The sequence below is a fragment of the Gordonia jinghuaiqii genome, assembly GCF_014041935.1.
Taxonomy (GTDB): domain Bacteria; phylum Actinomycetota; class Actinomycetes; order Mycobacteriales; family Mycobacteriaceae; genus Gordonia; species Gordonia jinghuaiqii.
Genome location: NZ_CP059491.1, coordinates 2,765,632 through 2,994,513, shown reverse-complemented (window position 1 = coordinate 2,994,513; position 228,882 = coordinate 2,765,632). Strand labels below are relative to the sequence as shown.

At 66.7% G+C, this 228,882-nt stretch carries 221 protein-coding genes, 3 pseudogenes and 1 riboswitch (2 of these 225 cut by a window edge); of the genes and pseudogenes, 99 read left to right on the top strand and 125 right to left on the bottom strand.

Features of this window, described 5'->3' with window-relative positions:
* The 5 genes from H1R19_RS13390 to H1R19_RS13370 all read right to left on the bottom strand — a co-directional run.
* Positions 1-490, bottom strand: partial view of a polysaccharide pyruvyl transferase family protein gene (locus H1R19_RS13390; protein WP_219851659.1) — the start only. Its footprint begins 806 nt before the window's first position; only the first 490 of its 1,296 coding nucleotides appear in the window; the start codon lies at positions 488-490; its stop codon lies beyond the left edge, outside the window.
* 132 nt (positions 491-622) lie between these two features.
* Positions 623-2,251 carry an FAD-dependent monooxygenase gene (locus H1R19_RS13385; protein ID WP_219849290.1) on the bottom strand — a complete coding sequence of 543 codons (1,629 nt, stop codon included), beginning with the start codon at positions 2,249-2,251 and terminating at the stop codon, positions 623-625.
* A gap of 122 nt (positions 2,252-2,373) precedes the next feature.
* Positions 2,374-2,784, bottom strand: a complete 411-nt coding sequence (locus H1R19_RS13380) for a PIN domain-containing protein (protein ID WP_219851658.1) — start codon at positions 2,782-2,784, stop codon at positions 2,374-2,376.
* A 79-nt stretch (positions 2,785-2,863) separates the two neighbouring features.
* Positions 2,864-4,321 carry an FAD-binding oxidoreductase gene (locus H1R19_RS13375; protein ID WP_188330434.1) on the bottom strand — a complete coding sequence of 486 codons (1,458 nt, stop codon included), beginning with the start codon at positions 4,319-4,321 and terminating at the stop codon, positions 2,864-2,866.
* 158 nt (positions 4,322-4,479) lie between these two features.
* Complete coding sequence (locus H1R19_RS13370) at positions 4,480-7,662, bottom strand: ATP-binding protein (protein WP_219849289.1); 3,183 nt, start codon at positions 7,660-7,662, stop codon at positions 4,480-4,482.
* Positions 7,663-7,783: 121 nt separating this feature from the next.
* On the opposite strand from H1R19_RS13370, the gene H1R19_RS13365 reads away from it, so the two are divergent.
* Positions 7,784-8,149, top strand: a complete 366-nt coding sequence (locus tag H1R19_RS13365; protein ID WP_188330432.1) for a VOC family protein — start codon at positions 7,784-7,786, stop codon at positions 8,147-8,149.
* A complete protein-coding gene (locus H1R19_RS13360) occupies positions 8,149-8,712 on the top strand; it encodes a mismatch-specific DNA-glycosylase (RefSeq protein ID WP_219849288.1) in 564 nt (187 codons plus the stop codon). Before H1R19_RS13365 ends, H1R19_RS13360 begins: the two co-directional genes overlap by 1 nt.
* Before the next feature lie 6 nt (positions 8,713-8,718).
* Here the strand turns inward: H1R19_RS13360 and H1R19_RS13355 are convergent, their stop codons facing one another.
* From H1R19_RS13355 to H1R19_RS13340, 4 genes and pseudogenes are all read right to left on the bottom strand, one after another.
* Positions 8,719-9,015: a DUF503 domain-containing protein gene (locus tag H1R19_RS13355; protein WP_188330430.1), complete on the bottom strand. Its 297-nt coding sequence runs from the start codon at positions 9,013-9,015 to the stop codon at positions 8,719-8,721.
* The gene (gene ppk2 / locus H1R19_RS13350; protein ID WP_188330429.1) at positions 9,015-9,845 is read right to left on the bottom strand and encodes a polyphosphate kinase 2; all 831 of its coding nucleotides are present in this window, start codon (positions 9,843-9,845) and stop codon (positions 9,015-9,017) included. Before ppk2 ends, H1R19_RS13355 begins: the two co-directional genes overlap by 1 nt.
* Before the next feature lie 9 nt (positions 9,846-9,854).
* Positions 9,855-10,567 (bottom strand): annotated as a pseudogene (locus tag H1R19_RS13345) (malate dehydrogenase); the annotation flags it as partial.
* Between the two features lie 3 nt (positions 10,568-10,570).
* Positions 10,571-11,107 carry an META domain-containing protein gene (locus H1R19_RS13340; protein ID WP_244970699.1) on the bottom strand — a complete coding sequence of 179 codons (537 nt, stop codon included), beginning with the start codon at positions 11,105-11,107 and terminating at the stop codon, positions 10,571-10,573.
* A gap of 64 nt (positions 11,108-11,171) precedes the next feature.
* Here H1R19_RS13340 and H1R19_RS23430 point away from each other — a divergent pair, with 64 nt between their 5' ends.
* Both H1R19_RS23430 and H1R19_RS23425 read left to right on the top strand, forming a co-directional pair.
* Positions 11,172-11,600, top strand: a complete 429-nt coding sequence (locus H1R19_RS23430; RefSeq protein ID WP_219849286.1) for a hypothetical protein — start codon at positions 11,172-11,174, stop codon at positions 11,598-11,600.
* Positions 11,601-11,697: 97 nt separating this feature from the next.
* Positions 11,698-12,234 (top strand): hypothetical protein, encoded by a 537-nt coding sequence (locus H1R19_RS23425; protein ID WP_219849285.1) that lies wholly within the window; start codon positions 11,698-11,700, stop codon positions 12,232-12,234.
* Here H1R19_RS23425 and H1R19_RS23420 read toward each other — a convergent pair.
* Positions 12,185-12,520, bottom strand: coding sequence for a hypothetical protein (locus H1R19_RS23420; RefSeq protein ID WP_219849284.1), 336 nt, complete (start codon positions 12,518-12,520; stop codon positions 12,185-12,187). The two genes, H1R19_RS23425 and H1R19_RS23420, sit on opposite strands and share 50 nt — an antisense overlap.
* 177 nt (positions 12,521-12,697) lie before the next feature.
* On the opposite strand from H1R19_RS23420, the gene secA2 reads away from it, so the two are divergent.
* The 8 genes from secA2 (at position 12,698) to gcvP (ending at position 22,573) form a co-directional block, all read left to right on the top strand.
* On the top strand, positions 12,698-15,121 hold the full coding sequence (gene secA2 / locus H1R19_RS13320) for an accessory Sec system translocase SecA2 (RefSeq protein WP_219849283.1): 2,424 nt from the start codon (positions 12,698-12,700) through the stop codon (positions 15,119-15,121).
* Positions 15,118-15,747 (top strand): CDP-alcohol phosphatidyltransferase family protein, encoded by a 630-nt coding sequence (locus tag H1R19_RS13315; protein ID WP_188330426.1) that lies wholly within the window; start codon positions 15,118-15,120, stop codon positions 15,745-15,747. The genes secA2 and H1R19_RS13315 overlap by 4 nt, the downstream gene beginning before the upstream one ends.
* A gap of 24 nt (positions 15,748-15,771) precedes the next feature.
* Positions 15,772-16,176, top strand: coding sequence for a glycine cleavage system protein GcvH (gcvH, locus tag H1R19_RS13310; protein WP_188330425.1), 405 nt, complete (start codon positions 15,772-15,774; stop codon positions 16,174-16,176).
* 334 nt (positions 16,177-16,510) lie between these two features.
* Positions 16,511-16,963, top strand: a complete 453-nt coding sequence (gene garA, locus H1R19_RS13305; protein ID WP_188330509.1) for a glycogen accumulation regulator GarA — start codon at positions 16,511-16,513, stop codon at positions 16,961-16,963.
* 41 nt (positions 16,964-17,004) lie between these two features.
* On the top strand, positions 17,005-17,691 hold the full coding sequence (gene ftsR, locus H1R19_RS13300; protein ID WP_188330424.1) for a transcriptional regulator FtsR: 687 nt from the start codon (positions 17,005-17,007) through the stop codon (positions 17,689-17,691).
* A 175-nt stretch (positions 17,692-17,866) separates the two neighbouring features.
* Entirely contained in the window at positions 17,867-18,379 is a 513-nt protein-coding gene (locus H1R19_RS13295; protein ID WP_188330423.1) for a bifunctional nuclease family protein, read from the top strand.
* Positions 18,380-18,683: 304 nt separating this feature from the next.
* Positions 18,684-19,343 carry a MerR family transcriptional regulator gene (locus H1R19_RS13290; protein ID WP_188330422.1) on the top strand — a complete coding sequence of 220 codons (660 nt, stop codon included), beginning with the start codon at positions 18,684-18,686 and terminating at the stop codon, positions 19,341-19,343.
* Between the two features lie 87 nt (positions 19,344-19,430).
* Positions 19,431-19,532, top strand: a riboswitch (glycine riboswitch).
* A 107-nt stretch (positions 19,533-19,639) separates the two neighbouring features.
* Complete coding sequence (gcvP, locus tag H1R19_RS13285) at positions 19,640-22,573, top strand: aminomethyl-transferring glycine dehydrogenase (protein WP_372631299.1); 2,934 nt, start codon at positions 19,640-19,642, stop codon at positions 22,571-22,573.
* Positions 22,574-22,599: 26 nt separating this feature from the next.
* Here gcvP and H1R19_RS13280 read toward each other — a convergent pair whose 3' ends face one another.
* The 9 genes from H1R19_RS13280 to H1R19_RS13240 form a co-directional block, all read right to left on the bottom strand.
* On the bottom strand, positions 22,600-23,835 hold the full coding sequence (locus tag H1R19_RS13280; RefSeq protein WP_219849281.1) for a substrate-binding domain-containing protein: 1,236 nt from the start codon (positions 23,833-23,835) through the stop codon (positions 22,600-22,602).
* A gap of 141 nt (positions 23,836-23,976) precedes the next feature.
* A complete protein-coding gene (locus H1R19_RS13275; protein ID WP_219849280.1) occupies positions 23,977-26,169 on the bottom strand; it encodes a malate synthase G in 2,193 nt (730 codons plus the stop codon).
* Between the two features lie 74 nt (positions 26,170-26,243).
* The gene (locus H1R19_RS13270; RefSeq protein WP_219849279.1) at positions 26,244-27,128 is read right to left on the bottom strand and encodes a 3-methyladenine DNA glycosylase; all 885 of its coding nucleotides are present in this window, start codon (positions 27,126-27,128) and stop codon (positions 26,244-26,246) included.
* Between the two features lie 5 nt (positions 27,129-27,133).
* Positions 27,134-28,207, bottom strand: coding sequence for a hemolysin family protein (locus H1R19_RS13265; RefSeq protein WP_188330417.1), 1,074 nt, complete (start codon positions 28,205-28,207; stop codon positions 27,134-27,136).
* Positions 28,200-29,666 carry a hemolysin family protein gene (locus tag H1R19_RS13260; protein WP_219849278.1) on the bottom strand — a complete coding sequence of 489 codons (1,467 nt, stop codon included), beginning with the start codon at positions 29,664-29,666 and terminating at the stop codon, positions 28,200-28,202. The genes H1R19_RS13265 and H1R19_RS13260 overlap by 8 nt, the downstream gene beginning before the upstream one ends.
* Before the next feature lies 1 nt (position 29,667).
* Complete coding sequence (gene guaB1 / locus H1R19_RS13255) at positions 29,668-31,101, bottom strand: GMP reductase (RefSeq protein ID WP_188330415.1); 1,434 nt, start codon at positions 31,099-31,101, stop codon at positions 29,668-29,670.
* Between the two features lie 16 nt (positions 31,102-31,117).
* Positions 31,118-32,572: an NADP-dependent phosphogluconate dehydrogenase gene (gene gndA, locus H1R19_RS13250; protein WP_219849277.1), complete on the bottom strand. Its 1,455-nt coding sequence runs from the start codon at positions 32,570-32,572 to the stop codon at positions 31,118-31,120.
* A 93-nt stretch (positions 32,573-32,665) separates the two neighbouring features.
* A complete protein-coding gene (locus H1R19_RS13245; RefSeq protein WP_188330413.1) occupies positions 32,666-33,619 on the bottom strand; it encodes a M56 family metallopeptidase in 954 nt (317 codons plus the stop codon).
* Positions 33,620-33,664: 45 nt separating this feature from the next.
* A complete protein-coding gene (locus tag H1R19_RS13240; RefSeq protein ID WP_188330412.1) occupies positions 33,665-34,063 on the bottom strand; it encodes a BlaI/MecI/CopY family transcriptional regulator in 399 nt (132 codons plus the stop codon).
* A 400-nt stretch (positions 34,064-34,463) separates the two neighbouring features.
* On the opposite strand from H1R19_RS13240, the gene H1R19_RS13235 reads away from it, so the two are divergent.
* The 7 genes from H1R19_RS13235 to H1R19_RS13205 all read left to right on the top strand — a co-directional run bounded on the left by H1R19_RS13235 (position 34,464) and on the right by H1R19_RS13205 (position 39,806).
* The gene (locus tag H1R19_RS13235) at positions 34,464-34,886 is read left to right on the top strand and encodes a PaaI family thioesterase (protein WP_219849276.1); all 423 of its coding nucleotides are present in this window, start codon (positions 34,464-34,466) and stop codon (positions 34,884-34,886) included.
* A gap of 257 nt (positions 34,887-35,143) precedes the next feature.
* The gene (locus tag H1R19_RS13230) at positions 35,144-35,446 is read left to right on the top strand and encodes an urease subunit gamma (RefSeq protein WP_188330410.1); all 303 of its coding nucleotides are present in this window, start codon (positions 35,144-35,146) and stop codon (positions 35,444-35,446) included.
* Positions 35,447-35,542: 96 nt separating this feature from the next.
* Positions 35,543-35,920, top strand: coding sequence for an urease subunit beta (locus H1R19_RS13225; RefSeq protein ID WP_188330508.1), 378 nt, complete (start codon positions 35,543-35,545; stop codon positions 35,918-35,920).
* Between the two features lie 3 nt (positions 35,921-35,923).
* Positions 35,924-37,642, top strand: a complete 1,719-nt coding sequence (locus tag H1R19_RS13220) for an urease subunit alpha (RefSeq protein WP_219849275.1) — start codon at positions 35,924-35,926, stop codon at positions 37,640-37,642.
* The gene (locus H1R19_RS13215; RefSeq protein ID WP_219849274.1) at positions 37,642-38,307 is read left to right on the top strand and encodes an urease accessory protein UreF; all 666 of its coding nucleotides are present in this window, start codon (positions 37,642-37,644) and stop codon (positions 38,305-38,307) included. The genes H1R19_RS13220 and H1R19_RS13215 overlap by 1 nt, the downstream gene beginning before the upstream one ends.
* Before the next feature lie 87 nt (positions 38,308-38,394).
* A complete protein-coding gene (ureG, locus tag H1R19_RS13210) occupies positions 38,395-39,081 on the top strand; it encodes an urease accessory protein UreG (protein ID WP_219849273.1) in 687 nt (228 codons plus the stop codon).
* Positions 39,082-39,083: 2 nt separating this feature from the next.
* Positions 39,084-39,806, top strand: coding sequence for an urease accessory protein UreD (locus H1R19_RS13205; protein ID WP_219849272.1), 723 nt, complete (start codon positions 39,084-39,086; stop codon positions 39,804-39,806).
* 48 nt (positions 39,807-39,854) lie between these two features.
* Here the strand turns inward: H1R19_RS13205 and H1R19_RS13200 are convergent, their stop codons facing one another.
* Complete coding sequence (locus H1R19_RS13200) at positions 39,855-41,366, bottom strand: NAD(P)/FAD-dependent oxidoreductase (protein WP_188330405.1); 1,512 nt, start codon at positions 41,364-41,366, stop codon at positions 39,855-39,857.
* Positions 41,367-41,602: 236 nt separating this feature from the next.
* Positions 41,603-42,211: a GNAT family N-acetyltransferase gene (locus H1R19_RS13195; protein ID WP_188330507.1), complete on the bottom strand. Its 609-nt coding sequence runs from the start codon at positions 42,209-42,211 to the stop codon at positions 41,603-41,605.
* Between the two features lie 242 nt (positions 42,212-42,453).
* Here H1R19_RS13195 and H1R19_RS13190 point away from each other — a divergent pair, with 242 nt between their 5' ends.
* The 4 genes from H1R19_RS13190 to recD are packed head-to-tail and all read left to right on the top strand — an operon-like array spanning position 42,454 to position 51,675.
* The gene (locus H1R19_RS13190) at positions 42,454-42,852 is read left to right on the top strand and encodes an acyl-CoA thioesterase (RefSeq protein ID WP_188330506.1); all 399 of its coding nucleotides are present in this window, start codon (positions 42,454-42,456) and stop codon (positions 42,850-42,852) included.
* Positions 42,853-42,890: 38 nt separating this feature from the next.
* Positions 42,891-46,346 (top strand): exodeoxyribonuclease V subunit gamma, encoded by a 3,456-nt coding sequence (recC, locus tag H1R19_RS13185; protein WP_219849271.1) that lies wholly within the window; start codon positions 42,891-42,893, stop codon positions 46,344-46,346.
* Complete coding sequence (locus tag H1R19_RS13180; RefSeq protein ID WP_219849270.1) at positions 46,343-49,771, top strand: UvrD-helicase domain-containing protein; 3,429 nt, start codon at positions 46,343-46,345, stop codon at positions 49,769-49,771. Before recC ends, H1R19_RS13180 begins: the two co-directional genes overlap by 4 nt.
* Positions 49,768-51,675 (top strand): exodeoxyribonuclease V subunit alpha, encoded by a 1,908-nt coding sequence (recD, locus tag H1R19_RS13175; protein WP_219849269.1) that lies wholly within the window; start codon positions 49,768-49,770, stop codon positions 51,673-51,675. The genes H1R19_RS13180 and recD overlap by 4 nt, the downstream gene beginning before the upstream one ends.
* On the opposite strand, the gene H1R19_RS13170 is transcribed toward recD, so the two are convergent.
* The gene (locus H1R19_RS13170; protein WP_188330401.1) at positions 51,672-52,427 is read right to left on the bottom strand and encodes a PIG-L family deacetylase; all 756 of its coding nucleotides are present in this window, start codon (positions 52,425-52,427) and stop codon (positions 51,672-51,674) included. The genes recD and H1R19_RS13170 overlap by 4 nt on opposite strands.
* Before the next feature lie 177 nt (positions 52,428-52,604).
* On the opposite strand from H1R19_RS13170, the gene htpG reads away from it, so the two are divergent.
* A complete protein-coding gene (htpG, locus tag H1R19_RS13165; protein ID WP_219849268.1) occupies positions 52,605-54,662 on the top strand; it encodes a molecular chaperone HtpG in 2,058 nt (685 codons plus the stop codon).
* Positions 54,663-54,675: 13 nt separating this feature from the next.
* Positions 54,676-55,665, top strand: coding sequence for a hypothetical protein (locus H1R19_RS13160; protein ID WP_219849267.1), 990 nt, complete (start codon positions 54,676-54,678; stop codon positions 55,663-55,665).
* Positions 55,666-55,698: 33 nt separating this feature from the next.
* Here the strand turns inward: H1R19_RS13160 and H1R19_RS13155 are convergent, their stop codons facing one another.
* Positions 55,699-56,205, bottom strand: a complete 507-nt coding sequence (locus tag H1R19_RS13155; RefSeq protein ID WP_188330398.1) for a nitroreductase family deazaflavin-dependent oxidoreductase — start codon at positions 56,203-56,205, stop codon at positions 55,699-55,701.
* A gap of 61 nt (positions 56,206-56,266) precedes the next feature.
* Here H1R19_RS13155 and H1R19_RS13150 point away from each other — a divergent pair, with 61 nt between their 5' ends.
* Positions 56,267-57,196, top strand: a complete 930-nt coding sequence (locus H1R19_RS13150; RefSeq protein ID WP_219849266.1) for an N-acetylglucosamine kinase — start codon at positions 56,267-56,269, stop codon at positions 57,194-57,196.
* A gap of 39 nt (positions 57,197-57,235) precedes the next feature.
* Here H1R19_RS13150 and H1R19_RS13145 read toward each other — a convergent pair whose 3' ends face one another.
* A complete protein-coding gene (locus tag H1R19_RS13145; RefSeq protein WP_219849265.1) occupies positions 57,236-58,078 on the bottom strand; it encodes a crotonase/enoyl-CoA hydratase family protein in 843 nt (280 codons plus the stop codon).
* Positions 58,079-58,165: 87 nt separating this feature from the next.
* On the opposite strand from H1R19_RS13145, the gene H1R19_RS13140 reads away from it, so the two are divergent.
* On the top strand, positions 58,166-58,825 hold the full coding sequence (locus H1R19_RS13140) for a PaaI family thioesterase (RefSeq protein ID WP_188330395.1): 660 nt from the start codon (positions 58,166-58,168) through the stop codon (positions 58,823-58,825).
* Between the two features lie 9 nt (positions 58,826-58,834).
* Here H1R19_RS13140 and H1R19_RS13135 read toward each other — a convergent pair whose 3' ends face one another.
* From H1R19_RS13135 to H1R19_RS13120, 4 genes are all read right to left on the bottom strand, one after another.
* Complete coding sequence (locus tag H1R19_RS13135) at positions 58,835-59,416, bottom strand: dihydrofolate reductase family protein (protein ID WP_188330394.1); 582 nt, start codon at positions 59,414-59,416, stop codon at positions 58,835-58,837.
* Positions 59,416-60,360: a helix-turn-helix transcriptional regulator gene (locus H1R19_RS13130; protein ID WP_219849264.1), complete on the bottom strand. Its 945-nt coding sequence runs from the start codon at positions 60,358-60,360 to the stop codon at positions 59,416-59,418. The genes H1R19_RS13135 and H1R19_RS13130 overlap by 1 nt, the downstream gene beginning before the upstream one ends.
* 66 nt (positions 60,361-60,426) lie before the next feature.
* Positions 60,427-62,199, bottom strand: a complete 1,773-nt coding sequence (locus H1R19_RS13125) for an alpha/beta hydrolase (protein ID WP_219849263.1) — start codon at positions 62,197-62,199, stop codon at positions 60,427-60,429.
* A 118-nt stretch (positions 62,200-62,317) separates the two neighbouring features.
* Positions 62,318-63,403, bottom strand: a complete 1,086-nt coding sequence (locus tag H1R19_RS13120; RefSeq protein ID WP_219849262.1) for an NAD(P)H-dependent amine dehydrogenase family protein — start codon at positions 63,401-63,403, stop codon at positions 62,318-62,320.
* 150 nt (positions 63,404-63,553) lie between these two features.
* Here H1R19_RS13120 and H1R19_RS13115 point away from each other — a divergent pair, with 150 nt between their 5' ends.
* Positions 63,554-64,288: a glucose 1-dehydrogenase gene (locus tag H1R19_RS13115; protein WP_219849261.1), complete on the top strand. Its 735-nt coding sequence runs from the start codon at positions 63,554-63,556 to the stop codon at positions 64,286-64,288.
* On the opposite strand, the gene H1R19_RS13110 is transcribed toward H1R19_RS13115, so the two are convergent.
* Entirely contained in the window at positions 64,263-65,231 is a 969-nt protein-coding gene (locus H1R19_RS13110; RefSeq protein WP_219849260.1) for an arsenic resistance protein, read from the bottom strand. The genes H1R19_RS13115 and H1R19_RS13110 overlap by 26 nt on opposite strands.
* Before the next feature lie 67 nt (positions 65,232-65,298).
* On the opposite strand from H1R19_RS13110, the gene H1R19_RS13105 reads away from it, so the two are divergent.
* Complete coding sequence (locus H1R19_RS13105; RefSeq protein ID WP_244970698.1) at positions 65,299-66,009, top strand: CPBP family intramembrane glutamic endopeptidase; 711 nt, start codon at positions 65,299-65,301, stop codon at positions 66,007-66,009.
* A 33-nt stretch (positions 66,010-66,042) separates the two neighbouring features.
* Here H1R19_RS13105 and upp read toward each other — a convergent pair whose 3' ends face one another.
* From upp to H1R19_RS13080, 5 genes are all read right to left on the bottom strand, one after another.
* Positions 66,043-66,672, bottom strand: coding sequence for a uracil phosphoribosyltransferase (gene upp / locus H1R19_RS13100; RefSeq protein WP_219849258.1), 630 nt, complete (start codon positions 66,670-66,672; stop codon positions 66,043-66,045).
* Positions 66,673-66,687: 15 nt separating this feature from the next.
* Positions 66,688-67,938 (bottom strand): URC4/urg3 family protein, encoded by a 1,251-nt coding sequence (locus tag H1R19_RS13095; protein WP_219849257.1) that lies wholly within the window; start codon positions 67,936-67,938, stop codon positions 66,688-66,690.
* Positions 67,935-69,185: a GTP cyclohydrolase II gene (locus H1R19_RS13090; protein WP_219849256.1), complete on the bottom strand. Its 1,251-nt coding sequence runs from the start codon at positions 69,183-69,185 to the stop codon at positions 67,935-67,937. Before H1R19_RS13090 ends, H1R19_RS13095 begins: the two co-directional genes overlap by 4 nt.
* Before the next feature lie 220 nt (positions 69,186-69,405).
* Positions 69,406-71,619 carry a catalase/peroxidase HPI gene (gene katG, locus H1R19_RS13085; RefSeq protein ID WP_219849255.1) on the bottom strand — a complete coding sequence of 738 codons (2,214 nt, stop codon included), beginning with the start codon at positions 71,617-71,619 and terminating at the stop codon, positions 69,406-69,408.
* A 113-nt stretch (positions 71,620-71,732) separates the two neighbouring features.
* Positions 71,733-72,161, bottom strand: coding sequence for a Fur family transcriptional regulator (locus tag H1R19_RS13080; RefSeq protein WP_219849254.1), 429 nt, complete (start codon positions 72,159-72,161; stop codon positions 71,733-71,735).
* Between the two features lie 127 nt (positions 72,162-72,288).
* On the opposite strand from H1R19_RS13080, the gene H1R19_RS13075 reads away from it, so the two are divergent.
* Positions 72,289-73,155: a hypothetical protein gene (locus H1R19_RS13075; RefSeq protein ID WP_219851656.1), complete on the top strand. Its 867-nt coding sequence runs from the start codon at positions 72,289-72,291 to the stop codon at positions 73,153-73,155.
* A gap of 177 nt (positions 73,156-73,332) precedes the next feature.
* Here the strand turns inward: H1R19_RS13075 and H1R19_RS13070 are convergent, their stop codons facing one another.
* Together H1R19_RS13070 and H1R19_RS13065 are read right to left on the bottom strand one after the other, a co-directional pair.
* The gene (locus tag H1R19_RS13070; RefSeq protein WP_188330382.1) at positions 73,333-73,887 is read right to left on the bottom strand and encodes a DUF4334 domain-containing protein; all 555 of its coding nucleotides are present in this window, start codon (positions 73,885-73,887) and stop codon (positions 73,333-73,335) included.
* 49 nt (positions 73,888-73,936) lie between these two features.
* Positions 73,937-74,836 (bottom strand): hypothetical protein, encoded by a 900-nt coding sequence (locus tag H1R19_RS13065; protein WP_219849253.1) that lies wholly within the window; start codon positions 74,834-74,836, stop codon positions 73,937-73,939.
* 69 nt (positions 74,837-74,905) lie between these two features.
* On the opposite strand from H1R19_RS13065, the gene H1R19_RS13060 reads away from it, so the two are divergent.
* Positions 74,906-75,337 carry a PPOX class F420-dependent oxidoreductase gene (locus H1R19_RS13060; protein WP_219849252.1) on the top strand — a complete coding sequence of 144 codons (432 nt, stop codon included), beginning with the start codon at positions 74,906-74,908 and terminating at the stop codon, positions 75,335-75,337.
* Between the two features lie 92 nt (positions 75,338-75,429).
* Entirely contained in the window at positions 75,430-75,867 is a 438-nt protein-coding gene (locus H1R19_RS13055; RefSeq protein ID WP_188330379.1) for a VOC family protein, read from the top strand.
* Positions 75,868-75,892: 25 nt separating this feature from the next.
* On the opposite strand, the gene H1R19_RS13050 is transcribed toward H1R19_RS13055, so the two are convergent.
* Complete coding sequence (locus tag H1R19_RS13050) at positions 75,893-77,548, bottom strand: alkaline phosphatase D family protein (protein WP_219849251.1); 1,656 nt, start codon at positions 77,546-77,548, stop codon at positions 75,893-75,895.
* A 106-nt stretch (positions 77,549-77,654) separates the two neighbouring features.
* Between H1R19_RS13050 and H1R19_RS13045 the strand changes: the two genes are divergently transcribed.
* Complete coding sequence (locus H1R19_RS13045) at positions 77,655-77,960, top strand: putative quinol monooxygenase (RefSeq protein WP_219851654.1); 306 nt, start codon at positions 77,655-77,657, stop codon at positions 77,958-77,960.
* A gap of 10 nt (positions 77,961-77,970) precedes the next feature.
* Entirely contained in the window at positions 77,971-78,651 is a 681-nt protein-coding gene (locus H1R19_RS13040; protein WP_244970697.1) for a DNA alkylation repair protein, read from the top strand.
* 4 nt (positions 78,652-78,655) lie between these two features.
* Here H1R19_RS13040 and H1R19_RS13035 read toward each other — a convergent pair whose 3' ends face one another.
* On the bottom strand, positions 78,656-79,132 hold the full coding sequence (locus H1R19_RS13035) for a VOC family protein (RefSeq protein ID WP_188330376.1): 477 nt from the start codon (positions 79,130-79,132) through the stop codon (positions 78,656-78,658).
* 108 nt (positions 79,133-79,240) lie between these two features.
* Between H1R19_RS13035 and H1R19_RS13030 the strand changes: the two genes are divergently transcribed.
* Positions 79,241-80,227 carry a helix-turn-helix transcriptional regulator gene (locus H1R19_RS13030; RefSeq protein ID WP_244970696.1) on the top strand — a complete coding sequence of 329 codons (987 nt, stop codon included), beginning with the start codon at positions 79,241-79,243 and terminating at the stop codon, positions 80,225-80,227.
* A gap of 128 nt (positions 80,228-80,355) precedes the next feature.
* On the opposite strand, the gene H1R19_RS13025 is transcribed toward H1R19_RS13030, so the two are convergent.
* The 5 genes from H1R19_RS13025 to H1R19_RS13005 all read right to left on the bottom strand — a co-directional run bounded on the left by H1R19_RS13025 (position 80,356) and on the right by H1R19_RS13005 (position 84,471).
* Positions 80,356-81,234 carry a hypothetical protein gene (locus tag H1R19_RS13025; RefSeq protein WP_425323648.1) on the bottom strand — a complete coding sequence of 293 codons (879 nt, stop codon included), beginning with the start codon at positions 81,232-81,234 and terminating at the stop codon, positions 80,356-80,358.
* Positions 81,235-81,392: 158 nt separating this feature from the next.
* Entirely contained in the window at positions 81,393-82,754 is a 1,362-nt protein-coding gene (gene gdhA / locus H1R19_RS13020) for an NADP-specific glutamate dehydrogenase (protein WP_188330375.1), read from the bottom strand.
* Positions 82,755-82,812: 58 nt separating this feature from the next.
* Positions 82,813-83,388: a hypothetical protein gene (locus H1R19_RS23245; protein ID WP_244970695.1), complete on the bottom strand. Its 576-nt coding sequence runs from the start codon at positions 83,386-83,388 to the stop codon at positions 82,813-82,815.
* Positions 83,389-83,502: 114 nt separating this feature from the next.
* Positions 83,503-83,988 (bottom strand): GreA/GreB family elongation factor, encoded by a 486-nt coding sequence (locus H1R19_RS13010; RefSeq protein WP_219849248.1) that lies wholly within the window; start codon positions 83,986-83,988, stop codon positions 83,503-83,505.
* A 33-nt stretch (positions 83,989-84,021) separates the two neighbouring features.
* The gene (locus H1R19_RS13005; protein WP_188330501.1) at positions 84,022-84,471 is read right to left on the bottom strand and encodes a hypothetical protein; all 450 of its coding nucleotides are present in this window, start codon (positions 84,469-84,471) and stop codon (positions 84,022-84,024) included.
* A gap of 485 nt (positions 84,472-84,956) precedes the next feature.
* On the opposite strand from H1R19_RS13005, the gene H1R19_RS13000 reads away from it, so the two are divergent.
* Complete coding sequence (locus H1R19_RS13000; protein ID WP_244970694.1) at positions 84,957-85,283, top strand: hypothetical protein; 327 nt, start codon at positions 84,957-84,959, stop codon at positions 85,281-85,283.
* A gap of 101 nt (positions 85,284-85,384) precedes the next feature.
* Here the strand turns inward: H1R19_RS13000 and H1R19_RS12995 are convergent, their stop codons facing one another.
* Entirely contained in the window at positions 85,385-86,380 is a 996-nt protein-coding gene (locus tag H1R19_RS12995; protein ID WP_219849246.1) for an alpha/beta hydrolase, read from the bottom strand.
* Positions 86,381-86,667: 287 nt separating this feature from the next.
* Here H1R19_RS12995 and H1R19_RS12990 point away from each other — a divergent pair, with 287 nt between their 5' ends.
* Positions 86,668-88,044 (top strand): NAD-dependent succinate-semialdehyde dehydrogenase, encoded by a 1,377-nt coding sequence (locus H1R19_RS12990; protein WP_219849245.1) that lies wholly within the window; start codon positions 86,668-86,670, stop codon positions 88,042-88,044.
* A 69-nt stretch (positions 88,045-88,113) separates the two neighbouring features.
* Here the strand turns inward: H1R19_RS12990 and H1R19_RS12985 are convergent, their stop codons facing one another.
* From H1R19_RS12985 to H1R19_RS12975, 3 genes are all read right to left on the bottom strand, one after another.
* Positions 88,114-88,860, bottom strand: a complete 747-nt coding sequence (locus H1R19_RS12985; RefSeq protein WP_188330371.1) for an MBL fold metallo-hydrolase — start codon at positions 88,858-88,860, stop codon at positions 88,114-88,116.
* 202 nt (positions 88,861-89,062) lie between these two features.
* Positions 89,063-89,578: a putative immunity protein gene (locus tag H1R19_RS12980; protein WP_219849244.1), complete on the bottom strand. Its 516-nt coding sequence runs from the start codon at positions 89,576-89,578 to the stop codon at positions 89,063-89,065.
* 83 nt (positions 89,579-89,661) lie between these two features.
* Positions 89,662-90,354, bottom strand: a complete 693-nt coding sequence (locus H1R19_RS12975; RefSeq protein WP_219849243.1) for an SDR family NAD(P)-dependent oxidoreductase — start codon at positions 90,352-90,354, stop codon at positions 89,662-89,664.
* Between the two features lie 153 nt (positions 90,355-90,507).
* Here H1R19_RS12975 and H1R19_RS12970 point away from each other — a divergent pair, with 153 nt between their 5' ends.
* Positions 90,508-91,368: a helix-turn-helix domain-containing protein gene (locus H1R19_RS12970; protein WP_219849242.1), complete on the top strand. Its 861-nt coding sequence runs from the start codon at positions 90,508-90,510 to the stop codon at positions 91,366-91,368.
* Between the two features lie 544 nt (positions 91,369-91,912).
* Here the strand turns inward: H1R19_RS12970 and H1R19_RS12965 are convergent.
* On the bottom strand, positions 91,913-92,284 hold the full coding sequence (locus tag H1R19_RS12965; RefSeq protein WP_219849241.1) for a TraR/DksA family transcriptional regulator: 372 nt from the start codon (positions 92,282-92,284) through the stop codon (positions 91,913-91,915).
* A gap of 52 nt (positions 92,285-92,336) precedes the next feature.
* On the bottom strand, positions 92,337-92,786 hold the full coding sequence (locus H1R19_RS12960; RefSeq protein ID WP_219849240.1) for a GNAT family N-acetyltransferase: 450 nt from the start codon (positions 92,784-92,786) through the stop codon (positions 92,337-92,339).
* A 217-nt stretch (positions 92,787-93,003) separates the two neighbouring features.
* On the opposite strand from H1R19_RS12960, the gene H1R19_RS12955 reads away from it, so the two are divergent.
* Both H1R19_RS12955 and H1R19_RS12950 read left to right on the top strand, forming a co-directional pair.
* Entirely contained in the window at positions 93,004-93,609 is a 606-nt protein-coding gene (locus H1R19_RS12955; protein WP_219849239.1) for an AMIN-like domain-containing (lipo)protein, read from the top strand.
* A 123-nt stretch (positions 93,610-93,732) separates the two neighbouring features.
* A complete protein-coding gene (locus H1R19_RS12950; RefSeq protein WP_219849238.1) occupies positions 93,733-94,365 on the top strand; it encodes an LGFP repeat-containing protein in 633 nt (210 codons plus the stop codon).
* Positions 94,366-94,413: 48 nt separating this feature from the next.
* Here H1R19_RS12950 and H1R19_RS12945 read toward each other — a convergent pair whose 3' ends face one another.
* The 5 genes from H1R19_RS12945 to H1R19_RS12925 form a co-directional block, all read right to left on the bottom strand.
* Positions 94,414-95,109, bottom strand: coding sequence for an alpha/beta hydrolase (locus H1R19_RS12945; protein ID WP_244970693.1), 696 nt, complete (start codon positions 95,107-95,109; stop codon positions 94,414-94,416).
* A 22-nt stretch (positions 95,110-95,131) separates the two neighbouring features.
* Positions 95,132-96,214: a cyanuric acid amidohydrolase gene (atzD, locus tag H1R19_RS12940; RefSeq protein WP_219849237.1), complete on the bottom strand. Its 1,083-nt coding sequence runs from the start codon at positions 96,212-96,214 to the stop codon at positions 95,132-95,134.
* Positions 96,211-97,563, bottom strand: a complete 1,353-nt coding sequence (locus H1R19_RS12935; protein ID WP_219849236.1) for a nucleobase:cation symporter-2 family protein — start codon at positions 97,561-97,563, stop codon at positions 96,211-96,213. The genes atzD and H1R19_RS12935 overlap by 4 nt, the downstream gene beginning before the upstream one ends.
* A gap of 96 nt (positions 97,564-97,659) precedes the next feature.
* Positions 97,660-98,379, bottom strand: coding sequence for a GntR family transcriptional regulator (locus H1R19_RS12930; protein WP_244970692.1), 720 nt, complete (start codon positions 98,377-98,379; stop codon positions 97,660-97,662).
* A gap of 100 nt (positions 98,380-98,479) precedes the next feature.
* Positions 98,480-99,316, bottom strand: a complete 837-nt coding sequence (locus tag H1R19_RS12925) for an alpha/beta hydrolase (protein ID WP_219849235.1) — start codon at positions 99,314-99,316, stop codon at positions 98,480-98,482.
* 146 nt (positions 99,317-99,462) lie between these two features.
* On the opposite strand from H1R19_RS12925, the gene H1R19_RS12920 reads away from it, so the two are divergent.
* Positions 99,463-99,918, top strand: coding sequence for a nitroreductase/quinone reductase family protein (locus H1R19_RS12920; protein WP_219849234.1), 456 nt, complete (start codon positions 99,463-99,465; stop codon positions 99,916-99,918).
* A 103-nt stretch (positions 99,919-100,021) separates the two neighbouring features.
* On the opposite strand, the gene H1R19_RS12915 is transcribed toward H1R19_RS12920, so the two are convergent.
* Positions 100,022-100,825: an SDR family NAD(P)-dependent oxidoreductase gene (locus H1R19_RS12915; RefSeq protein ID WP_219851646.1), complete on the bottom strand. Its 804-nt coding sequence runs from the start codon at positions 100,823-100,825 to the stop codon at positions 100,022-100,024.
* A 352-nt stretch (positions 100,826-101,177) separates the two neighbouring features.
* Between H1R19_RS12915 and H1R19_RS12910 the strand changes: the two genes are divergently transcribed.
* Positions 101,178-102,068, top strand: a complete 891-nt coding sequence (locus tag H1R19_RS12910) for a DUF5996 family protein (protein ID WP_219849233.1) — start codon at positions 101,178-101,180, stop codon at positions 102,066-102,068.
* 80 nt (positions 102,069-102,148) lie between these two features.
* Here H1R19_RS12910 and H1R19_RS12905 read toward each other — a convergent pair whose 3' ends face one another.
* Complete coding sequence (locus tag H1R19_RS12905) at positions 102,149-103,471, bottom strand: replication-associated recombination protein A (RefSeq protein ID WP_244970691.1); 1,323 nt, start codon at positions 103,469-103,471, stop codon at positions 102,149-102,151.
* A 343-nt stretch (positions 103,472-103,814) separates the two neighbouring features.
* Between H1R19_RS12905 and H1R19_RS12900 the strand changes: the two genes are divergently transcribed.
* Together H1R19_RS12900 and H1R19_RS12895 are read left to right on the top strand one after the other, a co-directional pair.
* Complete coding sequence (locus H1R19_RS12900) at positions 103,815-104,651, top strand: DUF4436 family protein (protein ID WP_219849231.1); 837 nt, start codon at positions 103,815-103,817, stop codon at positions 104,649-104,651.
* A 224-nt stretch (positions 104,652-104,875) separates the two neighbouring features.
* Positions 104,876-105,295: a cupin domain-containing protein gene (locus H1R19_RS12895; RefSeq protein ID WP_219849230.1), complete on the top strand. Its 420-nt coding sequence runs from the start codon at positions 104,876-104,878 to the stop codon at positions 105,293-105,295.
* Here the strand turns inward: H1R19_RS12895 and H1R19_RS12890 are convergent.
* From H1R19_RS12890 to H1R19_RS12880, 3 genes and pseudogenes are all read right to left on the bottom strand, one after another.
* A complete protein-coding gene (locus tag H1R19_RS12890) occupies positions 105,235-106,392 on the bottom strand; it encodes a hypothetical protein (protein ID WP_219849229.1) in 1,158 nt (385 codons plus the stop codon). The two genes, H1R19_RS12895 and H1R19_RS12890, sit on opposite strands and share 61 nt — an antisense overlap.
* Positions 106,393-106,505: 113 nt before the next feature.
* A complete protein-coding gene (locus H1R19_RS12885) occupies positions 106,506-107,837 on the bottom strand; it encodes an oxygenase MpaB family protein (RefSeq protein ID WP_219849228.1) in 1,332 nt (443 codons plus the stop codon).
* Positions 107,838-108,004: 167 nt separating this feature from the next.
* Positions 108,005-108,392, bottom strand: a pseudogene (locus tag H1R19_RS12880) (DUF1304 domain-containing protein).
* A gap of 316 nt (positions 108,393-108,708) precedes the next feature.
* Between H1R19_RS12880 and H1R19_RS12875 the strand changes: the two are divergent.
* Entirely contained in the window at positions 108,709-109,086 is a 378-nt protein-coding gene (locus H1R19_RS12875) for a PH domain-containing protein (protein WP_219849227.1), read from the top strand.
* Between the two features lie 680 nt (positions 109,087-109,766).
* On the opposite strand, the gene H1R19_RS12870 is transcribed toward H1R19_RS12875, so the two are convergent.
* Positions 109,767-111,902, bottom strand: a complete 2,136-nt coding sequence (locus tag H1R19_RS12870) for a restriction endonuclease (protein WP_219849226.1) — start codon at positions 111,900-111,902, stop codon at positions 109,767-109,769.
* A 328-nt stretch (positions 111,903-112,230) separates the two neighbouring features.
* Here H1R19_RS12870 and istA point away from each other — a divergent pair.
* Positions 112,231-113,058 (top strand): annotated as a pseudogene (gene istA / locus H1R19_RS12865) (IS21 family transposase); the annotation flags it as partial.
* Positions 113,059-113,215: 157 nt separating this feature from the next.
* Here istA and H1R19_RS12860 read toward each other — a convergent pair.
* The 3 genes from H1R19_RS12860 to H1R19_RS12850 form a co-directional block, all read right to left on the bottom strand.
* A complete protein-coding gene (locus H1R19_RS12860; RefSeq protein WP_219849225.1) occupies positions 113,216-114,895 on the bottom strand; it encodes a DUF2326 domain-containing protein in 1,680 nt (559 codons plus the stop codon).
* 76 nt (positions 114,896-114,971) lie between these two features.
* Complete coding sequence (locus H1R19_RS12855; RefSeq protein ID WP_219849224.1) at positions 114,972-115,196, bottom strand: ABC-three component system middle component 6; 225 nt, start codon at positions 115,194-115,196, stop codon at positions 114,972-114,974.
* Entirely contained in the window at positions 115,193-115,984 is a 792-nt protein-coding gene (locus tag H1R19_RS12850) for a hypothetical protein (RefSeq protein ID WP_219849223.1), read from the bottom strand. The genes H1R19_RS12855 and H1R19_RS12850 overlap by 4 nt, the downstream gene beginning before the upstream one ends.
* A gap of 1,057 nt (positions 115,985-117,041) precedes the next feature.
* Between H1R19_RS12850 and H1R19_RS12845 the strand changes: the two genes are divergently transcribed.
* Positions 117,042-117,224, top strand: coding sequence for a hypothetical protein (locus tag H1R19_RS12845; RefSeq protein ID WP_219849222.1), 183 nt, complete (start codon positions 117,042-117,044; stop codon positions 117,222-117,224).
* Between the two features lie 163 nt (positions 117,225-117,387).
* Here H1R19_RS12845 and H1R19_RS12840 read toward each other — a convergent pair whose 3' ends face one another.
* The 3 genes from H1R19_RS12840 to H1R19_RS12835 form a co-directional block, all read right to left on the bottom strand.
* The gene (locus tag H1R19_RS12840) at positions 117,388-118,467 is read right to left on the bottom strand and encodes a hypothetical protein (protein WP_219849221.1); all 1,080 of its coding nucleotides are present in this window, start codon (positions 118,465-118,467) and stop codon (positions 117,388-117,390) included.
* Positions 118,468-119,552: 1,085 nt separating this feature from the next.
* A complete protein-coding gene (locus H1R19_RS23360) occupies positions 119,553-119,675 on the bottom strand; it encodes a hypothetical protein (protein ID WP_257865642.1) in 123 nt (40 codons plus the stop codon).
* On the bottom strand, positions 119,672-119,872 hold the full coding sequence (locus H1R19_RS12835) for a hypothetical protein (protein WP_219849220.1): 201 nt from the start codon (positions 119,870-119,872) through the stop codon (positions 119,672-119,674). Before H1R19_RS12835 ends, H1R19_RS23360 begins: the two co-directional genes overlap by 4 nt.
* 497 nt (positions 119,873-120,369) lie before the next feature.
* On the opposite strand from H1R19_RS12835, the gene H1R19_RS12830 reads away from it, so the two are divergent.
* Both H1R19_RS12830 and H1R19_RS12825 read left to right on the top strand, forming a co-directional pair.
* Positions 120,370-121,116 carry a GAF and ANTAR domain-containing protein gene (locus H1R19_RS12830; protein ID WP_188330332.1) on the top strand — a complete coding sequence of 249 codons (747 nt, stop codon included), beginning with the start codon at positions 120,370-120,372 and terminating at the stop codon, positions 121,114-121,116.
* A gap of 287 nt (positions 121,117-121,403) precedes the next feature.
* A complete protein-coding gene (locus H1R19_RS12825) occupies positions 121,404-121,994 on the top strand; it encodes a hypothetical protein (RefSeq protein ID WP_219851644.1) in 591 nt (196 codons plus the stop codon).
* Between the two features lie 304 nt (positions 121,995-122,298).
* On the opposite strand, the gene H1R19_RS12820 is transcribed toward H1R19_RS12825, so the two are convergent.
* The 3 genes from H1R19_RS12820 to H1R19_RS12810 all read right to left on the bottom strand — a co-directional run bounded on the left by H1R19_RS12820 (position 122,299) and on the right by H1R19_RS12810 (position 125,169).
* Positions 122,299-123,114: a DUF1542 domain-containing protein gene (locus H1R19_RS12820; protein ID WP_219849219.1), complete on the bottom strand. Its 816-nt coding sequence runs from the start codon at positions 123,112-123,114 to the stop codon at positions 122,299-122,301.
* A gap of 210 nt (positions 123,115-123,324) precedes the next feature.
* Complete coding sequence (locus H1R19_RS12815) at positions 123,325-124,056, bottom strand: DUF6319 family protein (RefSeq protein ID WP_219849218.1); 732 nt, start codon at positions 124,054-124,056, stop codon at positions 123,325-123,327.
* 93 nt (positions 124,057-124,149) lie between these two features.
* Positions 124,150-125,169 carry a LacI family DNA-binding transcriptional regulator gene (locus H1R19_RS12810; protein WP_219849217.1) on the bottom strand — a complete coding sequence of 340 codons (1,020 nt, stop codon included), beginning with the start codon at positions 125,167-125,169 and terminating at the stop codon, positions 124,150-124,152.
* 133 nt (positions 125,170-125,302) lie between these two features.
* Here H1R19_RS12810 and H1R19_RS12805 point away from each other — a divergent pair, with 133 nt between their 5' ends.
* The 4 genes from H1R19_RS12805 to H1R19_RS12790 all read left to right on the top strand — a co-directional run bounded on the left by H1R19_RS12805 (position 125,303) and on the right by H1R19_RS12790 (position 129,195).
* Complete coding sequence (locus H1R19_RS12805; protein WP_219849216.1) at positions 125,303-126,679, top strand: uracil-xanthine permease family protein; 1,377 nt, start codon at positions 125,303-125,305, stop codon at positions 126,677-126,679.
* A 38-nt stretch (positions 126,680-126,717) separates the two neighbouring features.
* Positions 126,718-127,305, top strand: coding sequence for a phosphoribosyltransferase family protein (locus H1R19_RS12800; RefSeq protein ID WP_219849215.1), 588 nt, complete (start codon positions 126,718-126,720; stop codon positions 127,303-127,305).
* A 125-nt stretch (positions 127,306-127,430) separates the two neighbouring features.
* Complete coding sequence (locus H1R19_RS12795; protein ID WP_219849214.1) at positions 127,431-127,634, top strand: zinc-ribbon domain-containing protein; 204 nt, start codon at positions 127,431-127,433, stop codon at positions 127,632-127,634.
* 52 nt (positions 127,635-127,686) lie between these two features.
* Positions 127,687-129,195 carry a protein adenylyltransferase SelO gene (locus tag H1R19_RS12790; protein ID WP_219849213.1) on the top strand — a complete coding sequence of 503 codons (1,509 nt, stop codon included), beginning with the start codon at positions 127,687-127,689 and terminating at the stop codon, positions 129,193-129,195.
* A gap of 40 nt (positions 129,196-129,235) precedes the next feature.
* On the opposite strand, the gene H1R19_RS23415 is transcribed toward H1R19_RS12790, so the two are convergent.
* Together H1R19_RS23415 and H1R19_RS12780 are read right to left on the bottom strand one after the other, a co-directional pair.
* Entirely contained in the window at positions 129,236-129,628 is a 393-nt protein-coding gene (locus tag H1R19_RS23415) for a hypothetical protein (protein WP_188330324.1), read from the bottom strand.
* 98 nt (positions 129,629-129,726) lie between these two features.
* The gene (locus H1R19_RS12780) at positions 129,727-130,524 is read right to left on the bottom strand and encodes a phytanoyl-CoA dioxygenase family protein (RefSeq protein ID WP_219849212.1); all 798 of its coding nucleotides are present in this window, start codon (positions 130,522-130,524) and stop codon (positions 129,727-129,729) included.
* Between the two features lie 198 nt (positions 130,525-130,722).
* Between H1R19_RS12780 and H1R19_RS12775 the strand changes: the two genes are divergently transcribed.
* The 3 genes from H1R19_RS12775 to H1R19_RS12765 all read left to right on the top strand — a co-directional run bounded on the left by H1R19_RS12775 (position 130,723) and on the right by H1R19_RS12765 (position 132,928).
* Positions 130,723-130,893, top strand: coding sequence for a hypothetical protein (locus tag H1R19_RS12775; protein WP_219849211.1), 171 nt, complete (start codon positions 130,723-130,725; stop codon positions 130,891-130,893).
* A gap of 132 nt (positions 130,894-131,025) precedes the next feature.
* Entirely contained in the window at positions 131,026-132,069 is a 1,044-nt protein-coding gene (locus H1R19_RS12770; RefSeq protein ID WP_219849210.1) for an NAD(P)-dependent alcohol dehydrogenase, read from the top strand.
* 121 nt (positions 132,070-132,190) lie between these two features.
* A complete protein-coding gene (locus H1R19_RS12765) occupies positions 132,191-132,928 on the top strand; it encodes a lysophospholipid acyltransferase family protein (RefSeq protein WP_219849209.1) in 738 nt (245 codons plus the stop codon).
* 48 nt (positions 132,929-132,976) lie between these two features.
* On the opposite strand, the gene H1R19_RS12760 is transcribed toward H1R19_RS12765, so the two are convergent.
* A complete protein-coding gene (locus H1R19_RS12760; protein ID WP_219849208.1) occupies positions 132,977-133,327 on the bottom strand; it encodes a winged helix-turn-helix transcriptional regulator in 351 nt (116 codons plus the stop codon).
* Positions 133,328-133,494: 167 nt separating this feature from the next.
* On the opposite strand from H1R19_RS12760, the gene H1R19_RS12755 reads away from it, so the two are divergent.
* Together H1R19_RS12755 and H1R19_RS12750 are read left to right on the top strand one after the other, a co-directional pair.
* On the top strand, positions 133,495-134,163 hold the full coding sequence (locus H1R19_RS12755) for an FMN-dependent NADH-azoreductase (RefSeq protein WP_219849207.1): 669 nt from the start codon (positions 133,495-133,497) through the stop codon (positions 134,161-134,163).
* 57 nt (positions 134,164-134,220) lie between these two features.
* Complete coding sequence (locus H1R19_RS12750) at positions 134,221-135,039, top strand: DUF1206 domain-containing protein (protein ID WP_219849206.1); 819 nt, start codon at positions 134,221-134,223, stop codon at positions 135,037-135,039.
* 23 nt (positions 135,040-135,062) lie between these two features.
* Here the strand turns inward: H1R19_RS12750 and H1R19_RS12745 are convergent, their stop codons facing one another.
* Positions 135,063-135,698 carry a cysteine hydrolase family protein gene (locus tag H1R19_RS12745; RefSeq protein WP_219849205.1) on the bottom strand — a complete coding sequence of 212 codons (636 nt, stop codon included), beginning with the start codon at positions 135,696-135,698 and terminating at the stop codon, positions 135,063-135,065.
* A 134-nt stretch (positions 135,699-135,832) separates the two neighbouring features.
* Between H1R19_RS12745 and H1R19_RS12740 the strand changes: the two genes are divergently transcribed.
* Together H1R19_RS12740 and H1R19_RS12735 are read left to right on the top strand one after the other, a co-directional pair.
* The gene (locus H1R19_RS12740; protein ID WP_219849204.1) at positions 135,833-136,780 is read left to right on the top strand and encodes a GlxA family transcriptional regulator; all 948 of its coding nucleotides are present in this window, start codon (positions 135,833-135,835) and stop codon (positions 136,778-136,780) included.
* Positions 136,781-136,820: 40 nt separating this feature from the next.
* On the top strand, positions 136,821-137,051 hold the full coding sequence (locus H1R19_RS12735; RefSeq protein ID WP_219849203.1) for a hypothetical protein: 231 nt from the start codon (positions 136,821-136,823) through the stop codon (positions 137,049-137,051).
* A 16-nt stretch (positions 137,052-137,067) separates the two neighbouring features.
* Here the strand turns inward: H1R19_RS12735 and H1R19_RS12730 are convergent, their stop codons facing one another.
* Positions 137,068-137,499: a DUF1622 domain-containing protein gene (locus H1R19_RS12730; protein ID WP_188330313.1), complete on the bottom strand. Its 432-nt coding sequence runs from the start codon at positions 137,497-137,499 to the stop codon at positions 137,068-137,070.
* 10 nt (positions 137,500-137,509) lie between these two features.
* Positions 137,510-139,033 carry a flavin-containing monooxygenase gene (locus H1R19_RS12725; protein WP_219849202.1) on the bottom strand — a complete coding sequence of 508 codons (1,524 nt, stop codon included), beginning with the start codon at positions 139,031-139,033 and terminating at the stop codon, positions 137,510-137,512.
* 220 nt (positions 139,034-139,253) lie between these two features.
* Here H1R19_RS12725 and H1R19_RS12720 point away from each other — a divergent pair, with 220 nt between their 5' ends.
* Positions 139,254-140,795, top strand: coding sequence for an FAD-dependent oxidoreductase (locus tag H1R19_RS12720; protein ID WP_219849201.1), 1,542 nt, complete (start codon positions 139,254-139,256; stop codon positions 140,793-140,795).
* 128 nt (positions 140,796-140,923) lie between these two features.
* Here H1R19_RS12720 and H1R19_RS12715 read toward each other — a convergent pair whose 3' ends face one another.
* Genes H1R19_RS12715 through H1R19_RS12705 form a run of 3 tightly spaced genes read right to left on the bottom strand, consistent with a single transcriptional unit; the run spans position 140,924 to position 143,734 of the window.
* Positions 140,924-141,988, bottom strand: coding sequence for a ferredoxin--NADP reductase (locus H1R19_RS12715; protein WP_219849200.1), 1,065 nt, complete (start codon positions 141,986-141,988; stop codon positions 140,924-140,926).
* A 1-nt stretch (position 141,989) separates the two neighbouring features.
* A complete protein-coding gene (locus H1R19_RS12710) occupies positions 141,990-142,868 on the bottom strand; it encodes a MaoC/PaaZ C-terminal domain-containing protein (RefSeq protein WP_188330309.1) in 879 nt (292 codons plus the stop codon).
* On the bottom strand, positions 142,865-143,734 hold the full coding sequence (locus tag H1R19_RS12705) for an alpha/beta fold hydrolase (protein WP_188330308.1): 870 nt from the start codon (positions 143,732-143,734) through the stop codon (positions 142,865-142,867). The genes H1R19_RS12710 and H1R19_RS12705 overlap by 4 nt, the downstream gene beginning before the upstream one ends.
* 199 nt (positions 143,735-143,933) lie before the next feature.
* On the opposite strand from H1R19_RS12705, the gene H1R19_RS12700 reads away from it, so the two are divergent.
* The 3 genes from H1R19_RS12700 to H1R19_RS12690 are packed head-to-tail and all read left to right on the top strand — an operon-like array spanning position 143,934 to position 146,148.
* The gene (locus H1R19_RS12700) at positions 143,934-144,437 is read left to right on the top strand and encodes a flavin reductase family protein (RefSeq protein WP_188330307.1); all 504 of its coding nucleotides are present in this window, start codon (positions 143,934-143,936) and stop codon (positions 144,435-144,437) included.
* A gap of 14 nt (positions 144,438-144,451) precedes the next feature.
* Positions 144,452-144,988 carry a nuclear transport factor 2 family protein gene (locus tag H1R19_RS12695; protein ID WP_219849199.1) on the top strand — a complete coding sequence of 179 codons (537 nt, stop codon included), beginning with the start codon at positions 144,452-144,454 and terminating at the stop codon, positions 144,986-144,988.
* The gene (locus tag H1R19_RS12690; protein ID WP_219849198.1) at positions 144,988-146,148 is read left to right on the top strand and encodes an oxidoreductase; all 1,161 of its coding nucleotides are present in this window, start codon (positions 144,988-144,990) and stop codon (positions 146,146-146,148) included. The genes H1R19_RS12695 and H1R19_RS12690 overlap by 1 nt, the downstream gene beginning before the upstream one ends.
* Before the next feature lie 49 nt (positions 146,149-146,197).
* Here the strand turns inward: H1R19_RS12690 and H1R19_RS12685 are convergent, their stop codons facing one another.
* Complete coding sequence (locus tag H1R19_RS12685; RefSeq protein WP_219849197.1) at positions 146,198-146,683, bottom strand: nuclear transport factor 2 family protein; 486 nt, start codon at positions 146,681-146,683, stop codon at positions 146,198-146,200.
* 236 nt (positions 146,684-146,919) lie between these two features.
* On the opposite strand from H1R19_RS12685, the gene H1R19_RS12680 reads away from it, so the two are divergent.
* The 4 genes from H1R19_RS12680 to H1R19_RS12665 all read left to right on the top strand — a co-directional run bounded on the left by H1R19_RS12680 (position 146,920) and on the right by H1R19_RS12665 (position 150,872).
* Positions 146,920-148,092 (top strand): acyl-CoA dehydrogenase family protein, encoded by a 1,173-nt coding sequence (locus H1R19_RS12680; RefSeq protein ID WP_188330303.1) that lies wholly within the window; start codon positions 146,920-146,922, stop codon positions 148,090-148,092.
* Positions 148,093-148,146: 54 nt separating this feature from the next.
* Positions 148,147-149,055, top strand: coding sequence for a biphenyl-2,3-diol 1,2-dioxygenase (bphC, locus tag H1R19_RS12675; protein ID WP_188330302.1), 909 nt, complete (start codon positions 148,147-148,149; stop codon positions 149,053-149,055).
* Positions 149,056-149,283: 228 nt separating this feature from the next.
* The gene (locus H1R19_RS12670) at positions 149,284-149,937 is read left to right on the top strand and encodes an IclR family transcriptional regulator (protein ID WP_219849196.1); all 654 of its coding nucleotides are present in this window, start codon (positions 149,284-149,286) and stop codon (positions 149,935-149,937) included.
* Between the two features lie 182 nt (positions 149,938-150,119).
* On the top strand, positions 150,120-150,872 hold the full coding sequence (locus tag H1R19_RS12665; RefSeq protein ID WP_219849195.1) for an IclR family transcriptional regulator: 753 nt from the start codon (positions 150,120-150,122) through the stop codon (positions 150,870-150,872).
* Positions 150,873-150,891: 19 nt separating this feature from the next.
* Here the strand turns inward: H1R19_RS12665 and H1R19_RS12660 are convergent, their stop codons facing one another.
* Positions 150,892-151,617 (bottom strand): SDR family NAD(P)-dependent oxidoreductase, encoded by a 726-nt coding sequence (locus H1R19_RS12660; RefSeq protein ID WP_244970690.1) that lies wholly within the window; start codon positions 151,615-151,617, stop codon positions 150,892-150,894.
* A gap of 324 nt (positions 151,618-151,941) precedes the next feature.
* On the opposite strand from H1R19_RS12660, the gene H1R19_RS12655 reads away from it, so the two are divergent.
* Positions 151,942-152,529, top strand: coding sequence for a TetR/AcrR family transcriptional regulator (locus H1R19_RS12655; RefSeq protein ID WP_188330494.1), 588 nt, complete (start codon positions 151,942-151,944; stop codon positions 152,527-152,529).
* A gap of 76 nt (positions 152,530-152,605) precedes the next feature.
* On the opposite strand, the gene H1R19_RS12650 is transcribed toward H1R19_RS12655, so the two are convergent.
* Positions 152,606-153,742 carry a 3-ketosteroid-9-alpha-monooxygenase, oxygenase component gene (locus H1R19_RS12650; protein ID WP_188330298.1) on the bottom strand — a complete coding sequence of 379 codons (1,137 nt, stop codon included), beginning with the start codon at positions 153,740-153,742 and terminating at the stop codon, positions 152,606-152,608.
* Between the two features lie 112 nt (positions 153,743-153,854).
* Entirely contained in the window at positions 153,855-154,133 is a 279-nt protein-coding gene (locus H1R19_RS12645) for a hypothetical protein (protein WP_188330297.1), read from the bottom strand.
* 175 nt (positions 154,134-154,308) lie between these two features.
* Here H1R19_RS12645 and H1R19_RS12640 point away from each other — a divergent pair, with 175 nt between their 5' ends.
* Positions 154,309-155,367 carry a YihY/virulence factor BrkB family protein gene (locus tag H1R19_RS12640; RefSeq protein WP_219849193.1) on the top strand — a complete coding sequence of 353 codons (1,059 nt, stop codon included), beginning with the start codon at positions 154,309-154,311 and terminating at the stop codon, positions 155,365-155,367.
* Positions 155,368-155,432: 65 nt separating this feature from the next.
* On the opposite strand, the gene H1R19_RS12635 is transcribed toward H1R19_RS12640, so the two are convergent.
* Entirely contained in the window at positions 155,433-156,227 is a 795-nt protein-coding gene (locus H1R19_RS12635) for a hydroxymethylpyrimidine/phosphomethylpyrimidine kinase (RefSeq protein WP_219849192.1), read from the bottom strand.
* Between the two features lie 188 nt (positions 156,228-156,415).
* On the opposite strand from H1R19_RS12635, the gene H1R19_RS12630 reads away from it, so the two are divergent.
* From H1R19_RS12630 to H1R19_RS12600, 7 genes are all read left to right on the top strand, one after another.
* Positions 156,416-157,069, top strand: coding sequence for a hypothetical protein (locus tag H1R19_RS12630; RefSeq protein WP_219849191.1), 654 nt, complete (start codon positions 156,416-156,418; stop codon positions 157,067-157,069).
* Between the two features lie 141 nt (positions 157,070-157,210).
* Positions 157,211-157,534 (top strand): TniB family NTP-binding protein, encoded by a 324-nt coding sequence (locus H1R19_RS12625; protein WP_219849190.1) that lies wholly within the window; start codon positions 157,211-157,213, stop codon positions 157,532-157,534.
* Positions 157,535-157,727: 193 nt separating this feature from the next.
* A complete protein-coding gene (locus tag H1R19_RS12620) occupies positions 157,728-158,876 on the top strand; it encodes a zinc-dependent alcohol dehydrogenase (RefSeq protein ID WP_219851642.1) in 1,149 nt (382 codons plus the stop codon).
* Between the two features lie 12 nt (positions 158,877-158,888).
* Positions 158,889-159,470, top strand: a complete 582-nt coding sequence (locus H1R19_RS12615) for a hypothetical protein (RefSeq protein ID WP_219849189.1) — start codon at positions 158,889-158,891, stop codon at positions 159,468-159,470.
* Between the two features lie 78 nt (positions 159,471-159,548).
* Positions 159,549-160,841, top strand: a complete 1,293-nt coding sequence (locus H1R19_RS12610) for a lipase family protein (RefSeq protein WP_244970689.1) — start codon at positions 159,549-159,551, stop codon at positions 160,839-160,841.
* Between the two features lie 153 nt (positions 160,842-160,994).
* The gene (locus tag H1R19_RS12605; protein ID WP_219849188.1) at positions 160,995-162,362 is read left to right on the top strand and encodes an NAD(P)H-binding protein; all 1,368 of its coding nucleotides are present in this window, start codon (positions 160,995-160,997) and stop codon (positions 162,360-162,362) included.
* 81 nt (positions 162,363-162,443) lie between these two features.
* Entirely contained in the window at positions 162,444-163,457 is a 1,014-nt protein-coding gene (locus H1R19_RS12600) for a YihY/virulence factor BrkB family protein (RefSeq protein WP_219849187.1), read from the top strand.
* A 75-nt stretch (positions 163,458-163,532) separates the two neighbouring features.
* On the opposite strand, the gene H1R19_RS12595 is transcribed toward H1R19_RS12600, so the two are convergent.
* From H1R19_RS12595 to H1R19_RS12580, 4 genes are all read right to left on the bottom strand, one after another.
* Positions 163,533-165,071: a succinyl-CoA:acetate CoA-transferase ScpC gene (locus tag H1R19_RS12595; RefSeq protein WP_257865641.1), complete on the bottom strand. Its 1,539-nt coding sequence runs from the start codon at positions 165,069-165,071 to the stop codon at positions 163,533-163,535.
* A gap of 149 nt (positions 165,072-165,220) precedes the next feature.
* Positions 165,221-165,541, bottom strand: coding sequence for a DMT family transporter (locus tag H1R19_RS12590; RefSeq protein WP_219851639.1), 321 nt, complete (start codon positions 165,539-165,541; stop codon positions 165,221-165,223).
* 2 nt (positions 165,542-165,543) lie between these two features.
* Positions 165,544-165,903 (bottom strand): DMT family transporter, encoded by a 360-nt coding sequence (locus H1R19_RS12585; protein ID WP_188330289.1) that lies wholly within the window; start codon positions 165,901-165,903, stop codon positions 165,544-165,546.
* Positions 165,904-166,043: 140 nt separating this feature from the next.
* Complete coding sequence (locus H1R19_RS12580; RefSeq protein WP_219849186.1) at positions 166,044-166,508, bottom strand: DoxX family protein; 465 nt, start codon at positions 166,506-166,508, stop codon at positions 166,044-166,046.
* Positions 166,509-166,623: 115 nt separating this feature from the next.
* Between H1R19_RS12580 and H1R19_RS12575 the strand changes: the two genes are divergently transcribed.
* The gene (locus tag H1R19_RS12575) at positions 166,624-167,094 is read left to right on the top strand and encodes a MarR family winged helix-turn-helix transcriptional regulator (protein WP_219849185.1); all 471 of its coding nucleotides are present in this window, start codon (positions 166,624-166,626) and stop codon (positions 167,092-167,094) included.
* Here H1R19_RS12575 and arr read toward each other — a convergent pair.
* Both arr and H1R19_RS12565 read right to left on the bottom strand, forming a co-directional pair.
* Positions 167,085-167,513 carry an NAD(+)--rifampin ADP-ribosyltransferase gene (gene arr / locus H1R19_RS12570; RefSeq protein ID WP_219849184.1) on the bottom strand — a complete coding sequence of 143 codons (429 nt, stop codon included), beginning with the start codon at positions 167,511-167,513 and terminating at the stop codon, positions 167,085-167,087. The two genes, H1R19_RS12575 and arr, sit on opposite strands and share 10 nt — an antisense overlap.
* 55 nt (positions 167,514-167,568) lie before the next feature.
* Positions 167,569-168,420: a helix-turn-helix transcriptional regulator gene (locus H1R19_RS12565; RefSeq protein ID WP_188330287.1), complete on the bottom strand. Its 852-nt coding sequence runs from the start codon at positions 168,418-168,420 to the stop codon at positions 167,569-167,571.
* 100 nt (positions 168,421-168,520) lie between these two features.
* On the opposite strand from H1R19_RS12565, the gene H1R19_RS12560 reads away from it, so the two are divergent.
* Positions 168,521-169,285 carry an SDR family oxidoreductase gene (locus H1R19_RS12560; RefSeq protein ID WP_188330286.1) on the top strand — a complete coding sequence of 255 codons (765 nt, stop codon included), beginning with the start codon at positions 168,521-168,523 and terminating at the stop codon, positions 169,283-169,285.
* A gap of 12 nt (positions 169,286-169,297) precedes the next feature.
* Here H1R19_RS12560 and H1R19_RS12555 read toward each other — a convergent pair whose 3' ends face one another.
* The 3 genes from H1R19_RS12555 to H1R19_RS12545 all read right to left on the bottom strand — a co-directional run bounded on the left by H1R19_RS12555 (position 169,298) and on the right by H1R19_RS12545 (position 174,393).
* Entirely contained in the window at positions 169,298-170,311 is a 1,014-nt protein-coding gene (locus tag H1R19_RS12555) for an NAD(P)H-dependent flavin oxidoreductase (RefSeq protein WP_188330285.1), read from the bottom strand.
* Positions 170,312-170,335: 24 nt separating this feature from the next.
* Complete coding sequence (locus H1R19_RS12550) at positions 170,336-171,805, bottom strand: sugar porter family MFS transporter (RefSeq protein WP_188330488.1); 1,470 nt, start codon at positions 171,803-171,805, stop codon at positions 170,336-170,338.
* A 188-nt stretch (positions 171,806-171,993) separates the two neighbouring features.
* Positions 171,994-174,393: a sensor domain-containing protein gene (locus tag H1R19_RS12545; protein ID WP_219851637.1), complete on the bottom strand. Its 2,400-nt coding sequence runs from the start codon at positions 174,391-174,393 to the stop codon at positions 171,994-171,996.
* A 302-nt stretch (positions 174,394-174,695) separates the two neighbouring features.
* On the opposite strand from H1R19_RS12545, the gene H1R19_RS12540 reads away from it, so the two are divergent.
* On the top strand, positions 174,696-175,862 hold the full coding sequence (locus H1R19_RS12540; RefSeq protein WP_188330284.1) for a beta-ketoacyl synthase N-terminal-like domain-containing protein: 1,167 nt from the start codon (positions 174,696-174,698) through the stop codon (positions 175,860-175,862).
* Between the two features lie 142 nt (positions 175,863-176,004).
* Positions 176,005-176,892 carry a hypothetical protein gene (locus H1R19_RS12535; protein WP_188330283.1) on the top strand — a complete coding sequence of 296 codons (888 nt, stop codon included), beginning with the start codon at positions 176,005-176,007 and terminating at the stop codon, positions 176,890-176,892.
* Here the strand turns inward: H1R19_RS12535 and H1R19_RS12530 are convergent.
* Complete coding sequence (locus H1R19_RS12530; RefSeq protein ID WP_188330282.1) at positions 176,843-177,661, bottom strand: cytochrome c oxidase assembly protein; 819 nt, start codon at positions 177,659-177,661, stop codon at positions 176,843-176,845. The genes H1R19_RS12535 and H1R19_RS12530 overlap by 50 nt on opposite strands.
* Positions 177,662-177,663: 2 nt before the next feature.
* Positions 177,664-178,224, bottom strand: a complete 561-nt coding sequence (locus tag H1R19_RS12525; RefSeq protein WP_188330281.1) for a DUF2243 domain-containing protein — start codon at positions 178,222-178,224, stop codon at positions 177,664-177,666.
* 112 nt (positions 178,225-178,336) lie between these two features.
* Here H1R19_RS12525 and H1R19_RS12520 point away from each other — a divergent pair, with 112 nt between their 5' ends.
* On the top strand, positions 178,337-179,200 hold the full coding sequence (locus H1R19_RS12520; protein ID WP_219849183.1) for an LLM class F420-dependent oxidoreductase: 864 nt from the start codon (positions 178,337-178,339) through the stop codon (positions 179,198-179,200).
* Positions 179,201-179,275: 75 nt separating this feature from the next.
* Here H1R19_RS12520 and H1R19_RS23230 read toward each other — a convergent pair whose 3' ends face one another.
* Positions 179,276-179,518 (bottom strand): hypothetical protein, encoded by a 243-nt coding sequence (locus tag H1R19_RS23230; protein WP_244970687.1) that lies wholly within the window; start codon positions 179,516-179,518, stop codon positions 179,276-179,278.
* Positions 179,515-179,682 carry a hypothetical protein gene (locus H1R19_RS23225; RefSeq protein WP_223205314.1) on the bottom strand — a complete coding sequence of 56 codons (168 nt, stop codon included), beginning with the start codon at positions 179,680-179,682 and terminating at the stop codon, positions 179,515-179,517. Before H1R19_RS23225 ends, H1R19_RS23230 begins: the two co-directional genes overlap by 4 nt.
* A 148-nt stretch (positions 179,683-179,830) precedes the next feature.
* Here H1R19_RS23225 and H1R19_RS12510 point away from each other — a divergent pair, with 148 nt between their 5' ends.
* From H1R19_RS12510 to H1R19_RS12480, 7 genes are all read left to right on the top strand, one after another.
* Complete coding sequence (locus tag H1R19_RS12510; RefSeq protein ID WP_219849182.1) at positions 179,831-180,427, top strand: sulfite oxidase-like oxidoreductase; 597 nt, start codon at positions 179,831-179,833, stop codon at positions 180,425-180,427.
* Entirely contained in the window at positions 180,424-181,140 is a 717-nt protein-coding gene (locus H1R19_RS12505; protein ID WP_219849181.1) for a ferredoxin reductase, read from the top strand. The genes H1R19_RS12510 and H1R19_RS12505 overlap by 4 nt, the downstream gene beginning before the upstream one ends.
* A 78-nt stretch (positions 181,141-181,218) precedes the next feature.
* Positions 181,219-181,695 (top strand): glutathione peroxidase, encoded by a 477-nt coding sequence (locus H1R19_RS12500; RefSeq protein WP_219849180.1) that lies wholly within the window; start codon positions 181,219-181,221, stop codon positions 181,693-181,695.
* Between the two features lie 32 nt (positions 181,696-181,727).
* Positions 181,728-182,651: a DUF1295 domain-containing protein gene (locus H1R19_RS12495; RefSeq protein WP_219849179.1), complete on the top strand. Its 924-nt coding sequence runs from the start codon at positions 181,728-181,730 to the stop codon at positions 182,649-182,651.
* On the top strand, positions 182,648-183,775 hold the full coding sequence (locus tag H1R19_RS12490; protein WP_219849178.1) for an FAD-dependent oxidoreductase: 1,128 nt from the start codon (positions 182,648-182,650) through the stop codon (positions 183,773-183,775). Before H1R19_RS12495 ends, H1R19_RS12490 begins: the two co-directional genes overlap by 4 nt.
* Before the next feature lie 179 nt (positions 183,776-183,954).
* Positions 183,955-184,614, top strand: coding sequence for a hypothetical protein (locus tag H1R19_RS12485; protein WP_188330274.1), 660 nt, complete (start codon positions 183,955-183,957; stop codon positions 184,612-184,614).
* A 1-nt stretch (position 184,615) separates the two neighbouring features.
* A complete protein-coding gene (locus H1R19_RS12480; protein ID WP_244970686.1) occupies positions 184,616-185,440 on the top strand; it encodes a crotonase/enoyl-CoA hydratase family protein in 825 nt (274 codons plus the stop codon).
* Between the two features lie 377 nt (positions 185,441-185,817).
* On the opposite strand, the gene H1R19_RS12475 is transcribed toward H1R19_RS12480, so the two are convergent.
* The 5 genes from H1R19_RS12475 to H1R19_RS12455 form a co-directional block, all read right to left on the bottom strand.
* Positions 185,818-186,456 carry a cysteine hydrolase family protein gene (locus H1R19_RS12475; protein ID WP_188330273.1) on the bottom strand — a complete coding sequence of 213 codons (639 nt, stop codon included), beginning with the start codon at positions 186,454-186,456 and terminating at the stop codon, positions 185,818-185,820.
* Positions 186,457-186,569: 113 nt separating this feature from the next.
* A complete protein-coding gene (gene fadD5 / locus H1R19_RS12470) occupies positions 186,570-188,174 on the bottom strand; it encodes a fatty-acid--CoA ligase FadD5 (RefSeq protein WP_219849177.1) in 1,605 nt (534 codons plus the stop codon).
* Between the two features lie 118 nt (positions 188,175-188,292).
* On the bottom strand, positions 188,293-189,540 hold the full coding sequence (locus tag H1R19_RS12465; protein WP_219849176.1) for an RNA polymerase sigma factor: 1,248 nt from the start codon (positions 189,538-189,540) through the stop codon (positions 188,293-188,295).
* Positions 189,537-189,914, bottom strand: coding sequence for a YciI family protein (locus tag H1R19_RS12460; protein WP_219849175.1), 378 nt, complete (start codon positions 189,912-189,914; stop codon positions 189,537-189,539). The genes H1R19_RS12465 and H1R19_RS12460 overlap by 4 nt, the downstream gene beginning before the upstream one ends.
* Before the next feature lie 170 nt (positions 189,915-190,084).
* A complete protein-coding gene (locus H1R19_RS12455; RefSeq protein WP_372631339.1) occupies positions 190,085-190,522 on the bottom strand; it encodes a M15 family metallopeptidase in 438 nt (145 codons plus the stop codon).
* Positions 190,523-190,685: 163 nt separating this feature from the next.
* Here H1R19_RS12455 and H1R19_RS12450 point away from each other — a divergent pair, with 163 nt between their 5' ends.
* Positions 190,686-191,813 carry a DUF2235 domain-containing protein gene (locus tag H1R19_RS12450; protein ID WP_188330268.1) on the top strand — a complete coding sequence of 376 codons (1,128 nt, stop codon included), beginning with the start codon at positions 190,686-190,688 and terminating at the stop codon, positions 191,811-191,813.
* A 24-nt stretch (positions 191,814-191,837) separates the two neighbouring features.
* Here the strand turns inward: H1R19_RS12450 and H1R19_RS12445 are convergent, their stop codons facing one another.
* The 17 genes from H1R19_RS12445 to H1R19_RS12365 all read right to left on the bottom strand — a co-directional run bounded on the left by H1R19_RS12445 (position 191,838) and on the right by H1R19_RS12365 (position 209,227).
* The gene (locus H1R19_RS12445) at positions 191,838-192,227 is read right to left on the bottom strand and encodes a VOC family protein (protein WP_188330267.1); all 390 of its coding nucleotides are present in this window, start codon (positions 192,225-192,227) and stop codon (positions 191,838-191,840) included.
* Positions 192,224-192,508 (bottom strand): ArsR/SmtB family transcription factor, encoded by a 285-nt coding sequence (locus tag H1R19_RS12440; protein WP_188330266.1) that lies wholly within the window; start codon positions 192,506-192,508, stop codon positions 192,224-192,226. Before H1R19_RS12440 ends, H1R19_RS12445 begins: the two co-directional genes overlap by 4 nt.
* Positions 192,509-192,627: 119 nt before the next feature.
* A complete protein-coding gene (locus H1R19_RS12435; protein WP_223205313.1) occupies positions 192,628-193,608 on the bottom strand; it encodes an oxygenase MpaB family protein in 981 nt (326 codons plus the stop codon).
* A gap of 285 nt (positions 193,609-193,893) precedes the next feature.
* Positions 193,894-195,042: a phosphotransferase gene (locus H1R19_RS12430; protein ID WP_219849173.1), complete on the bottom strand. Its 1,149-nt coding sequence runs from the start codon at positions 195,040-195,042 to the stop codon at positions 193,894-193,896.
* Positions 195,043-195,144: 102 nt separating this feature from the next.
* Positions 195,145-195,945 (bottom strand): hypothetical protein, encoded by an 801-nt coding sequence (locus H1R19_RS12425; protein ID WP_219849172.1) that lies wholly within the window; start codon positions 195,943-195,945, stop codon positions 195,145-195,147.
* A gap of 56 nt (positions 195,946-196,001) precedes the next feature.
* Complete coding sequence (locus H1R19_RS12420) at positions 196,002-197,273, bottom strand: MlaD family protein (protein WP_188330263.1); 1,272 nt, start codon at positions 197,271-197,273, stop codon at positions 196,002-196,004.
* Complete coding sequence (locus H1R19_RS12415) at positions 197,273-198,394, bottom strand: MlaD family protein (RefSeq protein WP_219849171.1); 1,122 nt, start codon at positions 198,392-198,394, stop codon at positions 197,273-197,275. The genes H1R19_RS12420 and H1R19_RS12415 overlap by 1 nt, the downstream gene beginning before the upstream one ends.
* Complete coding sequence (locus tag H1R19_RS12410; RefSeq protein WP_188330261.1) at positions 198,391-199,497, bottom strand: MlaD family protein; 1,107 nt, start codon at positions 199,495-199,497, stop codon at positions 198,391-198,393. The genes H1R19_RS12415 and H1R19_RS12410 overlap by 4 nt, the downstream gene beginning before the upstream one ends.
* The gene (locus tag H1R19_RS12405; protein ID WP_188330260.1) at positions 199,497-200,564 is read right to left on the bottom strand and encodes an MCE family protein; all 1,068 of its coding nucleotides are present in this window, start codon (positions 200,562-200,564) and stop codon (positions 199,497-199,499) included. Before H1R19_RS12405 ends, H1R19_RS12410 begins: the two co-directional genes overlap by 1 nt.
* A 2-nt stretch (positions 200,565-200,566) precedes the next feature.
* The gene (locus H1R19_RS12400) at positions 200,567-201,610 is read right to left on the bottom strand and encodes an MCE family protein (protein ID WP_188330259.1); all 1,044 of its coding nucleotides are present in this window, start codon (positions 201,608-201,610) and stop codon (positions 200,567-200,569) included.
* On the bottom strand, positions 201,607-202,977 hold the full coding sequence (locus H1R19_RS12395) for an MlaD family protein (protein ID WP_219849170.1): 1,371 nt from the start codon (positions 202,975-202,977) through the stop codon (positions 201,607-201,609). The genes H1R19_RS12400 and H1R19_RS12395 overlap by 4 nt, the downstream gene beginning before the upstream one ends.
* A 1-nt stretch (position 202,978) precedes the next feature.
* Positions 202,979-203,836, bottom strand: a complete 858-nt coding sequence (locus tag H1R19_RS12390) for an ABC transporter permease (RefSeq protein WP_188330258.1) — start codon at positions 203,834-203,836, stop codon at positions 202,979-202,981.
* A complete protein-coding gene (locus H1R19_RS12385) occupies positions 203,836-204,720 on the bottom strand; it encodes an MlaE family ABC transporter permease (protein WP_188330257.1) in 885 nt (294 codons plus the stop codon). Before H1R19_RS12385 ends, H1R19_RS12390 begins: the two co-directional genes overlap by 1 nt.
* Positions 204,721-204,832: 112 nt before the next feature.
* The gene (locus tag H1R19_RS12380) at positions 204,833-205,423 is read right to left on the bottom strand and encodes a TetR/AcrR family transcriptional regulator (protein ID WP_219849169.1); all 591 of its coding nucleotides are present in this window, start codon (positions 205,421-205,423) and stop codon (positions 204,833-204,835) included.
* A 76-nt stretch (positions 205,424-205,499) separates the two neighbouring features.
* Positions 205,500-206,768, bottom strand: a complete 1,269-nt coding sequence (locus H1R19_RS12375; protein ID WP_188330255.1) for an FAS1-like dehydratase domain-containing protein — start codon at positions 206,766-206,768, stop codon at positions 205,500-205,502.
* Entirely contained in the window at positions 206,765-207,652 is an 888-nt protein-coding gene (locus H1R19_RS12370; protein WP_219849168.1) for a mycofactocin-coupled SDR family oxidoreductase, read from the bottom strand. Before H1R19_RS12370 ends, H1R19_RS12375 begins: the two co-directional genes overlap by 4 nt.
* A gap of 3 nt (positions 207,653-207,655) precedes the next feature.
* Positions 207,656-209,227, bottom strand: coding sequence for a class I adenylate-forming enzyme family protein (locus tag H1R19_RS12365; RefSeq protein ID WP_219849167.1), 1,572 nt, complete (start codon positions 209,225-209,227; stop codon positions 207,656-207,658).
* A 360-nt stretch (positions 209,228-209,587) separates the two neighbouring features.
* On the opposite strand from H1R19_RS12365, the gene H1R19_RS12360 reads away from it, so the two are divergent.
* Positions 209,588-210,592 carry an LLM class flavin-dependent oxidoreductase gene (locus tag H1R19_RS12360; protein WP_219849166.1) on the top strand — a complete coding sequence of 335 codons (1,005 nt, stop codon included), beginning with the start codon at positions 209,588-209,590 and terminating at the stop codon, positions 210,590-210,592.
* A 90-nt stretch (positions 210,593-210,682) separates the two neighbouring features.
* Positions 210,683-211,462 carry a FadR/GntR family transcriptional regulator gene (locus tag H1R19_RS12355; protein WP_188330251.1) on the top strand — a complete coding sequence of 260 codons (780 nt, stop codon included), beginning with the start codon at positions 210,683-210,685 and terminating at the stop codon, positions 211,460-211,462.
* A gap of 90 nt (positions 211,463-211,552) precedes the next feature.
* Here the strand turns inward: H1R19_RS12355 and H1R19_RS12350 are convergent, their stop codons facing one another.
* The 4 genes from H1R19_RS12350 to H1R19_RS12335 all read right to left on the bottom strand — a co-directional run bounded on the left by H1R19_RS12350 (position 211,553) and on the right by H1R19_RS12335 (position 217,553).
* Positions 211,553-212,215 carry an HAD family hydrolase gene (locus H1R19_RS12350; protein WP_219849165.1) on the bottom strand — a complete coding sequence of 221 codons (663 nt, stop codon included), beginning with the start codon at positions 212,213-212,215 and terminating at the stop codon, positions 211,553-211,555.
* Positions 212,212-214,881, bottom strand: a complete 2,670-nt coding sequence (locus H1R19_RS12345) for an NAD-dependent epimerase/dehydratase family protein (protein WP_219849164.1) — start codon at positions 214,879-214,881, stop codon at positions 212,212-212,214. Before H1R19_RS12345 ends, H1R19_RS12350 begins: the two co-directional genes overlap by 4 nt.
* Before the next feature lie 72 nt (positions 214,882-214,953).
* Entirely contained in the window at positions 214,954-217,284 is a 2,331-nt protein-coding gene (locus tag H1R19_RS12340) for an acyl-CoA dehydrogenase family protein (RefSeq protein ID WP_219851634.1), read from the bottom strand.
* A gap of 71 nt (positions 217,285-217,355) precedes the next feature.
* The gene (locus tag H1R19_RS12335; protein WP_188330248.1) at positions 217,356-217,553 is read right to left on the bottom strand and encodes a ferredoxin; all 198 of its coding nucleotides are present in this window, start codon (positions 217,551-217,553) and stop codon (positions 217,356-217,358) included.
* A 148-nt stretch (positions 217,554-217,701) separates the two neighbouring features.
* On the opposite strand from H1R19_RS12335, the gene H1R19_RS12330 reads away from it, so the two are divergent.
* The 6 genes from H1R19_RS12330 to H1R19_RS12305 all read left to right on the top strand — a co-directional run bounded on the left by H1R19_RS12330 (position 217,702) and on the right by H1R19_RS12305 (position 224,320).
* Positions 217,702-218,928 (top strand): cytochrome P450, encoded by a 1,227-nt coding sequence (locus tag H1R19_RS12330; protein WP_219849163.1) that lies wholly within the window; start codon positions 217,702-217,704, stop codon positions 218,926-218,928.
* 97 nt (positions 218,929-219,025) lie between these two features.
* Entirely contained in the window at positions 219,026-220,558 is a 1,533-nt protein-coding gene (locus H1R19_RS12325; RefSeq protein ID WP_219849162.1) for a pyruvate, phosphate dikinase, read from the top strand.
* Positions 220,555-222,240 (top strand): AMP-binding protein, encoded by a 1,686-nt coding sequence (locus H1R19_RS12320; RefSeq protein WP_219849161.1) that lies wholly within the window; start codon positions 220,555-220,557, stop codon positions 222,238-222,240. The genes H1R19_RS12325 and H1R19_RS12320 overlap by 4 nt, the downstream gene beginning before the upstream one ends.
* A 24-nt stretch (positions 222,241-222,264) precedes the next feature.
* On the top strand, positions 222,265-222,873 hold the full coding sequence (locus H1R19_RS12315) for a MarR family transcriptional regulator (RefSeq protein ID WP_219849160.1): 609 nt from the start codon (positions 222,265-222,267) through the stop codon (positions 222,871-222,873).
* Positions 222,874-222,926: 53 nt separating this feature from the next.
* Positions 222,927-224,078 (top strand): amidohydrolase family protein, encoded by a 1,152-nt coding sequence (locus tag H1R19_RS12310; protein ID WP_188330243.1) that lies wholly within the window; start codon positions 222,927-222,929, stop codon positions 224,076-224,078.
* The gene (locus H1R19_RS12305) at positions 224,075-224,320 is read left to right on the top strand and encodes a hypothetical protein (RefSeq protein ID WP_188330242.1); all 246 of its coding nucleotides are present in this window, start codon (positions 224,075-224,077) and stop codon (positions 224,318-224,320) included. The genes H1R19_RS12310 and H1R19_RS12305 overlap by 4 nt, the downstream gene beginning before the upstream one ends.
* A gap of 168 nt (positions 224,321-224,488) precedes the next feature.
* Here the strand turns inward: H1R19_RS12305 and H1R19_RS12300 are convergent, their stop codons facing one another.
* Positions 224,489-225,928, bottom strand: a complete 1,440-nt coding sequence (locus tag H1R19_RS12300) for a carotenoid oxygenase family protein (RefSeq protein ID WP_219849159.1) — start codon at positions 225,926-225,928, stop codon at positions 224,489-224,491.
* Between the two features lie 69 nt (positions 225,929-225,997).
* Between H1R19_RS12300 and H1R19_RS12295 the strand changes: the two genes are divergently transcribed.
* Complete coding sequence (locus tag H1R19_RS12295; protein WP_188330240.1) at positions 225,998-226,564, top strand: TetR/AcrR family transcriptional regulator; 567 nt, start codon at positions 225,998-226,000, stop codon at positions 226,562-226,564.
* A 122-nt stretch (positions 226,565-226,686) separates the two neighbouring features.
* Here H1R19_RS12295 and H1R19_RS12290 read toward each other — a convergent pair whose 3' ends face one another.
* Complete coding sequence (locus H1R19_RS12290) at positions 226,687-227,409, bottom strand: ABC transporter ATP-binding protein (RefSeq protein ID WP_188330239.1); 723 nt, start codon at positions 227,407-227,409, stop codon at positions 226,687-226,689.
* Positions 227,406-228,882, bottom strand: partial view of a branched-chain amino acid ABC transporter permease/ATP-binding protein gene (locus tag H1R19_RS12285; RefSeq protein ID WP_219849158.1) — the 3' portion only. The gene runs 1,322 nt beyond the window's last position; only the last 1,477 of its 2,799 coding nucleotides appear in the window; its start codon lies off the right edge, out of view — the gene reads right to left on this strand; it ends in the stop codon at positions 227,406-227,408. The genes H1R19_RS12290 and H1R19_RS12285 overlap by 4 nt, the downstream gene beginning before the upstream one ends.

Here is a 228,882-nt window from a genome sequence, read left to right as displayed (position 1 = left end):
GGGCGACCGCCGCGGCTGCGACGAACAGTGAAACATGATGCGGCCACACGGTGTTCAGGTATCCACCGCCCAGCAGGTGGATGGTGGTGGCCGTGTTCAGCAGGTCGATGCCCGCGGTGATTCGCGGGGCGAGACCGGGATCGGCGACAGCTCGTGCGACCCAATCCCAGGGTTCGTCGGATTCTGCGTCGGCGGCGTGGTTGGTCAGCTGCCAGAGTGTGTCGACGACGAGCATGCCGGGGTGGGCGTCTCGCAACAACGCCGACGCCGAGCCCGGGCTGTGGCAATCGAGCACGACGGTGGCTCCCGGGCGCACACGGTGCAGGTGGTGCAACCACGTGCGGGCGATGAGTTCATCGCCGTAGTTCGGGTGCCCGGTGGGGGCCACGAGATAGATGAGCTCGCCGACGCCCCTCGCGCGGCCGACGGCGGACTCGTCGATTCGGCGCCGCACCGACTCGTCCATCCATCGCTGCACCGAGGCGTCCATCCGCCCGGCCAGGGTGGCCACGGCCCCTACCGGCCCCCGATCGGTACTAGCTTTTCCCCTGGTCACGGTCCTCAAGCTTACGGTGACGCGGACGCAGGTCCGGACGGGGCCGGAAGTGCCGGACGCGCGGTGTTACCGAAAGGTCCCCTCGAGGTAGGCCAGCGCGGCCTTGGTGTCGGTGGTCGGACCGCGGTATCCGAGGTAGCCGTCGGGCCGGACGACGAACACCGATGAACCGTCCGGCAGGTAGCCCGCCGCGAACAGTCCTTCGGTGTCGCGGAGCAACGGCAGGACGGTGCTCCCGACCTGAGCGGTCGGTGCCGCGATCACGTGGACATCGACGTGGTCGTGTGACATCGCGGTGATCTCGTCGGCCAGCGACTCGAGGACCGCGACATCCTCGGTGCTCGCGGTGGCGTCGGCGTAGAGGATCAACGAATGGTCGACGCCGCCGAGGAGGGTGAACAGTCGCAGCGGATGATTGACCGATTCACGGCTCAGTCCGGCGGCATCGGGGGCACGTTCCCCCGCTCGTGGCGCCGACTGCCGGCTGGGCGTCGCCGACCCGGCCACCACAGGGCTGCCGGCGTAGGAGATCAGTAGTTGGGCCTCGCGCCGCATGACGAATTCCATGTCGGTGGAATCGGAACCGACCCCTTCCCGCGCGTCGCGCACGGTGCGCCCGACGACCTCCTCGCCGACGGGGCGGCGTTCGAGGTCGTAGCTCTCCAGGAGCGCGGCCGACGCATCGCCGGCGACGGCCAGCGCGAGCTTCCACGCCAGGTTGTGTGCGTCCTGCACTCCGGTGTTCATTCCCTGAGCGCCCGTCGGCGGGTGGATGTGGGCGGCGTCGCCTGCGACGAACACCCGTCCGCGCCCGTAGGAGTCGACGATCCGGTGACTGATCCGGAACACCGACGACCAGCGCAGATCGGACACGGTGGACGGTTCGGGGGCCATGCGGTCGACGACGGCCTGAATGTGTGAGAGCTGCGGGGGCCGGTCGCCCTCGAAGCCGTGCGCGACGCCATCGCCACCGGTCGCGGGTGCGACGGCGAGTTCGTCGGGTACCAGCGTCGACAGCCGGTAGCGGCTCCGCCCGGGCAGCGGGATGCACACCAGCAGATCGTCGGTCGTGCCGTCGGCGGCCTGGTGCATCGCACGGACCGCGTACCCACGGGGCATCGACCAGTCCACCGCGACGTCGCCGAGCATGTACTGCTCGTCGAAGGCGCCGCCCTCGAAGGACAGGCCCAGGCCCTTGCGTACGACGCTGTGGGCGCCGTCCGCGCCGACGAGATACCCGGCTCGCACGGTGACATCCCCGGCGTAGCCGGACAGAGTGACCGTCACGCCGTCGTCGTCCTGCTCGAAGCCCGACACCCGGGTCCCGCGCTCGATCACGGTGCCGAAATCGGTGAGCCGTTCACGCAGAACGCGTTCGGTGGCGTACTGCGGAAGCAGGTGAAAACGGTAGGGAACGTCCGGCGGCGTCATGAGGTCGACGCGCGACACCTGCTCTCCGTTGACGTACACGAGCTGCCCGCGCATCTCCATACCGGCGTCGAGGATCTGTTCGATCACCCCCATACCTTCGAAGACCTCGAGCGTGCGCGGTTGCACGCCAACGGCTTTCGCGTACTGTGGCGGATCGGGAAGCGGGTCGACGATCCGGACGCGAACCCCACGACGGCGGAGTTCGATGGCGGCGGTCAGTCCCACGGGTCCGGCTCCGGCGATCAGGACGTCGACGTCGTTCATGAGATCCTCCAGGGGGCCGGCCGGCGCCGACGCTGAGAGGGATTATTCGTCGTGCGGACGCCGGTGCGCTGCGAGATCGCCAAACTGCGGCCCGGAATCGCCGTGTACCCGGCGGAATCGTCTCATCGGGGGACGGCCGAGGGCCCGACGGTCCGGGCGCCCAGTTCCGCGACGCGGGCGCGTAATTCACGATCGGCGGTGACCACGGTCGTCCGGCGGTCGGGATGGTCACGCACGACATCGACGATGGTGTCGTCGCCCGAGGCGGGCGCTTCGACGACCCGCACCGCCGCTCCCGCGGAGATCCCGCGCGCCTTGCCTTCGACGACCAGGACGACCTCCAATGGCCCCGGTACGCCCTCGAGACCGTCTCGGGCAATCGGCTCGAGCCTGTCTCGCAGACGCTCCGCGGCGCCCCGCCGGTCTCGCCACCACCCGTCGGGTACCGATCCGACGACATTGGCGCCGTCGACGACGAGCAGGTGCCGACCGCTTCCGGGCGCGCCCGGCTGCGTGGCGGGATCCGAGGACATGGCGACCATCAGCCCACACCTGCCGATCCGGCGCAAGCGTGGCGGCTGTCGCGCCCTCCGGTACCGGAGTTCTCTCGGATCAGAGGTCGCCGTGGCAGAACCGGTTCCCCGGGTCGAGCGCCTGCTTGATCTCGGTGAGGCGCCGACGGTGGTCTGCGCTGAACGCGTCAGCGGCGCGGCCGGCGCGATCGGCGCCGGAAACGAAGTTCAGGTAGGCGGCACCGGTCACGTACGGCGCGAGCTCGGCGCGGGTGACCCGCAGGGTCGACTCGACAGCCAGCGCGACCTGCGGATCGGGGACCACCGCGATGAGTTCGAGAAGGAACTGGCCGCAACGTGCGCGGTCGTTGGCCGCGTGCAACGCGCCCCGGGCGACGGCACCGCCGGCGTGACGGATCTCGCCCGACACGATGAGCGGAGCCGACGCCGGCGCCGGTCGGACCCTGGCCGCGACGATGTCGACCGCCTCGTCGGGTAGGTCGTCGAACCACTCGGTGGTGACCATCGCCGGCATCGGCTCGGTGGGGTCCATGCTGACCGAATCGACCGCCGCGAACGGCACCACGTCCCACATGTCGATGAGCGGGGTCTTCCAGTCGCGCCATTGGTCGACCACCGCCCGGCCGGCGTCGAGATCGCCGGACCAGCAGCCGCGCACCACGGCGAAGCTCTGTCCGCGCATCGGTTCAGGGATGTCGTCGGTGGGCGGCAGATTGAGGATGGCGACGGCCGAGGTCAGCTCCTCGGACTGGGCGGGCGCCCAGCTCCGGAACCGCCGGAGGATCTCCTCGGCGTCGGCGGCGGGATAGAACAGGTTGCCCGCGTACACCGTGGTCACCTCGGCCAGGGAGATCTCCATCGAGGTGACGACGCCGAGGCTGCCCGCCCCGCCGCCCTTCAGGGCCCAGAAGACATGCGGGAAACTGGTGTCGCTGACCCGGATCGGGGTGCCGTCGGGGGTGACGAGATCGAAGGATCGCACCGCATCCGAGGACAACCCGAAACGCCGTCCGAGCCAGCCGAATCCGCCGCCGAGGGTGTAACCGACGGCGCCGACGCCACTCGACGAGCCCATCAGCGGCGCGAGACCGTGAGGAACAGCGGCGTCGAGAACCCGCTGCCAGGTCGATCCCGCACCGACGCGGGCCGTCCTGGCAGCGGGGTCGACGGTCACAGATGTCAGGCGCGAGGTGTTGATGAGCAGTCCGCCGTCGGCGGGCCGGCCGGTGCCGTGGCCGGTCGCCTGGACCGCGATCCGCAGGTCCTCCTCGGCGGCGAACCGTACGGCTTCGACGACGTCGAAATGGTTCGCGGGGACGGCGATCACCGCCGGGCGGTGTGCACCGAGCCGGTTGAAACCGGACCTGGCGTCGAGGTAGCCGGCGTCACCGGGACCGAACACGTCGCCGGCGACGCGGTCGCGCAACTGTGCGAGCACCGACGTGCGGGTACGGACGGTGAGTCGCTCGGGGTTGCCCACCGGTTGGCCGGCGGCGTGTCCGGGCTGGTCGGTCGGCGAGGTGGGTGTCGCGGTCATCGGCGGTCCTCAGGTGCGGCCGGGCGATCCGGCGTGAGTGCGGTCGGTTTCCGGGCAGCGCCGGATGCCGACCCAGACTCGCCGGACGACCTTGGGGGCGACTTGAGGCGGACTTGATGGCCAGGGCTTCATGGGAGAGTGCTCCAGGGGAGAAAGTGTCAGGACGGGGTGTCCCGGAGCCGGGGCGACAGACCCCAGGCGGCACCGACCGAGTCGATCCGCTCGACCAGCGCGTTCGCCTCCTGGACCACGGCGGCCTCGCGTGCCCGCGTGAGTGTCGCGCCGACCACCGATGCCGGGCGACCGTTGGCGTACTCGTACCGTGCGCGCACCAGGATGCGATGAGCGTCCGCGTATCGTTCGCCGGTCCTCTCGGCGAAGTCCTCCGCACGATCGAGAAGTGCGGCGGCATCGGTCAGCTTGCCCGCGGCGATGAGCACCTCGGCATGCAGACCCAGCCAGAATCCCTCTCCGGTGCGCGGATGGTCCCCCATCCCGGGCTGGTCGGCGCTGAGTTGCTCGATGCGGGCGAGCGCGTCGTCGATGTCGCCGGCGAGCGCACGAGCCCACCAGTACATCCGTTCGCCACCGCGGCGGAGGTAGGCGAGTTCGCCCGCGCCGTCGGCGGTGATGGCCGTGCCGGCCTCGATGGCCCACGCGGCGTCGCCGAGCATCGATGCCGCGCCCACCGCGAAGATCGCCGTGGCCAGACGTGACCTGGCGTCGGGCCGTGAGTCGGCCATGGCCGCGAACACCGAACGTCCGGCGTCGCGGCCGAGGTGGACCGCAGCCGTCCAGCCACGGAAGCCGCGCGCCATCGCGAGCTGGTCGTCGCGCAGCCCCTCGACATCGTCGGGGATGGGTGCGTAGGTGTCGAGGATACGGTGCGCCGCACCGAAATTCCCCCGGGTGAACTCATCGATCCCGGCGACCTGCATGCCGAGGTGCACGACGACCGGGTCATCGGAACGTTCGGCCCGTCCGCGAAGGTCCTGCGCCAGCCGATGTCCGGTGTGGGCGTCGGCGACCTGGATGTGGGCGGCGCAGCGCGCGTAGTCGAGGGTGGCGAGCAGGCGTGTGTCGCCGAGTGTCGAGGCGAGTGTGCGGGCACGCTCCTGCAGGTCCGGGTCGGCGGCGAAGTATCCGTGGGCGGCGACCTCGCCGGCCAGCTGGGTGGCGATCGCGATCAACTCGGCCTGCTGGTCCCCGGTGGAACGCGCGAGGGTGGCCGCGTCGCCGAGATGTCGCTTGGCGCCGTCGAAATCATAGGTGCGCAGGGCGATGTTCCCCGCGGTCAGCAGCGCCGCCGTGGTGCGTTCGCGGTCGGCGAGCGGACCGGCCGACCACAGATGACGGGCCACCCGGGTGACCGCATGCGGTGAGGAGTTGCCCGCGAGCGCGTCGGCGATCGCGAGATGGATCCGTCGGGCGCGCATCGAGGTGACACCGTCGGCGATGGCCTCCCGGATGATGTCGTGGGCGAAGGCGAAACCGAAGGGGTCCTGCGGCCCGAGGTCGATGACCCCGGCCGCGCCCGCGGGTTCGAGGGAGTCGAGGGCCTTCTCGACCGGTCGGCCGGCGGCGGTCGACAGCAGCACGAGATCCACCCGGGTTCCGATGAGCGACGAGATCTCGAGGAGTTCTATTGTCTCTGAGGACAATCCGAGTAGACGTTGACGAACCACATCGCGGATTCCGGACGGTACCGCGCTGCCGGCGATGGAACCGCGAGCGGCGAGGATGCGGGCCAGCTCGCGGACGAAGAACGCGTTGCCTCCGGTGCGCCGCTCGATCGACGAGACGGTCGCGACCTCGGGCCACTGCTGGGTCTCGCGGCGGATCAGTTCGGAGATGTCGTCGCCGTTCAGGGGGCCGACGTGGATCCGGCGGTGCTCGGGGAGCCGGGCCAGCGTCGCCAGTGTCGAGGCCACCACCGGCCGCGGTGACGGTGAGCGCAGCGACGAGAAGAAGGTGACACCGGGGGTGCGGCGAGAAGCCATGTGCGCGAACAACTCCAGCGAAGCGCCGTCGGCCCACTGGAGGTCGTCGAGCACGATGATCAGCTTCGAGGTCTGCGCGACGCCGTCGAGCAGGTCGGCGGCCTGGTCGTAGAACTGGAATCGCGCGGTGGCATCGGGCATCTGGCGGGGCGGCGGGATGACGTTGACGCCTTCGGTGACCATGCGGCCGAGTGAGCTGTCGAGGAGTCGTTCGCGCTCGGCGGGATCCAATTGGGGGAGTACCGCACCCAGGATCTGGACCCAGGGCCACATCGACGGTGCGGCCGGGTCGTCGACGCATCGTCCCCACAGCACGCGCAGCTCGGCGGCCCCGGTTGCACGACGTCCGGCCTCGTCGATCAGCGCTGTTTTACCCGCGCCCGGTTCGCCTTCCACGACGACGACCCCGCCGTGTCCCGACATCGACGCCAGCACGGCACGGTGCAGTGCGGCGAGCTCGTCGGCGCGGCCGACCAGTGCCGGTGCGTCGTCGAAGGCGATCGGGGGAACCGTGGGCGGCGCTGCCCCGGCGGCGTCGACGGTGACTGCCTCGCGCGTGGTGGCGGCCGGGGTGTCGAGATGTGGTGCGTGGTCGAGGATGTCCGCTTCCAGCGTCCGCAGCCGCGGACCCGGGTCGACGCCGATCTCGTCGGCCAGGATGCGCCGTGCGCCGGCGATCGCGCCGAGCGCATCGGATTGGCGACCGAGGCGGTACAGCGCCGTGGCCAGCAAGACCCAGAGGCCTTCGTCGAGCGGCGCGCGTTCCACCTCGGTCTCGAGTTCGGTGACGAGCAGTCGGTGGTCGCCGGCAGCCATCCTGGCCTCGAACGACAGCTCGCGCGCGGCCTGCAGCGTCCGGTCCAGCTGGGCGGCGGCCTCGTCGCGGAAGGCCAGACCCTCGAATTCGGGTAGGAGAGGCCGATAGTCGTCGAGGATCTTCTGCAGCAGGGGGGCCGCCTCGGCGGTGTCGCCTCGCTGCATCAGCGTCCGCGCCGTCGTCAGGTTCGTGGTCAGGCGCCGGAGGTCGACTTGTTCGGGAGTCGTCGGGAGGCTGTACCCGGTCCCGTGCGTCAACAGGACAGTGGAGGGGCTGCGTGGTTTGCGGTCGGGTTCGAGCGCTTTGCGCAGCCCCGAGATGTAGGACTGGAGCGAGACCTCGGCGCGGTCGGGCGGGGAGTCGCCCCAGATGCCCTCGATCAACCGGTCGGCGCGCAGCGGCGCGCCGTCGGCCAGGATCAGCTGCGCCAGCATGGCCCGCTGCTTGCGCGTGCCGAGTTCGACGGCATCGGAACCGATCTGAGCCCCGAGGCCGCCCAGGACCGTATAGGAGAGTCCGTGCACCAGCGTGAGTGTAGGTGCTCGGTGCGTGGTCGGGAGTGGCAGTGGAGAAGGTCGGCCCGGATACGACGCCGCCGCCGGCGAACAGGGCTGACGTGTCAGGACATGCCGGTAGTTTGGGCGAATGACTCTCGCAATCGGAATGATCACGGTGGACACGCTCGATCCCATGCCCCTGGCCAAGTGGTGGGCCGAGCAGCTCGACGGTGAGATCGTGCAGGAGAACGACGGGTTCTTCGTGGTCGTCGCCGTCGCGCCCGGCTCGCCGCTGATCGCGTTTCAGCAGGTCGAAGACCCCACACCCGGAAAGAACCGCGTCCATCTCGATCTCACCACCGAGAATCTCGCAGCAGAGGTGGAACGTCTGGTGACCGCCGGGGCGACCAAGATCGCCGATCGCGAGATGCCCGGATTCGCCTGGGTGACCCTCGCCGACCCCGACGGGAACCAGTTCTGTGTCTCCGGCACGCACGCGGAATCCGCCGACTAGTGGGTTTCACGCGGGACGAACTTCTCGGCTACCGGGACCGCACCGTTGCCGACCTCGTCGGCGACGATTGCCGCCTGCTGTTCGTGGGCATCAACCCCGGCCTGTGGACCGCGGCGACGGGCGCCCATTTCGCCCGGCCCGGTAACCGCTTCTATCCCGCTCTCGCCCGCGCCGGGATCGTCGACCATGTGATCGACGCATCGACCGGAATGTCCGACGCCGACCGGAAAGCACTGCTCGAACGCGGCGTCGGCATCACCAATGTCGTGGCGCGAGCGACTGCCACCGCCGCGGAGCTCACCGCACAGGAGCTCCGTGACGGTGGCGTCCGGCTGCGTGAGCGGGTGCGTGCGATCGGCCCCAGGGTCGTCGCGGTCGCGGGGATAACCGCCTACCGCAGCGCGTTCGGACGCCGCGACGCCGTGACGGGACGGCAGGACGAGACGTGGGACGGCGCGCAGTTGTGGGTGGTCCCGAACCCCAGCGGACTCAACGCCCACGAGACGGTCGACTCCCTCGCCACGGCCTACCGTGAGGCGGCGGTTGCGGCAGGCGTCGTGTGAGGGTCGTCAGAAATCGCCCGAGCTGACCAGCCGGCATCGGGCCGACAACAACTCGACGTCCGGGTGATTCGCCGCTGACCGTTCGACCGCATCGAGCACCTCGACGACATGGTCACGGTCGGCGGCCACCACGCTTGCACCGATCAGTGTGCGCCTGTGCACCTCGAGGTGTCCCACCTCCGCCGCCGACACCGAATACCGCCGACGCAGATCGGTGATGATCGGCCGGATCACGGACCGTTTCTGTTTCAGTGAGTGCACGTCGCCGAGGAGATAGTCGAACTCGCAGAACCCGATCCACATCAGTTGTCGGTGCGGATCAGCGTCGCCACGTGGTCGGGTACGTATTTCGACAGCGAGCGCGGCGGCCGGTGATAGTTGCCGGTCTCGATCGGATGCTTCGGCAGCGTCACGCGCGGCCGGGGCACCTCGTCGTAGTCGATGCTGTCCAGCAGGTGCGAGATCATGTTGAGTCGCGCGTGCTTCTTGATGTCGGATTCGACGACGTACCACGGGCTCAGGGCGGTGTCGGTGTGAACCATCATCTCGTCCTTGGCGCGCGAGTAGTCCTCCCACCGGTACACCGACTCGAGATCCATCGGGCTCAGCTTCCATTGCCGCACAGGGTCTTTCATGCGTGACCGGAACCGTTTGAGCTGCTCTTCGTCGGATACCGAGAACCAGTACTTGCGCAACAGGATGCCGTCGTCGATGAGCATCTGCTCGAAGATCGGCGTCTGACGCAGGAACCGGGAGTGTTCCTCGGGCGTGCAGAAACCCATCACCTTCTCGACGCCGGCGCGGTTGTACCAGGACCGGTCGAACAGGACGATCTCACCGGGTGCCGGCAGATGCGCGACGTAGCGCTGGTAGTACCACTGGCCGCGTTCACGGTCGTTGGGCGCCGGTAGCGCTGCCACACGCGCGATGCGGGGACTCAGATACTCCGTGATGCGTTTGATGGTGCCGCCCTTACCCGCCGCGTCACGTCCCTCGAAGACGACGACGACGCGGGTACCGGTCTCGCGCACCCATTCCTGGAGTTTGACGAGCTCGGTCTGGAGCCGGAAGAGCTCGGCCTCGTACACGTTGTTGGCGATCTTGGCCGGCTTCGGCTTGTCCTTCTTTGCCATGGGCAGAGGTTACGTGCTGCGAACTGCCTCGCGCTCGGATTGCAGCTCGGCGACCGACGCATCGATGCGTGCTCGTGAGAAATCGTTGATCTCGAGCCCGTCGACGATCTGCCACTGCACGTCGATCGAGCGGACCGGGAACGAACAGACGAGTCCCTGCGTACCCCGTAGACGCCGGGGGACGGCAGGGCCGCCGACGTCCAGTCGTCCGGCGGGGTGCCGAGTACCCGATCGTGCACGTGGTCGATGGTCGCGTTGGCCGCTGACGCCGCCGACGACGATCCGCGCCTCTCGATGATCGCGGTGCCGCGTCTGGCGACGGTCGGGATGAAGTCGTCGACGAGCCAGTCCCGATCGGCCGCGATGTCGGCGCCGCGGCGGTGGCCCACTCGCGCGTGGAAGATGTCGGGGTACTGCGTCGCGGAGTGATTGCCCCAGATGGTCACCCGGCTGATCTCACCCACCTGCGCGCCGATGTGCCGCGAGCTGCGCGATGGCGCGGTTGTGATCCAGCGGGGTCGGGCGGTGAACCGCTCGGGAGGCGCCTCAGGGGCGTTCGCTGCGGCGACCGCGGCGTTGGTGTTCGCGGGGTTCCCGACCACGATCACCCGGATGTCCTGCGCCGCAACCTCATTGATGACCGCGCCCTGGGCGGCGAAGATGTCGGAGTTGGCGGCGAGGAGGTCGGCCCGCTCCATCCCCTTGCTGCGCGGGCGGGCGCCGGCTCATGAGTAGTTCTCGGTCAGCAGGACCTGGCTGCCTGACCCCACCAGGACCAGCGCCTGGCCGACCGAGTACCAGGTCAACGGTTCTTGTGTGAATCGGGTGATCCAGCCGTCGGCGTCACCCTGCGGTCCCGGGCAGGCCATCATGGTCGAGGCGAGCGAGCTCAGCCGCAGGGCCGAACCCTCGACGCGCATCTCGCCGACGTGGCGATTGCACCCGGCGGACAGTGCGATGCGATTGGCCGCGGGAAAGCTCACTTCCAGCGGGCCGCCGCCGGGTATCTGCGTACCCGTCACGGTGGTCGAGGAGTAGGTCTTCCCGACGAAGTCGGGAGCGGCCGGCGCGGCCCCCGCCGTGCCGATGCCCTCAGAGCCGATACCCGTAGAGCTGATGCCGATTGCCCAGACGCCGAACGCGATCACAATCGCGCTGATCAGTGGCCCGATGCGCAAGCTGACGCGGTGCTTGCGGGCTGGGGGACGTTCGCGGGTCGGATGGCTTTCCGGCGCCGCGTGACGGGGTACGCCGAGGCTCACGGTCACCACGGTAGCCGACCAGACAGGATACGGATATGGCGTGTGCGGGCGGTACATGGTCCCGGTGGCGTGCCGGACGGAGTATCTGACCGGTCGGCATCATCACTCGGCGACGATCGCGTGGCTGGCCATGGTCGGCGGGTTGGGTGCGCTCGTGGGACTCAACGTCGCAGGGGTCGACGGCCTCGTCACGTCTGCGGTGGTCTTCGCCCTGGTCGTGGTGTCGCTGGGGAGCGCGGCCTACGGCCGGCTCGGTGAACGGGGTGCGGTGTTGCTGACCGTCGACGACGACACCGTCTATTTCGGCAACGAGGACACCACTCTCATCTCCTATCCACTGGAGTCGCTCGTGAAGGTCACGGTGGGCGGACCGTCGGACACGACCTCGGACATGGCCGGCGGAAGCGAGCGGCATCTGACGGTGGCCGGACAGAAGTACCTGAAACTGACATTTTCGCCGCGTCGAGCCGCGCACCGGTTCGCGTTCCGATGACAACTCCGATGACAGCTCCGACACCGATGCCGACACCGACTTCTGGCGCGTCGCGATCGTCGACGGCGATCCGGCGGTCGCCGAGGTGCTCGCCCGCTTGCGCAGCCAGGCACCCGAACCGGTTGTGACGCAGAAGAAGTCGACGCAGAAGAGTCCGGCCCGATCCGGCGCCGTGGCGATGGATGCCACGACACCCGACGACGACCACCGCGTCGACCTCCAACGGTCCTCGGCGCCGCGTATCGTCGACGCCGGATCGGATGAGGCGGCACAACGGCTCTGGGAACAGGCCGCCCGACGCCACGACGAGGAGTTCGACCCGCCGTCCCAGATGGTTGATGCTCGTCGCGCGACCGGTCGCGGGATCGAGGACGATCGCCTGGTCCGAACCGGAGTCGATCCGATAGCTCAGGCTCAACACGTTGCCCGTGGCCTGCGGGCCGAGGGTGTCGGCGATCTCGGCCATCATCTGCCTGTGCCGTTCGGCCAGTGTTGCGGCGGCCTCCTCCGCGTCGACGGCACCGTCGGCGTTCTCGCCGCCGCCGAGATCGAAGGACGACAGGGACGGAGCCGAGATCGCCCAGCTATCGTGCCCGGTAGGGGGTGTCGTCCGGCGGCGAGATGGTGGCGGTGACCATCGACGGCTGGAGGTCCCCGGCGTCGATGCTGCTGCGGGTGAGCGCCTCGACGTCGACCCGCGGGGCGTCTGCGGTGGCCCCTCGACGGAACTCCGGCAACTCCGATACGCGGGAGGGTCGCGGGCTCACCGCGATCCCGGCGACCACGAGCGGGACGCCGAAGAACAAAGCGACCCACCACGCGTTGAAGGCTCCCAGCCCGATGCCTGTGGCGACCAGCACGCCGGAGATCACGGCACGGATGAGGCGCCACCGGAAGGTACTCCTGGGCGTCGGAGTCATCGACCGTCCTAGCGCTGGAGGGAGTGGCGAGGGGGAGAGAGTGGACTGATCATAATGTCGCCGACGATTCCCGACCAGCGGCCGCGTACCGTTGTTGCTGACCTGACGGCCCCGACGAGAGTTTCGCGGATCGGCAGGACGGTACTTGGCCGGGCAACGATCAGGAGAAGTGTTTCGGTGGGAAAGCTGAGCAACAGCATGTGGCGCCTTCTGGGGGCCCAGTCGACTCGCAACCAGTCGAAGTCGTTGAGCGTCATCAAAAACGCCGAAGCCCACACGGACTGGGCCGCTGATCTCGCCGACGACGACTTTGTCGCCGAGGCCGAGAAACTCGACATCGCGGAGAAGCCGGCCGACCGCGCCAGGTTCCTGGCGCTGGTCCGCGAGGCCGCCGACCGCTCGATCGGACTGCGGCCGTTCGACGTCCAACTCCAAGGCGCACTGCGACTCCTCGAGGGTGACATCGTCGAGATGGCCACCGGCGAGGGCAAGACGCTCGCCGGTGCGATCGCGGCGATCGGGCACGTGCTGCAAGGTCACCAGGTCCACGTCATCTCGGTGAACGACTACCTCGCCACGCGTGACGCCGAATGGATGAAGCCGCTCTTCGACGTGTTCGGCATCGCCGTCCACGCGGTGTCGGAGAACTCGACCCGTGACGAACGCCGCCGCGCCTACGCCGGCGACGTCACCTACGGGTCGGTCAACGAGATCGGCTTCGACGTCCTGCGCGACCAACTCGCGCTCTCCGAGGCCGACCTCGTCGCACCCACACCCGACGTCGCGATCATCGACGAGGCGGATTCGGTGCTCGTCGACGAGGCGCTCGTCCCGCTGGTGCTCGCCGGTTCGACCGAGACCGAGGTGCCCGACCAGGCCATCCACGACGTCGTGTCGCGGATGAAGAAAAAGCACTACGAGATCGACGCCGAGGGACGCAACGTCACCCTCACCGACGAGGGCGCGGCCTTCGTCGAAGAAGAACTCGGTGGCATCGATCTCTACAGCGAAGAGCACGTCGGTACCACGCTGGTCCACGTGAGCATCGCCATGCACGCGCACTACCTGCTCGAACGCGACATCCACTACATCGTGCGCGACGGCGGCGTCCATCTGATCAACGCGTCCCGCGGGCGTGTGGCACAGCTCCAGCGCTGGCCCGACGGCGTCCAGGCGGCCGTCGAGCTGAAGGAGGGGCTCACCCAGACCGACTCCGGCGAGGTCATCGACACCATCACCGTGCAGGCGCTCATCGGCCGCTACCCGCGCGTGTGCGGCATGACGGGCACCGCGCTCGCCGCGGGTGAACAGTTCCGGCAGTTCTACGAGCTGCGGGTGTCCCAGATCCCGCCCAACACCGAGAACATCCGCACCGACCTGCCCGACCGTGTCTACGACACCAAGGCCAACAAGGTCGAGGCGATCGTCGCCTACGTCAAGGAGATCCACGAGACGGGACAGCCGGTGCTCATCGGCACCCACGACGTCGCCGAATCCGAGGAGCTCGCGTACTTCCTCGACAAGGCGGGCGTGAAATCGGTGGTCCTCAACGCCAAGAACGACGCCGAGGAGGCGAAGATCATCGCCGAGGCCGGCGCCCGCGACGCGGTGACGGTCTCGACGCAGATGGCCGGTCGCGGCACCGACATCCGGCTCGGCGGCTCCGAGAACGACGCCGCTGCGCGTGAGGCCGTCATCGAGCTCGGCGGCCTGTGCGTCGTCGGTACCGGTCGCCACGACACCGAACGCCTCGACAGTCAGCTCCGCGGTCGCGCCGGCCGTCAGGGCGACCCCGGCACGTCGGTGTTCTTCTCCAGCCTCGAAGATCCGGTCGTCACCAAGAACCTGGCGTTCAAACGTGACCCGGTGTCGCCCAACGAAGACGGCTCGATGGGGAGCAAAGGCATCGATCTCATCGAGCAGGCCCAGCGCATCGCCGAGGGCGTCATGCTCGAGCTGCACGCGAACACCTGGCGTTACAACAAGCTGGTCAACCAGCAGCGCGACATCATCGTCGCCCGGCGCATGCTGATCCTGACCACCGACACCGCGCTCGACGAACTCGCCGAACTCGAACCCGCCCGCTACGCGGAGTTGATCGGGGAGAAGGCGGCGGAGATCGACGCCGACGCCGAGGCGTCCGATGCCAAGGCGTCCGATGTCAAGGCGTCCGAGTCGGCTGGGGCCGAGGGCGCAGCCGGCACCGACTCCGGTTCGAAGGCCGGGACACCGGTGCCCCGGGACGTCCTTGCGCAGGCGGCACGCGAGATCGTGCTGTTCCATCTCGACCGGGCCTGGGCGGATCATCTCGCATTCGTCTCCGACGTCCGCGCCAGCATCCACCTGAGGTCGCTGGGCAAGGAGAGCCCGCTCGACGAGTTCCACCGGATGATCCTGGCCGAGTTCGCCGACCTTCCCGGCACCGCCCTGGAGAAGGCGCGAGAGACGTTCCGGGAAGCCACGATCACCGCCGACGGCGTGGATCTCGGCACGGCCGATCTCCACCGTTCCACCACGACGTGGACCTACATGGTCCACGACAACCTGTTCGCCTCCGGCGGTGCCAAGACCCTGCAGGGCATCATCGGGATCTTCCGGTGACCGAGCCGGAGGCGGCGGACTCGCCGGCTCCGGACCGGATCGTGACGGTTCCGAACGCGCTGAGCGTCCTGCGGCTGGCGCTCATCCCGGTGTTCGTGTGGCTTCTGCTCGTCGAGAAGGCGGACGGGTGGGCATTCGCGGTGCTGGTCTTCTCCGGCGTCTCAGACTGGGCCGACGGCAAACTGGCGCGTCTGCTCGATCAGTCGTCGCGCATCGGTGCACTGCTCGATCCGGCGGCCGACCGGCTCTACATCGTGATCATCCCGGTGGCCTTCGGGATCCGCGAGTTCCTGCCGTGGTGGCTCATCGGGGTGATCATCGCTCGCGATGTGCTGCTGTTCGCCTCGGCGCCGCTGCTGCGCTCGCGCGGGGTACTGGCCCTGCCGGTGCTCTACATCGGCAAGGCCGGGACATTCGCGTTGATGAGCGCGTTCCCGTGGCTCCTTGCCGGACAACTCGATTCGGTGGTGGGGACCATCGCCTACCCGGTCGGGTGGGCGTTCATGATCTGGGGCGTCGGACTTTATCTGTGGTCCTTCGTCCTGTACTGGTATCAGACGATCCTGGTGGTGCAGCGGATGCCGCCGCGCCGCCGGGCAGGCACCTCGGCAGACAGTAGAGTCTGATCCGAGGACGAAAGGGGTTCACCAGTGAGTGACAGCAAAGTGCCGGACACCTTGCGATACACCGCGGAGCACGAGTGGATCGAGCGGCTCGGACCGACGAAGGTTCGCGTCGGCATCACCGACTACGCCCAGGACGCGCTCGGTGACGTGGTGTTCGTGCAGCTGCCCGACGACGGGGCCGCGGTGACCATCGGTGAGTCCTTCGCCGAGGTCGAGTCGACCAAGAGCGTGTCGGACATCTTCGGGCCTCTCGAGGGCACCGTCTCGGCCGTCAACGATGCCCTCGAGGCATCTCCCGACCTGGTCAACTCCGATCCCTACGGCGAAGGCTGGCTCGTGGAGATCGAGGCGGCGGACGAGTCGACTCTCGACGAGCATCTCGGCGAGGTGCTCGACGCCGCGAGCTATCGCGCGGTCATCGAGGGGTGAGGACTTCCCGGCCGGGAACGGCCGGTGGCTCGATCGGCCCGGCGGATGGGTCCGGTGACGATATGATCGTCGGTGCCGGAGTCGACTCGCTCGCCGGTGCGATCGGCAAGACCGGTACGGTTACGGCAGTGGGAATGAGGCGTGACGTGACACCGAAGTTCGCGATCACGCGCCGAGATCTACCCGGCCGCACATGTCATGTAGATTCGACCGGCCATCGTGGCGAGAGCCGACGGGAACCATCGCCGAGCATGCGATCGGTTCCGAGGACGCGTTTGATGGACATGCGGTTGGCCCAAGACGTGCGGTGCGCACTGACGAGGACGAAGGAGAAGTGGTGAGCGAGAACGACAAGGACTTCGAGGCGCCGGTGGAGACCACCTCGGTGTTCCGGGAAGAGTTCATCAATGAGCTCGATGCCGGAGCTGGTACCTCGAGTGAGTCGGCCGACACGGGGGTCGAGCGACTCGCCCCCGGGACCGCCCTGCTTGTCGTGAAGCGAGGACCCAACGCCGGATCGCGGTTCCTCCTCGACCAGCCGACGACCTCCGCGGGCCGGCATCCCGACAGCGACATCTTCCTCGACGATGTGACGGTCAGCCGTCGCCACGCCGAATTCCGCCTCGGCGACAACGAGTTTCAGGTCGTCGACGTGGGCAGCCTGAACGGCACCTACGTCAACCGGGAGCCGGTGGACACCGCATCGCTGAGCAATGGCGACGAGGTCCAGATCGGAAAGTTCCGTCTGGTCTTCCTCAGCGGCCCCCGCGACGAAGCAGACGCCTGACAGTCGTGACGGCGTCCACGGCCCCGCGCGGCGGAGGATCGATGTCCATCGGCACGGTCCTCGCCCAGTTGCGTGATGACTTCCCGGACATCACGATCTCGAAGATCCGATTCTTGGAGTCGGAGGGTCTGGTGACCCCGGAGCGGGCGCCGTCGGGCTACCGGCGGTTCAGCGAAGCCGACTGTGAACGGTTGCGCTTCGTGCTGACCGCCCAGCGGGATCGATATCTCCCGCTGAAGGTGATCAAAGAACAACTCGATGCGATCGACAACGGGAACGGCGGCTTCGGTCCCGGTGGGACGCGGGTGTTGTCCGCAGCTCGCGGGACCGTCGCGCCGGCCACCGACTTCGGGGCCCGCGCCGGGCGCGTGTCCCGCGAATCGCTGATCGAGCGGACCGGCGTCGACTCGGCCTTCGTGAGTGAGTTGCAGCGCAACGGACTGCTCACGACCGGGCCGGCCGGATACTTCGACGAGGACGCCGTGCGCCTCGTCGAAGCGGCCGCCGCCCTCGCCAGCTACGGCCTCGAGACGCGGCATCTGCGCGCGTTCAAGGTATCGGCGGAACGGGAGGCCGGTCTGGTCGCCCAGATCGCCAATCCGATCGCCAAGGGCAAGGGGACCGGGGCGCGTGATCGCGCCGAGGAACTCGTCCGGGAGATCGCCGCGCTGTCGGTGACCCTGCACACGCAGCTGGTCAAGGCGGCTGTGCGCGGCGCCCTGGACTGATCGGCATCCGGCTCGTCCGGATGGAGGGACGCGGGATCGATTCCGGTGCGGCACACCGGACTGAACTGCAACGATCGCTTGTGACCGCCGCGAGTCGACCGCCGTCTCCCGGGTAGGCGGTGTAGCGTCGGAGTCATTGAATCGACAGCCGTACGAGGCGTCTGGGAGGTGCGAGATGAGCGAGATGCGTGTGGTGGGCATCAGGGTCGAGCCCCCGCAGAGTCAGCCGGTGCTGCTGCTGCGCGAGGTCGACGGCGAGCGCTATCTGCCGATCTGGATCGGGCAGAGTGAAGCCGCGTCGATTGCGTTGCGCCAGAAGGGCATCGAGCCCCCACGTCCGTTGACGCACGATCTGATCGTCAACCTGATCAAGGACTTCGGGCAGACATTGCTCGAGGTGCGGATCGTCGACATGCAAGAGGGCACCTTCTACGCCGAGATGGTCTTCTCCGGCGACCTGCGTGTGTCTGCTCGTCCGTCGGATTCGATCGCCGTGGCCATGCGCGCGGAGGTGCCGATCATCGCCGACGAAGAGGTCCTCGCCGAGGCGGGTCTGCTGATCCCCGACGAGACCTCCGAGGAGGCCCCCGAAGCTCCGGGCGACGAGGTCAAAGAGGACGAGGTCGAGAAGTTCAAGGAGTTCCTCGACAACGTGTCCCCGGACGACTTCAAAGCCAGCGGCGCCTGACCCTTCCGGCTTGATCCTCGGCTCTGCCGGCGTGCTTGATCCTCGGCTCTGCCGGCTTGCTTTGATCACGGAATGGACTCCGGCAGGTCACCGTTTGTCTCAATCTCAACTTGAGGTTGAGCTCTATGGCGAGTCGCGTTGATCGACCGACAGCAGCCGCATAGCGTCAACCTCGACATCGCGCACCACACATGGGCCGATGAAGTTGATCGGGCGAACCGAGACGGCCTTGACCGCGTACTGTGGACGAGGACGTCAGGCACGCGGTGCGGCGTCCGATCCGAGCTTTGCGAGGGAGTCAGAAGTGGGCGATCGTCCGGTCGACAGCGAAGTGACGTCGAGCGACCCGTCACCTGATCGTCCGGTGGTCGATCGTCCTGCGGTCGATCAGCCGGGTGCCGTCCCCACCCAGGGCAGTCTCGGTGACATCGCGCCAGGGCTGTTCCCCGACGACACCGTCCCGGACGAGCTGGTCGGCTATCGCGTACCGAGCGCATGCCAGATCGCCGGGATCACCTACCGTCAGCTCGACTACTGGGCGCGCACCTCGCTCGTCGTCCCGTCGATCCGCGGTGCGGCAGGCTCCGGCAGTCAGCGGCTGTACTCCTTCAAGGACATCCTGGTCCTCAAGATCGTCAAGAGGCTGCTCGACACCGGTATCTCCTTGCAGAACATCCGTGTCGCCGTCGACCACCTGCGCAAGCGCGGTGTCGAGGACCTCGCCAAGATCACCCTCTTCTCCGATGGCACCACGGTCTACGAATGCACGTCTGCCGAAGAGGTCGTCGACCTCCTCCAGGGCGGACAGGGCGTGTTCGGCATCGCCGTCAGCGGCGCCATGCGTGAACTGACCGGCACCATCGCCGACTTCCCCGGTGAGCGCGCCGACGGCGGCGTCAGCGAGACCGCTCCGGAGGACGAGCTCGCCGCGCGGCGCAAGAACCGCACCCGTCGCACCGGCTAGTTCCCCGCTCGGCGCGCCGGTCGGTTCTGCACTCCGCGTACACCGGTTAGTCCTGAGTCGGGGTTCCGCGTAGACTCGGGCGCGCGTCGCTACGCTGCGGGAGAGCGCCACTGGTCGGGTTGCTGGTGGCCGCCGAAGGAGCAATACCTCTCCGTCAAACTCTCAGGCACCCAGGACCGTGGTGGTGACGACGTCTCTGGAAAGTGACGATCCGTCGTCCGCCCACGGTGAAAGGTCGTTCCGCAGCGTTGCGGGACACCGAATCTCTCAGGCGTCACTCGGCCGCGGCCGAGGACATGACAGAGGGGGAGGGCCAGCCTGCCGGTGTGTCCACCGGCGCCTGCGAGAGGTTGACCCCAACCGTGCCCAGCCATGATGCGACCACCCCGGACGCCTTCGTCGACCGCCACGTCGGACCAGACGCCGACGAGACCCAGCGCATGCTCGCCGCGATCGGGGTGTCCTCGCTCGAAGATCTGGCCCACCGCGTCATCCCGGCGGTGATCGCCGACGAACTCGACTCCGACGTCCTCGGCGCGCTCCCCGAGCCGCTCGCCGAACACGAGGTGCTCGACCGGCTCGGCAAGCTCGCGGCCCGCAACATCGTCGCACGCTCGATGATCGGACTCGGTTACTACGGAACCCACACCCCGGGGGTCATCCTGCGCAACGTGCTCGAGAACCCGGCTTGGTACACCGCCTACACGCCATATCAGCCGGAGATCAGCCAGGGCCGTCTCGAGGCGCTGCTGAACTTCCAGACCATGGTCGCCGACCTGACCGGCATGGAGGTGGCCGGTGCGTCGATGCTCGACGAGGCCACTGCTGCGGCCGAGGCGATGACACTCATGCGCCGCGCGGGCAAGTCGAAGTCGCCGCGCGTCGTCGTCGATGCCGACCTCTTCCCGCAGACCCGCGCCGTCATCGACACCCGCGCCGAGCCCCTCGGCATCGAGGTCGTCGAGGCGGCGCTGCATCCGGACCTACCCGACAACGGGTTGCCGGAGGGAGACTTCTTCGGGGTCATCCTGCAGGTGCCGGGTGCCTCGGGCCGCATCATCGACGCCGCCCCGATCATCGAGACCGCACACGACCGCGGTGCGCTCGTCGCCGTCGGCGGGGATCTGCTCGCGCTGACACTCATCACCCCCCCGGGGGAGCAGGGCGCCGACGTCTGCTTCGGCACGACGCAGCGTTTCGGTGTGCCGATGGGCTTCGGCGGACCGCACGCCGGATACCTCGCGGTCGGGACCAAGCACGCCCGGCAGTTGCCGGGCCGGCTCGTCGGCATCTCCAAGGACGCCGACGGCAATCTCGCCTACCGACTCGCGCTGCAGACACGTGAGCAGCACATCCGGCGCGAGAAGGCGACGAGCAACATCTGCACCGCACAGGTCCTGCTCGCGGTGATGGCAGCGATGTACGCCTCGTACCACGGCGCCGACGGCTTGCGCGCGATCGCACGGCGCACACACGACGCCGCGACGCGCCTGGCGAACTCACTCGCCGCAGATGGTTTCGCCATCGCGCATGCGAGCTTCTTCGACACCGTCACGGTCGGCATCCCCGGCCAGGCCGACGCGGTCGTCACCCGGGCCCGCCGTAACGGCGTCTACCTGCGTCGCGTCGACGCCGACACCGTGTCCATCGCGTGCGACGAGACCACCACCGACGCCGACATCGATGCCGTGTTGCGCGCGTTCGATGTCGCCGGTGTGCGGCCGGGTGAGTTCGCACAGCCGATCGAGAACCGTACCAGCGAGTTCCTGACCCATCCGGCGTTCAACCGCTACCGCACCGAGACGGCGATGCTGCGCTACCTGCGGACGTTGTCGGACAAGGACATCGCGCTGGACCGCAGCATGATCCCGCTCGGCTCGTGCACGATGAAGCTCAACGCGACCACCGAGATGGAACCGATCACCTGGCCCGGGTTCGCGCAGCTGCACCCGTTTGCTCCCGCCGATGACACCCGGGGCATCCGGGAACTGATCTCCACGCTGGAGGAGTGGCTCGTCGCGGTCACCGGCTACGACCGGGTCAGTCTCCAGCCCAACGCGGGTTCGCAGGGTGAGTTCGCGGGACTGCTGGCCATCCGCGGCTACCACCGCAGCCGCGGCGACCTCGACCGCGACGTCTGCCTCATCCCGTCGAGCGCCCACGGCACCAACGCGGCGTCGGCGGTCATGGCGGGCATGCGGGTCGTCGTGGTGACCTGTCGCGACAACGGTGACGTCGACCTCGACGACCTGCGTGCGAAGATCGCCGCCAACGAGGGCAGGGTGGCCGCGATCATGATCACCTACCCCTCCACCCACGGCGTGTTCGAACACGACGTCCGCGAGATCTGCGGCGCGGTCCACGACGCCGGCGGTCAGGTCTACGTCGACGGCGCCAACCTAAACGCGCTGGTGGGGGTGGCGCGACCGGGCCACTTCGGTGGGGACGTCAGCCACCTGAACCTGCACAAGACCTTCTGCATCCCCCACGGCGGCGGTGGTCCGGGGGTGGGCCCGGTCGCGGTGCGCGAGCATCTCGCACCGTTCCTGCCCGGCCATCCGCTCGCCGACGAGCTGCCCGGGACGGCCACCATCGCCGCAGCGCCCTACGGCTCGGCGACAATCCTGCCGATCACCTACGCCTACATCGCCATGATGGGGGCGGCCGGTCTGCGCCGGGCGACGCTGACGGCCATCACCGCCGCAAACTACGTCGCCAAGCGTCTCGGCGAGTACTACCCGGTGCTCTACACCGGCGAGGACGGCTTCGTCGCACACGAGTGCATCCTCGACCTGCGCGCGCTCACCAAGGCCACCGGAGTCACCGTCGACGATGTGGCAAAGCGGTTGGCCGACTACGGTTTTCACGCACCGACGATGAGCTTCCCGGTCGCCGGCACACTCATGGTCGAGCCGACGGAGAGCGAGAATCTCGACGAGATCGACGCGTTCTGCGACGCGATGATCGCCATCCGCGAGGAGATCGAGCTGGTGGGCCGCGGCGAGTGGCCCGCCGACGACAACCCGTTGCGCGGAGCTCCGCACACAGCGGAATCGCTCGTGGTCGACTGGGATCATCCGTACTCACGGGAACTCGCGGTCTACCCGCAGGGCCTGCCCTCCGCGGGCGGACGCGCGAAAGTGTGGCCCGCGGTGCGTCGCATCGACGGCGTCTTCGGCGACCGCAACCTGGTGTGCAGCTGCCCGCCGATCGAGGCCTACAGCAACTGAGACCGTGATCGGGGACGGCAGGCTGGTCAGCCGCCTGCCGTCCCCGACGGGACGGGTGCGGCAGCCGAACTCGCCGGCACACTGCCGGGGCCGTACACCAGGCGGTTGATCGCCACGATCGCGCCGTTCTCCGGAGTGGGCATCGGGTTGGGTGTGCGCGGGAAGGACACCGTGGGCGTCCCCTGCGGCAGCGCGGCGTCACCGCGGAATCCCAGTTCGGTCAGCAGGCGCAACTGCTCGGGCTGCGAGGCGTACTGGATGAACTCGGCGACGGCGTCGCCTGCCACGTCGCTGACCTCGGTGCCCGACAGGCGGATGATCGGGTAGTCGGCGATCGGGGTGGGACCATCCGGGACGACCTCGGCGAGACGCGCACGCGCATCGCCGCGGGTCATCTGGAAGAGCTGTTGCTCGGTGATCGGGACGGCGTGGATGGGAGCCTTCGCGGGGTCCGGCGCGTCGGCGATCGTCTTCGCCGCGCCCCGCGGGGTGCCGTCGGGGGAGAGCGGTGCGCCCTCGAGCATGGCCCGCACACTCGACGCGACCCGCGGCGACTCCGCGTCGGCGGTGCTGAGTGGACCCGTCGTGCGGGTCACACGCGTCGCCACTGCTTGTGCGGCCAGCGCGCTGGCATCGGATTGGGCGCCGATCGGCATGGCCATGCGCAACGATCCCCATCCCGGCAAGCCGAAGTCGGTGAGCGAGGCATCGCGTTGTTGCAGCATCGGGATCTGTGACCAGTCGAGACGGTTGCGCAGCGCGCTGTTCAGCTCGGGTGAGACGGCGAGAACGACCGGGGTGGAGACCAGCGAACGGGTGTTGCCCTCCACCGCATCGGGTTTGGCCGCCGACAGATCGGCCGACCAGACCGACGACTGCGGTACCCATGCGGCCGGGTATGCGCCCATCGACTCGGCGTCCCAGACGCCGGACAGGCCGTCGAGGGTGATCTTGGCATCGCCCGGACGGACTTCAATGGTCACGCAGTGGTCGCGGACCACCGGGTCGGATTCGGCGAAATTCTCGGCGATGGCGGCCAGTCCGGGAGTGATGTCGGGATCGGCGATGATCGGCACCGACGCCGGTCCCTCCACACACTGGGCGGCGGCCTCGTCGGCCTGGCGGTCGATACGGTCGCCGAGATGCTGCCAGGTGACCACGATCGCTGCTATCAGCAGGATCGACAGGAGTGCGAAGACGACACCTCGGCTGACCCCGCGACTGCGGATGCTCTCCCCGCCGCTACTCCGATGATGTGCCAACGCCGATGCCCTCCCTGACCGATGCGACTATTCTTGGTCCGACCTCTGTCCGGTGCACCGCAGGGTACGACGATACGCCGTGCCGATCCTCGGCGGATCGGCACGGTCGTATCGACTCGTGCAGTCGTACTGCCCGGCGACTCAGCCGGCCGGGTTGGCAGCCTTGTACTCGCGACGGCGCCGGTGCAGGATCGGCTCGGTGTAGCCGCTCGGCTGCGTCGTGCCCTCGAGGATCAATTCCTTGGCCGCCTGGAAGGCGATGTTGGAGTCGAAGTCGGGGGCCAGCGGGCGATAGGTCGGATCGCCGGAGTTCTGGCGGTCGACGACCGGCGCCATTCGCTCCAGTGAGGCGACGACGTCGGCCTCGGAGACGATGCCGTGACGCAGCCAGTTGGCCAGCAGCTGGCTCGAGATCCGCAGGGTCGCACGGTCTTCCATCAGAGCCACGTCGTGGATGTCGGGCACCTTGGAACAGCCCACCCCGCTGTCGATCCAGCGGACCACATAACCCAGGATCGACTGGCAGTTGTTGTCGAGCTCCTGCTGCTTCTCCTCGTCGGACCAGTCGGTCTTCGGGGCAAGGGGAACGGTCAGGATGTCGTCGACCGTGGCTGGATCGCGCTTGGCGATCTCATCCTGGCGTTCGAAGACGTCGACGAGGTGGTAGTGCAGCGCGTGCAGTGTCGCCGCAGTCGGCGAGGGCACCCATGCGGTGGTCGCCCCGGACTTGGGGTGACCGATCTTCTGCTCCAGCATGTCGGCCATCAGGTCGGGCATGGCCCACATGCCCTTGCCGATCTGTGCCTTGTGCTGCAGGCCCGCGTGCAGTCCGGTGTCGACGTTGAAGTTCTCGTACGCGCCGATCCAGGTCTGCTGCTTCATCTCGGCCTTGCGCACCATCGGACCCGCCTCCATCGAGGTGTGGATCTCGTCGCCGGTGCGGTCGAGGAAGCCGGTGTTGATGAACACCACGCGCTGCTCGGCTGCCTTGATGCAGGCCTTGAGGTTCACCGTGGTGCGGCGTTCCTCGTCCATGATGCCGACCTTGAGGGTGTTCTCGGGCAGGCCGAGGACCTTCTCGACACGACCGAACAGTTCGACGGTGAAGGCAACCTCGTCGGGGCCGTGCATCTTGGGCTTGACGATGTAGACCGATCCGGTCCGCGAGTTCTGCAGTCCGTCACCGGACATGCCGTGGATGCCGATCAGCGACGTGACCAGGCCGTCGAGGATGCCCTCGGGCACCTCGTTGCCGTCGGCGTCGAGGATCGCGTCATTGGTCATCAGGTGTCCGACGTTGCGGACGAAGAGCAACGAGCGACCGTGCAGGTCGAACGTGGTGCCGTCGGGGGCGGTGTACTCGCGGTTGCCGTTGAGCACGCGGGTGAAGGTCTTGCCGCCCTTGGAGACCTCTTCGGCGAGATCGCCCTTGTTCAGGCCCAGCCAGTTGCGGTAGCCGGTCACCTTGTCCTCGGCGTCGACCGCGGCGACCGAGTCCTCGAAGTCCATGATCGTGGTGATCGCGGACTCGACGACGACATCCTTGATGCCCGCGGGATCGGTGGAACCGATCGGCGAGGACGGATCGATCTCGATGTCGAGGTGGAGTCCGTTGTTGCGCAGCAGGATCGACGTCGGTGACGCGGCGTCGCCGCGGTAGCCCACGAAGGCCGACGGGTCGGCGAGGCCCGAGGTCTTGTCGCCGTCGAGCGTGACCTGCAGCGCGTTGTCGACGACGGCGAAGGACCGCACGTCGGTGTAGCTGCACTGCTCGAGCGGCACGGCCTTGTCGAGGAAGTCCTTGGCGTAGGCGATGACCTTGTCACCGCGGACCTTGTTGTACGACGAGCCCTTCTCGGCGCCGTCGGTCTCGGGGATCGCGTCGGTGCCGTAGAGGGCATCGTAGAGCGAACCCCAGCGGGCGTTCGACGCGTTGAGGGCGAAGCGGGCGTTGAGGACCGGCACCACGAGCTGCGGGCCGGCGGTCTCGGCGATCTCCCGGTCGACGTTGCCGGTGCTGATCTGGAAGTCGGCGGGCACCTCGGTGAGGTAGCCGATCTCGGTGAGGAACGACTTGTAGGCGTCGAAGTCGGCGGTGCCGGGCGTGAGGTCGGCATCCCGGTGATCGCGGTGCCAGCCGTCGATCTCGGTCTGCAACTCGTCGCGGACGGCGAGGAGTTCACGGTTGCGCGGGGCGAGGTCGGCGATCACCGACGCGGCGCCGGACCAGAACGCTTGTGCGTCTACACCGGTCCCGGGCAACGCCTCGTTGTTGATGAAGTCGTGCAGGACGGTAGCGACCTGCAACCCGTTGACGGTGATCCGGTCCGACATGGCAGCCTCTCTCGAGCGAATGACGACGGAACCATGCTACTCGTCGGTAACGGGCGCCCGTACGCGCGTGGGCGTCACGTGTGGCGGGCGGCGTGGAGCAGGTCGGTGCAGTTCTCGCGCAGCCGCTCCCGCAGCACCGCACCGTCGTCGGCGATCCGTGCCTGTTCCCGGACATACTCGGCCCGGCCGGCGGGGGTCTCGATCGGCACCGGGTGGTAGCCGAGGTCGCGCAGGTCATACGGGCTCGCCCGCATGTCGAGGTCGCGGGCACGCAATGCCAGCGCGAAACACTCGAGGGTCAGGTCGCTCGGGATGAGCGGGGCGAGGGTGAAGCAGTAGCGGTAGAGGTCCATCGTGGCGTGCAGGCAGCCCGGCTGCTCGTGCTCGATCTGCGTGGCCCGGTCCAGGACGGTCTCGTTTCGCGGGCGCGCGGGGTCGGTGAAGAACCGGAACGCATCGAAGTGGGTGCAGCGCAACGGCATCTGTTCGACCACCGCATCGGTGCCCGATCGGCCCAGCCGCAGCGGGACGTCGTGGCGGGTGTCCTGCGCGCGGTAGACCATGGCCCATTCGTGCAGGCCGAAACAACCCAGGCGCGCGGGCCGGGCAGCGGTCGCCCCGAGAAGATCCACGGCCGCGGTCAGGGCGTCGACGCGGCGCCGGAGACAGCTGTGCCCGACGGTGACCCCCGAGTCGCGACGTTCGTATCCGGTCAGGGACAGGAACTCCTCGGCGTCGTCGAGCAGCACCCCGTAGCCGGGATGCCAGCGCAGCACATGGGCGGGGCGCGACGAGTAGTAGGTGAACAGGAAATCGATCACCGGGTGTTTCGCGCCGCGACGACGGGCCGCGAGATAGGGGCCGATGAGGTCGTCGACCTCGCGGCGATGGGACTCGCTACGCGCCCGCCACTGCGGGCCGGACAGCACCGCACCGGGTGTCCGGAGATCGACGGTCATGCCCCTCACACCCGGTGCGTCTCGTCGCGGACGTTGCCGACGAACTCCTCCACCAGGTCCGCCAGCGTGACGATGCCGATGGTGCGGCCGCTGTCGTCGACGACGGCGCCCAGGTGCGAGCTGCTGCGGCGCAGGATGCCGGTGGCCTCGTCGAGCGGCGTGGTGGACGCGATGACCGGCAACGGACGGATCTTGTCGATGCCGATGATCGTGTCCGATCCGACGTGCTCGTCGAGGATCTCGTCGAGCACGTCCTTGAGATGCAGATAACCGGTGAACGTGCCGTCGGGTCCGCGCACCGGGAACCGCGAGAAACCGGTCTCGGTGACGGCCTTCTCCACCGCGCCGAGAGTCGGCCCGATGCCGCCGGACCCGGACACCTGCACGCCGACACTGCGCATCTGATCCAGCGGGATCATCACCTCGGTGACCGTGCGGCCGATCGAGTGCAGCGCACGTGTCAGGCGCTCGTGCTCCTCGGCGTCGATCAGACCTTCCTGCTTGGACTCGCCGAGCATCTCCGCGAGTTCGCCCAGGGACACCGTGGACTCGAGCTCGTCCTTGGGTTCCACGCGCATCAGGCGCAGCGAGATGTTCGCCGTCCAGTTGTAGAAGGCGATCAGGGGGCGGACCAGGCGGATGAACACCAGGTGCACCGGAACGAGCAGCATCGCCGCCGATTCCGGCCCGGCCAGCGCGATGTTCTTGGGCACCATCTCGCCGATCAGGATGTGCAAGACGACGACCAGCGACAACGCGATCGCGAAGGCGATCGGGTGCAGCAGTGCGTCGGGCACGTGCAGAAGATGCAGCGGCGCCTCGATGAGGTGGGCGACCGCGGGCTCGCCCACCCGGCCGAGCAGGATCGAACAGATCGTGATGCCCAGCTGGGCGCCTGCCAGCATCAGCGACAGGTGCTCGCCGGCGTGGATCACGGTGCGGGCGCGATTCTTCCCGCTCTGGGCCAACGCCTCGAGCCGGTCGCGGCGCGCGGAGATCAGGGAGAACTCGGCGCCGACGAAGAACGCGTTGCCGGCGAGGAGGACGACGGCCAGCACGACCGCCCACAGATCACCCACGATCGGCTCCCGACTCTCCGGACGCGCGCGGCCCGTCCGGTTCGGTCGCGCCGGTGTCCGATGTCGCGACCTGCGGGGGTGGTCCACCGTCGGGTGCCGGGCGGAGCGAAACCACATCGACGCGGCGACCGTCCATCTGCGCGACCGTCGCCCGCCAGGTGATTTCGGGAAGATCGTCCGGAGATTCCGGGGTGTCGTCGTCGGAGTCGCTGACGGGAGACCGCCGAGGCAGGTCGACCGTGTCGTCGACGACCGGGATGCGACCCAGGCAATACATCACGAGTCCACCGAGCGTGTCGTACGGACCGTCGGGAGCGTGATATCCGATCGCGTCGTACAACTCGTCGATGCGCAGCAGCCCGGCGCACAGGTAGCCGTTGCCGTCCACGGCGACATCGGCGCGTTCGTCGTCGTGTTCGTCGGTGACGTCGCCGAGGATCTCCTCGATGAGGTCCTCGGTGGTGACGATGCCCGCGGTGCCGCCGTACTCGTCGATCACGACACACAGTTCCATGCCGTCGGCGCGGATGCGTTCCATCAGCGCATCACCGTCGAGGCTGGCCGGTACCCGGGGCACCGGCCGCGCGATCGACGTGACCGAGGTGATGGCCTGCTTCTCCGGCGCGACGGTGAACGCCTGTTTGATGTGCACGACGCCGACGAGGTCGTCGAGGTCGCCGTCGGTGACGACCGGGAACCGGGAGTGGCCTGTCCGCGACGACGCCATCACCAGATCGCGCACGGTGTCGGCGCGGTCGAGACAGTCGATGGTGACGCGCGGGGTCATCAGGTCCTCCGCGGTCAGTTCACCGAATCGCAGCGAACGGTCCACGAGCGTCGCGGTCTGTTCGTCGAGGGCGCCGCGTCTGGCCGAGTTGCGCACCAGGGACACCAGTTCCTGCGGTGAGCGGGCCGAGGCGAGCTCGTCGGTGGGTTCGATCCCGAACCGGCGCACGATCCAGTTCGCGGACCCGTTGAGCCCGTTGATCGCCCAGCGGAACACCGCGGAGAACACCGTCATCGGTCCGGCCGTCGCACGCGCCACCGCCAGCGGTCGCGCGATCGCGAGGTTCTTGGGGATCAGCTCGCCCAGGACCATCGACAGCGAGGTCGCGATCACGAGCGCGAGGATCAGCGAGGTCGCCGAGGCCACCGATTCGCTGACACCCACAGCGGCCAGCGGCGGTTTGATGATGCGGGCCAGGACCGGCTCGGCGATGTAGCCGGTGATCAGCGTGGTGATGGTGATACCGAGCTGGGCGCCCGAGAGCTGGAACGACAGGGTGGAGTGCGCGCGCTGCACCATGCGGGCGCGCCGGTCGCCCCGGTGGGAGACGTCGGCGGTGATGGTGGACCGCTCGAGCGCGGTCAACGAGAACTCGGCCGCGACGAACAGCGCGGTGCCCAGCGTCAGTGCGACGAAACCGACGAGGCCGGCGACCAGCAGCAGGATCTCCACGTCACCACCCGCCCGGCAGCGGGCGACCTTCGGCGAAACCGGCAGGGGACTGGATACCCAACACGACCTTGTCGTGCAGTTCCCGCAGAGTTCGGGCCCCGGTGTAGGTCGCGGTGCTGCGAACACCCGCGCAGATGTGGTCGATGAGGTCTTCGACACCGGGCCGTTCGGGGTCCAGGCGGATCCGCGAACTCGAGATGCCCTCCTCGAACAGGCTCTTGCGGGCGCGGTCGTAGGTGCTGTCACCGCTGGACCGGGCGGCGACCGCACGCTTGGAGGCCATCCCGAAACTGACCTTGTACGGGCCGTGCGCGTCTTCGAGGAGATCGCCGGGCGACTCGTGGGTGCCCGCGAACCACGACCCGACCATCACATTCGACGCCCCGGCGGCCAACGCGAGCGCGACGTCGCGGGGATGGCGCACACCGCCGTCGGCCCACACCGCGGCACCGTGCCCGGCGGCGACCGCCGCGCATTCGGCGACCGCGGAGAACTGCGGTCGGCCGACTCCGGTCATCATGCGGGTCGTGCACATCGCGCCCGGCCCGACGCCGACCTTCACGATCGTCGCCCCGGCGGCGATCAGGTCCAGGGTGCCCTCGGCCGAGACCACGTTGCCCGCGGCGATGGGTACACCGAGTCCCGATTCGGCGACCGATGACAGTGCGGCGATCATCTTCTCCTGGTGGCCGTGTGCGGTGTCGATGACCAGCAGGTCGGCGCCGGCGGCGACCAGCGCGCGGGCCTTGCCCGCCACGTCGCCGTTGATGCCGACGGCCGCGGCGATGCGCAGCGAGCCGGAGTCGTCGACGTTCGGCCGGTAGATCGCATGCCGCAGAGCGCCGACACGGTTGAGCACCCCGGCGAGCCGGCCGTCGGCGTCGACGAGCACGGCCAGCCCGAGGTGCAGGTCGCCGAGCGCGTCGAACACCTCCCGCGGCGGGGTGTCGATGGGCAGGACGACGATGTCCGGGTCGAGGACCTCGCGGACCCGGGCGAACCGGTCGACGTCACGGCAGCGCTTGTCGGTGACGATCCCGACGGGACGGCCGTCGGAGACGACCACCGCCGCGCCGTGGGACCGCTTCGGGATCAGGGCGACCGCGTCGGTGACCGAGTCCGACGGGGTGAGCGTCACCGGGGTGTCGGCCACCAGATGCCGGGACTTCACATAGGCGATCGACGCGGCGACGACCTCGATGGGCAGGTCCTGGGGGAGGACCACCAGCCCACCGCGGCGGGCGACCGTCTCGGCCATGCGTTTACCGGCGACCGCCGTCATGTTCGCCACGACGAGCGGGATGGTCGTGCCGGTGCCGTCCGATGTCGACAGGTCGACATCGAATCGCGAACTGACATCCGACCTGGCCGGGACGATGAACAGATCGTCGTAGGTGAGGTCGTGGGTCGGCCGGTGGCCCTCGATGAATCGCACTGGGGTTGTCTGGCTCCTATTCGGTCACTTCGGAGCGGTCACCGCTCCACAGCGTGTGGAAGGTGCCCTCCTTGTCGACACGCTGGTAGGTGTGCGCGCCGAAGAAGTCGCGCAGACCCTGGGTGAGGGCAGCCGGGAGACGCTCGGCCCGAAGACCGTCGTAGTAGGACAGCGACGACGCGAACGCGGGCACCGGGATACCCAGGAGTGTCGCGGTCGACACCACGCGGCGCCAGCTGTCGATGCCGACCTCGACCGCGTCGCGGAAGTAGGGGGCCAGCAACAGGCTCGGCAGGGCCGGATCCTCGTGGTAGGCCTCGCGGATGCGGTTGAGGAACTGCGCGCGGATGATGCAGCCGCCGCGCCAGATGGTGGCCAGGGCGCCGCGATCGACATCCCAGCCGTACTCCGCGCTGCCCGCGGCGATCTGATCGAAGCCCTGGGCGTACGCGACGACCTTCGAGGCGTAGAGCGCGGTCTTGATGTCGTTGATGAAGGTCTCCCGGTCGGCCGGGGCGGAACCGAGGGTGCCCGACGACAGTCCGCGGGCCGCGAGACGCTGATCGGTCGAACTCGACAGCGCACGCGCGAAGACCGCCTCGGCGATACCGGTGGTCGGGATGCCCAGATCCAGTGCGGACTTCACGGTCCAGCGGCCGGTGCCCTTCTGGCCCGCGGCGTCGACGATCACGTCGACGAGCGGCTTGCCGGTCTCGGCGTCGACCTGGCTGAGAACATCGGCGGTGATCTCGACGAGGTAGCTCTCGAGTTCGGTGCTGTTCCACGCACGGAAGACGTCGGCGATCTCGGCGACAGGCATGTCGAGGGCCTTGCGCATGAGGTCGTAGGCCTCGCCGATGAGCTGCATGTCGGCATACTCGATGCCGTTGTGCACCATCTTCACGAAGTGGCCGCTGCCGTCCGGGCCGATGTGGGTGCAGCAGGGCTCGCCGTCGACCTGTGCGGCGATCGACTCGAGCATGGGACCGAGTGACTCGTAGGACTCGACGGGGCCACCGGGCATGATCGACGGACCGTTGAGTGCGCCTTCCTCACCGCCGGAGATGCCGGCGCCGACGAAGTTGAGTCCGCGGGCCGACATGGCGGCCTCACGACGAATGGTGTCGGTGTAGAGCGCATTGCCGCCGTCGATGATGATGTCGCCGGGCTCCATCGCGTCGGCGAGTTCCTCGATCACGGCGTCGGTCGCATCGCCGGCCTTGACCATGATCAGCACCCGGCGCGGGCGCTCGAGAGCGGCGACGAACTCGGCCACGGTCTCGGTGCGGATGAAGTTCCCGTCGCCGCCGTGGTTTTCGAGCAGCGCATCGGTCTTGGCGATGCTGCGGTTGTGCAGCGCGACCGTGTACCCGTTGCGGGCGAAGTTGCGTGCGATGTTCGAACCCATGACTGCCAGACCGGTGACGCCGATCTGGGCCTTCGCGGATGGTGCCGATGCGTCGTTGTTCATGCCGACAGCCTATTGCCTTCGTGTCCGACCCGGTGATCGGCCTCGAAGTGTGAGCAAAAACGGTGTGCGGCCCGGGGAGTGGGCTGCGTCGCCCTAGAACGCCGACATCAGGCGGTTGAGTTCGGTCAGCCACGGGACGGCGACCGCGAGAGTCGGCAGCACGAGGATGGCGGCGGCCGCGCAATAGGCGCCGACGGCGATGCCGCGGGTGGGGCGGTCGTCGCGCAGCCGGTGCACACGGGTCAGCGTGGTGGGGCCGCCGACGGCCATCGCGCCGCGCGGCGCGACAGCGTCCGCGCACGCCACGAGCGCACGACCCAGGGTCGTGGGGGCGGTGGCGCGAACGGCCTGGTCGTCGGCGAGCGCCTCGACCAGCAACTCGGTGGCGCCGAGCGCCGAGCTGGAGCGGACGAACCGCGGGAAGGCCTCGTGCAGTGCGATGAAGGCCTCGAGGACGAGATCGTGCCGGGCGCGCAGGTGGGCGCGTTCGTGTGCGATCACCGCGACGAGTTCGTCGCGGGTGAGGCGCTGCACCACGCCCTCGCTCACGACGACCCGCTGACGCAGGCCGGGCAGGCAGTAGGCGAGTGGTTGTTCGACGTCGATCATGCGGACGTCTCGTGCGTAGAGCGGGTCGTCGGCGTCGGCGGTGCGGTCGCACCGATCGAGGATGTCGATGAGCTGGCGGTGGGCCTTGCGGCGAGCCCGGGTGCGCAGGCCGACGCGGATGACGGTGAAGAACAGCCGGGCGCCGACCAACAGGGTGAGGATGAACACGCCGACGCAGACGAGCCACAGCGGGAGTCCGAGGCGTTCGATCTCACGCAGCGGATGGGTGGTGGGTTTGCCGTCGGCGCCGATGGTGAGGATGTTCGCCGCGATCGCGAGGCCGCAGCTGAACGCCGACAACACGGCGGCCAGCGCGATGGCCTGCCACAGCGTCATCGCCGCGCGTGGCGCTCGGATGGGCCATCGTGCCCGTGACAGTGCCTCGGGTGCGGGGCCGGCGAGCACCAGGCTGACGATGCCGAAGAGCAAGGCGGTCATCTGGTGATTTCCTCAAAGCCGGGCTGGTGGGTGTACGCCGCGAATCTAACCGGTCTCGGCCGTTCCTCGCGCGGCTTCGAGTTCATCGAGGGCTGAACGGAGGGCGGCGGCCTCGTCGGCCCCGACACGTCCGACGAACGACACGAGTGCCGCGTGCCGCGATCCCGGAGCATCGGCCTCGCTGAGGGCGTCCACCATCAGGCTGGCGACGAGGTCCTCGCGCGGATGCGTGGGCACGTACTTGTGTGCGCGGTCGTCACGGATCTGGGTGACGAGATTCTTCTTGGCGAGCCGTTGCAGCACCGTCATGACCGTCGTGTAGGCGAGCGACCGATCGCGAGACAGCTCGGCGTGGACCTGCCGGACCGTCTGCGGGGAGGAACTCGCCCACAGTGTGTCCATCACAGCTCGCTCGAGGTCACCCAGCCCATTCATCTTTCGCATTTTACTGCTGTGCCTCCCAGATTGTCGGTCGGCTCCCCGGTTGGGTCCGGCCAGTTGTGAATTGCGGCCTCGGAGCAACCGAACCCGGCTCCCACGTGGTCTTTCCTCGCTGCGCTTGACATGTTGGTAAGGCTAGCCTACATTAAGTCTCACGTCGGACCGAGCGAGAGTCCTGAGGGCTGCAGAGACCCCCGGTCCACGCCGCGGAGGGCCCCGCATCTCACCTGAGGTGCGGGGTCTTCCGGTCTCTCGACCCCTCGAGACACACAACGGCGGAACCGGGCCTCAAAGTTCCCGCTCCCGGCCGGCGCCGCCGATTGCGGCGACACCCTGCCGTCATCCCCCATACCGCTGTCGACCCCGTCTGCCGCTGTCGACCCCATATGTCACTGTTGAGCGCATGACAGCGAACAACACGGACGAGATCTTCGCGGGCTCAGTCGGCAAGGGGCTCGACGGGGTCCTCGGTCTCGAGGTCGTCGAAGCCGGGCCCGATCGGATCGTGGCCACGATGACCATCACCGAGAGGCATCACCAGCCCTTCGGCATCGTCCACGGTGGCGTCTACTGCGCGATCGGTGAGAGTGTCGCGAGCATGAGTGCGTTCCTGTGGTTGCAGGACACCGGCATCGGTGGGACCGCCGTCGGCGTCAACAACAACACCGACTTCCTGCGTTCGGTCGGCTCGGGCACCGTCACCGCCACCTCGACGCCGATCCACCGCGGACGTCGCCAGCAGCTGTGGGCCGTCGACATGGTCGAACAGGACGGCAAGTTGCTCGCCAAAACCCAGGTGCGGCTGCAGAACATCGACGCCACGTGAGCGCGGAGCCGGAAAGTCGCTGACGCCCACGGTCTTTGGGGCAGGACTCGCACGCTCCGAACACCGCCGGCCGGCTCGTCGAACTCTCTTCGTGCGGTGGCGGTCTCACCGACCGGCCACGCCGCGCGGGAGCGGATGGTAGGGCCGGGGAGGTTGCCGAGCCGCGGCTGAGATGTCGTGGCAGGATGACACCGACTCAACGGCGGCGTCCATCCGACCGACCGTCCGGCCGACCACATCCTCGAGGAGCGATACCGGTGCGATTGTCGCCCCATGAACAAGAACGGCTGTTGATCTCCTACGCGGCCGAACTCGCCCGGCGGCGGCAGGCGCGCGGACTCAAGCTCAACCATCCGGAGTCGATCGCGCTGATCACCGACCACGTCCTCGAGGGGGCGCGGGACGGGAGGTCCGTCGCGGAGTTGATGACCTCGGGGCGTGAGGTGCTCGGCCGCGACGACGTCATGGACGGCGTCCCGGAGATGCTGCCCGACGTGCAGGTCGAGGCGACGTTCCCCGACGGCACCAAACTGGTGACCGTGCACGATCCGATCGCGTGAGCCCGATCGACTCCGGCGAACTGCACCACCGTCCTCCTCGTCCCCCGACCCATCCCCGCCGTGCCGACGCACCGCATGTCATCAGAGAGGACCGAGATGTCGGGTATGCCGTCCACCGGCCCGCGATCGTCGCTCGTCCCCGGTGAGGTGATCCCCGCCGAGGGGACCATCGAGTTGAACGCCGGCGCCGACACCGTCGAGCTGGCCGTGGTCAATTCCGGTGACCGGCCCGTGCAGGTCGGCAGTCATGTCCACTTCCCGCAGTCGAACCCCGCGCTCGAGTTCGATCGTGCCGCCGCGCACGGTCGTCGCCTCGACATCCCGGCCGGCACCGCGGTTCGTTTCGAGCCGGGCATCGAGATGGCGGTGACGCTGGTCCCGCTCGGCGGCACCCGTGAGGTGTACGGCATCTCGCTGGATCCGCCCGGCCGATGTGGTCCGGTACAGGCGCGCGACACCGCAGAGAGCGAGTGAGTCATGGCCATCCTGGGGCGCGATCGTTATGCGCAGTTGTTCGGTCCGACAACCGGTGACCTGATCCGGCTCGCCGACACCGATCTGCTCATCGAGGTCACCGACGACCTCGCCGGTGGGCCGGGCCGTGCCGGTGAGGAGGCGGTCTTCGGCGGCGGCAAGGTGATCCGCGAGTCGATGGGGCAGAGTCGGGCCACCCGCGCCGACGGTACCCCCGACACCGTCATCACCGGCGTGGTGGTCCTGGATCATTGGGGAATCATCAAGGCGGACCTCGGTATTCGAAACGGCCGCATCGTCGCGTTGGGCAAGGCGGGCAATCCCGACACCATGGACGGCGTCCACCCCGATCTGGTGATCGGGCCGTCGACGGAGATCATCGCGGGCAACGGCAAGATCGTCACCGCAGGCGCCATCGACTGTCACGTCCATTTCATCTGCCCGCAGATCATGGACGAGGCGCTCGGCAACGGGATCACCACGCTCATCGGTGGCGGCACCGGGCCGGCGGAGGGCAGCAAGGCCACCACCGTGACCCCCGGTGCGTGGCACCTCGCATCGATACTCGCCGCCACCGATCACTGGCCGATGAACATCGCCCTGCTCGGCAAGGGCAACACCGTCAGCGCCGAGTCCATGCACGAGCAGATCCGGGCCGGCGCATCGGGTTTCAAGCTGCACGAGGACTGGGGGAGCACCCCGGCCGCGATCGACGCATGTCTGCGCGTCGCCGACCAGACCGGTGTCCAGGTCGCACTGCATTCGGACACCCTCAACGAGGCAGGATTCGTCGAGTCGACGCTCGGTGCGATCGCGGGGCGTGGCATCCACGCCTATCACACCGAGGGCGCAGGCGGCGGCCACGCACCGGACATCATCACCGTCGCGGCCTACCCGAATGTGCTTCCGTCATCGACCAATCCGACGCGGCCGCACACCGTCAACACACTCGACGAGCACCTCGACATGCTGATGGTGTGCCACCATCTCAACCCGACCGTGCCGGAGGATCTGGCGTTCGCCGAGAGCCGGATCCGACCGTCGACGATCGCCGCCGAGGACCTGCTGCACGATCTCGGCGCCATCTCGATGATCGGCTCGGACTCGCAGGCGATGGGCCGCATCGGTGAGGTCGTGCTACGGACCTGGCAGACCGCGCATGTGATGAAACGCAAACGCGGCTCGTTGCCCGGAGACGGGCGCGCCGACAACAACCGCGCCAGGCGCTACGTCGCCAAGTACACGATCTGCCCGGCCGTCGCGCACGGCTTCGACGACGAGATCGGTTCGATCGAGGTGGGCAAGCTCGCCGACCTGGTGCTCTGGGATCCGGTGTTCTTCGGTGTCCGGCCGGACCTCGTGATCAAGGGCGGGGCGATCGCCTGGGCGGCCATGGGCGACGCGAACGCCTCTATCCCGACCCCGCAGCCCGTTCTGCCGCGTCCGATGTTCGGGTCGGCTCCCAAACTCGCGGCCGCGACCTCGGTGAGCTTCGTGGCCCCCGGCGCCGACGACGACCTCGCCGGCCGCATCGGCGTCGACCGCAGGTTGGTCGCGGTGAAGAACACCCGCGGTGTCGGGAAGGCGGACATGGTGAACAACGATGCCTGCCCGACCATCGAGGTCGACCCCGACACCTTCACGGTGAAGGTCGACGGCGAGGTGTGGGAGTCCGACCCGGTGGCCGAGCTGCCGATGGCGCAGCGGTACTTCCTGTTCTGATGCGACCGGCCGAGTCAACCGCAGGAAACCACGCACCGCTGGCGATGATGCTGTCGCTGGCCGACTCACGCCTCCCGGTCGGTGGGCACGTGCACTCCGGCGGAGTCGAACAGGCGATTGCCGACGGCTTCATCCGCAGCGCCGGCGATCTCGCCGGCTACCTCTATCGCCGGGTCACCACCAGCGGGCTGGTCGCGGCGTCGGTGGCCGCGGCCGTCGCCGACGGAGTGCTCGATGTCGGTCCGGCACAGGATGAGATGGACGCCCGAACCCCCTCTGCGGCCGCCCGCAAGGCGTCGCTGGCACAGGGCAGGGGGATGCTGCGGCTGGCCCGCCGGATGTGGGCCGACCTCGACTGGTCCGCACACCGGCCCACGACGCATCTGCCGGTGATCAGCGGAGCGATCGGGGCGGCGTCGTCGTTGTCGGGATTCCACACCGCACTCGTCCTCGTGTACACGACGATGAGTGGCTCGGCGACGGCCGGACAGCGACTGCTCGCCCTCGACCCGGCCGACGTGGCGATCATGATCGCCGAACTCGGCACCGAATGTGAACGTGTCGCCGCCGAAGCCGCGGTGGGATTGGCCGATCTGTCCGACCCGATCCTCGACATCTTCGCCGAACGCCATGAGCGGCAACCCATGCCACTGTTCATGTCCTGACGCAGACCTCACACCTCAGACCTCACCCGGACCCACACAGACCTTGTCGCGCCACCCCGCGACGTCGCAACCGACAGGAGTTCCCCGATGCCCCCGCATCTCATCGACGGACAGCCCCACACCCACGATCACAACCGGCCTCGGCGCCGCCGCGAGCCCGGCGAGGCACTTCGTATCGGGGTGGGTGGTCCGGTCGGGTCGGGCAAGACCGCACTCGTCGCGGCGCTGTGTCGTCAGCTGCGCAACGAGTTGTCGGTCGCGGTGCTGACCAACGACATCTACACCACCGAGGATGCGGATTTCCTGCGTCGCAACGCCGTTCTGCCCGACGAGCGCATCACCGCCGTACAGACCGGTGGTTGTCCGCACACCGCCATCCGCGACGACATCACCGCGAATCTCGACGCGATAGACGACCTGGTCGACGCCAACCCGCCGCTCGACCTGATTCTCGTGGAGTCCGGTGGCGACAACCTCACGGCCACCTTCTCTACCGGTCTGATCGACGTGCAGATCTTCGTCATCGACGTCGCAGGAGGCGACAAGGTGCCGCGCAAGGGCGGGCCGGGTGTCACCTTCTCGGATCTGCTGGTGATCAACAAGACCGACCTCGCGGAGCGCGTCAGCGCCGATCTCGATGTGATGCGCCGTGACGCCGAGAGAGTCCGCGACGGCCGTCCGACCGCGATGATCTCGCTGACCGATGATCCGGCGGCGACCGACGTATTGGCCTGGGTACGAGCACAATTGGCGGCCCCGGCCGTCACCGGCTGACCGTGCGCACCGAGGTCGAGATCGTCGCGACCCTCGATCGCGGCGTCCGGCACAGCGCGACCGGTGGACTGGCGGTGCGGGTGACCGCGCCCGGTGTCGTGCAGTTGATCGGCACCGCGGCCACCCCGCTCGGCGGAGACGAGATCGCAGTCCGGATCCGCGTCGAACCCGGGGCTGAGCTCACCGTGGGCAGTGTGGCCGCGATGATCGCGCTGCCCGCACGCGGGCGACCCGATTCCGCTGCGCGGTGGGACGTCGAAGTCGGCGACGGTGGACGACTGCGACTGGACCCCCAGCCCACGGTGGTGGCGGGCGGAGCGGTGCACACCTCCGACATCGTTGCGCGGATTCATCCGGACGCGACACTCGCCCTGCACGAGCACATCCAGATAGGCCGCTCGTCGACGATGACCGATATGGCCGTCAAGGACAGAGCCGGGGAGTGGACCGGTGGGTTGCGGGTCGAGGTCGGCGAACGCGTGGTGCTGGCACATCGGGTCGCACTGGGCGCTCGCACGCCTGCGGGAGCATGCGGACATCGCGCCATGAGCAGCGTGTTCCGCTACCCCGACCGCCGACCCGAGGAAGTCCATCCGACGGACTTCGCCGCGCGACTGCGACTCGCCGGCGATGCGTCGCTGACCAGTTCGCTGGGCGCCTCGGTCGCGACCACCCGCCGGCTGGCCGACGGCCTCGACCTACTCGCGACGCCGAACGGCCGGTAGGAGACCGGGGGTCCCGCGATCTCCTCGACGCCGACGCCGCGGTGTCGCTCAGCTGGCTTCGGCCGCGGATTCCTTGCCGTCGGCGTCCTTGCCCTCGGTGGGTACCGACCCGGTGGTCGTCGAAGCCGTGGACCCCGAGTCGCCGGTGCCGGCGTCTCGCTTCGCGGGTTCGGACTCGGAACCGGCCTTCTCCATCGCCGACAGCTGGCCGATCGCGGTGCGGGCATAGACCTGCTGCTCGGTGACGGCCAACTGCGAACGTCCGCGAGTCGTGAACGCGAAGAACCAGTTGATGAGCGTGTTCAGCCGGTTGCGGAACCCGACGAGATAGACCAGGTGCAGTGCGAGCCAGCCGAGCCACGCGAAGTAGCCCTCGGTCTCGAACATCTTCTTGGTGCCGGGGATGGGGACCTGCATCACCGCGGAGTACCGCGAGATGGTCGCCATCGAGCCCTTGTCGTAGTAGCTGAACGGTTTCCGCTGGTCCGGGGTCTGGCCCTTGAGCTCGGCCTTGATCGCGTCCGCCGCGTACCGACCGCCCTGGATGGCACCCTGCGCGACGCCCGGAACACCGTCGACGGCCATCATGTCGCCGACCACGAAAACTTCGGGATGCCCGGGAATGGTCAGGTCGGGTAGGACCTTCACGCGTCCGGCCCGGTCGAGTTCGACGCCGGACTGATCGGCGAGCTGCCGACCGAGCGGGCTGCCCTGGACTCCGGCCGACCACACCTTGCACTGCGATTCGATGCGGCGGGTGGTGCCGTCCTTCTCCTTGACGACGAGGCCGTCGTAGTCGACGTCGACGACCATGGCGTTGAGCTGGACCTCCACACCCATCCGCTCGAGCCGGGTGGCCGCCTTGGCGCCGAGTTTGGGCCCGAAGGGAGGCAGCACCGCGGGCGCGGCGTCGAGCAGGATGACCCGGGCCTCGGTGGGATCGATGTTGCGGAAGGCGCCCTTGAGGGTCTTGTCGCTCATCTCCGCGATCTGCCCGGCGAGCTCCACACCCGTGGGCCCGGCACCGACCACGACGAAGGTGAGCAGCTTGGCGCGCTCGGCCGGGTCATGGGACAGCTCGGCCTGCTCGAACGCGCCGAGGATGCGGCCGCGGAGTTCGAGTGCGTGGTCGATGGTCTTCATACCCGGCGCGAACTCGGCGAAATGATCGTTGCCGAAGTAGGACTGGTCGGCGCCGGCGGCGACGATCAGGTCGTCGTAGGGCGTGATCGTGATCCGTTCCAGCAGCCGCGAGGTGACGGTCTTGGCCTCGAGGTCGATGTCGGTCACATCGCCCATCAGGACCGCGGTGTTCTTCTGCTTGCGCAGCACCATCCGGGTGGCGGGGGCGATCTCACCCTCGGCCACGATCCCGGTGGCGACCTGGTAGAGCATCGGCTGGAAGAGGTGATGGGTGGTCTTGGCGATCAACGTGACGTCGACGTCGGACTTCGCCAGTCGCTGGGCGGCGAACAATCCACCGAAGCCCGAACCGATGATCACCACTTTCCGGCGGGTGGTGGCGGCTACAGCGGGGGCCTGGACGGCGGGGCTGCTCATCTCCAGACATCTCCTTCTCGCTAGTTGGGCGACGATTCTGCGGACAACCGGGCTGGGGTGCCGATCGCTGTGTGGGCGAGCCAAGCGACGCCGGAGCCGGAGCAAAACCGTACTTGCCCACAACGGTAGTCAATGATGATCCGCCCGGCTCGTCCAGAGGGGTCTTGCCTCGCCACCGACCGGGCCGCGGACAGCGGATCGGCGAGGACCCGACCAGGGCAAAACGGACGGACGGGTCAAGCGGTGAGCCCGCCCGGCGACGACCAGCGGAGTGAACGTGCTTGCCAGTCGGCCCTGAGGATCTCGTACTCGACCTCGCACCGGTCCCGGTCGGGGTCCTCGGTGAGGAGCTCCTGCGGCTGCGCGGTGTCGTCGTCGTAGAGGTGGATCGCCGCGAGCGTCATGCCGAGTTTCTCCATGACACGCCGCGACGACTCATTGCTCACCACCGTGCTGGCGAAGACGCGTTCGGTGCGCAGGTGATCGAATGCGAATCCGACGAGGGCGAGCGCGGCCTCGGTGGCGAGTCCGCGACCCCACACCGTGCGACGCAGCCGGTAACTCAACTCGAGTTCGGCGCGGCTGCTGTGCCGGGGCGTGCGCAACGAGATCCAGCCGAGAAATGCGCTGGTCGCGGGGTCGCACAGCACCCATGTGCCGGTGCCGTGCCTGCGGCGCTCGGTCTCGGCGCGGGGGAGCATCCAGTCCTCGATCGCAGCTCGCGGTGTCGCCGTCCCGCCGCTCACGTAGCGCATGACCTCGGGATCGCTGTCGAGGTGGACGAGCTCGTCGATGTCGACGACCGACACCGGGCGCAGACGTGCCCGTGCCGTGTCGATGTTCACCAAGGACCCCTTCACCGCGGACTCGCGCGTCCGCACACCGCTGATCTGTGTCTTCACCTACCCCGGGCGAGAGTCTACGGTCTGAACGCCGGCGACCACCGCAGTTCGTGGTAGGCGTGTCACGCCACTAAGGTTTCACCGTGGCCCTTGATTCCTCCGCTCACGACCGCTCCGCAGATGATCCCGACGCGAACGGTCACGGGTATTCTCTCGACGTGCCTGTCCACCTGCGCTGGGGTGACATGGACATCAACAATCACATCAACAACGTGCAGATCTCACGGATCTTCGAGGAGAGCCGGGTCCGGTCGTTCCATCAGTGGATGCCCGATCGCCCGCGCGGATTCTCGTTCCTCGTGGTCCGGCAGGACGTCGAGTTCTCGGCGCCGGTGTACTACTCGCTTGATCCCGTTCATGTGCGCACCTGCATCGGCCGGGTGGGCAGGTCGTCGTTCGTGATGGCGCTGCGGCTGTTCGACCAGTCCGGAACGCTGTGTGCAACGGCGGAGACGACCATGGTCGTCATCGATCCGGACGCCGGCCGGCCGACTCCCATCCCCGACGCCGAGCGGGAGATGCTGACCGCCCACCTCGGCGAGCCCGTGCGGTTCCACGCCCCGCGGGCCGACGTCGCGGGCTGACCGGGCGCTGATTCTGCCCCGATGCTGATCCTGCCCCGATGCTGATCCTGCACCGCGCCGAGCGCACGGACACCTTGGCCGATGCGCTGGCCGACGTGATCTCGACGCCACTGGCCGACCCGATGAGCACCGAGATCGTGTCGGTCCCCGCCGCGGGGGTCGAGCGGTGGCTGGCACAGCATCTGGCGTGCCGCCTGGGCGCAGGTGACGACGGCCGCGCCGACGGTGTCGCCGCCAACATCGACTTCACCGGCCCGGCACGACTCGCCGACGCCATCGCGAGCGCGGTGCTCGGCGGGACCAGGGTGCAGACCGGCTCCCCGTTGTCGGCGCACGATCCCTGGCGTGGCGCCGAACTGACGTGGCCGGTGCTGCGGATCCTCGACGAACGGATCGGCGACCCCGAGCTGGACGTGATCGCCCGTCACATCGGCGCGGGTGACGAGTCGTCGCCGCGGATCGGCCGCCGGTACGCCACCGCGCGTCACCTGGCCGAACTCTTCGACCGGTACGGGCGGTCCCGGCCGTCGATGATCGCCGACTGGGCCGCCGGTGCCGACCTCGACGGGGCGGGTGCCCCACTGCGCGACGATCTGTCCTGGCAGCCCGGCTTCTGGCGCGCGGTGCGGGAGGCGATCGGGCAGCCGCATCCGGCCGAGGTACTCGGGGACATCTGCGATCGGCTGCGCGCGGAACCCGACGCCGCCGGGCTTCCCGAGCGGTTGTCGGTGTTCGGGCCGACGCGCATCACCGAGTCCTTCCGCCAGATCGTCGCGGCGGCCAGCACGCATCACGACGTCCATCTCTTCGTTCCGCATCCGAGTCCGCGTCTGTGGCACGAACTGGACAGGCTCGTCGACGACGAGACCGGGGTGGTCGTGCCGCCGCGGCGCAGCCTGCGCGTCCAGCCGGAACCGCGAAACCCTCTGGTGGCGGGGCTCTCCCGCGATCTGCAGGAGCTGCAACTCCGACTCGGAAGGCTCGTCGACCGCGACATCCATCATCCGCCGAGCGCGCCGATCGACACCCGCACGCTCCTCGGGGCGGTGCAGGCGGGAATCCGGGACGACACCACACGGGGTGCGGGCGCCGCGGTTCCGGTGGACGTCTCGGCCGACAGATCGGTCGAGGTCCATGCCTGTCATGGCCCCGAACGTCAGATCGAGGTGCTGCGGGATCGGTTGCTGCACCTGTTCTCCGAGGACCCCACCCTGCAGCCGCGCGACGTGCTCATCATGTGTCCCGACGTCGAGACGTTCGCGCCGCTGATCCGCGGCGCCTTCGGTCAGGCGGGACTGCCGCATCCGGCCTTCGATCTGCGCGTTCGCCTCGCCGATCGTGGTGTGCGTCATGTCAATCCGATCGTCGACGTGATCGTCGGGGTCGTCGAACTCGCCGCCGGGCGCGTCACCGCCGGCGAGGTGGTCGATCTACTCGGCAGTCCGCCCGTACGAACCCGGTTCGCGATGACCGACGACGATCTGGACCTGATCCGGGAATGGTTGGCGCACAGCAACGTTCGGTGGGGAATCGGTGCCGCCGAGCGGGCGCGGTACGGTCTCGAACGTTTCCGGCAGGGTACTTTCGACGCAGGGCTGGACCGCATCGCCCTCGGGGTGGTCGCGGAGGAGGCCGACGACGAGTGGCTCGGTACCGCACTGCCGCTGTCCGGTGTCGAGAGCACCGGCATCGACCTCGTCGGACGTTTCGACGAGTTCCTCGACCGTCTCGCTCACGTGCTGGCCGAGTTGACCGCGCCCGCACCGGCATACCGCTGGGCCGAGGTCCTCATCGATGCGATCGGCTCGCTGACCGCCACCGAGCCGGCCGACGACTGGCAACGCGCCGCGGCGATCCGGATGCTGGGCGAGGCGTTCGGAGAAGACCGGGCAGGCGGCGGCCGGGCCGACGACACCGAGGACACCCTGCGGCTCGCCGACGTCCGTGACCTGTTGTCCGCGCTGGTCGCGGCACGGCCGACGCGATCGAATTTCCGGACCGGCGAACTCACCGTCTGCACGATGGTGCCGATGCGCTCGGTGCCACACCGGGTCATCGTGTTGCTCGGCATCGACGCGGAGGTCTTCCCGCGGGTGCAGCGCATCGACGGCGACGACGTCCTCGGCGTCGATCCGCTGGTGGGAGAACGCAATCCGCGTGACGAGGATCGGCAGTGCTTCCTCGACGCGATCTGCGCCGCGCAGGACAGCCTGCTCGTGTTCTACAGCGGTGCGGATCCGGTGTCCGGGCGGCGAATTCCGCCTGCGGTGGTGGTCAGCGAGCTCGTCGACACCCTCACCGACCTCGCCGGCACGGCTCCCGTGTACCGGCACTCGCTGCACGGCTTCGACGCCCGGAACTTCCTGCCGGGAGGCGTCGCAGGCATCGCCGGGCCGTTCAGCCACGACGCGTCCCTGCTCGCCGGGGCGAAGGCCATGCGCGAACCAGCCACCCCGGTCGTCGCCGCGGCGCGACACATCCTGCCAGCACCGGCACGGACCCCCGACACCGACGACATCGATCTCGCGACCCTGATCGACTTCCATGTCGACCCGATCACCGCCTTCGTCCGACAGCGGCTCGGGGCACGCATCCCCGACGACGAGACTCCCCACGACGATCAGCTCGACGTCGAACTCGATCCGCTCGACAAATGGGGGATCGGTGACCGATTCCTGGCCAGGATGCTGACCGGGGTGCCGATCGGCGACTGCGAGGCCGCCGAACTCCGGCGGGGAACGTTGCCGCCGTTTGCATTCGGTACCCGCGAACTGCGCTCGATCTCGCGGGCGGTCACCCGGTTGCACGGCGTCGTCGAACCGCTGCGTGCGGGTTCTGCCGTCACCCTGGACATCGTCGTCACCCTGCCCGACGGCCGGCGGGTTCACGGGACGGTCGGCGACGTGTTCGGACCGCCCGGCGGCCCGGCGACCGTGGTGCGGGCGACGTACTCGCGGCTGAAGGCCAAACAGCAACTCACCGGCTGGGTCACGCTCCTCGCGGTCGCCGCCGCGGCGACGCAGGGCAACGTCGCTGCGGGCTCGGTGGAGACCGCGGTGCTCGTCGGTCGCGCCGCGCGCGGCGGCGGGACCAACACGCTGACGTTCCGACGCCCGGAGGACCCGGTACCGCTGCTGCACGATCTCGTCCGGCTGCGCGACGAGGGCCTGCGGCGCCCGCTGCCGCTTCCGCTGGAACCGGCTTTCACGTTCGTCGAGAACGACGGACCGGGCCGGCGCGGCCGGTTCGCGCTGGAGAGCGCGCGCAAGAACTTCGAGGACAAGTTCGGGGCGAGCACCAACCGGTACGTCAAGCTCGCATTCGGCGGCGATGTCCTCGCCGACGTCGAGTTCGACGAGCTCCTGCACCCGGCGCGGACCGGCGAGCACGTGCTCGGGGGCGTCGAATTGTCGCTCGCAGAGAACGAACCGCTCTTCTGCGGCCTGGCCAGAGCGGTGTGGGCGCCGGTCAACGAGCACCGGGAGGGCACATGAGGCGGGCCGGTACCTTCGACATCACCGCCGACCTGCCCGAGCACACGACCGTGCTCGAGGCGAGCGCGGGCACCGGGAAGACCTACGCGATCGTCGGGCTCGCCGCGCGGCACATCGCCGAGGGCGTGCCCATCTCGCAGATGCTGCTCGTCACCTTCAGCCGAGCCGCGACGGCCGAACTCCGCGAACGCATGCGGGAACGCGTCCGCGAACTGCTCGACGCGCTCGGTTCGTCCTCGGCCGCGGTGACCGCATCCTCTGAGACAGGGGACGCCGGACACACCGAGGACGCGTTGCTGCGGATGCTGGCGAGCGGATCGGCCGACGAGGTGACCGCGCGCAGGCGGAATCTCGCTCGCGCCCTGAGCGACTTCGACGCCTCGACGATCGCGACCACGCACACCTTCTGCAACCGGATGCTCGAGGCACTCGGTTTCCTCGGCGAGCGTGAACTCGTCTACTCGATCGTCGAGGAGGTCGACGACCTGACCGAAGAGGTCGCCCTCGACCTCTACCTTCGCGGCTTCTGGGCAAGCGACGCACCGGAATTCAGCTTCGCTGAGGCGCGTGACATCGCCCGTGACGCGGTGCGCCAGGCATCGGTGGAGCTCGCTCCGGGAGAGTCCGAACTCGGCGAGGGGCCGGCCGCGGACGCCGTCGCGGCGCGTCGGGTCAGCTTCGCCTCAGCCGTCCGGAAGATCGTCGACACCCGCAAACGCGATGCACGCGTGCGTACATACGACGACCTGCAGGCGATCCTGCACCGGATCGTCACCGACCCCGTCGTCGGCGAACGTGCCTGCGAGCGCATTCGCAACACCTTCTCGGTGGCCCTCGTCGACGAATTCCAGGACACCGACCCGCTGCAGTGGGAGATCCTGCGACGCTGCTTCCACGGGCATCGTCGGCTCATCCTCGTCGGCGACCCCAAACAGTCGATCTACGGGTTCCGCGGTGCGGAGGTCCTCAGCTACCTCGCCGCGGTCTCCTCGGCCGACACCCTGCAGGCACTCGACGTCAACTGGCGCTCCGACGGCGCACTCGTGGACGCCCTCGGCCACGTGTACGGCGATGCGGCGCTGGGACATCCCGACATCGTCGTGCATCCGGTGGCGGCAGCCTTCGCCGGCAGTCGTCTCGACGGCCGGCCCCCGCTGCGCCTGCGTGCCTTCCTGCGCGGTGACTTCACCTCGCTGAATTCCTACGGGCTGCCCGGGGTCAAAGAGGTCCGCAACCGCATCGCGGCCGACGTCGCCGACGACATCGCCGACACCCTGAGTCAGGCCGCGCGCATCGAGGACCGCGGGGCATCACGCGTGGTCGACCCCGGCGACATCGCAATCCTCGTGCGGCAGAACAACACCATCGAACCGCTGCAACGTGAACTGGCCGCACGCGGGATCAACTCGGTCATCGGCTCCGGTGTCAACGTGTTCTCGACGAGCGCGGCGCACCACTGGCTGTGGGTGTTGCGCGCCCTCGAACAACCCTCGCGTCCCGACCGGGTCCGCCTGGCCGCACTGACGGCGTTGTTCGGATGGTCCGACGAGCGGGTGGCGACCGCCGAGGAGTCCGAGCTCGCCGAGCTCGGTGCCGAATTGTCCACGCTGGCCAGGGTGTTCGTGCAAGGCGGGTTCGCCGCGATGGCACAGCGGCTTCTCGACGCGCACGGGGTGGCGGCACGGGTGTTGGCCGCCGACAACGGCGAACGTACGCTCACCGATCTGATCCAGGTGTCGGCGCTGTGCAACAAGCACGTCGTGGAGACCTCGGACGGGCTCAGCGCCCTGGTCGAATGGCTGACCGAGCGGATCAACGACACGTCCACGCGGCAGCGGTACGAGGATCAGAGCCGACGCCTCGACCGTGACACGCGGGCCGTCCAGATCATGACGGTGCACGCCAGCAAAGGACTGCAGTTCCCGATCGTCTACGTCCCCTACGGCTGGGACGGCACGTGGATCGGTGACCGCGGCAACATCACCTACCACGACGAGTCGGGAACGCGGCGCCTCGACGTCGGCGGGGGACAGGCACCCGGACGTGCGGCGCGACGCAAGCGGTACGCCGACGAGGTCGCCGGTGAGGACCTCCGACTGCTCTACGTCGCGCTCACGCGTGCCCAATCGCAGGTCGTCGCATGGTGGGCGCCGTCGATGAACACCACCACCGGACCACTGCACCGGCTGATCTTCGGTCGCGACGGCGCGACCCGCACACCCGGCCCCGCCGGCGAATCGGTGTGGTCGGTCGCCTCCGATGTCGCGATCCCCGGCGACGACATCACCTGCGTGGGTGTCCTGCGGAGGCTGACCGAACGCGACGGCTCGATCTCGATCGAGCCGGCGGGACGTATCGACCCCGGTCTGGTGGTACCCGCATTCGATTCCGAGAACGCCCATGCGGCGCTCGGGGTGGCCCGCTTCCGCCGGAAGATCGATCAGGAGTGGCGTCGGACGTCGTACTCGGCGATCGTCGCCGACGTCGCGCACGGCCCCGGCGACCCGGCGGCGTCCGTCGTCGGGACCGGTAGTGAACCCGCGGACGACGTCCTGGCCGATGAACCGGTGGACGCGCCCGAGGAGCCGATCGATGAGCCGGCCGGCCCGACCGAACGTTCCGGCATGCCGTCGCTGATGAACGGACTGCCTTTCGGTGCGGCCTTCGGCACCCTCGTGCACGAGGTTCTCGAGTATGTCGACACCTCCGCCGCCGACATCGAATCCCATGTGCGCGAACTGTGTTCACACGCGCTCGGTGCGCTGGCCGCCGACATCGACCGGGAGGTGCTGGTGGCCGCGCTGGTCGGTGTGCTCACCACCGGACTGGGTTTCGGTGACCTGTGGAGTGTCAAGCCGGGCGACCGTCTGGCCGAGCTCGACTTCGAACTCCCGCTCGGACCCATCGATTCGGGCGAGAGCGGAACCGAGATGGCCGACGGCGCGACCCTCGGACGAATCGCCGACCTTCTGGAAGAGCATCTGGGGGAGGATGATCCGCTCCGCGACTACGCACCCCACCTGCGGGCGGTGCCCGGTCGTCGGCTCCGCGGATTCCTCACCGGCAGCATCGATTCGGTCCTGCGAACGCCCGACGGGCGCTACGTGATCGTCGACTACAAGACCAACCGCATCCGTCCCGGCGATCTGGTCGTCGAGGACTTCGACACCGCGTCGATGGCCCGAGAGATGATCGCCGCACACTATCCGCTGCAGGCGTTGCTGTATTCGGTTGCACTGCACCGGTATCTGCGATGGCGGGTCCCGGACTACGATCCCGGCCGCCACCTGGGACCGGTGCAATACCACTTCGTTCGCGGGATGGCCGGGCCGGCGACCCCGCCAGGGTGCGGTGTCTTCGAATGGGCGGTGCCGGCGTCGCTGGTGATCGCCCTGTCCGACGCGCTTGCCGGGGAGGCACGATGACCACACCCGATGTCCAACGCGTGGAATCGGCGACCGGGGTGCTCGCCGCGTGGAACGAGGCCGGGATTCTCGCCGCCGCCGACGTGCACATCACCGAGCGGATCATCCGGATGTGCGCCGAACCCGTGTCCGACGACGCGCGTCTCGGTGCGGCGCTGGCGGTTCGGGCCGTTCGTCTGGGTTCGACCTGTCTGGCGCTGGATCGCGTCGGTGAGATGACCGGGGACGAGGCCCCCGACCTGACGGTGCCTGCGCCCGGGGTGGTGCTCGACGCGCTTCTGGAGAGTCCGCTCGTGGCCGGCAGCGAGGCCGGACCGTTGCGGCCTCTCGTCGTCCGGCAGTCCGTCGACGGCCCGTTGGTGTACCTGCAGAAGTACTTCCGGCAGGAGCAGACGATCCGCGACATCCTCGACCGGCGTGCGCAGACATCGCCGACCGTCGACACCGAGGCGCTGCGCTCGGCGATAGCGTCGGTGTACTCGTCACCGGACGACGGCATCCGGCAGAAGCTGGCCGCTGCGGTGGCCGCCACCCGATGGACCACCGTCCTCGCCGGTGGCCCGGGAACGGGCAAGACCTACACCGTCGCCCGCATCCTGGCGGTCCTCGACGTGCTGCATGGCCCGGGCCTGCGAGTGGGCCTGTGCGCCCCCACCGGCCGCGCCGCCGCGCAACTCCAGGCATCGGTCGAGGCGGAATCGGTCCAAGCAGGGTCGACGCCATCGGCATCGCCGTCGGCGGTGACGGCCCATGCGGTAACCCTGCATTCCCTGCTCGGCTGGCGGCCGGGGTCCAACCCCCGGTACGGCCGTGGCCGCACCCTGCCGCACGACGTCATCATCGTCGACGAGACGTCGATGTTGTCGATGACCGCGATGAGTCGGCTGCTCGACGCGGTACGTCCCGACGCGCGCGTGGTGTTCGTCGGTGACCCTCACCAGCTCGCGTCGGTGGAGGCCGGCGCGGTGCTGGCCGACCTCGTCGAGCGGACCGATCACGTACGGCCACCGGATGATCCGGGGAGTGTCTCGGCCGGTATGTCCCAGGCCTTCGGTGCGGTCGGACTGTCGGAGGACTCCGCGCGGGAGGAACTCGACGCCGACGACGCGTCGCGGCTGGCCGACGGGGTCATCACCCTGCGCAGGCAGTTCCGGTTCGGCGGCGGGATCTCCGAGGTCGCTGCCGCCGTCAATTCGGGCGACGCCGACGCGGTGCTCGAACTCGTCACCTCACCGGAGGTCACCGACGTCGAACTGGTGGCGCCCGACGACCTCGACGGCGTGTACGACGACATCACGGCGTGGGGGAGGAAGCTGCGTGTCGCGGCGCGCAACGGTGATGCCGAATCAGCTCTGGAGGCACTCGACACCCACCGCGTCCTGTGTGCCCACCGCGAGGGCTCGTGGGGTGTGCGCGGCTGGTCGGCCCGGATCACCGACTGGCTGGGCACCACCACCGCCGAACACATGGGTTGGTATGCGGGACAGCCCATTCTGGTCACCGCGAACGACCGGCAGACCTCGACCTTCAACGGCGACACCGGTGTGGTCATCGCCGACCACGACGCGCGGGAAGCCGGCGGCCCGGATGCACTGCGCGTCGCGTTCCGACGCGGCGGTGCCGTGCGGCTGCTGCACCCGACCCAACTGGCCGACGCGGTGTCGGTGCACGCGATGACCATCCACCGCAGTCAGGGCAGCCAGTTCGAGCAGGTGACGGTCGTGCTGCCGACCGCAGGTTCGGAGCTCCTGACACGTGAGCTGCTCTACACCGCGATCACGCGTGCGCGGCAGCGCGTGCGGATCGTCGGGACCCCGGACGTGCTCGCCGCCGCGGTGCGGCGTCGGGTGCAGCGCGCCAGCGGATTGCGCTCCGCGGTCACCCCGTTGGGGCCTCGCGCCTAGATCAGGTCACACCCGCCGGGTACGAGGTCGCGCCGCTGATAGCACTCGACGCCGAGCAACCTCTCCTGCGTCTGTTCGGGCAGCGACATGAATCCGGAGATGGCGAAGCTGCGTTCGATCTCGGAACGATGTGCGGTGACCGCGGCCTTCTTGCGGGCCGTCAGGTCGGACACGTCGACGACCACATCGATCTCGGATTCGGGGGTGCCCGGAAGCAGTTCCCGCGGTACCCCGGCGAACACGCTCGTCGACAGCAGGTCCATCACCCACTCCGGGATCGTCGCGAAATACAGCGAGCGGACCTGCCACGCCGGTCCCGCGCGGTGATAGAGCTTGGTCGAGGCGGCCGCGTCGGCCGCGGCGCAGGCCAGGCGGTGCGCGTGGACATGATCGGGGTGGCCGTAGATCCCGAGGGCGTCGTAGGTGATGACGATGTCGGGCTGCAGGGTGCGGATGTGTTGCGTGAGCGCACGCACCTGCTCGTCGAACGACGCCGCACACAGGCGAGGAGCTTGCGGTGCCGACTCGGGGCGCCGGTCGTCGGCGTAGCCGAGCATGATCGGCGGGCGTGGCATGCCGAGGATCTCCACGGCGTCGGTCAGTTCACCATGCCGCGCGGTGCCGTCGGCCCACGTGCACATCACCAGATCGGCCTCGCCGCCGGCGTCGACGTGGCGCGCGATGAGCCCGCCGGTCCACAGCGACTCGTCGTCGGGGTGCGCGTGCACCAACAGCAATCGAGGTGTACCCATCCACCTGGCTTCCTGATCGTCCCCGTACCGGCGCTCGTGAGGTTCACGTCCCGTTCGGGGTAGTCGGTCCCCGATCCAGGGTAGCCACACCGCGTCTCGGTAAAGTCGGTGTCCGTCACCACGATGTCGCGTCGGCCGAGCAGGCCGGTGCACGAGAACAGAACATGGAGGTCTGCGATGAGCGCTCAGCCCGAAGTTCACGAGTTCCAGGCGGAGACCAGGCAGCTGCTGGATCTCATGGTCCACTCGATCTACTCCAACAAGGACAGCTTCCTGCGCGAGCTGATCTCGAACGCATCCGATGCGCTCGACAAACTACGGCTGGAGTCGTTGCTCGACAAGGATCTCGATGTCGACACCTCCGACCTGCACATCACGCTCGATCCCGACGCCGACAACCGCACACTCGTGGTCGCCGACAACGGAATCGGCATGACGCGCGACGAGGTCGTCGGACTCATCGGCACGTTGGCCCGCTCGGGCACCGCGGAACTGCGGCGCTCGCTGGCCGAGGCCCGCGCCAACGGCGTCTCCGACGCGGCCGCCGAAGAACTGATCGGACAGTTCGGCATCGGCTTCTACTCGACGTTCATGGTCGCCGACAAGGTCGCGTTGGTCACCCGCAAGGCAGGCGAGAGCACCGGCACCCGCTGGGAGTCGACCGGCGACGGCACCTACACGATCGACGACGTCCCCGACGCCCCGCAGGGCACTTCGGTCACGCTCTCGCTCAAACCCGTCGACACCGAGGATCACCTCTACGACTACGCCGATCCCACCAAGCTGCGTCAGTTGGTCAAGCGCTACTCGGATTTCATCGCCTGGCCGATCCGGATGAACGTCGAGAAGACCGTGCCGGTCGAGACAGACGCGGCCGACGACGCAACGGACTCATCGGACGACGAGGACAAGGTCCCCGAGACCAAGACCGTCGTCGAGGCCGAGACCATCAACTCGATGAAGGCCCTGTGGGCCAAGTCGCGGTCCGAGGTGACCGACGAGGAGTATCAGGAGTTCTACCGGCACGTCTCCCATGCCTGGGACGCACCGCTGGAGACCATCACGCTGCAGGCCGAGGGCACCTTCGAGTATCAGGCGCTGCTGTTCATCCCGACGCAGCCGCCGTTCGATCTGTTCATGCGCGACAGCAGCGTCGGCATCCATCTCTACGTCAAGCGCGTGTTCATCATGGACGACTGCGCCGAGCTGATGCCGGAGTACCTGCGCTTCGTCAAGGGCGTCGTCGACGCGGCGGATCTGTCGCTGAACGTGTCCCGCGAGATCTTGCAGCAGGACCGTCAGATCCGCGCGATCCGTCGTCGACTCACCAAGAAGGTGATCTCGACGGTCACCGAGATGCGCAGCAGCCGACCCGACGACTACCGCACGTTCTGGGATGCGTTCGGACGGGTCTTCAAGGAGGGTCTGGTCAACGACCCGGACAATCGCGATGCGCTCCTCAAGGCGTCGTCGTTCGCGACAACGCATTCCGACGACGAGCTGACCACCCTCGCCGATTACATCGGCCGCATGAAGAGCGGCCAGGACACGATCTACTACATGACCGGTGAGTCGAGGCAGCAGATCGTCAACTCCCCGCACATGGAGGCGTTCCGCGCCAAGGGGATCGAGGTGCTCGTGCTGAGCGACCCGGTCGACGAGATGTGGGTGTCGGCGGGGGCCGAGTTCGACGGCAAGACCTTCCAGTCCATCGCCAAGGGTGCGGTGGACCTCGACGCCGACGACGAGGACTCCGACGAGTCGTCGAAGGAGGAGCAGAACAAGGCCTACGCCGACCTGCTGTCCTGGTTGACCTCGACGCTGTCCGACGACGTCAGCGAGACCCGGCTGTCCTCGCGGCTCACCGAGTCGCCGGCGTGCCTCGTCGGTGACACGTTCTCGATGTCGCCGCAGCTGGAGAAGCTGTACCGCGCGTCGGGGCAGGAGTTCCCGAAGTCCAAGCGCGCCCTCGAGCTCAACCCCGACCACCCGCTGGTCGTCGCGCTCAACAAGGCCTTCGCCGCCGGTGACCACGAGAAGCTGGTGCCGACCGCAAAGCTGGTCTACGGCATGGCCGTGATCGCAGAGGGAGGCGAACTCGACGATCCCGCCGAGTTCGCGAAGCTGCTCGCCAGCCGTCTCACAGAGTCGTTCGGCCCGGAATCGAACAACACGGAATCGAACAGCACGGAATCGACCAGCACGGAATCGAACAGCACGGAATCGGACTCCTGATCGGGTTCCACCGGTGAACCGCCGGGGGTGGACGATCGCCCTCGGCGGCGGTGCGGTGTTCCTCGTTGCGGTGTTGCTGGCCGCTCTCCTCGTGGGACTGTCCCGCGAGGACGAGCGCGCCCGCACGCCGGAGGGGGCCGTCCGCACCTACCTGACCGCGCTCGCCGACGCCGACGCCGCCGCAGCGCTGGGGGCCGTCGCCGGGCGCCCGAATCCCCGTTTCCTCACCGACGGGGTGCTCCGGCAGCAACGTGCGGATGCCCCTATCACCGGCGTCGAGGTGTCACCTGCACGGGAGACCGGTGACGAGACCACTGTCCGTGCGCGATACCGCATGGGCGCTCATGCGGTCGACCCCGAGATCGCGGTCACCCGGGTCGCGAACGGCTGGGCGGTGCTCGACGGTGCGATCGAGGTGCGCATCGAGTCACTCGCGCTGCCGCGGCCGACACTGTTCGGCGGTGAGGTCTCGGCGGGCGACACGGTATTCCTCTTCCCGGGGCCACAGCGCTGGGGTTCGCGCGACACCGACTTCGTCGGCCGGTTGCTCGGTGAGAACCATCCGTACGGACCTCGGGGACCGATGACGGTGCGGGTCGTCGCCGAACTCAGCGACACCGGCACCACAGCCGTGACCGACGCGGTGTCGGCGTACCTCACCCGTTGTGCGGGGGCCACCCGGGCCGACGCCGGGTCGGATCGGGCGGGGTGCACCCAGCGCCTGTTCCGGTCGGCGGTGCCCGGCAGCGTGAAGTGGACGGCGCCGCGCGATCTGTCCGGTCTGCGTTACCTCCTGCGACGCACCCAGCCGGGGTCCGGTCCGGTCGGCTCGGAGGCGGACCTGGGCGTCGTCGATGTGGCGGGTCCGGTCCGGTGGCGGGTGGCGTACACGCCGAGCTACGACGAGGACGGTCCGCGTGTGGAGACGACAGACGAGCAGTACCTCGTCGGGCGTGTCGACCTCACCGCCGACGCACCGGATTTCGTGACCGACCCGGACTGAGAACCCCGACCGCCGGGCCGGCGCCGACATCGCTCAGGAGGCGGGGCCTGGTTGGTCCTTCGGTTCGGCAGCGGGGTGCGGATGCAGCCGGAACACCGGGATCTTGCGTTCGGTGCGCTGTTCGTACAGATCGAAGTTCGGCCAGATCGCACGCAACTTGTGCCAGGCCGCCTCGCGCTCCTCATCGAAGAGCTCCGTGGCCTCGGCGGCGCAACTCTCACCGCTCACCACGATCTCGATGGTTCCGGCGGCGCGCAGGTTGAACACCCATGCGGGCATCTTGGGACCCCCGAAGTAGGAACCGGCGATCAGCCAGTCCTCCCCGTCGGGGACCGCCAGCAGCTGCGTCGTCCGCGTGATCCCGCTCTTGCGTCCGGGCACCTTGATGGTGATGTTCGGCAGGTCCGCGATGTCGAGCAGGGTGGTCCGGTGACCCGTCACGGATTGGATGGCGTTGTCGCCCTTGACTATCTGAGGAAGAAAACGTGGCATCCAGGGGATCGAACCGATTTTCACCGCAAGTCGGCGCCGCACTTTCATCCGCCCAGTCTGACACGACACCTCGTCCCGGCGGCGAACTTGTCGAGTAGCGTGCGGGTTCGTGGCTGGTGAACTGGGCGGGCGGATTCTCATCGACGGCGGCCAGACGGGAACGCGACTGCGGATCGAGACACGAGACGATGCCGCCGACCATGCCCTGGCACCGATCCGCACGGACCGGCCGGTCGTCGAGCAGATTGCCGACGCCGTCGCCCGAGTGGGGCCGACGGGCTCGGAGTGGGTTCTCGCGGCTGGGGTCTCCGGTCTGACGCCGCAGGCCTCCCGGCCCGCCGACCTGCTGTCTGGTGTCGCCGGTCTCGGTGTCAGATCGGTTGTGCTGGCACACGACTCGGTGAGCGCCTATCTCGCGGCCAACCGGCGGGAGTTCGGTGCCGTCATCGCGGTCGGTACCGGTGTCGTGACGCTCGGCGTCGGACATGCCGGTGTGGTCAGAGTCGACGGCTGGGGGCACCTCTTCGGCGACGCCGGTAGCGCGTACTGGATCGGCCGGGCGGGGATCTCCGCGGCGTTGCGCGCCTTCGACGGCCGCGGCGGGAGCACCGCGCTGGAGGAACTGGCCGAGGACGGCTTCGGGCCGCTTCCCGAGCTCTACATGGTCCTCCAGGCCGACCCTGAACGGGTGTCGAGGGTCGCCGGGTTCGCTCGGCGTGTCGCGGCGGCCGCCGACGGCGGCGACACCGTCGCCCGGACGATCATCGACGCCGCCGCCGACGAGCTCGCCGACTCGGCGGTCACCGCGCTGGAACGCAGCGGACGCCGACCCGGTGAGCATGCACGTGTCAGCTGGACGGGCACGGTGATGACGGCGAACGAGCGGCTCCGGGACCGGTTCGTCCGCGCGGTCACCGACCGGGCGCCGGGCGTCGAGGTCGCCGCCCCGTACGGTCAGCCGTTCGACGGGGTTCGTCTGCTCGCGGACCTCGACGACGCGCACCCGTTGTCGGCGCAGGTGTATCGCGCGCGACTCTGACGCCTACCGGCGTGAGCCTCAGCGCGTCCGGCGCGCCGATCAGCGCCCCTTGAACTCGGGCCTTCTCTTCTCGAACACCGCCGTGATGGCCTCGGTGAGGTCCTCACTCGGCAGGAAGGCGGAGTTCCACGCGGCGACGTAACGCAGGCTGTCGTGGACGGCGGCGCTGCGCGAGTGATCGAGGACGGCCTTGACGCCGTGGACCACCAGCGGCGGGTTGTCGGCGATCTCCCTGGCCGTTTCCCGTGCCATCTCGAGGACGGCGGCCTGATCGTCGGCGACGTCGTTGACGAGGCCGATCTTCTCGGCGCGCGCGGCGTCGATGTCCTTGCCGGTCAAGGCGAGTTCGCGGACGTGGCCGTCGCCGATGATGAACGGCAGGCGGGCCAGGGTGCCGACGTCGGCGACCATGCCGACCTTCACCTCCCGCACGCTGAACTTGGCCTCGGCGCTGGCGTAGCGGACGTCGGCGGCGCAGATGAGGTCGACGGCACCGCCGATGCACCATCCCGACACCGCGGCGACGGTCGGCTTGCGGCAGTCCGCGACGGCGGTGATGGCCGCCTGCAACTTGCGCAGCGAGTCGAGGAACTCGGTGCGGGGCGCAGCCTTGGCGTCACCGGCCACCACGGCCGACAGTGTGCCGCCCATGGCGACGAGGTCGAGGCCGAAGGAGAAGTGCTTGCCCGAACCTGTCAGGACCACCGCGCGGACGGCGGGGTCGGCGTCGATGTGCCCGAACAGCTCTGGGAGTTCGCGCCAGAAGTCGGGACCCATCGCGTTGCCCTTACCCGGGCCGGTGAGTGTCACCTCGGCGACGTGATCGGCAACGGTGACGTCGAACGCGGCCCAGTCGCGTTCCTTCCAGGCGTGGTCTGTCATGCGTGCGAGCTTACTCGGCGGTCAGGACGGCCGATCTCCGGATCGGCAGCTGCGGCCCGGTCGGCGTACACCCTGTTAGATGAACCCATGAGTGGATACATCCAGGAGGACATCGCGCCCGAAGAGCTCGCGCAACGGTCCGAACTCGCCTCGTCGATCGCCGGGAGCGTGCGCGAACTGATCGAGGCGACGGTGCGCACCGAGGTCGGTGCGTCCGACATCGCCGAGGCGAGGCGACTCATCGAGGCCGCCACCGAGATCCTCCGCAAGGATCAGTTGCCCGGCGCCTACGGCATCCGGTTCAACTCCGACGGCTCCAAGCGATCCTGGGGCAACGCGGTGCTGGGCCGCCGAAACCCCATCGCACCGCCGGTCGTGCTCCATCACGAACCGGATCACACCTGGACCGAGGTCGAACTCGGGCCGGCCTACGAGGGCCCCGCCGGCCTGGTGCACGGCGGCGTCCTCGCGCTGATCCTGGATCAGCTACTCGGCTCGACCGCCGAGTTCCAAGGAGTGCCCGGGATGACCGGCACTCTCAACGTTCGGTACCGGCGGGCGACACCGCTCGGACAGATCCGTGGTGAAGCCCGGGTGGATCGCGTCGAGGGCGTGAAGACGTTCGTCAGGGGCACGATCACATCCGCTGGTGAGGTCAGCGCCGAAGCCGAGGGGATCTTCATCCTGCCGAAGTGGGCACGGGGCGAGGTGTCCGACGTGTTACGGAAATCGGTGGGCGAGGGCTGAATTCGCGGATCACCGGACCGGCTCGGCGCTCGCCGCCCGGTGTGCGGGCTCCGGCGAACGAGTACCGACGAGTGAGTACCGGGCGCAGAGGAATGCGCCGTTGCGGCCGAACTCCTGTAGTTCCAGGTCATACCGGCGCGGGAAGAGCGGGCGGCCGGAGCCCAGGGTGACGGGCGCGATCGAGACGATCATGTCGTCGAGCATGCCGGACTCGGCGAACTGGGCGGCGAGGTCGCCGCCGCCCACCACCCACACGTCGCGGCCGTCGGCGGCCTCGAGGAGTCGTTGACGATGGGCGGCCGGATCGCCGTCGACGACGGTGATCGTCGGGTCGATCGGTGTCACGGTTCGGTGGGTGAACAGGAACGTGGGGATCTGGTACGGCCAGTGCTTCTCGTCGGTGATCTCGTGATCGAGTAGCCACCGGTAGGTCGTCCATCCCATCACCGCGGCACCCACACCGCTGAAGAAGTCGTCGTAGTTCATGGCGCCGCCCTCGTCGAGGGGTTGGGTGAGCAGCCAGTCGAGGCTGTCGTGGTCGTCGGCGAGGTAGCCGTCGAGTGTGGTCGCGGTGTAGTAGCGAAATGCCATCAGAAACCTCCAGAATGCTTGCGGTGCCACATGATCGGGTCGGGGTCGAGTGCCGGCGCCGCCATCGCGACACCGGCGTCGGACAGCATCCAGCGTGCGAGTTGGCGACGATGCGCGGAGAACGTCAGAACATGCGCGACGATCTGGGAGAGCAGGAAGGACTCCGGCGGCTCACACAACGCGTCGATGATCCGGTCCTGCCACGCACCACGACGCTCGATGTCGCGGATCAGCGCCAGCCATCGGGGTGCGATGTCGCGCTGCAGGTCCACGAGCGCGCCCAGCTCCGTCGGTGCGGCCGACGGTGTGTCGGCGCCTTCGACGGTGGCCAGCCACGGCAGTTTGTCGGCCACCAGATGTGACATCACCTGCGCGAGGGTTTCTTCCGGGCCGCTCCATTCGAGCGTCTGATGGCCGGGCAATCTGGTGCGCGTCCACTCGTGGTCGTCGAGTCCCTTGGCGGCGTCGAGCAGTGCATCGATGTCGTCGAGGTCGTGTCGCACCATGAGCATCACCACATCGCCGGCGTCCTCGGTCGTCGGGTTGCCGCTGTCGACGTAGAGCACTGTGGGGGAGTGGAAGTGGATGCCGTTGGGGGCGGGCAACCAGTGTCCGTGGTCCGAACCGGAGGTAACTCGACCAGGGCTGCGCCCGAAGGCACGGGTGAATGCGCGCGCGAATCCGTCGACCGACTCATAGCCGGAATCGAACGCGACCTCGGTGACCGACCCGCCGCGCTGGAGAAGCCAGGCGGCTCGTTCCAGCAACACACGTCGCCGCAGGGCCACCGGTGACTCGCCTGCACCCCGGGTGACCTGGCGGGTGAAGTGGAACGACGACGAATAGGCGCCGGTCGCCATCTCGTCCAGCGTGGTGTGGTCGTCGGACAGGACGGCGTCGAGGAGCTCGCGAAGCCGGTCTCGGTCGGGTGGGTTCGGGGTCACTCATCGAGTATGGAACCGCGACCCCGCCCCGCGCCCGACCGATCTTGCTCGGCTCGTGTACCGGACTCAGTCCCGCTGCAACAGGGGGATCAGCTTCTCGGTCTTGGCGTCGGTCCACCCTGGTGGATGGAGGATCTTTGCCCAGGCGGCGGGTATCGCGGCGAGGTAGAAATGCCCGTGGCCGTCCGGGACACCGGTGGACACCGCCATGTCTGCGCTCACCTGCAGGAAGGTCACGAATGGTATCCAGCGCACAGCGTCGAGGACGTCGCGACCGGGTTTCTCGGCCAGCCAGTCGGGTTCACGCAGTATCAGCCGGGGCGACCACCACGAGATGGGGTCGGAGGCGTGCTGCAGGTACACCGCGCGCCCGCGCTGCCAGTCGGTCTCGGGTGCGTCGAGGTCGGAGGCGTCGGCGGCGAAGCGGACCTGACGACCGGCGTCGTAGGTGGGCAACCACTCCGGTGTCCCGGCGTCGCGCGAGCTCGTCGTGTCGACCCACAGCGAGTTGTTGAAGGTCGGTCCGATGAAGAGTGCTCCGTCCGTGCGGGCGCTCAGTGCGGGGATCGTGCCGAATGCCGACTCCGCCGCGAACGAGCCGAGGCTCTCGCCGAAGACGACGATCTTCGGACGTTCCGCCTCGGGCAGGTTGCGTGCCCTCTTCGACACGGCTTCGAACAGTGCCTGCCCGGCCTGACGTGCGCGTTCCTTGTCCACCAGGAATGACAACCAGCTGGGCAGATATGAGTACTGCATGCTGACCGTCGCCGTGTCGCCGTTGTACATGTACTCGATGGAATCCACCGTGGCCTGGTTGATCCACCCGGTGCCCGTGGTGGACGCGACCGCGACGACCTTGCGCTTGAGGCCACCGACTCGGACGAGTTCGTCAGCGGCCAGATTCGCGTTCGCGCGCAGGTCCTTACCCGATCCGAGGCCGACGTAGGACCGGATCGGTTCCATGGCCGGGGTTCCGTTGAATGCGGTCAGCTCGTCGACGGTGGGTCCGGCGGACACGAAGATCCGGCCCTGCCGGCCGAGTGAATCCCAGGTCACGAACGATCCTGGACCGCCGGAGCGAAGCGTCGACGCCGGTGGTCGTGAGTCGGCGGTGGTCTCGTCGTTCACCGCTGCGAATGACGAGTTCAGTGCGCTCATCCCGTAGTTCGCGACGACGCCGTTGAGGACCAGCACCGTCACGACGATCGCGACAACAGCGGCGCCAAATGCCGAGATGCGCGGTGGTGCAACCCGATTCAACTGCCGAACGAGCCATGCCACGCCGTCGCCCCAGGCCCGGCCGATCGCCATGAGCAGCAGGAAGACGACGACGGAGATGATCAGGATCTGAGGATAGGCCGTCCACGACAACAGGCCGACACCCATCATGGAGCGGATCTGGTCCTGCCAACGCTGGAACAACACGAGCATCACCACCGTGCCGGCGATGGTGGCAAGCCCCAGAGCCGCCCAGACCCGGCGCGGAGGCGCCGGCCAGGGGTCGTCGCGGGAGACCATGTAACGGATCAGCCACGAGGCCAGCACCCCGAGGGCATATCCGACGGCGGCAGACCCGCCGCTCACGACGCCCTGGAACAGCGGGCCGCGCGGAAGCAGCGATGGCGTCATCGAGAACCACAGGAAGACCAGGGCGACAGTCAGTCCGACGCAGGAATAGCGATGGAGCCTGCGCCGCCACCAGCGCGGGTGCGACCCGACGGCGGCATCCTCGGGTCCGGCAGGTCCGGCAGGTCCGGCAGGTCCGGCGGGTTCAGGTGGCCGGGACTCGGGAACCTCGGTTCCCGGATCCTGATCGGATGGTGTGGTCGACGTCGACACGGGCGTTCCTCTTTTCTCGAGAACCCGAGAAACGTTACCGCCTGTCAGCTCTCAGTTGCGCGGAACGATGGCGTGGCGGCCCGCGATTGCACCCACTCCGCCATCGCCGAACAGATACTCACGCACGGAACGTGTTCGGTGTGATCCCCGGTCCGGTCACCAGAGGGAGATCCAGCGTCGTCCGGATACCCGCCGGCCCGTCGACGACGGCCGGGATCGCGTTCACGATGCGCCCCGCGGCGGCGACTATGGCGGCGTGGTTGTGGTCGCCCTTGAGGCTCGTCGGACAGATGTCGACGGTGTACGACGGTTCGCCGGTGATCTCCACGCGGTAGCAGCCGCCCGGCTGAGCGGGCTGCGCCCAGTCCGGGCGCAGATCGCCCCGCAGGCGCGTCACGTGTTCGATCACGATGGCCGGCCGGCCCTCGACCTTGCCGACGATCTGAAAGCGCACCGCGGCGCGCGTGCCCTGGGCGATGCTACCGGCAGCGACCTCGAAAGCCTCTGGCGCAGGCTCGCTTTCGTGGATCTCCTCGATGTCGTCGACAGTGACGCCGAGTCCGGCGGCCAGCTGCTGGATGGTCGTTCCCCAGGCGAGGCCGAGCACGCCGGGCAGGAACAGCATCGGCGTCTCGTCGAGGGGTTTCCCGAATCCCATGACGTCGAACATCACGGTCGCGCCGTCGTAGGTGGCGTAATCGGCGATCTCCATGCACCGGACCTGCTCGATGCGCTGACAGGTACCGGCGAACACGAACGGGATGAGGTCGTTGGCGAAGCCGGGGTCGACGCCGGTGACGAACAGGCTCGCACCGCTGGCCGCGGTGGTCTCCTCGATCTTGGTGATGGTCTTCGCCGGCATCACGCCCCACGGATACTGGAGTGTGTTGGGCGAGGAGCCCACGACGTCGATGCCGGCGGCGAGGATGCGCACCACGTCGGTGAACGCCTCGACGGGCCGGGTGTCGCCCATCGCGCAGTACACCACGCAGTCGGGGTTCGTCGCGATCAGCGCGTCGAGGTCGTCGACGGCGAGGACGCCCGTCGGCGTCTGCTGTCCGGCCAGGACCGCGGCGTCGACCCCCACTTTCTCCGGTGCCGACACGCATACCGCGGTGAGCTCGAAGCGCGGGTCCTCGATCAGCTGGATGAGGGACAGCCGGCCTACGTTGCCGGTTCCGACGAGGGCTACGCGGATGGACATGTGGTGTGGCTCCTTGAGCTGCGAGGTCGTGCACGTGGAAGTCGCGGGACCGTGGTGGTGTACACCTGTCCGGACGTATGTCTGTTCAGTAGACCATTTCGTGTTGGAACCTGTTCTATTTTCGCGGTGATCGCGGTAGCGTTGCTCGCCATGGGACGCGTAGACGACAAGGTTGCAGTGATCACCGGCGGTTCGCGGGGTATGGGTGCAGAGCACGCCCGGGCCCTGGTCGCCGAAGGTGCGAAGGTGGTGATCGGCGACATCCTCGACGACGAGGGCAAGGCGCTCGCCGCCGAACTGGGAGACGCGGCACGGTATGTCCACCTCGATGTGACCTCGCCCGAGGACTGGCAGGCCGCGGTCTCGACGGCGGTCGACGAATTCGGCAAGGTCAACGTCCTGGTGAACAACGCGGGCATCGTCAACGGGTCCACCATCCAGAAGTTCCGGCTCGACAAGTGGAAGAAGATCCTCGACGTCAACCTCACCGGGACGTTCCTGGGCATCCAGGCGGTGGCCGATCTGATGATCGAGGCCGGCGGCGGATCGATCATCAACGTGTCCTCGGTGGAGGGGCTGCGGGGGAGCCCGTGGGCGCACGGGTACGTGGCCACCAAGTGGGGTGTGCGCGGACTGGCCAAGTCGGTCGCGCTCGAACTCGCCCCGCACAACGTCCGGGTCAACTCCATCCACCCCGGCCTGGTCCGCACCCCGATGACCGAGGGCATCCCGGACGACATGGTCACCGTGCCGATGGGTCGGGCGGCCGAGTCCCGCGAGGTGTCGACGTTCGTGGTGTTCCTCGCGAGTGACGAGTCGTCCTACGCGACCGGCGCGGAGTTCGTGATGGACGGGGGACTCAGCGCCGACGTGCCCCACAAGTGAACGCCCACACCAGAACAACCATCCCGGCGAGTTCCACCAGCGTCTGAGTGATCACCGTCGCCGCCGCCAGCTCCGCCCCGACCGGAAGGGCCAGCGCCAGCGGCAAGACCACCAGAGAATTACGGGTGGCCCCGGAGAAGACCACGGCGCGAGCAGGTTTGGGCCGAAGCCGAAAGCCGCGCGCCAGGACGAGTCCGATCACCGCCATGAGGACCAGGAACGCGACGTACACCGGGACGAAGCCGGCGATCTCGCCGAACCGGCCATCGATGCGCGGCACCTGCGAGCACACCGCGACGAACAGGACGGCGATCATCAACGGGACCATCGTCGTACCCGCGGCGGTGCCGGCCGCACGCCCGGTGTCCGACCGCGCGGCCCAGGCCTGGGTGAGCCACGCCGAAGCCAGCGGTAGCACGATCAGCACGAGGAATGCCCACAGGAACGGTTCCGGATCGATGACTGATCTGCGGTCGCCGAGGAGAATCGTCAGATATACCGGGGTCAGCAGCATCTGGGCCAGCAACAACAGGGGAGTGGCCGCGAGCAGTCGCCGATGGTCGCCGCCGGCGAGCCCGGTGAACACCACCACGTAGTCCACACACGGTGACAGCAGGACGAGCATCGCCCCGACGCGGATCGCGTCGTCGGCCGGCAGCAGCGGTGACAGAGCTGCGACGACGGCCGGTGCGACGACGAAGTTGATGATCAGCACCGCCGTCATGAACCGCCGGTCACGCAGGGACGTAAGCAGGTCCGACGCCCGAACCTGCAGGAACGTCACGTACAGAAGCGCCACCAGAAGTGGGGTGACCGCGACGTCGAGTGCTTCGGCGGTCGTCGGGAAAGTCAGACCGGCGCCGAGTCCCGCCGCGATGGCGGCCAGGTAGAGCACGACCTGGTGGCGCTCGAGGCGCGCGGTCATGGTCGCGGGGGCGGACATCGCACCATTCTCGGTCACCTCCGGTGAACGCCGACACCGGGGATGTCGCGTGCGGGACACTCGACGCGTGATCACCCAGTCCCGGCGCCACGACGCCGCGCTCCTCGTGGTGGTGGTCGCGATCCTGGTCGTGGTGAACGTCGTCGCCCACCGGGTGGGCGGTCCGGTGGAGATCGCGCTGATTCCTGTCGCGGCGGTCGTTCTTCTCGCCGTCGCCCGTGGCGGCGGACTGGGGTGGCGGGATCTGGGTCTGAGTCGTTCGGAGTTGCGTGCCGGTATCCCGTTCGCTGTCGCGTCGGTGATCGTGGTCGCGGCGATCGTGTCGGCGGCCGTCGCGATCCCGGCGACGCGCGAGTTCTTCCTGTCCGACCGCTACGACGACACCTCCGAGGCGTTGCTGGCCGCCTTCGTGATCATCCCGCTGCAGACGGTGCTGCCCGAGGAGGTCATCTTCCGCGGTGTGCTGCAAGGGGTTCTGGGCCGACTGTGCAGGCCGGTGATGACGTTGATCTTCGGTGCCGTCGCGTTCGGACTGTGGCACATCTCGTCCTCGACCGGCCTCACTGCGGGCAACGAGGGTTTGAGCGACGTCCTGGGGGCGGGCGTCCTCGCCCAGATCGCCGGGATCGCCGGGGCCGTCCTGGCGACCGGCGTCGCCGGTTTCGTGCTCGGCTGGCTGCGACATCGCACCACGAGCCTGCTCGCCCCGATCGCACTGCACTGGGCGCTCAATGCGACCGGCGCCATCGGCGCTGCCGTGGCCTGGCAGGTGTCCTGACCGATATTGCCCTGCGAGGTCGCGGACCGGGGGTCACGCGGTCCCGAAGATCCGGTCGCCCGCATCGCCGAGGCCGGGCCGGATGAAACCGTTGTCGTCGAGTTCCCGATCGATGCCTGCGGTGTAGATCGGTACGTCGGGGTGCGCACGGTGGAGTACCCCGATGCCCTCGGGGCAGGCGAGCAGGCACACGAACTTGATCGACCGCGGCCCGTACTCCTTGATCCGATCGATCGCCGCGACGGCCGAATGTCCGGTTGCCAGAAGCGGATCGACGATCACCACATCACGCTCGTCGAGCTCTGAGGGCATCTTGAAGTAGTACTCCACGACCACCATGGTCTTGGGGTCCCGGTAGAGGCCGATGTGCCCGACACGGGCGCCCGGCACCACGGTCAGCATGCCGTCGGCGATACCGGCGCCCGCACGCAGAACCGCGGCGAACACCAGCTTCTTGCCGTCGATCACGCTGGCCGTGGTGGTCTCGAGCGGGGTCTCGATGGTGACCTCGTGCATCGGGATGTCCCGCAACACGTCGTAGGCCATGAGGGTGGAGATCTCGTTCAACAACCGACGGAAGTCGCTGGTGGACGTGTCTTCGCGACGCATGAGCGTCAACTTGTGCTGTACCAGCGGATGATCGATGACGGCGACGGTGCCCATGAAGGTCCTCTCGGATCAGAAAACGGTGCCGGTGCTGTGAATCGACAACGGCGGCAGACCATCTCGTAGTTCTCCTGCTAGTACTCGGCCCGCGGCCCACGTCCCGCCTTCCAGGACGCACGCCAGCGGCATCTCCGTCGAACTCGCGCCCAGCCGTTCGCGGACCAGGTCGGCGAGTTCGTCGAGCAGTGCGACGGTCAGTGCGCGCCATTCGACGACGAGCTCGTCACCGACGTTCCACTCCCGTTGTGCCCACGCCTTTTTCCGGAGTTCGAGGACGCCGGTGTCGAGGAGGAGTCCGCCGTTGCGGTATTCGGGCAGGCCGGTCAGCTCATCGAGCCCGGTGACCTCGATTCCCGCCCACACGAACGGTTCGAGCAGCGAGTAGGTCAACCACTGCGACAGCTTGTGGAACGGCATCCAACCCGCGCTGAGGCCCGGGCCTGCCACCGCCCTGTGCTGCCAGCAATCACCGAGGGGATGAAGCCCGATCGTGTTGTCCGACGGCCAGATCGGTCCCAGGAACTCGAGGACGGCGCCCAGGATGTCGGTCGCGGAGATCCGTGGGTCGCCGTCCCGGGTGAGGTGGTCGAACAGACCGCCGGGCCGGGCGTCGGGTCCGAACACCTCCGGCCGAGCGGCGAGTGCGTCACCGAGACGACGGAGAAGGTCGACGCGCCCGTCCAGGCCGGTCAGTGGGTTCGCCCGATCCACCCCGAACGCCGACCCCAGGTCGTCGACGGTGAGGGCGGTCAGGCCGGCGGCGTCGGCGCGCAGGGGTCGGGTCGGATCGCCGGAGAACAGACCTGCGCCGAACGCGTCCCAACTCGCGACGCCGAGTCCCTCGGACCGTGTCAGCACCAGTCCGGTCGACGATTCGTGGTAGCGCCAGTCCGGTCCGGCTCCGGCGTCGAGGAGCACGCTGACCACCACCAGGTCGATGAGCACGCGACTTCGCTCGGCGGAATTGTCCGGCAGGGCGCCGTCGAGGGAATCCAGACGGTCGATGCCGCCGGCCTCGAAATGTCGCCACCGACTGTGAAAAGGGATGTTCCCCTCGGGGTATCGAGACCGGCAGGTGTCGGCGACGATCTCGGCGGCCGCGTCGAGTGCGCCGTCCTGCACGGTGAACCACGGCGACCCGCCGGCCCGCGCGCGATCGAGCAGCTGGCGGGACCGCGTTCGTACCGCGCCGGTGGTTCGGAGTAGCTCGGCTGCCCGGTCGGCGAGCGGGTCCGCCGCGGCGCCGTGCGCGGGGGAACTCACTCCAGCCCCCGGCCCTTGACCTGTCGCAGTTCGTCGGCATCGGGCACCGGTCCCGGGGTGAAATAGCCGGCCGCCATCTTCGCGTCGATCTCCACCCGGGCGTCGGCCGGGACCAGTTCGTCGGGGATGTTCACCCGTTCACCGACCTCGATGCCCGAGGTGGTGATGGCGTCGTACTTCATGTTGCTCATCGACACCAGGTGATGGATCTTGGTGATTCCGAACCAGTGCAGCACGTCGGGCATGAGTTCTTGGAACCGCATGTCCTGAACGCCCGCAACGCATTCCGTGCGCGCGAAGTACTGATCTGCGGTGTCGCCGCCGACCTGGCGTTTGCGCGCGTTGTAGACCAGGAACTTGGTGACCTCACCGAGTGCGCGCCCTTCCTTGCGCGAGTAGGAGACCAATCCGACACCGCCGCGCTGGGTGCCGCGGATGCACTCCTCGATCGCGTGGGTCAGATAGGGCCGGCACGTGCAGATGTCGGAGCCGAACACATCCGAGCCGTTGCATTCGTCGTGGACCCGGGCGGTCAGCTCGACCGACGGGTTCGAGAGGTCGCGGGCGTCGCCGAAGATGTAGACGGTCTGCCCGCCGATGGGTGGCAGGAAGACCTCGAGATCGGACCGGGTGACCAGTTCGGGGTACATACCGCCGGTCTCCTCGAACAGGACCCGGCGCAACTCGGCCTCGGAACATCCGAACCGTTGCGCCACGCCCGGCAGGTGCCACACCGGTTCGAGCGCGGCCTTGGTCACCAGGGCGGCGCCGTTGGGCAGGAGCACCCGGCCGTCGGGGACGAGTCGGCCCTTGTCGATCGCCTCGGCGATCTCGGGCAGGATCACGTGCGCTTTGGTGATGGCGATCGTCGGGCGGATGTCGTAGCCCGCGGCGATCTCGTCGGGGAAGCTCTCGGCGACGGTCGCTCCCCAGGGATCGAGGGAGACGATGACCTTGGGATCACACCATTGCGGATACGGGCCGATGTGATCGGTGGGCGCGGTGTCGGTGAGGTCGGCGCGATGTTCGCGGGCGAGTGCGCCGGCGGCGACGGCCAGCGCCCGATACACGCTGTAGGACCCGCTGTGGGTGCCGATGACGTTGCGGTGACCGCGCGTTCCCGTGGTGCCGATGACCGGTCCTCGTTCGGCCGCGGTGGCCGCGCCCCAGTGGAGGGGCGGGGCGTCGACCCCGCCGCTGTGTGAGGTCAGTCGGATGTGGCCCAGAGACCTGTGCTCGCCGGACATCGTCGTCACCTTCCGTCACGGCGGTCACCCGCCAACCGAGGGAAAGCGCCAGCATAGTTCCGGATTCGCGTGCGCGCCGGGCGACGAGACGACTCCGTCACGGAGGGACGAGACGGCTGCGCCAAGGAGAACGCCGGGGTCGGTAGACACCGAAGCGGAGGTACCCGGGAACCGGATACCTCCGCCTCGCGACGTCGTCAGATCAGCGGGCGTCGTCAGATCAGAGGTCGAACCGATCGAGGTTCATGACCTTGTCCCAGGCCGCGACGAAGTCCTTGACGAACTTCTCCGTGGCGTCGTCGGTGGCGTACACCTCGGCCAGCGCCCGCAGCTGCGAGTTGGAGGTGAACGCCAGGTCGACGCGCGAACCGGTCCACGTCTGCTCACCGGTGGCCCGGTCGCGGCCGACGTAGACGTTGTCGTCGTCGGTCGATGTCCAGGCCGTCGACATGTCGAGGAGGTTGACGAAGAAGTCGTTCGTCAGCAGACCCGGCCGGTCGGTGAACACGCCCATGGGTGAGTCGCCGAAGTTGTTGCCCAGCACCCGGAGTCCGCCGACGAGGACCGTCATCTCGGGGGCGCTCAGCGTCAGGAGGTTGGCCTTGTCGACGAGCTTGAACTCCGCGGGCAACTCGCTGCCGTCGCCGAGGTAGTTGCGGAAACCGTCCGCCCGGGGCTCGAGGTAGGCGAACGAGTCGACGTCGGTGTCCTCCTGCGTGACGTCGGTACGTCCCGGTGTGAACGGCACCGTGATGTCGACGCCGGCGTCCTTCGCCGCCTTCTCCACGGCGGCCACACCACCGAGGACCACCAGGTCGGCGAACGAGACCCTGGCCCCGGCCTCACCGGTGAACGACTGCTGGATGCCCTCGAGTGCAGTGATCACCCGGGCCAGCTCTGCGGGCTCGTTGGCCGCCCAGGAGGCCTGCGGCTGCAAGCGGATGCGGCCGCCGTTGGCGCCGCCGCGCTTGTCGCTGCCACGGAAGTTCGACGCTGCGGCCCAGGCGGTCTTCACCAGCTGGGACACCGTCAGTCCCGATGCCAGGACGCTCGCCTTGAGCGAGTCGATGTCGGCGTCGGAGAGAGTCGGGCCCTCGTGGGCCGGGACGTTGTCCTGCCAGGGGTAGGTCACCTCGGGCACGAGCGGTCCGCGGTAGCGGATCGCCGGTCCCATGTCACGGTGGAGGAGCTTGAACCAGGCCTTGGCGAACTCGTCGGCCAGCTCCTCCGGGTGGTCCAGCCAGCGTCGCGTGATCTTCCCGTATTCGGGGTCGTAACGCATGGCGAGGTCCGTTGTCAGCATCGACGGGTGGGTCTTCTCCTCCCCGAAGGCCTTGGGTACGGTGCCGACTCCGGCGCCGTCCTTCGGACGCCACTGGTTGGCGCCCGCCGGGCTCTTGTAGAGCTCCCACTCGTAGCCGTACAACGTCTCGATGAATGCGTTGTCCCAGGTGGTGGGGGTCGGGTTCCAGATGACCTCGAGGCCGCTGGTGATCGCGTCCGCACCCTTGCCGGTCCCGTAGGCGCTGTTCCAGCCGAGACCGGCCTGCTCCGGGGATGCCGCCTCGGGCTCGGGTCCGACGAGTGCCGCGTCACCGGCGCCGTGGGTCTTGCCGAAGGTGTGGCCACCGACGATGAGCGCTGCGGTCTCGACGTCGTTCATCGCCATGCGGGCGAAGGTCTCCCGGATGTCGGCGGCGGAGGCGATGATGTCCGGATTGCCGTTCGGGCCTTCGGGATTGACGTAGATCAGGCCCATCTGCACTGCGGCGAGCGGCTTCTCGAGCTCGCGGTTTCCCGAGTAGCGCTGGTCGGCGAGCCACTCCAGCTCCGGACCCCAGTACACCTCGTCGGGCTCCCACTCGTCGACGCGTCCGAACGCGAAGCCCGCGGTCTCGAAACCCATCGACTCCAGTGCGACGTTGCCGGCGAAGACCAGCAGGTCAGCCCACGACAGCGCCTTGCCGTACTTCTTCTTGATCGGCCACAGCAGGCGACGTGCCTTGTCGAGGTTGGCGTTGTCGGGCCAGCTGTTGAGCGGCGCGAAACGCTGCATGCCTGCGCCCGCGCCGCCGCGTCCGTCCTCGACGCGGTAGGTGCCGGCCGCGTGCCACGACATACGCACGAACAGGCCGCCGTAGTGACCGAAGTCGGCGGGCCACCAGTCCTGCGAGTCGGTCATGAGGGCGGTCAGGTCGGCACGCAGTGCCTCGACGTCGAGATTCTCGAGCGCCTCGTGGTAGTCGAAATCCGGGTCCATCGGATTCGCGACATCCGGATTGTGCTGCAGCATCTTGAGATTGAGCTGGTTGGGCCACCAGTCGCGATTGCCGCCGCCCTGGGTGGGGGATTTGAGGCTGCCGTGGGCGACCGGGCAACCGCCGGTGCCGGGCTCGGTGTTGGCCTCTGCGATGGGCGGGTGTTCTTGTGCCATTTCGGTCCTTTCGGGACATGGTGAGGACTGCGATCACCAATGGGTGTGATCGCAGCAAGGGAGGTGAAAGGGATGGGGGTGCGGTTGTGTGTGTCGGGGCCGTTCGGCCGGGATCAGGTGGGGTCGGGGATGCAGTCGGGGCAGTAGCCCCAGTAGACGACCTCGGCCTCGTCGATGACGAAGCCCCGGTCGTTGGAGGCGGTGAGACACGGGGCTTCGCCGACCGCGCAGTCGACGTCACCGATGGATCCGCATGCACGGCAGATCACGTGATGGTGGTTGTCGCCGACGCGTGACTCATATCGAGACACATGCCCGGCAGGCTGGATTCGCCGCACAAGTCCGGCGGATGTCAACGCGCCCAGGACGTCGTACACCGCCTGTTGTGACACGTCCGGGAGTTCCTCACGCGTGGATCGGAGTACCGCGTCGGTGTCTGCGTGCGGGTGTGAATCCACCGCGCGCATCACCGCGACCCGCGGACGGGTCACCCGCAGTTGTGCCGCGCGGAGATGCCGCGCGCAGTCGTCTTCGGTGAGCATGTGGTCCAGTATGCACACTTTTCTGGAATCATTCAAAAGTAGGGTGATGTCGTTGACAATCGGGGCATCGTCGCGTCGTAAGATCTGCTCATGTGGAACCGACGCCCGCCCGGCCGCGGGTGACGCGATGTCGGCCTATGACGAGATCGTCGACGAGCTCTACGGCTTGAGCCCGGATCTGTTCGTCCAACGACGGAACGAACTGGCCAAGACGGCGAAAGCTGACGGAGATCGTGAACTGGCACAGCAGATCTCGAAGCTACGCCGTCCCACACAGTCGGCGTGGGCCATCAACCAGTGGGTGCGCGCCGACCCCGATGGCAGCGCGGACATCGCCCATCTCGCCGCCGACCTCACGGCTGCACAACGCCGCTCGGCGGCGGACAAGATGCGTGAGCTGTCACGGCGTCGACAGGATCTGATCAGCGCCTCCGCCGGAGCGGTGCAGCGGACTGCCGCAGACCTGCAGGTCCCGCTGGCCGACGGAGCGGTGCGCGAGGTCGTGCAGACGCTTCGGGCCGCGATCGCCGACGCCGACACGCTGGAACAGCTACGACGCGGCAACCTGGCCTCATCGGCGGAATACAGCGGTTTCGGGCCCGCGGGGGTCTTCGTCGTGCCGGAGCCTGCGCCGGCTTCGACGCCGCCACCGGAGCCCGGCGAGCAGCAGGAGCCGAGTGCAGCGGACACCGAGCGCGACGATGCGCGGCGCGAGTTGCAGGCGCGGCTCGCCGATGCCGAGCAGCGGGAGAGATCGGCCCGCGAGGAACTGACCGAGGCGTCGACCGGTGTGGAGACCGCGTCGTCCGCGGTCGACGAACTTGCCGAGCAGGCACAGGAGCTCCGAGACGAGCTGACCAGGTGCGAGGAGGCACTGCGCTTTGCGCGGCACAGTCTGACCACTGCGGAGCATGGACGTGCCGGGGCCAAGATCGCACTTCGGGAGGCCGTTGCCGCGGCCAACGAGGTCCGGGCGGCGCTCGCGGAGCTCTGACGACCCGACAGTCGAGGCCGGCGTGCCGGGGTGCGGGGGGCGACCAGCAGTGCGAGAGTCGGCGATCCGTGGCGTGTTCGGCGATTCGCTGGTCGACTCCGTGAAATCTCTTCCCCCTCAGTGTCTTCCAAGGGAGTATTGCCCTTCGGTCGTGCTGAGAGGGACGCGAATTCCGTGTTACATCAGACGCAGCGAGTCGTCGCGACGGAGAACGAAGAAGTACGGACTCGGTGAACCCTTGAGGTCCATCGCGCCGACAACGGCGTCGTCGGAGACGCGGCGGAAGACGTCGTTGATGGGGAGCTGGTCGTAGATCATGGTGGCCGTGTCGGTGCCGCGATACCGCGTCGTCCGCAGACGGGCTCGGGCGCGCCGGGTCTGGCTGAGGAGCCGCGTGGCGGCGATCGGAGTGGCGAACGACATCGACTTCACCTGAGGTGTCTTCTCCGCGACTCCGAGGCCGCCGAAGGCGATGGCCGGGTTCATCGCCCAGAGGGCAGCCCCGTCTCGGGTCGGGAAGAGCAGCGGGTGCACGGTCTCGGCGTCGACGAACTGCTTGCCCCACCACCCGCTCGCTGCGAGGAAACCGTCGAGGGGATGGCCGGTCGGGAGTTCGGCCCCGCGCCAGGTGCCGATCATGAACTCGGGTTCGACGGCGGCGCAGGAGTCGAACAGGTCGAGCCCCTCGGCGGTGTTCGACGGGACGGTGGTGAGGATCTCGTGCGCATGCATGGTGTCGATCGTACGTGCAAAGGAACGAGATCTGAAGAATGTCGCAATGTCAGGGGCCGCGGTCGGTGAGGACACCGCGTGGTTGCGAGCTCGTATCGTCGATCGACGTCAGCCACGCCACCGCGAACGCGCCGACGACCGCGCCGACGAAGCCGACGCAGGCGAGCCACTGCAGTCCGTCGACTGCGCGATCTCCGAGAAACAGGACGCCGATGACCGACGGGATGCCGGTCTCGCCGACGACCAGAACCGCGGTCACCGCGTTGACCGGACCCATTGCCAGCGCGATCGTCTGTATGTAGAAGGCGGAGGCGCCGGCGATGGCGATGGTCCAGGCCGCCGGGTCGCTGAGCATCACGGCCGGATCGAGCGGGTGCACGCCGTCGAGGACTCGCACCGCCACGGCCAGCGCGCCGTACATGGCGCCGGCGAGGGCGCCCGCGACGATCGCGCCCCGACGGCCGAGCAGATGAACCACCGCGATGCCGACGACGGCAACAGTCGTCGTGCCGGCGAACAGCGCCCAGTGAAAAGCCATGTCGTGCTTGGTCGCGGCCTCGTGAGACGCCGATGCGCCGAGAATGCACAGCGAGGCGACCACGACCCCCATCGCGACGACGTCTCGTCCGCGAAGGGCCGTACCCAGCAGGACGGTGCCGAGGAGGGCGGTGACGATCAGGTTGCCCGCGACGATGGTCTGCGCGAGGAACAGGGGGAGCAGCCGGGCCGCGACCGCGCCGCCGGTGAAGCCGACGATCACCAGCACGGTGCCGACCACGAACGCGGGATCGCGGAACGCTGCGAGTATCGACCGTAGCGACGTTCCGGAGCCGGGCACGTCCTCCTCCGCGGCGGCTGCGACCCGTTGCGCACCGAGCGCCCTCAGAACAGTCGAGAGTCCATAGGCGACCGCGGCGAGTGACGCTGCGATGATCCCGATGACGAACACTGTTCGACGGTAGCCGCGCCCGGGTGGCCGCGCCGGAATACTCGAGGACTGCCCACAGTTGCCGACGTCATGACCCCACCGCCGTATGATCCGCGCGACCTTCTCACCGAGGCGCGTCTGGGTGTTCTCGCCACGATCAGATCGTCCGGATTGCCGCAGCTGTCGCCGGTCACGCCGTTCTACGACCGCGACGCCGACACCGTCTACGTCTCGGTGACCGAGGGACGGGCGAAGACGGCGAACCTCAGGCGGGATCCGCGTGCGGCGCTCGAGGTCACCGGGCCTGACGGCTATTCGTGGGCGACCGCCGAGGGTGATGTGGCCCTGATCGGTCCCGGTACCGACCCGCATGGTCCCGAGGTCGACGCGCTCGTCGACTACTACCGCAACGCCGCCGGGGAGCATCCGGACTGGGACGAGTACCGCCGGGTCATGGTGTCCGACCGGCGGGTGCTGATGGTCCTGTCCGTGCGTCGGGTCTACGGCGAACGATTGCGCTGATCGGCGTCCCGGCCAGACCGTCATCCGGGCGCGATCGCGCGCATCGTCGAATCAGGACCCGATCTGTCCTGATTGTGCGGGACAGTGGTGGCATGTCCTCAGAGATCCAAGTGACGTTCGACTGTGGTGATCCCGCGGCGCTGTCCGCGTTCTGGGCCGAGGTGCTCGGCTACCGGCTGCAGGACCCGCCGCCGGGCTTCGACAGTTGGGATGCCGCGCTCGACGCCCTGGGTGTCCCTGCCGAGAACCGCAACGACGCATCGGGGGTCGTCGATCCCGACGGTCGCGGGCCACGACTGTTCTTTCAGCGCGTGCCCGAAGGCAAGTCCGCAAAGAACCGGGTCCACCTCGACGTCCGCGCTGCGCCCGGCCTCACCGGTGAGCAACGCATGGACGCGCTCGAGGCCGAGGCGGCCCGGTTGGTGGCGTTGGGTGCCACCCGCGTCGAACGGCATGAACCCGCGCCGCCCCTGAGTGGGGGACACATCGTGTTGCGCGACCCCGAGGGCAATGAATTCTGCTTGGATTGACCGGATTTCGTAGAGAACGTGCGCGCTATACGCGCTCGTTTGCTACGGATTCCGCGGCGGATTCCCCGGTCAGGGGGAGCAGACCGGCAACGCCGAGTGTTCCGTCCAGATCGGGCTGTTCGAAGGTCACCCGCGCGTCCCGACCGTCCAGTGCCAGCGTCGCGATGGTGTTGCCGAACAGCGGCCCCAGTGCGTTGTGCCACGACACCGGCAGCGTCGGCGACCCGCGGCGTCGGGCCCAGCGCCGGACAACCGCTGCGAGTCGCTTGGACCACCCGAGACTGAACACCACCTTGATGTACGGCGGTATCGCGTTGTGGACCGGCGAACAGACCAGCTGGTACACCGCGGCCGCGGGGCGTTCGGGGAAGTCGGCGCGCGCCGCGTAGCTGTGGTGGACGTCGCCGGACAGGACGCTGACCGTCGCCGGTCCCGGCGTGCGATCGGCGACGCCCCGGACGAGTCCGGTGAGCCGGACGAACGAGTCGAAGAACGCGGGCCAGTGCTCCAGGTCGGCGCCTTGACGTACCTTCTCGGACAACTGCCCCCGACGCCCCGGACGCCGGGCGCCGATCTCGTTCAGCGTCTCGACATCGCTGATGACCGGTGGCAGCAGCCAGGGCAACGAGGAGCCGAGGACGAGGTGGTCCACCGACTCGATGTCGTCGTCGACCTGCCGTTGCAGCCAGTCGAATTCGACGTCGCTCAACATCTTTCGCGTCCCGCTGTCGAGGATGCGGCCGTTGCGCGAGTCGATCATGATCAGCCGGGTGCCGCCCAGGTCCCACCGGAAGCTGAACCGGACGCCCTTGGTGCTGTCGGTCTCGTGGTCGGCGCGATCGGCGAGTTCCACCAGATGCGACCAGCAGTCACCGTCGATGTCGAGCACTCGACGATAGTCCTCGGAGTCGGCGAGTTCGGTGGGGGAGAGGTTTCCCAGATGTTGGTACACCCAGTACGACGCCAGGCCCGCGCGGATGCGGTCACGCCACCACGGTTCGTCGCGCATCTGACGTCGCCACGTGTCGGAGGTGTTCCAGTCGTCGCGGATGTCGTGGTCGTCGAAGATCATGGCCGTGGCCACGGTCGAGAGGATCCACCTGATCTCCGGATCGCCCCAGGTGTGCCGGTAGAGGCCCTCGTACTCGTCGAAGCTGACGACCTCATCTGACGGTCCGGCTGCCGAGGCCCTGCTCGAGGCAAGTAATTCCTTGACCTGCGGGGTCAGCTCGTCGGCATAGACCTGGTCGCCGAGCAGGATCAGCGTGTCGGGCCATTCCTCGACGGGCGAGTGGCGCATCCGCACGGCGTAGCAGTCCAGTGCGTCGAGCCCCAACTTCTCGTCGAGCTTCGGATCCTCGGCCCTCGGGTAGCGACACGACCCGAAGACGAATCGATGGCGGTTCGCCGTCGCCGGGCCGCGTGTCCTGATGACGCTCGGCGGGAACGCCGAGTCGGGTTCCGGCCATACCTCGACGCCGTCGACGTGCACCCGGTACTCGGTGGTCGTGTCCGGTGACAAGCCGGTGACCTCGACCAACGCGTAGTTGTGGCCCAGAACCTCGAAGGTCGGCGCGCGGCAGCCGAGCACTTCGACCTCGGCAGGTGCGGCGGTCTGTACCCAGACCAGCGCGGAGGTCTCGTCGACGTGCCGCAGAATGGGTCCCAGAACCAATGACATCCGACCAGACTAGAGCGCGGCGGCGCATTGTGACGGCACAGTGAGTTTCGCGGCCGGGTGCAGTCAGCCTTCATCGCAGGTGTCTGTCGAGTCCGAGGAGAGTGTCATGGTGATCGTCGCGGGAAGCCTCGAAGTTGAGCCGGCTGGGCGTCGTGTGTATCTCGACGGGTGTCTCCCCGTCGTCGAAGCGGCCCGGCGGGCGCCCGGCTGCCTGGACTTCGCCGTCTCGGCGGACTCGCTCGATCCGGGTCGGGTCAACGTCTTCGAGCGCTGGGAGTCCCAGGCGGCGGTCGAGGCGTTTCGGGGTGTCGGCGTGGGGGACGACCAGGCACAGGCGATCATCGCCGCGTCGGTCGCCGAATACGATGTCGCAGCGCTCCGCGTGCTCGCCGGCGAGCCCGATCTCATCTGAGGGACGTCACGTGACCATCGACCTCGAGGTGGCCGTCGCCGAGGTCCTCGCAGAACTGGCCGAGCTCGACGACCCGAGGATCCGTGCGGTCAATGCGCGGCACGGCGACGACCACGGCGTCAACCTGACCGCATTGCGGGGCATCGCCAAACGGTTACGTACCCAGCAGGATCTGGCGGTTGCGCTGTGGGAGACCGGCGACACGGCGGCGCGGCTGCTGAACCTGCTCATCTGCCGGCCGAAGGCATTCGACGCCCGGCAGCTCGACGAGATGATCCGTGAAGCCGACCGGCCCAAGGTGCACGATTGGCTCGTCGGCTATGTGGTGAAGAAGAACCCACACGCCGAGGAGCTGCGCGTCGCGTGGATGGCAGACCCCGCTGTCTTCGCCGCCACTGCGGGGTGGGCGTTGACGTCGGAGCGTGTCGCCACGAAGCCCGACGGGCTCGATCTCGCCGGGCTTCTCGACACGATCGAATCCGGGATGGCCGACGCCCCCGACCGCCTGCAGTGGGCGATGAACAGCTGCCTGGCGACCATCGGCATCGAGCATCCCGAGTATCGTTCGCGCGCCGTCGATATCGGTGAGCGTCTCAAAGTTCTCGAGGACTACCCGACGTCCCCGGGATGCACGTCGCCGTTCGCACCCCTCTGGATCACCGAGATCGTGCGGCGGCGTCAGGAAGCCTGAACCCTCACGCGCCGGTGTCGGCGTACTGCACGGCTACATCGAGGATCCAGGTGACACCGAACCGGTCGGCCAGCATGCCGAACGCCGGTGCCCACGGTGCGGGCCCGAATTCCTCGATGACCTGTGCGCCGTCGGAGAGCTTGTCCCACAGCGGTGCGATCTCGTCGACGCGCGCGCCGCGTACGGAGACGAAGAACGGTGAGTCGGTGACGGTGGTCCCGTTCTCACGACGCGTCGTCGTGGCGGCGGGCGCGGGTGTGAGCCCGGACTGGCCGGGTGCGTCGTAGGCCATGATCTGGAATCCCGATGCGGCAGTGACCTGTCCGAAGACGACCTGATCGGCGCCCGGCAGCTCGCGGGGCATGCCGAAGTCGCCGTAGGTGGCGACGGTGAGTTCGCCGTCGAAGACCGACGCGTAGAACTCCAGTGCGTCTCGGGCGTTGCCGGCGAAGTTGAGATGGGTGGTGGCGGTGACCGTCATGTGTCGTTCTCCTCGTGAGTGATCCCCGCTTCTCGGGGTCTGCGCCAACTATGACCGCGATATAGGACAGGGTTCGTCCGCTGTGCGCGGCATGATGAGAGCATGCCGGTGACCCCGTCCACAGACACCTCCCGTCGACTGCTGTCTTTGCTGTCACTCCTGCAGTCGACGAGGGACTGGCCGGGATCGGTTCTCGCCGAACGTCTCCACGTCAGCGAACGGACTGTGCGTCGCGACGTGGAGCGTCTCCGCGACCTCGGCTACCGCATCGACGGCACCAAAGGGCGCGAAGGCGGATACCGACTCGACGCCGGAGCTGTCGTGCCCCCGATGCTCTTCGACGACGAGCAGGTGGTCGCGATCGCCATCGCGCTGCAGACCGCAGGTGCGACCGGCGCGGGCATCGGGGAACCGTCCGCCCGCGCGCTGTCGACCCTCCGCCAGGTGCTGCCGAGCCGGCTACGTGCCCGGATCGACACCGTCGAGGTGTCTGCCGTCGGTGCACGAGCCGATCAGGCGCGGACCGAAGTGCTGCTCCCCATCGGGGCCGCCATCCGCGGACACGAGGAACTTCGCTTCGACTATCACTCTGGCAGAACAGATCCCGTCGACGCTACGCCTCGGCGTACGCAGCCTCATCACCTCGTCGCACGTCACGGCCGCTGGTATCTGGTGGGCTGGGACTCAAATTCGGGCGACTGGCGGATCTATCGAGCCGATCGCATGACGCCGCGGGTGCCCACCGGCCCCCGCTTCGTGCCGCGCGAGGTTCCCGGCGGCGATGTCGGGGAATTCCTGTCGGCGAGATTCAAGGGTGCCGAACCCGCCGCTACCGGTCGATCGGGCCGGTGGCCGTGCGAAGGTGAGGTGATCCTGCACGTCGACGCCATGGAAGCGGTGTCCTTCCTCCACGACGGTGTGATCGAACCGCTCGGACCCGGCCGATGCCGAGTTCGTCTGGGATCGTGGTCATGGACCGGACTGTGTGCCTCGCTTCTGCGTTTCGACGCCGACATCGAGGTGATCGGACCGGCGGACCTGCGAGACGCTTTCTCCGCGTTGGCAACCCGGTCCGCACGGGCCGGCGGCGCGTGAGTGTGTGGTGCTTCAGCGATCCGTCGGAGCGCTACGACCGGTATCCGGTGTTCGGATGCACACTGGATGGTTCCAGCACCCCGGAGTCGGCGTAGAAGCGCAGAACGGAAGCGGTGAATCCTGGGATCTCACTCGAAGTGCGACGCGTACGCGCGGTAAGGCACCTGTCCGGTCGGGCTGGCCTTGATCGCAGACGCGACGGCCGGGGGGATGGGCGCCCAGTAGGCGGGCATGGCCGCAGCCAGGGACGGCTTGACGATGTAGAGCAGCGCGAAGTTGACGAGCCAGAGCGGTGGGGCCATCGACATGCCCACCGTCGTGGTGACGCCGCCCTTGGTGTTGGTCACCAGCTGCGCGTTGCCCGACATCTGTTGTGCGACGAAGCCGAATGGCACCTCCACGGTGTAGGCCGACCGGTAGAGGGCCAGCAGGGTGTCGGTGGCACCGTTGTCGCGCAACCACTTTCCGACGTAGCCACCCGGTTCTATCAGCGAATTGACCTGTCGCGTAGGAGCACTGGCGTTGGCGGGACTCTGCAACAGGCCCTGGTCGGTGACGTATAACCCGTAGCTGCCCAGCACCGACTTGCCGTACATGGGACGGCCGTCGGTGTTGGTGAGGATGATCAGGCAGGCGTCGATGATCTTGGCGGCGTCGCGACTCCCACCGACTCCGCCACCACTGATGAATGCGCGGAACTGCTGTTCGGAGAGTGCGTCGCGGGGCGAGAGTCCGATCCCGGCGGCGATCCGGTCGGCCGCCTGCTGGCCGAGGGGCCGATTCAGCTGGGCCGAAGCGGTCAGCTTCGGTGGCGCCAGACCTTCGAAACCGGGTGCGCCCGAGAACGGTAGAGCGAACCCGGTCGGTCCCGGTTGCCCGGGCGCCGCCACTGCGGGAGCGGACAGCGACGTCGACGCCGCAAGGGCGAGCACCCCGGTCAAGGCCAGGAACCAGGTGAACGGCACCGAAAGCCGTTCCCTACCTCGACGATTCGATTCTGTTGCCACCCAGCCGTCCATGCATGCGCCTCTTACCGGTCGAGTGCCAACATTGCGATGGCTCAGTGAAGCCCCCCGACGCGCGTGTGTCAAGGGTCACACCCGGGAGTGACCCTTGAGCGGTATGTCGCCCTGAGGCAGAGGCGCTCTCGAACCCGGCGTACCGATCAGATGAGGCCCAGCGCCAGCATCGCGTCGGCCACCTGGGTGAACCCCGCGATGTTGGCGCCCATCGCGTAGTTGCCGGGTGCGCCGTAGGTGTCGGCGGTGTGCAGGCAGTGACGGTGGATCGAGGTCATGATGTCGGAGAGACGCTCCTCGGTGTGCCCGAACGTCCATGAGTCCCGAGAAGCGTTCTGCTGCATCTCCAGTGCGCTGGTGGCGACGCCGCCGGCGTTGGCCGCCTTGCCCGGGGCGAAGCTGATCCCGGCTTCGGCCAGGATGCGTACCCCATCGGGCGTGGTGGGCATGTTCGCGCCTTCGGCGACGATCCGACACCCGTTCTTCGCCAGTTGAACGGCGTCGTCCCCGTTCAGTTCGTTCTGGGTCGCGCACGGGATGGCGATGTCGGTGGGTACCGACCACAGCGACCCTGAGGTGACGAGGCGTGCCGTCTTCGGACGGGCTTTGACGTAGTCGGCGATCCGCCCGCGCTGGACGTTCTTGATCTCCTTGAGCAGCGCGAGATCGATGCCGGCGGTGTCCACGACGTACCCGCTGGAATCCGAGCAGGCGATGACCCGTCCGCCGAGTTGCTGCGCCTTCTCGATCGCGTAGATCGCGACGTTGCCCGACCCGGAGACCACGACCGTCTTGCCTTCGAGTTTGTCGCCGACGGCGGTGAGCATCTCCCGGACGAAGAACACCACGCCGTAGCCGGTGGCCTCGGTCCGCACCTGGGACCCGCCCCAGCTGAGGCCCTTGCCGGTGAGGACACCGGACTCGTACCGGTTGGTGATGCGCTTGTACTGGCCGAAGAGGTACCCGATCTCGCGGCCGCCGACTCCGGTGTCACCGGCGGGCACGTCGGTGTACTCGCCGATGTGCCGGTAGAGCTCGGTCATGAACGACTGGCAGAACCGCATGACCTCGCCGTCGGAGCGGCCCTTGGGGTCGAAGTCCGACCCGCCCTTGCCGCCCCCGATGGGCAGCCCGGTCAGCGCGTTCTTGAAGATCTGCTCGAATCCGAGGAACTTCACGACCCCCAGGTAGACGCTCGGGTGGAAACGCAGGCCACCCTTGTAGGGGCCGAGTGCAGAGTTGAACTCGACGCGGAAGCCGCGGTTGATCTGCACCTGGTTCTGATCGTCGACCCAGGGCACGCGGAAGATGATCTGGCGCTCGGGTTCGGTGAGGCGTTTGATGATCCCGGCATCGGCGTAGTGCGGATGCTTGGCCAGCACCGGCCCGAGGCTGTCGAAGACCTCGCGAACGGCCTGATGGAACTCGGCCTCCCCGGGGTTGCGCGCAACCACCTGCGCGTACAGATCGCTGATCTTCTCGTCGAGCACGGCCACGGTGGCGACCACTTCCTTTTCGATATGGGTGAGGATGGCGGCCCGGTCGAGCGCGCCGCCACCCCGCAGCCTATCGATCGACAGAAATGCGAGCTCGGGGCGGTCCGCCGTACGCCCAGCGCACGATGGCAGGCATGGCTGCGGTCGTGCTGAGGGAGGCTCCGACGACGAGGTAGAAGGTCGAGGTCACCGACGTGCCGTTGATCTCGGTCTCGTAGGCGGCCTCCCGCGCCACCTCTCGTGCGCGGCGCCTGGCCTTGCGGACATCGGCGGCCGCGAACGCCTCGGCGACGATCAGCAGGCGGCACGAGTCCGCTCGCGACGTGTCGGTGAGGAGTGCGCTGATCACCCGGTCCTCCTGCCGGCGTGCGGCGCGCCGGCGTCGCCAGTTCCAGCAGCCCCGGGGGCCTCCTGGCGGTGGTCCCAGGACCGCGACGCACGATACGACACGACTGCTCCGACAATCGTCGGCGTGTACCGGGCGCAGCTCGGACCCGTCGAAGCTGTATCGCCTGTCGGGTTCGGTGTCGTCGACCACCTCGATCGTCGCGCCCAGCCTGTGGAGGCGTCGGCACAACATGGTGCGCACGGAACCGGGTTGCCCGATCACGACCACGGTTGCCGGGGTGGCCGCGGCGCCCTCCACCTGTGTGGGCGTACGGGTTCGGGACGGAGAACTTGGTCCGATGCCGATCGTGCCGTTCACGGCCGCACCAGCCGCAGCGTCGCGGACGTACGAGTCGAGAACTCCCGTGCCGCCTCAGAGGGATGCGAGGTGATGATCACGGATGGTGATCGTGCACTCGCCTCCGTTCGGCAGCCGATAGCTGCGGTCATCCGCGGTGTCGGCGCCGAGGACTGCTTTGCCCAGCGGCGAGTCCGGCGAGCAGACGTCCATGCCGACCAGGGCGAACTGCTCGGGCGCGCCGACCAGAAAGGTGGTGACATCGCCGGGGTCGTGGTCGAACATCACCGTGACGATCGATCCGATCTGCACTGTTCCGTCTGCGGTCGGTTCGACGCCCGCAGTGGACAACGCCGCGTATAGCTGGGCCAGGTGGGTGTCGAGTGACTCGAGCCGGGCCACGGCACGGTGGTAGGCGTCGTTGTTGTCCAGGTCTCCCGCGCTGCGATGGAGGAGTACCTCGGCGCTGACGAGCGCTCGCTCGCGACAGCTGGAGGCCAGCTCGTTCTCGATTCTGGCGCGGTTCACCGGGGTGTACGGCGCTGATGGTGCAGCAGTCATGACCGACTCCTTTTGATGGATGGGTGCGCGACGTCAGAACGCCGCCAGCACCGGTGAGGCACTCAGCTCGAGCAGCGGATGACGCTCGGCGATCGCCTGCCTCGATGCGTGGTCTACGTCGGTGGTCAGCGTCAGAATCCAGGGCACGGATTCGGACTCTTCCGACGTCCAGGGGTCGAGTTCGAGCTCGGACAAGACGTCCCGGGACAGGCTTTCCAGCTTCGAGGCAGTGATCCGAGCCGAGGGGTCGGCGAACGCGAGACACAGTTCTCTGTCGATCGGAACACCGAAATCGTCGACGTCGTTCTCCCGATGCCACTGCCTCCGCAAAAGAACGGAGTCGGAATCTTCGACGGTGATCGAGCACTTGACCGGACTGGCGAATTTATTCACCGCGCGTGTTGACGCGTGATCGATGAACTTCTGAATCCGACTTGGTGAACCGCACACTCGTATACGGCACTCCATGACAACCGCTTTCACGGCCACTCTCCCTTTACCTGACGCCGACCTTCCGGGCCGGGTTCTATGCACTCTAGCCCAAAAAAAAATAAAATCCAGTCGGTCGCGATGCCGACCCGGTGCGGCTATGAAAACAGTCCTCTTCCAGGGAACTTGGTAGCTCAGGAACCTCGATGGGGCTCGCAGAAACGCCGACTGGACTTTTCTGTTTATCCGGCTATGGTCACGGAGGTGAGGGGGTCAGAACCCATCCGTCACCGATTTGTCAGCGAGGAATCATGGCAGAAAAGAACTCGAGTTCCAAGAAACGTCGACAGGAATTGAAATTGCGTCGCGAACAGAAGCGGGAGAATGCGAATGACAGCATCATTCGCAAGCGAAAGAGCGCCCGATAAAAGGTGCGGAATTCCAATTTCGCCGAAGTGCTGGCGTATCTTCTTGATCGCTTCTCGTCGACGCACGTGGAAGAACGGCCGAACGGTCTTCGACGCGGCTACCGCGCGGGGATGACATTCGCCCGGGTGTGTGTCCTCGACGAGCTGACAACCGAGGCGGTGCGAACCGACGCCTTCTTCGGCGCCGCCGGCATCCGGCAGGGTCGGCGCCGCGAGTTCGACGCACTGCAAGGGCTCGAAGATCGTCTGGTGCGGGAGGGGCTCTGGGCGGCCGAGGCCGACGACAGCGAGTTCGGCGAGGGCTATCGCGCCGCGCTCGCCATCGCCCGAGATCATCTCGACCTGGCCCGGCGGATGCTCGACATCCAGCGACCGCCGGTAGGCGAGAACCGGCCGGTCCGGAGTCGGTCTCGTCGTTCGGCGGTGCTCGTCCAGTGAGGTGCGCGGGTGGACCCGGCCACACCGGCTCGGTCCACCCGCGCGTCCGTCGGCAAGGACTAGGGGCGTCGTCTCAGTGGCGTCGTCTCAGTGGGGTCGCCTCAGCGGGGAACGTCCAGCGCTCGGGCGATGGTCGGCCATGCTCGGTGCAGATCCTGGTTCCAGTAGCCCCAGGAGTGCAGTCCGGCGCGGAAGTCGTAGTTGATGTCGACGCCGGCCCGGTCGGCGCGACGTTTGAAGCTCTCGGTACACCTGGCCACGATGCCCTCGAGTACGCCGCCGACCGGCGAGGCGAGGCCGGCCAGTCCTAGGTCCGGGTCGGGCAGGCCGTTTCCGACTGCGACGTATGTCGGTTTTCCTTTGAGAGCGGCCACATGAACGGCCGGATTGTGGGCGTCCCACGTGTCGTCGTCGAGCGGACCCCACATGTTGTCGGGATTACCGCCGCGCGTGGTCACGGACGTGGCGGTGGCCTGCCGGAACTCGGGCGAACCCTGATCAAGACAGCCGCTGAACGCTGCCACGCCTCGGTAGAGGTCGGGGTGGCGCACCGCGATCGACATCGCGCCCAGCGCTCCCATTGACAGGCCGCCGATGACGTTGCGCCCGTTGCCGTTGAAGCGTTTGTCGACCAGCGGGGGTAGCTCCTTGGTGAGGAAGGTCTCCCACTTGTTGCGGCCGAGGACGGGATCGAGCTTTCGCCAGTCGGTGTAGTACGAGCCGGTACCGCCGATCGGCATGACGACATTGACCGGTTTGCCGGCCATGAACCTGACGATGTCGGTCTGCGATGTCCATCCACTCTGTGTGTAGTTGGTGTACACACCACCGTCGATGCCGTCGAGCAGGTACAGAGTGGGTCGTGGGCGGGTCCGGTCGCGGGGGAGGAGCACGCTGACGCGAATCGGACGCTTCATGGCTGCTGAATACACGGTCATCGTCGCGCGGGTCGGTGACACCGGGGTCACGGCGAGAACTCGCGCCGACTCGCCAGGATGTCGCGGGGCTGCTGAGACCGATTGCGTAACAGCGGGACTCACGAGCGCGGCGATGATGAACGCGCAGCCGACAGCGACGGCCCTCTGCCAGAGTGACACTTCTGATTCCCCCTACGACGCTTCTCGACGGCGTATGCGACAACTCGCTGCTGCGGCCGACTCGGAACCGTCGTTCCGGGCCGAGTCAACCACACTCGGTCCAGACGTAGATTCGCTGACACATTAGAGCAGGTTCGTGACCGAAACGAGGCCGACGTGAGGGCGTTCGTCCGAACGGATGAGTTCCGGCGTCGGAGGGAGTTGTTTGCTGCTGGCACTCGCGGGTACCCGAAAGCTCCGGGCTGTTGAGAGTCGCAGTCGAACGACACAGGAAGGTAGGTGCTCACGTGAGCACATATGTCACCGCGAATCCGACCACCGGCGCGACCGACGCGGAGTTTCCCGGACTGAAGGACGACGAGGTCGCCGGACTCGCGGAACGGTCCCTCGCGGCCTTCGAGGAGTGGCGGACCACCGGAGCCGCCGAGCGTGCCGCCGCGCTTGCCCGGACGGCCGACCTCTACGAGAAGCGTGCCGAAGAACTCGCCTCGGCGATCACGACCGAGATGGGCAAGCCGGCGAAGGAAGCGGCGGGTGAGGTTCAACTGGCCGCCGACATCTACCGGTGGTACGCCGAGCACGGTCTGGATCTTCTGGCGACCGAGGAGCTCGACCCGCAGGGCGCGCAGTCCTCGATTGTGCAGACCGCACCGGTCGGACCGCTCGTCGGCGTGATGCCGTGGAACTACCCCTACTACCAGGTGGCGCGCTTCGCGGCGCCGAACCTGCTCGCGGGCAACACGGTGATCCTCAAACATGCGTCGATCTGCGCGGCGTCGTCGGCGCTGATGGCCGAGATCCTGCACGACGCGGGTGTGCCGGAGGACGCCTACATCAACGCGTACGCGAGCAGCGACCAGGTCGCAGACCTGTTGGCCCATACGGCGATTCGCGGAGTGTCGTTGACCGGTAGCGAGGGTGCGGGCGCGGCTGTGGCGAAGGTTGCCGCGGAGAACCTGAAGAAGTCTGTGCTCGAACTCGGCGGCTCGGACCCGTTCATCGTCCTCGACTCCGAGGACATGGGACGCACGACGAAGATCGCCGCGCGTGCCCGACTGTCCAACGCGGGGCAGGCGTGCAATTCGCCCAAGCGCTTCATCGTGCTCGAGGACCTGTACGACGACTTCGTCAACGGCGTGGTCGAGCAGTTCGAGGCCACCGCTGTCGGAGATCCCGCCGATGAGTCGACCCAGATGGGTCCGTTGTCGTCGCTTTCGGCCCGCGACACCGTTGCGGATCAGGTGAAGACGGCGGTCGAGCAGGGGGCCACCCTGCGGACCGGTGGCTCACCCATCGATCGCGAGGGCGCGTTCTTCCAGCCCACCGTGCTGACCGACATCACACCGGCCATGGACGCGTACTCGGAGGAGATCTTCGGGCCCGTCGCCATGGTCTACAAGGTCGCATCGGCCGAGGAGGCCGTCGAACTGGCCAACGATGTCCAGTTCGGGCTGAGCGGATCGGTATGGAGCAACGACATCGACAAGGCCGAGCAGGTCGCCGACCGGCTCGAGGTGGGCATGGCCTACGTCAACGAGCACGGCACGACGCTGCCCGGCTTGCCGTTCGGTGGGGTCAAACGATCGGGCTACGGGCGGGAACTGGGCCGCTGGGGCATGGGGGAGTTCGTCAACACCAGACTCCGCCGCACCGCGACTGCGTGAGGGCCACGAAGCCAGGGCGCACTTCCGCCCTGGCTTCGTCGCGGGTCGCGGCCGACGCGGGTTGCCCGCTCAGCCGTTGGTGGATCGGGCGCGTTCGACGGCCACCGTCACGCCGTGGTGCCAGGGCGCTCCGTGGCCGGGGAGCAGGGTCTTGGCGCCGGTAGCGGCCAGCCGGTCGAGTGAGTCCCGGTTGCGGTCGAGGTCTGCGGTTGCCGATCCCGCGATCATCCGGGGTCCGGTTGCCGCGGTGTAGGGGTCGAGGGTCACCAGCGCGTCGCCGGAGATCACCGCGTCGTGGTGCGGAAAGTGAAGCGAGACATGCCCGAAGGTGTGGCCGGGCGTCGGCACGACGACCGCGCCGCCGGGCAGCGTCGAATCGTCGGCGAAGGTGATCACGTCAGCGGGTCGGACGCCGCGGACCGTGAACGCCCCGGCAACGGCCATGCGGGACAACAACATCAACGATCGGGGATGTCGCAGGGGGACGCCGAAGCGCGTCGCGTTCGCATGCGCGTATCGGTACGGGTGTGCCGCCAGCCAGGCGTCATCGTGGTGCACGTGCACCGGCAGTCCCCATTCGCGCGTCAGGCGACGTGCAGTACCGACGTGGTCGAAGTGGCCGTGGGTGATGATCAGGTCGGAGACCGCATCGGTGCCGTGACCGAGCTGTCGGATGGCCTTGACGAGCTCCTCGTAGGAGCGTGGGAGGCCGGCGTCGACCAGTACGAGTCGGTCGCCGTCTTCGACGAGGTACTGGTTGGTGTGCGCGTACTCGAGCCAGTGGATGCCGGGCACCACGTCGCGGTGAAAAGTCATGCGGTCGGGTACCCGACCTCGGTCCCGGCAAACCGACCGGGACCGAGGGGGAAGTTTGGGCAAGACCGGAGGTTCCTGTAAGCGCCCCGGTCTCTGGTTCAACAAGCGGGTTACAGCACCGCGTGAACGTGTCTCAAACACTATCAGTAGGACCTGTCTTCCGACGAATCGCCTCCGTGTCCGGCGGGCACACCCTCGGCGTTCAGTCGCCGAAGACGTGCCAGCACAATGCATTCCGTGCTCGTTGGTCCTCGAGGACCAGCTCGCGGATGCCGGCGGGCAACTGGGCCAGTTGCCAGTGGTGTTCGTGAACACCTGCCGGCGCGCTGTGCTCCGCGCCGGCGGCAGCCTGTACCGCTATGATCGCGTAGGCGGCCGCACCGAGATCGTGTTCGGCGACGTGGGCGGTCACGGCTGCCTGGCCGGCGGCGTACGCCGCGAACCTGGGCGCTCCGCGCAGTTCCCTGGCCGCTCCCATCGCATGGCCTCCGGCGGCACGCGAGTCCATCATCGTGACCTCACCGCGGACCCATCCGCGTACAGCATCGATGGCGAGTCGCGGCCGCCGGTCGTCCGGAGCGGAGGACTCGAACAGGGGGAGTACATGTTCCGCACAGGCGGCGGCCCAGAGTGCCAGGAGATGGTGGTCGCTGTCGGTGAGGGTTCCGCCGCGCCTGATCGTCACCAGTCGCGGGTCACGGACTTTCGGGAGGATCACCGAGGCCTCCTGTCGGACTGCGGGCGCGTGGCGCCCCTGACCCGCCGCCCAGCCGGCGTCGACGTCAGCTGGGTGTTCGGCGCCTAAAAGGCCAGTGTGCCGGACTCGTCCTGGAGAGTGCCGGTCGGTCCATCTTTGCCGATGGTCGCGAACCGCACGACGACCTTGGCGCTGTCCTCGACGGACCGCGCGCCCGCCATTCCCAGCGCGGCCGTCATGTCGGTCGCGGTGAAGCCCGGCTCGATGGCGTTGAACTTCACGGCCGGTTCGGCTTTCGCGTACTGCACCATCAGCATCGTCGCCGCCGACTTGGACGCGGCGTAAAGATGTGCGGCGATGCCGTACTCGGACCGATCGGGGTTGTTCACCGCCCAGAACGATCCGACACTGCTGGAGACGGTGACGACCACGGGATGGTCGGATTTGCGGAGCAACGGCAGCGCGGCCTCGGTGACACGGACGACCCCGACGGCATTCGTGTCGAAAACTCTCGCTGCCGTCGCGGCATCCAGGACCATGTCGCCGGTGATCCCGGCGTTGTTGACCAGCACGTCGAGGCGCCCCTCGGCGTCGTCGATCGTGGCCAGCGCCGCGGTCACCGACGCGTCGTCGGTCACGTCCAGTTGCACGAAACGGGCCCCGATGTCGGCGGCGGCCTTCTCTCCCCGTTCGGTGTCGCGTGCACCCAGGTAGACGGTGTGGCCGAGTTCGGTGAGCTGACGGGCGGTCTCGAAGCCGATGCCCTTGTTCGCTCCGGTGATCAGTGTGATGGTCATGCCAGTGTCCTTCCGACGTGTGCCCCTCAGGCGTATGCCCTGTGTGGGTCGTCGACGACGCTATGGTCGGCCGCCGGCGTTCGGCAGTGTCCTGCGGTTCCCAGGGTGTGACAGGGCCCCTTTAGGTGCTGTGCAGGGACTTACGCTGTAGCCATGACCGATAGACCGAACACGCTCGGCGAGTACCTCCGAGCACGTCGCGGACTCGTGACGCCGCAGCAGGCGGGTATCCCGGACTATGGGGTCCGGCGGGTGCCGGGTCTGCGGCGCGAGGAGGTCGCGATGCTGGCCGGCATCAGTGCCGACTACTACCTGCGCCTCGAGCGCGGACGCGACCGCAACCCGTCCACACAGGTGCTCGAGTCGATTGCCCGCGTGCTGCAACTCAACGGTGATCACGTGGCGTACCTGATGTCGCTCATCGAGGACAAGCCACGCCGGGCGCGGCGCCGGCGGCGCAGGGAGACCGTGCCGTCGGGCATACGAACACTTCTCTCATCGATGTCGCAACCCGCCTACATCGAAGGCCGGTACTTCGACGTGCTGGCGTCGAACGCCCTGGCGGTGGCGTTGTCGCCGCGTTTCGCGATCGGCGGCAACCAACTTCGGGACATGTTCCTGGATCCGGCCGAGCAGTCGCTGTATCCCGAATGGGAGCACTCGACACAGTGCCTGGTCGCGAATCTGCGGCAATCGGTCGGTGGCGACGTCGACGACCCGCGATTCGTCGAGTTGGTAGGAGAACTGTCGTTGGCGAGTCCTCGCTTTCGCGAACTGTGGGCACGACATGACATCAAGGTTCAGTTCGGGGCGCCCATGCACTTGGACCACCCGGAGGTGGGGGAGATGACCCTCAACCGCGAGCGGCTCAGCATCGATGAGGCCGATGGTCTGAAACTGGTTGTCTACCATGCAGATCCTGGTACCGAGAATGCCGACAAGCTCGCCTTGCTGGCCTCGTCGGCCTTGCCCGTGGCGCACAACGGCGCGGACCGCGAAGGTCTGCGGTCGTGAGCATGCCGGGGACGTCCGGTTCGCGAGTACTGGGGAGCGACGCGCACGTGAGCACCATCGGCATCATCGGCGCGGGCGAGGTCGGCAGCCAGATCGCCCGCGCTGCCATCGCTCGACGAACTCGCGGGAAAGATCGTGCTGGACACCAACAACTACATGCCGTGGCGAGACGGTCACTACGCAATGATCGATTCGGGTGAGAAGACCGAACATGAACTGCGGCAGGAACAACTGCCCGGCGCCAAGGTCGTCAAGGCGTCCACCCACATCCAGGCACCGCGGATCACCACCGAGGGAAGCCCGCCGGGAACTCCGGGCCGGTTGGCGTTGTCGGCGTCGAGTGACCATCCCGACGCGATTGAGTTCGTCCGAAGCCGTACGACGAGTTCGGTTTCGACTTCGTCGACAACAGCCCGCTCAGTGAGTCGTGGCGCAGCGGTCCCGGCCAGCCGGCGTGGTTGGCGCACGAGCGCCAGGATCGCGCCGCGCTCGCGGCGAACCTTGCCGGCGCGACGCCACGCGCCTAGTCAGAACGAACCGTTTGTCACCATCGCCGTGCCGGGTTGCGTCGCGCGCAGTCGACGCACTGTCGTGCCGCGGGCAGCACTTCGAGACGGTCGGGTGAGATGGGATTGCCGCAGGTTTCGCACCGACCGTAGCCACCGTGCCCCAGTCGATCGAGGGCAGCGTCGATCTCGGTGAGCCGGGTCCGGGACCTCTCGACCTGTGCGACGAGGTGGCCGCGTTCCACGGCAAGCGTCGAGCCCTCCGGGTCATGCTCGTCGTCGGCTGCTTCGTCCGAGGTCGCCTCGATCACCGCTGCCAGCCGCGTCGACATCGAGTTGATCAGTGCCACAGTCCGCGCACGTTCGGCGATCAGCGCCTCGCGCGGGCCGTCCGCCTCAGTTCGGCTCATTGCTCCTTTGTACGCCGGAGGGGTCCGCCGGCTTCATCGCCGGACGACAGAGCTATCTGTGCGCTGCTGCCGGTGGTCCGGAACGCATCATCGGTAGATGGTCGATTCCGGCTTCGATGTAGTTCGGTCCGGTGCGTTCGAAGCCGAACTTGCCGTACCACTGCTCCAAGTAGGCCTGAGCAGAGATTTCGATGGGACCGGGGTATCGGTCGAGGACTGCGGTCAACAGTCGCCCGGCCAGCCCGCGCCCGCGTGCCGACGCCTTGGTGGCCACGCGTCCGATGTGGGGGTACGGCGACTCGTCCAGAAAGCGGAGTGTCGCCAGGACGGTGTCGTCCTCCTCGATCCAGAACAGCGTGGTCGTGGGTTCGAGGTCGCGACCGTCGATTTCGGGTTCGTCGACGATCTTCTGTTCGTGGATGAACACATCGGTGCGCAGCTTCAGGATCTTGTACAGCACGACGGGATCGATGGACGCAACCGTTGCATGGCGTATCGGCATGAGTCTGGCGTCTTTCGGGATCGGCATGGTCGTTCGACAACATGTCTGACGTCGAGCAGCGCCCCGGCCCACTGTTGCGGTGCCCCTCGTGCAGACGCCTACCGACGATACGCCCGCGGGGTCCGTGACGTGTCCGGCCGCCGGGTCCCGAACGGGATCGACGAAACGCCGTCGTCGGCGCGAGGGACGTCCGCGGTGGCCGACTACGGTGGGACTCATGGGTCGTGCGCGGAATGTGGTCGGGATGGCGGTCGCTGCCGTCGTTGTCGCGGGTTGTTCGACGACGGACAGTGAAGGTGTCTCCGTCACAACCGTTTCGGAGACGGTGACGTCAACGGCGGCGCCGTCCGAGGCGAGCGCGACGAGTCCCGGCGTTACCGACGGGGTCGGCGATGCCGGTCCCAAGACCGCGCAAGCAGGGCAAGGCGCCCGGCTCACTGTCACCGATATCCGCACCGGCGTGCATCCCGGATTCGACCGAGTTGTCTATGAACTCGACGGCACCGGGTCGCCCGGCTGGCGGGTGTCCTACGTCGACGACGCGGTCCAGATGGGCAGTGGATTCCCGGTGGAGGTTGCAGGCAACGCGATCCTGGAAGTCGAGATCGGGGGCTCGGCCTACCCGTTCGACACGGGCGTCGAACCGTATGACGGACCCGATCCGGTTCGTGCGCAGCCCGGCGGCTCGGTCGTGGAGGTTCGCGACGCACTCGTATTCGAAGGGGTCACACAGTCATTCATCGGGGTTGCCGAACCCGGCACGCCCTTCCGCGTCTCCTCGCTGACCACTCCGACCCGACTGGTGATCGACGTGCAGCGCTGACGACGTATCCGGCGCGGGGACCGGTCGGCGGGCTCTCGTCTCGAAAGACGTCGACGAGCACCGTCGAAGACTCGTGAGCTGCCCTAACGACATGGCCGGTGTGGAATCCGTATGATCTCGCGCATGCCTGGTCTCTTGTCGCCGCTTCGGCGCAACTCCCGTGACATCCGCTCTGCCTCCGGCCGCACCGGCTCGCGGGTCGCTTCGGTGGCTCTCGTAGCTCTCGCGGCAGCGATGTCACTCGTCGTACTCGCGCCGAGCGCCCACGCCGATCGGGTGATCAACGGACACCTGGTGGGCGGAAAGATAGAAGAGGCGTACTCCCAGACCGGCGGCTTCTTCAAATGGGGTGTGCCGACCGGGCCTGAACGAGCCTCGGCCAAACGTGGCCGCTACCAGACGTTCTCGCGCGATGCGTCGTTCTACTGGCATCCTGCCGTCGATGGTGGCACCGCACATCAGGTCGGCGGTGCGATCCGGGCCCGGTGGCAGAAGGCCGGAGCCGAGCGCGGTGCGTTGGGGTTCCCGGTCACCAACGAGTACAAGTCCGGCAGTGGTCGTAGCAACGATTTCCAGGGCGGCGTGGTCACCTGGTCCAAGACCGGTGGCGCCCAGGTCGTGTGGGGCCAGATTCTTCGGCTGTGGCAAGAGCGTGGCGGCGCGAAGGGGTACTTCGGGGTCCCGCTCGGTGGCGAGTACCGGATCGGCGGTCGGTACGCCCAGGACTTCCTCAACGGCACGATCCTCTGGCCCTGACACATCGAACCGCAGCGGCGCCCTTGGCGGGTTCCCAACGCTCGCCGCTCATTCGAATGTGTCGGGAGTGGGGGCGTGAGACCAACGGGCGCCGCCGAGCATCGCATCAGCGGTCGTGAGGCGCGACGTCGCGATCACCTCGCGAAAAGCGTTGTCGAGGTGTGCGGCATGTGATGTGCCGGGCAGGACCTGCGTGTCAGAGCCGCACAGGCGGCCGAGCGCGCCGATCGAGTCATACCGCGCGCGAGGCGAGTTCTGCCCCACGGTCAGCGTGATCGACGACGGATCGACTGTCGGTGGTCTCGGCTCGAACGCGCGGAACATGGCGAGTTCTCGTCCCACGGTGGCCTCGTCGGCCGACGTCATCGCAGTCGTCCAGCGTGATCCGTACAGGGCACGCCCGAATCCTCGCACCCCATCTCGCGTGAAGCCTTCGACGACGTGGTCCAGCAGCCCGGGTGCGAGCGAGCCGGCCGCGGGTTCGTGTAGAAACGCCGCTGACATCCTCACGCCACGCGCGGCGAGTTCCAACCCGAGAGTCGCGCCGCCGCTCACGCCGAAGACCACCGCACCCTCACACAGCGGTGCGAGGAACTCGACTTCGCTGTCCAGGCAGCCGGATTGCGGACGCAGTGGGACGGTCACGTCGAATCCGGCCGCGGTGAGTACGTCTGCAGTGGCCGACCACACGACCGGGTCGGTCGCGACACCGCACACCAGCACGGCCCGATGGAGTCGCGTCACGGTGCACCGACCATGGCGACGCTCATGGCAGAGTCCCTTCGCGTGTCGGGTCGGCGTCATCGGCGGACGGCGGGTCCACCTCATAGACGACGGTGACGCTGCCACCACCCGGTCGGCCTTGGTGTTCGGCGCCCCCGGACACGTAGACCATGGCGTCTCCCTTGACCGCGGCGGCCAGTGCGCCGACGGCTGCGCGTGCGTGCCGGGTCGCATTGATGTCGGAATCGGTGAGCATCGTGTGTCGTAGTCCTCGGATGGTGCCGCTGGGATCTGCCTCGGCCTTGATGAAGAGCTGCCGGATACGTCCGCCGGCACGGGCCACGGTGGCGGCCGCGTCCAGGAGGGAGTCGAGGTCGTACGCATCGGTCATCTCGGTGTGCAACGCGCGCAACGGGTTCGACGCATGTGTGCTCTCACCCAGGACGAGGACGTGGCAGGAGTCGAGTTCGGCGCCGGCGCTGGCCGACGCCCGATTCGACCACGCCGCCCGTCGTCCGTCGAGAGCGCTGTGGGCGGTCTCGACGTCCATCTCGCCGAGCGACAAGGCGATCCCCAGTGAACTCGCCGCACGCGACCGGGCCATCGACTCGTAGGTGTCGTCGCTGGCCGGTTCCATGCCCTGCGAGCGCAGTTCGGCGATGTCGGTCGACGTCAGCAACGGACACTTGACCAGAACAAGATGTACGTCCGCGGGTGTGATGCCGAGGTCGTCGACGAGATCTGCGACGGTGTCGCGCACGGCCTCCATCTGACCGAGGCGGCCCACATCCGACGGTGGGATGGCCGGTGTGGTCCCGACGGCCGCGACCACCCCGCGATCATGCCGCGCGTCTCCGGATGCGTCGGCCACCAGAAGGTTGACGTGAGGAGCGAGTACTCCCTCGGTCCCACCGGAGAACACGGTGATCGCATCCTCGTCGAGGTGTGGCTCCCAGGTGGCCGCGGCGAGCGTCCGGCTGAAATCGTTGACGCAACCGTTGCCTTCGGTCTTGCCGACCACGGCCAACACGTCGGCGGGGGAGAAGCCTTCGTCGAGCAGGGTATTCAGTGAGTTGGTGTCATCTGGTCCGCTGGTGGGTGCGGTGAACAGTCGAATGCCGGTCACGCCACTGTCTCCTTGCCGGCGATGGGGTCTGCGGTGGGCGGGTCGGTGCGTCCTCTTCGGCGTGGGAGATGGTGGAAGAAGATGTTGAGGACGAACGCCGTGATGACCGCGCTGCTGATCGCATTGCCGAAGATGATCTGCACTTCGGCGGGGAAGTTGGTGTACACGTCTTTCGAGACCACCGGGATCATCCCGGCGCCGAGGGCGAGGGACACGATGAGCAGGTTGTCGTTGTTGCGGTAGTCGACCTGGGACAAGGTGCTGATACCGGTGCCGGCGACGGTCGCGAACATCACCAGGCTCACCGATCCGATCACTGCGCCGGGCAGACTGGCGATGGTCTCACCGAGTTTGGGGATGACGGCGAGGATGATGAGTAGTGCGCCGGCGACCACGACGACTGAGCGGCTGGCGACACGGGTGATCCGGACGAGGCTCACGTTCTGCGCGAAGATGGTGTCCGGGAACGAGGTCCACACGCCGGCCAGTACCGACGAGACTCCGTCGGCGGCCAGCCCGCGGGCGATGCGGGGTGGATCGGCGTCGATGCCGGTGGTCTCCGAGATCGCCATCATGTAGGCGGTGGATTCGATGAAGATCACGATCATCACGATGCTCATCGAGATGATGCCCGCGATGGGGAACGTGGGCGCGCCGAAGAAGAAGGGTTCGGGGATGCCGAACCATGCCGCGTCGCCGACACCGGCGAAGTCGGTCAGCGACATCGCCGCAGCGGCAGCGGTTCCCAGCACCAACGCGATGAGAACGGCCGCCTGCCGCAGAAATCCCGTTCCGTATCGCATCAATGCGACGACCACGAAGACGATGCCGAGGGCCAGCGAGAGGCGGGCACCATCGGCCGGTTCGTCGTCGAAGATCATCGAGACGGCCTTGCCGATGAGGGACAGTCCGATCATGGTGACTGCGGCGCCGCGAACGGCGGGTGGGAAGTAACGCAACAGTTTTGAGAAGGGGACCGCCATCAGGATCGCGAAGATGCCGGCGCCGATCATCGATCCGTAGACCGCCCTGAGGCCGTACTCCTGGCCGATCAGGATCATCGGCGTGACCGCGGTGAATGACGCGCCTGCCACCACCGGCATCCGCGCGCCGAGGAACTTGCCGACGCCCGCCGCTTGGATGATGGTGACGATGCCGGCGATGAGGAGGTCGGCGTTGACGAGCATGCCGATCGTCTGTTTGTCGAGGCCGAGTGCTGCGCCGAACACCAGCGGGACGGTCACGCAGCCGGTGTACATGACGATGACGTGTTGGGCGCCGAAGATGCCGGTGCGCCACCAGCCCTTGACGCCCGATGGCGACAAGCGGGAGTCTGCGGTTGTTTGCATACTGAATTCGTATACGTTCTGCGTGTCTCTGGGGTTAGCTCGCGTTACGTACTCGTAAAACTGGATGGTTTCGTATACGAAACTGAGGGTCACCGCTCATAGCAACGTTCGCACCAGGTCTTCATCCTTGCGGACGTGTTCGTCCATCAGGTACCCGGCCTGGACGGGAGAGCCGTCGAGGATGGCCTTGGCGATCGCGGTGTGGTCGCGCCAGCAACCGTCTGCTCGACTCTCGACCTCGCGCTCGAATACCCAGGCGATGCGGCGCAGGGTGTTCTCCAGCATCCGTGCCAGCTCTCGGTTGCCGGAGGCCTCGGCGACGATGGTGTGGAACCGCATCACCAGGGGCGGCACGGCGTCATGGCGGTGGGATTGCTCTGCCGCCGTTCCTGACTCGGTGATCATGCGGAGTTCGTCGGTGTACGCGCCGCCACGACGCTCCGCCGCGAGCTGCGCGCCGAACACCTCGAGGCCCCGACGCACCTGCATCACCTCCAGCGCATCGGTGCGGGACGCGCCGGAGACGGTCGCCCCCTTGAATCTCTCGAGGTTGATGAATCCTTCACTCTGCAACTGTGACAACGCTTCTCGGACAGGGACACGCGACACTCCGAACCGCTCGGCCAGCATCGGCTCGGGAAGTCGATCACCGGGAGTGAGGCGGCCATCGAGTACGTCGTCACGGATCGCCGCGGCGATTGCGTCTCGGGTCGCCGGCCGGCTGGACGGGCCGTCAGTCTCCGTTCCGCTGACTGTCCCCAGACCGGTATCAGGGTCGGGAACAGCTGCTTCGGTGACGCGTGGTTCGGGGCTCACCGCCACAGAATAGGCTGACGCCGGTCATTTCACCCGAGCGACGAGTCCGGTGGACGCTGCGTGCACGCACCTCTGCTGTTCTCGACGCGGTCCGCCGGGGTCAGCGTTGGGCGGCGGTGGCTGCGCGCAGAATGATGCTTGTCGCGGCATCAGGCCGCGAGACATGCGATACGTGTGAGGCGTTGACCTCGGCGGTGCGACCCGGTGCTGCTCGGCGAGCGAGAGAGCGTTGCAGCGCAGGCGGAACGACCCGGTCCTGCTGGGAGACGAGGTACCAGCTCGGGACCTTGGCCCACGAGGGCGCCCCGGACGGCTCGAGATTGGCGACGAGAGCAACAGACTTCTGGTGGGCAAACATGTTCGCGGCGACGCCCGGCGAGACGTCCTGGGCGAAGACTTCGCGGAAGTACGGGCGCGCGATGTAACCGTCGACGTTGCTGCCGCCGATGCCCGTGGGGTCGTCCTCGACGAGCTTGATCTGCAATGCGGGCGGCAGCAATCGGCTACCGGGGTAGGCGATCGGGTTCAACATACCCTGCACGAACTCGCCCGCGACGGGTGCGAAAGCCGCAACGAAGACGTTGGCCTTGACGTCGGGATCGTGGGTGTTGCTGATGACGAAGCCGCCGTAGGAGTGGCCGACCAGGACGATTGGCCCGGGAATGGTTGCGAGCTTCTTCTTGAGTTGCCCGGCGTCGTAGCGGGGCGAACGCAGGGGGTTGTCGAAGGTCTGAACCGCGTACCCCCTGCCGCGGAGATTGGAAGCAACGTCGCGCCAGCCGGACGAATCGGCGAATGCGCCGTGAACGAGAACGATGGTCGGCTTCGGCGCAGCGGACGCCGGGGCGACGGACAGGCCGAGTGTCATTGCCACCAGCGCCATCAGGAGAGCGACACGGACCGTCATCGTACGCACGGAGTGGGATGAGATGGGCATCAGACGCCTTCCTCGAGATCGGTTGCGATCACTGTAAGTAATCGGTGGCTCGGCTGTCTGGTTTTGACTGCTGCGGCTCGCGGGAGGTGTACCCGGCACCGAAATAACAGTACGGTGTACGGAGTACGGCTTCGGAAGGACAGATCATGCCCACGTCACCGCCCCCGGTCACGCCGCCGCGCTGGTTGAAACCGATGAACACGTTGTTCCTGTTCCTGCAACGCTTCGGCGCGATGAAGGAGCTACCGGTGCTCATCGTGGCCGGACGACGAAGTCAGAAGTTGCGGAGGACGCCGCTGACCGTCGTCGAACTGGAGGGCGAGCGCTACGTCCTGGAAGGGTTTCCCGGCGCGGATTGGGTGCGCAATGTGCGCGCGGCCGACGGACTGGCACGGTTGTCCATCGGGGGCAGGGCGACCGATGTGCGCCTTACCGAGCTGTCGGCCGAGCAGGCGATTCCGGTGCTGCGCGCCTGGCCGGAACTCTCGGGCAGTGATGGTCCGAAGATGATGAAGGACGCTGGAGTGGTTGCCGATGTCACGCCGGACGCCTTCGCCGCGGTGGCCGGTCGATGCGGCGTGTTCAGGATCGATCCTCGCTGACTCGCGGTCGGCACCTGCCCATCGCGGCCATGCAAAGTGCCGCCGGTCGGTCTCGGTGAGGTCCACCTGGATCACCCGCCCGGTCGACGGCGTCGTCGACCGGTCAGGTTATCGATGCGATCGTCTTGTCGGCCGCAGTCGGTGCGAGGTAGTCGATGATGGGGAGCACGGTGCGGAGGGCTGCCGGCGCCACCGACGTGGGGCGGTGGGTGATCGCGCGGACGATCCACCGGCCCGCCTCGTCGACGCTGAGGGCCGGCGCGGTGTCATATTGCGCAGTGGGCGCGATCATCTCGGTTCGCACCAGAGGGAAGTACACGTTCGTGGCGCGCACCTGCGGGTGAGGATTCTCGGCGTTGAGGCTTCGCCCGAATATGGCCAGAGCGCTCTTCGATGCGGCGTAGGCAGAGAATCGGGGGAAGGTGTTCGCCATGATGCCCCAGGTGCACACATTGACAATGTGCCCGGATCCGCGGTCGACCATGTTCGGCAGCAGTCCGAGTGACAGTTGCACCGGGGCGAGATAGTTGAGCCGGATCGTGCGCTGGTAGTCGTGCAGACGGTCGGCGGAGTCGAGGATGGTTCGGCGGATCGAATGACCCGCGTTGTTGACCAGCACATCGACCGGCAGGTCCTGGAGCTTGTGGACCAGCTCGGCAGTGGAGTTCTCGTCGGAGAGGTCGCACAGCTCATAGTCACAGCCGGTCTCTGCGGCCAGTTCCTGAAGTTCGTCCTGGCGTCGTGCTACGGCTATCACGTGTGCGCTGCGGGATGCGAGTTGCCGCACGGACTCTCGTCCGATCCCGGCCGATGCTCCGGTGACCACCACGGTGAGTCCGGCAGTGCTTCGGCCCTCGCCGGCGATGGCGTCCGAGATTGCCTGGGGGAGCAGAGTGCGGCGTTGCATCGCCAGGCCGACGCTCTTGCCGACCAGTGCCTGCAGCTCGGTGCTGATCCTGCTCACCGTGTCCCCCCGTTGTCATCGTCTGCGTCATCGTCTGCTGGGTGCCCTGTCGCGGCCAGAGCTCGGTGACCAGAGCTCAGCCTGCTCAGGGTACCCAGCAGGGGCATTGGCAACGCTGGCAGCAATTCTCGAGTGCCGCGACCAACGGATCTTCGACGGCTTCGGCATCCCGTTTCCGGGCGGTGACAGAGCTGTCCATGTCGCCGCGGACATCGTTGCCCGTTCGGCAAACGCCAGGCGATCCGAATTACTCGTCGTGACTACATCGAGTGCATGCCTCGGGGATCATGGGCTCATGGACACCCACTACGACGCGTGGCCGGCACTGCCTGTGGACTCGTGGATCGACACCAGGGACACGCTTACGCTGTGGACTCAGATCGTCGGCAAGACTCGCCTCGCTCTCGGTCCGGAGGTCAACCACTGGTGGGGAGTGACGTTGTACGTGGACGCTCGAGGGCTCACGACGTCGCTGATGGTCGCGGGAGGTCGCGGCCTCGAGATACGGTTCGACTTCGTGGGGCATGAGTTGCTGTTCCTCGTCACCGATGGCAGCACACGCCGGATGACGCTCGAACCGAAGACCGTTGCCGATTTCTACGCCGAGTACACCGGCCACCTCGGTGATCTCGGATTCGACGTCGACATCGTCGGCACCCCCGTCGAACTGCCCGATGCAACCCCGTTCGCGGAGGACACCACGCACGCGTCCTACGACGCGGACGCCGTGACCCGATTCTGGTGGTCGCTGGTCAGTGCGCATGGAGTCTTCTCGAAGTTCCGCGGTGAGTTTCGAGGAAAGTCTTCGCCCGTCCATTTCTTCTGGGGCGCATTCGATCTGGCCGTCACCCGGTTCTCGGGACGGCCGGCACCTCAGCACCCTGGTGGCATTCCGAACTGTCCCGACTGGGTCATGCACGAGGCCTACAGCGACGAGGTGTCGAGCGCCGGCTACTGGCCGGGTGGTGCCGCGGAAGGTGTCTTCTACGCGTACGCATACCCGCAACCCGAGGGATACGACACGCATCCGGGCGTCGAGGCCCCTGCTCACTGGGACGCCGCGCTGGGGGAGTACGTGCTGCCGTATCACCTCGTGCGACAGGCAACCGAGCCGGAGGCCATGGTCCTGAAGTTCCTCGAACAGACCCATCGTGCGGCAACGGAGACCGCGGGCTGGGACCAGTAGGCGCCGTGCCGTTCGGACCAGGGCGCACCTGCCGGTCCGCAACGGTGGCGGTATCGGTGATCAGCGGGTCCCTGGTTTGATCATTCCGGGGTGTCGGTGTCGCGAGGTGTATCTCGCAGCTGCTGCCAGTGGTGGAGTCGTTCAGAGATGGTCCGCTCGTAACCGTTTCGGGTCGGCTCGTAGAAGCGGGTGCGTTCGACGCCGTCGGGAAAGTAGTCCTGACCGGAGAAACCGTCGGTGGTGTCGGGATCGTATCGATAGCCGTCGCCGTAGCCGAGTTGCTTCATGAGGTTGGTGGGGGCGTTGAGGATGTGGGCGGGTGGCATGAGGGACCCGGTGGTTTTCGCTTCCCGCATCGCCCGGTTCAGTCCCCGGTACACGGCAATCGATTTGGGTGCGGTCGCGAGATAGACCACCGCTTGGGCGATCGCAAGCTCTCCCTCCGGGGACCCGAGACGCTCGTATACGTCCCAGGCGGCGAGGGCTTGGTGGATGGCTTGCGGATCGGCGATCCCGATGTCCTCGTTCGCGAACCGTACCGAGCGCCGCGCGATGTAGAGGGGGTCCTCGCCACCGTCGAGCATCCGGGCGAGCCAGTACAGGGCCGCGTCCGGGTCGGAGCCGCGCATCGCCTTGTGAAGGGCGGAGATGAGGTTGTAATGCGACTCTTGGGCCTTGTCGTACATCGGCGCCCGCTTCTGCACCAGCTCTGCCAGACCGACGGTGTCCAGCGGCGCGGCGTCGTCGGGCAGGGTGAGGATCTGCTCGACGAGGTTGAGCAGGTACCGGCCGTCGCCGTCGGCCAAGGCGACCAACGCGTCGGTCGCGGTCTCGTCTATCGGCAAGACGCGACCGGTGAGTTGCTCGGCGCGGATGATCAGGGTTCGCAGGGCGGCGTCGTCGAGTCGGCGCAGCACGAACACCTGGCAGCGGGACAGGAGCGCTCCGTTGAGCTCGAAGCTGGGATTCTCCGTGGTCGCTCCGACGAGAACAATGGTGCCGTCTTCGACGTAGGGCAAGAAGCTGTCCTGCTGCGCACGGTTGAAGCGGTGGATCTCGTCGACGAACAGCAATGTGCCCTGGCCGATCTCGCGGCGTTTCGCCGCCGTTGCGAAGATCTTCCGCAGGTCGGCAACGCCGGAGAACGTGGCTGACAGCGGCTCGAACTCGAGCCCGGTCCGGTTGGCGAGAAGCCTGGCGATCGTGGTCTTCCCGCACCCCGGCGGCCCCCACAAGATCAGGGACACCAGTCGGCCCTGACCCACCATCCGGCCCACCGGGGCGTCGGATGCGAGCAGGTGATCTTGCCCGACGACCTCCTCGAGTGTCTGGGGGCGGAGGCGATCGGCCAGCGGGCGAGAGTCGTCATCGATCTCGAACAACGACGGCGGTTCCGACGGCACTGTCACGCCTCGCCGCTCGACTGGTCTTCGACGCCCGTACGCTCGGTGGCACGCTGTCGCGGTGTCTTCCCGTCCATGAGTTCCTTCTTCGAGAGCATGTGTGTACCAACGTACGCACATGCTCCGTCACGAGACGACGAACGCCTTGCGCAAGATGTTCGCCGGAGTGTCCCGGGGGTGGGTGACCTATCACTTCGCGAGGACGCCGGAGTTCACGCAGTCCGGATTCCCGGATGACACGTCAGTCTCTGTGTCGCTCACACAGGGTTGCAGCCGATACACTCACCGCCAGCCGGCGCCCGCTCACGGCCGCCGAACGGTGAATGATCTTGGAGGCTAACGTATGTCGGAGACGGTGAAACCCTCGGCGTGGGTCAAGGGTTCGGCGATCGTTGTCGCCCTCTTGATCGCCTATGTTGCCGTGCTGGTGGCCTACGCCGAAGGTGGTTCCGGTGACGATGCGGATGCACGTGAACCTGCCGCGAACGGGGTTCTCGTGTATCTCGACATCGACGCCGTCGACGGTGCTGCCTCCGAGGTCGGCGGCACTGTCTCGATCGATGCCGGTGGCGACCTGCTCGACGGTCGGGGAAACCTCAAGGATGATGTGACGATTGATGTCTCACCGCTGGTCTCGGCCACTGCACTGAAGTTCGATTCCGGTACGCGCCCGAGCGCCGTGCCGGTGGTGTTGTACAGCGGTGGCGACATCCGGCTCTGGCCGTTCGACAGCTATGTCTCGGAGTCGGTGACGGTGCAGGCGTACGGTCCGAACGACGCGGAGTTGCCGACAGAGGTTGCGTTCACCGATTCGCTCATCGGCTGGGACATCAAAGCCGGGAACAGCGCCACCGCCGACGGGCAGGCGTTCACGATCACCTCGTCGAGGACGGCCGGATCCCTGACCTTTGATCTCGCGCTGTGCGTGATGCTGATCATCCTGCCGATCTGCACACTCTTCGTCTCGATCCAAACTGTTCGTCACCGCAAGGCGTTTCAGCCTCCCATGGTCACCTGGTTCGCGGTCATGCTGTTCGCCGTGCTACCCCTGCGCAACATCTTTCCCGGTACGCCCCCGTTCGGGTCGTGGGTCGACTACTCGGTGGTGCTGTGGGTTCTCGGCGGCCTCGTCGCGTCGCTCGCGCTGTACGTCATCGCCTGGTGGAAACAGGCTCCCTGACGCACCGGCATGGTGCAGAGATGGGGCATGCGCCGGATGGGTCAACGGTGCGGTCCACGCTGACAGCGGCATCCCACGCTGCGATGTGACGGTTCTGCAACTATCGGGCCGTTCTTCGGAGGTCTCGGGACCGTCGGTCGACGATTTGAGTGGTAGTTCGAATCGTTCAGCAGATTGGGGTCATCATGCGAAGCCGGTGTTTCGCACGCGTCGCGGTCTGCGCTGTGGCCGGTGTGCTGGCCGGATCGGTGCTCGCGGCGCCGGCGCAGGCCACACCGCCACAAGGCGGATTAGTTCGTCAGGAAGTCGCCCGCTTCGATATCCCGTGGGGGATCACCCCTGGCTACGACGGTCCGAGCACGGTGATCGTGCAGCAACTCGTCATCCCGCCTGGCGCGAGTACCGGCTGGCACACCCATCCCGGCCCGGAGTACTCCATCGCCACCGGCGGCAACTTGGTGTTGCGGACCTCACGGAATTGCCGGGGCATCCCGTTCGCACCGGGTGGATTCATGACCCTTCCGTCAACCCTCGTCCACGAGGTGGTGAACATGTCCCCGGCGTTCGCGTGGGCGAGCGTCACCTACACCGTTCGTCCCGGGGCTCCAGACCTCGTGGATGCGGCGAATCCGTGCGCCAGGTGACCTGACGGTCTGGGCGCGGCTACTCTGACACCGGCCAGATCCCGTCGGTGGCCTTGGTGGCGGTGATCGTTGAACGGGCCACTACTGGTGGACCAGGTCTGGACGAGGTAATCCTCGGTGGGCTCATCGACGATCGAGTCCCAGTTCGATGCGCGGCCTCGGACGGCGATCCGGAAGGTGCGGGTGCCCGACGAGGATGGCCCGAAAACGCCGAACGCACTGACGATTTCGCCGTCCAGAGTGATCACCCACATGTCCGCTCGGCAGGGCACAGTCACTTCGTCGACATTTTCCCATGCGCTCAGATCAATGGGTGGCACGTCCGTGTCGAGGAGAGGGTCGTCGTCGAACCGCTCGATCACGACGGCGACCGGTCCTGAAGCGATGCCGGTGTGCACCGCGATGAGGTTGTCGCCTGCGTCGAAGACCGACCCTTGCGCGTAGGTCGCAGTCGGATCAATTTCTTGTCCGGATATCAAGAACGAGTGGTGGCTGACGTCAACTGTGTTCGAAGGCCTGAGCGTGGGGGAGGCCGTCGCAGTTGTGGCCGTGGCGGGCTCGGACGTAGCAGTGCGCACGTGGTGGCGCGGGGTTATCGAGCTGAGTGAACGGGGGTCGAAGCGGTCACCGGTGGCGATCACACGCAGTCCGCCGCGCTCGGCTGTCGGCCATAGCTGCAGTCGCACTGAGACATCCGATCTGTCCACGTCTCGACCCCGAGATGCTACACGGAGCCGATACGATCCGGGATCAAGCGCTGGGACGCGGATCTCGGTGGCCGACAACTCCTCCAGCGATTGGATGGTGGCGGCCGGATGTGGAAGCAGAGTCAGTGGTGCCGAAATGGTGAGAGTGCCCTCTTCGACGGTTTCCCAGTCGGGAAGATCGCTCTCGTCAGGTGGGCCATCGCGAGTATCGATGGTGATGTCGGTGATTCCGTAGGTGGCACCGGTGAAGATCGCCGCGCAGTCATCGCCGAAGAAGACCAGGTTTCCGTGATCCGTTGAGGCCATGTCGATGTGCACCTGGATGCCGGGTCCGGGGCCTTGCAGATAGACAATCGGATAGGCCAGGTCTGCTTGTGTCTCCAGGTGCACCCGTCAAACATACGCACGCTCGACACGCGAGTTCTGGTTCTGGCACGACAGTCTCGACGCGGACGCTCATCACCGCGGCCGGGCATTCCGACGCCGAGATCAACCGTGGTTCGTCAGCGCGCGTACTCGCGGTGATCGGTTGTGTACTCGGGGACTCCGTAGTCGTCGAGGCGTCGTTTGGTCGCCTTGGTGACGTACTGCTCCGCGAGCCCGTGAAGCACCGGCAGTTTGCCGGCGATGCGGACCGTGGCGAATCGGCTGGTCAGGAAGGGGGCGGTCGCCGCAGCACGGGCAAAGTCGGCGATCGATACTGTGACGCCCATGTCGGCCGCGTTCTTGAGGTTGCCTTCGCAGAAGGCGGCGGTGAAGGCCAGCTTGCTGTAGCTCTTCTCGACGGCGTCGGCGGCGCGGTCGAAGAGGCTCTCCGACGGGCGCAGGTAGGCGTCCATCGTGGAGCTGACGAGCTTGCGGCAGTCGTCGTCGTAGCCGTGGCGGAGCGTTGCGGCCCGCGCATTGAACAGGTCGACGATCTCCTGCGCGGACCCGGGCAGCAGTTCTTCGGGCAGCCCGAGTAGGTAGCCGCGGTAACGGTGGAACTCGACCATCGCGCGCTCATCGTAGGGGAGCTCGCGGCCTGCCTTAACTGCCCTGTCCGCCTTCTGGTACGGACCGATCATGCCGGCGGGGAACTGATCGATCTGGGGGACCGGCAGCCCGTAGATCGTCGTGTCCCACACCCGCTTCTTGCTGTTGTTGCTCCGGCCGGTTCGCTGCATAGCGTTGACCCGGACCATCGAGTGCATGAGTCGAACCATGACGGTGGCTTCGAAGCCCGGGCTGAAACGTTCGAGACCGCCGGGCATCGCCGTGACCGCGAAGTAGGCCGTGGTCTCGTTGACGCGGTGTGCGGCACGGGTGCCCGACAGTGCGCCGGTGATCGTCATCGGCAGTGCCGCATAACTGTTGGTGAAGGTCGCGAGGAACGCGCCTCGGGTCATGAAGGGGGACACGAGCGCGGCATACAGGCGAGAGTATGCAGCGCCATCGTCGATGAGATCGAAGTCGATCCAGTCGGGCTTCTCCTGCATCAGCGTGATGAGCTCGCCGATCTCAGGTGGGGCGTCGGGGACGTTCCCTACGCCCTCGCGGCACACACGGCGAACCAGGTTCACGAGTTCGGAGACCGGATACTGCGTGGCCAGTGCTGCCACCCGGTCAGCGGGCACGTCGGCCAGGAATGTCGAGGTGCGGACCAGCTCCATGAGGCGCGGGTCGTTCAAGTACTTGTCACGATCGCCCAACCGGCTCGGTAGGGCCGACTTCACGTCCGGGTCGGTGGTGAAACGTTCCGGCGTCGCGGTGAAATCGAAGTCGCCGTACAGCTCGGGTAACTCCTCGGCCTGTCGTGCGACCCGCTCTGCCAGTTCCGGGTAGTAGTGCGCCATCCCGACCCCTCACACGTTGCTACGTTTCACTTGCAGCCATTGGAACAGTTTCAGCGGGTCCCCATGGGCGAATTGGGACGATGCGTCGGATGTGTCTCACATGGTGAGCCGGGGGCTTGGCTGAGAGCGGCGGCGATTATGCGTAACGGTCGAGGAATTCGCCGGGTTCAGAGGATCAAGCCGACGGCGAGTGCGATCACTGCGAGTGCAGGAACGACGCCCTGCTTGAGCGCGGCTGCGATCTTGTCGGGGCTCGAGAGCGTCAGCACCAGTGCCGCAGCCGCCATCGACGCCGTGGTGGTGAAGACCGGCGTCGATGGTGGCGTCGGAACCGATGGCGTACACCACGATTCCGACGAACACCGTGATCGCCAGGAACAGGTTGTAGAACCCCTGGTTGAAAGCGAGCTCCTTCTGAACTGTCGCTTCCTCCACCGTCCCGGTGCCGAAAGTCGCGCGTGCGCGTTCGCTCGTCCAGGCGATCGATTCCAGATAGAAGATGAAGACGTGCAAGAGCCCCGCGACAGCGGTGAGCACCAGACCTGTGATGACTATAGTCCGTGCTCCTCGCCCTCGATCGGATCGTCGGCAGTAGGGGTTCCCGCCAGTGTGCCACTCGGACGTCGTCCCGAAGCCCGCTGCGTCAGGCGTGAGCGATACCGCCAACAGCCGAACTCGGTACAAACTCCGCGTTTCTGTGGTGGCGGCGACGACCACTGACTGGGTGTTGTCATGCCCTGTGTTTGGCGACTCGTCGACAGCGATGGACGGGTCGTCGCGACCCCCGGAGCATGCTCGAGTCGGAGCTAACCACGAGGGACAAGTGTGGTCCATCCGAATGACGCCGCGGCCAGTTTGCTAGAAACGGTCAATGGGAATCATGAACGGAATGATGGGTAACGCCGGTCGTATCGACCCGCGGCAAGGACAAGCGGAGTACGCGAAGCTGTTGGGGCAGGGCGAGACTGTCGACGCTGGCTACCGCCTCGTCCGCGACGTGTTTCTCTTCACGAATCGAAGGCTTCTCCTCATCGACAAGCAGGGCATCACTGGAAAGAAGACCGAATATCACTCGATCCCTTACCGCTCAGTGACGCACTTCTCTGTCGAGACAGCTGGCACGTTCGACCTGGACGCTGAACTGAAGATCTGGCTATCAGGTACCACCCACCCGATCGCTCGGCAGTTCAACCGACAAGTCGACATCTACGAACTTCAAGCAATCCTGGCCCACTACATCGTTGGTTGAGACCCGCTCACTGAACGAACATTTGCGTTGGGGTCGCTGGACGGGCTTCGCATCCGTCGGCCGCTACGGGCATCCTGCACGGCCACGTACTTGGTGCCAGATTCTATTGCTGCAAGCAGCGGTCTACCGGTAGCTGGCCAATATTCGAATACGAACTATTCTACCGACCTGCTACTCCTGAAGGGCGGTCCCAATCGCCCCTCTGGTCGGAGCTCACCAGTGATCCGGCGGCTATCGAAACGACATCATAGTCTGTCTCGAACTGACGCCCGACAGGTTGTGAACCTGCGGTCGTGGATAATTGCTTACGGCCTGGGCGGTGGCGGTGCTGCTGCGTATCCTCTGCGTACCCGGGTGGGCGTTTAGCAGGTGCTGTGAGCTGTAAGGGTCGTGCACGCGGGGTGGATGATTAGGTGGGTTCCCACGCGTACCCGATTATTCCTGAGAGTTTCGTGAATGGTGAACAACAGAGTTCCAAACTAGTCGGTCATGCATTTTCGTCGGCATTCTGTGTCAGCTGACATTGAATTCGGAAGTACTGGCGGGAATTGGGATTGTGTAGCGGGGACGTTACGCGCTACAATCGGCGGAAATGCATGACGAATGGTTCGGAGAATTCGTAAACGGCTGCTTTCGGTACGAAGTTGACAGCACAAGCGGGAGCCGCGAGATCCGCTCGACTACTCGGTCGACTCGATAGCTTCGTCCACACCCTCGAGCGCCTGAGCCAGTGCGCTCAGCTTCGCTTGGACGTGTGTCGGGCCATCGTGCAACCGGTACGAAGGAGGGCGTCCACGGTCACCCTGCACCGTACGTACAGAATCGACCAGAGGGTGCTGTAGAAGTTCGAGAACAGACTCGATATCACGGGGCTTGGGTCGAGGTCCCGTGCCTCCTTCTCGGGCGATCAGATATATCTGATCACTTGTGAGAGCACCATGTGTGACTTCGTCCGTATCCCTTGCTTCGCCAGCGAGAATCGTCACCACTTGCGCGAGAAGTGTCGTTCGCCGTTCTGTGGCGGACCAACACGCTTCGAGTTCACGGCGGTTCTCCTGCGTTCCGCTAATCAGGCCAACGAAGTGGAAAGCCGAGATTGGGGTACGTGCGTGGCGCATGACTACAGCTGCTAGCTCGCTAGTCGTGACCAAAGCGACCTTATTCTGCCCTGCTCGCGGGCGTATACGGCCACCGTCGAAACTGGGGCCTACCAGCACAACGTAGTCGGCACGATGCTGTTCTTGGTGCTCTCGCAAGGTATCAAAGGAGACCGCGCCCTCATTGACGGTCCCGCTACGGGCGGATTTCGCATCAACAATAACCCTGATGGGCTTAAGATCGCTGTTGTCTACCGTTGCCAGGACGTCGGTCTTTCCGCCGCCGCCAATGTGTTGGGCCTTGAAGCCTAAGAACTGCAAGGCTGCAGCGACAGCCTGTTCAAGGCGAATCGGGTTGTCGGAGTCGGTACTTGCGCTTACGAGGTCCTGTCCGATCAGCCGAGCCGTACGCACTGCAGAAGGAGGCGCTTCTCCCTGACTTGAGGTGACCGATTCGGACTCGATCTGGTCTCGTGCAGCCTGGAGCGTGTAGCGGGCTGCCACTTCCTCCCCGAGTGCAGTCGGCTGGTACCGCCAATTGGCCCGCTCCTCAATTAGTCCAGCGGCCTTCAAGATCTGTAGCCGCGTCCGTATTCCCCCGGTGTCAACACGTTTCATGCCGAAGTAGTCAACAGCAGCGCGTGCAAGACCCGGAGCTCGATCATGCTCTTGGAGCATTGGGACAATTTCGAGAACGAATAGATAACGCGAGTGCATCAGAAGGGCCAGGTCTAGTGCCGCTCCAGATTCCAGCCAGGCACGCCCAGGCAACGTCGGCTCATAGACATTCAAGCTCGTCTGCTCGATGAGTCCAGATCTTGTCAGCGTCGTGAGCACCGCGCCGAACGAGGATTCGCTGACCCCGAAATGCTCTTCAGCAAACGCAAGCAGGTTAGCCTTCGTTGTACTTGGCGATGCTGCATTGACGAGCGCCTCGAGCGCCTGCACGACGTCGGCTTCCCCGTTGCCGCGGGGGATGTAGCCCAGTATCGGATTGCGTCCTTCCAATCGGGCTTGAGTCATGTCCCCGAGCAAAGCGGCGATCGGCTGCGGAGGATCATTCACTTTGACTGGCTCGGGCGTGCGTGCCCGGGTCTGGTGTGGTCCGTCGAGAAGAAGTGTGGCAAGTAACTCTCGCCCACGCTGGGTGATCGTGACATGGGTCGAAGTGCAGTACTCAACTGCCCCAAGGCAGGACAACCACGTTATGCGACGACGGGTTTGGTCAGGAGTTGTCCACGCGAGGTCGTACTGCTTGCCCGCTGCCTCCACGAGGTCGCGCACCGTTCGTCGTTCGGGTTCGAGGACGGCCAATAGTTCACCTAAGTACCGAACGTGACGGTGAAATATCGCCAACAGTTGTGCGTCGTCTTGAGAGTCGAGCCAAGCGGCCGCCTCATCGGTTACGGCGGCGTGATCGCGGTCAACGGACTGCACAAAACCCGCAGATGACAGCGGCTTCAGTGCGTCACGTAGCGATCGCTCCAGCCCGTTGCCGTCTAGAACGGTCGCGGTAAGAACACCATCAGACGAAATCGTCGTTTGCAGTAGTTCGCGAAGGACCTCGATCTGCTTAGTTCCGCCACCCGGCAAGTAGGGCATTGCTGATAGACGCGAGGCCCACGGGAGTGGCCTGATCCTTCGATCCGGCATGGCCGGCGTGACGACTTCGTTGACACCATCTATCGCATCTTCAAGCGCGCTTGGAAAATCATCCACATGACAATCGTGTCAGAATTGGAGTCCCCGCTGAGTGTAATCGGGGCAGGCAGTGAATTTGGGAGGAGGCCGAGCTCGTCTACAGCTTCCAGCACACCGAGCTCGAAGACGGACTCGAGGAACCTGACTCTGCTAGGACTCGAACAGGTGGCGGCACCGTGGGTGTCCATGGCCATGAGAAAGTCCCCACTGGTGGCCAGGTCGAGGTCCCCGCTGGTGGCCAGATAAAAAGTCCCCACCCTGTGTTCGTCGTGTCGACCCGGAACTGAAGGCCCAGGCGATGACGGTGAAGGTGCCAACCGATCACCATCACCGCCCGGGAGTTCCATTGAAGTCGGCGAAGGACCGTATGGACATCATTTCTGCTTACCGAGAACTCGGAAGCTATCGCGCCGCAGCCGAGGTGTGCGGCACCACCCACAAGACCGTCAAGCGCGTGGTCGACCGGTTCGAAGCCGACGATCAACCACCCGAGCGCAAGGAACGGGCCCGCAACTACGATGCGGTGGCCCAGCTGGTCGCTGAGCGAGTCGAGCGATCACACGGCCGGATCACCGCCAAACGTCTGGTACCGGTAGCGCGAGCGGCAGGATATGAGGGCTCGGCCCGGAACTTCCGTCGACTGGTCGCCACCGCGAAAACACAGTGGCGCCGTGACCATCACCGTGGCCGCCGCCCGGCAGCGTGGGCTCCGGGTGACTACCTGGTCATCGATTGGGCCGTGATCGGCGGGCTGCACATGTTCTGCGCGGTGCTGGCGTTCTCACGCTGGCGTTTCGTTCGGTTCGCCACCAACGAAACAGCCACCACCACACTCGGATTCATCGCTGAAGCCTTCGATGAGATCGGTGGAGTGCCCAACAAGGTACTCGCTGATCGGATGGGCTGCCTCAAAGGTGGGGTCGTCGCCAACGTCGTCGTACCCACCCCCACGTATGTGCGGTTTGCCACCCACTACGGGTTCTCCCCGGACTTCTGCCACGGCGCCGATCCGGAGTCGAAAGGGATCGTGGAAAACCTCTGCGGGTACGCGCAGTCGGATCTAGCACAGCCGTTGTGGACCGAAGCCAAGATCGCCGCCGGTTGCGACGACGTCATTCTGGACGTGCATATGGCGAACCGTGCTGCGCGGGACTGGTGTGCCGAGGTCAACAGCCAGTGACACGCAAGTCGGGAGCCAGTTCAATTTCCTCGATTCTCCGACGCCAGAGACATCACAATTGAGTGCGAAGTGGTATGCGAAGTGAGTCCGTTGCTGATGGTTCCCAGGTTGAGATGGATCTCCTCGGCTAGTTGGATGCCTCAGTCTGAAGTCAGTTCTCGCTTGACTCGATCGTGTTGTGAAGCCTCTGACCGAGCACGCTTCCCGAGGGGTCGCCGTCGTGGAGTCGGAGCACGATTGCATCGTCAAAGACTGACCGGTCGGAGAACTCGCTCCACGGGACATGATCACTGTTGATGGTCAAGAGGTGCTGGTAGCGGTGGTCGGTGGCGGACCCGGCAGCAATTTCGATCGCCTTGGCTGTCTGACGTTCGTCCACGTCCGCGAAGATCGAGCTGTCGTGGAGAAGGAAACCAGGCCCCCGACCGAAGCTCTGGAGGTCTTCTGTAAGGGCGATGTCGTAAGCGAAGATCGCCATCAAATGGACGCCGCCTGATCCAGTCTTGGGAAGGACGACCTTGAATTGGACACCCGACTTCCCCTGAGAGACCTGAAGATCTGCGGGTTCGCCGTATAAGGCTTCCATGATCTCACCGAAACGTGCGACAATTCCGGCCCGAAGATCGAAGCGTTCCTGAAGATCGAGTTTGGTACGTGAGACTAGGTCGAGTTCATCAGACTTGAGCTTGGACTTCCTATCGCTCAGTTCGCGGAGGACTCGAATCTGTTCTTCGACTTGCGCGACCTCAACCTGTGACTCCGCGAGCCCGCGCTGTAGAGCGGCCAAGTCATCGAGCGCTCCGCCCGTCCGTAACAGCTTCAAGTCTCGTTCCTGTTGAGCCGCAAGCTCGACCTGCTGCGTTTCGCGCTGGGTGACTCGTCCGCTGATTCGCCTAGTCTCCTCCGAAAGGTATGCCACACGATTCGCTGTGACCTGCCGGTGAAACTCCGCGGCGTCATCGAGGCTTCGCACGATGGCGTCACCGAGCACGATTCCAGCCTCGCTGAACAGGTGTTCCACGCTGACGTTGCGCGTTGTGAACTCATCCTGAGCTTGTGATTCGTACATCGCGAGCTGCTGGCGGTCGGCGAAGTTCTCGTTCCCGAGCGTCTTGATCTGGGCGGTTGCTCGCTGAACTCGTTCCTCAATTTCTCGGTATTCCGGAAGGACTGAAAAGCTGCTGACGTCTCGTGTCAGTCGATCCGTTCTGCGTTGGACTCTTACTAGTTGCGGCTCAAGTGCGGCGATACGCGATTCGATGGTGTTTTCAGGGTCGTCAGCGAGGGCTATGCGGGCTTTACGGCCTTTCAGGTCTGCCCACTCCTTCGCAAATCGCCAGTCGAGATTTAGAAGATATGCATTTTCGGCCTGGACTGCCTCGGCGCGCTGGTTAGCCAGAGTGCGGAACGGGTCAATCAGTGAGTCGGAACGGTAACGGGCTAAATGCCGGATGAGACTCCGGAACGTCGGGGGTTCGGCCGGCATGCCTTCGCGCGTGAAACACTCCTTGCCGAGCCAGGTAGTCCACTGCCGCGAACCAATGTCTGCTCTTCCCGCCTCAGTTACGTCTCCCTGCTCAATAACTCCTGCCGCCACAACATCGCCGGTGATATGAATTTCGCTGGCGCTGTCAGGACCGCGCGAGACTTCGAGTGTGATGCCCAACCGAGTTGTGAGAGAGAGGGTGAAGTACCACTCGTTTCCCTTCATCTGTTCGAGGCGATCACTCATGTTCGCGCCAAGGCAGAAGTCGATCAAAGCGATGACCGTCGTCTTTCCCAAGCCGTTTCGTGAGTCGGTTTTGGTCGCATCCTTTGCACGGTCGGCCACGACTATGTTCAGGCCATCGCGAAAGTCAATGGAGCGGAAGCTGGAAAAGTTGGCGGTTAGGGAGTTTAGTCTCATTTCACACTCGCCACTGAAGTACGCCGGTATCGATGGAGACTACGCCGAGCATAAACAGCAAGGTCAGCGCTTCGACGAATGAGTCGAAGGATTCGTCCGTTCTGATTGTCCGGTACGAGTGCCAGAGTTCGCTGACTGTTGGGTTGCTCTCGCGTAGCGGCAGGATCGCGCCAGCTCGGCCAAGGACACTATCTGACGCTGGGATGTACTTGGTCGGCAGGATCATGTCGACACCTCAACTGGCGCATCGAATACATCACAGACCTCGAAGAGGTGGCAGAGGACAGCTGCAGCAGCCGCACGAATGACGAAGTATCGACTGTTGTCTGTCTGGGGGGAGGCGGCACTGTTCGCGCCAAAGTCGATGAGTGCGAGGAATAAAGAGTCACCCTCCACTCCTTCGCAGCTTAGCCGGTCATACTCGCTGACGAATCCTGCCCGCAGCCGCTCAGGAAACCGAGGGGAGAGCTGAGCCTGACGCCTGATGTATTCCGCAGCCTGCGGAGCCTGGGCAAGACCCACGTTCATGGTAGGGCGGATTGCGCCAGTCAGTGCGTTGGCATCCATCTTCGCCTGCGGTTCCACCGCGATCATCGGAGTCGAGGGAAGGTCAAGATCGCCGTCAGCGAATGCATTACAGACAATCTGCAGCTCTGCAAACGAGACAGATGTCGCTCCGGCTGACAACTTGTCGGCGGTTGCCTTCTCCGCAGCGCGCTTCCAGTCCCTGAGAGTCTCGACTGGATACTCCGAATCGATCTTGTCCACCAGCGTGTGGTGATGGGCGCAGAGGACCACCAGGTTCGGATAGCGGTCCCGGTCGGATGGTGCAAGCGTCGGGTTTGGGCGAGGTCCGTCATCTGATGAGCCCTCGATGTGTGCGATCTCGCCGAGCACGACCGGGCCGTCGTTGGTGAACTCCACGATGGCGACGGCACAGTCCGGGAAGGCGCAGTAATGTCCGGACGTCAGGAACAACTGCTTCAGAGTCAGGCTCGTGTAGTTCCTGGCCATTGCTCCTGCTCGTCGTGCGTCGTGTGGGGGATTCACCTTGTTCTGCAAACGAAGAGTTGCCTTGGCGGCCTCCACTTGATGAATCTCTTGCGTTCGAATGCTACTGGGTCGGAATGGCCTAGTGGGCCGGCACTGCCGTGTCGGTTGCAGGTTATATCGCTCCAGACTAGGCGGGATTTGCGAACACGGATCACCACCGGCGGATATCCACGGTACCGTAGCTCGGCGTGCCGATAGACCAGCTCGAGTTTCGGCATCGTGCCTTGTCTTGGCCCACTGGAACCCTCCGATCGGTATCCGTGATCAGTTCGGAGAGTACGACCGGGGTACGACAGAGAACCGGCAGTCAACCCCTAAGAATCCGGCCGGCGTGATCGAGCGAAGTCGATTATGTCGGCATCGGAGTCTAGGCCAGTGACGTCAGGGAACTTCTCAGCGAAGCTGACCGCCAGTAGCCCGTCACCCGTGCCAACGTCGAGAGCGGTGCGCACGCAGGGCGGCGCGGCGTCGAGCATCGTGTCGTAGTAATGGGTGATGTGTTCCACCGGGGTCGTACGTTGCGCACCAGACCACTTGTCATGGCTGTGCCGGCGCGCGACTGCGGCTGCTAGTGCTCAGCTGAACTGCCATTGCCGAGCACCAACGACTCCCACACTCACTCCCAAGTTTGCTGTCAAACTCCCAACTACCTTGTCATCCGACAGGTTGGAAGGGTGGGTGCGTTGATGCATCTGATGCAATGTGCGGTGCAGTACTGACTAGGTGCCGGGTTCTGGGGTGTTGAGTTCCGGCGCGAGCTGCGTCCAGGTTGCCTAAACCCGTTCAGTTCACCTACGCCATTCTTGGAAAAAGGTCCTGCTGCGCGCGCCGTGGTTACCGCGGTCGCTATAGAGTCTGGGCATGAAGCAGCCCACGCAGCGCAATGTGTTTACTGCTGCCGGGACTGCGGTGCTATCGGCACCGGTGGCCGCGGGTACGACGGCCCTGATCTGGCAATTCCCGCTGGTTTTGGCGGGTACGGGGGCGGGCCTGGGCCGTTCCTGGGGCGGTCCTCAGCATGGCGTTGTTCATGACGATGTTCTCGGTTTTCGCCGGCGTTGCCGCAATCGGCGCGGTGGGGGCTGGAGCCGGGTATCTCGTGCGTGAGCGCTCTGCCGTGGTGGCAGTGCTCGTCGGCATCGCTGTGGGGGTTTTGGCAGCGCTCATCGTCGCTACTGCAGACGTCTATCTCAATAGTTGACTCTCGCCGGATACGCGTTGGCCCGTTGGCCCGGACCTCGCGTTCGCTACAAGTTTGCTCCGCGATGAGGGAGTTTGTTGCGAGGGTCGTAGGGGTAGGGTGCGCGGGTCAGTTCGGGGAGTGGTCGAGTTTCGCGGAGTCCACGGCGGGCGCGGTCTACTGATCAGATACCGGGTTCCGTGGTGTCGGGGTCTTGGTGGAGTTCGGGGTAGGCGCTCCAGTTGGTACCGCTGACGAATGCGTGTCGCTCGGTTGTCTGAGCTCTGTATCCGAATTGGGTTGCCGCGATCGCTGGGGGAATGCTGCGGACCAGTTCGCGCATCGCGCTGTTGCGTGCGCCTTGGAGGTCGATGCCGTTGGCGCGGAGCTTGCCCATCAGGGACTGCGGATTGATGTGATGACCTGCAGTGACTCCGGGGAAGAGCCACTGGGATGTCCGGTTGGCGGCGGTGTTCATGTTGGGCCGCTGTGCGATGAGCGCGGTCACTGGGTCGGCGAGCGGAGGCGGGAGTTCTACCTCGGCGTCGGCGAAGCGGATCCACAGGCTGCCGCTGTCGTCGGTTCTCAGTGCGTCCAGTTCGATGGCGGCGATGCGCGAGACTGGTTGCGCGCAGATCAGCAGCAGGACGGTGGCGGCTTTGATCCACTCTGGGGTCTCTCGCCGTTCCAGAATCGTCGTCAATTGCGCGTAGCGCTCATCGTCGCTGGTCATAGGGTGGGTTCGAGCCCGCCGGTAGGGGGCCGTGAGGTGGGCGGCCATGTGTTGATGCGTGATGCACCATCTGACGAACATTCTGGCGGTGTTGCGGGTGGTCGGCCCGGTAGCGAGCCAGGTGTCTATATCGGACTGTGTCGTTTCCGCCAGCGGCGTGTTACGGGTGTAAAGCCAGTTGACGAAGTCGATCGCCACGGTGATTTCCTGCTTGGCGTTGGCGATCGGCCCGTTCTCCAGGGGTTGGCGCTGCGCGCGGGCGCGGAGGTTGCGCAGGTGATGCCACGTGGCGAATCCGGTGATGACCTGCTGCGATTGGTGAATTGGTGTGGAGGCGACCTTCTTCTCGAGCCAGCTGGTGAAGCGGTCGAGGTTGCGGTCATAGGGCGCAAGCATCCCGCAGCTGATGAACAGGTCCCGTAGATGGCGTGCGATGCGTTCGGCGGGGTAGTGGGCGAAGGTGTCGTGACTGATGGTTAAGCGGTGTTGCGCGAACCCGTCCAGGAGCTGGCGAACGTCGGAACTCGGCACCGTCTACCTGACATAATGTATCTTATCGGCGTAGAACTAGGACGAGTTCAAACAGATGCGAGAACTCGACCCACGGCATCATGAGTGCTCCTGGTTATCGGCCGTACGGGCGTGCACAGTTCACTACCGCCGACCGCTCCGCCTCACTATGGCCGTCAGAACGCGCCGGCCATCGGGCATCCGGAACTTCAATCGCACCTTCACCACGGTTCGTGAATCGGCCGGGCTCTCCGAGGAACTCAAGATGCTCTGCCTACGCCAGTCGTACGTCACCCACCTCGACCACCGCCCTCTACACCTCGGGTTTCGGCGGACTTTAAACTCAAGAGCATTCAATGGAGATGGATTCAGCAGAGAATCGTCACCTGTGACGAAACTGGCAGTGGGAAGGGGACACGCGCGATACAACCAGCGTGACAAACCTGGCAACCCGTCACGCCGAGTCGCGCCACGCTGGTTGGCATTCTGGCGTGATATCGAACGACGAAGGCGCCTGGGATGACACGCTCATCGACGCGTTAGGCGACCCGCCCGAGAGTTTTCAAATGGCGAGCGTCCTAGCCCACGTGCTCACATTCTCCGCTCATCGGCGCCAAATCGCCCGTACATGGTTGCGACAATGTGGACTCGACCCCGGCACGGGCGATCCCATTCTGTGGCAACGCGACCGAAAGGATTACACATGACCCGGTATCGCTACTACACGGCGACGCACTTGACGGATTCCTGACTGACGACCAAAGGTTCTCTCGATTGGCTCTACGAGCAAGATGACAGTGAACTGTCGGCCCCTGGCGACTCGGTGGTCGACTACGACAAGTTCATCGGCCTGGCCCCGAGACGTCCCTTCTAGCTACTCGACCTACTTCGTCACGTCTCGTCACCAGTTCAATCAGTTGGGAGCATGCGTTTTTCGGTGATCGGTCGACCAGCGAGCTGCGCTGTCGACGGTGACGACGTTTGCCGCAGACTCCAGTACGAGGCAGCGACATGGGCATTGCCCGCGATGTGGGAGGCTTTGACCGGTGTCTTGAATGTCGCAAGCCATCCCTTCGGATGGTCGCTGTCGAGTTCCCACACGAAGATCAGTACTCGTGTGCGCGGTCGATGGCGTGTGTCGACGGTGGCATGGTCGCGTACACGACGTCGCCGATGATGGTCTTGGCATCCTCACGCAGGGCTGTCAGTGCCACGGTGCGAGCCGTCACGCCACCGAATCGGCAGCCAGGGTGCGGTGCCGGATGATGGTGAATAGACCGAGGACGACGGTCAATGATGCTGCGGCGGCTGGGATGATCAGGGCGCGGCGATAGTAACCGAGGTCGAGAGTTCCGCCGCCGGCAACGAGTGCGATGGTGGCGGCCGAGACTCGCAGCGCGGCACCGAACTGAAATCCGGTGTACACGACTCCCCCGGCAACGCCGTGGTGTTTGTCGGTGACGCCTTCGACCGCAGCCGCGGTGAGGGGGCCGTAGATGAACGCGAACGGCCGGGGTCATGAACCCGGCGGTCGCACCGGTGACGAAGCGGACCAGCACAAGCACCCACGACGCATCCTGGGCGAGACCGCCGAGCGCGGAGAATGCGATGAACACCGTCAGTGCGATGAGGAAGACCCCCGACGCCCCAAGAGGTCGGCGGTGCGCCCGCCCTAGATCATGAACGCGGCGTAGGCCAGGACGTAGGCACTGATCACACAGTGCGGGATCCTCGCCGGAGTACGGTCCAGCTCCAAGCGTTACCCTGTGACCGCCGACAATGGTGACGTGGAGATCCTCTAGGACTGGGGGCTCCACGTCCTCGGCCGCACAGTATCCGGCGCCTGATCGGGCGGCGGGTTTGTTGTCATTGGTGGCGATAGGCTGGTCGTCGCCACCGCAAGATGCGCAAGGGAGCAAGCACATGGACAGTCCACAGGACGATGTAGCGTCCGGTATTCATGGCCAGATCGCGCAAATGGCACGCGATTTGCATGCATCGCGCGAACACCAGCTCACCGCAGACGAGGTCCTTCAGCAAGTTACCGAGGCATCGGTGGCACTCCTTCCGAGTGTTGCCCACGCCGGCATCACCGTGATCACCAAGACCGGCCACGGCCACGAAGCGGTACTGAGATCAACTCTGGCCAGTGATGCGGTTCCGACCCGCGCTGATGCTTTGCAGCAAGAGCATGGTGAAGGCCCGGGCCTCGACGCGATCTGGGAGCAGTACGCAGTTCGGATCAACAACGTCGAGACCGAACAGCGATGGCCAAAACTGATGCGTGCTCTGTCCAACGACACGTCAATTCGATCGGTACTGTCGTTTCAGCTCTACACCAACGGGCCTGAAGTCGGGGTTCTCACCTTCTATGCCGAGGTTCCCGATGCGTTCGACGCCGACACCGAAGACCTCGCAGTCGACCTCGCCACCCACGCAGCCATCGCTTTGACCGCCGCCCGCAAGGACAAGCAATTTCGCAGCGCACTGGCCTCGCGAGACATCATCGGCCAGGCCAAAGGCATCATCATGGAACGCTATGACCTGCATGCGGTGGAGGCCTTCACACTTTTACGCAAACTCTCGCAAGATTCAAACACCCGCCTCGCCGACGTAGCTGCTCGGCTGGTGAACACAGACCATCCACTCCCCTTTGGGGTGGCTGAGTAAAGGCCTTGCGCGAACACTCGGAAAGGTCAGCATTCTGCCCTGCGACGCGGCGCAGATCAACCCGGTCACCGATGTGCAACGCCACCCTCGTGGTTGAAGTCCGGGCACCCGTTTGATTCCACGGAAGGTCTGCGCCCGGCGGCCGGTGCTGCGCCACAACCCCCGACCGGGGCAGCCGATGACCCGTGGTCGAGGTGGACCCGATGTGCAGCCAAACCCGTTTGCAGGGCGAAAAGTGGTGTGCCGTAGTCTTTCCACCCGTGAATCCCGTTGCTGCCGATGCTTTCATGACCGATCTCACTCCACGCGAGTGCGTGTGGTGCTCGTCCAACGAGGACGTCGCGGAACTCCGCGGCGAACCGCGGTGCGGGCGCTGCCGCACTGCAGAACAGACCATCACTGCGGCCCGTGAGTTCGTCGGCTTCTATGGTCTGCGACCCTTGGGCGGGTCGCTGACGTCCGACGACGAAGAAGAACGTGAACACCGGGTCGCGGCTCGCCAAGCCTGGGCGGTGCTGAACGAGACCCGCACACAGACTCCACCGCGTGCATCCCGGTCCGGGCAGCGTCGCGTCGCCCCATCCGCGTCCACCGCCACGAAGACAGGCGGACAGGTCGCGAGCGCCAAGGCGCAGAATGTCAGGTCCGGGGTCAGCCGACCGGCAGATGTCTCCCGACCCGACCGCGCCGAGCTCATGAGCCGGGCCGAGGGTCTGCTGGCCCAACTCACCGAGATCGAGGAACGTCTGGCGGTAGCGCAGAAAGACTCCGGGTTGAGCGGCAAGGCCAAGGTGTCCGACCTGACGGCGAAACGGGATTATGTGTTGCGTACGCTCGCCGCGCTGGAGAAGGCCAAGCGGGCGCTGGAGCCAGCCTGAAGTTGCGCAGGTCAGGACTGCTCCCGTGCTTCATCACCAGCGTCTGAGACGCCGTGCGGGTGCTGCGCCGTACTGCGTGTCGTGAATCACGGTGGCATCCAGGTACCCCGCGGCCCTCGCTTCCGGTCGGGCGCTTGATCTTTCGATGATCCGCGGATTCGCAACCTCGGGGAAGTCACGGGGTTCGCTGGTGCCGCTCAACAGCGCGTTGAGAGAATTCACCTTCGCAATGCGCGAGCCACCGAACGGTTTCATCGGCGTGTTCTTTGCCGTCGGCGATTGACGACCACGATTCAGTCGTCGCTCAGAACCCGAATCCGCCACCGGCATCACCGAATCCGCTGTCGCCGCCGAGTCCACCGTCGCCGCCGAGTCCACCGTCGCCGCCGAGTCCACCGTCGCCACCGAAGCCGCCGTCCCCGCCGGCTCCAGGATCGTCCCCACCGCCGTCGATCCCGCTCATGTCGGAGCCGTCGCCGACGCCGCTTTCGAAAGCTTGCGCGTCGTACGGGACGCCTGCCATCCCGGAGAACATGGTGGAGAACAACAACATCGACCCGACGCCCCACGCACCGGCCACCAGGGCGGGCCGCCACCAGGGCTCCGAGTACCAGCCGGCAGGAACGGGGCGACCGGCGACGCGACCACCCGGGTAGTAGTTCGGGGTCCGTTCGGACGGGTTCGGTGACGCCTCCACCTGCCGGCCCTCGAAGTCGACCTTGCGGTCCTCGGTCACCATCCCCGCGCTCCGCTGACCGTCGAGTTCAGGGATGCTCGGACCGGGGTCGAGGTTCATGGCGGTACGTGCCGCGCGGATGTAGTACAGACCTTCGATCGCAGTCTGTTTGGCCAACCGCGCCTGTGTGGGCGACGTTGCCTGCTCGATCTGAGAGCCGGCCGCGGTGAAGCGCTCCCCCGCGTCGGCAAGCGCCTGCCTCGACGCCGGACCGTCGCCGACCAGCATGAACACCTGACCCCCCAGCCGTTCGATGGCCTGGCGTGCGTCAGCCTTTGCGTCGTCGAGCGTGCGGGTGGCGCCGGCGCGAGAACGCTGCTGTGCGATCACCACCACCCCGACGACAACCAGGACGATGACGGCGATCAAGATCAGTGCATCCATGCTTACCTCCGGCTCGTGCGTGTCCGCCCGGATCATCGGCCCTCTGTCTGGCGACAAATCGGACACCTTTGAGCGTACCGACGTCGGAGGAGGTCAGTCTCGTGTCAGAGAACGCCCTCTCGCGCCACCGGTGATCACGAGACAACACGCAACTCGAGACGGGCTGGTGCAGGAATCGGGAGTCGGGACCCGTTTGCCTGCGACCACTGGTCAGCTGTTCGCGTCCGGTCCGTCCAGATGAGCCAGCGCCGCTCGTGCGGCTTCGAGTTCGTGGCTGAGTTCTTCGATTCTCTTCTGAGCCGCGGCGCGTGCCGACTCGATCACGCCGTCGACGGCGGTGATCGCGGCCTCGTCTCCGAGCTCACGCATCGCTTTCGCCACCCGGTCTGCGGTCACCTCGGTCGGCTTACCGTGCTTCTTGGTGCCGTGTGCCACCGACACGGTCCAGGTGCTCTCGCCGGTCGACGTGACGGTGACACTGACCGCGGCGACCGGAGCCTTTGTCCTCCGCGCCGCTTTCGCCGGCACGGGCTTTTCCGGTGCAGCCTTCGGTTCCGGTGGTGTCGCCTTCGAGCCGGCCGGTGCCGGTCCAGCAGGTTTGGGTACCGTCGATGCGCTCCTCGCCGGTCCGGGTGTATCCGCGGCCTCGGATGTCCTGGTCACCCGCTGGCGCGCAGGAGTCGCGGAAGTCGTTGTGGGACGACTCTTCTGCAGTTCATCGGGCTCGAACGGGAGCTGGTCGTCGATGCCCTTCGGGCTGACGGTCACCGTGGTCCCGTCGATGGAGACGACGCGGGCCGATGCCCCGGCGTCGAGGTCGAGTGACGGCATCGGGTCGCGGAGGTAGACGGTGACCCGTTTCCCGGCGGCAAGCCCCGCGGACAGTGATTCCAGGTCGGCAGGAGTCAATCCCGTCGGTTTGCGCGCGTTCACGCACACCATGCTCGCACACGCGTGCGAACGACGCACCACCCGGCCGTGGTCTGTCGCCGAGGTGAAGCGGCCCCTGGGGCCGGGGGTCGGCTGTAAGGGACGTCAGCGGGTCGACTGGCGTTCGACGAGTTCGACCGGCACCAGGCGTGAGTCGGCCGTGGACCTGGGGTCTGCGTCGGCGGAGTCGGCCACCAGCATGCCGACGAGTTCGTGTCCCAACCGTTCCGGACCGAGGTCGAACGAGGTCAACGACACCGGGCCGGAACGCGAGACGTTGCTGTCGCTGGAGGTGATCACCTGGATGTCGTCGGGAATCGACAGGCCTGCATCGTGGATGGCCTGCAGGGAAGGCTGAACGAGGGCCTCGACGAGAATGTACAGACCGTCGATCGGTTCCGGTCCGGCACAGGCCTGCCGAACCAGCTCGCGACATTCGTCCCACGACGTCGACGGTGGCAGCTCGAGGACCCGCCCCGAGCCGGCAGTCAGTGATGTAAACGCCTCGGTGTTGTCATGCATGTACGACTGACCGGTGTTGGCAGACAACAGCATCGGTCGAACCGAGCCGGTGCGTCGGAAAAGCTCGACGACCTGCCGGCACTGCTCGGCCTTGTCGTTGTCGGCCCACCCTCTCCGCGCGGGCCGGTCCAGGTCGCGTCCCATTGTGACCGCAGCTATTCCGGAATCGTCGAGGCGTGCGAGCAGCGGGTCGGACGGGAGGGGGTCGATCAGCACGGCGCCGTCGAACGGCATTCCGTCCAGCCGCAGTTCGAGTGAGTCGCTCGGCAGTAGAACCGGGTATCGGTTGTGCTCCCATGCGGCGCCGCACACCGAATGAACCAGGCGTACAACAAATTCGAGATCATCCCAGCGCCACGTGCTCTGCGGCGGTACGCGGTCGATGACCGCCACGAGTCCGGTTCTTCCCGAGCGCATGCCCGCCGCGGCCGGATCCGGCCGGTAGCCGAGCTCCGCGGCGGCATCGCGCACGCGTGCGCGGGTGGCCTCGCTGATGCGTCCGGCGCCGTTCAGCGCCTGCGACACCGTGCTCGGCGAAACGCCCGCCCGGGTGGCGACGTCTCGAATCCCGGGCCGTCCCGGCGCTCGTCGATCGCTCGTCATCAACCCTCCGCTGTGGCTCGGATGGCCACTCTACGGGAGCACGCGGTTCACGAAACACCGCCGTAACAGAGGCCCTCTAACCTGCTCCATCGGACTGGTGAAACGTTTCACCAACTGGTGCTGGAGGGGTTCGATGGAGCAGGTGCCGTTCAAGGCAGGGTTTGACGACCGGGTGCCGACGCGCCGCGCAGTGTTCTACGGTGGGCAGCATCTCTTGGCGCTCACCGGACTCTGGGTGTTCCCGGCGTCGTTGGGTGCCGCACTCGCCCTCGAGCAACGCGACGTGGCCTACGTGATCCAGGGCTGCTTCTTGCTGGCGGGGCTGGTCACTGTCCTGTCGTCGTCGCGGATCCTCAAGCTCCCGATCGTCCAGGGGCCGACGGCGGCGATATTGGTCGCGCTGATCTCGATCGGTGCGACGTCGGGTCTCGGCACCGCTTTCGGATCGATGTTTGTCGCAGGACTGCTGTCACTGGCGCTGGCGATTCCGTTCAAGCGGCTCGGAATCTATGGCCACATAGCGAAGTTCGTCTCCAATCCCATCGTGTTCGGCACCATGTTCCTGGTGCTCGGCGCACAGCTGGCCGGGATCGGCGTGGGTGGTTGGTTCGGCCAGGAAGGAACCCCCAGTTACGGGTGGCCCAGCGTGTTCGTCGCCTTGGCCGGCCTGGTCACGGTCATCCTCTGCATGGCACTCGGCGGCGGCACCCTCGTCAAACGCGGTGCCGTGGTGTGGGGTATCGCCGTGGGCACGGTCGTCGCCTGGATCACCGGCGTCTCCGACGTGCCCGATGTATCCGGGTCGTCGATCCTCGGCACCCCCGAGCTCCTCCCCTTCGGCTTCTCGGTGTCGTGGGCCGGGGTGTTCCTGATGATGATCGCCTTCCTGCAGGCGGCATCGGAGTCGATGGGTGTCTACGGTCTGCTCGGACGATGGAGTGGCAAGGCGATCGGCGTCGACCAGGCCAATCGCGGACTCAGCGCCGAATTCATCGGATCGGCCGTGGGTGGACTGTTCGGCGGTATCGGCACCACGTCCTATCCGGAGAACGCCGGAGTTCTGCGGATCACCGGCATCGCATCGCGTATGGTGACCGCGGCGGCAGGCGTGATCTGCATCGTGTTGTCGTGCATACCGAAGTTCGCCATGTTCCTCGCCGGTCTACCGGGGCCCGCGCTGTCAGCGGCGGCGACGATCCTCTTCGGAGTCATCGCCTTCTCGGGTGTGCAACAGCTCGCCTCGGTCGAGTGGGACGACCTCAACATCCTCGTCGGCGCCGTCTGCTTCATCGTTCCGCTCGGATTGCAGTTCATGCCGGCGGACCTCATCGCCGAACTCCCCGACGCCGCGTCGAGCGTCCTCACCAGCCCGATGATGGTCAGCACACTGCTGTTGCTGACGGTCCATCCGCTGCTCAACATCGGGTTGCGGAGATTCCTCGAGTCGCGTCGCACGCCCATCGAGCACACCGCCGATCTCGACGCCGAGAATGTCGGAGTGAGCCAGTGACGGTCTCGGACGGCTACCCAGAAGCAGGTCAATCCCCCATGAGCGCAGGCGTTTACACGGCGACAATCGGCAGCCAGACGGTTGAGCTGCCGCTGATCGAGGTCGCCGAGGACTTGACCATCGCGTTGCTGATGACGATCGACCACGGCGTCGCCTTCAATCAGATCGCCGGTGGTGAACTGGCAGAACAGATCCGCGACGCCGACGTCGAACTCGTGGTTTCCGCTGCAACACTGGGTATCCCGGTCGCGATCGAGGTGACTCGTGCGCTCGGGCTCGACGACTACCTGATCCTGCAGAAGTCGAACAAGGTCCACCTTCGGGAGGCGCTGAGTGAGCCACTGAAGTCGATCACCAGCGACGGCCGCCAACGGCTGCTGCTCGATCCGGCACGACTGGGCCAACTCGACGGTGCCCGGGTGGCCTTCGTCGACGACGTGATCTCGTCGGGAGCCTCGGTCAATGCGGCCATCACATTGCTCGAGCGGGCCGGCGCCGAGGTCGTCGCCATCGGGGCACTGCTCACCGAAGGCGACCAGTGGCGCGAGGTACTGGGCAGCCGATCGAGCATGGTGCGGGCGCTCGGGACGATCCCCACGTTCCCGGGTCACCAGACCGCGGAGTGATCCCGGAACGGCGTCTCACGGTGAGCGCAGCCCGGCACGTGTAACTCGCTCGTCGGTCTAGCTCGCCGCGCGCCCCGACCCCGCGGTGGCCGGGTCGACACCTTCTGCGAACGTAGGATGACAGGGTGTTCTTTCTGTTCGGATTCGGCCGCAAGCAACAGCACCTTGGCGCAGGACAGACACGTACCTGTCCGCGCTGCCACAACACCACCCAGTGGGCCCGGATGCGGGAGTTCAAGCAATTCACCGTGTTCTTCATCCCGCTGGCGCGATGGAGTCGCCGGACGTTCGAGGCGTGTGGCATCTGCGGCGCCGCGATCGAGAACTGAGCGAAGATCGGGCGCACCGTTTCGCCGACCGGAAAATGGTTACCCTCGAGGAGTGCCTGCCACTCCCGACTCCCCCACCCGCACAAACACCGCGATCGTCGGCTTCGAACGGACCTTCGCCGAAGCGTTGGCCCCACTGACCGTGCCCTGGCAGGGTGCCGACGCGCCGGACCCGCGGCTGATCGTCGTCAACGAACAGCTCGCCGCATCGTTGCGCCTGGACGTGGAGTCCCTGCGGACCGACGACGGCGTCGAGATGCTGTGCGGTGCCGCCGCACCCGCTGATGCCACACCGGTTGCGACCGCATACTCCGGGCACCAATTCGGCGGATACTCGCCGCTCCTCGGCGACGGTCGGGCCCTGCTGCTCGGTGAACTCACCGACACCGACGGTCGGCGAGTCGATCTTCAGCTGAAAGGCTCTGGGCCGACGCCGTTCTCGCGCGGCGGTGACGGCTTCGCGGTGGTCGGGCCGATGCTTCGGGAGTACCTCGTCAGTGAAGCGATGCACGCGCTCGGCATCCCCACGACGCGTTCGTTGTCGGTGGTGGCGACAGGGCGAGGGATCCAGCGGACCGGCATCGAGCCGGGTGCGGTACTCGCCCGGGTCGCCGCCAGTCACCTACGGGTCGGGACGTTCGAATACACGGCGCGGAACACCGAACTGCTTCAACCGCTGGCCGATTACGCGATCTCCCGCCACTACCCCGAACTGCGCGACCTCCCCGAGACCGGCGGCGGCAACCGCTACATCAAGTTCTTCGAGGCGGTACTCGAACGGCAGGCGGCGTTGCTCGCCAAATGGATGCTGGTCGGCTTCGTGCATGGCGTGATGAACACCGACAACACGACGATCTCCGGCGAGACCATCGACTACGGTCCCTGCGCATTCCTCGATGCGTTCGACCCGTCCGCGGTGTTCAGTTCGATCGATCACGGTGGTCGCTACGGCTTCGGCAACCAGCCCGCGGTGCTGAAATGGAATCTGGCACGATTCGCCGAGACGATGTTGACGCTGGTCGGTCCGACGCCGGACGACGCGATCGCTGCGGCAACTGCGGTCCTGTCCACGTTCGACGCTCGCTACGACCGGCACTTCTATGCCGGGATGTCGGCCAAACTCGGACTCGGTGACGCATTCACCGACCATGAGTTGATCGATGCCCTGCTGGTGCTGATGCAGGAACACCGCGCCGACTGGACGGGCACCTTCCGCGCCCTGGCCGACGACCTACGCGGAAATCCGGTACCGCTGCGGAGCGCGGTGCCGCGCGAGCACATCGATCCGTGGGTGCAACGCTGGCGCGACGCCCTGACACAACATGGCCGTGACGACCTCGAGACGGCAGCCGCCATGGACCGCATCAACCCGCTCTACATTCCGCGCAACCATCAGCTCGACGCCGCGCTGCGTGCGGCCACCGACGGAGACATCGCTCCCTTCGAGCAACTCCTCGATGCCGTCACGCATCCTTTCGTGCACCGGGCCGAGTGGGCTCATCACGCCGCTCCCGCTCCGGCGGCCTTCAGTGACACATTCCAGACCTTCTGCGGTACCTGATACCTGATCGTTGCGTACCTGAGCGCGGGGTACGCCGGTCTCACCCTCCGAAAAGCCGGACGCGACGGAGTGCGGTCGTCAGAATGTTGGACATGATCACCTTGCACGGCCACGATGCCCCCATCGACGACTCGCCGGGGACGGTGAGTTCCACCGCGGTGGCGGGTTCGGTATCGACCGCGGCGAGTATCGCCGTGGCGGGATCACTGGCCACCGTGTCCAGTGCGGGTGTTTCCGGTTCGATGGGGACGGTGGCCAGTGCCGGCGTGAGTGGCTCCGCGGCAACGGTTGCCGGCCTCGCCGTCGCAGGCTCCGCGGCGACCATGACGAGTGCGGTGGTCGCCGGAAGCCTCGGTACCGCGTTCTCTTTCGGAATCGCCGGTTGTGCTGGAGTGGTGGCGAGCGCGTTGTGCCGACGATGCGTCGCCTGCATCGGGTGTTTTCGTTGCACAGACTGTGTCGGCTGTGTGGGGTGTTACAACTGTTCGGGCCTGCGGAATGCCGTCGGTATGCGTGACGTCCACGTGTGAATCATGGTCGGCCACAGTCGGATCGCCGGCCGGGCGCGGACAGTCCCCGGTGTACGCACTCGGCGACCGGTGTCAGCTGATCCGCGTCGAGGTCGAGCTCGCCGATCGATTCGAGGGGAGGCTGCGCCATGAATCTGGGCGCCCGGCCGTGGTGGGCCTGCGCGGAGTGGACGAGAAACGGGTGGCAGAGGTAGACATCACCGATGCATCCGGTTGCGGAGACGACCGGACAGTCCTCGGTGGCGGGTACGACGTCGGTGCAGACGTCCATCCAGTCGCGTCCGTGGGGGCCGGCCTCAACGAGGAACGGTGGGACCTTCAGGTGTGATCCGACGCGGATCAGCGTCGGCGCATCGTCCTCCCCCACGTCGGACAAGAGAAACAGCATCAGCAGTGCGCGGCCCCGCGAGCGAAGACTGACCCGAGGGCCGCCGTCGTCCCCGGCGAACGACGCCTCCACGTGCCACCCGGCGGCCTCGGGTGGCTCGGTGCTGGGAAACCGGAGCGGGAACGTACCCATGCCGAGGCGCGGTCGCCATCGGCCGGGACCGACCAGTGCGTCGTATGCCGAGACCAATACGTCCGTGTTCGCTATCTCGGTGAAGGGTGGGGTGCTCATCCCGGGGACCCAGATCAACGACTCGGTCCACGACGCCGGGTCGTCGGCGCTCGGTGCGATCTGGTCCCAGAGCTCCGCGGCGCACCGCAGGCCGATTTTGCGGTCAAAGGCATTCTCGATCTTCACGAAACCATCGGAGAGGAAGCGGTCGATCATCTGGCTGCCGGAGCTGTCGGTCATAGGAGTGCAGCGTTCCACCCGGACCGCGTCTGCCTCAACCGGTTTTCGCCGGAGTTCTCGAAGAACGGATGCAGCGTCAGATGCACCGCTCGCGCAACGGCCGAGATCGGTGATGGCCCCCCACAACTGGGAGAACCCCGGGCAGGGTGCTGTCGTACGGCCTGGACATCGAATCCCGCTTCGCTGTCGGTCGAGGTGGTGTACTCCTTCAACTACCGGTTCGGCAGCTCGATGACCTATCGAGCCGCGCTGTCGCACTTCTTCTCGTTCACCAACCTGGCCGACACCGGGGCCACTGCGGGAGAATCCGTGTACGCCAACATTGTTCGCAACGGACCAGCGATGATGGCGACCTACGTTCTCTCCTGATCGAGATTCGCGTTCAGCGCGTGGTCTCATATCTGCTCAGGACTACGCCCGCAATCGTCGTGGCACGATCGGGCATCCACGGGTAGACCGGAGGGCGAGTCAGTCGTCGCACCACGGAGAGGCATTTAACGCATGAAGGCCATTCAGATCGTCCAGCCAGGTCGCCCGCCCGAGCTCCGTGAGGTCGACAAGCCCACGCCGGGACCAGGGCAGGTGCTGCTGAAGGTGACGGCTGCGGGCGCATGCCATTCCGACGACTTCGTGCTCAACATGCCTGCGGAAGGGTTTCCGTATCCCCTGCCGATGACACTCGGTCATGAGGGTGTGGGTGTGGTCGCCGGGGTGGGTAGCGGGGTGACCACCGTCTCGGAAGGGACTTCGGTTGCGGTCTATGGGCCGTGGGGTTGCGGAGTGTGCCACTTCTGCTCGCGGGGTTTCGAAAACTATTGCAGCCGTGCGGCCGAACTCGGCATCGCACCGCCCGGCCTCGGAAACGAAGGCGCCATGGCCGAATACATGATCGTCGACGCCGCGCGGCACCTCGTGCCACTCGGCGACCTCGATCCGGTCGCCGCCGTACCGCTCACCGACGCCGGACTGACGCCGTACCACGCGATCAAGCCGTCGTTGCCCAAGCTTGTCGGCGGCACGACGGCGGTGGTCATCGGTGCGGGCGGGCTCGGACACATCGGCATCCAGTTGCTTCGGCATCTGACCCCGGCACGAGTCATCGCACTCGATGTGAGCGAGGACAAGCTCGCCTTCGCCCGCGAGGTCGGGGCGCACGAGACCGTGCTCAGTGACGCCGAGGCGGTCGCCAACGTCCGCAAGATCACCGGAAAGGACGGCGCCACCGCGGTCTTCGATTTCGTCGGTCTGCAGCCCACGATCGACACCGCGATGGGGGTCGTCGGCACCATGGGCGACGTGGTGATCGTCGGAATCGGCGACGGGGTCGCCGCGGCAACGGTGGGCTTCTTCTCGCAGCCGTACGAGGTGTCGGTGCGTGCGCCGTACTGGGGTGCGCGCGACGAACTCATCGAAGTGCTCGACCTCGCTCGCGACGGGGTCCTCGAGGTCGCGGTCGAGAAGTTCACCCTCGACGACGGGCTCGAGGCCTACCGCAGGCTCGCCGCGAACGAACTGCGGGGCCGCGCCGTCGTCGTGCCCGAATGACTACCACAATGACTCCCGCCAGACCTGCGACGGTGTCCTCTGCCCGGCCTGACCGGGGTCATCGTCGGCGGATATCCCCTGAACCTGGGCGTGAACGCCAACCTACGGTACCGTAACTTAGATGGATGTAGAGCTCTCGCAGGCCGACGCGGTATACGCGCACTACCTGACACATCAGCAGAACCGTGCACGCGCGAGGATGATGTACGGACTGCTGGCGGCGCGCATCCGGCCGATGGTGTCGTACCGGTCCCGGGAGCGTCTCCGTCGGTTGGTCCGCAGTGGTGCTCCGGTCCTCATCGCGGCCAATCACGTCTCCGAGAAGGACCCGCTCGTGCTGGCCGCCGCGGGGTTTCGCTCTCCCCTGCGCAGTCGCATCGGGCATCTGCGCGTCCTTGCGAAGGATGAACTGTTCGAAGACCCGGAACAGCGACGCAAGATCGACACCCTCGGTGGTATTCCGGTGTTTCGCACCAAGGACCACGGTGTTCGTGCGGCCGCGGAGGCCGGAAGGCAGATGATCGGCGTGTGCGTCGATCGCATGGCGGCCGGAGATAGTATCGCGGTCTTCCCTGAGGGGACCTGCAACGAGGGTGACCCGACGCAACTGCAGAAACTCGGCACCGGCATCGGGCACATCGGCAACCGCGCACTTCGCAGAGGCGTCGGAGTCTGGCTGGTCTCGGCCGGGATCGCCTACCCGGATGCCGGACCCCGTGCCCGCCCGGTGGTCGTCCTCGGCGAACCGCTCGATCTGGCCCCATTCCGGGAGGAGACGCCGGCGGCGCTCACCAGGTCGATTCAGCGAGACCTTCAGGGGGTTGTCGACGACGCGTGGAAGTTCTCCCCGCAGGGGTAGCCGGCGCCCGCTCGCGGCTCCGGCCATGGGCCGGAGAGGTCGTCGGTGTCAGTCGGCCGATTCGTGTGGCAGGTTCTCCCATGCCCACGCGGTCAGCGCGGTGAGAGCGGGCATCAGTGCCCGGCCCGACTCGGTGAGCTGATACGTCACCGCCACCGGTGGGCCGGGATCCACCATTCGCTCCACCAGATTCGCCTCGGTGAGCTCGGAGAGGCGCCCGGAGAGTACGGAGTCGCTGATTCCGCCTACCGCACAACGTAATTCGGCAAATCCCGCCGGACCGTTCATCAGTGTGGCGATCACGATGCCGTTCCAGCGTTTACCCAAGAAGCCGAACGCACGACGCAGCGCGTCGTCGCACGCGCGCGGCTCGTGGGTCGACTGCTGATTCTCGGGCATCGTGCACATGGTAGTCCCCGCCGTGCGGCTCCTCTGGGACGCCCGATTTTCTCGGACCTGGTCCTGCCGATGTGACCGCTGGCGCGCAGGCCCCCGTGTAGCTACTGTGTTAGGAGTTGCTTCGAAAAAACTAGCCCATGCGACAGCGCCCCTGAAAGGACTCCCCCGTGAGCCTCTTCCGATTGGATTCCAGCATCTTCCCCTCGACCTCGGCGAGCCGAGCCCTCGGTGATCTCGTGGAAGAGCAGTGGGTCCGTGCCCACCCCGACTCGGGTGTCGTCCGCCGCGATCTCGGTACCGATCCGATCCCGACCACAGCCTGGGCCGATGCGGTCATCGCCGGCACTGTCTCCGACGCCGACCGCACCGGCCCCCAGCGAGAGGCCTCGGCGTTGGCGGCCGGCATCGCCGACCAGCTCGTCGAAGCGGAGGCCCTGCTGTTCACCGTCCCGCTCTACAACTTCGGGGTGTCCCAGCACTTCAAGATCTGGTACGACCTGGCTGCCACCGATCCTCGCCTCGGCGCCGCGGCCGATGACCTCAGCGGAAAGCCGGCGGTGCTCGTGACCGCCCAGGGCGGCAACTACGAACCCGGAACTCCTCGGGAAGGGTGGGACCACTCCACACCGTGGCTCCGGCGGGTCCTCGAGGACGTGTGGGGTCTGGATCTCCGGATCGTCAAGCGCCAGTTCACCCTCGTCGGAGTGAATCCTGCGCTCGACGCCTTCGCCGACGTCGCCGCGACGATGAAGAACGAGGCCGAAGTCGACGCCCGGCGCCTGGGACGTGAACTGGCTCGAGCACGCGGAGAGGACCTCGCCGCGTCCAACCCGTAACGTCAGGGAATGGCCGAGCATCCGTTCGGCCGACACCGGCGGAAGGATGCTGCAGCGATGAGCCGCAACCAGGTAACGGGCGCGGTCGACCGCGCCACCGAGAGTCCGTGGTTCGAGCGCGTGGCCCGGGCGGGGCATGCGGTCAGCGGAGTCCTGCACCTGCTGATCGCCTACATCATTCTTCGAATCGCCGTCGGCGACACGGGCAATGCGGACCAATCGGGCGCGCTGGGGATCTTCGCCGACAAGCCGGGCGGACGAATCGTCCTCTGGGTGGCGGCTATCGCGTTCGCCGGGTTGGCGTTGTGGCGGGTGGCCGAAGCGATCGTCGGTCCGCATGCCACCGAACCGGGCCAGGACAGCGACGGCGCCGAGCAGTGGTTCGATCGCGGAAAGGCGTTGTCGTTGGCCGTGGTCTACGTGGGGTTCACGTGGTCAGCGACACGGTTCGCGATCGGCCAGGGTACGTCCAGCGGTCAAGAGAACGCCGGTCTGACCGCTCGACTGTTGCAGTCCGGGGGTGGGAAGTTCGTCCTGGTCGTCGCGGGTCTGGTCATCATCGGCGTCGGGATCTACCACGGGTACAAGGGAATCAGCAGGTCGTTCCTCGATGACCTGAAGATCTCGGGAGACAAGGCCGCCACCGTCGCCGGGGTCGTCGGCTACTGCGGAAAGGGTGCCGTGCTCGTCGGTGCCGGCATCCTCGTCATCGTGGCAGTGGCCACCGCCGACCCGTCCAAGGCCACCGGTGTCGATGGCGCGGTGAAGTCCCTTGCCGGCCTGCCCGCAGGTCAGTTTTTGATGGTCCTCGCCGCAATCGGGATCGCCGCGTATGGCGTCTACTGCTACTGGCTGGCGCGGTTCGCACGCATGTGATGCCCGCGAACCGCGCTCGATGCTCAGTTGCCGAACGAGTTCTGACCTTCGAGTGCGGACGCGACCAGATTGTCCTTCGCCAGCGCCGAACCGGCCGTGGTCGCCTCGATCCATTCGTCAGTGGTAGCCACTGCTGCGAAGTTCGAGTTGAGTATGGCCATCAGCGTGTTGTGGACCTGCTCGGCCGGCACCTTTCCGGCTGCGTTGGCGATATGGATTGCCCCGGTGGCGTCGGCGATCACCTCTGCGTCCAGGCCGAGTTCTTCGGTGGCAGCAGCGGATGCGAGATCGCAGTTGTTGGTCATGTAGCCGACGAAGGTGACCGTGTCGATCCCCTTCTCGCGCAGCCACTCCGCCAGGTCGGTACCGCCGAACACGCTCCCGACGTTCTTTCGTACCGACTTCCATGAGGGGCTGACCCGTGCGGCCACCTCGGGATGAAGCTCCCACGACGGCGACCCCTCCGCGAACACCGGCGCACCCTCGGGCAGCGTGTGTTGTACGACCGCCACCGGGATGTCGTTGGCTTCCGCGTGGTCGATGATGCGAGCGATGTTGCGCAGGCTCGTCTCTCGCGGCGGGCACTGGATGGCGAGCGGGCCGTCGAAGTAGACGTTCTGGACGTCGATGAGAATGAGGGCGCGGCGGGGTGTTGTCACTTGTCTCGTGCTCCTTGGTGAGAGGTGGGTCGGCCGCGGCTGCGGGCGACACGATTCCGGTCCCTCTACTGTGCGGGCTTCGGGCTACGGTGGGAAGTGGCACGTATGCCTACTTCCGATGAGAATGAGCCACCATGCGTATTGCGGTCTACGCCTTCGACGGCATCTCGATGTTCCATCTGTCCGCCCCACAGCTGGTCTTCGGCGAAGTGGCCAAACGTCATCCGGGTGCAGGGTGGGAGACCACGCTGTGGAGTTTCACCGATGGCCACATCTCCCTCGATGAGGGATACCGCGTGAGCGGACTCGCCGGACCGGAGGTCGCGTCGTCGGCCGAGATCGTGGTCGTGCCGTCCTGGCCGGAGGACCTCCCTCCCCTCGACGACGGCCTGGCGCGGGTGTTGACCGATGCGCACGACCGTGGCGCGACGATCGTCGGGCTGTGTCTGGGCTCGGTCGCGGTGGCCGATGCCGGGCTGTTGGCCGGACGCGCGGCGGTCACCCACTGGGCTGCGATGGATGCGCTGCGCGCGCGTCACACCGACATCACCCTCGACTCGATGGTGCTCTACGTCGACCATGGCGACGTCCTGACATCGGCGGGGACCGCGTCGGCGATCGACGCATGTCTGCATCTGGTGCGCGAGCGCCTGGGTGCAGAAGTCGCCAATGACGTCGCGAGAAGTCTGGTCGTTGCGCCCCACCGAGACGGCGGACAAGCCCAGTACACGCGCCGGCCGGTGCCGTCGACCGCGACGGGCAATCCGATCGGCGATCTGATCCACTGGGCGCTGCAGCACCTCCATGAGCCGCTGACCGTGGAACGGCTGGCATCACACGCGTCGATGAGCCGGCGGAGTTTTGTACGGAACTTCAAGAGCGTCACCGGTGCCACCCCCGCACAGTGGGTCCTCCGGCAACGTCTCGACCTGGCACGGGTGCTGCTCGAAACCTCCGACCTGTCCATCGACGCGATTGCGCAACGGAGCGGATTCGGCAGCAGCGTCACGATGCGACAGAACTTCGCCGCCGCCTTCGGCACTTCCCCGATGACCTATCGACGGCAGTTCAGGACGGTCTGACGAAGGTCGCAGCGGCACGCTGTGCGACCCAACCCGTCCGGTGATCGGGCTCGGTGACATAGAGGACACCGAGCTGTCGGCCACCGTGCGGCACAACACTTTCGACGACTGGTGGGAGCCGTACCTGCATGCGGTCGGGCCCATCGGCGACGCCGTGGGCGCACTCTCCGACTCCCAACGGAAGCAACTGAGCGACGCGTGCCGCGAAAGATTGGGTCCCGGATCGTTCGAGGTGACCGCGGTGGCGCTCGCGGCACACGCCACCGTGTGAGCCGGTTGCGACGCTGTCAGGTGCCAGAGCCTCGAGCGGTCGCCGATCGGGACGCGGCGCTGTCATCGGCGATCGCCTTGCCGAGGAGCTGCGCGCCGCTGGTGAGCACGGCGCGCCGCCACGGCAACACACCTTCGATCTCGATCTGTATCGACATCGACAGCACGGTCCGGATGACGACGATGATCCCGAGGATCACGGCGTCCTCGATGGACGGCTTCGAGGTGATCGTCCGGATCAGGTCCGCGGCGACCAGGACTTCGAGGCCCAACAGGATCGCGGCGCCCAAAGTGTTGCGCAACACCGAGAATGCCTCGCTGCCACCCTCGTGGCGCATCAGCGAGCGGGCGCCGAGCACGATGGCGATGGCGAAGCCGATGATCATGGCCAGGGCGCCCACTGCCTCGAAACCGACGGCGACCGCGGTGAAGATCTCCTCGACATCCATGCGGAACAGATTACGGTCTGGCGTCGGGTGTCATCGTGGATTGCCCGTCGGGTCGGGCGGCGGCCCGCGTGCTCCCGCTGCGCGAGAATCGCAGCTGGTCGTCGGAGACATCGCCGCGGAGCAGGCGCCGATCGGTGTAGTAGCTCATTGACATGACCCAGGGGGCCTTCGGTCCCTGTTTGGGCAGGGTGTCGAGAGCGCGTTGCACGTAGCCCGCACCGAAATCGAGTAGCGGACGCGTCGGCATCGACGGGTCTGCTATCGCGGTCACGCTGTCATAGCCGTGGGAGTCCATGTGTGCGAGCAGTTTACAGAAGTACTGACAGAGCAACCCGATCTTGAGCGTCCACGACGCGTTGGTGTACCCGATGGCCAGGGCGAAGTTGGGTACGCCCGAGAGCATCAGGCCGCGGTAGACGACGGTGTCCGGCAACGATACCGGCTGTCCGTCGACGCTGAGGTCGACTCCGCCGATGATCTTGATGTTGAGACCCGTTGCGGTGACGATGATGTCGGCTTCGATCTCCTCGCCGCTCTCGAGCAGGATGCCGCTCTCGGTGAACGTGTCGATGCGATCGGTGACGATCGAGGCCTTGCCGGCGCGGATCGTGCGGAACAGGTCGGCATCGGGTACGACGCACAGTCGCTGGTCCCACGGGTTGTACGGCGGGTTGAAATGGGTGTCCACCGGATAGCCGTCGGGCAGTTGAGACTCGTTGATCTTCCGGATCATTCGACGGGCCACGCTCGGGAACCGTTGACAGAGCTCGAAGAGGACTCGTTGCTGAGCGACGTTCTTCTGCCGGGTGAGTGCGTACCCGCGTTCATCACCCAGCACCTTCTTGAGCGTGTTGGCGATCGCGTCCTCGCGGGGAAGCGGGATGACGTACGTCGGCGTTCGCTGCAGCATGGTCACGTGCGCGGTCTGCTCGGCCATCGCCGGCAGCAGCGTCACCGCCGTCGCGCCGCTGCCGATCACCACGACGCGCTTGCCGGCGTAGTCGAGATCCTCCGGCCAGTGCTGCGGATGCACGATCTGACCGCGGAAGCGTTCGCGCCCTGCGAAGTCAGGGCTGAATCCCTCGTCGTAGTCGTAGTACCCGGAACCGCAGAAGATCCACCTCGCACTGATGTGGATCCGCTCGCCGGTGTCGCCGCGATCGATGGACACCTGCCAGCGCGCCTCCTCGGACGACCACGCGGCCGACACCACCTGATGTTGGTAGCGGATATGCGCGGTGAGGCCGTTCTCCTCGATCGTCTCGTGCAGGTAGTCGAGGATGCGCGGCGCGTCGGCGATGGCCTGTTTGTCGGTCCACGGCTTGAACTCATATCCGAAGGTGTGCAGGTCGGAGTCCGAACGGATGCCGGGATACCGGAAGAGATCCCAGGTGCCGCCGGCCGCCGCCCGTGCCTCGACGATCGTGAACGTCTTGGCCGGATGCTCGGTGCGGAGATAGCGTGCGGCACCGATACCGGAGATCCCGGCTCCGATGATCAGGACGTCGACGCGGTCGTCGGTTGTGGCGGTCACCTGGTACTCCTTCGGTCGGCAACGTGGGCACCGTCCTCCAGAATGCACCCTCGTGCGTGGGCCGCGGCACCCGACGGGGGCGTCGGCCGGTCCGATTGCGGCGGCGCTGATCTGCGGACCTGGTACTTCTGCTGTGTCTGCTCAATCAGCGGGAAGTCACGTGCCCTCGATGCCGAGGTGCGTTTGCATTGCGTTTACCCAATGACTAGAAGGAGAACGCATGCAGGACTGGGATCTTCGGTGCGACGTGCTGGTGATCGGATCCGGTGGTGGCGCGCTGACCGGCGCCTACACGGCCGCGGCCAACGGACTGGACACGGTCGTCGTGGAAAAGACCGCCCTCTTCGGAGGTACCTCGTCGTACTCGGGTGCGTCGATCTGGCTGCCGGGAACCGTCGTCCAGGAACGGGCGGGCCTCGACGACTCCACCGAGAAGGCACGCACCTATCTGCGCGCGCTGCTCGGCGACGCCGAGCTCGACCGGCAGGAAGCGTACGTGACCACCGCACCCGAGGTCGTGAACTTCCTCGAGCGCGACCCGAACCTGGAGTTCGAGTACCAGCCGTTCCCGGACTACTTCGACGCACCCGGACGCATGGACGCCGGACGGTCGATCAATCCCCTCGATCTGCCCGCCGAGACGGTCGGCCCGTTGCGCGAGCGAGTTCGGCCGGCACCGATCGTCGACCGCGCCGGACGATCACATCCCGATGAGACGCTGGTCGCCGGCCGCGCCCTGATCGGTCGCCTGCTGCTCGCTCTGGAGGGCACGGGCCGTGCGGACCTGCGCACCGAGACCGCGGCCACGAAACTGCTGACCGACGACGGTCGGGTCGTCGGTGTCGAGGCCGTGACCTCCGCCGGCGAGACGCTGCGCATCCGCGCCGATCATGGTGTCCTGCTCGCAGCCGGCGGCATCGAGGGCAGCGACGAGATGCGTACCGCCAACGGCACGCCGGGCCGAGCCGAATGGAGTATGGGTCCGCGCGGCGCGAATACCGGGGACATGATCGCCGCGGCCGTCGAGATCGGGGCCGGCACCGCACTCCTCGACCAGGCGTGGTTCTGTCCGGGCGTCGAGCTGCCGGACGGATCCGGAGCGTTCATGGTCTGCGTGCGTGGCGGAATCCTCGTCGACGCAGCGGGCCGACGCTACCTGAACGAATCGCTCCCCTACGACCAGTTCGGGCGCGCCATGATCGCTCACGGTACCGAGGCGGCCCTGCCGTCCTATCTCATCTTCGACTCCTCCGAGGGTGGGCCGGTCCTCCCCGCGATGTCGATCCCGGAGGTGCCGGCGGACGAGCACCTCGCAGCGGGCACCTGGGTGTGCGCGGACACCATAGCGGCGCTCGCCGAGAAGATCGGGATCGACCCCGACGCACTGAGCGACACCGTGGAACGCTTCAACGGCTTCGCGCAGCGCGGCGTCGACGAGGACTTCCACCGCGGTGAGGACCCGTACGACACGTTCTTCTGCCCGCCGAGTGACCGACCCAATCCGGCGCTCGGTCGGGTCGCCACCGGCCCGTTCTACGCAGCTCGAATCATTCTGAGCGACTTGGGAACCAAGGGCGGCGTCACCACGGACGCCGACGCCCGGGTGCTGCGTGAGGACGGGACCGCGATCGAGGGTCTGTATGCCGCGGGGAACACGAGCGCATCACTGAGCGGGGCGATCTATCCCGGTCCCGGAGTGCCGCTGGGCACCGCGATGACGTTCTCCTACCGCGCCGTCAGGCACATGCTGACCCCGTCCTGACCGGGTGATGACACTCCGGCGCAGGCACACTCGTCGAGTGCGCCTGCGCCGGAGGTGTCTGTGGAGCCTGTGGTGACCGCGGTTTCGGTGGTGTCGGGAGCCCGGTGTCGCGGCCTCCGCCGACAGTTCTAGAACTCGATGCTCAGGGTGTCGCTGCGTGGTCGGGCCTGGCAGGCGAGGATGATCCCCTCGGCGATGTCGTCGTCGTCGAGAACCGAGCAGTTGTCCATCGTGACCTCACCGTCGACCAGCGTGGCTGCGCACGAACCACATTCGCCCTCACGGCACGAGAAGGGAACGTTGATGCCCTTGGACAGCAACACGTCCACCAACGTGGCCGAGCGCGGCCAGCTGAACTCGTGAGCGTCCCCGTCGAGGTTCACCGACACCGTTGCCCCGTCCTCGGAGGTCTCGTCGACGGCCGGCAGTTCGATCTCGGCGAAAGGATCTCCGGACAACGACGTGAACACCTCGGCGTGTACGCGCTGCCGGGCGAATCCGGCCCGGGCGGTGGCGTCGTGGACGGCGTCCATAAACGGCTTGGGTCCGCACATGAACACCCGGTGGTCGGCGAACGGTGCGGCCATCGAGGCGAGCTGCGCGGGCGTGGGCAGGCCCTGGACGCTCTCCAGCCAGTGCACCACCCGCAACCGATCGGTGTTCGCCGCCGCCAGCTCTTGAAGTTCCTGCTTGAAGATGACGGAGTTCTCATCGCGATTGGCGTAGACGAGGAACACCGAGGACGTGCCCTCGCTCAACGCCGATTTGAGGATCGACATCACCGGGGTGATGCCGCTACCGGCGGCGAACAACAACAGATCGTCGTCGAAACCGTTGGGCGTGAACACGCCTGCGGGCGGGAGGACCTCGATCGCGTCTCCTGCGTTCACCCGGTCGCACAACCAGTTCGACGCGTAGCCGTCGCATGTCCGCTTGACGGTGACCTTCAGCAGGTCGTCGGTGAACGGTGAACTCGCCAGCGAATAGCATCGGGCGACCGAGCCCGTCCGGTCACTCGGTACGCGCAGGGTCAGGAACTGTCCCGGCCGGTAATCGAAGTCGGCTCGACGATCGGCCGGGATGTCGAAGACCAGCGATCGCGCGTCGGCGGTCTCCTCGATCACCTCGGCGACGGTCAGAACCGCCGAACGGGACAGGCGCGGCACATCGGTGGGCGCATCAACAATCGTCATCTCAGTGCTGCCCTTCGAAGTCACCAAATGCGGCCCGTCCGCCCGAGATGACGGGAGTGTCGTTGTCGAGAAGTTCGAATGCCACCGCGTGGCCGGTGCCGAACACGCGGAGATCGGCGTGGTCGCCGGGGAAGATCGTTGCCGCGAACCGGCCGTCGAGAGTACGGAGATCTGCCGGGTGCGCTCCGATCAGCCGTGCCACCTCCACCGCTGCCGCGCCGAGAGTGCACAGACCGTGCATGATCGGCCGGGGCTGGTTGATCCGCGCGGCCGCGTCAGGATCGATGTGGATGTGATGGCGGTCGCCGGTCAGGCGATAGAGCGCCGCCTGGTTCTCGGTGGTACGCAACCGTCCCGTGGCAGACGGATCACCCTGGGGGCCGGCCGGTTTGGAGGGACCGCGATCGCCACCGTAGCCGCCCGCACCCGGTGCGAACAGCGACCAGGTGGCGACGAAGTAGTCACTGCGGACGATCACCTCGAGGACGGCGGCCGAACCTTTGTCCCACACCTCGCCGACCGACGCCGACATCGTCACCTCGCCCCGACGCGGCAGCGGCGCGAACATCGTCAGATGTTGTGAACCGTGGAGGGCCGTCGTCGGGTCGAAGGCGCCGCGCGAGCCGAGTTCGTCCGGCGCCCACTGTGCCAGCGTGAGGGCGAAGGTCGGCAGAACCCGCAGTCGCTCCTCGAAGACCAGATCGAGTTCGGTGGCCGTGGCACCGACGGCAAGGGCGTAGAGAATGGCGTCACGTTCGTCGTAGGTGACTGTGCGGGAACCGAGTTCGACTCCCCGCCACTCTCCGGTGTTCGCCGGCTGTGCCGGGGTGGCCCCGGACTGTGCGCCTGCCGCCGGTGTCACCAGCGTCTGGTCGGTCATGAGTTGTCTCCTCGCGTCAAGAACGCCAGCACCGTCGACAGCCAGGCGTCGCGGGCCTCGATCATGGTCCAGTGACCGCACTTCGGGAACACATGCAGTTCTGCGTCGGGGATGTCGCGCATCGGGATGATCGCGGAGTCGACGGGACTGACCCGGTCGTCACGGCCCCATGTCACCAGCGTCGGTGCCTGGACCTTGTGGAGCTGGGCCCAGTAGGGCACGGTGTCGGCCAGGGCGTTGGCCGCGATCGTCGCCGTGAATGCCTTGGTGCTGTACATGCGGCGCGCGATCTCGAGGGTGGCGGGTTCGGTCGCAAGTTCCCACCGTTCCTCGATCAGTTCCTCGGTCACCAGCGACTGGTCGTAGACCATCGACGACAACCAGCGGACGAGGCGCTCCCGTGTCGGGTCGTCGGTGAACTCCATCAGGAGCTTGATCCCCTCGCTGGGCCCCGTCGAGAAGATGTTCTTGCCCATACCGCCGATCGTGACGAGTTTGCCCACCCGCTGCGGTTCGGCGATCGCGACCTTGGTGGCGACGATGCCGCCCATGGAGTTGCCGATCATGTCGACGGTATCCAGGCCGAGCGCATCGAGGAACACCCCGATGGCCTTCTCCGCCATCACCATCGGATGACCGTCGACCGGGTCGCTCACACCGAAGCCGGGGAATTCCAGCACCAGGCAGCGAAAGTGCTCGGCCAGATCACCCAGTACGCCTCGATAGTTTCGCCATCCGGTCACCCCGGGACCCGAGCCGTGCAGCAGAAGCAGTGGAGGCCCGTCGCCTGCCTCGTGGTACTGCAGCGCACCGAGGCTCGTTTGGAGCTTTCGGCGGCTGCCCGCAAAAGTCACGTCAACGCTCATAGTCGGACAGGCTGCCAGTGAGCGCGTGTCGTGTGCAGCGGCGTTCCAGTTGAGCGGGACGCGGCTGTGGTCCGCGGGACGCTCGCGCAGCCTCGGTTCCATTGGACGAAACCACGCTGGGGCGACGGCAGCGGGAGGTCATATGCTCGCCCCAACCCAGTCGAACTGTCGACCCATGGCTCAATCGAAAGGTGCACCGATGTCGATCGAAGCGATGTCACAAGCCGAGATGCGTAGCGCATTAGGCCGGTTCGCGAGTGGAGTGACCGTGGTGACGGGACTCGATGATGAGGGACCCGCCGGGTTTGTGTGCCAGTCATTCGCATCGGTGTCCCTGGAACCCGCGATGGTGCTGTTCTGCGCCGATCACCGCGGCCGGTCCTGGCCCCGAATCCGCCGAGCGGGACGCTTCACCGTGAATGTGCTGCACGAGAACCAATCCGACATCTGCTCCCGGTTCGGCTCACGTGACGGCCGGAAGTTCGACGACCTCGACTGGGAGATGTCGCGGTGGTCGACACCGGCGCTTCCCGAGGTCCTCATGCGTGTCCACGCCGACATCGAGAACGTCCATACCGTCGGTGACCACGACGTGGTGATCGGTCGGGTGCTCGAACTCGAGGCGGTCACCGAGGAACGGCCGTTGATCTTCTTCCGCGGCAAGCTCGGAATCGACGCCGCGCCAACGCGCCTGAGCGCGTGACGGAAAAGGCCGCCATGTCATCCTCAGCAGTGACACCACCCCACGCGACCACCCTGCCGCCGGCCGAAACAGTCCTGGCGATCGACGAGATCAAACGGTTGTTCGCCGCACGCCTGAGGTACATGGACACCAAGCAGTGGCACTTGTACGCGGGCCTGCACACCGACGACGTGGTCAGCGAGACATGGGGTGGGCTCCCCGACGACAAGCAACCGCGCACCGATGACACCGCCAACCGGGTCGTCGGCAACACCAAACTCGCCGACACCATCCGTGCCCTGCTCGACGGCCCGGTCAGCGTCACCACCGCGCATCACGGCCACAGCCCGGAGATAGAGCTGACCTCCGACACGACCGCCCGGGGGATCTGGGCGATGGAGGACAACTTGTGGTGGTCCGACGGCGACCAGGAATACCACCTCCGGGGGTTCGGCCACTACCACGAGGAATACCGGAAGGTGAACGGCCGCTGGCTGATCAGCTACCGGAAACTGACCCGGCTGCGCGTCGACGCCTCCCCCGACTTCTTCCGATTCATGAAGGCCCTGTGATGGACAACGACTCTTCCACCCGAACAACCCACCCGGCACTCTTCGAGCCACTGACCGTACGTGGCCTGGAACTGCCCAACCGCATCGTGATGTCGGCGATGACCAGATCGTCATCCCCCGAGGGTGTTCCCGGCGCCGATGTCGCCCGGTACTACGCCCGCCGCGCGGCCGGTGGCACCGGTCTCATCGTGACCGAAGGCGTCGCCATCGATCACCCCGCCGCCGTGGACAATCCACGGGTGCCCCGGATGTACGGCGATGCCGCGCTCGCCGGCTGGCGCTCGGTGGTGGACGAGGTTCACGCGGCAGGCGGAAAGATCATTCCCCAGCTGTGGCACGTCGGTCCGCTGTGGGGAGCGATGTCCGAGGTGGATCCGCAGATCACGCCGATGCGCCCGTCCGGTCTGTGGGGAACACCCGGCACGACCTCCTACTCCGATGAATATGTGGCGCAGTCACTTCCGATGACGGAGCCGATGACCGAATCCGACATCGACGCGGTGATCGCGGCATTCGCGCAGGCGGCCGTCAACGCGGCCGAGGCCGGTTTCGACGGTGTGGCGGTGCACGGCGGACACGGGTACCTGCTGGACTCGTTCCTGTGGTCCGACACCAACCGGCGTGACGACCGCTGGGGTGGCGACCTGGACGCGCGTACTCGATTCCCGGCCGAGGTGGTCCGGGCGATCCGCGGGGCCGTCGGCGCCGACCTGCCCATCTTCTTCCGGTTCTCCCAGCACAAGCAACAGGACTACACCGCTCGCATCGCCGAGACCCCCGAGGAACTCGGCGTCATCCTGCGGGCCCTCACCGACGCAGGTGTCGACGTGTTCGACGCCAGCATCCGACGCTTCGACCTACCGGCCTTCGACGGTAGCGATCTGTCGCTGGCGGGCTGGGCCAAGAAGCTGACCGGCGCCCTGTCGATGGCGGTCGGCAGCGTCGGCCTGGGAAAACCGATGCGGGACAGCCGTATCGAAGGTGCCGCTCCGGTCGTCGACAACATCGGCGAGGTGGGACGCCGGCTGGGGTCAGCAGAGTTCGACCTGATCGCGATCGGCCGGATGCACCTGGCCGATCCGGAGCTCGCGACCACGCTCCGTGGCGGGGCGCCACTGACCCCGTTCGACCGCGCCGTCCACGAGGGCAGCCTGGTCTGACGCCGGGACCGGCCCTCCCCCGTGCCTCTCGGTCACGGGAGAGGGCGGATCATCGGGGCGCCCGGGCGAGCAGTTCGCGGGCCTCCTCACTCCCGTCGAGCAGTCTCGCGGTACGACGCGTGATCAGCCACGTCCCGTTCACGCGGGCGAGGTCGAAGCGATTGGCGCTCACCCGCCACACCCGAAACGAGTCCTCGTCGACGTTGCGGCGCAGAAGCAGCGAGTGGCAGGTCGCCACCGCTGTGTCGCCGTCGACTCGGATGTTGACGGGGTCAAGCAGATGTCCGCATCCCTCGGAGATGTAGTCCTGATGCGGTGCGGTGCGCACCATCTCGGTGATCGCCTCGCGACCGGTCATCACTTTGATGTCGAGGTCGTAGACGGCATCTTCTGCCCACAACCGGCCCACGGCATCGGCGTCGCCCGCATCGACCGCTGGTCCGTACGCGGTGAGCACGTCGGCGATGGCGGCCTTGTCCTCGAGTGCCTGTACGCGTTCGAGTAGCGATGCCACCAGGTGGTCGGTATCGGTCATGATCTCTCCTTGTCCGACGGCCGGATGTGAAAGTCGTTGCCGTCTCCGGTGTTTCTACCGTTGTGCCGGCTCGGGTCACAGCGGTGTCCCGCTCAACTGAAACTCACGTGCGGCGCCACATCGGCGCTGGGAATGTATGTCGTACCACACCTGCACCTCGTGTTCAGGTGCGTTCCACCCCAACACTCACGCAGTCCCCCGGCCTCTCACGGGCCGTATCCAGGAAGAGTCACACCATGGGCCACGTATTGGACAACATCATGCGGCACGCGGACGAGATCCGCGCCGAGGCAGTCGAGGGCGAGAAGCTGATGCAGCTGACCGACGTGTCGGCGAAGCGTCTGCGCGACTCCGGCGTCGTGCGGATGCTACAGCCGAAGGAGTACGGCGGCCTGGAGTGCCACCCGCGCGAGTTCGCGGAGACGGTGATGGCCACGGCGGCACTCGACGGCGCGACCGGCTGGGTTGCGGGCATCGTCGGTGTGCACCCCTGGGCACTGGCCGCCTTCGACGACAAGGCCCAGAACGAGATCTGGGGCGCGGACAACGACATGTGGATGGCGTCGCCGTACGCGCCGATGGGCGTCGCGGTACCGGTCGACGGCGGGTACGTTCTGAACGGGCGCTGGGCGTTCTCGTCGGGAACCGATCACTGCGGTTGGGTGATGATCGGCGCCGCGGTCGGTGACAAGGACGGAAACCGCACCGGTCAGGTCCTCCACGTCGTGCTGCCCCGCTCGGACTATGAGATCGACGCCGACAGCTGGAATGTGATGGGTCTGCGCGGCACCGGATCGAAGGATCTGATCGTCAAGGACGCGTTCATCCCCACCTACCGCACCATCGACGCGGCGATCGTCCTCGGCGGCGAAGGCTGGAAGCATGCCGGCCGCGACGAGACGCTGTACAAGTTCCCGTTCTCCTACATCTTCCCGCTGGGTATCACCTCGGCGCTGATCGGCATGACCGAAGGCGCGCTGGCCTGCTACATCGATGCGCAGAAGGAACGCGTGCAGGTCTCGGGCATCCCGATCAAGGAAGACCCGTACGTCCTGTTCGCGATCAGTGACGCGGCGGCGGAGATCGCGGCGTCGCGGATCACCCTGCTCGAAACAGTGGACCGCTTCTGGGACAAGACAGATCGCGGTGAGGAGATCAGCTTCGAAGAGCGCGCCGCCGGGCGTCGTACCCAGGTCTCGGCGGCATGGCGCGCCGTACGCGCGATGGACGAGATCTTCGCCCGCGCCGGTGGTTTGTCCACCCATCTCTCGAACCCGATCCAGCGGTTCTGGCGCGATGCGCATGTCGGCCTCACCCACGCGATCCACGTCCCCGGCCTGATCTACCACTCGGCCGCACTCGCTCAGCTCGGCGGCGACCCGCAGGGCGCCTACCGCGCGATGATCTGACCCCCCAACACGATCCGCCATTCACTCCACTGATCACCCCAAGGATTCTCTGACATGACTGAACTTCGAGGACTCGGCTACCTGCGAGTCCAGACCCAGGATGTCGCGCGCTGGCGCGAACTGCTGATCGACGGCCTCGGAATGGCGGAGGGCAGCGGGCCCGAGCCCGATGCGCTCTACGCCCGGATCGATGAACGCCGTTCCCGCATCGCGGTTCTCCCGGGTGATTCGGACAAGGCGCTGGCCGTCGGCTGGGAGGTGCGCGACGAGTTCGCACTCGCGCGCGTCAAGGATGCCGTCGAGAAATCCGGACGCGCGGTCACGGAACTGTCGCGTAAGGAGGCCGGCTACCTCGACGCCGAAGGCGCCATCGCTTTCGACGACCCGGCCGGTACCCGCCTCGAGGTGTTCTACGGTCCGGTGCTCGACCACAGCCCCGTCGTCACCCCGTTCGGCGGCCGCTGGGTCACCGGTGGACTCGGCCTTGGGCACGTCGTCCTGCCGAGTGCGCAGTTCGCCGAATCGTATGAGTTCTACACACAGGTCCTGGGCTTCCTGCCCCGCGGTTCGATCCGGCTCGACGAGGAGGGGCTCGCGCGTGTTCGCTTCCTCGGCATCAACGAGCGGCATCACAGCCTGGCGCTGTGCCCCGCCCCGCCCAGCGAGGAGCCCGGTCTGGTGCATCTGATGACCGAGGTCGACACCCTCGATGCCGTCGGGCAGGCGCTCGACCGCGTCAACAAGCAGAAGTTCTCCATCTCCTCGACACTGGGCCGTCACACCAACGACAAGATGATCTCGTTCTATGTTCGTGCTCCCGGTGGATGGGACCTGGAGTTCGGCACCGAGGGCATGCTGGTCGACGAGCGGCACTACACCTCGGAGGAGATCACTGCGGACGCCTACTGGGGTCATGACCAGTCGGGATCGGAACCCCTGAAGGCGTTCATCCCCGTCGGATAGTTCCGCGATCACCGGTCCCCGGACCGGCAGAGGGCACCACGAAGCACCGCGACGTATTCGTCGCGGTGCTTCGTTGCGTGGCGTATCTGCCGCCGGCAACGGTGAGCCTCTTCCGGTCGTGGACTCGCTCCAGTAACATTCGATTAACTGATTGATCAATCAGTCAATCGCAGGTTCGAGCGTCGGCCCACCGCGGCCGCGCCCGATCGGACCGTCTGGAGCCAACGGATGACCACCGCAGATCAACGATCCCTCTCAGTCTTCGGCCGAGCGCTCCTGCTGCTCGAGCCGTTTCGCCACACCGACGCGCTGACGCTCACCGAGCTCGCCGAGCGCACGGGTTTCCCCCGGTCGACGACGCACCGCATGCTCACCCAGCTGGTCACCGTCGGATGGATTCGGCGCGAGGGCACGACCTATCACCTGGGCACCAAGATGGTCGAGCTCGGCTCCCTGGCCCAGACCCACGATCGTCTCCACCGGGCTGCGCAGGAGGCGATGTATCGCCTCCATCGACAGACCGGTGCGGCCGTGCATCTCGCGGTCGCCGACGGCGACGACGTCCTCTACCTGGACAAGGTCGGCGGACGATGGGCCGCCTCGGCGCTGGACACCCGGGTCGGCCAGCGGCGCGCCCGGTCCGAGACGCCGGAGGGCACCGCACTGTCCGCGCATCAGGCCGGCGGCGACCCGACACTTCACGAGAGTCTCGTCGGCGGTGACCCCGACCGGCCCATCGGTTGCGTCGCGGTCACCTTCGACGTCGCCCCCGGCGGGCCGGCTGTGTTGTCACTCGTGTCCCCGTCCGACCGCATGCCTGTCGATGCCGGTCGCCGGCTCCTTCATGCCGCTGAGCGAGTGCGCGCGCAGCTATCCGGCTAGAACGACCTCCTAGGTGTCCGCGGCGGATACGCAACGACGCACATCATCGACGTGCTTTGACGTAGGTCACAGTCCTGCTATCGTGTGGTCAATTGATTGATCGCTTGATCAATCAGCCCGATCACCCCTTGCAACGCATCGAGCGCACGGCCCAGCCCGCCTGCTCACCGATGGAGGTTCATGTGCGAAACAGCGACGATTTCTCCCCCGCCGTGATTGACCGTGTCGCGAGTCTGCTCGACGAGTTCCGTGACCACGACGAACTCACCCTGTCGCAGTTGTCGAGCCGTTCCGGACTCCCCCGGTCGTCGGCGCACCGGCTGCTCTCGCAGCTCGTCGAGTTCGGCTGGGTCAGCCGGCGTGGACAGTCGTACGCACTGAGCCGTTCGCTTTTCGAGTGGGGTGCGCTCGCGCGACAGCGCGACAGCCTGCAGGCGGCAGCTCATCCGATCCTGCACGAGTTGCACCTCACCACCGGGCTGGTCGTCCATCTCGGCGTGCTCGACGACGGCGATGTCCGCTACCTGGACAAGGTGGGGCACGGGCCGATTGACCTCCCGACGCGTATCGGTGGTCGGCAACCCGCACTGCGTACCGCGTTGGGCAAGGCGATCATCGCCCACTCCGACAACGACCCGGTTCGCCGGCGTTCCGCGGTGTCGCACCTTCCGTCCGCGCGGGCCGAGTCCCGGCTCCGCCACGAGCTGGCTGTTGTGCGCCAACGACATATGGCCTATGAGCGCGAGGAGTCCGTGCGGGGCGTCGCCTGCGTCGCCGCTCCGATCGGAACGGCGCGGGCGTGCTTGGGTGCGCTGTCGGTGTCCGGGCCCGTCGAAGCGGTTGACGCCCTGACGCTGGCGACACCCGTCCGGGCTGCGGCACATGCGGTGTGGCAGGCACTGGACCATACCGGTTGTGTGCAGCGGGCGGGCTAGGCGCAACCCTCGACGGTGGTCAGCGCACCAGTGCCTGGCCACCGTCGACGGCCAGTGTGTGGCCGGTGATGTAGCGTGCCGCATCGCTGCACAGGAACACCGCCGCAGGGCCGATGTCGGCCTCGGGATCCCCGAGTCGCCCGAGCGGAACGGTCTGGAGGTACTCGGCGGCCGCCGCCGGATCGAACTGCGCCCACTGCTCCATGGTCTGCGACATCGCCAGCGGCAGAATCGCATTGACCCGGATGCCGTCCGCGGCCCATTCGCAGGCGGCGGTCCGCGTCAGTACCCGCACGGCTTCCTTGGCCGCCGCATAGGCTCCGGTTCCGGAAGGGTTCCACCGAATGCCGGCCGCCGAGCCGAGATTGACGATCGTGCCGCCGTTCTTGAGATGCGGGTGGCAGGCGCGCATCAGACGCCAGGTCGCGGTCGGGCCTGACTCGAGCGCGTCACGGTAGGTGGACTCGTCGATCTCCAGAAGTGTTCCCGGCGCCGGGGTCTGAGCATTGTTGACCAGCACGTCGATGGAGCCGAACTCGTCGAGGGTCGCCGACACGAGAGCGTCAACGGCGCCCCCGTCGGTGACATCGCAGACGAACGCGACCGAGTCCCCTCCGCGAGAGTTGATCTCGTCGGCCACCGCGTTGATGGTGGCCGACGTACGACCGACCACCGCCACCCGTGCCCCGGCGCTCGACAGCGCGAGGGAGATACCCCTGCCGATCCCCTGTCCTGCGCCGGTCACAATCGCCGTGCGACCGTGCAGGGCGTTCGGTGAGATAGATGAGGTGGAGTGTTTGTCCGGGCGCGACGCTGCGGAATTCGACGCTGGGGAATTCGACGCTGGGGAATTCGACGCTGGGGAATTCGACGCTGGGGAATTCGACGCTGGGGAATTGGACACGGGTGGGTAGATGGTCATGCATACTCCTGAAGGGAATCGGGTTCGGGCTTACACGGGGTTCGCCGCCACGCCATGAGGCTGCCTTTATTGATCGCTTGATCAATGAATGTGGCAGAATCACCACCGAGGCGCAGATGGCGCCCGGAGCCGGCAGGGGTGGAACCGTTGAATCCGCAGGAACGCAAGCAGCTGATAGTCGACCGATCGGCCGAGATCTTCGCCCGTAAGGGAGTTTCCGCGACCACCATCCGGGAGATCGCCGACGCGGTGGGCGTGCACTCCGGCGCGCTCTATCACTACTTCCCTTCCAAGGAAGCAATCGTCACCGAGATCATCCGCGAATACATCGTCGACCTGTCGGCTCGGTGCGAGTCGGTGTTGGCTCGCGGGCTCGAGCCAATCGCACGCCTCGAGGCCCTGGCCGAGATCGCGCTGACGACCAGCGAGCAGTACCACGGCGCCACCTCGATCTGGCGTCGCGAAGGTGAGTACATGCGTGAGCGGGTGGTCGAGGCCGACATGGCGGCCACCGCGGACATGATGGAAATCGCCTGGCGCGAGGCCATCAACGACGGGGTCGCTGCCGGAATTCTCCGTACCGACATCGACCCCAAGGTGTTTCAAGAACTTCTGTATGACGCGGTGTGGCACGCGTCGCGATGGTTCACCCCGACCCCGGACAACACGCTGGCCGATCTCGCCAGGACCATGGTCACCGTCTTCGTCGACGGTATGCGTACTCCCGCTTCGTGATCGGGCGCCCAAGAATGCGTCCGCCGGGATGAACCCCTCGGCCCGCCCTTGTTCAGGCCGGGCCGAGGGAAGAGCGTCACTCCTTGGGAGCGGCGAGGTTCTCCTCGACTTCCTTGTGCCAGTTCTGGAGTGCCCGGCTGGTGTCGACCTCGAACTCGAAACGCTGTGTCATGTCCGGCGTGACATCCTCGACGTCGACGTAGAACTGGCTGTACCAGCGACGCAGCTGGTAGACGGGACCGTCCTCCTCGGTGAGGAGCGGATTCTCGATGCGAGACTTGTGCTTCCAGATCTCGATGTCCTGCGCGAACTGCTCTTCCAGTCCGTCGGTGAACATCGTCGCCATCTCTGCGGCCTGCTCGTCGGACATGCCTTCGATCTTCTTGACGATCGTGCCGAACTGCAGGACGAACGAGTTGTTGGTGACCGGGTAGTGGCAGTTGATCAGCTTCGACTCGATGGTGGTGCCGTCGGCGACGGTGTAGATCGTGTCGAGCATGAATGAGGGTCCGTAGTAGAACGCGTCCGAGATGGTCTGGGCATCGGGAAGGTCCATCTGCACACCGGTCTTGATGTCGTCACGCCCGTAGGAGCGCATGTGCTGGCCGGCGATGTGTCCGTCGAAGACGTTCTTGAAGAACTCGGGCATCTGGTAATGCACGTAGAAGAAGTGGGCCATGTCGACGACGTTGTCGACGATCTCGCGGCAGTGCGACCCTTCGACGTGGATCGTCGTCCAGGTCCAGTCGCTCCACTGGCCGTCCTCGTAACCCTCGATCTCCGGGATCGCGAGTTCGGGGGTCGGTTCGGTTCCCTGCGGGCAGTGCCACACCAGCAAGACCCCGTTGCGTTCCATGGTGGTCCAGGCCTTGGTTCGCGCGACCTTCGGGGTGCGATGCGCATACGGCACGGATTCGCAGCGGCCCTTGCCGTTCCAGCGCCAGTCGTGGAACGGGCAGGCGATCGCGTCGCCCTTGATCTCCCCGCGGGCGAGATTGCCGCCCATGTGCCGGCAGAACGCGTCGAGGACGTTGAGCTTGCCGGTGGAATCGGCGAAGACGACCAGATCGGTGCCGAAGACCTGCACCTGGTGCGGCTTTCCGTCGCGGAAGTTCTTGGCGAGCCCGATGCAGTGCCATCCGCGCGCGAAACGGGTTGGGTTGGTGCCGGTTTCGATGCTGCGGATCTCGATCCGCTCTTGTTCGACGGTCATTGTCTCTCCATCTGGGTGTGAGGGGGCTGGGTGTAACGGGCTGGAACTGCGGGCTGTTCTTCGAACGGCGCGGCCGCGGTGATGGGCCGGTCCGGTGGTCAGGACTCGATGGTCACTGCGGGTGCGTGACGAGGTCCTCGGCGGCGAGGGGCCGGACGGTGGGCTCGGCGCGGGTGGACATCGGGATGTCGCCCCGTGCCGCGGCCTCGTCCACACTGCGGTCGAGAGCCTCGCATCGCAGCACATACCCGCCGTTGGCGACGGCGGCAGCGGCGACCATCTCCCGGCAGGTCTGCTTGGCCTCGCCGGTCCATTGGATGCTCGTGTGAGCGGGGCTGTACTTCGCGACGGACACGCGGGCCTCACAGGTGTGACAGACGAGCGACTGCATTGCCGTTCCCTTCCTCGGATGAGGAAAGACTATGAACGACCTGTGTCAGGGACCACACGAATTCAGCCCAACGGAACAGGTTAAGCCCCACAGAGAATCGGTGGGATCCGGTCGTCGTGGATGTCCGCGCGGCGCGGGGTGTTTGGAGCGAACCCGGAGCGGCTATTCGTGGGCAATGAAGCAACGGCGAGAACTGGACCCGCAGGATGATCCCGCGGCCGCTGATCCCGACGATCCCCGCAAACCGGAATCGCCGACAGATCTGACGAAACCGTCGGTGTGGTTCGTCCTGCGCAAGACGGCGCGCGAGTTCTCCCGCGATCAGTGCACCGATCTGGCTGCGGCGCTCACCTATTACTCGGTGTTGTCGCTGTTCCCGGCGCTGCTGGCGCTTGTGTCGTTACTCGGTGTGTTCGGGCAGGGCGAGAAGACCGTGGACGCGGTGATGACCATGGTCGAGGACCTCGGTCCGTCGTCGGCGGTGGACACCCTCCGCGACCCGATCCAACAGCTCGTCTCCGCTCCCAGCGCCGGACTCGCGCTGGTTCTGGGCCTGGCCGGCGCGCTGTGGTCTGCTTCGGGCTATGTCGGCGCATTCGGCCGGGCGATGAACCGCATGTACGAGGTCGACGAGGGCCGACCGATCTGGAAACTGCGTCCGATCATGCTGCTGGTGACCCTGGTCGCGCTGCTCCTCGCAGCCGTGGTGGCGCTGATGCTCGCGGTCAGCGGTCCGATCGCACAGTCGATCGGCGATGCCATCGGACTGGGCAGCACGGCGTTGACGGTGTGGAACATCGTCCGATGGCCGGTGGTGCTGGTCTTCGTCATCGTGATCGTCGCGTTGTTGTACTGGGCGACGCCCAATGTGAAACAGCCGAAGTTCCGGTGGATCAGTGCCGGTGCGGTGCTGGCGATCATCACGTGGATTCTCGCCTCGGCGCTCTTCGCGCTCTACGTCTCGAACTTCGGGAGCTATAACAAGACCTACGGGGCGCTGGCTGGTGTGATCGTCTTCCTGCTGTGGTTGTGGCTGACGAACCTGGCCCTGCTCTTCGGTGCCGAGTTCGACGCGGAGCTCGAACGTGGACGTGAACTCCAAGCGGGACTTCCTGCCGAAGAACGTCTGCAGCTGCCGCCTCGCGACACCACGGCTTCGGAGAAGAACGAGAAGACCGACCGGGAGTTCATCGAACGCGGCCGCGAGCTGCGCGAGTCACGCGGTGAGGGCTGAGGACCGTCAGGTCATCGGTGCCGGGTCCCGGTTCGCGCTGACAACTGAGGGCTCGCGGAGTTGGGTTATCGCTGTCCGGGCCACACGGCATCGAACGGTGCATGCGATGCCAGCCGTCGGACGATGCCGTCGTGGGTGAACTTCTTTGCCGTCCGCACGGCGTCGAGGACATCGGCACCCTTGGTCAGCTCGGCGGTCGTGGCGGCGGCGAACACGCATCCGGCACCCGACACACGCTCGTTGCCCACCTTGGGTTCGCGGAGCACGGTGATCTCCTTGCCGTCGAACACGACGTCGATGGCCTCGTCGCCGGGCAACCCGACGCCCCCTTTGACGACCACATGACGTGGGCCGAGGTCGGCGATCCGGCGAGCCGCCGCTGCCAGATCGTCGACGCTGGTGAGTTCATCCATACCGGCCAGCGTCGCGGCCTCGAACAGATTGGGTGTCACGACCGTGGCCAGCGGCAGGATCTCGGAGCGCAGCGCGTTGTCGGTGTCCAACGCCGCGCCTGCTTCCTGCCCCTTGCAGATCAGAACCGGATCGACGACGACGTGCCGCCACGGGCGGGCCGCGAGGGCTTCGGCCACCGTCGAGATCGTCGCAGGGGTCCCGAGCATGCCGACCTTGACGACATCGGGCTCGTGCGCAACGGTGGCGGCCTCGATCTGATCGGCGATGACGGCGGCGTCGACGGGCACGAACCGATGGCCCCAGTTCGCCTCGGGGTCGAAGGAGACGATGCAGGTGATCGTCCCCACGCCGTAGGTCCCGAGCTGCGCGAAGGTACGCAGGTCAGCCTGGATACCCGCACCTCCCGTCGCCTCGGAACCGGCGATCACGTACGAAACCACAGACATCGGTCGTTCCTTTCGGGAGCTCGTCGACCCGGTCCTTTTCTACACCCCGGCGGCGACGCCGGTACGTCCGGAGTCCGGGCCGACGGGTTGAGGTGTGGATCACAGTGTTTGTTGGCGGGTTTTCTTGATTGCTTCGTGGCGCATCGGCCGATGCCATTAGCCGATGCGCCCGCACTAGCGTGGGGGGGATGTCTCCACAATTTGGGTGGCTCGGCCACCCGTCAGCCGAGCCAGCACAGTGGCTTGCCCCCTACCCCTATCCCGACGGGGCAGGCGGATGGCTAGCCGACCGCTATCCGCACATAGTGAGGATTCTGCATCCCGGCTACGTGTACGACGAATCCGGAAGGCAGCACCCGGTCACGTGGACCCAGATCGCCGCCGCTACCGGCGCAACCATGTCCCCACAGGTCGACTTCACCGACGTCACCGGCGTCGTAAGCCCGGACCCGGTGGTTGAAGGCGTTTTCGACGACGGACCTGAGATGGGCTCGCTACCACCTGAGCTAATCGAGTCGGTCTACGAACACCTCCGCGATGCACGATATGGTCTATTTTGGGAGGGCTGGGGAGAGTTCCTCGACGAACCGATCCGGGGGTGCGCCCGAGTATCAGACGGGCCAGATAGAGGCGGACTTTCTTATCAGGTCGTGCAAGCGCGGGCGACTAGCGAGCCGGCCACACGAATGCGTACCCCCAACTACTGGTGGCCCGAAGACCAAAGTTGGTGCGCAGCCACCGGAATCGACGAAGTAGAGACCGTCGTTGCCTCAGCCAGCCGCGTGCGCCTCGAGCGACTGCACGCGGATTCCAGGTTGGAAACACTGCTGCGCTCCCGTTGAGAGAGAAAAAAGCGAACGCACGGAACGGCCCACCACCATCTCGTCTCGCGATCAGGAACGACGGCCTCTTTGGCGTTTCAAAAGCTAACGTTTATGAGACACCAGGCGGCGGCTGAAATACTGGCGATCATCCTCATCGGCATGCCTGGCATCGATCAGCGTTTCCGCCACTACCCGCAGCTCTACTCTCGCCTCGGATTCTCACACCGCTACCGGGCACTCGGCCGAGAAGAACTGCTCTTCGTCCTCGACCGCCACTGGAAACGCCTCGGCCGCACCCTCGACCCTGACGACTTCACCGACGCTCAAGCTATCGCCGCGATCGAACGCATCACCCGGGGCAACTTCCGACTCCTCGAACGCCTCTTCCCTCAGATCGCCCGAGTGCTCAAGATCAACCAACTCGAGACAATCACCGACGACGTCATAGAATCCGCCGCCAGCATCCTCGTGATCGGAAACTAACGCCCTCGAGCGATCACAGAAAACCGCCACAAAGCGCTCAAACCCACAGGTTGAGGTGTGAGGTATCGGGGTACTCGGCCGGGCACAGCACCGACGCCGATGACGGGCTCCGGCGGTTGGACGCCCCGGTTGCCTGAGTCCACGGCAACAGATCACCGAACAGAGACGAGAGGACGGCATGAGTTCTGACACCATGCGCGCGATGGTTTATCGCGGGCCGTACAAGGTCCGGGTGGAGCAGAAGCCGGTGCCCCGCATCGAACATCCCAACGACGCCATAGTCCGGGTGACCCACGCGGCCATCTGCGGATCCGATCTGCATCTATACCACGGGATGATGCCCGACACCCGGCCCGGGATGACCTTCGGACACGAGTTCATCGGCGTGGTCGAGTCGGTGGGAGGTTCCGTGCAGAACCTCAGCGTCGGCGATCGGGTGATGGTGCCGTTCAACATCTATTGCGGCACGTGCTACTTCTGTGCTCGCGGCCTGTACTCGAACTGCCACAACGTGAATCCGAATGCGACCGCGGTGGGCGGCATCTATGGATACTCACACACCTGCGGCGGCTACGACGGCGGGCAGGCCGAGTTCGTGCGAGTGCCCTTCGCCGACGTGGGACCCAGCGTCATACCCGACTGGATGGATCCCGAGGACGCGCTGCTGCTCACCGATGCCCTGTCGACCGGCTACTTCGGGGCGCAACTCGCCGACATCCGGCAGGGCGAAACCGTGATCGTCTTCGGCGCGGGCCCCATCGGCCTGTACGCGGCGCGATCGGCGTGGTTCATGGGCGCCGGACGGGTCATCGTGATCGATCACCTGCAGTACCGGCTGGACAAGGCCGAACAGTTCGCCCATGCGGAGACGTACAACTTCGCCGAGTACGACGACATCATCGTGCATCTGAAGAACATCACCGACAACATCGGCGCCGACCGGGTGATCGACGCGGTGGGTGCCGAGGCCGACGGCAACTTCGTGCAACACGTGAGTTCGGCGAAGTTCAAATTGCAGGGAGGATCGCCCATCGCGCTCAACTGGGCCATCGACGCCGTCCGCAAGGGCGGGACGGTCTCTGTCATGGGCGCCTATGGTCCGATGTTCAGCGCGGTGAAGTTCGGCGACGCCATGAACAAGGGGCTGACCCTCAACATGAACCAATGTCCGGTGAAGCGACAATGGCCGCGGTTGTTCGAGCACATCCGCAACGGCTATTTCAAGCCGAACGACATTGTCACCCACCGTATTCCGTTGGAGCATATCGCGGAGGGCTACCACATCTTCTCCGCCAAACTCGACAACTGCATCAAACCGATCATCGTCGCCGACGCCGGCTGAGGAGGACACGACATGCCTGCCTATCCCGCAGACCGCCCGAACGACCCCGACACCTCCGCGCTCGTCGACCGGATTCCGGGCTGGGGCGTCGACGCCGATCCGGCCCGACGGCCCGCGGTCCCGCAAGAACTGCCCGTCGCCCCCGCCCCGGGTGTGCACTGGGACGTGCCCGAGGATCAGCCCGAACTCTGGCCACGCGAGAGATCGAACGAACACGCCTTTCTCACACCGGTTTTCGGCACATCGACGCCACCGAGTGGCCTGTCCGGGAAGATCAGGCGGTCGGCGTACCGGTTCAGTGAGGGTCGTGCTGCGCACTGGCTGATCCTTCTCGGCGCGGATCGAGTGGCGTCGGTCGAAGCCCACGTGGCCTCCTTCGCGACGGCGCGACCGGACAACCCGATCACCGAGACCGGGATCGCCTCGGAGTTCAGCCACCACGGCTGGTCGTCGCGGGTCGGGCGCAAACGCGTCGACGGCAACCACGCCTGGATCGATCCCCTGCTGGTCGGCGGGCCATGGGTCGCCGTCGCCGCGGCAACTGCCGTCGTGCTCCGCAAGGTCGCGATCGCCGGGAAGAGGTCGGCGCGCTGAGGCGCTGAACGCTCGTCGACCAGGACTGTCACGGCCGCGGGTCTTGACAGACGGGGCGCCCGGACCACAAATGGATGAATGGCCATCGGGGGCAGTCGACAGGGTTCGTTCATGCTCCATCGCGGCGCGCGGTCGAGGACGTCTCCGCGCGCCGGACGGTGGAAGCGAGTCCTCACCGGCCTCGTCGTCGCAGCGTCGGCGACGTGCGCACTGGGAACGGGTCCTGTCGCCGCCGATCCGTTCGCCGGGTTCTACTCCCCGCCGAGCGTATTCGACAGTAAGCCCGGCGCACTCATCCGATCGGCGCCCTCGTACGCGGCGGTCATTCCGTTCACCGGGGCCAACATCGACGCCCGGACCACCACCGTGATGTATGCGAGCACCGGTGCCCGGGACCGGCCCACCGCGGTGACGGGCACGGTCCTGGTCCCCCGCACCCCGTGGCCCGGACGGGGTGAGCGGCCGCTGGTCGTGATCGGCTCCGGAACCATCGGTGCCGGCGACCAATGCGCGCCGTCGAAGTTGTTGCGATACGGGCAGCAATACGAAGAGCTCGCCATCGGTGGGCTCTTGGCCAGCGGGTATGCCGTCGCGATGACCGACTACGAGGGCCTGGGCACCCCCGGTGACCACCCCTACCTCAATCGGCGATCACTGGGCACCTCGATGCTGGACATGGCCCGGGTGGCGAGAAATCCGCGGTTCGGTGTCAGTGCCGAGGCACCGGTCGCTCTGTGGGGTTATTCCGAGGGCGGTTTCGCCGCGGGCGCGGGGGCGGAGCTCGCCTCGTCGTATGCGCCTGAACTGCCCATCTTCGCGGCATTCGCCGGAGCGCCCGCGCCCGAACTCGCCGACCTGGCCCGCCTGGGCGACGGCAGCTTGCTCGGCGGCGGCGTCGGCTGGGTGGTCAACGGTTTCATCGCCGCGTATCCGCAGCATCGAGCCGCGTTCCTCGCCCCGTTCAATCCGCTGGGAAGACAGATCCTGCGACAGGTCAACACCTACTGCGTCTTCGACGTGATGCGCATGAATCCGTTTGTGCCGACCCGCTTCTACACCAAGGACGGCCGGCCGATCGCCGCCCACCTGCGTTCGGAACCATGGGCCACCGCGGTCAACGATCAGCGGCTGGGCCGGGTCGCGCCGAGCATGCCGGTGTTCGTCACACAGAATCGCGGTGACGACGTCGTCGACGCCCGGGGAACCGACCGGATGGTGCGGTCCTGGCGAGCCGGCGGTGCCGACGTGACAGTGGAGACCATGTACCTGCCGACGGTTCTGCCCGGCACGTTCCTCGGCCACGGGATCGGGTTGGTGACCGAACTGCAGGCGCTGACGTGGTTGAACGCCAAGGCTGGACGTGGAGCGTGACCATTCGGACGATCAGTCGGCGATGGCTTCACCGTGACCATCGTGACGAATCCGTGGCCTGAGAAACGATCCGGCACCGAGCGTTGCCGAGCGTCTCCGATCGGGATGATCACGTCCTAGCCTGTGGGAGAACCTGATCCACAGAGGAGAGACGTGAACGAGTCGCGTACATGCCTGGTCACCGGGGCCACCGGTTACGTCGGCGGTCGGCTGGCACCTCGGCTGCTGGCTCGCGGCCACCGCGTCCGTGCGCTGGCACGGACACCGTCGAAGCTGCGCGGCGCGCCTTGGCTCGCCGACCGTGACGCCGAGGTCGTCCGCGGCGATCTCGCCGATCGGGACTCGCTCATCGCCGCCTTCGACGGGGTCGACGTCGTCTACCACCTGGTGCACTCGATGAGCGGCGACGCCGACTTCGCTGCCGAGGAACGTCGTTCCGCCGAGAACGTGGTGGCGGCTGCGCAGGAGTGCGGGGTGTCGCGCATCGTCTATCTCGGTGGGCTGCACCCGGAGAACACCTCGCTCTCCGAGCATCTGGCCTCCCGAGCCGAGGTCGGCGACATCCTCATCGACTCGCCGGTCGAGACGATCGCGCTCCAGGCCGGCACCCTGATCGGTTCGGGTTCGGCGTCGTTCGAACTGATCCGCCATCTCACCGAACGCCTTCCGGCGATGACCACGCCCCGGTGGGTGCACAACAGAATCCAGCCCATCGCGGTCGGCGACGCACTGCACTACCTCGTCGAAGCGGCCACTGCGTTCGTGCCGGAGTCGCGGACCTGGGACATCGGCGGTCCCGATGTTCTCGAGTACGGCGACATGATGCAGGTCTACGCCGAGGTCGCGGGGCTGCGACCGCGCACGATGATCGTCCTGCCGTTCCTCACCCCGTCGGTGGCCAGCCGCTGGGTCAGGTTCGTCACGCCGATTCGGGGAAAGATCGTGCGGCCGCTCATCGAATCGCTGGAATGCGACGCGGTGTGCCGTGACCGGGTCGTCGACGCGATCATCCCCCGGCCGCCCGGCGGGCTGACCCCGTACTCGCAGGCCGTGGCGCAGACACTGAACCGTGCGGCTCGCGGCGACGGACCGGCGTCATGGTCCAACGCGACTGCCGACACGTCTCCCGCGGAGCCCATCCCCACCGACCCGAAATGGGCTGGCGAGGAGATGTTCGAGGAGGTGACCCACCACTCGGCGGAGGAGCGCCGCGCCGCCGACACGTGGGACGCATGCAATCGATCGGCCGGTCATCGTGGCGATGTCGTCGAAGCCCGACACCCCGATCTGGTGCGGATCCGCGTGGCCGACGGCAGGTTCGGGCGTGCCTATGTCGAGTACGGGCTGTGCGAGACCGACGGTGCCGATCAGGGTGTCCAGGTCACCACGACCTCGCGGTTCTTCCCTCGGGGGCTGGCGGGCCTGGCCTACTGGCGACTCGGGAAACCGTTGCGCGCGCTGCGCGTGCCGGTGGCCGACCCGTTCGCCGGTCGGCGTGCCGCAGCGACTGCCTCCATGTGAGTGCAGGTGGGGCTACAGTCAGCACAAACCGATGACGAGAGGTGTTCGGTACGACCGGACATCGACGAAAAGGGTGAGTGGGTGTCGCTGTCCGAACGCGTCGACAACTTCCAACGACGCCATCCGGCGACCGGCTTTCCCCTGGCCGTCATCTACAAGTTCGTCGACGATCAGGGCGCCTACCTGGCCGCTCTGTGCGCCTACTACGCGTTCATCTCGCTGTTCCCGCTGCTCCTGCTGTTCGCCACGATCCTCGGCATCGTGCTGGCCGACAATCCCGATCTGCAACAGCGCATCCTGGACTCGGCGATGAGTCAGATCCCGGTCATCGGCGGTCAGCTCGAGGAGCCGGAAAAACTCAGCGGCGGTGTTCCGGCGATCGTCATCGGCGTCGTGGTCTCGCTCTACGGCGGGCTGGGAGTCGCCGTGGCCGCCCAGAACGCGATGAACACGATCTGGGCGGTGCCCCGCAACGAACGTCCGGATCCGATCTTCGCGCGACTGCGAGGCCTGCTGCTGTTGTCGACGATCGGGTTCGCGATCATCGGACTGACCGTGGTCAACGGCGTCTCGGCGGCCTTCGAACTGGGTCTCCTCGGCCGCTGGGTCACCGTCATCGGATCGGTGATCCTGAGCACCGGGGTGTTCACGATCGCGTTCCGCATCGGCACCGCCCGTGACGTCTCGGTCCGTGATGTGTTGCCCGGCGCCGCGGCGGCGGCGGTGTGCTGGCAGGTGATCCAGACCTTCGGGGCGGTGTACGTCCAGCACATCATCGGCAACACCGACGCGACCAACGGAGTCTTCGCGATCGTGCTGGGTCTGCTGGCGTTCCTCTATGTGTCGGCCATCGTGATCGTGGTGTGTCTGGAGGCCAACGCCGTTCGCGTCGACCACCTCTACCCGCGGTCGCTGCTCACCCCGTTCACCGACAACGTCAGCCTCACGAGGGGCGACGAGGCGGCGTATTCGGCTCAGGTTCGCGCGCAGCGCAACAAGGGTTTTCAGGAAATCGACGTGTTCTTCGACAATCCGCGCGACAACGGTCACGCCGAGCCGACGGACAGCGATCGCGCGGACACCGACCCCCGGTGACTGCCGTGGGCAAGCCGCATCGTCCCGCGGGGGACCCGCGTCGTCGTCCCGCGGGGACCCGCGTCGTCGTTGCCGTCAGCGCATGGAGCCGGTCTCCAGGTAGCGCTGATGGAAACCGAAGGCCTCGCCGAGGATGTGCGGGGTCTGGCCGGCGCCGGGCTGGGCCTCCGCCCGCGCGAAGTAGTCGTGGAGCAGCGGACGGAAGTCCGGGTGCGCGCACTTGTCGATGATGAGCGGTGCCCGGCGTCGTGGCGAGAGCCCACGGAGGTCGGCCAGTCCGTGCTCGGTGACGATGACCTGGGTGTCGTGTTCGGTGTGGTCGACGTGCGGGGTCATCGGGACGATCGCGGAGATGGCGCCGTCGCGGGCGGTCGACGGACTGAGGAACATCGACACATAGCCGTTGCGGGCGAAGTCGCCCGACCCCCCGATGCCGTTCATGATCTTGGTACCCATGACGTGGGTCGAGTTCACGTTGCCGTAGATGTCGGACTCGAGCATCCCGTTCATGGCGATGACGCCGAGCCTGCGGACGATCTCGGGATGATTGCTGATCTCCTGCGGGCGCAGAGTGATGTGGTGGCGGTAGAAGTCGATGTTGGCGGTGAGCTCTTCGATCCCCTCCTCGCTCAGTGCGAGCGCCGTAGTGGAGGCGTGCTCCACCGTGCCGTCCTTGATCAGGCGCAGCATGCTGTCCTGGATGACCTCGGAGTAGCACATCAGGTTGCGGTACGAACTGCGGTCGAGCCCGCCGAGGACCGCGTTGGCGACGTTGCCGATCCCGGCCTGCAACGGCAGCAGCGAGTCGGCCGGCAGGCGGCCGGCCCTGACCTCATGGTCGAAGAACTCGATGACGTGACTCGCGATGGCCTCGCTCACCGCGTCGGGCGGCATCAGTGGACTGGCGCTGTCGCGACCCCGGGTCTCCACGACCGCCACCACCTTGGCGGGATCGACGCGGAACGTCGGCTGCCCGATTCGATCGTCGACGCGGGTGAGCTGGATCGGTTTGCGGTGGGGTGGCAACGCCGTGCCGTAGTAGATGTCGTGCATGCCCTCCACGGCCTCGGGGACCCACGAGTTGACCTCGAGGATGACCTTGCCGGCGACGTCGAGCCAGGTCTTGTTGTTGCCGACCGACGCCGACGGGATCAACTCGCCCGCCTCGGTCACCCCGGCGACCTCGACGACAGCGACGTCGACCCTGCCGTAGTAGCCCTCCCACACCTGCTGGGCGACGTGGGACAGATGGATGTCGACGTAGTCCATACGCCCGTCGTTGATGCGTTTACGTGCTGTCGACTCCGACTGGTACGGCATGCGCAGGGCGATTCCGTCGACCTCGGCCAGCAGGCGCTCGGTCTCCGTGGACACCGACGCGCCGGTCAGGAGGTTGATCGTGAAGTCGGCGCCGGACGCCCGGGCGTCGCGGATTCGGTTCGCGAGGGCGGGAATGACCGCTTTCGGGGTACCTGCGCTCGCGAAACCGCTGATCGCGACGGTGTCGGCGGGTTGGATAACTTTCGCCGCATCGTCTGCCGACATGACCTTCGACGCGAACGCGGCATTGCGGATGCGTCCTGACGTCGGGAAATGGCCTGGTGAGCTGATCACGCCTCAGGATAAACACAGTCGCATTCCCGCGATTCCGGGTGATTGTCGCGACATGGCGAGTTCGGTGTGGTAATGAGCCCGTGCGCTCGATGTCGATGCCGGCTGTGTCCGCCGTCAGCGCGGGGCCCTGCGAGAGGTGTGCGGGGTGGTCAGTGGATGGCGCCGAGTTCGACGAGCAGTACCCCGACGACGATGACGCCGATCCCCGCGACCATCCGGCGGTTGAGCTGTTCACCGAAGAGAAAGTGTGCCGCGACCGCCGTGGCGGCGACCCCTGCCGCCGCCCAGATCCCGTATGCGACGCCCAGCGGTACGCCGTGCCGCAATCCGACGGTCAAGGAGACGAAGGCGGTGACGTATCCGACCGCGACGACGGCATAGGCACGTGGCCGTCCGTCGGTCGCGACGCGGAGTGCCAGGGTCGCGGTGACCTCGGCGATGATGGCGAGAACGATGAACGCGTAGGCCATGCTCACGCCTCACCGTGGATCGCGTCGACCCGGGATTGCTCCGCGTGCGACTGCGAACCGGTTTCGACCAGGATGACGCCGATCACGATGCATGCGATACCCATACCCATGACGGGGCTGAAGGCCTCACCGAAGATCCACGTCGCCAGAATCGCGGTGAGGGCGACGCCCGACGCCGACCAGACCCCGTATGCCACGCCGATTCCCATGCCCCGCTTCAGGACTGCGGCCAGCAACGCGAATGCGATCGCGTAGCCGACCACGACGACGATGTACAGGGCCGGCGTGGTCTCCGAGCCCTTCAGCGACAGGGTCGCGGCGACTTCGGAGGCGATGGCGGCGATCAGCATCAACCAGGTCATGTCCCTCATCTCTCGGCGTAGCGGGGCCACCGGCGACGTCGACGCCCGCACCGCGACTCTAGGCCACGGCCCGGGGTCGGAGCAGATACAACGGACCCGCACCCCGGGAGGGATGCGGGTCCGTGGCAGGGTGGTCCGATTCAGTTGGTGGCGCCGGCCAGATCACGGGACCGTGCGTCGTCGGCGGCCAGCCAGCTGACCTTCGACCCGAGAAGTGCGTCGACGCTGAAGCGTCCGGCGCCGGCGACGGCGAGCAGAAGCGCGCCGGCCGCGAGCGACAACACCAGCTCGTAGCCGCCGTCCGACGCCCAGATGCCGTTGTCGATGTGGGTGATGAACAGTGCGCCGACCATCGTCAGGGCGAGCAGCGCCCCGACGATCGGCGTCAGCAGTCCCACGATCAGGGCGATGCCGCCGAGGATCTCGAGCCAGGTGACCACGAAGGCCGAGAGCGATGCCACCGGCACACCCATCATGTCGAAGCCCGTCTGGGGGCCCGACCAGCCGTTCTGCTGGAACTTCTGGAGGCCGTGGGCGAGGAAGATCACGCCGAGAGCGACACGGCCGAGCAGGATGCCCACGCTACGAACGATGGGATTTGTCATGACGGGATTGCCTTAATGTCGAAGAATGTGACTTGATGCGTCAACTTGAGACTAGGAGGCAATAGTTGACGCGTCAAACGAGGTCTGGCCGCCGCGGCTCCGATACACTGCGCAAATGCCCACTGAGCCGGAGCCGAGGTGGCTCGACGACGAGGAGATGGACGCCTGGATTCAGGTGGCGACCGCTCTCGCGCGTCTCCCCCACGCCCTCGATGCACAGCTGCTTCGCGACGCCCAGCTCACCCACTTCGAGTACGAGGTGATGTCCGCGTTGTCCGAGGCACCCGAACGCACACTGCGCATGAGTGAACTCGCGGAGCTGTCCTACGGGTCGCTGTCGCGTCTGTCCCACGTCGTCGGCCGCCTCGAGAAGCGCGGATGGGTCGAGCGACACGCGTGCCCCGACGACGGCCGGTTCACCAATGCTGTTCTCACCGAATCGGGTTGGGCGAAGGTTGTCGAGACCGCACCGGGGTACCTTGCCAACGTCCGCGAACTCGTCGTCGACCGGCTCACGCGCACGCAGATCCGCCAGCTCGCCGCCATCGGCAAGCGGATCAACGCCCGTCCCGACGGTCAGTCGTAGATCTCGGCCGCACCGCTGCGTCGAAGTTCGGCCAGGGAGTCGAGCATCGCCTTCAGCTGCTCGGGATCGTGACCCACCCAGTTCTCGATCTCGCCGACGACGCGGACCGGCTCCGTCGACCGGAACGAGCGCGTCGGATTGCCCGGTAACTTCTTGTCGGTCACGTTGGGGTCGTCGTGAAAGGCGCCGGTCGGTTCGACGATGTAGATCCGTCCGCGCCCCTCGCCGTCTGCGAGCTCTGCGCCCCAGGTGGCAGCGTCGAGCGTCCCGGTGAAGTAGATGTGGTTCGAAGTGCGTCCCTCTTCGAAATTCGACCCGAAGCCGGCGGTCAGCAGCTGACCGACCTCCAGGCCGGCCTTCGTGCCGTGGAAGAACCTCCCGTGCTCGTCGACCGCGAAGGGTATTGGCCGCTTACTCATCATCGCTCCTCTCGTGGACCTCCCGGGCTCCTCGACGGGTGATCGGCCGTGGACGTCACCGGCCTGCGGACTCCATCCGCTGTGTACCAAGAACATTCAACAACTCGATCTTGCCCGCGGCATCGGTTCTCGGCGCGGCCGTCAGTACCAGCAGCACCTGACTCGCGTCTTCGGTGAACAATGCCTGGCAGTCGACTTCGATGGACCCCAGCTCGGGGTGGATCAGCGTTTTGTGGTCCTCGAACCGCCTGCTCACCACTTGGGTCCGCCACAGATGTCCGAACTCGCTGCTGAGTCGCGAGAGCTCGCCGACGAGGGCACCGGCGCGAGAATCCGCACCCATGGCTCCGTAGGCGGCTCTCAGTGACGCCACCTGGGCTCGGCTCTGCCGGTCGTGGTCGTCGGGCGGATAGCGCCACCGCTCCTGGTCCGGTCGGGCGAACCAGCGGTAGATGGCGCTCCGCTCGAAGCCTGTCAGATGGCTGACGTCGCCGAACAATGCTCGGGCGGAGTCGTTCTGGACCAAGGTCTCGCCGAGTGCGGAGATGATCAGTGCAGGCGTGTCGGTGAGCCGGTCCAGAACACGCATGAGACCCGGCGCGATGTAGTCCGAACCGACGATGCGGTCCGGCGCACTGTGTCCGGCGACGCGGTACATGTAGTCCCGTTCGTCGGGTGTGAGGCGCAGCGCGCGGGTGAGTGCGGCCAGCATCTGTGTGCTGGGTTGGGGTCCGCGTCGTTGTTCGAGACGCGTGTAATAGTCGGTCGACATCGCCGCCAGCTGCGCCACCTCTTCGCGGCGCAGGCCCGCGGTGCGTCGCCGCGGCCCGGTCACCACACCCACATCCGACGGCTGCAGGCTGTCGCGCCGGTTCTTGAGGAAACCGGCGAGGGCATCACGGTCCATCCGACCAGTATCCCGACGACCCGACGCCTGAGCCAGGGATCGGCGATCCCCGGATGAGTGGTCTCTGGATAGGCCGCCTGGGGTGTTCGACGCTGAGTGCATGAACATCACCGGAAACACCATCTACATTCCCGGCGCGACCAGCGGCATCGGCCTCGCGCTGGCCCTGCGCCTGCACGAGAAGGGCAACACCGTCATCGTCGGAGGCCGACGCACCGAACTGCTCGACCGGCTCGGCCGCGAACACCCCGGCCTGCACACCGTCTCGATCGACACCACCGACCCGGCCGCCGTCGAGTCCGCCGCAAAGCAGGTCATCGCCGATCACCCGAAGCTCAATGTGCTCATCACCATGGCCGGGATCATGCGCGTCGAGGACTGGTCCTCCCCCGCGGGCTTCCTGGCGTCGGCCGAAGCCACCGTCACGACCAACCTCCTCGGTCCTGTCCGGCTGATCGCCGCGTTCATCGAACACCTGTTGGCACAACCCGCGGCCACGATCATGACGGTCTCCTCGGGACTCGCCTTCACCCCGCTGCGCGCCACGCCGACCTACAACGCGACCAAGGCCGCCATCCACATGCTGAGCGAATCGTTGCGACTCCAGTTTGCCGACACCTCGGTGGACGTCGTCGAACTGGTGCCGCCCGCGGTACGAACGGACCTGATGCCCGGACATCGCGACAGCGACTTCGCGATGCCTCTCGACGACTTCGTCACCGAGGTCGTCGCGCTCATCGAGTCACAACCGGAGGCCATCGAGTTGCACGTCGAGCGGGTGAAGGTCCTGCGGTACGGCGAGGCGCGCGGCTACTACGCCGACGTGGTCGCCATGCTCAATCAGGCCGACCCCCACGGGTCCTGAGTGGAGCCGCCCTCAGCCCAGGCGTTCGACGGTGGCAGCGGCGGACTCGACGACTGCCTCGCGAAAGCCGGTTCCGGCCCACAGGTTGATCGCATCGGGATCGGTGCTCGCGGCCCGTCGGAGACCTCCGGTGAGTGTGTTGACTGCCGGATACTCTGCGACCGCGGCGTCGGAGAACCTGTCGGTGAACCGGTTACGCAGTGCACGAGCAGGTCTGCCGCTGAACGCGCGGGTGACCACCGTCTCGGTGCGGGACGGGTCGGCGAGCGCCGCGCAATGCGCGGGTTTGGTGCCCGCCTCGGTCGTCCGCAGCAGCGTCGTACCAACCTGAACCGCGACGGGTCCGAGTGCCCGGATCTCCTGCGCGCGTTCGGCGGTCGCGATACCTCCGGCCGCCACGACAGGAAGTCGAACACGGTCCTGGACAGCACGGATCAGGTCGTCCAGAGGCTGTGTGGGAGGGTCGATCCGGCGGTCGAACACCGAGCGGTGGCCGCCGGCGCCGGGCCCTTGCACGCAGAGCCAGTCCGCACCGGCGTGCTGGGCGATCGCGGCGTCGTCGGCGGTGGTGACGGTGATCCCGACACTGCAGCCGTACCGGTGCAGCTCGTCGACCGTCGCTTTCGACGGGCAGCCGAAGGCGAAGGAGACGAGGGGGATTCGCTCCTCGCACACGAGGCGGACCTTCGAATCGAAGTGGTCGTCATCGTCGCCGAGCTCGTCGAGGGGCGGAAGCTCGACGCCCAGCGAGGCCGCGTAGTCCATGAGTTCGGAGCGGTACCGGGCGACGTTGTCTCGGTTCACCGGTTCGGTCTCGGGGACGAAGATGTTGACCCCGAAGGTCTCGGTGCCGCCTGCCCGCACCGCGGCGAGGTCTGCGGCGAGCTTCTGTGGCGTCAGATAGCCGGCTGCCAGTTGACCGACACCGCCTGCCTCGCCGACAGCGATCACGAGTTCCGGGGTGGTCGGCCCACCGGCCATCGGCGCCGCGAGCACACGACGAGGAAGATCACGAAGATCGAACATGTGTGTATCCGTCGCCCACGGGGGTCAGGCGTTGTCCTTTGCTTTCTTGACAGCGTTGAACTGTGACAGCCGGGAGGCGGCCACCGAATCCATGTCCTCGAGTTCGAGCCCCTTGGTCTCCTCGACCTTCTTGTACACGTAGAAGAACGACGCAGCTGCACAGAAGGCGAAGAATCCGTAGATGATTCCCAGCCCGACGGCTTCGGTCATCGGCGGGAACAGCATCGAGATGGTGAAGTTGGCGACCCAGTTCACCGCGGTGCAGACGCCGAGCGCGACACCGCGGACGCGGTTGGGGAACATCTCCCCCAGCATCACCCACATCACCGGACCCCACGTCGCCGCGAACGCGACGACGAACAGATTCGCACCGATCAGTGCGATCACGCCCCAGGGGTCGGGCAGCGAGATGTTCTCGCCTTCGCCGATCTGCTGTGTGAACGCCACGCATGCCATGAGAAGACCGATGAACATGCCGACAGACCCGGCCAGCAACAGCTTTCGACGCCCGATGCGGTCAACGAAGAGGATGGCGACAAACGTCATCGCGACGTTGATGACCGCCGTGATGACCGACGTCTTGAACGAGTCGCTCTCGGAGAATCCGACGGACTGCCAGAGCGTCGTCGAGTAGTAGAAGATCGCGTTGATGCCGACGAACTGCTGGAAGACCGCCAGCCAGATGCCGACCCACACGAGAGGGTGAAGTCCGAACGACGGGCCGCTGATGTCCTTGAGGGACGATTTCGCCTCACGCTTGACCGTCAGCTTGATCTCTTTCACCCGCGCGAGTGGATTCGCCTCGCCGGTCACCTCCTGCAGGATCCGAGCCGCTTCGGCGTCTCGGTTGCGTCCCACCAGATATCGCGGCGACTCGGGGATCAGCAACGCGAGCACACCGTAGACGACGGCGGGGATGACGCCGACGAGGAACATCCAGCGCCATGCTTCCAGGCCCCACCAGAAGTCGCTCGACGCCCCACCTGCGCTGTCGGCGAAGAGTGAGTCGGACAACAGAGCCGCGAAAATACCCAGCGTGATCGCGAGTTGCTGCATCGAGGCCAGCGCGCCGCGATAGCGCGCCGGTGCGATCTCGGAGATGTAGGCGGGTGCGATCACCGATGCGATTCCGATGCCGATACCGCCGAGTACGCGCCACAGCAACAGGTCCGGGATGGTCTGGGTGAATCCGGTGCCGATCGCGGAGATGATGAAAAGGGCGGAGCCCAGCAGCATCACGCGTTTGCGGCCCCAGATGTCGGCGAGGCGTCCGGCGAACCACGCGCCCAGGGCACAGCCGAGCAGGGCGATGGCGACGGCGAAACCGGTCATCAGCTTGCCGAGACCGAAATTCGATTCGATCGAGTCCACCGCGCCGTTGACGACCGAACTGTCGAAGCCGAACAGGAACCCGCCGACCGCGGCGGCGACGGTGACGCCGATGACCTTCGCGGTGTGCTGTTCGGCGACTTCTCGTTGCTGCGCGTCGCTCATTGCCCGGCCCCGCTCGACGAAGGGCACCACCGCAGGATGTGTGTCATGTCCGTGACCTCGCTGTCCGGTTTCATGTTCGCCGAGTCCCGACGCTGCGAACCAATCTACTCGCGCGGCCCGTCGTCACCGACGATATCGACCACAGCCGGGTCACGATGTCGGACGCGTCGACGATGAGAGTCGAACCCTCAGGCCTTCTGCCACACCGACGGATCGACCCCGATCAGGACTCCCGAGCTGATGACGTCGGGCAGTGGTACCGGGCGGCCGAGGTGATAGCCCTGGGCGAGGTCGCACCCCACCGCTGCGACGGTGGCGGCCTGCGCGGCGGTTTCCACACCCTCGGCGACCACTCTCATCCCGGCGGCGTGGGCCATGGTCACGATTCCGGCGAGGATCGCTTGTGCGCTGTGGTGTTCGTCGAGGGCGTCGACGAAGGACTTGGCGGTTTTCAGGACGGTGACGGGGAGACGGTAGAACTCGCTGAGAGACGAGGCGCCCGTGCCGAAGTCGTCGAGCGACACCTGTGTGCCCAGCGCGCGCACGTCACCCAGGAGACTGAGGAGCTCGGTGTCGAGCGGGGCGAGAGCACTCTCGGTGATCTCCAGGCAGAGCGATTCCGGCCTCAATCCCGACGTGGTGAAGTTCTCCTGCAGGCGCATCAGGAACTGGCCGTTGGTGAGTTCGCGTCGTGAGACGTTGATACACAACATCACCCCCTCCAATTGTGGAACCGCGACCACCTCGGCCGACGCGGTGCTCAGTACATACGCACCGACGCGGTCGATGAGATTGGATTCCTCTGCGAGGGGGATGAATTCGGCGGGCGAGATCGAACCCAGCTCCGGGTGCCGCCATCGCAGGAGACCTTCGAGTCCCACAAGCGTGCCGTCGACGGTCGAGACGATGGGCTGGTAGTGGATCTCGAACTGACGGGGGTCGCTGTCGAGTGCACGTCGGAGTTCCTCTTCGATGCGCTGCCGACGCTGCAGTTCTTCCCGGTGGTGCGTCCGGAAGTGGACGTAGGGTGCACGAGAAGCCTTGCGCGCCTGATAGAGAGCGATGTCTGCGTCGCGCAGGAGGTCGGTGGCGGTGTAGTCGTCCTCGGAGGTGACGGTGGCGACGCCGATGCTCGCCTCCACCGTCAACGGTTCGCTGCGCGTGCTCACCGCGATCGGTTCGTACACCGTCGCACGGATCTTGTCGATGTGATGCTCGATCTCCTCTGCGGAGCAGGCGATCCCGAGGGTGGCGACGAGGACGAACTCGTCACCGCCGATCCGTCCGACAGCTGCCTCGTCCGGCGTCGCCGACGCGAGCCGCTGCGCGACGGTGTGCAGTACCTCGTCGCCGACTGCGTGGCCGAGTGAGTCGTTGACGAGCTTGAAGCTGTCGAGGTCGATGTAGTAGATGGCGACGCAGCTGAGATCGTTGTCCTCTCCGAGTGCTGTCATGTGCGACTCGAGCTCGCGGATGATCCCGGCGCGGTTGTACAGCCCGGTCAGTGGATCGTGCACGGCCTCCCACGCCAGCTGGGTGCGTTCGCGGTGCCGATCGGTGATGTCGACGAAGGACACGAGCGCGACGACCTCGGTGGCGACGTCGTCGATGGGCCGGCAACTGCAGGACAGCCACCGATCCCCCGCGGGCGTCCGGATCGTCGCGGTCGCGTCGGTGATCGCCGCCCCGGTTCGGAGGCACGTCGCGATCGGTGATTCGTCCCCGACGAAATCCAGTGGCATCTCGTACACGCTCGCCCCGGGGATCGCGTCGGGACCGAGCATGGTGGCGGCAGCGGGGTTGGCAAGCTCGATGGCCCCGTCTTCGCGGACCACGATGACCGCCTGGTGGAGGGCGGCGAGGATGGTGCCCAGGCGGTCGATCAGCGGTCGGCGGGTCGGTTCGGCGACGATGAGGAAGCCGTCGTCCATGGTCGTCACGGAGGTGTGCGCGAGAAACGACCGTCCGGTGTCGGCGCGTCGATGCAACTGGTCGACCGTGCCGCCGAGCGAGACCGCCGCGTGTGGGTCCACATGCGCACTCACCACCTCGTCGAGGTCGTGACCGATGGCATCGGCAGCGAGCAGACCGTACATCTGCTCGGCCGCCGGATTCCACGAACGAACCGTCATGTCGTCGTCGACGGCGATGACCGCGTTGCTGACGTGGTCGAGGAGGGCAGCCTGCCGGCGCAGCGTGGACTCGACCGCCTTCTGCGCACTCACGTCGCGAAGGATGACCTGATATGCCGCTCGGTCGCGCCACACGGTCCGCACGGACGTGACCTCCATCGGACGGGACACCCCATGGGAATCGACCATCACGACCTCTTCGGGAACGGTCGCCGCTCCGGCTTCGTCGCCCATGCCGACGATCCGCTCGATCATCTGCGGAAGCTCATCGGGATGGACGAACTCGGTGATGGAACGACCGAGCATGTCGTCTCGATCCTCGATCCGCGCGAAGTCGAGGGCAGCGGAGTTCACGTAGACGATCTCGCCGTCCTGGTGGACCGCGATCGCATCCGGACTGAGTTCGAGAAGCAAACGGTAGCGTTCGGCCACCGCGGCATCGGCGGAGGGAGCCATCGGCTCGGCGTGCGGAGCGACGAGTTCCGACCGATCGTCATCTGGCGTCAGATCTGCCACCCTCACCCTCCTCACGGCCATGTCGTTCGACCCCCGCCGTCCATGTTCCATGTTCCCCTACGGCAGGACGAAACGGGTGATGTAGGTGGGGCGAGTGTGCGCGGATTGAACATCGCACACCGAAATTAAGTGAGTGAGCTGGTGGGATGTCGGGTTTGCGCGAGATTCTGGTAGCGGGTCACCCGGTCGGGTAACCGCGATGGACCCCTCGCCATCGCAGCCATCAAAGAAAGTGCATCACAATGACGAATCAGCGTTCAACGATCTCGGGACTCGGGGCAGTGAGTGGATACGGCTGGGGCCGCGACGCCCTCTGGCGTGGGCTCTCGTCCGGCAAATCTGCTGCCGCCCTACGCCGCGGGTTCGGCTTCGGTTCTTCCGACGACGAGAGCCCGGGATGGATAGTGCAGGTTCCCGAAGGCGGTGACCCGGCCGACGGCCGGACCCGGTTCGCCCGCGCCATGCGCGCCGCCGCCCGTGAAGCGATCGACGACGCGATGGCTCGGGGATGGAGTCCTGGTGCGCGCGTGGGACTTGTGCATGCGTGCGTTCTCGGTGACCTGGACATGTATCCGATGGTCACGTCCGGAATCGGCCGGTACACCGGTCGCCAGTACCTCTCGGTGACGCCGTCGACGCCGGTGTCGTTGCTGATGCAGGAGTACGGATTCCACGGGCCGGCCATGAACGTCTCGGCGATGTGCACGTCCGGTTCGGCTGCCATCGTCACCGCGAAGTCCTGGCTCGACTCGGATCTCGTCGACGACGTCGTGGTGGTCGCGACCGATCTGTCGGCCAAGCCGGAAGTCGTCAACATGTTCGTACAACTCGGCGTCGCCATCACCGACACCGATGCGCTGAACGCCTGCCGCCCTTTCCAGGAGGGCAGCCGTGGGTTCACCTTCGGTGAGGCGGCGATCGCGTTCACGATGACCAACAGGCGAACCGACGGATACGCAGATGTGTTGGGCGGAGCGATGACTCACGACGCATTCCATGTGACGTCCATCGATCCGGAACTGGTCAACATCCGCGCCTGCGTCGATCAGGCGTTGACGATGGCCGGCGTGGAAGGCGGCGACATCCGATACCTGAACGCCCACGGCCCGGGCACGCGGCAATGTGACCGGGCGGAGGCCACCATCGCCGAGACCATGCTGCCCAACGCAGAGGTGTTCTCGGTGAAGCCGCTGGCCGGACACTGTCAGGGCGCTGCAGGAGCCGTTGAGCTCGCCGCGTCGCTGCTGGGATATGAGCGGGGTGAGATCCCGGCGACCCCGACGGTTGCCGACGCCCTGCTCCCGCAGTTGCTCGACGGCCGAACCGAATTGGACCCCGGCCTCACGCTGAAGACCTCACTCGGCATGGGTGGGCACAATGCGGCAGTCGTACTCGCGCCCCATACGTGAGTCGCTGGACAGCCGAACATGACGCCGGTGCGGCCTCGACGACTCTGCTGCCGGGGTCGCACTGTCACGCCACGATGCACCAATTCGTGCTCAATAGTCGCAGTGGGATGCGGAACGGGCTGCCAAGTCGGACAATTCAGCCATGACGAACGATCAGAACAGTGCGGTCCCCGAATCATCACCATTGGTGACTGCGCCACCGTCCGGCACCCGGCGCGTGCTCACCGCATTCCTGAACTCGCCCTTCGCGGGTATGTCGCCGTGGATCCTGATGGCATTCCTCGCGGGTCCCGGCCGGTTCGAGGAAGCCGCAGCAGCGGCTTTCGCCCTGTCGCTGCTGCTCGTGATCGGCGGTCACAGACGCGGCAACAGCATCAAACTGCTCGAGGTGTTCGACGTCGCCTACTTCGGCACGATGGCCGTACTCGCCCTCTTCGCCTCCGCGGGTGTCATCGACTGGCTGGAGAAGTGGGGCGGGGAGATGACCAACGTCGCGCTGGTCTGCTTCGCGCTCGGGTCCATCCTGCTCCGCCAACCGTTCACGCTCCAGTACGCGCGCGAGACCACCGAGAAGGAACTCTGGGACAACCCGCTGTTCCTGCGCATCAACTACGTCATCACCTGGGCCTGGGTCGCGGGATTCGGGGTCTCGGCGATATCGGGTGCGTTCGGCGACCTCGTGCTCGATGACCCGAACAATTTCTGGACCGGCTGGATCATCCAGATCGGCGGAACCCTGTTCGCGATCGCGTTCACCGAGTTCTACCCCGACTACGCGATGTATCAAGCCGCCCACCGTGAAGGGTGGGAGGCCGATGAGAAGCCGCAGAGCGTCCTGCACCTCTTCGACTGGATACCGATCTACGTGCTCGCCATCGGTATCGCCGGGTTGCTCACCGAATCACTCAGCGCCGCTGCCAGTATCGTCTTCATGGTGCTGGGTGTGATCAGCATCGGCGTCTTCCGGCGCCTCACCCGCATCATGGATGGGCGACTGGAATCGCCGGCGAACGACCCCGCGGCCGGCTGAGAGCGCGGTCGGTCCGCCAGGTGCGCAACATGGCCAGGGCGAGCAGTATCTCGGCGATGTCACCCCAGTAGTACATGAGAGAGCCGGCACTGCGTAGTTCGTCGGCGGGCGCCTCGAAACCGAGGAACAGTCCGGCATGGATCAATTGTGCGATTACCGCATGCGCCGCGACCGCGATCCCGATCAGGACCAGGCGCACCGGGACCGATGGACGCTCCGGTGCGGGATCCGGTCCGGCGATCATCCAGGCGAACAGGTAACCCGAGACGAAGAAGTGGACGTGCACTGCGGCGTGGACGACCGGGTTCGAATCCGCGATGTCGAACAGCGGGGTGAAGTACAGGGCCACGAGACCGCCGACCGTCGCCACCAGCAACACCACCGGATGCGCAACGATCCGCGCCGGCCGCGACCGAACGATGTGCATGAGGCGTCGGCCGAAGGCGGCGGGGGTCGACCGCAACAGCAACGTCACCGGCGCCGAGAGCGCCAGCGCCAGTGGGGCATACATTCCGATGAGAAGATGCCCGATCATGTGGGCGGAGAGGTCGTCGGAGCCGGCGGGCACGGTGGCGACGACGAGGAGACCGACACCGACGACGAAACCTGCTGTCCGCCATCCGCTCCATCCGCGGGGGTCCTGACGACAGCGAAGGGCAGCAGCGCCGTACACGGCGATCGCGACAGCGGCCACGAGCAAGGCGCCGAAGGTCGTCGAGAAGCCTTGCCCGCCTGCTCCGTGAGCGAGGACGGCAACGGGGGTCGACACGGTCACCTCGACGATGGGGTCGACGCCACGGCGTCAGCGTGTGACGCTCGCGGTGCCGAACGCTGGAGCAGCCACCCGACGATCACGAGCAACAGGCCGAGGACCAGAAAGCCGATGTCCCATAGCGTCTGGTGTTCACCGGCGCGCACATGGTGGATGCCGAGGATGTGGTGGTCGATGATCCCCTCGACCAGGTTGAACAGTCCCCAGCCGGTCAGAATCCACCCCCACAGGACACGGCCCGTCCATGTCCTCTCCCCGGCACGACTGAGACGTCCGTACAACAGTGCCAGTCCCAGCAGGACCGCCAGCCAGGTGAACGTGTGGAACAAGCCGTCCCACAAGGTGTTGATCTCCAATCCGTGCACGGTCGTCGCCGGATAGGATTCAAGTCCGAGCCTGTCCTGGCCGGTGCTGGTGAGCATGTGATGCCACTGCAGGATCTGGTGCAACAAGATCCCATCGACGAATCCGCCGAGCCCCACACCCAGCACGATTCCGGGCAGGGTCAGTGACGTCGGGCGCACGTCGTGACTCTCCACTCTCTGCTGGTCCACCCTCATTCCTCCTCACCACGCGAACTTCGGTGGCGGCTACCCCCGTTCGTACCGACCGAAACCAGTGATCGGCGGCACGGGCGACCGGACGGCGGCCGCCCTCGGTACTGTCGGATGTATGAATCTCGACGGTGTAGGAATCTGGAGTTCGCCGCTACGGTACGGAGACGCCGGGGAGGCCGCCGACGCCGCGGCCGAGCTGGACGAGCTGGGTTTCACCGCCTTGTGGATCCCGGACGTCGGAGGTCCGGTGCTCGACGCCGTCGCCAATCTGCTCGGAGCCACCAAGCGGGCTGTGATCGCGACCGGCATCCTCAACATGTGGATGCACGAACCCGCTGACGTCGCCGCAGCCCACGCCCGGTTCGCCGACGAGTTCGGTCCCCGGTTCCTGCTGGGACTCGGGATCAGCCATGCCCCCCTGATCGACGCGACAGAAGCGGGCCGCTATCGCAAGCCGCTGGCCACCACCAAAGCGTTCCTCGACGGGCTCGACGCCGCGCCCCAACCGGTCCCCGCCGAGGCGCGCGTACTGGCCGCGCTCGGACCGAAGATGCTGGCCCTGGCCGCCGAGCGCACCCGCGGCGCCCACCCGTACCTGGTCACTCCCGATCACACCGCGATCGCGCGCGAAGCTCTCGGTGCCGGTCCCCTGGTCGCGCCGGAACAGACGGCGATCTTCGCGGCCGATCGCGAGGAGGCGCGCGCGATCGGCACCAAGTGGCTGACGGGCTACCTCGCAATGCCCAACTACGCCAACAATCTTCGTCGTCTCGGATTCACCGAGGACGACCTCACCACTGTCAGCGACCGCTTGTTCGACGCGCTGATCGTTTGGGGCGACGAGGCTGCGATCCTCAAGCGGATCGACGAGCACCGCACCGCCGGTGCCGACCACGTGTGTGTCCAGGTGCTGCAAGCCGACCACCGCGGCTTCCCTCGGGAGCAGTGGCGTCGACTCGCCGCATCACTCAAGTCCTAGCAACGACCCCGCCGTCTCGCCGCAGGATCCCGGCGCCACCACTCGCGGTGGAGCCGGGATCCTGGGCGCCGGCGGCTACGGGATGTCCCGCCGTCGATAACCGGCGAACCCCACCGCCACGAAGGCCGCGAAGACCAGGCTGATCCAGACCAGACCCCACCAGTCCGCCCCGGCGACGACATCCGGCACGTGATGGAAGGGGCTGAATCCGAGTGCCCGGTCCGGCAGCTTGAAGCTGGGCCCGAGGATGGTCAGCACGAACGAGACCAGAACCCCGAACCGGACCGCAGGACGCGCCTGCGGCCGAGTCCCGGTCACGGCACCGCGAGGGCGACGACGGTCCACGCCGCGGGGACGGTCGCGAACGCCTGAAGTATGGCGTCGCCGAAGGTGATCCAGAAGTCGGCCGTCGAGGCGAAGATCCCGACCACCACCCCGGCGATGACGACGAAGACCGCCGGCGCGAGGGCGGCGACACCCACGTTGGTCGCGAAGTAGTGCGCCCTGCTCAGGTCTCATATGCGCAACACTTCTCGGCATCGGTGCGGGCGTGAACGCGTGCGCTTCGGTGTCTGCCGGAAGCATCGGTGTGCCCGGAGCATCGATGAGTGCCGCGTAGACTCCGCGACCATGGCCATCGTCAACCGAGGTTTTGTCGGTCGTCGCGACCGCGACGCCCGGCGCCTCCCACCGGGTCAGTACACGACGCTGGACTTTCCCGTCCTCTCCGCCGAACCCACTCCTTCGGTCTCGCTCGACACCTGGTCGCTGGCCGTTCAGTCGGCCGACCATCGTGCCGTGAAGTTCAGCTGGGAACAGTTCCAGAGCCTGCCGCACGACGACGTCACCACCGACATCCACTGCGTGACCAGGTGGTCCAAGTTCGCCACCCGATGGCGCGGGGTCTCATTCGACACCCTGCTCGGCGCGCTGCCCTGGGAACCTGCCCCGTACGTGATGGCGCACTGCTACGGCGGATACACCACCAACGTTCCCCTCGCGGACCTCACCGGGGGTCGCGGATGGATCGCCGACACCTACGACGGTGAACCGCTCGCTGCCGAGCACGGTGGTCCAGCCCGCCTCCTCGTTCCCCATCTCTACTTCTGGAAGAGCGCGAAATGGGTTCGGCGCCTTAGGTTCATGCCCGAGGACACCCCGGGCTTCTGGGAAGAGCGCGGCTACCACATGTATGGAGACCCCTGGCGCGAGCAGCGGTATTCGTGACCACCTGGCAGCTCACATCGGTGACCGCTGTCGCCGACATCACCCCGACGGCGCGCACCCTGCGCCTCGCCCTGCCCGAACACATCCACGCGATGCCGGGCCAACACATCGACATCCGGCTCACCGCCGAGGACGGTTACTCCACCGCACGCGCGTACTCGTTGTCCGATGTGCGCGAGACCCGGTCGGTCGAAGTGACCGTCGAACGACTCGAGGACGGTGAGGTCTCGCCGTACCTCGTCGACGTGGTCGAGGTGGGGGATCCGCTGGAGATCAGCGGACCGCACGGCAGATGGTTCACCTGGCCCGCCGGTGACGACCGGCCGGTCCAGCTGATCGGGGGCGGTTCCGGCGTCGCGCCGCTGATGTCGATGATCCGCAGTCGAGAGGTCGAGGCCCCGCACACGCCGTTCTCGCTCGTCTATTCGGTGAGAAGCCCCGAAAACGTGTACTACCGCGACGAGATCCGTCAGCTGATCGAGCATCGGCGCATGGACGTACACCTCATCCACACCCGTGTCGCCCCGGTCGGGTCGGTGCGGCCGGCGGGACGCGTCACCGCCGCCGAACTCGCCGCCCTCACCATCGACTCGGTCAGGTCACCCACGGTGTTCATCTGCGGACCCAACCACTTCGTCGAGCACTGTGCGAAGTCGATGATCGACGCCGGACACGACCCCACCCGGATCCGTACCGAACGTTTCGGGGAGTGAGCGGACCGGACCCCTGCCGGATCAGTGCCTTCACTGATTAGACCCGGCAGACGACCGGGCCCCAAGTAGCGTGGCGCCATGACCTCCGCGTACGACTTCACCGCAACCGGCATCGAGGGCGACCCGGTCGAGCTCGCCGACTTCCGGGGCGACCCGCTGCTCATCGTGAACACCGCGTCCCAGTGTGGGTTCACCCCGCAGTATCGCGGCCTCGAGACGCTCCACCGTGAGTACGCGGACAAGGGTTTGCGCGTGCTGGGCTTCCCGTGCGACCAGTTCGGGCATCAGGAGCCCGGTGACGAGGACGAGATCAAGAACTTCTGCTCGCTCACCTACGACGTGACGTTCCCGATGTTCGCCAAGGTCGAGGTGAACGGTCCCGCCGCGCACCCGCTGTTCGAGTGGCTCCGCGACCAGAAGTCCGGCGTGCTGGGTGGCCGCATCAAATGGAACTTCACCAAGTTCCTGGTCGGTCGCGACGGGTCGGTTGTCGCGCGGTTCGCGCCGACGACCAAACCCGAAAAGCTTGCCGGGTCCATCGAGCAACAGTTGTGACATCCGGACGGGCGACGGAGAGGAACGGCGGGGTGCAGGACAGAAACGTCAGCAGGACAGCATCTTTCGTACGTGTCGCCCTCGCCTACCTCGTCGCCTTCGGTGTCGCGGCGGCATGGCTGGCGTGGGGGCCCGAGACGGGCCGGATGTGGCTCGACACATTCATCGCCGATCTGCTGGCGACGCTGGTGATCTTCGGCTTCAGCCGGGCCTTCGCGAATTCGAGTATGTACGACGCCTATTGGAGTGTCGTACCGCCGGCATTGCTGCTCTACTGGTGGGCGGCCGGTGACGCCGGACTCGACGCCGTGCACTGCTGGGTCATCGCGGCGGTGGTGACCGTGTGGGCGGTCCGTCTGACCGCGAACTGGGCGAGCGGGTGGCCCGGGTTGCAGCACGAGGACTGGCGCTACCCGATGTTGAAGGCCCGCGGTGGGCGAGCAGAATTTCTCGTCGACCTCGTCGCGATCCACCTGGTCCCCACCGTTCAGGTCTTTGCGGGGATGATCCCGGTGTACATCGCGGTGACGCACCCCGGCGAGACGGTGGTGTGGTTGACGGTCGTCGCCGCGGTCGTGGGACTCGCCGCGGTCGCACTCGAGTACGGAGCCGACGCCCAGCTGCGGCGGTTCACCGCTCACCGGAGGCCGGGGGCTGTTCTCGACACCGGGCTGTGGGCGTGGTCCCGGCACCCGAACTACTTCGGGGAGTTCCTCTTCTGGGTGTCGATGGCGCTCTTCGGGATCGCTGCCTCACCCGGCGACTGGTGGTGGCTGTGCATCGGCGCCGTGGCGATGGCGGCGATGTTCCTCGGCGCGAGCATCCCGATGATGGAGGCGCGCAGCCTCGAACGCCGGCCCGGCTATCAGGACGTCGTCGACCGGGTGCCGCGATTCATCCCCCGCCGTCCTCGAGAACCGCGCGCACCCGATCAACCCGGACGGGCCCCCGTGTGACACGTCCGCGTGTGGTCATCGCGGGCCTCGGTGACACCGGATTGCTCACCGCCATCCACCTGTCGCGGCACGCCGATGTCGTCGGCGTCTCCTCGAAGCCTGAGCTGCTCAGCGGGCAGGAGCTCGGCCTGCGTGTCAGTCGTCCTCAGGTGTGGGCGCGCGATCATCGGATCCCGTTCGGGCGGTTCCGCAAACTCGACGGGGTGCGCACGATCCACGGTTCGGTGTCCGCGGTCGACCTCGGAAACCGAACGGTGACCGTTGTCGACACCGGCGGCGCCGAAATGGTCGAACGCTTCGATGCGCTGGTCATCTCGACGGGGGTGCGCAACGGATTCTGGCGCCACCCGGATGTGCAGTCTGCCGCGGAGATCGACGCCGAGTTGCGATCGGTACATCGACGATTCGACTCCGCCGGCTCGATCGCCGTCATCGGAGGTGGCGCCGCCGCGGTGAGCGCGGCAGCCAACCTCGCCGCGACCTGGCCCGACAAGCGTGTGGATCTCTATCACCCCGGCGACCGGGCGCTGCCGCGTCATCATCCTCGAACGTGGCAGAACGTGCACGCACGTCTCACGCGGCTGGGAGTCGGCGTCCACGCCGGTCACCGTGCGGCGGTGCCGGCGGGGTTCGCGTGCGACGAGGTCACCACCGGGCCCGTCCGGTGGACCACAGGGCAGGACACGGTGGAGGCGGATGCGGTCCTCTGGGCGATCGGGCGGGTCGTGCCGAACACCGCGTGGCTTCCGGCGGATCTGCTCGACGAGTCGGGGTTCATCCGGGTCACACCCGAACTGCGCGTCCCCGGGCACGACCTCGTGTACGCGATCGGCGACGTCGCAGCGACCGACGACCTGCGGAGTTCGGCGCGCAATCGCGCGGATCGGATTCTCGCCCACAACATCCGCGCCGACCTCTCCGGCCGGTCCGGGCGTGCCCGGCGGTTCGCCCCGCCGAAACGACGATGGGGATCGGTGCTCGGCGCGCAACCCGACGGCCTCCAGGTCTTCGCCGCCAACGGTCGGCCGTTCCGGTTTCCGGCCTGGACGATCGACACCATCTTGCAGCCCTGGATCGTACGACGAGGCATCTACGGCGGCATCCGTGGAAAGGACACCGACTGACCAGGGATGTCGCCCCGGCGGAGCCGGTCAACGTGTGCCGGCGGAGCCGGTCAACGTGTACAGGCGGAGCCGGTCAACGTGTGCCGGCGGAGCCGGTCAACGTGTACAGGCGGAGCCGGTCAACGTGCGCCGCGGCGAGTATCGGCCGGATGGTCATCTCCCGCGCCTACACTCGGCCCATGAGTCACGACCAGTTCTCCGCGTCTCCAGCCGATCCGTCCGGGCGGCAGCCGGGTGCCGGAGCACCTCCCCCGGCGCCTGAGTACGGAACTCCACCACCGGTGACCGATCCGCACGACACGACGGTCAGCACACCGCAGAAGCCCACCGCCCGCGAACGCACCGACGCGATCGTGAAGAAGTCGGTCATCGGCCTGATCATCGCCGCGCTCCTCGTGGTCACCTACTTCATCCTCGCCGCGTTCCTGCCCCGATGGTGGGCCGGACAGATCGGGAACCGGGTCGACGGGTCGATGAGCAGCGGGGTCTGGACCGGCCTCGTGCTGGGCATCGTGTGCACGTTCGTCCCCGTGCTCCTGTTCGTCTTCGCCTTCCTCAGCCGCCGGCGCCTCAAGTGGGTCCCGACCATCGGGTTCGCGGTTCTCGGCGTACTGGTGGCCATCCCCAACCTGTTGACGCTGACCGTGGTGGCCGGCGGCGGGAGCGGCGCACACGCAGGCGAACGCATCTTCGACGTGGAAGCACCGGGATTCCGCGCGGCCACAGCGTGGGGCGTGATCATCGGAGTGGTCCTCGCGATCGTTGTGGGTTACTTCATCTGGCGCTATCGGCGTCGCGGCCGCCAGCTCCAGCAGACCCGTCAGAAACGCGAGGCGTAAGGTGGCTCAACCCGCGGACGGATCGGCAACCGAGCAGAGAATCCTCGTCGACGTCGACGATGCCGGCGTCGCCACGGTCACGCTGAACCGGGCGGACAAGCACAACGCGCTCGACTCCGCGATGTTCGACGCGCTGCTGGACGTCACCGGCACCCTGGCAGCGGATCGTCGGGTCCGCGCGGTCGTCCTCCACGGCGCGGGCAAGAGCTTCTGTTCGGGTCTGGACCTGTCCAGCCTGGGCAGCGGCGGTGGCGCCAGGTCATTGCTGGACCGTGAGGGCGATGCGCTCGCGAACCACGCACAGCGTGTCTCGCTGGACTGGGGCCGCGTTCGGGCCCCGGTGATCGTCGCGATCACGGGCAACTGTTTCGGTGGCGGCCTACAGATCGCTCTCGGCGCCGACATCCGGTATGCGACCCCGGACGCCCGGATGTCGATCATGGAGGTCAAGTGGGGTCTGGTTCCCGACATGGGAATCACTCAGACCCTGCCCCGGCTCGTGCCCCTCGATGTCGCGAAGGAACTCACGTTCACCGGCCGCATCATCACCGGTTCCGAGGCACACGACCTCGGCCTCGTCACGCACGTCGCCGACGACCCGCTCGCCGCGGCCCAGGAACTCGCCCGGGAGATCGCCTCGAAGTCGCCGCACGCGGTCCAGGCCGCCAAGCGCCTCTATGACGAGACCTGGGCGGGCGCGGAACCGGCCGCAGCCCTGATGCTGGAGAGCACACTGCAGGTCGATCTCATGGGATCGCCCAACCAGCTGGAGGCGGTGTACGCGGGAATGGCGCGTCGCGAGGCGAACTTCTCCGATCCGGACTGAGCGCAGGCGCCGAACGCGGCGGCGTCCGATGTGGCACGCAGAGAACAACTCTCTGCAATCACGGACAGATCGGCGGGGGTGTCGCGCGGTAGGTTTTCGCGCGACACCAGCCGTCGAACGGAGACCTGGTGCCCGGCTCACGGCGCCCGAGACCGTCGACCATCTGGCCGGTGTCATCGAGGAGCCATCGAGGAGCTTCCTGTACCGCCGATTCTCCGGCGGCCGTCCAACCGGCCCGCGATCATCACGAGGACACCCTCCTCGGGAGGGTTGACGCGTTCATCGACGGGGCGCTTGCCACAACGAATCTCGATGCGCACACTCGCGCCGGCCTGCAACATCTCGGGTGATCATGTCGGGCGGGGGCCCACCTGACGTCAGCCGCCCACGACCCGGGACTCGAGGTCGTCGACGGTCATGACGTCGGCGGTGGAGAAGGCCAGGATCTTCAGGGTCGCCGCGTGGACCTCGGTCGCCGACATCGCACCCCAACCGACGTCGGGGTAGTCGAAGGTGCCGGTGGCATCGGCGAGGAAGACGACATAGTAGTCGCGAAACATCGCGTCGCGGGCCGTTGCATGGCAGCAGTTCTCGGTGGTGGTTCCGATGATGACGACTGTCTTGATTCCGCTGTTGCGCAACAGAATATCGAGTTCGGTTCCGTAGAAGGCGCTGTAGCGGTGCTTCTTGATCACCACTTCACCCGGCTCGGGTTTGAGCTGGGGATGGATCTCGATCCCCGGTGTCCCGTCGACGAGACTGGCTCGTTCGGCGATCGGCGGGTAGAGGTCTTCGAAGCGGCCCATGTCCGATCCGTCCGGCCGATGTGCGTGCGTCGAGTACACGACCTTCATCCCGGTCTTGCGGGCGAGCTCGAGTACCCGCTGCATCTGCGGGATCGCCTCGCGTGCCTGCGCCGAGGCCATCGGTGACGAAGCTTCGACGAAGTCGTTCTCCATGTCGACGACGATCACCGCGGTGGTGGCGGGGTCGATGCGCGGCACTGTGTAGCCCATGGTGGTCTCCGGTCCTGAGAGGGTGGTTGAACCAGCCAATCATCTCCGACCGAACAGTACGATGCCACCGGTGGCGCGATCGTTCACCGACGGGTGGCCGGGCACGGGTCTGCTCAGGTGGCCAGCCCGGCGTCCTTGCTGCCGTAGGACTCTCGCAGGCGGGGCTTCACGACCTTGCCGCCGGCGTTCCGGGGCAGTTCGTCGATGATGACGATGTCCTTGGGGTGCTTGAAGCGCGCCAGGTTCTCGTTGAGGTGCGGCTCGAGATCGGCGAGGGTCAGATTCTCGACGCCTTCGGCGAGCACGACGACCGCCACCGGCACCTCGCCCCACTTCTCGTGCGCGCGACCGATCACCGCGGCCTCGGTGATGCTCGGATGCCCGTACAGAACGTTCTCGACCTCGGCGCAGTAGATGTTCTCGCCGCCGGAGATGATCATGTCCTTGGCCCGGTCGACGACGTAGAGGAATCCCTCGTCGTCCTGGCGGACGAGGTCGCCGGAATGGAACCACCCACCGCGGAAGGCCTCCGCGGTCGCTTCGGGCTTGTTCCAGTAGCCCTTCATCAGGTTGGGCCCGCGATAGACGATCTCCCCCACCTCACCCGGCTTCACGTCGTTCATGAGCGGGTCGACGATGCGGGCGGTGACGGCCGGAACCACTTTGCCGATCGAGCCGATCTTTCGCAGGGCGTCCTTGCCCTCGAGGATTGTGGTCACCGGCGACATCTCGGTCTGTCCGAAGGCTGTCATGTTGAGCGCGGCCGGGAACGACTCGTTCATGGCGTTGAGGACGGTGTCCGATGCGGGCGCCGCACCCCAGCTGATGGCGCGGAGCTTGAGCTCACGCGGCTTGGCCTTCTGTGCGGCGCAGACCGCCTGCCACTGGGCGGGGACCATGAAGACCGACGTGGTGCCCTCGCGTTCGAGGGTGTCGAGCATGGTCTCGGGGTCGAACGCGCCGAGCGGGTGGATCACTGCCCGGATCCCCCGGTAGAAGACCGGCGCGAATCCGCCGATGCCGGCGATGTGGAAGAGCGGCGGAACGATCGACGCGACATCGTCGGCCTGTCCGTCCGTGGTGGCGATCGTGGTGACGGCCTGCGCCTGGAAGTTCTGATGGGTGAGCATGGCGCCCTTGGGTTTTCCGGTGGTCCCCGAGGTGTACATGATGGCGGCGACGGTGTCCTCGGGCACGTCGACCTCCGGCAGGTCCGTTGCGTCTTCGGCGAGCAGCTCCTCGAAGTCGAGATGGGCGTCGTTGTCGCTGCCGTCGACGACGATGATGGTGTCGATCGCACCCGTGGATGCGCTCACCGCCTCGGCGAGGGGCGCGAGGAGCCGCTCGGTGACCACGACCCTCGCACCGCTGTCGGTGACCAGATACGCCACCTCGGCGGGACTCATCCGGATGTTGACCGGGACGGGGATCGCACCGATCAGCGTGGCTCCCAGGACCGCCTCGATGTACTCGGTGCGGTTGAGCAGCGAGATCAGGATGCGGTCGCCGAACTCCACGCCTCGCCGGTGCAGTGCCGCGCCGAACGCGTGGGCCCGGTCGTCGAGTTGTTTCCACGTGGTGTGCTTGTCCAGATAGGTGATCGCCGTCTTGTCCGGGGTCATGAAGGCATGCCGGCGAACCTGGTTGTTCCAGTGGTTGCGACGCGACCGGTACGGCTCGGTGGTCAGATCGGCGGCGGCTTCGCTACTTGCAGTCATCACTGGCTCCCGTGTCCAACGTGCACTCGTCGACATTGTTGTCTGCGTCACACCCTACGCAGACACGTCGGACTGCGTAGGCGGTCTCGGTCTCTGGTTCCGGTGTCGGCGAGGGGTGTCAGGCGAGCCGGGCGGCCCGGCGCCGAAGGTGCTCTCGCACGCGGGGGTCCTCGGTCAACGTCGCCGCGCGCTCGTAGTGGTCGCGTGCCATCGCGAGCACTCCCGCGCGCGCGAGCAGATCAGCCCGAGTCGCCTGAAAGGGTTGGAACCTCTCGACGTCGTCGTCGGCGGCGAGGCGATCGAGGAGTGCCAGCCCGGCCGTGGGTGACGTGGCACGTCCGACGATCGCGGCGTGCGCGGTCTGCGCGCCGAGCGTCGGTGTGAGTTCGACAAGTGCTGCCGACAAGGTCTGTAGCGCAACCCAATCGATGATTCCCGTCCGTGCCCGGTCGGCGTGGACGGACTGCATGGCGGCCTCGAGCTGGAAGCGACCGGGCCGCACCCCGGTGAGGCCGAGCGCCGCCCGGCGCAGCATGGCCTCTCCGTCCCGGATGAGCGAGGGGTCCCAGCTCCGCGGGTCTTGTTCGTCGAGCGGGACGAACGGGCCCGTCCGCGCCGGCGCGCGGGCCAGCGACAGCGCGATCAACGCGGCGAGACCCCACGCCTCGGGCTCCTCATCGAGTGACGATGCGAGGGTGACCGCCAGATGGAGCGCCTCGGCCGCCATGGAGTCGGCGGTGTCGGGTCTCGAGCCGTCGGCGTCGTTCCAGGCGATCGCGAAGCAGCCGTAGACGGCTTCGAGGACGGCGGACAGCCGTGCGGGCATGGCGGTGCGGTCCGGAATGACGAACGGGATGCGGGCCTGGCGGATGCGGCGTTTCGCCCGGACCAGGCGCTGTGCCATCGTCGGCGGTGTCACCGCGAACACCGCGGCGATCTCCGCCGCCTCGAAACCCAGTACCGCCTGCAGCATCAGTGGTGTCCGGATGGCCGGGTCGATCGCCGGATGCGCACAGGTGAACAACAATTCGAGTCGCTTGTCGCCGATGGCGTCGAGGTCGATGTCGTCGAAGGGTGTCACGGCGGCCGCTCCGGGGTCGGTGTCGTCGAGGACGGCCGAGCTCCGGTGTGCCGCCGACTTCCAGACGTCGCGCTGCTGATTGCGGGCGACGGTCAGCAGCCATGCTTCGGGGTTGGTGGGCACGCCGTCGGTCGGCCACGTCGTGAGCGCGCGTTCGAATGCGGACGCCAGTGCGTCCTCGGCGAGCGCGAGATCGCCGGACGCCGCGGCGAGGAGCGCCACCAACCGCGAATACGATTCACGGGCAGCATGTTCGGCTGCGGCGTGCGCCCCTCGTCGGGTCATTCGTTGGGCGTCCACGCCCCGCTCACGGTGTAGGTTGCGCCCGGCCGGATCTCGACGACACCCCAGTCGATCGGGGGTGCCTGACGAGCCCACTCGATAGCCGCGTCGAGGTCGGACACGTCGAGAACGATCGTCCCGCCGAGCTGCTCTTTGGTGTCGGCGAAGGGGCCGTCCTGGACGACGAGTTCGCCGTCGACTTTCCGCAGCGTCGTCGTCGAATCGGAATGCCGGAGGACCTCGGCGCTCACCAGCACGCCCGCATCTTGCAGGGCCTGGGTGTAGGCGGAGAAGGCCGCCTGCCCCTGCTGAATGGCCTCCTCGCCGAGAGTCGACGCGTCCTGCTCGGCGTAGTGCAACAGCAACGAATAATGCATGGTCTGACCTCCTGGTCACCGGGGCCGTCTTTCGGTCCGTGTGCGGAGATGACGATCCGGGTGAGTGTCAATCGACAGGGTACGACCGAATCGGCCGACGACGGCACGCAACGGGGACGATTCCAGGAGGTCTGAATCCAGCCTCGGCGGTCGTGTGGCCGCTGCCCGTGTCAGCCTGCCCGGCGGTCTGCACGGGTGGCGGCGTCGGGCCACATGGGCGGACACCGCAGGCCGGGAACCGTCACCACCTCGAAGTGCCACCACTCGTTGGCGAAGGTCCGGCAGAGTCCCCATCGGTACCCCGCCTTCTCGAGCCAGGCCGCCCCCTCCCGCGGACCGACATCGATGGCGTCGCCGTGAACGTGCGGCGATTCCGTGGGCGGGAGCACCCAACGGCGAGCCGTCTCCGGACTGCCGTAGGTCGCGATCGCGTCGCGCCACATCTGTCGCTGCTCGCCGAACGTGCGTTTCCCCGACGTGATCCACAGCGGAACATTCTGTGCTCGTGCGGTATTCGACGCTTCGCGGTACGCGGCGGACAGCACCGGGTCGAGGCCCGCGGTGGCGGGGGCGGCGTGGGCCGCAGTCGCGCCCGGCCCGCCGAGCATCAGGGCGGCGGCGACTACCGCGCTCGCGAGGGCGGTGCACAGCGACGACAACTGAAACCTCATGAACGCAGTAAACCGTACGACCGACAACTCTTGCGCCGGCCCCGCACTGCGGCGTTACGGTCTACCCAGCCCGGGGCCGATGAACCGTGGAAGGTCCGACATGAAGAAGCGACTGGTGATCTGCTGCGACGGCACGTGGAAATCGTCGAAGGACCCGCGGATCTCCAACGTCGAGAAGATCGCACGCGCGGTCAGGACCGAGGCGGCCGACGGTGCTGTGCAACTGGTGCACTACGTCAACGGAGTGGGTACGGGTTCGGGGTGGTCCGACCGGATCATCGGCGGTGCATTCGGCCGCGGCCTGGACTCCAACCTCATCGACGCCTACCGGTTCCTCGTCCTCAACTACGAACCAGACGACGAGATCTTCGTCTTCGGGTTCAGCCGGGGCGCGTACACCGCCCGGAGTCTGGTGGGCATGATCGGCCGGGTCGGGTTGGTGACCCCGGGCGAACTGGCAGCGAACCCCACCGAGAACCTGTTCGAGAAGGTGCTGCAGCTGTACCGCGGGGATCCTGGGGCAATGCCGAGGAACACACCAGGAGAACCGGTGAAGATCCAGTTCATCGGCGTGTTCGACACCGTCGGTGCCCTCGGCGTCCCCGGCATCACCCGCTTCCGGCACAAGTTCCACGACGTCAATCTCGGCGACAAGGTCCGTTTCGCGCGTCAGGCGCTGGCGATAGACGAGCGTCGACTCACCTTCGATCCGTGTGTCTGGAGCACCGCGGGCAACACTCGCACCGACGTCAAGCAGGTCTGGTTCGAGGGCGTCCACTCCGACATCGGCGGTGGACTCGACACCGCCGAACCATCGGAACTCACTCTCGCCTGGATGGTCCGGGAGGCGACCGATGCGGGCCTGGAGTTCGCCTACGACCGCTTCACCGCGATCCGCTCCCCGATAGATCCGTCGAACCCGAGGTATGGGGCCAACAAGTCGATGAATGCGGCGTACGGCATCGTCAACGCGGTCAAGCTCGGTCTGGGTCGGTTCCGCATGCGGGGGGACGTCGTCCGTCACCGGGGACAGGCCCGTCTACTCGAGGTCTCCGCGGACCCGGCGAAGCCGATGCTGATCGCAGCGCCGGCGCTCACTCGGTGGACCGACGACCAGGGCGGTCGAAAGAGCAAGGCGCCCAACATCGAATGGTGGGTTGATCTGATCGACGACCCCACCGAACTCGAAGCCCGGGTTGTCGAGATACCGCCGCTCGCTACGCCGTGACCCCTGTGTCGTGAATCCCGGGGGTCATTTCACCGCGGCGATCTGGATGAGGTTGCCGCAGGTGTCGTCGAAGACGGCGACGACCGCGGTACCGACGTCGGTCGGCTCCTGGGTGAACTCGACGCCGTGCTCACGCAGCCGCGTGTACTCGGCCTCGACATCGTCGACGGCGAACTGCGCCAACGGGATACCGTCCTCGACGAGCGCGTCCCGGTACGGCTTCACCGCGGGATGTCCGGCAGGCTCGAGGAGTAGCTCGGTCCCGTCGGGGGCCTCCGGCGAGACCACCGTCAACCACCAGGTGTCCTCCCCCAGCGGAATGTCGTGGTGCTTGGTGAAGCCGAGAACCTCGGTGTAGAACGCCAGTGCTTTGCGCTGGTCGTCGACGAAAATCGAGGTCAAGGCGATCCTCATGGCAGGTCCTTCCGTGGGCCCGGCCACCGCTCGGCGATCTCGGCGAGAGGGGTCGGATCGAAGTAATGGAACTTGGCGCGGCCGCGCTTCTCGGTGTGGACGAGGCCGGCGGATTCCAGCACGGCCAGATGCTGGGAAATCGCCTGCCGGGTCAGGCTCAATCCCCGACGCGTGGTCAGACGGCCACAGATCTCGAACAACGTCTGTCCGTCGCGGTCGGTGAGTTCGTCGAGAATCGCGCGCCTCGTCGAATCATCGAGAGCATGGAACATGTCGGCCATCGCAACTCACAATAGGCAAGCAGGCACTTGCATGTCAACGACCGGTCCGCAGCGGCAGATGTCCCGCAGACGATCATCTGCGGGACATCTGACGGCGACGATGGGTCTGGTGTCGGCCTCTACGGCAACGGTGCTCCGACGCGCTCGTAGGACTCGTAGACCTCTTTGATCTTCCCGTCCCGGAAGGACCCGAGGATTGCCTTGAGCGCACGACGCCGAACCGCGGCGACGGGGCGCGGGTACTGCCGCGTGTTCATCAGGTTCTGCGCCCACCGCGGGTGCAGGTCCTGGACCGCCCAGTGCACGAGCTTGAGGAGTGGCTGCTGCCACACCGGATAGCGCCACGGCGCGGTCGGGTTGAGCAGCTCGACGGTCGGCATCGTGATCGCCAGGAACGGCAGCGAGTCGGCGAGGTACTTGTCGACCCCCGCACCGGTCGTCGGCACATCGGCCCCGCCGAGTTCGCGGCCCATACGTGCGTAGTCGTGGAAGAACTCCTCGAGGCGCTCGTCGCTCAGGGGGTTCGGGTGGTAACGCTTGTGCGAGGCGGCCAGCGCCCACGCCTGCGTGCAGTAGTTCCAGGTGAGCAGATCGGGATCGTTCGCCCGGTAGGCGTGGCCGTCGGGGCGGACACCCTCGATGCGGTCATGCATGCCGCGCACGACCCGCGACACCCGCTCGGCGACGGGTGTCGAGCCCATCGCGACGCCGTAGAAGAACGACAAGGTGTGGCCGGCCCGCGACGCCATGGCCTTGTCGTCGAAATGTCCGGTGGGCACGCCGTTCTTCCGCTCCAGGGCGCGGGTGTGCTCGACCGCCATCCAGGCCATGTCCGGATGCAGCGTCTCCATCATCGCCGCCGCCGCCATCGCGATCTGCACGGTCGGCAGGTGCTCGTGGACGTACCAGACCGCACTGCCGGGACCGAACCAGCCCGGGTCGCCCTTCGGCTCGGTGAACTGGACGTTGCGGAAGAACTTGTCGCGAATCGCCTGGAACGATTTGTCCACCGCCCAGTCGAAGGCGGTGCGCTTGTGTGGGCCGAACTCGACTGCATGTACCGGCTCGACAGCGGGCCGCGATGTGTCTTGGATCACCATGCGTGACAGAGTAACGCGACATTCCGCTCGTATTCCAGTCGCTTTCAGTATGTGTTCGCGGTGCTGTCGGTGCAGTTGAAATCGTTGTTGTACAAAATGATTCGCCTGTGCAACGTGATGACTGACAGCGATGCTCGACAAGTGCTCGCATTCTGGTCGTCACGATCTGGCGGCGGTACCGAAAAGGACGCACCACCCGGGTGGGTGGTGCGTCCTGGACGTCGGTGCCTGGACGTCGGTGCCTGGACGTCGGTGCCTGGACGTCGGTGCCTGGACGTCGGTGCCTCAGGCCAGCGCCTTCTTGATCGCTTTGTCGACCTCGAGGTCCTCGACCATCGAATTCGCGGCGGCAAAGGCCAGTTCGACGCGGTCCGGCGGCTGCAGACCCGGCCAGACAGTGCAGATCGCGATCGAGTCCCAGGCGTCGAAGGCGAAGAACCGCAACGCTTGCCACGCCTGGTCGAAGGTCGGCACATCCTCGACACCGTGGTCGTCGAGCGTCTCGAGGTATGCCCTCAGGAGCTTCTCCTCGTTGCCGCGACGGATGTCGGCCGGCGTCGAGTGCGTCATGATGTAGCTGACCTCGCGAAGCCCCGGTCCACGGTGGATCACCTGCCAGTCGAGGAGGCCGGCGGTGCCATCGGGGCGCAGGTAGGTGTTCCCGATGTGGGAGTCACCGTGAAGCATGGTCTGCGGGCCCTCTTCCCACTTGGCGTGCAGCGCCTTGTCGTTCCGGTTGGCGAACTCGGCCATCCGTCTCGCCGCGGGCGGCAGCTCGACGCTCTCGTCGGCGAGGATCGTCTTGCGTGTCTTGCGGAACTGCCAGAGCAGCAACGGAAATCCGGGACGTGCCGATTCTGGTGCGATCCACGACAGATCGGAATGCAGGCGCGGGCTGTTCCAGAACTGGGCGTGCACGCCCGCAAGGGTGCGCAGACACGCTTCGACGCCGGGGAGGGTGATCTCGTTGAGAGTGAACGGGAATGTGCATCCGGCGGCTTCGAGGTCCTCGAGCACCAGCAGGTGGCGCGCTCCGTGGCCCGCATGCGCGAAGTGCGACTTGGGTGCGAGTGTGTCCGACAGTTGCGGCCGGATCTGGTCGTAGAACCTCACCTCGTTGACCGCCATGTCGAGCGCGGCCACCATGGTCCGGTTCTTGGCGTTGAGTGGAGTCGACTTGACGAAGACACTCGCGGGGAGACCGGCATCGAGTCCGGTGCGGTTCCACTGGATGCCGAGCCGGTTGCGGTCGGTGGTCCCGGATGTGCCGTCCAGACGGGTGACGCTCTCGGCGACCGCTCCGGGCGTCTTCGCGCTGAAGATCTTGGTCAGCCACGCCGCATCGACCTCGCCGACGCTGGTGGGTTTGGGCGCCGGCGCCCAGGGCGAGATCGCCAGCGACGTCTCGGCCAGGGCTTTGAGGGTTTGTTGCATGAATCGTCTCCCGCCATATGCAGGCGTCGGCGTCCGACGTCCCGATTGAACATAGTTTACTTCGTCAGCTATGTAGGGGGGTGTGATTCGGCCAGACCGCGATCAGGGCAGTTCGACCTTGGATGCGAGCCAGCGACCGTCGATCTTCTCCATGGTCATCACGATCCGGCTGCGATCGATCCGCGGGTCCGGGCTGGCGGTGTTGGTGACGGTCTGATCGACGAACAGCATCACCTCGACCTTGTTCGGCGACTGCGACTTGATGCCTGCATCGACGACGGTTCCCTTGCCGGTGGCCTGGTTGTCGACGAGCAACTGGCGGAGCTGGGAACTCGAACTCGCGTACATGTCCTTGAATTCGCCGGTGGCGCCGTCGAGTACGCGCGCGAAGTCCTTGTCGAGGTTGCGGGTGTCGATGCTCGTCAGGGCCACCGCGTAGCCTTCGGCCGTCCGCAGCGCCTCCTGCCCCGCGTTGTCCGCGTCGACGCGGTTCTTCAGTTGCAGGCCCAAGACGATCGCGAGAGCGGCCGCGGCGATCGCTATGATCGCGACGACGGCGAACACTGCGATACCCGCTGCGCGCCGACCGGAGCCCGTGCGGCGAGTGCCGCCCGTCGACCCACCGTCCCCCGGTGCAGCCCCGGATTCGGCATGCGCGGCATCGTCCGACTCGGCATCGGAGCCGGATTCCGTTCGCCTGGTGGATTTCTCGAGCGTGACGGTCTTCGACCTGCCCGACTTCGCGGCCTTGATCTTGTCGATGTTGCTTTTGGAGAAGGTGGACGACGAGGACTCCGACGGTTCGGTCTGGTTCGCCGCAGGTTCGCCGCTCTCGACCTCGGTGGCGTCGGTTTCGGTTGTCTCGGTGTCGTTCTGGTTCTCGTGCGAGATGTCGGCCTTCATGGTGAGTCCTTTCTCGAGGCGCGGGTGCTCGTGTCGCTGTCAGAGTGACGTGAGTGTCACTGCGGGGGCAACGGCAGCGGAACCTGCTGTCCTCCATAGGGCGTGGGAATGGACAGCGGCCCACGCGGGGTCGGATCTGCGGTCGCGCGCGGATCGACACCGGGCGGCGGACCGGAGAGGTATTCCTGCCCGGGCGGATGCGGTGCGTTCCGTGCACCGCGGACGAGGATCGCCGGGTCGGGGTCGTTGCAGTACGTGTAGAGGTAGGGCTCCGGGTAGTCCGGGATGGCCGGAGGTTTGCGGGGCAGGTCGTAGTCGCAGACATACCGGCCGTAGACATCGACGATCCCCCACGTCCCGCCGTCGCGGAATGTCGACCCGATCGCCTCGAGGACGGAACCGCGGTGGTCGGGGAAGATCGCCTCGAGTGCCGGCACACGGAGGTAGGACAGCTTGGAGATCGTCACCAGATTTCCGAGCAGCGCAACCATGGTGGGCGAGTTGTCGGTGAACATCGCGTCGACCGCGGACAGCGTGCTCGGACCCTGCTCGACCAACTGGCGGAACCCGCCGTCCATCCGGGCGACGCCGCTGAAGACGTTCCGCAGATCGGCCGACATGGCCTGGATCTGCGGGGCGGTCTCGCCCAGCGTCCCCAGGATCACTTTGCTGGACTTGAGCAGCGACGTGGTGTTCGGCAGCGCGGTGTGCAGGGTCGACAGCATGAAGATGCCGCCGTTGACGATGGAGTCGAGCTTGTCCACGCCCTGCGGCGAGACGCCGAGCTCCTGGACGATGATGCTCAACTCCTCGGGGTTCACTTGATCCAGCGTTCCCTGGAGTGCTTCGAGTACCTCGGCGATCGGGGTCGGCGTGGTGGTGCGCCGGGAGTCGATCACGGCGTCGTCGGTGAGGTACGGCCCGGCGCTGTCGACGGGCCGGAAATCCAGGTACTGCTCTCCCGCAGGAGACAGCCCCGACACTCGGACGGCGGTGTCCGCGGGGATCTTCGCTTCCGAGCTCACCCGGACCAGCGCGACGACACCGGACTCGTGGAGTTGCACCGCATCGACCTTGCCGATGGCGACACCTCGCATGGTCACGTCTTGCCCGGGTAGCAGACCACCGGACTGGAGGAGGTTCACGCGGATGCTGATCTGCGAGGCGCCGGGGTTGATGCGGAGCGCCCCGAACAACAGGTAGGCGACGCCGACGACCAGAGTGACCGCCAGCGCCACCGCGGACAGTCCCAGCCGCCGCCGGCGTCCCCAGCGCACGGCCCCCACGATGCCTGCGGCGACGGGTTCTGCGGCGCGTCGGACACCCATCACCGACCTCCTGTCGACTGGCGGTACAGCTTGTCCAGCAGATAAGTCAGACTGCCGATCACGTTGACGACATCGGTCGCGTCGGGAACACGCATTCCCGGGTCCGCCTTGTGATTCGGATCGTCGACCACGCCGAGGGCGATCGCCTCGATGTCGATGTTGGCGTGCGCCGAAGTCGAGCTGGCAGCCTTGATCAGCGGCGCGAGAATCGAATTCACCGCGTCCATGTCGGCGTCGGGGTTGAGCGATGCGAGGTTGAAGTAGTAGGACAGCTTGTTCATGTCGTCGATGGTGCTTCGGGTGTCGGTGTCGCGTACCGACGGGAACCGACCGATCAGCTCGGTGAGTCGATCCACATTGGACACCATGTCGAGCACCTGGCCGGTGTTGGCGGACACGGCGCCCACAGCCGGCGCTGCGGCGCTGATCGCGTCGGACAAGTCCTTCCGCCGAGCCCCGAGTGTGGCGGTCAGGTTGCTCGTGGTGCGCATCGCGCGATTGATCTCGCCGGACCGGTCGGCGAGCGTGGAGATCAGGTCGGTCGATTCGTCGACGAGGTGTGCGACCGTCTGCCCGTTCTCCCCGACGGCCGCGCCGAGTCCGTTGACGATCTTGGTCAGGTTCCGGATCGCTCCGCCGTTGACCAGTAGCGCACTGGTGGCGAGGACCTCCTCGACCGTGGCGGCCGACGACGTCTGGTCCGCCTCGAGCACGTCGCCGTTCTGCAGTCGGCCCCCGGTGTCCTTTCCCGGGGGTGGCGGCTCGAGTGCGACGAAGACGTCGCCCAGCGGTGTCGCGGAGCGCAACTCCGCGACGGTGCCGACCGGTAGTTCCGTCGACGACTGGATGCGAAGCTCCACCAGGGCGGTGAAGTCCTCGGCGTGCATCGCCGCCACCGATCCGACGTCCGCGCCCGCCACCCGCACCTTGGCGCCCTCAGGAAGATTGAGTGCGTTGGCGAACCGGGCGGAGAGTGTGTAGGTCTTGTCGGCGGCCCCCGGCGCCGGAAGCGGGACCTGTTCGAGCCCGACGCCACATCCGCTCACACCCAGCACTGCGGCCACGCCCAGGCCGAGTACCGCCGACGGACGCCCGCCACGCCGCCGAAACCGCCGGCTCATCGGGCGTTCTCCACGAGTGCGGCGAGAATCGACGAAGCCCCGAAGTCGGGCCCGAAATCCTGGAGTGTACCGGTGGCGCAACCGAGTTGGCGCAGACCGAGGAGGTTGCACACCTCCTTGACGCCCTGCCCGTCCAGGACCAGTTTGTCGACCAGGCCGTGGACACGCAGCGCGCCGGTCTCCTGATCGATGGCGTTGTAGACGTTGTCCATGAGCATCGGGGCGATGTCGAAGAACTCGGACAGGTTGCGCTGTTCGTCCGACATCACGGTGGTGACCGTGTTGCTGCTCGCGAGCATGCTCTTCAATGTGTCGCGGTTGGCCATCAGTAGAGCTTGCGTCTCTTTCATCAGGGCGTTCAGCTGCTTTCCGGTGGTCCCCGTGCCGAGGTCCTCGTCGGCGAGGAACCCGGACAGCTGCGCGAACCCGGACCCGAGGTCACGGATGACGGTGTTGTTGTCCGCGGCCGCCTGGCTCAGTTTTGCGAGGTTGGCCGCGATGGCGGTGATGTCGCGCCGGCTGTGTGCGCCGCCGTCTTCGCTGAGCCGAAGCGCCCGTTCGAGATCGCCGAGCGCATCGCGCATCGACTGGCCGTTGCCCTCGGTCATCGACACGCTCACCGCCAGGAGATCGGCGACCGGGCCTTCGCCCCCACCGTCGCCGCCCAGCTCCGCGGACAACCGTTCGACCATGCCGAGGATCCGGTCGAACTCGACGGGGGTGCGGGTGCGGTCCAGCCCGATCTTGTCGTCGTTTCCCATGACCGGCCCCCCGGTGTAGACCGGGCTGAACTCGACGTGGCGGTCGGTGAGGATGGAGGTCGAGACGGTCACGGCCTCGGCGGTCGCGGGTATCTTGATGTTCTTGTCGATCTCCATCTCGACGAGTGCGTAGCCGCCTTTCGCCTCGATCGAGGTGACCTTCCCGACTGACATTCCGAGCACGCTGACGGAGTTGCCGACGTAGAGCCCGTTGGCGTTGTCGAATTCCGCGGTCACCTTGATGGTTCCACCGCCGAGCGGACCGGAGCCGATCGAACACCCGGTGAGCAGGAGCGCGGCCACTGCGAGAACGAGCAACGGATGCGCGACGAGCCGTGACATCACTTGCACTCCTTGAAGTATTCGGCGAGTGACATCATTCGCGCCTGCCCGCTGACCGCGCACATCCACGAGTCGACGAGACTTCCCGCCGGCGCGTTGAACTCGAGGTTGTTGCCGTATCCCGTGGCATTGGCGAAGTTGCGGATGGGGACCGGCAAGATCTGGAATGTGTTGCGCAGGACGTCCTCTCGTTGGGAGACGGCGCCGAGCATGGTTTCCATGTTCTGGAGCAGAGTGGTCACCTGTGGACCTTGCACCCCGACGATCTGGTGCAGGTTGCCGATCAGCCGGGTGGTGGAGGCGATGAGGCGCTGCAGGGAACCGATCCGCGTGACGAGTTCGGTGACGAGCTGTTCACCGCGGATGACCATCTGACCCAGAGCCACCTGCTGATTGCGGATCGCGGTGGTCAGTTCGTTGGTGCTGGCGAGCAGCTGGCCGATCTGGGTACGGCGGTCGGCGATGATCGACGAGAGATTCTCGATGTTCTCGAGCGCTTGCGGGATCACGTAGGGCGCGCCGTCGAGCTGTTCGGACAGCACGGTCATGGACTCCGCGATCCGTTCGGCGTCGACCTGCTCGAAGGTGGTCGTGGCGTTCGCGAGAGCTGTCTGGAGATCGTAGGGCACGGTGGTGTTGGCCAGCGGGATCACGTCGTCGGGGATGTCGCCGTTGCCTGCGGGCTGGATCTCGACATATCGCGAACCGAGGAGCGTGGTCAGCTTGATGGCGGCCTTGGTGTCGGCCCCGAGGTCGACGTCGCCGTCGATCTTCATCGAGACGACCACCCGGTCGCCGGCGAGTCGGACATCGCGCACCGTGCCGATCGGCACCCCGGCAGCAGTCACCTGATCACCACCCGAGATCTGGGCGGCCTGGGCGAATTCGGCGTCGACGGTGTTGTCGCCGACGCCGAGGCGACCGATGCCGACGATGCCGAGCACGACCAGCGCCAAGATGAGGATCGCGCTGACGCCCAGCGTGAACCGGCTCTTGTCCTCCAGCCTGCCCTTGACGGGATTCGACAGCTTGGGGCGCTTGAGGGAACCGACGACTTTGTTCAGCATGCTCACCTGCAGACCGGGGATTGTTTGACCTTGCCGCCGGGGGTCACGCCGGCGAGGATGCCCGGGAGCATGTGTGACAGCCCCGGGATGATGGTCACGTTGACGTTGCAGAGATAGGCGTTGGCGGCGGTGCTCTCCTGGGAGAAACGGGCCAGTCCCTTCATCGCCAACGGGACGTTGTAGAACAGGTAGGCGAACTTCTCCGCGTTGGACACGATGTGGCCGGTGAATCCTGGTTCCCGCGCGATCAGTGCCGAGAGACTGGGTTCGATGTCGTTGAACAGCACCGCGGTTCGGCCGAGCGTTGTGGTCATCTGATCGATCGAACTGATGAACTCGCCCTGGCGGGAGTTGAGGGTGGTGAACACATCACGCATGTGTCCGATGAGTGATTCCACGCTCCCCGACTGCCCGGCCAGCGATGCGGTGACCTTGTCGAGGCTGATGATCATGTCGCCGAGGACGTTGTCGGGGCCGGCGAACGACTCGGCGAGTGTCGACGTCTGCGCGATCAGTGAGGTCAACGACCCCGAATCACCTTGCAGCGCAGTGATGATGGTCTGGGTGATGTTCTGCACCTGGTCCGGGTCGAGAACGCTGAACAGTGGCTCGAAGCCGTTGAGCAGTCCGGCGATGTCGAACGACGGCTCGGTCCGTTCGACGGGGATCTCACCGCCCTCCCCCAACGGCTCGGCCGCGGAGTCGGTGCCGCCGGCGAGCAACCCGAGGTAACGCTGTCCGATGATGTTCTGATAGGTCACCGACGCACGGGTGTCGGTGTAGAGCGTCTGGTCGTTCTGCACCTCGAAGGTCACCCGGGCAACCGTCTTGTCGAGTTCGATCTTGTCGACCCTGCCCACACGGACCCCCGCGACCCGGACGTCGTCGCCGGGGCGTAGTCCGCTCACATCGGTGAAGACCGCGCTGTAGTCACGTGTCGGACCGCTGACGTTGCGCTGGAGCGTGACGAACACGAACCAGGACAGCACCAGCGAGACGACGAGGAACAGCACCAAGGTGATCAGCGATCTGCGGAACGTGGTCATCGAGGTCCTCCGGTCCCGGGTCGTCGTGCATCGGCGTCACCGGTGTCCGGCCGGACGTCGACCTTGTTGCCGCGCAACAACGGGGCGAGGAGCATCATCGCGGCCGGAGTCGCATCCTTGCCCAGGATCTTGCGGAGCGCCTCGAGTTCTGCCTTGCTCCCGACCGGCCCGACGTTGCCGCCCATGAGCCCCGGCGGCAGCTTGTAGCCGGGCGGGACCTCGTATCCGGTGGGCAGCCGGTACTTCTTCGGGTCGAGGGCTGCGGGAAATCCGTAGGGCTTCGCGGTGACCGGGGCGGTCTTGCAGCTCGCACCCTCGAGCCGGCCGTAGCGGGGGCAGTCCGCTCGCACGTAGGTGTGGTTGGGCGAGAGGGACAGGATCATCTTGGATGTCGCCAGACCGGTCTCGGCGTCGTAGACGTGTTCGTTGAATCTGTCGGCCACGACGGCGAGCCGGGTCGTGATCGGCACGAACGTGGCGGCGTTGTCGGCGAGTACACCGATCACCGGCGTCAGGTTGGTCGAGATGGTGATCATCCGGTCGGTGTTGTTGTTCATCGCGGTGACCGTGGTGTCGAGGGTCGTGGCGCCGGCGGACAGGAAGTCGGTGAGCGCCATGTCCTTCTCCGCGAGGGTGCGCATCGGTACCACCGAGCTGTGCACCGCGTCTAGAAGTTCGGGGGCGGACCGATCCAGACCTCGGACCGCCTCGTTGAACGCGCGGATCGTCGACGGCCCGTCGCCCGGGGCCATCAGGGCGTTGGTCTCGGTGACGATCTGTTCGAGCTGCCGGCCGGCCGTCACGAGGTCGTCACCCCGTCGATCGGTCGCCTCGGCGAGCGCGGTGATGACACCGATGGTCGAGTCCGAACGGGACCGGCTCATCGCGCGGACGATGTCGCGCAGCTTGGTCAGCGCGGTCTGGAACTGGATGGTCGCCTCGCTGTCGTCCTGGAAGATCTCGGCGCCGTCGGTGATATGTGGTGCCGTGCCGTTGTCGATCAGCTGGATCGACGAGACCGCGAAGACGTTGCCCGGCACGACTCGCGCGGTCACCGTGGACGGGATTCCGGCCACGTGCTCGGGTTTCAGATCGATGTCGACGATGTTGGTCCCGCCGTCGATCGCGGGTATCACGTCGCTGACCGCGCCCACCAGGACGCCGCGGTACTTGACGTCGGAGCGGGTGGGCAGTCCGTCGCCGACCTCGGCGAGCATCGCCTTGACCTCGACGTGTTCGTCGAGATCGCCGTTGGACTTGGCGATGAGCACGCCGACCACGATCGCTGCGACGATGATCGTCGCCACACCCCGCAACCACAGATGCTGGTTACCGAGTCGGCGTTCGGCTTCGTAGGGGTATTTCATCTCAGCCACCGAACCTGGCGCCGGCGTTGACTCCCCAGAGTGCCATCGTCAGCAGCATGTTGACGATGATCATCACGGTGATCGCAGTTCTCATCGCGCGCCCGGCAGCGACTCCCACGCCCTGTGGTCCGCCGGAGGCGTAGAAGCCGTAGTAGCACTGAATGGTCGTCGTGATGGTCACGAACACAACGGCTTTGAGGATCGAGTAGGCGATGTCGGTGCCGTTGAGGACAAGAGTGAAGTAGTGCAGATAAGTGCCGGGGGAACCGGCACCCGACAGGCTGACGACCAACTGGCAGACGAGGTAGTTGACGCCGAGGCACACGATGTAGAGCGGGATCACCGCCACCACCGAGGCGAGCAGCCTCGTGGTCACCAGGTACGGCACCGGCCGGATCGCGATGGCCTCCATGGCGTCGATCTCCTCGGAGATCCGCATCGCGCCCAGCTGTGCGGTGAATCGGCAGCCCGCCTGCGCGGCAAAGGCCAGCGCGGCCATGATGGGAGCGAGCTCACGGGTCGAGGCGAACGAGGAGATGAAGCCGGTGGCCGGCCCCATGCCGAGCAACTCGAGCGCGCTGTAGCCCTCGATGCCGACGATCGCGCCGGCGGTGGCCCCGAGCACGATGATGACGCCTGCGGTTCCGCCGCCGACCACGATCGAGCCGTTGCCCCATGTGACATCGGACAGCACGCGGGCGAACTCGCGCTTGTAATGCAGCAGCATCGCGGGAATGGAGATGACCGCCCGCAGGAAGAAGGTCATCATGTGGCCGACCTGGGAGATCGGTTCACCCAGGCTGCGCACTCTGGCGAGGACCGGGCCGACACCCGGCGGGTAGTACCGCGCGACGGCCATCAGAATCCCTGCCGCGGGAATGCGAGCTCGTAGACCTGGGTGAAGACCACGTTGACGATCATCAGCAGCAGGATCGAGGCGACCACGGCAGCGTTCACCGCGTTGGCGACGCCGGCCGGACCGCCCTTGGCGGACAGGCCTTTCTGGCATCCGACGATGGTGACGATCGCGCCGAAGACGACCGCCTTGATCATCGTCAGGATGAAGTCGCCGACCGTGGCGAAGGACGCGAAGGTCGACACGAAGCTGCCGGGCGTCCCGTCCTGGATGAAGGTGTTGTAGAGGTAGCCGGCGAAGAAGCCGACGAAGCAGGTGAGGCCGGTGAGTGCGATCGACACCACGATTCCGGCGGCGAGACGTGGCGAGACCAGCCGGCGGACCACCTGGACACCCATCACCTCCATGGCATCGATCTCCTCGCGGATCTGGCGTGACCCGAGGTCGGCGCAGATGGCCGATCCGACGGCTGCGGCCATGAGGATCGCGGCCACGAGTGGCGCGCCCTGCCGGATGACGGTGAGGCCGCTGGCCGCGCCCGCGAGGGAGGTCGCGCCGACCTGACCGGCGAGAAGTGCGAACTGGATGGAGAGGGTCACGCCGATCGGGATCGCGACGAGGAGCGTGGGAAGCACCGCGGTGCGGGCCATGAAAGCGGCTTGCTCCACGAATTCGCGGTAGGGGAACTTCCGCGTCACGATGTCGGCGAACAGCCACTGGACCGAACGGACCCCGAGGACGAATTGCTCCCCGACCGTCTCGAGCGAAGCCTTCGGGTGGCGCTCGACGTAACCGCTACCCCACTCCCCGATCTCCCCGACCGCCCCGATCTCCGTCTCAGCACTGCCCGGTTCCGGGCCGCGTTGCGGATCGGACGCTATGGTCATTGGAACTCCTACCCCCCGATTCCGGCGTGGCTCACATCACGACGAACGAACCGAGCGTACCTAGTTAGACAACTGTTGTTCTCCGTTTTACGAAACCGGACATATGGCCAGGTCAACGCTCCGCATGGCGGTCAGGCGGGAGTTGATGTGTCGGTGCCACGAGCGTGCCGAGGAGCCGCGAGAGTTCGGTGACGAACTCGTCACGCGGGATGTCGGGCCGGTCCAGGACGTAACGCACACTGAGCTGCTGGACAGACTGGAACGCCATCCACACCAGCGTCGACGACCGGTCGGTGGTGTCGCCGAGCGGGGTGGCGAGCAGGTACTGCGCGATCATCTCCCGGGCGCGTTCCTCGACCCGTCGGATCTCGGTGGATCCACCGAGCCTCGGCATCTGCTCGACGAGGACGCGGACGAGTTCACGATTCTCTTCGGCCGCGGTGAGTGCGGCGTCGACCACGGACAGGATCTGGTCCTGAGGTGGCGCCTGGGTCCCGACCTCGAGAGCGGCGAGCAACTCGGCGGCGATCTTCTGGATCATCCGCTCCACCGTCATGGCGACGATGGCGTCCTTGTTGGGGAAGTACTGGTACAAGCTGCCCGGACTGATCTCCGCCTCGTCGGCGATACGGTGTGTGGAGACGCCGTCGTACCCGCGCTCGATCAGCAGCGTCGAGCACGAGTCCAGGATTCGGGCGACCATCCGCTGTGAACGCTCCTGCCGCGGAACCTTTCGCGGCATCTGCCGTGACACGTGTGCCTCTCCCGGGTGTCGGCGGCTACGCCATGCCGTTGTGGCGCAACGTCTCCCCGACTTTCCCGCCGATCCTGCTGACCACCTGCGCCCCACGACGGCGTAAGTCGTCGTCCGGTTCGGGCAGGACCACTGCTCCCAGCGTCCGGGAGGGCAACAGTACCTTCGCCGTCCCGCGCGTGGTCGCCTCGCCGCGCTGGCTCGTGGCGGCGACCTCGAGTGTGACGGGGTCGCTCGGTGTGGGTCCCCGCTCGATCACCCGGCCCGTACACAGGTGGGTGTCACCGTGATAGTTGAAGCCGCGCATGGTCAGATCCATCTCGACGATCCAGCCGTCGTCGCCGATCCAGTTCGTCAGCAGGTGACTCACCCAGGCCGCGCGCATCTGGCCGTAGTCGTAGGCCGCGGGGATACCCAGTTCTCGGGCGCGCGCGGAATCCCAGTGCAGCCGTTGCACAACCTCTGGCATCCCGTACTCATCCGGTTCGTAGAACGCAGGCATACGCTGACGTGCCTGATGGGCGTACTTGAGGGGACCGATGCCGTATCCGCCCCACCCCCAACCCATGTGCATGCTGACGATGTCGACCACACCGAGCGGTCCCTTCATCACGCTGGGGAGCTCGGTGTCGGCGCTGACGTCCTCCCACCAGTTGGGCTCGGCTCCCCGGCGGAGCTCGGCCTCGTAGGCCGCCTCGACTTCGTCGAGCTCCTCCGGCGTCCAGCGTTTGCGCTCGATGTCCCGGAGCTTGCCCGCCTTCTTGGAACCGCTGCGCTCGGCGTTGATGTACGACTCGTCGCGGGTCGCGATCGGCCGGCCCGCGGCGTCGACATAGAGGTGTCGGTAGGTCTCCTTCACCGAACGACCGCCGGAGAACGAGCTCTCCTTGACCTGCACGTCGAGGGTGTAGACCTCGGAGTAGACCGCATTGCCGGCGTAGATGGGTTGGTACCACGTCCATTTCACGCCCGAGTAATACTTCCCGGTGCCCCGGAACAGGCCCCGGAACAGTTTCTTGGATGCATCGTCGTCGAAGGCCGGGGTCTGATCGAGACCGGTGGTGATGGGATACGTCGGCGGGGCGATCTGGCCGTGCCACCGTGTCGTGCGTCCGTAGTCGGGGTCGTGGAACAGCGGGTTGTCGTCGCCGCAGCCGAACGCGAAGTGACTGATCGAGTCCGACTGCGGCAGCTTGTTCCACGGGATGTCGCGTTGTCTGACCGGGATACCGATCTGCGCGCGGGCCCGTTCGATGTCCTCGTCGGTGATCTGTCCGGTGGTGGAGGTGGTCATCGGCGGCCTCCTCGGCCCAGGATTGCACCGGCGTCGATCGTGAGGTCGAGGCCGGTGACGTAGCGGGATGCGTCCGAGGCGAGGTACACGACCGCCTCGCTGACGTCGGCGGGTTCGATCCACGGAACCTCGGGCATGGCCTGCAACGACGCGAACGCGTCGGTCACGTCATCGGGACCGGGGTCGGCCAGGTCGGGCCGGAACTGTCTGTACATCGGCGTGCTCTGCAACATCGGTGTGTTCACGTTGGTGGGATGGATGATGTTGGCGCGGATGGACTTCGGCGCGAGTACCTGGGCGAGGCGATGGACATAGGTGGTCAGCATCTCCTTGGCGAGGACGTAACCCGCACCACCGGCACCCGATGGGCCTCCCTGAGAGCCCGCGGCCAGCAGTGCCGCAACCGAACCCGTGGCGATGATCGACGCGCCGGCGTTCAGGTGAGGCAGGCCCCCGTGGATGGTGTTCGTCGCGCCCACCAGGTCGACGTCGAAGGCGTCGGCGAAGGCTTCGAGCGGGCCGTCTCCGAGCGGACAGATCCCGGCGTTGGCGACCACGATGTCGAGGTGGCCGAACTCGGCGACCGCCGCCGCGACGGCCGCGTCGATCGCTGCTCGGTCGCGGACATCGACCTCGGCGGAGATGGCTCGACGTCCGGTCTTCTCGACCTCGAGCACCGCCTCCTCGAGATCGCGCGGGGTGGCCAGCGGGTACCCGTTGGTCTCGATGTCGCGGCACAGATCGAGCAGGATGATGTCGGCGCCCTCCTCGGCCAGCCGGACGGCGTGGCTCTTGCCCTGTCCGCGCGCCGCGCCGGTGACCAGCGCGACCTTGCCTGCCACCCGCCCCGTGGGAGTGCCGGCGGTGCCCCTTGTATCGGTCATCGTCTAGTCCTTTCCCACCGACGACTGTAGGTCTCGGGAGGTTGTGTCGGGTGCGAATCCGTCGGCAGGCGCGGCGGATTCGAACATCTCGAGAAGTCGGCGCCGGTCGACTTTCAGGGAGGCGCTGCGGGGCAGCTCGTCGAAGACGTGGACGGCGACCGGGACCTCATACGGTGTCAGCTGGGAGCGGCAGTGATCGCGCAACTCGGCTCCGCTCGGCATCCGAGCACCGCGACGGAGCTCCACACCCGCCACCGGCACGTACCCGAGCCGCGTGTCGGGGACCCCTGCCACGGCGACGTCGGCGACACTCGCGTGTGACCGCAGCGCGCGGGCCACGACCTCCGGCGACACCTTGAACCCCCCGCGGATGATGACGTCGTCGGCACGACCGTCGATGTAGAGGAATCCGTCGGCGTCGAGGTGGGCGAGGTCGCTGGTCGTCGTCCAGTCGGCATCGGTGCCCGACTGATGTGATCGGACGCGTAGGCGGCCGGTGACCCCGGTGGCCACCGGGCTGCCGTTCTCGCCCACGACGCTGAGCTCGACGCCGGGGAACGGGCGACCCACGCTGCCCTTCTTGTTCTTCCACGATGCGCGGAAGTCCTTGATGGTCCAGCCGGCGACCGCGCCGGAGAACTCGGTGGCGCCGTAGACGATCAGGACGGCGATGCCGTACCTGTCGACGAACGCGTCGACGAGATCGGGGTCCACGGGACTCGTGCCGGCGTTGACTGCACGCAGGCTCGAGAGATCTTCGGCCGGAACGTCGGCGTCGAGGACGGTGCCGATGGCGGCGCCGGGCAGACCGGCCACGATCGGCCGGTGTTCGCGGATGGCCGCGCGCCAGCCGTCGATGGTGAACCGTTCCAGGATCGCGAGGGGCCGGGCCTGGACGAGTCCCTGGATCAGCGCCCACATCCCGCCGATGTGCACGATCGACAGGGTGATCAGCGCCGGCCGGCCGATGAAGGGCAGCGCCTCGGCGGGTGCGACCCCGGCATGAGCCGCCGCGGAGTGCAACGACGCATTGATCTGGCTGTAGGTCAGCGGAATTCGCTTCGGTTCGCCGGTGGTTCCGGACGTGCGCATCTCGACGGCCACCCCGTGGGATTCGGTCGGTGCCGGGGAATCTCCGGTGCAGCGCAGCGTGATCGGTGCATCGAACGCGAGGGAGAATCCCCATGCGCGGGAATCCCCGGTCGCCGCCACGAATTCGGCGTCATCCCAATACTGGGGAGTGGCCAGGACGGCGACCGGGTCGCTCTGGCGGAGATCAGCTGCCAAACGGGCCGGGGGTTGCAGCGGGTTGAGTGTGACAAGCGTGCGTTCGGTGCGGAGCACCGCGATCAGCGCGGCAATCGACTCCAGCCGGTTTCCGAGGACCATGGCGACGCGGCTGCCCGGCCCCAGCCCGGCGTCGGCGAGAACGTCCTCGATCGACTCGACGAGGTGTCGCATTCCTCCCCAGGTGAACCACTCTCCGTCGCTGTGGACCATTCGGGCGTCGTCGGGGGCCTCCCACAGTCGGTCCAGGGAGTACGGGATCCCGGCCGGCGGGGTCTTCGGTGTCATCGGCAGGTTCCTGTCTGGGCCTGTTCGTCTGGTGGCCTGTCGTTCCCGGGACCCGTTCGGCAGCGTGCGGGACCGAGTGCTGTGGTGGCGCGGGGCGGGGCCGTTCTGTGTGAAAGCCTGCGGACGCCCGCGTGACGCCGCCGCACAGGTAGATTACATAGTTCACTAGGTGAACGTGGAAGGAATCGCGGTTTGGTCTGAGGGCCGATGGTCGCGCCCCTGTTCGACCGACGTCCGTACTGCATATCGGACTTTACCTGTATCACTAAGTGATATTGCTTATGCTCGCGAAGGGGATCGGATCATCGATCCGCCCGGCACACTGGGTGCCCGGGACCGGCTGAACGTGTGGAGGACCGAATGCAGTGGGGCCTGCCCTGGCCGGGAGCCGATCAAGCCCGTGCCGCCGAAGCGGCCGGTGCGGTCGCCTTCTGTACCGGCGAATTCGCCGATGTCGATGCGTACGTCACCTCCACGGAGATGGCGTTGGGTACCGCGTCCGCGCATTTCGGACCCGGTATCGCCTATGCCTTCGCGCGCTCGCCATTCGTGCATGCCTCGGCAGTGCGTCACCTCCATCGACTGGCTCCCGGGCGAGTGTTCCTCGGTCTCGGTGCAGGCAGCTTTCGCATGAATCGCGACTGGTTCGGTGTCGACTCCGACCACGCCGCGCCGCGCATGTCCGAGCTGGTCCACGCGATCCGGGCGTTTCTCTCCGCCGAGAACGGTCAGCGGATCCGGTTCGAGGGCCGCTTTTACTCGATCGACGCAGACGTGCGCGCCCCGGTGCTCGGCGCTCTCGACGTGCCGATCCTCATCGGCGCGTTCAACAAGTACATGGTGCGCGCCGTCGGGCGCGACGCCGACGGAATTCTCGGGCACGGGATCTTCACCGATCGGTGGTGGTCAGAGTCGGTGGCACCGGAACTAGAGGTCGGTGCGGCCGACTCCGGGCGGGCGGTCGGGGAGATCACCCGATGGGGATGGGTGATCACCGCCGTCGACGACGAGGACCCGGTGGCGGCGATCGCCGCGGCGCGGCGCCAGATCGCCTTCTATCTCACGGTCAAAACCTATGACCCGCTCGTCGAACTCCATGGCTGGCAGGATGAGGTGACGGCGATCCGGCGCGCATTCCGCGAGAACCCCACCACCATCGGCGACCATGTGACCGATGACATGCTGTGGGCGATCGCGGTATGCGGCGACACGGCGCAGGCCGGTGAGATGCTGGGGAAGCGCACCGATCTGCCGGACGTGGGCTTCTTGTCCTGTCCCAGCTTCCTCGTCGGCCGGCGGGCGCGGGCGAAGTACACCGATGCGGCAATCGGCTTCGCCGCCGACCAACTCGCCCCGAATGGGTAGAATCCACATGTATCACTGAGTTGGACAACTCAGCCTGATCATCTCACTCACGTCCCGGGATCGTCCCGTCGACGCAGGAGGAAGGTGCCCATGACCAAGCCCGTCAATCTGGCTCCGATGATGGTGCCGACCACGTCAGGTGCCATCCGCTCACCGAAGACCGCGGAACTCGTCGCCCGCACCCTCCGTCGGATGATCGTCGACGGTCAGCTCACCGAGGGTGACTTCCTCCCCCACGAAGCCGACCTGATGACACACTTCCAGGTTTCGCGCCCCACTCTGCGCGAGGCCGTTCGGGTCCTCGAGTCCGAGCGCCTCGTCGAGGTCCGGCGCGGGTCGCGGACCGGCGCGCGTATCAGGATTCCGGGACCCGAGATCGTTGCGCGTCCCGCCGGGTTGTTGCTGGAACTCTCCGGCACAAAGCTGGCCGAGGTCATGCAAGCCCGCATGGTCATCGAGCCGGCGGCGGCGGAGATGCTCGCGGCCACCGCGAACACCGAGGCGTTCGACGAACTCCAGTCGATCATCGACGTCGACCTCAAGGAGGCGTATGAGAACGGCACCCTCGCCCAGGCGTCGGTGTACTTCCATCGCCGGATGATCGAGCTGTCGGGCAACTCCGCGATGGCGATGATCGCCGGGATGCTCAACGAGATCGCCGAACGACACATCGCCACCACCATCCACGACGGTCCGATGAGCCGTCCCCAGTACAACAAGCTGATCCGGTCTTACCAGAAGCTCGTCGATCTCGTCCGCTCCGGTGACGGCGCCGCGGCATCGGCGCACTGGCAGCGCCACATGGAGAACTCGAACAAGGCGCTTCTCGCCGGTCACGAGGCCACCCGCGTGCGCGACGTGATGGAGTGAGCGTTCGTCCGTGCCGATGGTCTCGCTCGCGGGTCTCGGACCTGCTCGGCCCGGGCGGTAAGTGCAGCCGAATCGTCTGCGGCGGTAGCGTTACTCGGCCGCCCGCGGTGACGGTGCCGGTGGTACGACGCCCAGCTCGGTGAGCCGTTGCCGTAGCTCCGCGGTGCTCGTGAACGCAACCGTCGCCATTCCGAGATCGGCTGCGGGCGGCAGGTTCTCCTCGAAGTCGTCGATGTAGACGACTTCGGGACCCTCGCAGGACAAGCGTCGCAACAGTTCCCGGTAGATCTCCGGATCAGGTTTGCGCACGCCGACATCGGCGGAGTTGAGGATGAACGCGAAGCTGTCGACCGGCAGCGTCGAGGCGAGGTGGTCCCGATTCTCCGCCACGTTGTTGGTGAGGACTGCCAGCGTGTAGTGCCCACTGAGTTCGGCGACGAGGTCGAGCATGGGCTGCCGCAGGGTACGGCTGTCGGCCATCGCGGCACCCAGTTGACGGATGTCGATCTCTGCGCCGTGCTCGTCGCGGACCCGGAGGCAGACGCCCTTGAGGAAGTCGCGGACCGACAGTTCGCCACGCTCGACCTTCGCGAACTCCACGTCGCCGCGCACGAACCGGTCGAGCGTCGTCTCCGGGAGTCCGAGCTCACCGCTGTAGCGCCGGAGCCCCGACAGCGGTGACTCGGTGAGCACCCCGGACCAGTCGAAGACGACTGCGCGGATCGTCGTCGTGTGGGTGGTGGTCACGGTCATCCCGGATGGGACACGAGAGTCTGATCGGCGGGCCCGACCTCCAGGACGGTGATGGTTCCGGCCGTGCCGTCGACCTCCACGAGTGCACCGTGCGGGATCCGGGTGGCAGCGACCTGCGTGTCGACGACACATGCGACGCCGAACTCGCGCGCGACGACCGCCGCATGCGACATCACCCCGCCGATGTCGGTGACCACCGCAGCGACGTGACCGAACAGTGCGGTGTATCCGATGTCGGTCACGTGGGCGATCATGATCTCCCCCGGTTCGACGTCGTCGATGGTGTCGGGTTCGACGAGCCGGGCCCGCCCGACGACCTTGCCGCCACAGATCCCGATGCCGTCGAGCTTCTCGCCCGCCTCGAGTGGCTTGAGGACCTCGGCAGCCTCCCACTTCTCGGCGAAGATCGGCGGCATGTGCAGCTGAGCGAGCCTCTCGCGCTCCGCCTTTCGTGTCGCGATGATCTCCCGTACACCTTCAGGCGGATCGACCAGGACGCCGAGCGTCAGGTGGAACAGATCGTCGGGTGCGTCGATACGGCCCTGTCCGACGAGCCGGCGACCCTGTTCCCGGACGAGCCTGCGCATGATCCAGGTGAGCCGGACGCAGCGATCCCGGTTCTGTTCGCGCTGGGTCAGCAGTTTGGCCGCGATCTTCTGGGGCATCGACAGCTCGCGGGCCGTCGCACTGTGCGCAGGTGCGGCGTCGACGCCGGACGCGGCACGACCGACGGTGACCAGGAAGCTGTGAACGTCATCGGAGAACGACCTGGCGGCGAACTCGGATTCGGCCGGTCCGCGATGCCCGAACCGGTCCAGGGCGATCTGTACCTTGCGCCAGAAGTCGGGAGCCCGCTGTTCGACACGTTCGGGCAGGCCCGGTGAACGGTCGCCGAGGATCGCGACGATATCGGCATCGGCCGCCGCAGCCCGGGCCAGTTCCCGGACACCACGCAGCGTGGCACCGCTTTCCAGGTCGTCGCCGAGGTCCAGGTTGTCGTCGGACTTCTTCGAGGCGATCGTCAACGCGGCGCCGCTGACCAAGTTGACGACGCCCTGCACCGTCCAGGCGTATGCGAGCAGATCTCCGCCGAGCAGGAGCACCTGCCGCAGCTTTGCATCCGACATCGTGTCGAGCTCGTCGAGGAATGCCTCCAGACGTGCGGTCTGCGAACGGACCTCGGCGACGTCGCGTTCGGCCGAACGGACCAGGGACACCACGCGCACACCCACTGCCGCAGCGGTCTTGGCCTTCGTCACAGCCGACTGGGTGGGTGAACGGTAGGTTCCCTCGATGGCCGACTGTCCACCCGGGAGTTCGTCGGCGTGGGTGCCGGTGAACTGGGCGGCGAGCTCCTCGGGGTTGGTTCCGGGCATCACGAGCGACACGTGATAGGTCGCCGAGGCGTTGATGTACATGCGGTGGGCGTGGACGGCCTGCAGCCGTGCCGATGCCTCGGTCCGCAAAGCTCCGGGGAGGCCGAGCAATTCCGCGACAGCGGAGGTGGTTCCGCGCAGCGCTCGGCCCTGTACGTCGAGGGTGAGTGCGGTCGACGGTCCGGGCAACGCCTCGGCGAGATTGGTCTGGGAGTACACCGGGAACCGGCGATCGATCGGGGTGTCGAACTCGCCGCGAAGATCCGCGGGACCCGAATAGTCAAGGGGCGCACCGTCAGCGGCGGGTGCATCGGCTGCGACGATCTGGTGGAGGTACGGGATGCGTCCGCTGGCGGCGGCGACGCGACCCTTTCGGGTGGTGCGTCCCACCACCGCGAGTCGGGTGTCGAGGACCGTCTCGGGCCCGTCCCAGACGGCGGTGAATCCCCACTTCTCGTGCAGCTCGGTGAGGTCGCCCATGGGCATCCGGAGCGCCGCGGCCACCTCGCCGGCGGTGATGTGCAGCATGCCACCGGCGATCTTCGCCGCATTGATCATCGCTCCCCGGGGGAGCTCGAGCAGTGTGCGGTCGAGCATCTCGGCGATGCGGCGCTGACTGACCGGCCCGTCGGCGGCGAGGTTGACCACCCCCTCCCGCTCGGAGGTGATCGCCTCGGCGAGGAATGCCGCGACATCGTCGTGATGGATGACCTGCCAGGGATATTCGGGTCCCTTGGCGCCGATGTGGTGGCCGCCCGCGAGGTTCTCCTGGAGCCGGTTGTCGGTGCCGCGGCCGAGGATGATCGCCGCCCGCACGAGTACCGATGACAGCGACGACTGTTCGAAGAGTCGCTCACACTCGGCCTTGTGAACCGCATAGGGCTGGTCGGGATGCGGTGTGGCACCGCTCGCCTCGGTCCGCGCGGGCTCGTGCGGACCGAGGCGCGGGCCGTAGACGGTGACCGATGAGAGGAAGATCGCCCGCCGGACGCCTGCCTTCTCGGCCGCCGCGATGAGTTTGCGGGTGCCGCCGACATTGGTTCGCTCCATCTGCTCGAGGCCCTCACGGGCATCGAGCATGAAGGCGCAGTGGATGACGGCATCGACACCGTCGAGTGCCTCTGACAGCACTGCGTCGTCGCCGATGTCACCGCGGACGTGCGTGACCTGACGAGGCAGCTCCAGTGGCGCGCTTCGGCTGAGCCCCACCACGTCGTGGCCGGCTCCGACCAAACGGGCGGCGGTGGTCCGGCCGACCAGGCCACTGACCCCGGTAATCAATACGCGCACAAGCGACCCTCTCATCACATCGGCTCAGCCACACAAGGTTCACCAAGTGTACTTCGTCGCCTGGGGCTGTGGTCAGCGTTTCGTCGACAGAAGGTGTCGTGCCGCCCGATCGCGCAGCGCGTCGGCACCACCGGCGAGGACCGCGTTCGATCGAGCGCGGCGCAGCAGCAGGTGGGCCGGGTGCTCCCAGGTGAATCCGATGCCGCCCAGCACCTGGACACAACTCTCGGTGGACGTGACCGCACAGTCGATCGCCGACGCGACCGCGAGGTCGACCGCACAGTCGAGGTCGGGATCGTGGTGAGCGGGGATGGCGTCGGTACCCGCGGAGTCGCTGATCGTTGCTGCGACGCCCAATATCTGGTTGCGCGCACCCTCCACGGCGACCGCTGCGTCGGCGAGCCGGTGCGACACCGCCTGGAAGGAACCGATCGCTCGCCCGAACTGCTCGCGCTGCCGCGCCCACTCGACGGCGAGATGCAGCGCGCGTGCCGCGACACCGACCGAATCGGCTCCGAGTGCGAGTAGGGCGATCGGGCGGGTTCGGGCGGCGACCCGGATCGTCTGGGCGCCGTCGGCCACCACCGTGGCCGGGGTGCCGTCGAACACGACGGTCCCGATCGTCGAACTACGGTCGAGCGCCTGCTGCGCCCGGACGGACACGGACTCGGGGCGGCGGTCGGCGAACACCAGGACCGGACCGCCGTCGTGTCGCGCGAGGACCAGGAATCCGTCGGCGACGGGGGCGCCGGACACCAGGGGCTGCTCGCCACGCAGGGTCATCCCGTCCCAGTGCGGAACCGATGCATCGGGGTGTGGCGACATCTCATGCCAGGGTGGCGTCGTGCACACGATGATGCTTCCAGATGTCATCTCGCGCACTGGTTCCGAAGCGCGGGCGGCGTGCAGTGCCGTCGTAGCGATCACCGCCGGAAGCAGGGGCACCGGCGCGAGCACCTTCGCACACTCCTCGACCGCCGCACACAGCAGCCGCAGGTCGGCGCCACCGCCTCCGGCCGCGGTCGGGAGGTGTAGCGCCGGGAGTCCGAAACCCACCAGATCCGACCACAATTCGCGATCGGTGGCGTCGACGGCGCGTGCCCGGTCGAGCAGCTCGGCGGGATCCACCGCCGACTTGAGGACGCCGGCGAGCACGGCCCGCAACTCGCGCTCATCGTCGTCGGCGACCGTCATCGGCTCACCCGCCGCCGCGGCAGCGCGACGATGATCGGCGGCGGATTCGTCGGCGCCCTCGCCGCGCGACGACGGGAGCCCGAGGACCTTCTCGGCGATCGTGTTGCGCTGGATCTCCGCTGTTCCCGCGCCGATCGTGGTGGCGCGACTCATCAGGTACCCATAGGTCCAGCGGCCGCCGTCGAAGGCGCCCTCGGCACGCGAATCGAGAACGCCGGCAGCCCCGGTCGCGCGGAGCGCCAGTGCGTGCAGGCACTGCTCGAACTCGGACTTCACCAGCCGGTTCACCGAGGCGACGGCCCCCGGGTCCTGACCGCGTAGCACCGCCGCGAGCGCTCGCGCCCCGTTCTGCGCCACCGACTGCACGCCGATCTCCAGGCCCGCGACCTGCTGACGGATCATCGGATCGTCGGCGAGCCCCCGCTGGACGATCAGGGCCACGACGCGGTCGACGGTGTGGCGATAGCGGAACTCGTCGGCGAGAAACGCGGTGGCGCGTTCGTGGCCCAGGGAGGTCCGCATGATCGACCAGCCCTCTCCCTCCGGCCCGACCCGGTTGGACACCGGCACGCGCACCTCGTCGAAGAAGACCTCCGCGAAATGTGCGGCGCCACTGATGTCGCGGAGTGGGCGGACGGTGATCCCCGCGCTGTTCATCGGGATGAGGAGATAGCTGATGCCCGCGGTGGACCGCTTGGCCCCCGGCTCCAGCGGTGTGGTGCGGACAAGGGCGAAGATCCAGTCCGCGCGATCGGCCTGAGTCGTCCAGATCTTCTGGCCGGTGACCACGTAGTCGTTCCCGTCCCGTACGGCCCGGGTCGTCAGCGATGCCAGGTCACTGCCGGCCGCCGGCTCCGAAAAGCCCTGGCACCACAGTTCATCCGCACGTAGCAGCGGCGTCAGGAACCGATCCTTCTGTGCTGCGGTGCCGTGCGCGATGAGTGTCGGCGCCAGGATCATCGACAGCGGGCACGGGTGCGACGGCACCTTGGCCGCGGAGGTGATCCGGTAATAGTCGAGCAGGTCCTCGAGTGCCAGGTCGAGGCCGCCGACCGCACGCGGCCACGCCGGAGCCGCAAGCCCATGGTCGTCGAGCTCGGCCTGCCAGTCGCGGGCCCGCTGATAACGGTCCTTCGACACGTCGGTAGGCCGGGAGCGGTAGTCCTCGATGAGCGCGGTGAGGCGCGCGCGCCAGTCGTCGGTGGACATGGGGCTGCGGGGCACACGATCGCGGGACACAGGATCGCCGGGCACAGGATCGACGGATTCGGAGTCGGTGCTCACGCGTCGCCCTCGAGACGCAGAGCACGTTCCGGGCAGGCGTTGACGCCTGCACGCGCCGCGACGAGCCTGCTGTCCGGAACCTCCTGGTCGTCGACGAGGCTGAAACCCTCGTCGTCGATCGGGAAGAGGCCAGGGTCGGTGGCATAGCACTGGGCGTGACCGACGCAGAGATCTCGGTCGAGTCGCAGTCTCACGTCGTGGGCTCCTCGGTGCACTGAACGGGCGGCGTCGATTCGTCCGCGCGACCGCGAACGAGTTCCCAGAAGGGTAACTAAGTTAGCGATGCCAGTGGTAGCTTTGGTGCAGCGAACACCGTGCCACGAGACTGCGAGGCAACCACCGATGTCCCAGATCGCGCCCACCACCGACGACCACGAGACCACCTTCGACCACCGCACCGACGAGACGATCCGCGCCGACCAGTTCGGTCGCTGGGACGAACTCCGCGACCGGTGTCCGATGCAGGTGAACCGCACCGCCGCACCCCGGCCGGTCTGGTACGCGCTCGGCTACGACGAGGTCCTCACAGCCTTCCAGGATTGGGAGACGTTTTCGAGCGATTCGCTCGAAGCGTTCGAACCCGACGAGGCCTACGAGAAGAAGACTCGGTGGATCCCGGTCGAGATCGACCCGCCGATGCACACCGAGTACCGGTCGCTGATCTCGTCACACTTCGGGCCGAAGGCCATCGCCGATCGCGCCGACAGTATCCGGGACCTCGCGTGCGGCCTGATCGACGCGCTGGCGGCCAAGGGGCAGATCGAGTTCGTCTCGGAGTTCGCCAAGGACCTGCCGACCCGGATCTTCCTCGACATCATGGGCATGCCGATCGACGACGCACCCATGCTGCTGGCGTGGATCGACTCGCTGATGCACACCAAACCCGAAGACGACCCCGACTTCGCCATCCGCCTCGGAGTGCGGCGCAAGGTGATGGGGTACCTCGCCGGCATCATCGCCTCCCGTCGCGCCGAGCCACGCGACGACCTCATCACGATCATCGTCTCCGAACCCCTCAAGAGCGGCCGGACGATGACCGACGAGGAGGCGCTGTCCATGACCTTCCAGCTCTGGATGGCCGGACTCGACACCGTCGCCAACGCGTTGGGGTACACCTTCCGCTATCTCGCCGCGCATCCCGAGCAGCGTGCGCTCATCGTCGATGGCACAGTGAACCCGCGCGAGGTCACCGAGGAGATGCTGCGGGTGCGCTCGGTGGTCAACACCAGCCGGGTCGTGACCGCCGACACCGAGTTGGGCGGCTGCCCGGTCAAGGCCGGCGACCGCGTCATCCTCTCGACGGCCGCCGCCAACCGGGACCGCACCGAGTTCGAGGATGCCGACCAGGTTGTCTTCGGCCGAAGCCCCAACCGGCACATCGCCTTCGGTGCGGGCAGGCATCGCTGCCTCGGCTCACATCTGGCGCGCCTCGAACTCGAGATCGTGATCGAGGAGTGGCACAAGCGAATCCCCGACTATCGGGTGCCCGGTGACGCGATCATCACCGACCATGTCGGGTCGGTGTCGGGACTGACCGCGCTCCCCTTGGAGTGGGACGTCACCGACTGACGTCGATCACGGTCTGAGACAACGTGGGACAAGTACTGAGGAGGCGAGGACGATAGCTACCGCGACGCGAGACCGCCACGGCAGCGGGTTGGTCCAGGTGATCCGGCTCGACGGGTCGGTGCAACTCGATCGAACGCTCGTCGGGAACAAAGGTTACGGCCTCGACGCCATGCGTCGGCACGGTCTGCCCGTACCGCCGGCCTTTGTGATCACCACCGCCGCGTGCCGTGAGTGGCAGCAGGATCCGCAAGCGGCGATGGACTGTATCTGGCCACAGGTGCTCGACGCGGTCCAGTGGCTCGAGTCCGAGACCGGCCGTACGTTCGCGCAGGGTCCCCATCCGCTTCTGGTGAGCGTTCGCAGCGGCGCCGCCCAGTCGATGCCCGGAATGATGGACACCATCCTCGATCTGGGCCTCGACGAGGCCGTCCACGCCGCGCTGGCCGCCGAATGTGGTGAGGCGTTTGCCGCCGACACGCACGAGCGCTTCCGCCACATGTACGCCAAGATCGTTCTCGACGGTGGCGGAGACGTTCCCGCCGCTCCCGCAGATCAACTTCACGGTGCCATCGAAGCCGTCTTCGAATCGTGGAACACCAGCCGTGCCAAGACCTACCGGCGTCACCACGACCTCGACGACGCCGCCGGAACCGCAGTGGTGGTGCAGGCCATGGTGTTCGGCAATCTCGACGACCATTCCGGCAGCGGTGTCCTGTTCAGTCGGAATCCGATAACGGGTGCGCCGGAACCCTTCGGCGAATGGCTGGCGTGCAGCCAGGGAGAGGACGTCGTCGCGGGCACTCACAGCTGCGACCCCATCGACACCCTCGGCGACCTTCTCCCCGACGTCCACCGGCAACTTCTCGACAGCGCCACGACACTCGAAGGTCTCGGTACGGACGTGCAGGACATCGAGTTCACGGTCGAGGCGGGCAAGCTGTGGATTCTGCAGACCAGAAATGCGAAACGTTCTGCCGCAGCGGCGGTCCGGTTCGCCCTCGCGCTTCGCGCCGAGGGTGTCATCGATGACGCCGAGGTCATCCGCCGCGTCGAACCCGGACACATCGAGACGTTGCTCAAGCCTGCCCTGCAGCCCGAGACCCGTTTGGCTGCGCCACTTCTGGCGACGGGGTTGCCCGCCTGTCCCGGTGTTGCCAGTGGTGTGGTCATCACCCACCCCGATGAGGTCATCGAGGCTGCCGACGATCAGGATGTGGTCCTGGCGCGCGCCACCACGAGTCCCGACGACATCCACGGCATGCTTGCCGCGGTCGCGATCATCACCGAACTAGGCGGAGCGACGTCGCACGCGGCCGTCGTCAGCCGCGAGATCGGGCGGCCCGCGGTGGTCGGCTGTGGCGCGGGAACTGTGGAATCGTATGCCGGACAGGTCGTCACGGTGGACGGACACACCGGCGAGATCCGCGCCGGTGCGCTGGAACTGACCGCCTGGAAGATCTCCGACAGTCCGGAACTGATCGAACTGGAGACGATCATCGACGCGGTGCACCCCTCATCGGCCGATGACACACCGCTGTCGGCGAAGCTGGCCGCGGCGCGCGAATCGCTGGCCGGAATGAGTTCCCCCGGCGACACCTCGTCCGCAGGCGTCCAGGGAACCACCGCATGACCGCCGTGACCGAGCCCCCGGGCACTCCCCGGGCCGCGGCAGCCGCACCTGTCGCGGCAGAGCCACCCGTCTGGGGAACCGCCGCCCGGACAGACACTGTCGTGAACATCATCGAGCGAGCGGTCGACGAGTCCGGCGACTCGGTGTTCCTGGACTTCTCCGGCGTGCAGCTGACCTATCGCGAGATCTGGGACCTGGCGCTACGACGAGCGAGTGGGCTTCGCGCGCTCGGCGTCGGCCCCGGGGACACCGTGCTGTGCCTGCTGGACAACAACTCCGATGCGGTCGTGTCGTGGTTCGCCGCCAACGCTCTCGGTGCGGTGTGGGTGCCGGTCAACACCGCCCTCAAGGCCGACTTTCTGCGCCACCAGGCGTCAGACTCCGGCGCTGCGGTCGCCATCGTCGAAGGCGACTACGCCGGACGATTCGTCGACATCGAGGCCGGCCTCCCGGAACTGACCCACCTCGCCTACCGCGGCGGCACCGCCCCCGACGGTCTGACGCGCGTGACGGCCCTGCCCCTCGCTGACGTCGACGCCGCCGGTGACGCCGCACCCGTCGGGAAGCCGATACCGGCGGACTACCGCGATCTGTCCATGCTGATCTACACCTCGGGTACCACCGGGCCGTCGAAGGGCTGCATGATCAGCCACAACTACGCGGCCAACCTCGCGGCGACGAGCGCGGCCAAACGCGATCGCAGCCACACACTCTGGACGCCCCTGCCGCTGTTCCACCTCAACGCTGCCGCGACGTCGGTGCTGGCGACCGCGGTCAACCAGTCGACGCTGGCCATCGCGCCGCGATTCTCGGTGTCCAACTTCTGGCCGGAGGTGGAACGCACCGGCGCACGACGCGTCTCGATCCTCGGTGTGATGATCTCGCTCATCGCCTCGATGCCCGACACCCCCGAGATGGTGCGGTGTCACGGACAGATCGTGCAGGTCGGTGGCGCACCGTGGACTCCCGAGCTCATCGAGATCTGGCAGAGCCGGTTCGGGGTGCAGTCGGCGGGCAGTGCGGTGTTCGGCCTGACCGAGGCCACCTACATCACGAGCACGCCCACATCGATGGCGCCGCCGCTCGGCTGCGCGGGGCGGCGCAACAACGACTTCGATGTCCGCATCGTCGACGACGAGGACAACGAGCTGCCCGACGGTCAGCCCGGCGAGATCATCCTGCGGCCGCGTCGGCCGCACATCATGTTCGAGGGCTATTGGCGTCGGCCGGAGGCCACACTCGCGGTGACCCGCAACCTGTGGTTCCACACCGGAGACGTGGGCCGGTTCGACGACGACGGGTGGTTGTGGTTCGTCGACCGCAAGAAGGACTACCTGAGGCGTCGCGGCGAGAACATCTCCAGTTTCGAACTCGAGCGCACGTTCCGGAGCCATCCCGACGTGACCGAGGTCGCGGTGCATGCGGTGCCGTCGGAGTTCACCGAGGACGACATCAAGGTCACGGCGATCCTGGTCGAGGGTTCCGCACTGACCGAGGAGCAATTGTGCGCCTGGTCGCTGGACAAGCTGCCCTACTTCGCGGTGCCGCGTTACATTGAGTTCCGGCGTGAGCTGCCGAAGAACGCGACCGGCAAGGTCCTGAAGTACCAGCTGCGCGATGAGGGTGTCACCCCCTCGACCTGGGTCATCGACTCGTCAGATCTGACGATCGTCAAGCGCTGAAACGATTCGGAGAGAGTGCAGAGGATGTCGGAAATCGATGTGCTGCAGGCAGTTCGGCTCAAAGGCCGGGCGACGGTCGAACAGCTCGGGTCGACCACCGGGCTGGCCGCCGATGATCTGCAGGCCACGCTGGATGCGCTTATCGCCGGGGAGCACGTCATCGCCAAGGGGCCGCTCGTCCGCATCAGCGACACCGGTCGTGGGCGGCTCGCCGAGCTGCTCGCCGTCGAACGGGCCGGCGTCGACGCGGAGGCCTTCGCCGCCGCGTACTCGTCGTTCCGAGAGATCAACGGCGACTTCAAGGCTCTCATCACCGACTGGCAACTTCGTGACGGGCAACCCAACCCCCATGACGACGCCGAGTACGATTCCGCGGTCCTGGCACGCCTGCCCGTGATCCACCGGCAGGTGTCGACCGTGGTCGACGCGGCGGCCGCTCAGGTCCCGCGTCTCGCTCGCTACCGGACCAAGCTCGACGATGCGCTGGCCAGGGTCTCCGCGGGCGACACCACGTGGCTGGCCAAACCGATCGCCGACTCGTACCACACCGTGTGGTTCGAACTGCACGAAGAACTGATCCTCGCCGCGGGCCTCACCCGCGACGCCGAAGCGCAAGCGGGACACGCACAGTGAGCACTGTCGTGCGTGCACCCGACGTCCACCTGACCTGAGGAGTGGCATCCATCGTGCCGTTGCAGGACCACATGCAGTTGATCTCCACCGACGACCACCTGATCGAGCATCCGAAGCTCTGGCAGGACAGGCTGCCGTCGAAGTACCTCGACGCCGGACCGCGCATCATCGAGCGCGTCATGAACGAGGGCAGACCCCCGGCGCAGGTGTGGCAGTGGGAAGACCGCATGTACCCCTACATCGGTCTCAACGCAGTCGCCGGAAAGAAGCCCGAGGAGTACGGCGCCGAGCCGGTCCGCTACGACGACATGCTCCCCGGCTGTTACGACCCGAAGGCCCGGATCGAGGACATGGACATCGACGGTGTCCACGGGGCGTTGTGCTTTCCGTCGTTCCCCAAGTTCGCCGGCACCGTCTTCCTCCAGGGTGAGGACAAAGACCTCGCGCTGCTGTGTGTTCAGGCGTGGAACGACTACGTGCTCGACGAGTGGTGTCCCACCGCACCCGACCGCTACATCCCGATGACGATCATGCCGCTGTGGGACGTCGACCTGTGCATCGCCGAGATCGAGCGCACGGTGGGCCGCGGGGCGCGGGCGATCGCCTTCGTGGAAAACCCGGTCCCGCTGGGCCTTCCGTCCTTCCACACCGATCACTGGGACCGCTTCTTCTCGGCGTGCGAAGCGAATGAGCAGGTGCTGTCGATCCACTTCGGGACGTCGGGCAAGCCGCCGATCACCGCACCAGAGGCGCCCATGGCGGTGATGATCGCGCTGTTCGGCTGCAATTCCATGTACGCCACCGCCGACCTGCTCTTCTCGCCGGTGTTCCATCGGCATCCCGACATCAAGTTCGCGTTGAGTGAGGGCGGTATCGGCTGGGTGCCGTATCTGCTCGAACGGATCGACGCCACCTGGGAGAAGCACCGCTACTACCAGAACATCAACCAGACGGTCCGGCCGTCAGATCTGTTCCGCAAGCACATGTTCGGGTGCTTCATCGAAGATCAGCACGGCATCGACAACCGGTACTCCGTGGGCATCGACAACATCACCTGGGAGTGCGACTACCCGCACAGCGACTCCAACTGGCCCAACAGTCGCAAGGTGGTCGCCGAGCAGATGATCAACGTGCCCGACGAGGACGTACACAAGATGGTCGAACTCAACGCCCGCAAACTGTTCCGGTTCGAACGCGCATCATGACCGAACGTCGTGACCACGAACTGGTCGAGCAGATCCCGGCCGCCGACTGGGTGGACCAGGACCTGCTCACCCGGGAGATGTCGGCCGACCTGCTGCGCGACGAGATCGTCGCGGAGGAGGGCCGCCTCGCGGGGCTGGCAGACAGCGAGCTGTCCGAGTCCGACCGCGCCGCTTCCGAGCAGCTGATCCGTAGGCGGATCGACGCGATGAATGCAGCCCGCGCAAGGTATCTGGAGGGGTAGCACGGCTTGACCTCGATACGGTCCTCGGCTTGCGCCTCGGACCTACTCGGCCAGCGGAAACAACCGCTGGTTGGCGATGCCCCTCCCGCTGGTTGAACGGTGTCCTTTCCTGCTGGTTGAGCAGGCGACGAGCGCAGCGAGGGGCCGTGTCGAAGCCAGCCAAGCCGCTCAATCGCCCATCGGCTGGTACGCACCATGAAACGTCATCGGTACGTGGTGGCTGAGCGTGGCTGTCGCGACCGGACCGTCGCTGGGGCGCTGGGCATCGAGGATGATCAGTCGTGAACGTTTGTCGTCGGGATGGTGTTCGAGACTGAGTAGCCAGCCGCGCCCCTCGCCGGGGTTCTCGGGGTCGGCGGCGAAGAGCGGCTCGCAGATGGTGTTGCCGGGCGTCGTGTAGCGGTCCTGTGTACCGGTCGTCGTGTCGACGGTGGTGATCGAGTCCGGGTCGCCGCCGCGCTGCGAGGCCTCCGACAGATAGGTGTATCGATGTGTCGTGGTGACCACGCGCGGATCCACCTGTGGGAACTCGCATCCGAGCTCGTTGAGCTGTTCGCGCGCAACGGTTTCGGTGTTCCGGTTGATTCGAAGCCGTGTCAGCGTGCCACCGAAGGCCGGTCCGGCTTTGTCGCGGAAGTTGCACAGGTAGTTGTTCCACCGCGCCCAGCCGCCGGCCGGGTCGTGGGCGACGATGTCGACGACGGTCTCGGGTCCGGCCTCATAGGCGTTGGCGACGTGGAAGTGGAACAGCGCGTCGTAGTCGATGCGCGTGGGCTTGCCGCCGTCGCGGGGTACCAGCACGATCGTGGTTCCCAGCTCGGGCTTGTAGGACAGCGCCTCTCCGAACGGGCGCATCCCGAGTGCCACCGGGATGGGCCGGCTGACCACGAGCGGTCCCAGGACGAACACCAGGTGGCGTTCGGTGAGGGCGAAGTCGTGCACGAACCCGAGCTTCGGGATCGGGACGTTGCCGACGGTGGTGAGCCGACGCGCGGCGTCGAGCCGGTAGCAGCGGATCATCGGGCGCGGAAAGAAGTCCAGCCCGAAGTTGAAGACCTCGCCGGTGCGCGGGTCGGTCTTGGGATGGGCAGAGAAGGCGCCGATCCGCTTGAGTGCGCCGCCGAACGACTCGCTGCCGTAGGTCTCGAGGGATTCGGCGTCGAGGCGGTGCGGACGTCCACCCTCCCACAACGTGTAGAGCACGTCGTCGTGCACCAGAACGCTGGTGTTGGAGAGGTTCTCGGGGAATCTGAGTACGTTGGCCAGTGGTCCGCCGACGCGCTGCGTGTTGAATCCCTTGGGCGGCAACTGGGTCTCGTTGGCGCGCCGAAAGCTACGAGTGCGGACATACCGGTTTCGGTAGTGAATCCGGTCGGGGGAGATCTCGATGCGCGAGACCATGCCGTCGCCGTCGAAGATGTGGCTCATCGGATGCCCGCCGATCTCGAAGCGGCCGGGTCCGATCCGGTACAGGACACCGCGCAGGGAGGCCGGTATCTGCCCGTCGATGTCGTCGACGACATAGTCGAACTCTTGATGCTGGGAGTCCCACGGGGACTCACCGCCGGTCTCGCGGGAGGTGGTCCCGGTTTCGCCTGACACAGACATGTCAGCAGAGTCTCACAGGTGAGACAAATCATGCAAGGGTGTCGCATGGTGGTGTTCTAGGATGGCGGGATGTCGAGCGGAGAGGACCTCACGGGTGCGGCGCGGGCCGTAGCGCGTCGGGTCGGTGTCGGTGCGCTGACCCTCGCCGCGGTCGCCAAGGAGGCCGGCATCAGCCGAGCCACCATCTACCGGCGATACGCGTCCCGCGATCAGCTCATCTCGGCGGTGCTGACGTCGGAACTCGACGAACTCGAGCGGGTGATGTTGTCTCGCTTACGCTTTGCCGACGATCCGCGCGACACGATCTACATGCTCGTGCGCGAGGTACTCGACTACAATGCCCGCAACGACCTCGTCCAGGCCGCGCTTCGGTACGACGCCGCGTCGCTCACGCCGTGGCTCATCCGCCGGGAGGGGCACCCGACGCTGATCGACATCGTGACCGATCGTGCGCTCGCCTTCATCAAGGAGTCACCAGTCGCGGGCTATCTGGCGCCCAGCCCCGAAGCCGCCGTGGAGTTCATGGTGAGTGCGGTGTGCGCCGAGTTGCTCTCGCCGGCGCGGTTTCTCACGCACGCCGACATCGCCACGCACATCACCGATGCGATCTACCGTCCCAGCACTGATGGTCCCTGAGTCCCGCGCCTCTGGTAGACCTCACCTCGACCGGCAGACGTCGATCGACGTCTGCCGGTCGAGGTGAGGTCCATCGGTCGGCGGGCAGCGGAGTCGATGCAGGGCATTCCTCGCGCCGCCGTCTACGCGCGTGCCGTCCCGAGGTAGGCCTCCTCGATGCGCCCTATGTCCGCGCCCAGTGCCGCAGCCGAATCCTCCAGGGCCAGCTCGCCGTGAACGAGGACGAGTGCGCGGTCGGCGACCTCGAGCGCCAGGCGCACATGTTGTTCGACGAGCACGACGGCAGTGCGATCGGTGTCGGCCACGTCGCGCAGGACGGGCAGGATCGATTCGACGACGATGGGGGCCAGACCCATGCTCAGCTCGTCGATGAGCAGAACCTTCGGCTGTTGGAGCAGGGCGCGGGCGATGGCGAGCATCTGCTGCTCGCCCCCGGACAACTCGCCCGCCGCGACACCCAGGCGCGCCGTGAGTGCCGGAAAGAGGGTGAGGACACGATCGAGCGCCTCGTCTCGGGGCTTGCCGCGCAGGCGCGACGCCAGCCGGAGGTTGTTGGTCGTGCTCAGTCGCCGGAACAGGGCCCGATCGTCGGGCACGAGTACGAGCCCGGCACGCACCGCCGCGCGCGCATCGCCCGCCCGGATCGGGTGGCCGTCGACGATCACGTCCCCGGAGAGCCGGGGCAACAAGCCGGCCAGGGTGGTCAGCAGTGTCGTCTTGCCCGCACCGTTGGGGCCCAGCAGGGCAACCACCTCACCCGCGGCGATGGTGAGATCGAGACCGTGGACACACGGCTTGCCGCGGGCGTATCCGGCGTCGAGGTTCCGGCACTCGAGGACGCTCACGTCGTCATCTCCCTGATCGGTGAATCCGGTTCGGCGCCACCGCTGTCGGCCGTTGTTCCCTGGCCGGTTCGGCCGGGGTCGGCAGCAGCCGACGACGGGGTGCCGAGATATGCGCTGACGACGGCCGCCGAGCGCCTGATCTCGTCGGGTGTGCCGTCGGCGATCACGGCGCCGAGGTCGAGCACGATGACCCGGTCGCACAGGCTGAGCACGAGGTCCATGTCGTGGTCGACGAGCAGCATCGACACCCCGTGGGCGCGGGCGGCGCGGAGCCTCTCCCCCAGCCACCGGCTCTCGGTGCTGTCGAGTCCGGCCGCGGGTTCGTCGAGCAGCGCGACGTCGGGCTGTCCGGCGAGTACCCGGGCCACCGCGACGAGCTGGCGTTGTCCCTGCGAGAGATCGGCTGCGGCAACCTCACTCAGGTGTCCGATCTCGAGCATGCGCAGGACGTCCCGGACGTTGCCTGCGGTGTCACCCGGTGCTCGACGTGCGGCGATCGCCAGATTCTCGGCCACCGAGAGTTCGCCGTAGAGCTCGATGTCCTGGAAGGTACGTCCCAACCCGGCCCGGCTGCGGCGGTGCGGCGGCAGGCCGTCGAGGGTGGTGCCGCCGAGGACAACCGATCCGTCGCAGGTGGCGAATCCGCTGATGGCGTCGATGAGCGTGGTCTTGCCCGCACCGTTGGGCCCGATGAGCCCGACGATCTGTCCTGCACCCACGTCGAAGCTGACATCGTCGACGGCAGTCACCGGGCCGTAGCGCACGGTGACATCGCGCACCGACAGCAGTGCGCCGTCACGCGGTGTGGAGGTGGATTCGCGCGGTGCGGGTGGTTCGGCGGTGTCCGCCGGCGCTGGCGTGGGCGTCCGGAACCACGCGGGCATCGGGATCTTGTGGAGATAGCCGGCGATCCCGTCGGGGCTCGTGACCACGGTGAGCACCAGCAGGATTCCGCTGACCAGCATGTAGTAGTCACCGAAGGAGACGTACTTGTCGGCGGCGAAGTACATGATGCCGCCGGGCGCGATGACGCCGGCCAGGAGCGCGCCCGAGATGGACGTGACGCCGGCGACGTAGATGACGGCGAAGAGACCGATCCCGGCGAACACGGCGTAGGTGCCCGCGGTGGCCAGCGTCTGCTGATAGGCGAGCAGCGCGCCGCCGAGACCGGCCAGGAACGACGCGATGGCGAAGGCGATCAGTTTGGTTGCGCCGACATTGATTCCGGCTGCGGCCGCTGACCGTTCGTTGGCGCGGACCGCGAGCATCGACGCACCGAGACTGCTGCGTCGAAGTACCGCAACCGCGTAGGCGACCACGGTCAGTACGACGAGACACAGAATGCCGAAGGCCAGACGCGGATAACCTTCTCCCGCACCGATGCCCAGATCGATGCCGAACATCGACGGTGACTCCACCGGCGCGCCCTGGAGGCCGCCGTTGAGCGAGGGGTTGCGGAACCAGAACGCCTCG

Excerpts from the sequence above, each read along its gene's own strand:
- H1R19_RS13385 (WP_219849290.1), bottom strand. The coding sequence starts at position 2,251 with ATGAACGACGTCGACGTCCTGATCGCCGGAGCCGGACCCGTGGGACTG.
- H1R19_RS13380 (WP_219851658.1), bottom strand. The coding sequence starts at position 2,784 with ATGTCCTCGGATCCCGCCACGCAGCCGGGCGCGCCCGGAAGCGGTCGG.
- H1R19_RS13375 (WP_188330434.1), bottom strand. The coding sequence starts at position 4,321 with ATGACCGCGACACCCACCTCGCCGACCGACCAGCCCGGACACGCCGCC.
- H1R19_RS13365 (WP_188330432.1), top strand. The coding sequence starts at position 7,784 with ATGACTCTCGCAATCGGAATGATCACGGTGGACACGCTCGATCCCATG.
- H1R19_RS13355 (WP_188330430.1), bottom strand. The coding sequence starts at position 9,015 with ATGTGGATCGGGTTCTGCGAGTTCGACTATCTCCTCGGCGACGTGCAC.
- ppk2 (WP_188330429.1), bottom strand. The coding sequence starts at position 9,845 with ATGGCAAAGAAGGACAAGCCGAAGCCGGCCAAGATCGCCAACAACGTG.
- H1R19_RS23420 (WP_219849284.1), bottom strand. The coding sequence starts at position 12,520 with ATGACTCCGACGCCCAGGAGTACCTTCCGGTGGCGCCTCATCCGTGCC.
- ftsR (WP_188330424.1), top strand. The coding sequence starts at position 17,005 with ATGTCCATCGGCACGGTCCTCGCCCAGTTGCGTGATGACTTCCCGGAC.
- H1R19_RS13295 (WP_188330423.1), top strand. The coding sequence starts at position 17,867 with ATGAGCGAGATGCGTGTGGTGGGCATCAGGGTCGAGCCCCCGCAGAGT.
- gcvP (WP_372631299.1), top strand. The coding sequence starts at position 19,640 with ATGACAGAGGGGGAGGGCCAGCCTGCCGGTGTGTCCACCGGCGCCTGC.
- H1R19_RS13275 (WP_219849280.1), bottom strand. The coding sequence starts at position 26,169 with ATGTCGGACCGGATCACCGTCAACGGGTTGCAGGTCGCTACCGTCCTG.
- H1R19_RS13270 (WP_219849279.1), bottom strand. The coding sequence starts at position 27,128 with ATGACCGTCGATCTCCGGACACCCGGTGCGGTGCTGTCCGGCCCGCAG.
- gndA (WP_219849277.1), bottom strand. The coding sequence starts at position 32,572 with ATGAACAACGACGCATCGGCACCATCCGCGAAGGCCCAGATCGGCGTC.
- H1R19_RS13245 (WP_188330413.1), bottom strand. The coding sequence starts at position 33,619 with ATGACCGCCTTGCTCTTCGGCATCGTCAGCCTGGTGCTCGCCGGCCCC.
- H1R19_RS13240 (WP_188330412.1), bottom strand. The coding sequence starts at position 34,063 with ATGCGAAAGATGAATGGGCTGGGTGACCTCGAGCGAGCTGTGATGGAC.
- H1R19_RS13235 (WP_219849276.1), top strand. The coding sequence starts at position 34,464 with ATGACAGCGAACAACACGGACGAGATCTTCGCGGGCTCAGTCGGCAAG.
- H1R19_RS13225 (WP_188330508.1), top strand. The coding sequence starts at position 35,543 with ATGTCGGGTATGCCGTCCACCGGCCCGCGATCGTCGCTCGTCCCCGGT.
- H1R19_RS13220 (WP_219849275.1), top strand. The coding sequence starts at position 35,924 with ATGGCCATCCTGGGGCGCGATCGTTATGCGCAGTTGTTCGGTCCGACA.
- H1R19_RS13215 (WP_219849274.1), top strand. The coding sequence starts at position 37,642 with ATGCGACCGGCCGAGTCAACCGCAGGAAACCACGCACCGCTGGCGATG.
- ureG (WP_219849273.1), top strand. The coding sequence starts at position 38,395 with ATGCCCCCGCATCTCATCGACGGACAGCCCCACACCCACGATCACAAC.
- H1R19_RS13200 (WP_188330405.1), bottom strand. The coding sequence starts at position 41,366 with ATGAGCAGCCCCGCCGTCCAGGCCCCCGCTGTAGCCGCCACCACCCGC.
- H1R19_RS13190 (WP_188330506.1), top strand. The coding sequence starts at position 42,454 with ATGGACATCAACAATCACATCAACAACGTGCAGATCTCACGGATCTTC.
- recC (WP_219849271.1), top strand. The coding sequence starts at position 42,891 with ATGCTGATCCTGCACCGCGCCGAGCGCACGGACACCTTGGCCGATGCG.
- H1R19_RS13180 (WP_219849270.1), top strand. The coding sequence starts at position 46,343 with ATGAGGCGGGCCGGTACCTTCGACATCACCGCCGACCTGCCCGAGCAC.
- recD (WP_219849269.1), top strand. The coding sequence starts at position 49,768 with ATGACCACACCCGATGTCCAACGCGTGGAATCGGCGACCGGGGTGCTC.
- H1R19_RS13170 (WP_188330401.1), bottom strand. The coding sequence starts at position 52,427 with ATGGGTACACCTCGATTGCTGTTGGTGCACGCGCACCCCGACGACGAG.
- htpG (WP_219849268.1), top strand. The coding sequence starts at position 52,605 with ATGAGCGCTCAGCCCGAAGTTCACGAGTTCCAGGCGGAGACCAGGCAG.
- H1R19_RS13155 (WP_188330398.1), bottom strand. The coding sequence starts at position 56,205 with ATGAAAGTGCGGCGCCGACTTGCGGTGAAAATCGGTTCGATCCCCTGG.
- H1R19_RS13145 (WP_219849265.1), bottom strand. The coding sequence starts at position 58,078 with ATGACAGACCACGCCTGGAAGGAACGCGACTGGGCCGCGTTCGACGTC.
- H1R19_RS13140 (WP_188330395.1), top strand. The coding sequence starts at position 58,166 with ATGAGTGGATACATCCAGGAGGACATCGCGCCCGAAGAGCTCGCGCAA.
- H1R19_RS13135 (WP_188330394.1), bottom strand. The coding sequence starts at position 59,416 with ATGGCATTTCGCTACTACACCGCGACCACACTCGACGGCTACCTCGCC.
- H1R19_RS13120 (WP_219849262.1), bottom strand. The coding sequence starts at position 63,403 with ATGTCCATCCGCGTAGCCCTCGTCGGAACCGGCAACGTAGGCCGGCTG.
- H1R19_RS13115 (WP_219849261.1), top strand. The coding sequence starts at position 63,554 with ATGGGACGCGTAGACGACAAGGTTGCAGTGATCACCGGCGGTTCGCGG.
- H1R19_RS13110 (WP_219849260.1), bottom strand. The coding sequence starts at position 65,231 with ATGTCCGCCCCCGCGACCATGACCGCGCGCCTCGAGCGCCACCAGGTC.
- upp (WP_219849258.1), bottom strand. The coding sequence starts at position 66,672 with ATGGGCACCGTCGCCGTCATCGATCATCCGCTGGTACAGCACAAGTTG.
- H1R19_RS13090 (WP_219849256.1), bottom strand. The coding sequence starts at position 69,185 with ATGTCCGGCGAGCACAGGTCTCTGGGCCACATCCGACTGACCTCACAC.
- katG (WP_219849255.1), bottom strand. The coding sequence starts at position 71,619 with ATGGCACAAGAACACCCGCCCATCGCAGAGGCCAACACCGAGCCCGGC.
- H1R19_RS13080 (WP_219849254.1), bottom strand. The coding sequence starts at position 72,161 with ATGCTCACCGAAGACGACTGCGCGCGGCATCTCCGCGCGGCACAACTG.
- H1R19_RS13075 (WP_219851656.1), top strand. The coding sequence starts at position 72,289 with ATGTCGGCCTATGACGAGATCGTCGACGAGCTCTACGGCTTGAGCCCG.
- H1R19_RS13070 (WP_188330382.1), bottom strand. The coding sequence starts at position 73,887 with ATGCATGCGCACGAGATCCTCACCACCGTCCCGTCGAACACCGCCGAG.
- H1R19_RS13060 (WP_219849252.1), top strand. The coding sequence starts at position 74,906 with ATGACCCCACCGCCGTATGATCCGCGCGACCTTCTCACCGAGGCGCGT.
- H1R19_RS13055 (WP_188330379.1), top strand. The coding sequence starts at position 75,430 with ATGTCCTCAGAGATCCAAGTGACGTTCGACTGTGGTGATCCCGCGGCG.
- H1R19_RS13050 (WP_219849251.1), bottom strand. The coding sequence starts at position 77,548 with ATGTCATTGGTTCTGGGACCCATTCTGCGGCACGTCGACGAGACCTCC.
- H1R19_RS13045 (WP_219851654.1), top strand. The coding sequence starts at position 77,655 with ATGGTGATCGTCGCGGGAAGCCTCGAAGTTGAGCCGGCTGGGCGTCGT.
- H1R19_RS13035 (WP_188330376.1), bottom strand. The coding sequence starts at position 79,132 with ATGACGGTCACCGCCACCACCCATCTCAACTTCGCCGGCAACGCCCGA.
- H1R19_RS13010 (WP_219849248.1), bottom strand. The coding sequence starts at position 83,988 with ATGACTGCTGCACCATCAGCGCCGTACACCCCGGTGAACCGCGCCAGA.
- H1R19_RS13000 (WP_244970694.1), top strand. The coding sequence starts at position 84,957 with ATGACATTCGCCCGGGTGTGTGTCCTCGACGAGCTGACAACCGAGGCG.
- H1R19_RS12985 (WP_188330371.1), bottom strand. The coding sequence starts at position 88,860 with ATGACTTTTCACCGCGACGTGGTGCCCGGCATCCACTGGCTCGAGTAC.
- H1R19_RS12975 (WP_219849243.1), bottom strand. The coding sequence starts at position 90,354 with ATGACCATCACACTGATCACCGGAGCGAACAAGGGCATCGGCTTCGAG.
- H1R19_RS12970 (WP_219849242.1), top strand. The coding sequence starts at position 90,508 with ATGACCGATAGACCGAACACGCTCGGCGAGTACCTCCGAGCACGTCGC.
- H1R19_RS12965 (WP_219849241.1), bottom strand. The coding sequence starts at position 92,284 with ATGAGCCGAACTGAGGCGGACGGCCCGCGCGAGGCGCTGATCGCCGAA.
- H1R19_RS12960 (WP_219849240.1), bottom strand. The coding sequence starts at position 92,786 with ATGCCGATACGCCATGCAACGGTTGCGTCCATCGATCCCGTCGTGCTG.
- H1R19_RS12955 (WP_219849239.1), top strand. The coding sequence starts at position 93,004 with ATGGGTCGTGCGCGGAATGTGGTCGGGATGGCGGTCGCTGCCGTCGTT.
- H1R19_RS12950 (WP_219849238.1), top strand. The coding sequence starts at position 93,733 with ATGCCTGGTCTCTTGTCGCCGCTTCGGCGCAACTCCCGTGACATCCGC.
- H1R19_RS12935 (WP_219849236.1), bottom strand. The coding sequence starts at position 97,563 with ATGCAAACAACCGCAGACTCCCGCTTGTCGCCATCGGGCGTCAAGGGC.
- H1R19_RS12925 (WP_219849235.1), bottom strand. The coding sequence starts at position 99,316 with ATGCCCATCTCATCCCACTCCGTGCGTACGATGACGGTCCGTGTCGCT.
- H1R19_RS12920 (WP_219849234.1), top strand. The coding sequence starts at position 99,463 with ATGCCCACGTCACCGCCCCCGGTCACGCCGCCGCGCTGGTTGAAACCG.
- H1R19_RS12915 (WP_219851646.1), bottom strand. The coding sequence starts at position 100,825 with ATGCAACGCCGCACTCTGCTCCCCCAGGCAATCTCGGACGCCATCGCC.
- H1R19_RS12910 (WP_219849233.1), top strand. The coding sequence starts at position 101,178 with ATGGACACCCACTACGACGCGTGGCCGGCACTGCCTGTGGACTCGTGG.
- H1R19_RS12900 (WP_219849231.1), top strand. The coding sequence starts at position 103,815 with ATGTCGGAGACGGTGAAACCCTCGGCGTGGGTCAAGGGTTCGGCGATC.
- H1R19_RS12885 (WP_219849228.1), bottom strand. The coding sequence starts at position 107,837 with ATGGCGCACTACTACCCGGAACTGGCAGAGCGGGTCGCACGACAGGCC.
- H1R19_RS12875 (WP_219849227.1), top strand. The coding sequence starts at position 108,709 with ATGGGAATCATGAACGGAATGATGGGTAACGCCGGTCGTATCGACCCG.
- H1R19_RS12855 (WP_219849224.1), bottom strand. The coding sequence starts at position 115,196 with ATGATCCTGCCGACCAAGTACATCCCAGCGTCAGATAGTGTCCTTGGC.
- H1R19_RS12850 (WP_219849223.1), bottom strand. The coding sequence starts at position 115,984 with ATGGCCAGGAACTACACGAGCCTGACTCTGAAGCAGTTGTTCCTGACG.
- H1R19_RS12845 (WP_219849222.1), top strand. The coding sequence starts at position 117,042 with ATGGCGTTGTTCATGACGATGTTCTCGGTTTTCGCCGGCGTTGCCGCA.
- H1R19_RS12830 (WP_188330332.1), top strand. The coding sequence starts at position 120,370 with ATGGACAGTCCACAGGACGATGTAGCGTCCGGTATTCATGGCCAGATC.
- H1R19_RS12825 (WP_219851644.1), top strand. The coding sequence starts at position 121,404 with ATGACCGATCTCACTCCACGCGAGTGCGTGTGGTGCTCGTCCAACGAG.
- H1R19_RS12820 (WP_219849219.1), bottom strand. The coding sequence starts at position 123,114 with ATGGATGCACTGATCTTGATCGCCGTCATCGTCCTGGTTGTCGTCGGG.
- H1R19_RS12815 (WP_219849218.1), bottom strand. The coding sequence starts at position 124,056 with ATGGTGTGCGTGAACGCGCGCAAACCGACGGGATTGACTCCTGCCGAC.
- H1R19_RS12810 (WP_219849217.1), bottom strand. The coding sequence starts at position 125,169 with ATGACGAGCGATCGACGAGCGCCGGGACGGCCCGGGATTCGAGACGTC.
- H1R19_RS12805 (WP_219849216.1), top strand. The coding sequence starts at position 125,303 with ATGGAGCAGGTGCCGTTCAAGGCAGGGTTTGACGACCGGGTGCCGACG.
- H1R19_RS12800 (WP_219849215.1), top strand. The coding sequence starts at position 126,718 with ATGAGCGCAGGCGTTTACACGGCGACAATCGGCAGCCAGACGGTTGAG.
- H1R19_RS23415 (WP_188330324.1), bottom strand. The coding sequence starts at position 129,628 with ATGCAGGCGACGCATCGTCGGCACAACGCGCTCGCCACCACTCCAGCA.
- H1R19_RS12780 (WP_219849212.1), bottom strand. The coding sequence starts at position 130,524 with ATGACCGACAGCTCCGGCAGCCAGATGATCGACCGCTTCCTCTCCGAT.
- H1R19_RS12770 (WP_219849210.1), top strand. The coding sequence starts at position 131,026 with ATGAAGGCCATTCAGATCGTCCAGCCAGGTCGCCCGCCCGAGCTCCGT.
- H1R19_RS12765 (WP_219849209.1), top strand. The coding sequence starts at position 132,191 with ATGGATGTAGAGCTCTCGCAGGCCGACGCGGTATACGCGCACTACCTG.
- H1R19_RS12760 (WP_219849208.1), bottom strand. The coding sequence starts at position 133,327 with ATGCCCGAGAATCAGCAGTCGACCCACGAGCCGCGCGCGTGCGACGAC.
- H1R19_RS12750 (WP_219849206.1), top strand. The coding sequence starts at position 134,221 with ATGAGCCGCAACCAGGTAACGGGCGCGGTCGACCGCGCCACCGAGAGT.
- H1R19_RS12740 (WP_219849204.1), top strand. The coding sequence starts at position 135,833 with ATGCGTATTGCGGTCTACGCCTTCGACGGCATCTCGATGTTCCATCTG.
- H1R19_RS12730 (WP_188330313.1), bottom strand. The coding sequence starts at position 137,499 with ATGGATGTCGAGGAGATCTTCACCGCGGTCGCCGTCGGTTTCGAGGCA.
- H1R19_RS12720 (WP_219849201.1), top strand. The coding sequence starts at position 139,254 with ATGCAGGACTGGGATCTTCGGTGCGACGTGCTGGTGATCGGATCCGGT.
- H1R19_RS12715 (WP_219849200.1), bottom strand. The coding sequence starts at position 141,988 with ATGACGATTGTTGATGCGCCCACCGATGTGCCGCGCCTGTCCCGTTCG.
- H1R19_RS12710 (WP_188330309.1), bottom strand. The coding sequence starts at position 142,868 with ATGACCGACCAGACGCTGGTGACACCGGCGGCAGGCGCACAGTCCGGG.
- H1R19_RS12705 (WP_188330308.1), bottom strand. The coding sequence starts at position 143,734 with ATGAGCGTTGACGTGACTTTTGCGGGCAGCCGCCGAAAGCTCCAAACG.
- H1R19_RS12700 (WP_188330307.1), top strand. The coding sequence starts at position 143,934 with ATGTCGATCGAAGCGATGTCACAAGCCGAGATGCGTAGCGCATTAGGC.
- H1R19_RS12695 (WP_219849199.1), top strand. The coding sequence starts at position 144,452 with ATGTCATCCTCAGCAGTGACACCACCCCACGCGACCACCCTGCCGCCG.
- H1R19_RS12690 (WP_219849198.1), top strand. The coding sequence starts at position 144,988 with ATGGACAACGACTCTTCCACCCGAACAACCCACCCGGCACTCTTCGAG.
- H1R19_RS12685 (WP_219849197.1), bottom strand. The coding sequence starts at position 146,683 with ATGACCGATACCGACCACCTGGTGGCATCGCTACTCGAACGCGTACAG.
- H1R19_RS12680 (WP_188330303.1), top strand. The coding sequence starts at position 146,920 with ATGGGCCACGTATTGGACAACATCATGCGGCACGCGGACGAGATCCGC.
- bphC (WP_188330302.1), top strand. The coding sequence starts at position 148,147 with ATGACTGAACTTCGAGGACTCGGCTACCTGCGAGTCCAGACCCAGGAT.
- H1R19_RS12670 (WP_219849196.1), top strand. The coding sequence starts at position 149,284 with ATGACCACCGCAGATCAACGATCCCTCTCAGTCTTCGGCCGAGCGCTC.
- H1R19_RS12650 (WP_188330298.1), bottom strand. The coding sequence starts at position 153,742 with ATGACCGTCGAACAAGAGCGGATCGAGATCCGCAGCATCGAAACCGGC.
- H1R19_RS12645 (WP_188330297.1), bottom strand. The coding sequence starts at position 154,133 with ATGCAGTCGCTCGTCTGTCACACCTGTGAGGCCCGCGTGTCCGTCGCG.
- H1R19_RS12640 (WP_219849193.1), top strand. The coding sequence starts at position 154,309 with ATGAAGCAACGGCGAGAACTGGACCCGCAGGATGATCCCGCGGCCGCT.
- H1R19_RS12635 (WP_219849192.1), bottom strand. The coding sequence starts at position 156,227 with ATGTCTGTGGTTTCGTACGTGATCGCCGGTTCCGAGGCGACGGGAGGT.
- H1R19_RS12630 (WP_219849191.1), top strand. The coding sequence starts at position 156,416 with ATGTCTCCACAATTTGGGTGGCTCGGCCACCCGTCAGCCGAGCCAGCA.
- H1R19_RS12625 (WP_219849190.1), top strand. The coding sequence starts at position 157,211 with ATGCCTGGCATCGATCAGCGTTTCCGCCACTACCCGCAGCTCTACTCT.
- H1R19_RS12620 (WP_219851642.1), top strand. The coding sequence starts at position 157,728 with ATGCGCGCGATGGTTTATCGCGGGCCGTACAAGGTCCGGGTGGAGCAG.
- H1R19_RS12615 (WP_219849189.1), top strand. The coding sequence starts at position 158,889 with ATGCCTGCCTATCCCGCAGACCGCCCGAACGACCCCGACACCTCCGCG.
- H1R19_RS12610 (WP_244970689.1), top strand. The coding sequence starts at position 159,549 with ATGGCCATCGGGGGCAGTCGACAGGGTTCGTTCATGCTCCATCGCGGC.
- H1R19_RS12590 (WP_219851639.1), bottom strand. The coding sequence starts at position 165,541 with ATGGCCTACGCGTTCATCGTTCTCGCCATCATCGCCGAGGTCACCGCG.
- H1R19_RS12585 (WP_188330289.1), bottom strand. The coding sequence starts at position 165,903 with ATGACCTGGTTGATGCTGATCGCCGCCATCGCCTCCGAAGTCGCCGCG.
- H1R19_RS12580 (WP_219849186.1), bottom strand. The coding sequence starts at position 166,508 with ATGACAAATCCCATCGTTCGTAGCGTGGGCATCCTGCTCGGCCGTGTC.
- H1R19_RS12575 (WP_219849185.1), top strand. The coding sequence starts at position 166,624 with ATGCCCACTGAGCCGGAGCCGAGGTGGCTCGACGACGAGGAGATGGAC.
- arr (WP_219849184.1), bottom strand. The coding sequence starts at position 167,513 with ATGAGTAAGCGGCCAATACCCTTCGCGGTCGACGAGCACGGGAGGTTC.
- H1R19_RS12565 (WP_188330287.1), bottom strand. The coding sequence starts at position 168,420 with ATGGACCGTGATGCCCTCGCCGGTTTCCTCAAGAACCGGCGCGACAGC.
- H1R19_RS12560 (WP_188330286.1), top strand. The coding sequence starts at position 168,521 with ATGAACATCACCGGAAACACCATCTACATTCCCGGCGCGACCAGCGGC.
- H1R19_RS12555 (WP_188330285.1), bottom strand. The coding sequence starts at position 170,311 with ATGTTCGATCTTCGTGATCTTCCTCGTCGTGTGCTCGCGGCGCCGATG.
- H1R19_RS12550 (WP_188330488.1), bottom strand. The coding sequence starts at position 171,805 with ATGAGCGACGCGCAGCAACGAGAAGTCGCCGAACAGCACACCGCGAAG.
- H1R19_RS12545 (WP_219851637.1), bottom strand. The coding sequence starts at position 174,393 with ATGGCTCCCTCCGCCGATGCCGCGGTGGCCGAACGCTACCGTTTGCTT.
- H1R19_RS12540 (WP_188330284.1), top strand. The coding sequence starts at position 174,696 with ATGACGAATCAGCGTTCAACGATCTCGGGACTCGGGGCAGTGAGTGGA.
- H1R19_RS12535 (WP_188330283.1), top strand. The coding sequence starts at position 176,005 with ATGACGAACGATCAGAACAGTGCGGTCCCCGAATCATCACCATTGGTG.
- H1R19_RS12525 (WP_188330281.1), bottom strand. The coding sequence starts at position 178,224 with ATGAGGGTGGACCAGCAGAGAGTGGAGAGTCACGACGTGCGCCCGACG.
- H1R19_RS12520 (WP_219849183.1), top strand. The coding sequence starts at position 178,337 with ATGAATCTCGACGGTGTAGGAATCTGGAGTTCGCCGCTACGGTACGGA.
- H1R19_RS12510 (WP_219849182.1), top strand. The coding sequence starts at position 179,831 with ATGGCCATCGTCAACCGAGGTTTTGTCGGTCGTCGCGACCGCGACGCC.
- H1R19_RS12500 (WP_219849180.1), top strand. The coding sequence starts at position 181,219 with ATGACCTCCGCGTACGACTTCACCGCAACCGGCATCGAGGGCGACCCG.
- H1R19_RS12485 (WP_188330274.1), top strand. The coding sequence starts at position 183,955 with ATGAGTCACGACCAGTTCTCCGCGTCTCCAGCCGATCCGTCCGGGCGG.
- H1R19_RS12475 (WP_188330273.1), bottom strand. The coding sequence starts at position 186,456 with ATGGGCTACACAGTGCCGCGCATCGACCCCGCCACCACCGCGGTGATC.
- fadD5 (WP_219849177.1), bottom strand. The coding sequence starts at position 188,174 with ATGACTGCAAGTAGCGAAGCCGCCGCCGATCTGACCACCGAGCCGTAC.
- H1R19_RS12465 (WP_219849176.1), bottom strand. The coding sequence starts at position 189,540 with ATGACCCGACGAGGGGCGCACGCCGCAGCCGAACATGCTGCCCGTGAA.
- H1R19_RS12460 (WP_219849175.1), bottom strand. The coding sequence starts at position 189,914 with ATGCATTATTCGTTGCTGTTGCACTACGCCGAGCAGGACGCGTCGACT.
- H1R19_RS12455 (WP_372631339.1), bottom strand. The coding sequence starts at position 190,522 with ATGCTCGGCGGGCCGGGCGCGACTGCGGCCCACGCCGCCCCCGCCACC.
- H1R19_RS12450 (WP_188330268.1), top strand. The coding sequence starts at position 190,686 with ATGAAGAAGCGACTGGTGATCTGCTGCGACGGCACGTGGAAATCGTCG.
- H1R19_RS12445 (WP_188330267.1), bottom strand. The coding sequence starts at position 192,227 with ATGAGGATCGCCTTGACCTCGATTTTCGTCGACGACCAGCGCAAAGCA.
- H1R19_RS12440 (WP_188330266.1), bottom strand. The coding sequence starts at position 192,508 with ATGGCCGACATGTTCCATGCTCTCGATGATTCGACGAGGCGCGCGATT.
- H1R19_RS12435 (WP_223205313.1), bottom strand. The coding sequence starts at position 193,608 with ATGGTGATCCAAGACACATCGCGGCCCGCTGTCGAGCCGGTACATGCA.
- H1R19_RS12430 (WP_219849173.1), bottom strand. The coding sequence starts at position 195,042 with ATGCAACAAACCCTCAAAGCCCTGGCCGAGACGTCGCTGGCGATCTCG.
- H1R19_RS12425 (WP_219849172.1), bottom strand. The coding sequence starts at position 195,945 with ATGAAGGCCGACATCTCGCACGAGAACCAGAACGACACCGAGACAACC.
- H1R19_RS12420 (WP_188330263.1), bottom strand. The coding sequence starts at position 197,273 with ATGGGTGTCCGACGCGCCGCAGAACCCGTCGCCGCAGGCATCGTGGGG.
- H1R19_RS12415 (WP_219849171.1), bottom strand. The coding sequence starts at position 198,394 with ATGAGCCGGCGGTTTCGGCGGCGTGGCGGGCGTCCGTCGGCGGTACTC.
- H1R19_RS12410 (WP_188330261.1), bottom strand. The coding sequence starts at position 199,497 with ATGTCACGGCTCGTCGCGCATCCGTTGCTCGTTCTCGCAGTGGCCGCG.
- H1R19_RS12405 (WP_188330260.1), bottom strand. The coding sequence starts at position 200,564 with ATGCTGAACAAAGTCGTCGGTTCCCTCAAGCGCCCCAAGCTGTCGAAT.
- H1R19_RS12400 (WP_188330259.1), bottom strand. The coding sequence starts at position 201,610 with ATGACCACGTTCCGCAGATCGCTGATCACCTTGGTGCTGTTCCTCGTC.
- H1R19_RS12395 (WP_219849170.1), bottom strand. The coding sequence starts at position 202,977 with ATGAAATACCCCTACGAAGCCGAACGCCGACTCGGTAACCAGCATCTG.
- H1R19_RS12390 (WP_188330258.1), bottom strand. The coding sequence starts at position 203,836 with ATGGCCGTCGCGCGGTACTACCCGCCGGGTGTCGGCCCGGTCCTCGCC.
- H1R19_RS12385 (WP_188330257.1), bottom strand. The coding sequence starts at position 204,720 with ATGACCATAGCGTCCGATCCGCAACGCGGCCCGGAACCGGGCAGTGCT.
- H1R19_RS12380 (WP_219849169.1), bottom strand. The coding sequence starts at position 205,423 with ATGGTCGCCCGAATCCTGGACTCGTGCTCGACGCTGCTGATCGAGCGC.
- H1R19_RS12375 (WP_188330255.1), bottom strand. The coding sequence starts at position 206,768 with ATGACCACCTCCACCACCGGACAGATCACCGACGAGGACATCGAACGG.
- H1R19_RS12370 (WP_219849168.1), bottom strand. The coding sequence starts at position 207,652 with ATGACCGATACAAGGGGCACCGCCGGCACTCCCACGGGGCGGGTGGCA.
- H1R19_RS12365 (WP_219849167.1), bottom strand. The coding sequence starts at position 209,227 with ATGACACCGAAGACCCCGCCGGCCGGGATCCCGTACTCCCTGGACCGA.
- H1R19_RS12360 (WP_219849166.1), top strand. The coding sequence starts at position 209,588 with ATGCAGTGGGGCCTGCCCTGGCCGGGAGCCGATCAAGCCCGTGCCGCC.
- H1R19_RS12355 (WP_188330251.1), top strand. The coding sequence starts at position 210,683 with ATGACCAAGCCCGTCAATCTGGCTCCGATGATGGTGCCGACCACGTCA.
- H1R19_RS12350 (WP_219849165.1), bottom strand. The coding sequence starts at position 212,215 with ATGACCGTGACCACCACCCACACGACGACGATCCGCGCAGTCGTCTTC.
- H1R19_RS12340 (WP_219851634.1), bottom strand. The coding sequence starts at position 217,284 with ATGTCCACCGACGACTGGCGCGCGCGCCTCACCGCGCTCATCGAGGAC.
- H1R19_RS12330 (WP_219849163.1), top strand. The coding sequence starts at position 217,702 with ATGTCCCAGATCGCGCCCACCACCGACGACCACGAGACCACCTTCGAC.
- H1R19_RS12320 (WP_219849161.1), top strand. The coding sequence starts at position 220,555 with ATGACCGCCGTGACCGAGCCCCCGGGCACTCCCCGGGCCGCGGCAGCC.
- H1R19_RS12315 (WP_219849160.1), top strand. The coding sequence starts at position 222,265 with ATGTCGGAAATCGATGTGCTGCAGGCAGTTCGGCTCAAAGGCCGGGCG.
- H1R19_RS12305 (WP_188330242.1), top strand. The coding sequence starts at position 224,075 with ATGACCGAACGTCGTGACCACGAACTGGTCGAGCAGATCCCGGCCGCC.
- H1R19_RS12300 (WP_219849159.1), bottom strand. The coding sequence starts at position 225,928 with ATGTCTGTGTCAGGCGAAACCGGGACCACCTCCCGCGAGACCGGCGGT.
- H1R19_RS12295 (WP_188330240.1), top strand. The coding sequence starts at position 225,998 with ATGTCGAGCGGAGAGGACCTCACGGGTGCGGCGCGGGCCGTAGCGCGT.